Source organism: Mesorhizobium sp. CA6 (assembly GCF_020165035.1).
In the GTDB taxonomy this organism is placed as follows: domain Bacteria; phylum Pseudomonadota; class Alphaproteobacteria; order Rhizobiales; family Rhizobiaceae; genus Mesorhizobium.
In genome coordinates this window covers 1-230686 of sequence record NZ_JAIUHI010000002.1, presented here as the reverse complement: position 1 = coordinate 230686, position 230686 = coordinate 1, and the positions used below count along the sequence as shown (strand labels likewise).

205 protein-coding genes, 5 tRNA genes, 1 pseudogene and 1 riboswitch (1 of these 212 cut by a window edge) are annotated in these 230686 nt (G+C 63.9%); of the genes and pseudogenes, 109 read left to right on the top strand and 102 right to left on the bottom strand.

What is annotated here, in order from left to right; translation table 11 throughout:
- The 5 genes in view from LB526_RS03315 to cbiE are tightly spaced (at most 14 nt apart) and all read right to left on the bottom strand, a layout consistent with a single transcriptional unit that may run on beyond the window.
- Positions 1-1167 carry the 5' portion of a cobyrinate a,c-diamide synthase gene (locus LB526_RS03315; protein WP_224626082.1) on the bottom strand. Its footprint begins 150 nt before the window's first position, so the window shows 1167 of its 1317 coding nt (coding positions 1-1167); it begins with the start codon at positions 1165-1167; its stop codon lies beyond the left edge, outside the window.
- Complete coding sequence (gene cobA / locus LB526_RS03310; RefSeq protein WP_224626081.1) at positions 1164-1961, bottom strand: uroporphyrinogen-III C-methyltransferase; 798 nt, start codon at positions 1959-1961, stop codon at positions 1164-1166. Before cobA ends, LB526_RS03315 begins: the two co-directional genes overlap by 4 nt.
- Before the next feature lie 14 nt (positions 1962-1975).
- Positions 1976-2740 carry a precorrin-4 C(11)-methyltransferase gene (gene cobM / locus LB526_RS03305; RefSeq protein ID WP_224626080.1) on the bottom strand — a complete coding sequence of 255 codons (765 nt, stop codon included), beginning with the start codon at positions 2738-2740 and terminating at the stop codon, positions 1976-1978.
- Entirely contained in the window at positions 2737-3123 is a 387-nt protein-coding gene (locus LB526_RS03300; protein WP_224626079.1) for a cobalamin biosynthesis protein, read from the bottom strand. Before LB526_RS03300 ends, cobM begins: the two co-directional genes overlap by 4 nt.
- Positions 3120-4361, bottom strand: a complete 1242-nt coding sequence (gene cbiE / locus LB526_RS03295; protein ID WP_224626078.1) for a precorrin-6y C5,15-methyltransferase (decarboxylating) subunit CbiE — start codon at positions 4359-4361, stop codon at positions 3120-3122. The genes LB526_RS03300 and cbiE overlap by 4 nt, the downstream gene beginning before the upstream one ends.
- 1 nt (position 4362) lies before the next feature.
- Between cbiE and LB526_RS03290 the strand changes: the two genes are divergently transcribed.
- Positions 4363-5130 (top strand): cobalt-precorrin-6A reductase, encoded by a 768-nt coding sequence (locus LB526_RS03290; protein ID WP_224626409.1) that lies wholly within the window; start codon positions 4363-4365, stop codon positions 5128-5130.
- Here LB526_RS03290 and LB526_RS03285 read toward each other — a convergent pair.
- From LB526_RS03285 to LB526_RS03250, 8 genes are all read right to left on the bottom strand, one after another.
- Positions 5094-5858 (bottom strand): precorrin-3B C(17)-methyltransferase, encoded by a 765-nt coding sequence (locus LB526_RS03285; protein ID WP_224626076.1) that lies wholly within the window; start codon positions 5856-5858, stop codon positions 5094-5096. The two genes, LB526_RS03290 and LB526_RS03285, sit on opposite strands and share 37 nt — an antisense overlap.
- Positions 5855-6604, bottom strand: a complete 750-nt coding sequence (locus LB526_RS03280) for a precorrin-2 C(20)-methyltransferase (protein WP_224626074.1) — start codon at positions 6602-6604, stop codon at positions 5855-5857. The genes LB526_RS03285 and LB526_RS03280 overlap by 4 nt, the downstream gene beginning before the upstream one ends.
- Positions 6601-7233 carry a precorrin-8X methylmutase gene (locus LB526_RS03275; RefSeq protein WP_224626073.1) on the bottom strand — a complete coding sequence of 211 codons (633 nt, stop codon included), beginning with the start codon at positions 7231-7233 and terminating at the stop codon, positions 6601-6603. The genes LB526_RS03280 and LB526_RS03275 overlap by 4 nt, the downstream gene beginning before the upstream one ends.
- A complete protein-coding gene (gene cobG / locus LB526_RS03270) occupies positions 7234-8727 on the bottom strand; it encodes a precorrin-3B synthase (RefSeq protein WP_224626071.1) in 1494 nt (497 codons plus the stop codon).
- Positions 8724-12488, bottom strand: coding sequence for a cobaltochelatase subunit CobN (locus LB526_RS03265; RefSeq protein ID WP_224626069.1), 3765 nt, complete (start codon positions 12486-12488; stop codon positions 8724-8726). The genes cobG and LB526_RS03265 overlap by 4 nt, the downstream gene beginning before the upstream one ends.
- 18 nt (positions 12489-12506) lie before the next feature.
- Entirely contained in the window at positions 12507-13544 is a 1038-nt protein-coding gene (cobW, locus tag LB526_RS03260; RefSeq protein ID WP_224626067.1) for a cobalamin biosynthesis protein CobW, read from the bottom strand.
- Positions 13541-13972 (bottom strand): DUF1636 family protein, encoded by a 432-nt coding sequence (locus LB526_RS03255; RefSeq protein ID WP_224626407.1) that lies wholly within the window; start codon positions 13970-13972, stop codon positions 13541-13543. The genes cobW and LB526_RS03255 overlap by 4 nt, the downstream gene beginning before the upstream one ends.
- A 39-nt stretch (positions 13973-14011) precedes the next feature.
- Positions 14012-14215: riboswitch (cobalamin riboswitch) on the bottom strand.
- Between the two features lie 509 nt (positions 14216-14724).
- Positions 14725-15924 carry a winged helix-turn-helix domain-containing protein gene (locus LB526_RS03250; RefSeq protein ID WP_224626065.1) on the bottom strand — a complete coding sequence of 400 codons (1200 nt, stop codon included), beginning with the start codon at positions 15922-15924 and terminating at the stop codon, positions 14725-14727.
- A 334-nt stretch (positions 15925-16258) separates the two neighbouring features.
- On the opposite strand from LB526_RS03250, the gene LB526_RS03245 reads away from it, so the two are divergent.
- The 23 genes from LB526_RS03245 (at position 16259) to LB526_RS03135 (ending at position 41204) form a co-directional block, all read left to right on the top strand.
- Complete coding sequence (locus tag LB526_RS03245) at positions 16259-16624, top strand: NADH-quinone oxidoreductase subunit A (protein WP_042643187.1); 366 nt, start codon at positions 16259-16261, stop codon at positions 16622-16624.
- The gene (locus LB526_RS03240; protein WP_015317338.1) at positions 16615-17196 is read left to right on the top strand and encodes a NuoB/complex I 20 kDa subunit family protein; all 582 of its coding nucleotides are present in this window, start codon (positions 16615-16617) and stop codon (positions 17194-17196) included. Before LB526_RS03245 ends, LB526_RS03240 begins: the two co-directional genes overlap by 10 nt.
- Before the next feature lie 4 nt (positions 17197-17200).
- Positions 17201-17803, top strand: a complete 603-nt coding sequence (locus LB526_RS03235; protein ID WP_224626063.1) for an NADH-quinone oxidoreductase subunit C — start codon at positions 17201-17203, stop codon at positions 17801-17803.
- A gap of 8 nt (positions 17804-17811) precedes the next feature.
- The gene (locus tag LB526_RS03230; RefSeq protein WP_095764860.1) at positions 17812-19002 is read left to right on the top strand and encodes an NADH-quinone oxidoreductase subunit D; all 1191 of its coding nucleotides are present in this window, start codon (positions 17812-17814) and stop codon (positions 19000-19002) included.
- On the top strand, positions 19003-20325 hold the full coding sequence (locus LB526_RS03225) for an NADH-quinone oxidoreductase subunit E (RefSeq protein ID WP_224545456.1): 1323 nt from the start codon (positions 19003-19005) through the stop codon (positions 20323-20325).
- A 10-nt stretch (positions 20326-20335) separates the two neighbouring features.
- The gene (nuoF, locus tag LB526_RS03220; protein WP_095764862.1) at positions 20336-21640 is read left to right on the top strand and encodes an NADH-quinone oxidoreductase subunit NuoF; all 1305 of its coding nucleotides are present in this window, start codon (positions 20336-20338) and stop codon (positions 21638-21640) included.
- A 75-nt stretch (positions 21641-21715) separates the two neighbouring features.
- Positions 21716-22399 carry an NADH-ubiquinone dehydrogenase gene (locus LB526_RS03215; protein ID WP_224600897.1) on the top strand — a complete coding sequence of 228 codons (684 nt, stop codon included), beginning with the start codon at positions 21716-21718 and terminating at the stop codon, positions 22397-22399.
- 74 nt (positions 22400-22473) lie between these two features.
- Positions 22474-24555, top strand: a complete 2082-nt coding sequence (gene nuoG, locus LB526_RS03210; RefSeq protein ID WP_224545458.1) for an NADH-quinone oxidoreductase subunit NuoG — start codon at positions 22474-22476, stop codon at positions 24553-24555.
- Between the two features lie 2 nt (positions 24556-24557).
- On the top strand, positions 24558-25601 hold the full coding sequence (gene nuoH, locus LB526_RS03205) for an NADH-quinone oxidoreductase subunit NuoH (RefSeq protein ID WP_095764865.1): 1044 nt from the start codon (positions 24558-24560) through the stop codon (positions 25599-25601).
- Positions 25601-26092, top strand: a complete 492-nt coding sequence (nuoI, locus tag LB526_RS03200; protein WP_095764866.1) for an NADH-quinone oxidoreductase subunit NuoI — start codon at positions 25601-25603, stop codon at positions 26090-26092. Before nuoH ends, nuoI begins: the two co-directional genes overlap by 1 nt.
- 229 nt (positions 26093-26321) lie before the next feature.
- Positions 26322-26942, top strand: a complete 621-nt coding sequence (locus LB526_RS03195; protein ID WP_140545674.1) for an NADH-quinone oxidoreductase subunit J — start codon at positions 26322-26324, stop codon at positions 26940-26942.
- 1 nt (position 26943) lies between these two features.
- Positions 26944-27252 (top strand): NADH-quinone oxidoreductase subunit NuoK, encoded by a 309-nt coding sequence (nuoK, locus tag LB526_RS03190; RefSeq protein ID WP_027168992.1) that lies wholly within the window; start codon positions 26944-26946, stop codon positions 27250-27252.
- Between the two features lie 11 nt (positions 27253-27263).
- On the top strand, positions 27264-29237 hold the full coding sequence (nuoL, locus tag LB526_RS03185) for an NADH-quinone oxidoreductase subunit L (protein ID WP_224626062.1): 1974 nt from the start codon (positions 27264-27266) through the stop codon (positions 29235-29237).
- The gene (locus LB526_RS03180; RefSeq protein ID WP_224626060.1) at positions 29237-30742 is read left to right on the top strand and encodes an NADH-quinone oxidoreductase subunit M; all 1506 of its coding nucleotides are present in this window, start codon (positions 29237-29239) and stop codon (positions 30740-30742) included. Before nuoL ends, LB526_RS03180 begins: the two co-directional genes overlap by 1 nt.
- 14 nt (positions 30743-30756) lie before the next feature.
- Positions 30757-32193, top strand: coding sequence for an NADH-quinone oxidoreductase subunit NuoN (gene nuoN, locus LB526_RS03175; RefSeq protein ID WP_224626058.1), 1437 nt, complete (start codon positions 30757-30759; stop codon positions 32191-32193).
- Between the two features lie 4 nt (positions 32194-32197).
- Positions 32198-33019 carry a biotin--[acetyl-CoA-carboxylase] ligase gene (locus tag LB526_RS03170; RefSeq protein WP_224626057.1) on the top strand — a complete coding sequence of 274 codons (822 nt, stop codon included), beginning with the start codon at positions 32198-32200 and terminating at the stop codon, positions 33017-33019.
- A 96-nt stretch (positions 33020-33115) separates the two neighbouring features.
- Positions 33116-34786, top strand: a complete 1671-nt coding sequence (locus tag LB526_RS03165) for a ribonuclease J (protein ID WP_224626056.1) — start codon at positions 33116-33118, stop codon at positions 34784-34786.
- Between the two features lie 127 nt (positions 34787-34913).
- Complete coding sequence (gene mce / locus LB526_RS03160; protein ID WP_140542006.1) at positions 34914-35318, top strand: methylmalonyl-CoA epimerase; 405 nt, start codon at positions 34914-34916, stop codon at positions 35316-35318.
- A complete protein-coding gene (locus LB526_RS03155; RefSeq protein WP_224626055.1) occupies positions 35315-35599 on the top strand; it encodes a DUF1467 family protein in 285 nt (94 codons plus the stop codon). Before mce ends, LB526_RS03155 begins: the two co-directional genes overlap by 4 nt.
- Before the next feature lie 574 nt (positions 35600-36173).
- Entirely contained in the window at positions 36174-37502 is a 1329-nt protein-coding gene (proS, locus tag LB526_RS03150; protein ID WP_224626054.1) for a proline--tRNA ligase, read from the top strand.
- On the top strand, positions 37499-38785 hold the full coding sequence (locus tag LB526_RS03145; RefSeq protein WP_224626053.1) for a lipoprotein-releasing ABC transporter permease subunit: 1287 nt from the start codon (positions 37499-37501) through the stop codon (positions 38783-38785). Before proS ends, LB526_RS03145 begins: the two co-directional genes overlap by 4 nt.
- On the top strand, positions 38782-39465 hold the full coding sequence (locus LB526_RS03140; RefSeq protein WP_224626052.1) for an ABC transporter ATP-binding protein: 684 nt from the start codon (positions 38782-38784) through the stop codon (positions 39463-39465). Before LB526_RS03145 ends, LB526_RS03140 begins: the two co-directional genes overlap by 4 nt.
- A gap of 488 nt (positions 39466-39953) precedes the next feature.
- A complete protein-coding gene (locus LB526_RS03135) occupies positions 39954-41204 on the top strand; it encodes a site-2 protease family protein (RefSeq protein WP_224626051.1) in 1251 nt (416 codons plus the stop codon).
- A gap of 154 nt (positions 41205-41358) precedes the next feature.
- On the opposite strand, the gene lipB is transcribed toward LB526_RS03135, so the two are convergent.
- On the bottom strand, positions 41359-42102 hold the full coding sequence (lipB, locus tag LB526_RS03130) for a lipoyl(octanoyl) transferase LipB (protein WP_224626050.1): 744 nt from the start codon (positions 42100-42102) through the stop codon (positions 41359-41361).
- 239 nt (positions 42103-42341) lie between these two features.
- Here lipB and LB526_RS03125 point away from each other — a divergent pair.
- Positions 42342-42426 (top strand) — tRNA-Leu (locus LB526_RS03125).
- Positions 42427-42581: 155 nt separating this feature from the next.
- Here LB526_RS03125 and LB526_RS03120 read toward each other — a convergent pair.
- From LB526_RS03120 to LB526_RS03095, 6 genes are all read right to left on the bottom strand, one after another.
- Positions 42582-45218: a phosphoenolpyruvate carboxylase gene (locus LB526_RS03120; RefSeq protein ID WP_224626048.1), complete on the bottom strand. Its 2637-nt coding sequence runs from the start codon at positions 45216-45218 to the stop codon at positions 42582-42584.
- A gap of 242 nt (positions 45219-45460) precedes the next feature.
- Positions 45461-46360 (bottom strand): succinate--CoA ligase subunit alpha, encoded by a 900-nt coding sequence (gene sucD, locus LB526_RS03115; protein WP_095764879.1) that lies wholly within the window; start codon positions 46358-46360, stop codon positions 45461-45463.
- A 13-nt stretch (positions 46361-46373) separates the two neighbouring features.
- Complete coding sequence (locus LB526_RS03110; protein ID WP_224626405.1) at positions 46374-47561, bottom strand: malate--CoA ligase subunit beta; 1188 nt, start codon at positions 47559-47561, stop codon at positions 46374-46376.
- A gap of 20 nt (positions 47562-47581) precedes the next feature.
- Positions 47582-48544 (bottom strand): HpcH/HpaI aldolase/citrate lyase family protein, encoded by a 963-nt coding sequence (locus LB526_RS03105; protein ID WP_140839960.1) that lies wholly within the window; start codon positions 48542-48544, stop codon positions 47582-47584.
- An 8-nt stretch (positions 48545-48552) separates the two neighbouring features.
- Positions 48553-49743: an aminotransferase class V-fold PLP-dependent enzyme gene (locus tag LB526_RS03100; RefSeq protein WP_224600911.1), complete on the bottom strand. Its 1191-nt coding sequence runs from the start codon at positions 49741-49743 to the stop codon at positions 48553-48555.
- Positions 49744-49864: 121 nt separating this feature from the next.
- On the bottom strand, positions 49865-50536 hold the full coding sequence (locus LB526_RS03095; RefSeq protein WP_224545470.1) for a response regulator transcription factor: 672 nt from the start codon (positions 50534-50536) through the stop codon (positions 49865-49867).
- A gap of 360 nt (positions 50537-50896) precedes the next feature.
- Here LB526_RS03095 and mgtE point away from each other — a divergent pair, with 360 nt between their 5' ends.
- Together mgtE and LB526_RS03085 are read left to right on the top strand one after the other, a co-directional pair.
- The gene (gene mgtE / locus LB526_RS03090) at positions 50897-52315 is read left to right on the top strand and encodes a magnesium transporter (protein ID WP_224626403.1); all 1419 of its coding nucleotides are present in this window, start codon (positions 50897-50899) and stop codon (positions 52313-52315) included.
- A gap of 143 nt (positions 52316-52458) precedes the next feature.
- Complete coding sequence (locus LB526_RS03085) at positions 52459-52845, top strand: MerR family transcriptional regulator (protein ID WP_027168973.1); 387 nt, start codon at positions 52459-52461, stop codon at positions 52843-52845.
- A 245-nt stretch (positions 52846-53090) separates the two neighbouring features.
- Here LB526_RS03085 and LB526_RS03080 read toward each other — a convergent pair whose 3' ends face one another.
- Together LB526_RS03080 and LB526_RS03075 are read right to left on the bottom strand one after the other, a co-directional pair.
- Complete coding sequence (locus LB526_RS03080) at positions 53091-53570, bottom strand: methyltransferase family protein (RefSeq protein WP_095764885.1); 480 nt, start codon at positions 53568-53570, stop codon at positions 53091-53093.
- Positions 53567-54535 (bottom strand): heparan-alpha-glucosaminide N-acetyltransferase, encoded by a 969-nt coding sequence (locus LB526_RS03075; RefSeq protein WP_224626401.1) that lies wholly within the window; start codon positions 54533-54535, stop codon positions 53567-53569. Before LB526_RS03075 ends, LB526_RS03080 begins: the two co-directional genes overlap by 4 nt.
- Before the next feature lie 227 nt (positions 54536-54762).
- Between LB526_RS03075 and LB526_RS03070 the strand changes: the two genes are divergently transcribed.
- Positions 54763-55962: an MFS transporter gene (locus LB526_RS03070; protein ID WP_224626047.1), complete on the top strand. Its 1200-nt coding sequence runs from the start codon at positions 54763-54765 to the stop codon at positions 55960-55962.
- On the opposite strand, the gene LB526_RS03065 is transcribed toward LB526_RS03070, so the two are convergent.
- Entirely contained in the window at positions 55931-57121 is a 1191-nt protein-coding gene (locus tag LB526_RS03065) for an aromatic ring-hydroxylating oxygenase subunit alpha (protein ID WP_224626046.1), read from the bottom strand. The genes LB526_RS03070 and LB526_RS03065 overlap by 32 nt on opposite strands.
- A gap of 103 nt (positions 57122-57224) precedes the next feature.
- On the opposite strand from LB526_RS03065, the gene LB526_RS03060 reads away from it, so the two are divergent.
- The 3 genes from LB526_RS03060 (at position 57225) to cobO (ending at position 59216) form a co-directional block, all read left to right on the top strand.
- Complete coding sequence (locus LB526_RS03060; protein ID WP_224522743.1) at positions 57225-57911, top strand: gamma-glutamylcyclotransferase; 687 nt, start codon at positions 57225-57227, stop codon at positions 57909-57911.
- A 128-nt stretch (positions 57912-58039) separates the two neighbouring features.
- Entirely contained in the window at positions 58040-58585 is a 546-nt protein-coding gene (gene cobU / locus LB526_RS03055; RefSeq protein WP_224626045.1) for a bifunctional adenosylcobinamide kinase/adenosylcobinamide-phosphate guanylyltransferase, read from the top strand.
- A 1-nt stretch (position 58586) separates the two neighbouring features.
- A complete protein-coding gene (gene cobO / locus LB526_RS03050) occupies positions 58587-59216 on the top strand; it encodes a cob(I)yrinic acid a,c-diamide adenosyltransferase (protein WP_224626044.1) in 630 nt (209 codons plus the stop codon).
- On the opposite strand, the gene cbiB is transcribed toward cobO, so the two are convergent.
- Positions 59213-60202 carry an adenosylcobinamide-phosphate synthase CbiB gene (cbiB, locus tag LB526_RS03045; protein ID WP_224626043.1) on the bottom strand — a complete coding sequence of 330 codons (990 nt, stop codon included), beginning with the start codon at positions 60200-60202 and terminating at the stop codon, positions 59213-59215. The two genes, cobO and cbiB, sit on opposite strands and share 4 nt — an antisense overlap.
- Between cbiB and cobD the strand changes: the two genes are divergently transcribed.
- Positions 60201-61256 carry a threonine-phosphate decarboxylase CobD gene (gene cobD / locus LB526_RS03040; protein ID WP_224626042.1) on the top strand — a complete coding sequence of 352 codons (1056 nt, stop codon included), beginning with the start codon at positions 60201-60203 and terminating at the stop codon, positions 61254-61256. The genes cbiB and cobD overlap by 2 nt on opposite strands.
- A complete protein-coding gene (locus tag LB526_RS03035; protein WP_224626041.1) occupies positions 61253-61762 on the top strand; it encodes a tyrosine phosphatase family protein in 510 nt (169 codons plus the stop codon). The genes cobD and LB526_RS03035 overlap by 4 nt, the downstream gene beginning before the upstream one ends.
- An 18-nt stretch (positions 61763-61780) precedes the next feature.
- Here LB526_RS03035 and LB526_RS03030 read toward each other — a convergent pair whose 3' ends face one another.
- Entirely contained in the window at positions 61781-62578 is a 798-nt protein-coding gene (locus LB526_RS03030) for a creatininase family protein (protein WP_224522737.1), read from the bottom strand.
- Positions 62579-62640: 62 nt separating this feature from the next.
- The gene (locus LB526_RS03025) at positions 62641-63024 is read right to left on the bottom strand and encodes a RidA family protein (protein ID WP_140541985.1); all 384 of its coding nucleotides are present in this window, start codon (positions 63022-63024) and stop codon (positions 62641-62643) included.
- 253 nt (positions 63025-63277) lie between these two features.
- Between LB526_RS03025 and LB526_RS03020 the strand changes: the two genes are divergently transcribed.
- From LB526_RS03020 to LB526_RS02990, 7 genes are all read left to right on the top strand, one after another.
- Positions 63278-64282: an ABC transporter substrate-binding protein gene (locus LB526_RS03020; protein ID WP_224626040.1), complete on the top strand. Its 1005-nt coding sequence runs from the start codon at positions 63278-63280 to the stop codon at positions 64280-64282.
- A 15-nt stretch (positions 64283-64297) separates the two neighbouring features.
- Positions 64298-65119 (top strand): ABC transporter ATP-binding protein, encoded by an 822-nt coding sequence (locus tag LB526_RS03015; protein WP_224626038.1) that lies wholly within the window; start codon positions 64298-64300, stop codon positions 65117-65119.
- A complete protein-coding gene (locus LB526_RS03010; RefSeq protein WP_224600928.1) occupies positions 65106-65957 on the top strand; it encodes an ABC transporter permease in 852 nt (283 codons plus the stop codon). Before LB526_RS03015 ends, LB526_RS03010 begins: the two co-directional genes overlap by 14 nt.
- A 75-nt stretch (positions 65958-66032) precedes the next feature.
- Complete coding sequence (locus LB526_RS03005; RefSeq protein ID WP_224626037.1) at positions 66033-67331, top strand: cytosine deaminase; 1299 nt, start codon at positions 66033-66035, stop codon at positions 67329-67331.
- Between the two features lie 2 nt (positions 67332-67333).
- The gene (locus tag LB526_RS03000; RefSeq protein WP_224626398.1) at positions 67334-68737 is read left to right on the top strand and encodes an FAD-binding oxidoreductase; all 1404 of its coding nucleotides are present in this window, start codon (positions 67334-67336) and stop codon (positions 68735-68737) included.
- Positions 68737-69318 (top strand): NAD(P)H-dependent oxidoreductase, encoded by a 582-nt coding sequence (locus tag LB526_RS02995; protein ID WP_224626036.1) that lies wholly within the window; start codon positions 68737-68739, stop codon positions 69316-69318. Before LB526_RS03000 ends, LB526_RS02995 begins: the two co-directional genes overlap by 1 nt.
- Complete coding sequence (locus LB526_RS02990; RefSeq protein WP_224626035.1) at positions 69318-69905, top strand: NAD(P)H-dependent oxidoreductase; 588 nt, start codon at positions 69318-69320, stop codon at positions 69903-69905. Before LB526_RS02995 ends, LB526_RS02990 begins: the two co-directional genes overlap by 1 nt.
- Before the next feature lie 161 nt (positions 69906-70066).
- On the opposite strand, the gene LB526_RS02985 is transcribed toward LB526_RS02990, so the two are convergent.
- The 4 genes from LB526_RS02985 to LB526_RS02970 form a co-directional block, all read right to left on the bottom strand.
- Positions 70067-72514, bottom strand: coding sequence for an FAD-dependent oxidoreductase (locus LB526_RS02985; RefSeq protein ID WP_224626034.1), 2448 nt, complete (start codon positions 72512-72514; stop codon positions 70067-70069).
- Positions 72511-73692, bottom strand: a complete 1182-nt coding sequence (locus tag LB526_RS02980) for a pyridoxal phosphate-dependent aminotransferase (RefSeq protein ID WP_224626033.1) — start codon at positions 73690-73692, stop codon at positions 72511-72513. The genes LB526_RS02985 and LB526_RS02980 overlap by 4 nt, the downstream gene beginning before the upstream one ends.
- Positions 73692-76145, bottom strand: a complete 2454-nt coding sequence (locus LB526_RS02975) for an FAD-dependent oxidoreductase (protein WP_224626032.1) — start codon at positions 76143-76145, stop codon at positions 73692-73694. The genes LB526_RS02980 and LB526_RS02975 overlap by 1 nt, the downstream gene beginning before the upstream one ends.
- 98 nt (positions 76146-76243) lie before the next feature.
- The gene (locus LB526_RS02970) at positions 76244-76831 is read right to left on the bottom strand and encodes a helix-turn-helix domain-containing protein (RefSeq protein ID WP_224626031.1); all 588 of its coding nucleotides are present in this window, start codon (positions 76829-76831) and stop codon (positions 76244-76246) included.
- Between the two features lie 233 nt (positions 76832-77064).
- Between LB526_RS02970 and LB526_RS02965 the strand changes: the two genes are divergently transcribed.
- On the top strand, positions 77065-77769 hold the full coding sequence (locus LB526_RS02965) for a nitroreductase (RefSeq protein WP_095764905.1): 705 nt from the start codon (positions 77065-77067) through the stop codon (positions 77767-77769).
- Between the two features lie 14 nt (positions 77770-77783).
- Here the strand turns inward: LB526_RS02965 and LB526_RS02960 are convergent, their stop codons facing one another.
- The 6 genes from LB526_RS02960 to LB526_RS02935 form a co-directional block, all read right to left on the bottom strand.
- Complete coding sequence (locus LB526_RS02960; protein WP_224626030.1) at positions 77784-79166, bottom strand: MFS transporter; 1383 nt, start codon at positions 79164-79166, stop codon at positions 77784-77786.
- 225 nt (positions 79167-79391) lie between these two features.
- Entirely contained in the window at positions 79392-79979 is a 588-nt protein-coding gene (gene soxG / locus LB526_RS02955; protein ID WP_224626395.1) for a sarcosine oxidase subunit gamma family protein, read from the bottom strand.
- A 7-nt stretch (positions 79980-79986) separates the two neighbouring features.
- Complete coding sequence (locus LB526_RS02950; protein WP_224626029.1) at positions 79987-82980, bottom strand: sarcosine oxidase subunit alpha; 2994 nt, start codon at positions 82978-82980, stop codon at positions 79987-79989.
- Positions 82977-83255 (bottom strand): sarcosine oxidase subunit delta, encoded by a 279-nt coding sequence (locus tag LB526_RS02945; RefSeq protein ID WP_095764908.1) that lies wholly within the window; start codon positions 83253-83255, stop codon positions 82977-82979. Before LB526_RS02945 ends, LB526_RS02950 begins: the two co-directional genes overlap by 4 nt.
- Positions 83256-83269: 14 nt before the next feature.
- Positions 83270-84529, bottom strand: coding sequence for a sarcosine oxidase subunit beta (locus tag LB526_RS02940; RefSeq protein ID WP_140840020.1), 1260 nt, complete (start codon positions 84527-84529; stop codon positions 83270-83272).
- A gap of 34 nt (positions 84530-84563) precedes the next feature.
- The gene (locus LB526_RS02935; RefSeq protein WP_224626027.1) at positions 84564-84725 is read right to left on the bottom strand and encodes a hypothetical protein; all 162 of its coding nucleotides are present in this window, start codon (positions 84723-84725) and stop codon (positions 84564-84566) included.
- Between LB526_RS02935 and LB526_RS02930 the strand changes: the two genes are divergently transcribed.
- The 15 genes from LB526_RS02930 (at position 84724) to LB526_RS02860 (ending at position 103195) form a co-directional block, all read left to right on the top strand.
- The gene (locus LB526_RS02930; protein WP_224626026.1) at positions 84724-87213 is read left to right on the top strand and encodes a mechanosensitive ion channel family protein; all 2490 of its coding nucleotides are present in this window, start codon (positions 84724-84726) and stop codon (positions 87211-87213) included. The two genes, LB526_RS02935 and LB526_RS02930, sit on opposite strands and share 2 nt — an antisense overlap.
- A 191-nt stretch (positions 87214-87404) precedes the next feature.
- On the top strand, positions 87405-87668 hold the full coding sequence (locus LB526_RS02925; RefSeq protein WP_095764911.1) for a hypothetical protein: 264 nt from the start codon (positions 87405-87407) through the stop codon (positions 87666-87668).
- A gap of 260 nt (positions 87669-87928) precedes the next feature.
- Entirely contained in the window at positions 87929-89362 is a 1434-nt protein-coding gene (locus tag LB526_RS02920; RefSeq protein WP_224626025.1) for a UbiA family prenyltransferase, read from the top strand.
- Entirely contained in the window at positions 89362-90714 is a 1353-nt protein-coding gene (locus LB526_RS02915; RefSeq protein WP_224626024.1) for an FAD-dependent oxidoreductase, read from the top strand. The genes LB526_RS02920 and LB526_RS02915 overlap by 1 nt, the downstream gene beginning before the upstream one ends.
- Positions 90715-90838: 124 nt before the next feature.
- On the top strand, positions 90839-91288 hold the full coding sequence (locus LB526_RS02910) for an EamA family transporter (RefSeq protein ID WP_224601881.1): 450 nt from the start codon (positions 90839-90841) through the stop codon (positions 91286-91288).
- Complete coding sequence (locus LB526_RS02905; protein ID WP_224626023.1) at positions 91285-92292, top strand: NAD-dependent epimerase/dehydratase family protein; 1008 nt, start codon at positions 91285-91287, stop codon at positions 92290-92292. Before LB526_RS02910 ends, LB526_RS02905 begins: the two co-directional genes overlap by 4 nt.
- A 23-nt stretch (positions 92293-92315) precedes the next feature.
- Entirely contained in the window at positions 92316-93791 is a 1476-nt protein-coding gene (locus LB526_RS02900; protein WP_224626022.1) for an aspartate aminotransferase family protein, read from the top strand.
- 12 nt (positions 93792-93803) lie between these two features.
- Positions 93804-95036: a hypothetical protein gene (locus tag LB526_RS02895; protein WP_224626021.1), complete on the top strand. Its 1233-nt coding sequence runs from the start codon at positions 93804-93806 to the stop codon at positions 95034-95036.
- Positions 95033-95791: an FkbM family methyltransferase gene (locus LB526_RS02890; protein ID WP_224626020.1), complete on the top strand. Its 759-nt coding sequence runs from the start codon at positions 95033-95035 to the stop codon at positions 95789-95791. The genes LB526_RS02895 and LB526_RS02890 overlap by 4 nt, the downstream gene beginning before the upstream one ends.
- 142 nt (positions 95792-95933) lie before the next feature.
- Positions 95934-98495, top strand: a complete 2562-nt coding sequence (locus LB526_RS02885; protein ID WP_224626019.1) for an FAD-dependent oxidoreductase — start codon at positions 95934-95936, stop codon at positions 98493-98495.
- 130 nt (positions 98496-98625) lie between these two features.
- Positions 98626-99567, top strand: coding sequence for a phosphoribosylaminoimidazolesuccinocarboxamide synthase (locus tag LB526_RS02880; RefSeq protein WP_224626017.1), 942 nt, complete (start codon positions 98626-98628; stop codon positions 99565-99567).
- A gap of 76 nt (positions 99568-99643) precedes the next feature.
- Positions 99644-100486 (top strand): DUF1194 domain-containing protein, encoded by an 843-nt coding sequence (locus LB526_RS02875; protein ID WP_224626015.1) that lies wholly within the window; start codon positions 99644-99646, stop codon positions 100484-100486.
- 132 nt (positions 100487-100618) lie between these two features.
- The gene (locus LB526_RS02870) at positions 100619-101569 is read left to right on the top strand and encodes an ABC transporter substrate-binding protein (RefSeq protein ID WP_224626013.1); all 951 of its coding nucleotides are present in this window, start codon (positions 100619-100621) and stop codon (positions 101567-101569) included.
- Positions 101570-101630: 61 nt separating this feature from the next.
- Positions 101631-102407 (top strand): ABC transporter permease, encoded by a 777-nt coding sequence (locus LB526_RS02865; protein ID WP_176476899.1) that lies wholly within the window; start codon positions 101631-101633, stop codon positions 102405-102407.
- Positions 102404-103195, top strand: a complete 792-nt coding sequence (locus tag LB526_RS02860; RefSeq protein ID WP_140840046.1) for an ABC transporter ATP-binding protein — start codon at positions 102404-102406, stop codon at positions 103193-103195. The genes LB526_RS02865 and LB526_RS02860 overlap by 4 nt, the downstream gene beginning before the upstream one ends.
- Before the next feature lie 20 nt (positions 103196-103215).
- Here the strand turns inward: LB526_RS02860 and LB526_RS02855 are convergent, their stop codons facing one another.
- The 3 genes from LB526_RS02855 to LB526_RS02850 form a co-directional block, all read right to left on the bottom strand.
- A complete protein-coding gene (locus LB526_RS02855) occupies positions 103216-104154 on the bottom strand; it encodes a GlxA family transcriptional regulator (protein WP_263482302.1) in 939 nt (312 codons plus the stop codon).
- A 307-nt stretch (positions 104155-104461) separates the two neighbouring features.
- Entirely contained in the window at positions 104462-104596 is a 135-nt protein-coding gene (locus LB526_RS29535) for a hypothetical protein (RefSeq protein ID WP_140749884.1), read from the bottom strand.
- 343 nt (positions 104597-104939) lie between these two features.
- The gene (locus LB526_RS02850; protein WP_140627083.1) at positions 104940-105125 is read right to left on the bottom strand and encodes a hypothetical protein; all 186 of its coding nucleotides are present in this window, start codon (positions 105123-105125) and stop codon (positions 104940-104942) included.
- 221 nt (positions 105126-105346) lie between these two features.
- Between LB526_RS02850 and LB526_RS02845 the strand changes: the two genes are divergently transcribed.
- The gene (locus LB526_RS02845) at positions 105347-106246 is read left to right on the top strand and encodes a LysR substrate-binding domain-containing protein (RefSeq protein WP_095764924.1); all 900 of its coding nucleotides are present in this window, start codon (positions 105347-105349) and stop codon (positions 106244-106246) included.
- A gap of 1 nt (position 106247) precedes the next feature.
- Here the strand turns inward: LB526_RS02845 and LB526_RS02840 are convergent, their stop codons facing one another.
- Together LB526_RS02840 and LB526_RS02835 are read right to left on the bottom strand one after the other, a co-directional pair.
- Positions 106248-107210 (bottom strand): alpha/beta hydrolase, encoded by a 963-nt coding sequence (locus tag LB526_RS02840; RefSeq protein ID WP_140840050.1) that lies wholly within the window; start codon positions 107208-107210, stop codon positions 106248-106250.
- 308 nt (positions 107211-107518) lie between these two features.
- A complete protein-coding gene (locus LB526_RS02835) occupies positions 107519-107704 on the bottom strand; it encodes a hypothetical protein (RefSeq protein ID WP_181174730.1) in 186 nt (61 codons plus the stop codon).
- Positions 107705-108042: 338 nt separating this feature from the next.
- On the opposite strand from LB526_RS02835, the gene LB526_RS02830 reads away from it, so the two are divergent.
- Positions 108043-109065 carry an acyltransferase family protein gene (locus LB526_RS02830; protein ID WP_224626011.1) on the top strand — a complete coding sequence of 341 codons (1023 nt, stop codon included), beginning with the start codon at positions 108043-108045 and terminating at the stop codon, positions 109063-109065.
- Positions 109066-109074: 9 nt separating this feature from the next.
- On the opposite strand, the gene LB526_RS02825 is transcribed toward LB526_RS02830, so the two are convergent.
- Positions 109075-111144, bottom strand: coding sequence for an ASKHA domain-containing protein (locus LB526_RS02825; RefSeq protein ID WP_224626008.1), 2070 nt, complete (start codon positions 111142-111144; stop codon positions 109075-109077).
- 89 nt (positions 111145-111233) lie between these two features.
- Between LB526_RS02825 and LB526_RS02820 the strand changes: the two genes are divergently transcribed.
- Positions 111234-111476, top strand: a complete 243-nt coding sequence (locus LB526_RS02820) for a hypothetical protein (RefSeq protein ID WP_224626007.1) — start codon at positions 111234-111236, stop codon at positions 111474-111476.
- A 79-nt stretch (positions 111477-111555) separates the two neighbouring features.
- On the opposite strand, the gene LB526_RS02815 is transcribed toward LB526_RS02820, so the two are convergent.
- From LB526_RS02815 to LB526_RS02790, 6 genes are all read right to left on the bottom strand, one after another.
- Complete coding sequence (locus LB526_RS02815; protein WP_095764928.1) at positions 111556-112530, bottom strand: methyltetrahydrofolate cobalamin methyltransferase; 975 nt, start codon at positions 112528-112530, stop codon at positions 111556-111558.
- Between the two features lie 141 nt (positions 112531-112671).
- A complete protein-coding gene (locus LB526_RS02810; protein ID WP_140840055.1) occupies positions 112672-113763 on the bottom strand; it encodes a methylenetetrahydrofolate reductase in 1092 nt (363 codons plus the stop codon).
- On the bottom strand, positions 113760-114350 hold the full coding sequence (locus LB526_RS02805; RefSeq protein ID WP_140840058.1) for a methylenetetrahydrofolate reductase C-terminal domain-containing protein: 591 nt from the start codon (positions 114348-114350) through the stop codon (positions 113760-113762). The genes LB526_RS02810 and LB526_RS02805 overlap by 4 nt, the downstream gene beginning before the upstream one ends.
- Positions 114343-114645, bottom strand: coding sequence for a virulence factor (locus tag LB526_RS02800; protein ID WP_041003951.1), 303 nt, complete (start codon positions 114643-114645; stop codon positions 114343-114345). The genes LB526_RS02805 and LB526_RS02800 overlap by 8 nt, the downstream gene beginning before the upstream one ends.
- A gap of 134 nt (positions 114646-114779) precedes the next feature.
- Entirely contained in the window at positions 114780-115562 is a 783-nt protein-coding gene (locus tag LB526_RS02795; protein ID WP_140840060.1) for a formyl transferase, read from the bottom strand.
- Between the two features lie 94 nt (positions 115563-115656).
- A complete protein-coding gene (locus LB526_RS02790; RefSeq protein WP_224626005.1) occupies positions 115657-116232 on the bottom strand; it encodes a DUF4893 domain-containing protein in 576 nt (191 codons plus the stop codon).
- On the opposite strand from LB526_RS02790, the gene LB526_RS02785 reads away from it, so the two are divergent.
- Both LB526_RS02785 and LB526_RS02780 read left to right on the top strand, forming a co-directional pair.
- Positions 116231-116377 (top strand): hypothetical protein, encoded by a 147-nt coding sequence (locus LB526_RS02785; protein ID WP_181174728.1) that lies wholly within the window; start codon positions 116231-116233, stop codon positions 116375-116377. The two genes, LB526_RS02790 and LB526_RS02785, sit on opposite strands and share 2 nt — an antisense overlap.
- 93 nt (positions 116378-116470) lie before the next feature.
- A complete protein-coding gene (locus LB526_RS02780; protein WP_224626003.1) occupies positions 116471-117382 on the top strand; it encodes an NAD-dependent epimerase/dehydratase family protein in 912 nt (303 codons plus the stop codon).
- Positions 117383-117385: 3 nt separating this feature from the next.
- Here the strand turns inward: LB526_RS02780 and LB526_RS02775 are convergent, their stop codons facing one another.
- Entirely contained in the window at positions 117386-118027 is a 642-nt protein-coding gene (locus LB526_RS02775; RefSeq protein ID WP_224626001.1) for a DUF1638 domain-containing protein, read from the bottom strand.
- Between the two features lie 53 nt (positions 118028-118080).
- Here LB526_RS02775 and LB526_RS02770 point away from each other — a divergent pair, with 53 nt between their 5' ends.
- Positions 118081-118215, top strand: coding sequence for an entericidin A/B family lipoprotein (locus LB526_RS02770; protein WP_041003961.1), 135 nt, complete (start codon positions 118081-118083; stop codon positions 118213-118215).
- Between the two features lie 85 nt (positions 118216-118300).
- Here the strand turns inward: LB526_RS02770 and LB526_RS02765 are convergent, their stop codons facing one another.
- Positions 118301-118999, bottom strand: a complete 699-nt coding sequence (locus tag LB526_RS02765; RefSeq protein WP_095764935.1) for a corrinoid protein — start codon at positions 118997-118999, stop codon at positions 118301-118303.
- 269 nt (positions 119000-119268) lie between these two features.
- Between LB526_RS02765 and LB526_RS02760 the strand changes: the two genes are divergently transcribed.
- The 6 genes from LB526_RS02760 (at position 119269) to LB526_RS02735 (ending at position 125816) form a co-directional block, all read left to right on the top strand.
- Positions 119269-120843, top strand: coding sequence for a trimethylamine methyltransferase family protein (locus tag LB526_RS02760; protein ID WP_140840065.1), 1575 nt, complete (start codon positions 119269-119271; stop codon positions 120841-120843).
- An 89-nt stretch (positions 120844-120932) separates the two neighbouring features.
- Positions 120933-121622 carry a 4Fe-4S dicluster domain-containing protein gene (locus tag LB526_RS02755; RefSeq protein WP_224625999.1) on the top strand — a complete coding sequence of 230 codons (690 nt, stop codon included), beginning with the start codon at positions 120933-120935 and terminating at the stop codon, positions 121620-121622.
- A gap of 104 nt (positions 121623-121726) precedes the next feature.
- Positions 121727-122458, top strand: coding sequence for a dienelactone hydrolase family protein (locus LB526_RS02750; RefSeq protein ID WP_224625998.1), 732 nt, complete (start codon positions 121727-121729; stop codon positions 122456-122458).
- Between the two features lie 184 nt (positions 122459-122642).
- Entirely contained in the window at positions 122643-123203 is a 561-nt protein-coding gene (locus tag LB526_RS02745) for an RNA polymerase sigma factor (RefSeq protein ID WP_224626393.1), read from the top strand.
- A 2-nt stretch (positions 123204-123205) separates the two neighbouring features.
- Positions 123206-125392, top strand: a complete 2187-nt coding sequence (locus LB526_RS02740) for a VWA domain-containing protein (protein ID WP_224625997.1) — start codon at positions 123206-123208, stop codon at positions 125390-125392.
- 139 nt (positions 125393-125531) lie between these two features.
- A complete protein-coding gene (locus tag LB526_RS02735; RefSeq protein ID WP_224545520.1) occupies positions 125532-125816 on the top strand; it encodes a hypothetical protein in 285 nt (94 codons plus the stop codon).
- Between the two features lie 8 nt (positions 125817-125824).
- Here LB526_RS02735 and bmt read toward each other — a convergent pair whose 3' ends face one another.
- Both bmt and LB526_RS02725 read right to left on the bottom strand, forming a co-directional pair.
- Positions 125825-126847, bottom strand: a complete 1023-nt coding sequence (gene bmt / locus LB526_RS02730) for a betaine--homocysteine S-methyltransferase (RefSeq protein ID WP_224545521.1) — start codon at positions 126845-126847, stop codon at positions 125825-125827.
- Positions 126848-127002: 155 nt separating this feature from the next.
- Positions 127003-127860 carry a helix-turn-helix domain-containing protein gene (locus LB526_RS02725; protein WP_224545522.1) on the bottom strand — a complete coding sequence of 286 codons (858 nt, stop codon included), beginning with the start codon at positions 127858-127860 and terminating at the stop codon, positions 127003-127005.
- Positions 127861-128088: 228 nt separating this feature from the next.
- Here LB526_RS02725 and LB526_RS02720 point away from each other — a divergent pair, with 228 nt between their 5' ends.
- Both LB526_RS02720 and LB526_RS02715 read left to right on the top strand, forming a co-directional pair.
- Positions 128089-129111, top strand: coding sequence for a fatty acid desaturase (locus tag LB526_RS02720; protein WP_224545523.1), 1023 nt, complete (start codon positions 128089-128091; stop codon positions 129109-129111).
- A gap of 76 nt (positions 129112-129187) precedes the next feature.
- A complete protein-coding gene (locus LB526_RS02715; protein ID WP_224625996.1) occupies positions 129188-130024 on the top strand; it encodes a phosphate/phosphite/phosphonate ABC transporter substrate-binding protein in 837 nt (278 codons plus the stop codon).
- On the opposite strand, the gene LB526_RS02710 is transcribed toward LB526_RS02715, so the two are convergent.
- From LB526_RS02710 to LB526_RS02690, 5 genes are all read right to left on the bottom strand, one after another.
- Complete coding sequence (locus LB526_RS02710) at positions 129992-131332, bottom strand: M24 family metallopeptidase (RefSeq protein ID WP_224625995.1); 1341 nt, start codon at positions 131330-131332, stop codon at positions 129992-129994. The genes LB526_RS02715 and LB526_RS02710 overlap by 33 nt on opposite strands.
- 16 nt (positions 131333-131348) lie before the next feature.
- On the bottom strand, positions 131349-132755 hold the full coding sequence (locus tag LB526_RS02705; RefSeq protein ID WP_224625994.1) for an ArnT family glycosyltransferase: 1407 nt from the start codon (positions 132753-132755) through the stop codon (positions 131349-131351).
- Positions 132756-132941: 186 nt separating this feature from the next.
- Positions 132942-135524 carry an FAD-dependent oxidoreductase gene (locus tag LB526_RS02700; RefSeq protein ID WP_224545527.1) on the bottom strand — a complete coding sequence of 861 codons (2583 nt, stop codon included), beginning with the start codon at positions 135522-135524 and terminating at the stop codon, positions 132942-132944.
- Positions 135521-136006 (bottom strand): endonuclease domain-containing protein, encoded by a 486-nt coding sequence (locus LB526_RS02695; RefSeq protein WP_411967020.1) that lies wholly within the window; start codon positions 136004-136006, stop codon positions 135521-135523. The genes LB526_RS02700 and LB526_RS02695 overlap by 4 nt, the downstream gene beginning before the upstream one ends.
- Positions 136007-136369: 363 nt before the next feature.
- Positions 136370-137947 (bottom strand): trimethylamine methyltransferase family protein, encoded by a 1578-nt coding sequence (locus tag LB526_RS02690; RefSeq protein WP_224545528.1) that lies wholly within the window; start codon positions 137945-137947, stop codon positions 136370-136372.
- 307 nt (positions 137948-138254) lie between these two features.
- On the opposite strand from LB526_RS02690, the gene LB526_RS02685 reads away from it, so the two are divergent.
- The 4 genes from LB526_RS02685 to LB526_RS02670 all read left to right on the top strand — a co-directional run bounded on the left by LB526_RS02685 (position 138255) and on the right by LB526_RS02670 (position 143157).
- Positions 138255-139415 carry an MFS transporter gene (locus tag LB526_RS02685; protein WP_224545529.1) on the top strand — a complete coding sequence of 387 codons (1161 nt, stop codon included), beginning with the start codon at positions 138255-138257 and terminating at the stop codon, positions 139413-139415.
- 72 nt (positions 139416-139487) lie between these two features.
- A complete protein-coding gene (locus tag LB526_RS02680; protein WP_224625993.1) occupies positions 139488-141560 on the top strand; it encodes a prolyl oligopeptidase family serine peptidase in 2073 nt (690 codons plus the stop codon).
- Between the two features lie 43 nt (positions 141561-141603).
- Complete coding sequence (locus LB526_RS02675; RefSeq protein WP_040969798.1) at positions 141604-141726, top strand: hypothetical protein; 123 nt, start codon at positions 141604-141606, stop codon at positions 141724-141726.
- A gap of 51 nt (positions 141727-141777) precedes the next feature.
- Positions 141778-143157 carry an aspartate aminotransferase family protein gene (locus LB526_RS02670; RefSeq protein ID WP_224545531.1) on the top strand — a complete coding sequence of 460 codons (1380 nt, stop codon included), beginning with the start codon at positions 141778-141780 and terminating at the stop codon, positions 143155-143157.
- Between the two features lie 426 nt (positions 143158-143583).
- Here LB526_RS02670 and mmsB read toward each other — a convergent pair whose 3' ends face one another.
- From mmsB to LB526_RS02655, 3 genes are all read right to left on the bottom strand, one after another.
- Entirely contained in the window at positions 143584-144468 is an 885-nt protein-coding gene (mmsB, locus tag LB526_RS02665; protein ID WP_224545532.1) for a 3-hydroxyisobutyrate dehydrogenase, read from the bottom strand.
- A 59-nt stretch (positions 144469-144527) separates the two neighbouring features.
- A complete protein-coding gene (locus LB526_RS02660) occupies positions 144528-144896 on the bottom strand; it encodes a four helix bundle protein (RefSeq protein ID WP_224625992.1) in 369 nt (122 codons plus the stop codon).
- A 69-nt stretch (positions 144897-144965) separates the two neighbouring features.
- A complete protein-coding gene (locus LB526_RS02655) occupies positions 144966-146135 on the bottom strand; it encodes an isobutyryl-CoA dehydrogenase (protein ID WP_224625991.1) in 1170 nt (389 codons plus the stop codon).
- A 138-nt stretch (positions 146136-146273) separates the two neighbouring features.
- On the opposite strand from LB526_RS02655, the gene LB526_RS02650 reads away from it, so the two are divergent.
- Entirely contained in the window at positions 146274-146879 is a 606-nt protein-coding gene (locus tag LB526_RS02650; protein WP_224625990.1) for a dimethylsulfonioproprionate lyase family protein, read from the top strand.
- On the top strand, positions 146879-148354 hold the full coding sequence (locus LB526_RS02645; RefSeq protein WP_224625989.1) for a cobyric acid synthase: 1476 nt from the start codon (positions 146879-146881) through the stop codon (positions 148352-148354). The genes LB526_RS02650 and LB526_RS02645 overlap by 1 nt, the downstream gene beginning before the upstream one ends.
- Before the next feature lie 275 nt (positions 148355-148629).
- Here the strand turns inward: LB526_RS02645 and LB526_RS02640 are convergent, their stop codons facing one another.
- The 4 genes from LB526_RS02640 to LB526_RS02625 all read right to left on the bottom strand — a co-directional run bounded on the left by LB526_RS02640 (position 148630) and on the right by LB526_RS02625 (position 151060).
- Positions 148630-149049 (bottom strand): VOC family protein, encoded by a 420-nt coding sequence (locus LB526_RS02640; RefSeq protein WP_224625987.1) that lies wholly within the window; start codon positions 149047-149049, stop codon positions 148630-148632.
- Between the two features lie 83 nt (positions 149050-149132).
- A complete protein-coding gene (locus LB526_RS02635; protein WP_224625985.1) occupies positions 149133-149966 on the bottom strand; it encodes a helix-turn-helix domain-containing protein in 834 nt (277 codons plus the stop codon).
- 85 nt (positions 149967-150051) lie between these two features.
- Complete coding sequence (locus LB526_RS02630) at positions 150052-150222, bottom strand: hypothetical protein (protein ID WP_224625983.1); 171 nt, start codon at positions 150220-150222, stop codon at positions 150052-150054.
- Between the two features lie 52 nt (positions 150223-150274).
- The gene (locus LB526_RS02625; protein WP_224625981.1) at positions 150275-151060 is read right to left on the bottom strand and encodes a TSUP family transporter; all 786 of its coding nucleotides are present in this window, start codon (positions 151058-151060) and stop codon (positions 150275-150277) included.
- A gap of 109 nt (positions 151061-151169) precedes the next feature.
- Between LB526_RS02625 and LB526_RS02620 the strand changes: the two genes are divergently transcribed.
- Positions 151170-151601: a TerB family tellurite resistance protein gene (locus LB526_RS02620; protein WP_224625979.1), complete on the top strand. Its 432-nt coding sequence runs from the start codon at positions 151170-151172 to the stop codon at positions 151599-151601.
- A gap of 1 nt (position 151602) precedes the next feature.
- Here the strand turns inward: LB526_RS02620 and LB526_RS02615 are convergent, their stop codons facing one another.
- The 5 genes from LB526_RS02615 to LB526_RS02595 all read right to left on the bottom strand — a co-directional run bounded on the left by LB526_RS02615 (position 151603) and on the right by LB526_RS02595 (position 158040).
- Positions 151603-153225 carry an ABC transporter ATP-binding protein gene (locus LB526_RS02615; protein ID WP_224625978.1) on the bottom strand — a complete coding sequence of 541 codons (1623 nt, stop codon included), beginning with the start codon at positions 153223-153225 and terminating at the stop codon, positions 151603-151605.
- Entirely contained in the window at positions 153222-154091 is an 870-nt protein-coding gene (locus LB526_RS02610) for an ABC transporter permease (protein ID WP_224625977.1), read from the bottom strand. Before LB526_RS02610 ends, LB526_RS02615 begins: the two co-directional genes overlap by 4 nt.
- Positions 154088-155137, bottom strand: a complete 1050-nt coding sequence (locus LB526_RS02605; RefSeq protein ID WP_224625976.1) for an ABC transporter permease — start codon at positions 155135-155137, stop codon at positions 154088-154090. Before LB526_RS02605 ends, LB526_RS02610 begins: the two co-directional genes overlap by 4 nt.
- A 28-nt stretch (positions 155138-155165) precedes the next feature.
- Positions 155166-156647, bottom strand: a complete 1482-nt coding sequence (locus LB526_RS02600; RefSeq protein ID WP_224625975.1) for an ABC transporter substrate-binding protein — start codon at positions 156645-156647, stop codon at positions 155166-155168.
- 115 nt (positions 156648-156762) lie between these two features.
- Positions 156763-158040, bottom strand: coding sequence for an acetylornithine deacetylase/succinyl-diaminopimelate desuccinylase family protein (locus LB526_RS02595; protein WP_224625974.1), 1278 nt, complete (start codon positions 158038-158040; stop codon positions 156763-156765).
- Positions 158041-158299: 259 nt separating this feature from the next.
- Here LB526_RS02595 and LB526_RS02590 point away from each other — a divergent pair, with 259 nt between their 5' ends.
- Positions 158300-158731, top strand: coding sequence for a L,D-transpeptidase (locus tag LB526_RS02590; protein WP_224609296.1), 432 nt, complete (start codon positions 158300-158302; stop codon positions 158729-158731).
- A gap of 23 nt (positions 158732-158754) precedes the next feature.
- Here the strand turns inward: LB526_RS02590 and LB526_RS02585 are convergent, their stop codons facing one another.
- From LB526_RS02585 to LB526_RS02545, 9 genes are all read right to left on the bottom strand, one after another.
- The gene (locus LB526_RS02585; RefSeq protein ID WP_224625973.1) at positions 158755-159747 is read right to left on the bottom strand and encodes a lipid A biosynthesis lauroyl acyltransferase; all 993 of its coding nucleotides are present in this window, start codon (positions 159745-159747) and stop codon (positions 158755-158757) included.
- Between the two features lie 6 nt (positions 159748-159753).
- Entirely contained in the window at positions 159754-160782 is a 1029-nt protein-coding gene (locus tag LB526_RS02580) for a zinc-binding dehydrogenase (protein ID WP_224522664.1), read from the bottom strand.
- A gap of 36 nt (positions 160783-160818) precedes the next feature.
- Positions 160819-162090, bottom strand: a complete 1272-nt coding sequence (locus tag LB526_RS02575) for a beta-ketoacyl-ACP synthase (RefSeq protein ID WP_095764965.1) — start codon at positions 162088-162090, stop codon at positions 160819-160821.
- A gap of 78 nt (positions 162091-162168) precedes the next feature.
- The gene (locus LB526_RS02570; protein ID WP_224522663.1) at positions 162169-163356 is read right to left on the bottom strand and encodes a beta-ketoacyl-ACP synthase; all 1188 of its coding nucleotides are present in this window, start codon (positions 163354-163356) and stop codon (positions 162169-162171) included.
- Between the two features lie 55 nt (positions 163357-163411).
- The gene (locus tag LB526_RS02565; protein ID WP_027167184.1) at positions 163412-163693 is read right to left on the bottom strand and encodes an acyl carrier protein; all 282 of its coding nucleotides are present in this window, start codon (positions 163691-163693) and stop codon (positions 163412-163414) included.
- Positions 163694-163923: 230 nt separating this feature from the next.
- The gene (locus LB526_RS02560; RefSeq protein ID WP_224522662.1) at positions 163924-165066 is read right to left on the bottom strand and encodes a slipin family protein; all 1143 of its coding nucleotides are present in this window, start codon (positions 165064-165066) and stop codon (positions 163924-163926) included.
- Positions 165067-165425: 359 nt separating this feature from the next.
- A tRNA-Thr gene (locus LB526_RS02555) sits at positions 165426-165495 on the bottom strand.
- A gap of 2 nt (positions 165496-165497) precedes the next feature.
- Positions 165498-165572 (bottom strand) — tRNA-OTHER (locus LB526_RS02550).
- A 212-nt stretch (positions 165573-165784) separates the two neighbouring features.
- Positions 165785-166333 (bottom strand): histidine phosphatase family protein, encoded by a 549-nt coding sequence (locus LB526_RS02545; protein ID WP_224522661.1) that lies wholly within the window; start codon positions 166331-166333, stop codon positions 165785-165787.
- Between the two features lie 174 nt (positions 166334-166507).
- Here LB526_RS02545 and LB526_RS02540 point away from each other — a divergent pair, with 174 nt between their 5' ends.
- From LB526_RS02540 to LB526_RS02530, 3 genes are all read left to right on the top strand, one after another.
- On the top strand, positions 166508-167458 hold the full coding sequence (locus tag LB526_RS02540) for an AEC family transporter (protein WP_095764971.1): 951 nt from the start codon (positions 166508-166510) through the stop codon (positions 167456-167458).
- A gap of 170 nt (positions 167459-167628) precedes the next feature.
- A complete protein-coding gene (locus LB526_RS02535; RefSeq protein WP_140846156.1) occupies positions 167629-169086 on the top strand; it encodes an NAD-dependent succinate-semialdehyde dehydrogenase in 1458 nt (485 codons plus the stop codon).
- 184 nt (positions 169087-169270) lie between these two features.
- Positions 169271-170296, top strand: coding sequence for an aldose epimerase family protein (locus tag LB526_RS02530; RefSeq protein ID WP_140846155.1), 1026 nt, complete (start codon positions 169271-169273; stop codon positions 170294-170296).
- Positions 170297-170426: 130 nt separating this feature from the next.
- On the opposite strand, the gene LB526_RS02525 is transcribed toward LB526_RS02530, so the two are convergent.
- The gene (locus LB526_RS02525; protein ID WP_224625972.1) at positions 170427-171344 is read right to left on the bottom strand and encodes a sugar kinase; all 918 of its coding nucleotides are present in this window, start codon (positions 171342-171344) and stop codon (positions 170427-170429) included.
- A 158-nt stretch (positions 171345-171502) separates the two neighbouring features.
- On the opposite strand from LB526_RS02525, the gene LB526_RS02520 reads away from it, so the two are divergent.
- Positions 171503-171946 (top strand): FixH family protein, encoded by a 444-nt coding sequence (locus LB526_RS02520; protein ID WP_224609327.1) that lies wholly within the window; start codon positions 171503-171505, stop codon positions 171944-171946.
- Between the two features lie 7 nt (positions 171947-171953).
- Complete coding sequence (locus tag LB526_RS02515; protein ID WP_224625971.1) at positions 171954-173162, top strand: cytochrome-c peroxidase; 1209 nt, start codon at positions 171954-171956, stop codon at positions 173160-173162.
- A gap of 1 nt (position 173163) precedes the next feature.
- Here the strand turns inward: LB526_RS02515 and LB526_RS02510 are convergent, their stop codons facing one another.
- On the bottom strand, positions 173164-173616 hold the full coding sequence (locus tag LB526_RS02510) for an Lrp/AsnC family transcriptional regulator (RefSeq protein WP_126060325.1): 453 nt from the start codon (positions 173614-173616) through the stop codon (positions 173164-173166).
- Positions 173617-173781: 165 nt separating this feature from the next.
- On the opposite strand from LB526_RS02510, the gene putA reads away from it, so the two are divergent.
- Positions 173782-177390 (top strand): bifunctional proline dehydrogenase/L-glutamate gamma-semialdehyde dehydrogenase PutA, encoded by a 3609-nt coding sequence (putA, locus tag LB526_RS02505; protein ID WP_224625970.1) that lies wholly within the window; start codon positions 173782-173784, stop codon positions 177388-177390.
- A gap of 348 nt (positions 177391-177738) precedes the next feature.
- Here putA and LB526_RS02500 read toward each other — a convergent pair whose 3' ends face one another.
- From LB526_RS02500 to LB526_RS02490, 3 genes are all read right to left on the bottom strand, one after another.
- Positions 177739-178053: an antibiotic biosynthesis monooxygenase family protein gene (locus LB526_RS02500; protein ID WP_224625968.1), complete on the bottom strand. Its 315-nt coding sequence runs from the start codon at positions 178051-178053 to the stop codon at positions 177739-177741.
- 44 nt (positions 178054-178097) lie between these two features.
- Complete coding sequence (locus LB526_RS02495) at positions 178098-179054, bottom strand: energy transducer TonB (protein ID WP_224625967.1); 957 nt, start codon at positions 179052-179054, stop codon at positions 178098-178100.
- Positions 179055-179305: 251 nt separating this feature from the next.
- Complete coding sequence (locus LB526_RS02490; RefSeq protein ID WP_411967010.1) at positions 179306-181522, bottom strand: TonB-dependent hemoglobin/transferrin/lactoferrin family receptor; 2217 nt, start codon at positions 181520-181522, stop codon at positions 179306-179308.
- Positions 181523-181721: 199 nt separating this feature from the next.
- Here LB526_RS02490 and hemP point away from each other — a divergent pair, with 199 nt between their 5' ends.
- The 5 genes from hemP to LB526_RS02465 are packed head-to-tail and all read left to right on the top strand — an operon-like array spanning position 181722 to position 185840.
- A complete protein-coding gene (gene hemP / locus LB526_RS02485; protein WP_095765558.1) occupies positions 181722-181928 on the top strand; it encodes a hemin uptake protein HemP in 207 nt (68 codons plus the stop codon).
- A gap of 46 nt (positions 181929-181974) precedes the next feature.
- On the top strand, positions 181975-183036 hold the full coding sequence (locus LB526_RS02480) for a hemin-degrading factor (protein WP_224625963.1): 1062 nt from the start codon (positions 181975-181977) through the stop codon (positions 183034-183036).
- An 11-nt stretch (positions 183037-183047) separates the two neighbouring features.
- A complete protein-coding gene (locus tag LB526_RS02475) occupies positions 183048-183941 on the top strand; it encodes a hemin ABC transporter substrate-binding protein (protein WP_224625961.1) in 894 nt (297 codons plus the stop codon).
- A gap of 41 nt (positions 183942-183982) precedes the next feature.
- Positions 183983-185044 carry a FecCD family ABC transporter permease gene (locus LB526_RS02470; RefSeq protein WP_224625959.1) on the top strand — a complete coding sequence of 354 codons (1062 nt, stop codon included), beginning with the start codon at positions 183983-183985 and terminating at the stop codon, positions 185042-185044.
- A 7-nt stretch (positions 185045-185051) separates the two neighbouring features.
- On the top strand, positions 185052-185840 hold the full coding sequence (locus tag LB526_RS02465) for a heme ABC transporter ATP-binding protein (RefSeq protein ID WP_224625957.1): 789 nt from the start codon (positions 185052-185054) through the stop codon (positions 185838-185840).
- A 332-nt stretch (positions 185841-186172) separates the two neighbouring features.
- On the opposite strand, the gene rirA is transcribed toward LB526_RS02465, so the two are convergent.
- A complete protein-coding gene (gene rirA, locus LB526_RS02460) occupies positions 186173-186634 on the bottom strand; it encodes an iron-responsive transcriptional regulator RirA (RefSeq protein ID WP_140543679.1) in 462 nt (153 codons plus the stop codon).
- A gap of 200 nt (positions 186635-186834) precedes the next feature.
- On the opposite strand from rirA, the gene LB526_RS02455 reads away from it, so the two are divergent.
- The 3 genes from LB526_RS02455 to LB526_RS02445 all read left to right on the top strand — a co-directional run bounded on the left by LB526_RS02455 (position 186835) and on the right by LB526_RS02445 (position 189299).
- Entirely contained in the window at positions 186835-188130 is a 1296-nt protein-coding gene (locus LB526_RS02455; RefSeq protein ID WP_224625956.1) for a DUF445 domain-containing protein, read from the top strand.
- 64 nt (positions 188131-188194) lie between these two features.
- Positions 188195-188623, top strand: coding sequence for a phasin family protein (locus LB526_RS02450; protein ID WP_095764984.1), 429 nt, complete (start codon positions 188195-188197; stop codon positions 188621-188623).
- Between the two features lie 178 nt (positions 188624-188801).
- A complete protein-coding gene (locus LB526_RS02445) occupies positions 188802-189299 on the top strand; it encodes a MaoC family dehydratase (RefSeq protein ID WP_224625954.1) in 498 nt (165 codons plus the stop codon).
- 17 nt (positions 189300-189316) lie between these two features.
- Here the strand turns inward: LB526_RS02445 and LB526_RS02440 are convergent, their stop codons facing one another.
- Positions 189317-190735 carry a PLP-dependent aminotransferase family protein gene (locus LB526_RS02440; RefSeq protein WP_224625952.1) on the bottom strand — a complete coding sequence of 473 codons (1419 nt, stop codon included), beginning with the start codon at positions 190733-190735 and terminating at the stop codon, positions 189317-189319.
- A gap of 102 nt (positions 190736-190837) precedes the next feature.
- Here LB526_RS02440 and LB526_RS02435 point away from each other — a divergent pair, with 102 nt between their 5' ends.
- Positions 190838-191701, top strand: a complete 864-nt coding sequence (locus LB526_RS02435) for a DMT family transporter (protein WP_224625951.1) — start codon at positions 190838-190840, stop codon at positions 191699-191701.
- 67 nt (positions 191702-191768) lie between these two features.
- Here LB526_RS02435 and LB526_RS02430 read toward each other — a convergent pair whose 3' ends face one another.
- The 3 genes from LB526_RS02430 to LB526_RS02420 are packed head-to-tail and all read right to left on the bottom strand — an operon-like array spanning position 191769 to position 194173.
- Positions 191769-192809 (bottom strand): zinc-dependent alcohol dehydrogenase family protein, encoded by a 1041-nt coding sequence (locus tag LB526_RS02430; protein ID WP_224625950.1) that lies wholly within the window; start codon positions 192807-192809, stop codon positions 191769-191771.
- A gap of 18 nt (positions 192810-192827) precedes the next feature.
- Positions 192828-193478 carry a maleylacetoacetate isomerase gene (maiA, locus tag LB526_RS02425; protein ID WP_224625949.1) on the bottom strand — a complete coding sequence of 217 codons (651 nt, stop codon included), beginning with the start codon at positions 193476-193478 and terminating at the stop codon, positions 192828-192830.
- Positions 193475-194173, bottom strand: a complete 699-nt coding sequence (locus LB526_RS02420; RefSeq protein WP_224625948.1) for a fumarylacetoacetate hydrolase family protein — start codon at positions 194171-194173, stop codon at positions 193475-193477. Before LB526_RS02420 ends, maiA begins: the two co-directional genes overlap by 4 nt.
- Before the next feature lie 209 nt (positions 194174-194382).
- Here LB526_RS02420 and LB526_RS02415 point away from each other — a divergent pair, with 209 nt between their 5' ends.
- Positions 194383-195066 carry a response regulator gene (locus LB526_RS02415; RefSeq protein ID WP_224625947.1) on the top strand — a complete coding sequence of 228 codons (684 nt, stop codon included), beginning with the start codon at positions 194383-194385 and terminating at the stop codon, positions 195064-195066.
- Between the two features lie 236 nt (positions 195067-195302).
- Here the strand turns inward: LB526_RS02415 and LB526_RS02410 are convergent, their stop codons facing one another.
- From LB526_RS02410 to LB526_RS02390, 5 genes and pseudogenes are all read right to left on the bottom strand, one after another.
- Positions 195303-195767, bottom strand: a complete 465-nt coding sequence (locus tag LB526_RS02410; RefSeq protein WP_140846127.1) for an Imm26 family immunity protein — start codon at positions 195765-195767, stop codon at positions 195303-195305.
- Between the two features lie 11 nt (positions 195768-195778).
- Entirely contained in the window at positions 195779-196729 is a 951-nt protein-coding gene (locus LB526_RS02405) for an RHS repeat-associated core domain-containing protein (protein WP_224625946.1), read from the bottom strand.
- Positions 196730-199236: 2507 nt separating this feature from the next.
- A pseudogene (locus LB526_RS29755) lies at positions 199237-201990 on the bottom strand (FG-GAP-like repeat-containing protein); the annotation flags it as partial.
- Positions 201991-202229: 239 nt separating this feature from the next.
- Positions 202230-203567 (bottom strand): hybrid sensor histidine kinase/response regulator, encoded by a 1338-nt coding sequence (locus LB526_RS02395; RefSeq protein ID WP_224625945.1) that lies wholly within the window; start codon positions 203565-203567, stop codon positions 202230-202232.
- A gap of 6 nt (positions 203568-203573) precedes the next feature.
- On the bottom strand, positions 203574-204758 hold the full coding sequence (locus tag LB526_RS02390; protein WP_224625944.1) for an FIST signal transduction protein: 1185 nt from the start codon (positions 204756-204758) through the stop codon (positions 203574-203576).
- Positions 204759-205020: 262 nt separating this feature from the next.
- Here LB526_RS02390 and LB526_RS02385 point away from each other — a divergent pair, with 262 nt between their 5' ends.
- The 4 genes from LB526_RS02385 to LB526_RS02370 all read left to right on the top strand — a co-directional run bounded on the left by LB526_RS02385 (position 205021) and on the right by LB526_RS02370 (position 210141).
- Positions 205021-205521, top strand: coding sequence for a (2Fe-2S)-binding protein (locus LB526_RS02385; protein WP_140840520.1), 501 nt, complete (start codon positions 205021-205023; stop codon positions 205519-205521).
- Between the two features lie 133 nt (positions 205522-205654).
- The gene (locus tag LB526_RS02380) at positions 205655-208000 is read left to right on the top strand and encodes a xanthine dehydrogenase family protein molybdopterin-binding subunit (RefSeq protein WP_224625943.1); all 2346 of its coding nucleotides are present in this window, start codon (positions 205655-205657) and stop codon (positions 207998-208000) included.
- 114 nt (positions 208001-208114) lie between these two features.
- A complete protein-coding gene (locus tag LB526_RS02375) occupies positions 208115-208912 on the top strand; it encodes an FAD binding domain-containing protein (protein ID WP_224522636.1) in 798 nt (265 codons plus the stop codon).
- Between the two features lie 206 nt (positions 208913-209118).
- Positions 209119-210141, top strand: a complete 1023-nt coding sequence (locus LB526_RS02370) for an acyltransferase family protein (RefSeq protein WP_224522635.1) — start codon at positions 209119-209121, stop codon at positions 210139-210141.
- Here LB526_RS02370 and LB526_RS02365 read toward each other — a convergent pair whose 3' ends face one another.
- From LB526_RS02365 to LB526_RS02355, 3 genes are all read right to left on the bottom strand, one after another.
- Positions 210142-210630 carry an SRPBCC family protein gene (locus tag LB526_RS02365; protein ID WP_224625941.1) on the bottom strand — a complete coding sequence of 163 codons (489 nt, stop codon included), beginning with the start codon at positions 210628-210630 and terminating at the stop codon, positions 210142-210144.
- A 74-nt stretch (positions 210631-210704) separates the two neighbouring features.
- Entirely contained in the window at positions 210705-211211 is a 507-nt protein-coding gene (locus tag LB526_RS02360) for a GNAT family N-acetyltransferase (protein ID WP_224625939.1), read from the bottom strand.
- Positions 211211-211966: a copper homeostasis protein CutC gene (locus tag LB526_RS02355; protein ID WP_224625937.1), complete on the bottom strand. Its 756-nt coding sequence runs from the start codon at positions 211964-211966 to the stop codon at positions 211211-211213. Before LB526_RS02355 ends, LB526_RS02360 begins: the two co-directional genes overlap by 1 nt.
- Before the next feature lie 192 nt (positions 211967-212158).
- Here LB526_RS02355 and LB526_RS02350 point away from each other — a divergent pair, with 192 nt between their 5' ends.
- Positions 212159-212614, top strand: coding sequence for a carboxymuconolactone decarboxylase family protein (locus tag LB526_RS02350; RefSeq protein ID WP_224625936.1), 456 nt, complete (start codon positions 212159-212161; stop codon positions 212612-212614).
- A gap of 42 nt (positions 212615-212656) precedes the next feature.
- Here LB526_RS02350 and LB526_RS02345 read toward each other — a convergent pair whose 3' ends face one another.
- The 5 genes from LB526_RS02345 to LB526_RS02325 form a co-directional block, all read right to left on the bottom strand.
- Positions 212657-213088, bottom strand: a complete 432-nt coding sequence (locus LB526_RS02345; RefSeq protein WP_140543196.1) for a cupin domain-containing protein — start codon at positions 213086-213088, stop codon at positions 212657-212659.
- 68 nt (positions 213089-213156) lie between these two features.
- On the bottom strand, positions 213157-214773 hold the full coding sequence (locus LB526_RS02340; RefSeq protein ID WP_224625934.1) for a DHA2 family efflux MFS transporter permease subunit: 1617 nt from the start codon (positions 214771-214773) through the stop codon (positions 213157-213159).
- Positions 214770-215987: an HlyD family secretion protein gene (locus tag LB526_RS02335; RefSeq protein WP_224625933.1), complete on the bottom strand. Its 1218-nt coding sequence runs from the start codon at positions 215985-215987 to the stop codon at positions 214770-214772. Before LB526_RS02335 ends, LB526_RS02340 begins: the two co-directional genes overlap by 4 nt.
- Positions 215988-217031: 1044 nt before the next feature.
- Positions 217032-217802, bottom strand: a complete 771-nt coding sequence (locus tag LB526_RS02330; RefSeq protein ID WP_224625932.1) for a hypothetical protein — start codon at positions 217800-217802, stop codon at positions 217032-217034.
- A 24-nt stretch (positions 217803-217826) separates the two neighbouring features.
- Complete coding sequence (locus tag LB526_RS02325; protein ID WP_176476901.1) at positions 217827-218084, bottom strand: hypothetical protein; 258 nt, start codon at positions 218082-218084, stop codon at positions 217827-217829.
- Between the two features lie 251 nt (positions 218085-218335).
- On the opposite strand from LB526_RS02325, the gene LB526_RS02320 reads away from it, so the two are divergent.
- Complete coding sequence (locus LB526_RS02320) at positions 218336-218623, top strand: hypothetical protein (protein WP_095765001.1); 288 nt, start codon at positions 218336-218338, stop codon at positions 218621-218623.
- A 338-nt stretch (positions 218624-218961) separates the two neighbouring features.
- Here the strand turns inward: LB526_RS02320 and LB526_RS02315 are convergent.
- A tRNA-Asn gene (locus LB526_RS02315) sits at positions 218962-219036 on the bottom strand.
- A 207-nt stretch (positions 219037-219243) separates the two neighbouring features.
- On the opposite strand from LB526_RS02315, the gene LB526_RS02310 reads away from it, so the two are divergent.
- The 9 genes from LB526_RS02310 to LB526_RS02270 all read left to right on the top strand — a co-directional run bounded on the left by LB526_RS02310 (position 219244) and on the right by LB526_RS02270 (position 230582).
- A complete protein-coding gene (locus LB526_RS02310) occupies positions 219244-219504 on the top strand; it encodes a hypothetical protein (protein WP_095765002.1) in 261 nt (86 codons plus the stop codon).
- 164 nt (positions 219505-219668) lie between these two features.
- A tRNA-Cys gene (locus LB526_RS02305) sits at positions 219669-219742 on the top strand.
- A gap of 92 nt (positions 219743-219834) precedes the next feature.
- On the top strand, positions 219835-220509 hold the full coding sequence (locus tag LB526_RS02300; protein WP_140840488.1) for a protein-L-isoaspartate O-methyltransferase family protein: 675 nt from the start codon (positions 219835-219837) through the stop codon (positions 220507-220509).
- A 186-nt stretch (positions 220510-220695) separates the two neighbouring features.
- Entirely contained in the window at positions 220696-222078 is a 1383-nt protein-coding gene (locus tag LB526_RS02295; RefSeq protein WP_095765004.1) for a TolC family outer membrane protein, read from the top strand.
- A 279-nt stretch (positions 222079-222357) separates the two neighbouring features.
- On the top strand, positions 222358-223155 hold the full coding sequence (locus LB526_RS02290; protein WP_224625931.1) for a PopZ family protein: 798 nt from the start codon (positions 222358-222360) through the stop codon (positions 223153-223155).
- Between the two features lie 209 nt (positions 223156-223364).
- On the top strand, positions 223365-226148 hold the full coding sequence (locus tag LB526_RS02285) for a valine--tRNA ligase (RefSeq protein WP_224625930.1): 2784 nt from the start codon (positions 223365-223367) through the stop codon (positions 226146-226148).
- Positions 226149-226510: 362 nt separating this feature from the next.
- A complete protein-coding gene (locus LB526_RS02280) occupies positions 226511-227752 on the top strand; it encodes an OmpP1/FadL family transporter (RefSeq protein WP_224625929.1) in 1242 nt (413 codons plus the stop codon).
- 291 nt (positions 227753-228043) lie between these two features.
- The gene (ilvD, locus tag LB526_RS02275; RefSeq protein ID WP_140840483.1) at positions 228044-229768 is read left to right on the top strand and encodes a dihydroxy-acid dehydratase; all 1725 of its coding nucleotides are present in this window, start codon (positions 228044-228046) and stop codon (positions 229766-229768) included.
- Positions 229755-230582: a tetratricopeptide repeat protein gene (locus LB526_RS02270; protein ID WP_224543640.1), complete on the top strand. Its 828-nt coding sequence runs from the start codon at positions 229755-229757 to the stop codon at positions 230580-230582. Before ilvD ends, LB526_RS02270 begins: the two co-directional genes overlap by 14 nt.
- The last annotated feature ends 104 nt before the right edge of the window (positions 230583-230686 follow it).

The window sequence follows — 230686 nt, the reverse complement described above, 5'->3', positions numbered from 1 at the left end:
GTGACCGCGGATCCGCGTGCCCTCCGGCCCCAACGGACAGGCGGCGCGCAGCCGCGCCTCGCGATAGCCGAGATTCATCTTGCGTTTGGCGAAGCTGGTCGAATGGCCAAGCAGGCTAAGCATCTTGTGGCTCTCGCCCTCCGCGTCTTCCAGCACTTCGCCCAGCACCATGAAGCCGCCGCACTCGCCGTGAACCGGCTTTGCCGCCGCAAAGCGCGCCATTCCTGCCTGGAAGTTGATCGCGGCCGCGAGCTTGCCGGCATGCAGCTCGGGATAGCCGCCGGGCAGCCAGCAGACATCGCAGTCCGGCGAGGGCGCCTCGTCGGCAAGCGGCGAGAAAGGCACGATCTCGGCGCCTGCCTTGCGCCAATGCGTGGCGACATGCGGATAGAGGAAGGTGAAGGCGGCGTCTTCCGCCAGCGCGATGCGCTGTCCGGGCGGCTGCAAGGCATCGCCAAAATCGCCGGTCGCCGGTTCCAGCGGGGTGGCCAGCGCCAGGATGGCGTCGATGTCGAGCGACTTCTCGACCATGTCGGCCAGCCGGTCGAGATGCGCCATCAGGTTCTCGTATTCGCCGGCCTGGACGAGGCCGAGATGCCGCTCCGGCAGGTTGAGCGTCGGATCGCGCAGGATGGCGCCGACCACGGGCAGGCCGATCGCCTCGATGGCGTCGCCGGACAGGCGGCGATGGCGTTCGCTGCCGAGCCGGTTGAGAATGACACCGGCCATGCGCACGTCCGGATCGTAGGTGACAAACCCCTTGGCCACTGCCGCCGCCGTGGTCGACTGCCCGGAAACGTCGAGCACCAGAAGTACAGGCAGGCCGTAGAGGCGGGCGAGATCGGCAGCCGAGCCGGAGCGGCCTTGCGGCGCGGGGATGCCGTCGAACAGACCCATCGCGCTTTCAAGGATAATGTATTCGGCGTCGTCCGCGGCTTCGGCCGCTAGCGCATTGAGCAGAGAAGGCGACATCGCCCAGCTGTCGAGGTTGACGCCTGACAGGCCGGTCGCGGCGGCGTGGAAGCCCGGGTCGATATAGTCTGGTCCGGACTTCGCGCCGCGCACTTTCAGCCCGCGCCGCGCAAGCGCACGCAACAGGCCGATGGTGACGCTGGTCTTGCCCGAGCCGGAGCGCGGCGCGCCGACGATGATTGCGCGCGCCGTCATGCGCCGCCCGTCAGTGCCGCGCGCATGGCGACGATGCCGCCGACAACGATCAGCGCCGGCGAAGCGAGCCCGGCGGCCGCGGCCTCGTCAGCGATGTTGGCGAGCGTGGCGACCACGATGCGCTCCTGCGGCGTGGTTGCCGCCACGATCACGGCGGCCGGGGTCGATGGCGCGAGGCCGCCCTCGAGCAGCTTTGCCGCGATCACCGGCAAATTGGCCATGCCCATATAGACGACGACCGGCTGTCCGGTGCGGGCGATCGCGGTCCAGTCGACATCGTCATCGGTGCCGGCGGCGTGGCCGGTGGCGAGGATCACGGCCTTGTTGATGCCGCGCATGGTGGCCGGAATGCCGGTGGCGGCCAGCGCGCTGAGGCCCGAGGTCAGGCCGGAGAGCACCCGGAACGGAATTCCTTCGCCTGCGAGCGCCAGAGCCTCTTCGCCGCCGCGGCCGAAAATATAGGGGTCGCCGCCCTTGAGACGCACGACACGGCGGCCTTCGCGCGCCAGCCGCACCAGCAGGGCGTTGATGTCGTCCTGTTTCATCGAAGGCTGGCCGCCGCGTTTTCCGGCGTAGAAAAGCTCGGCACCTTGAGCTACCGCCACGACGTCGGGCGAGACCAGCGCGTCATAGACCAGCGCATCGCATTGCCCAAGTGCCGCCAGCACCTCCAGCGTCAGGCAGCCGGGGTCGCCGGGGCCGGCGCCTGCCAGCCAGACATGGCCTGGCTCAAGCTCGCGCGGCTTGAAGTTCAGCCGCGCCAGCGCCTGCTCCACATTAGCCCGTCCGTTCATATTGGCGCCGCCGTTCACAATCCGTCCCGTCCGCGAAAACGCCGCTGGTAGTGGGCGTCGTACAATGAGCTTTCGCCGAAATCGTGCGCGGCGAGAGCGCTGCCGACGAAGATGATCGCGGTGCGTTCCATCGGGCTCTCCGCCAGTTGCGCTTCGATGGTGCCCAGCGTGCCGGTCAGGATGCGCTCGTCTGGCCAGGAGGCGCGGAAGACGACCGCGACCGGACATTCGGCGCCGTAAAGCGGGGTCAGATCCGCCACGATGCGGTCGATGGCATGGATGGCGAGATGAATGGCAAGCGTGGCGCCGGTGCGGCCGAAGCCGGCCAGCGTCTCGCCCGGCGGCATTTTCGAGGCGCGGCCGGAGACGCGGGTCAGCACCAGGCTTTGCGCGAGCTCGGGAATGGTGAGCTCGCGGCGAAGTGCTGCCGCCGCTGCCGCGAAAGAGGGCACGCCTGGGGTCAGCGAGTAAGGGATGCCGTGCTTTTCCAGGCGCCTGATCTGTTCGGCCACCGCGCTCCACACCGAAAGATCGCCGGAATGCAGGCGCGAGACGTCGTGGCCGGCCTTGTGCGCGGCGACATATTCGGCCTCGATCTCGTCAAGCGACATCGGCGCGGTGTCGATCAATTTGGTGCCTGGCGCGCAATGCTCGAGCAGTTCCGGCGCGACGATCGAGCCGGCATAGAGGCAGACCGGGCAACTGGCCAGCAGCCGGGCGCCGCGCAAGGTGATGAGATCGGCGGCGCCCGGGCCGGCGCCGATGAAATGGACGGTCATGGCGCATCTCCGCTGATGGCGATGGCGCAGGTGACCGGACCGAGCACGATGCGCGGTCCAAACAGTTTCGCACCTTTTCCGGCCGCGGCCAGGGCCGAGGCTTCCGAAACCGAAGGCGTGCCGGCCTGGGCCTGCGACGCGTCGGAGCGACTGACTGTGCCGGACGAGACGGATTGCAGTGCGGCGTCGGAGATGACGAGCACGGGGAGGTCGAGGTCTCGGGCGGCAAGGAAGATCGCCGGCTCATCGCGCTTGATTTCACCCGTCGCCAATGCAGAAAGCGCCGTCATCGTAAGCCCATGCGCCTCAAGCGCGGTCTCGATCGCGGCGCGAACGTCGCCCGCCGTCACACCTTTGCGGCTGCCGATACCTGCGACCATCATGGCTTGACCCAGCTCCACTGCGTGACCGGCATGGCCGGTCGCCACGCCTGCATCGAGCCGACAGGCGCCGCGCGCGACAGCGCGATGCGGGTCAGGTCGCCGCCACGCCTGTTGTGCTGGTCGAGCAACAGCGCCTCCATCTCCAGCGTCACCGCATTGGCAACCAGCCGGCCGCCGGGACGCAGCGCCTTGATTGCCTTCTCCAGCACCCCGGCATCGCTGCCGCCGCCGCCGATGAAGATGGCATCGGGCGTCTCCAATTTTGCCAGCGCCTTCGGCGCGGCGCCCTCGATCACGACGAGGCCGGGCACGCCGCAATGCGCGGCGTTGCGGTAGATGCGGGCGGCGCGTTCTGCGTTAGCCTCGATGGCGATGGCGCGCAGCGAGGAATGCGCCAGCATCCATTCAATACCGATCGAGCCCGAGCCGGCGCCGATATCCCAGAGCAATTCGCCGCGCCGCGGCGCCAGTGCCGACAGCGTGATGGCGCGGATCTCGCGCTTGGTGATCTGGCCGTCATGTTCGAACAGGTGATCGGCAAGGCCGACGGTCAGAGGCAGGACGCGGGCATCCGGTGTTGATTCAATTTCAATCGCCAGCACGTTGAGCGGATTGACGTTTTCGAGATCGAAGGCTTCGGCGCGAGCGGTGCGGCGTGCCTCATCCTGCCCACCGAGTGCTTCGAGGACCGTCAGTCGCGAAGGGCCAAAACCGAGCTCGTCGAGCAGTGCGGCGATAGCCGCCGGCGCGTCGGCGTCGGAGGTGAGCGCCAGGATGCGCGCGCTGGCATGGAGCAGGGGCCGGATCAGATCGATCGAATGGCCGTGCAGCGAGATGGTCTCCACGTCCTGCAATGCCCAGCCGAGACGGGACGCTGCCAGCGACAGAGACGAGGGCGCCGGCAGGACGAGCATCTCATCCGGCTTGATCTTGCGTGCCAGCGTGACACCGACGCCATGGAAAAAAGGATCGCCGGACGCGAGCACGCAGATTTTTTTGCTCTTGAGCTCCAGCACGTCGCGCATTTCGGCATCGAAGGGCGTCGGCCATGAGCGGGTTTCGCCCTTGGCCAGCGACGCGACAAGGCTGAGATGCCGCTTGCCGCCGAAGACGACGTCCGCCTGCGCAATGCGCTGCTTGGCCTCGTCGCCGAGACCCGCTACACCGTCCTCGCCGATGCCGACGATGGTGAGCCACTTTGAGGCGGGCCTGGCAGCGCGGGGACCCTTAGCAGGCATGATGACCCACCATATCCTGATCCTCGGCGGAACGACGGAAGCCCGGCAATTGGCCAGGAAGCTCGTCCGCCGCTCCGATTTGTCGGTCACGCTGTCGCTTGCCGGCCGCACCAAAAGCCCGATCGCGCAAGGCGTGCCGGTGCGTGTCGGCGGCTTTGGCGGCGCAGATGGGCTGGCTGCCTATCTTCGGGAAGAACAGGTCGATCTGCTGATCGACGCCACGCATCCATACGCCGCGCGTATTTCGGCCAATGCCGCCGAAGCGGCAAGGCAGACGGACGTGCCGATCCTGGCGCTGCGCCGTCCCGGCTGGGAACCCGTGACGGGTGATCGCTGGACGCTGGTTGACAATGTCACCGAGGCGGCACGTGCGCTCGGCACGGCGCCGCGTCGCGTCTTCCTGGCGATCGGCCGGCAGGAGGCGGGCGCGTTCGAGGCCGCTCCGCAGCACCGTTATCTGATCCGCAGTGTCGATCCGGTCGAGCCGGAGCTTGGCGTGCCCGATGCGCTCTACTTGCTGGCGCGTGGACCGTTTCCGGAAGCGGACGAAAGGGCGTTGCTCGAAGAATACGGCATTGATGCCGTCGTTTCCAAGAACAGCGGCGGCGAGGGGACCTATGGCAAGATCGCCGCTGCGCGGGCGCTCGGCATCGAAGTGATCATGATCCGCCGACCGCCTTTGCCGGACGTTCCTTCGACTGAGACCGTCGATGCGCTGGCGGCAAAGGTCGATCATCTTTTCGACGCCGTTGCAGAACGCGGCGTGTAGACCAGCGCTGGTTTTTCGCCGCGCTTGATGATGCGGGTCTCCGGCGAGCCGATGATGATGCAGGTCGCCATGTCGGCTTTTGCCGCATCGGCATCCGCCAGCAGAGAGACTTCGATACGCTCGTCAGGCCGGCCGGCAGCGCGGCCGAAGATCACCGGCGTGGTGCCGGGCAGGATCGCCTTCAGGCATTCGAAGGCGCGGCCAAGCTGCCAGGGGCGAGCCTTGCTGATGGGATTGTAGAGCGCGATGACGAAGCCGGCGCCGGCCGCTGCCAGCAGGCGCAATTCGATCAGCTCCCACGGCTTCAAATTGTCGGAGAGCGAGATGGCGCAGAAATCATGGCCGAGCGGTGCGCCGATGCGGGCGGCGACGGCGAGCATTGCAGTCACGCCCGGGACAACCGAGATGTCGATGGCACGCCATTCTTCAGGGCCGGCTTCGATCGCCTCGCAAACGGCCGCGGCCATGGCGAAAACGCCGGGATCGCCGCCGGAAACGACGGCGACATTGTGGCCTTCTGCGGCCTTGGCCAGCGCTTCGTTGGAGCGGGCGAGTTCCTCGCGGTTGTCGGAGGCGATGCGGGTCTGGTCCGGCCGCAGTTCCAGCCGGTCGAGATAGGGCTTGTAGCCATAGAAGAAGGAAGCCTCGGCGACGGCATTGGCAGCCTGCGGCGTGACCTGGTCGGCATTGCCGGGTCCGAGACCGATGACGGTAAGGCGGCCGCTCACGGCTTGGTCCCTGGGCGAGCCGACCAGCCGGCAACCAGCACGATGGCGAAATAGGGCGCCTTGTCGTCCGGCTTTTCGGCAAGCCGCATCGAGACGCTGCCCGGCATGGTGCCGCGCTCGACATAGACGGCCTTCGCCAGCTTGCCGGTCGCTTCCAGCGCGCGGCGGATTTTTGGCAGGTTGCGGCCGACCTTCATGATGACGGCCGCATCGGTGTCGGCGAGGCGGCGGGTCAGCTCGAACTCGCTCATCGTGCCGGGCAGCACACTCAGCACGTCGTCGCCCTGGACGATCGGCAGGCCGGTGGCGGACCAACAGCCGGACATGGCGGTGATGCCGGGGATGACCTCGGTCGGGAAGCGGTGCGCCAGGCGCACATGCAGATGCATGTAGGAGCCGTAGAAGAGCGGATCGCCCTCCGACAGCACCGCCACGATCCTGCCGGCGCCGAGATGCTCGGCCACCTGTTCGGCCGATTGCTCGTAGAAATCGGCGATCTGCGCGCGGTAGTCGCCGTGATCCTTGTCGATCTCCGTCGTCACCGGATAGAGCAGCGGCAGCTCGATCATGTCCGGCCGGAAGCGCGCCTCGACGATGGCACGCGCATTGCTGTTGTTGCCGCGCTTGGCGAAATACGCGACGACGTCCGCCTCTGCCAACGCGCGCGCCGCCTTCAGTGTCAGAAGCTCCGGATCTCCGGGGCCGGTGCCGACGCCGACCAGACGGCCTTTCACGATCGCGTTCACAGGCCGGGCCTCGCCAGAGAGTTGAGCGCGGCGGCGGTCATGGCGCTGCCGCCCAGCCTGCCGCGCACGATGGCGTAGGGCACGCCGTAGGAATTTTCGGCCAGCGCATCCTTGGATTCGGCAGCACCCACGAAGCCCACAGGCATGCCGATGATCGCGGCCGGCCTCGGCGCGCCGTCGCGCAGCTTCTCAAGCAGATAGAAGAGCGCGGTCGGCGCGTTGCCGATGGCGACGACAGAGCCGGCCATGCGCTCGCCCCAGAGGTCGATCGCGGCGGCCGAGCGGGTGTTGCCGATTTGCTTGGCGATGTCGTGCGTGCGCGGGTCGCGCAGCGTGCATATCACCTCGTTGCCGGCCGGCAGACGGGCGCGGGTGACGCCGTGCGCCACCATCTCGGCATCGCAGAACATCGGCGCGCCGGCGGCGAGCGCGGTCCGGGCGGCGGCAACGAAATTATTCGAGAAGACGAAATGGCTGGCGGCTTCAACCTGGCCGCAGGCATGGATCATGCGGATCGCGACATCGGCTTCTGCCTCTGAAAAGCGCGACAGATCCGCCTCGGCGCGGATGATGGCGAAAGACCGCTCGTAGATCGCCGTACCGTCATGGATATAGTCGTAGGCGGCCATTCACTGGTTCCGTCGATAGAGTTCGGCGATGCCGGCCGCGCCAAGCCTTGCCAGGCAGGCGGCGGCGGTTTCGCCCTGATGTCTTCCGTCGCGGATCGCGGCAAGGATGCCGGCGACCCCGCGCGCGGCGTCATAGCCCGGCCTGTACGCGGCAGGAAGAGCCTTCGCAGTCCCGTCCACGACAAGTCCGGCTCCGTTTTCGTCGCCGACCAGGGTGAGCGCAGCGGTGCCGGGATGCGCGCAGCCCTTGGCGCAGCCGGAGATGTGGAGAGACAGCGAGGCGTCGAGAAGGTCCGCGCTTTCTTTTGCGATCGTTTCGGCGATGGCACGGGTGGCGATGCGGCCGGACGCGCAGGCCGGCGTGCCGGGGCAGGCGGCGATGCGGGTGCGCGGATCGGCGGGGTCGGTGACGAAGCCGAGCGCGGCGGCGGAGGATTGGAGCGTGGAGGGGGCGGAGAGACCGAGAAAGAGCAGGGCTCGGCCTGGGGCGAGGCGGATTTCGGAGGCGCCGAGGTTCGCGGCTTGGGTGGCGAGATCGATGAGGTTTTGCGCCGGCATGCTGCCGTAGGGCAGGGCGATGCCTAGGGCGTGGCCGTCCGTGAGAGCGAAGGTGCCAATGGGATGGGTCTTAGGCTGGCGTTTCTTCACACCCCCCTCTGTCCTGCCGGACATCTCCCCCGCAGGGGGGGAGATTGGCAGTTTCGGCGACGGTTCTCCACCTGCAGACTTGGCGCTAGGCTCGACCTTGCCGATTGGCGAAAGCGCTGATGACAGGTCAATCTCCCCCCTTGCGGGGGAGATGTCCGGCAGGACAGAGGGGGGTGTGACGGAATGCCAACGTGCGAGTGAATTGAGCTGTCTCTCAGACAAATCTCTTGCGTGGGCCTCACGACCTCGCTCAGCCACCATCCTCAACGCCGCCACAGCAATATCGCGGGAAGCATCAGCATCGACCGTCGCGAGCGGCCTTGCACTGCGCCCGTCGCCGGCAATCGACAGGCTCCAAAGAACATCATCGCCAGCCCATACGGCCTTCAGTCGCACATCGGCCGTCACCGCATCTATCGTCAGCTGTCCGCCGCCGTCGACAACCACCGACACCTTCGGCCCCAACCGCGGCGTCAACCCGGCTTCCTCGATCGCCGCCCTGATCCGCTCCGCCACCGGCCGCGGATCGGCGTTCTCTTCTGGATCGATTCCCGCCAGCGGTCCGGTCTCGACCGGAACGCCACTGCGCACCGCGATGCCCAGCGCATCCACTTCGTCCGCCAGCAACCGGGCACTTTCGGCCGTCAGCCCGCGGATCTGCAGGCTGCCGCGCGCAGTCACCTCCATGATGCCGTTGCCGTGGCGCAAAGCGGATTCGCCGAGCCCGATCAGCGACTTCGGCGAAATTCCTCCAGCGACTGGGTTGAGCCGCACCAGCAGCCCGTCGCCGGTCTGCATCGGCGCGCTTAGAGCAGGGCAAGCGCCACGGCGCGAAAACGCGTTCATGCCGCCACTCCACCTGCCTGGGCCTCGGCAATCAAGGCCGCGAGGTCGTCGTCGATGGAATTGCGCAGCGGGTGCCACAGGCCGCGACGTCGCGCGGAGAGAAGCCGCTCGGCGATGACCTTCGCCGCCGCCGGATTCTCGCGCAGGATGAAGGCGCGAACCTCCGGGTCGCCAACATAGGCGTCATGCACCGCCTCGATCAGCGCGCCCGAAATGGCATGGGTAGTCTCCGCGAAGCCGACCAGACGGTCGACCGTCTCGGCGAATTCAGAGGCGCCGCGCGGGCCGTGGCGCATCTGGCCGGCGATGAAGCGCGGGTTGACGGCGCGGGCGCGGACCACGCGCGATACCGCTTCGCCGACCGAACGCGGCTTCGGCTTTTTCGGGTCGGTCGTGTCTAGCACGATGACGTCGGCATTCCTGCCGAGCGCTGCAAGGGCGGCCGAAAAGCCGCCGATGAAGGCGACGTCGGCCGAGCCTTCGAGGATGTCGCGGCCCGGATCGTCGCCGGTGTGGACGAGAAGATCGGCTTCGGCGATGCGGCCTTCGAAAGCGCCGGGCGCAGAAATCCCCTCGCCGTCGGCGCCGCCATAGGCGTGCGAGGTGGCGTCGAGATAGGCGCGGCCGATCTCTTCGCGCGCGCCCCATTCGCCGCGCGACAGCAAGTCCTCGACGCCGGCGCCATAAGTTCCCGGTGAGGTGCCGAAAATGCGCGGACTGATCTTCCCCTGAGCGCGCGTCGCTGCGGCGAGCGGGTTCTCGGTATCGTCCTCGTCGCGGCTGGCGACCGCGTTGGCAGCGGTGTCGACCAACGCGATCTGGGTCGGGAACATGTCGCGGAACAGGCCGGAGATGCGCCAGGTGACGTCGACGCGCGGGCGGCCGAGCGCGGCCGGCGGCAGCACCTCGATGCCGGTGACGCGGCCGGTGGCGGCATCCCATTGCGGCCGGCAGCCCATCAGAGCCAGACCTTGCGCGATCTCCTCGCCGCCGGTGCGCAACGAGGCGGAACCCCAGAGGTCGATGACCAGCGAGCGCGGCCAGTCGCCATGGCTTTGCATATAGCTGCGCACCACTTCCTCCGCCGCCGCCTGGCCGAGGTCATAGGCGGTTGGCGTCGGCATTGTGCGCGGATCGGAGGTGAAGAGGTTGCGGCCGGTGGGCAGCACGTCGGAGCGGCCACGCGCCGGGGCGCCGGCGGGACCCGCCTTGACGTGACGGCCGTCGAGCGCGGCAAGCAGGGCTGCTTTTTCCGCGTCCGCGCTTTGCCGGCGCAGCGGATCGGCCTCGTCCTCCGGCGCGCGGCCATAGACATGCAGCCCGTCCTTCACGGCGAAATCCTTGAGGTCGCAGAGCCAGGCGTCGATGCGGCGCAGCGCTTCGTCCGGAGCGTCTGTGCCGGCAACGCCGGCTTCGGACGCAAGGCCAGTCTTTTGCGCCGTCTCGACAATCAATTTGGCCAGACGGTCGCGGCGGCGGCGGTCGAGGCCGTCGGCCTGCGCATATTCGTCGACCAACCGCTCGAGTTTCTGTTGCGCCTCGTCGAGGCCGGCGCCGGTCAGCGGCGGCGGCAGATGGCCGAGGGTGAGGGCCGAAATGCGGCGCTTGGCCTGCGCCGCTTCGCCTGGATTGGAGACGATGAAGGGATAGATGACGGGCAGCGATCCGGTGACGATCTCGGGGAAGCAGGTTCCGGAGAGGGCCACCGTCTTGCCCGGTAGCCATTCCAGCGTGCCATGCGCGCCGACATGGATGATGGCATGCACGCCGAGCGATTTTTGCAGCCAGAGGCCGAAAGCGATCAGCTCGCGGCGCGGGGGCAGCGTCGGGTCGTGATAGTCGGCGCGGCGGTCGGCCGAGCGGCCGCGGTCGGGGGCCAGCGCCACGGTGACGTTGCCGAAGGTCGCGGCGCGGAAGGGGAAGGTTGTTTCACCCGCTAGCTGCCAAGGCTGGCGTTCTGTCGCGCCCCCCTCTGTCCTGCCGGACATCTCCCCCTCTAGGGGGGAGATTGGCAGTTCGGGCGCCGGCGCTCCACCTACAACACTGCCGATTGGCGAAAGCGGTAGTGACAGGGCAATCTCCCCCCCTGAGGGGGAGATGTCCGGCAGGACAGAGAGGGGGGCCTCGCGCGAACCTATCCCTTTTGCCTTGCCCCACGCGGCCTCTACTGCATCGCGCGCTTCCCTCGGGAGTTCGACCGAAAAGGCAGAGTAGTCCCCTACGGAGAGGCCGTGCCCACCCACCTCCAGCGCATCGAGCAGTTCGCGCGGCGATAGCGGAATCCCTTCAACCGCATAGCCTTGTTCCTTCAGGTCCTGCAGCATGGCGAGCACGCTCGACGGCACATCAAGCCCAACGGCATAACCTGTACGTCCGGGCGCGCTCGGATAATCAGGGATCAGGATCGCGAGCTTGCGTTTGGCCCGCTCCGTCCGCTGCAGGCGAATAAACGCCGCGATCCGCTTGGCCACCTGCGCCACGCGATCCGCCTCGGGCCGATTGGCGAAGGCGCGGAAGGCGAGCGCCGGATCGGTCTCGACCTCGCCCTTGAACGAGACCGCGCCGGCGAGGATGCGGCCGTCGAGCTCGGGCAGCACGACATGCATGGCAAGGTCGGCGGGCGCCAGGCCGCGCTGGTTCTTTTCCCAGACCTCGCGCCTCGTCGTGGCGACGATGACCTGGAAGACGGGCACACCGGCGCGGTCGAAGAGGGTCTCGGCACCGGGTTCCGCGCCGGAGGCGAAGGCGGTGGCGGTGACGATTGCGGCGGGGTTCAGGGAGGTGAGGGCGGTTTCGACGAAGGCCAGGGATGCCGCGTCTTTGAGGCTGGAGACGAAGATCGGTACGGGCGCTAGGCCTTGCGAACACAGGGCGTCAACGAGTGCGTCGATCGGTGCCACATCGGCGGCAAGCAGCATGGAGCGATAGAAGAGGATAGGGATGACCGGGGTGCTGAGGTTGTCAACGTTGAGTTCCGTCGCCCCCCCCTCTGTCCTGCCGGACATCTCCCCCGCAAGGGGGGAGATTGCTCTGTGGTCGACGGTTTCGCCAACCGTAGATGTTTCAGCTAGCTCGATATTTGACGAAGCAGAGATAGAGCCGGCTGGGGTGAGGGCTGATCTCCCCCCTTGCGGGGGAGATGTCCGGCAGGACAGAGGGGGGTGCGAAGGATCGCCGACCTTTGAAAGTGTAGGCTTTTCGACAACTCCCAATCCCGGCTCATAATACCCCGCCTTCGGCACGCTGACCGGTTCGGCCACGGCCGCATCCGACCCGGCGAGCCTTGCCAGCCTTTGCACCAGCGCGCTCATATTGGCCGGACCGCCTTCGCGGAAATAGCCGAGCAACACGTCCAGCTCGGCGCGCGGCAGGGTCGAGCCTTCGACCAACCGCAGGTCCTCGTCATGGCTTTCGCCGGGCAGCAATGCCAGCTTGATCCCGCGTTCGCGCGCCACCGCGGCGAGCTGGTCACAGCCATAGCGCCACCAGTCATAGCCGCCGAGGATGCGGACGAGGATGACCCTGGCGTGGCGGGCGACGCTGTCGATCCACAGGTCCACCGACATCGGGTGGCGAAGGTCGCGCAGCGCCGCAAGCCGCATCGACGGCAGCCGCTCCGCATCCGCCTTCCAGGCCGTGGCCAAGCCGGCGAGATCGCTGTCGGTGAAGGACAGGGCCACCACATCCGCAGGCGTCTGCCTGAGGTCGATCGGCTCGGCGAGATCGTCGAGCGAAGCGGATGTGGTGGCGAGGATGTGCATCGCTTTTTCGTGTTGGCCTCAGCCGGCGAGGATACGCTCGATCTCCGGACGGTTCAGCCCCTTGAGGCCGATGACGACGAGCCGCGAGCGGCGATCGTCCTCGGCCGTCCAGGCGCGGTCGTAATAGTGATTGACGCGCGGGCCGACGGCCTGCAGCAGGAGCCGCATCGGCTTGCCGCCGACCTCGACGAAACCTTTGACGCGCAGCACGTTTTCCTGCTCGGCGGCAAGGGCGACGCGCTTGGCCAGTTCGTCGGGATTGGCGATCGAGGGGATATCGATGACGAAGGAATCGAAATCGTCATGCTCGTGGTCGAGCTCGTCGTCGTGATGGGTCTTGCGGTTCTCGATGTCGTCCTCCACTGCAAGGCCAAGGCCGAGCAACACAGACGGGTCAACCTTGCCCTGCGCTGTCGGCACGACTTTCACGGCGCGCGCCACATGCTCACCGATGACGGCGTTGGCACGGGCGGAGCCTGCCGCATCCATCAGGTCGCTCTTCGACAGGATGATCAGGTCGGCGCAGGCGATCTGGTCCTCGAATACCTCCTCGACCGGATCGTCATGGTCGAGCGAATCGTCCGCCGCACGCTGCGCCTGCAGCGCGTCCATGTCGGAAGCGACGCGGCCGTCGGCGAGCGCCGGGCCGTCGACCACGGCGATGACGCCATCGACCGTCACGCGGCTCTTCACGCTCGGCCACTGGAACGCCTGCACCAGCGGCTTCGGCAGAGCGAGGCCCGAGGTCTCGATCAGGATGTGATCGACCTTGGGGTTGAGCGACAGGATCTGATCGAGCGCCGGCACGAAATCGTCGGCGACGGTGCAGCAGATGCAGCCATTGGCGAGCTCGACGATGTTTTCCTCCGGGCAGGTGTCGACGCCGCAGCCCTTCAGGATCTCGCCATCGATGCCGACATCGCCGAACTCGTTGACGATGATCGCCAGCCGCTTGCCCTTGGCGTTCTCGAGCAGGTTGCGGATCAGCGTCGTCTTGCCGGCGCCGAGAAAGCCGGTGACGACGGTGCAGGGAACACGGGAAACGGATGCGTTCATGGTCGGTCCTTCAGCATGTCGAGGGGAGGGATGCGGGCAACCAGGCCGCGCTTGAGAGAATCGGGCCGGCCCCGCCAGGGGATGAGGCCATCGGTCGAGGTGGCGAAGAGCTTTGCGCCGGCGACGAGGTCGGCGCCGCTGGCGGTGTCCAGATCGCCGAAGACGTAGCTCCAGCAGCCGTCGCGCAGCAGCGCGGCGCTTAGCCGGCGCTTGCAGTTGCCGAGGCATTCGACGCTACGGATGTCGATCTTTTCGCCGCAAGCAGCCCGACGCGCGTCTTCGGCAAGCAGCGCGCCGGCGCGCGGATGCGCATCCGACCCGGTGTCGTCGCGGCAGGATGAGCAGACGACGACGGTGACGCCAGCCAAAGCATCGGGCTCGGACGGAATGTCCGCACTGTTTGCCGGGAAACTGCCGTTGCGATCCAAAACCATGCTCCTTGCCCGGAAAACCCGCCGGGCATTCGGATACTTAAAGTCTCAGACGGCAGGTCTCCTGGCTCGCGGGTCGTCACCCTGAATGCCGCCTTCCCGGGAACATCCCAGTGGTTTTCGGCAGAGGCTCGTCGCTTACAGTTGCGGGGACAGCCGCGGATTTGGGTGTTGGCCCGCACCGCATTCCCTCTTGGCTCCTCCCTTTGCCGGGAGAAGACCGTCTGGGTCAGGATTTAGAGGGTTCAGGGGGCTGGAGTCAACGACTGGCTTAGTACCAGCCTTTTGGCGGCTTTATGGGTTTGAGGTATGGACCCACAAGTTTGCGAGGCGGTGAGGCCACGGGCGCCATACTTAACGAACAGCCGTGCTGGCAAACCGGTTCCCACATCAAGACGAAGCGATTGGCGTCGAACTTCGGCTCATGAACTATTATATAGCGCTGCCCTACCGGCAATAAGCCACAGGCGCCTGCGATCTGCTTGTCGATCGTTCCAAACTCCAACCACCGCAGAAGAAGCGCCGTCACTTCTTTTGGCTGCATACCGGGTGCAATGTGGCCGCCACAGAAAATGACTGGACGCGTGACCTCTACCCATTCCTCTCGGTAAGCACCTGTCGCATATGATGGCGACGCTAAGGTCAGGTAGGCCAAAACCAGACATATCGAGCGCCTGAAAACCATCGCAACCGATCCTAACCACAGTTGGGATGTTCTATTTTTGTTCACCCTCCCTGTCAACGCGCAGCTACGACACCGCGATGTCGGCCAGCGCCGGTCCGAGGTCGCCGGCCGGCGTCACTTCGATCGCCTCCAGGCCGAGCCAGCCCTGCATCTGCTTCAACTCGTTGAAGAGCTGGGTGGCCGTTTCGGGCGGGGCGCCGGCCTCGGCGTAGGCGGCGTGGACGCGCAAGATGCTGGCCGGGCGGTCAGCTTTCAGATCGACGCGGGCGACGATCCGATCGCCGAGCAGGAAGGGCAGCACGTAGTAGCCGTATTGGCGCTTTTCCGCCGGCGTGTAGATCTCGATGCGGTAGCGGAAATCGAAGAGTTTCTCCGTTCTGGTGCGTTCGAAGACGACGGGATCGAAGGGGGCGAGCAGGGCGCGCGCTTCTATCCGGCGCGGGAAACGGGCGTCCTTGTGGAGATAGGCGGTCTTGTCCCAACCTTCGACCTTCACCGGCAGCAATTCGCCGGCATCGACCAGTTCCTCGATGCGATCCTTCGTGTCGCCCGGCGCGAGACGAAAATAGTCGCGCAGGTCGCCATAGGTGGCAATGCCATGGGCGCGGGCGGAAATGCGCAGCAACTCGCGATGCGCGTCCTCGACCGAGGGAATGGGAAGATCGAGCACCGCCTGCGGCAAAACGCGCTCGGGCAGGTCGTAATAGCGTTCGAAGCCGCGGCGGTAGGCCGTGGTGATGCGACCGGCCCAGAACAGCCATTCGAAAGCGTGCTTGGCCTCGCTCCAGCCCCACCAGCCGCCATTGCCCTTGTGGCCTTCGATATCGGAGGCGGCGATCGGACCACGATCGGCGACTTCTCTATATATCTCGTCGATCATTTCCTTGCGTTCACGACCCCATTTCGCCAGGCCGAGATACATCTCGTCGCCCTGCTCGGCGCGCTGCATGCGCCAGCGCATCAGCGGGTATGTCTCCACGGGCAGGAACGACGCCTCATGTGCCCAGTATTCGAACACGGCGCGCTTGCGGGTGACTGCGGCATTGTCGAGCAGCGTAAGCGGGTAGGGGCCGAGGCGCGAATAGAGCGGCATGTAATGCGCGCGCACCACCGCGCTCACGGAATCGATCTGCAGAAGGCCGGTTCGCGAAAGTACCCGCGCAAGGTGGCGGCGATCCGGAACACCACTGGGCCTAGGGTCGTTGAACCCTTGCGCCCCGAGCGCGACGCGCCTCGCCATGGCCAGCGAAATCTTGTCCTTCATCAGGTGTCCTTGCCCCGATCGTCCGTTGGATTTTTAGCCGGTGATTCCGGCCATGCTAGCAGGCAAATGGCGGGAGATATGTCAGGAGAGAAAACTGGAGTAAAAACTGAAGGAAATCAAACAGGAGCGGATCGTACCAGTTTCTTCCGATAAGGCGTCCAGAGCCGCGATTTGAACAACGTTTGACTTGCGTCACCGAAACCGCTGCGCTAACCCTCGCCGCGTTGCAGCATGGGCCCCTTAAAACGGTTCAGCGGTTAATCTGTCACGCTTCCGCATTAGAGTTCGTTGCTGTAATCAAAATGAACTGCCCCCGCCGAAGGAAAGTCGCCGCATGAGCGCACTCCTAAGTTCGTACCTGCCTATCGTGCTGTTCATCGCCGTGGCGATGATCGTCGGTCTGGCGCTCATCATCGCTCCGTTCCTTGTGGCCTACCGCAATCCCGACCCGGAAAAGCTTTCCGCCTATGAATGCGGGTTCAACTCGTTCGACGACGCCCGCATGAAGTTCGACATCCGCTTCTACCTGGTGTCGATCCTGTTCATCATCTTCGATCTCGAGGTCGCCTTCCTGTTCCCGTGGGCGGTGTCCTTCTCGAAGCTCGGCATGCTCGGCTTCTGGTCGATGATGGTGTTCCTGGCGGTGCTGACCATCGGTTTTGCCTATGAATGGAAAAAAGGAGCGCTGGAATGGGATTGAACGACAGTTCAGGCACCCTTGTCGCGCCGAAGCCCAAGGGCATCATCGACCCCAACACCGGCAGGCCGGTGGGGGAGGACGATCCCTTCTTTCTCGAAATCAACAATGAGCTGGCCGACAAGGGTTTTCTCGTCACCTCGACCGAGGCGCTGATCACCTGGGCGCGCAGCGGCTCGCTGATGTTCATGACCTTCGGCCTCGCCTGCTGCGCGGTCGAAATGATCCACACCTCGATGCCGCGCTATGACTCGGAGCGTTTCGGCGTCGCGCCGCGCGCATCCCCGCGCCAATCCGACATTATGATCGTCGCCGGCACGCTGACCAACAAGATGGCGCCGGCGCTGCGCAAGGTCTACGACCAGATGCCGGAGCCGCGTTACGTCATCTCGATGGGCTCCTGCGCCAATGGCGGCGGCTACTACCACTATTCGTATTCGGTGGTGCGCGGCTGCGACCGCGTCGTGCCGGTCGACATCTATGTGCCCGGCTGCCCGCCGAGCGCGGAAGCGCTGCTCTACGGCATTCTCCTTCTGCAGAAGAAGATCCGCCGCACCGGCACGATCGAGCGGTGAGCCGATGACCCTGGCGTTGAACGAACTCTCCACCTATCTCGGCGAGAAGCTCTCCGGCCGCATCGGCGAAGCCGTGCTTGCCTATGGCGAGCTGACGGTGCCGGTCGAGCCGGGCAATCTTATCGAGGTGGCCACCTTCCTGCGCGACGATCCGCGCTGCCAGTTCATCTCGATCATCGACATTTGCGGCGCCGACTATCCCTCGCGCGCCAAGCGCTTCGATGTCGTCTATCACCTCCTGTCGCCGAGGCAGAATGTGCGCATCCGGCTCAAGGTCCAGGCCGACGAGGAGACGCTGGTGCCGTCGCTGACCGGCGTCTATCCCGGTGCCGACTGGTTCGAGCGCGAGACCTACGACCTTTACGGCGTGCTGTTCTCGGGCCATCCGGACCTGCGCCGCATTCTCACCGACTATGGTTTCGAGGGGCATCCGCTGCGCAAGGATTTCCCGCTGACCGGTTTCGTCGAGGTGCGCTACGACGACGAGGCCAAGCGGGTGATCTACGAGCCGGTGGAATTGAAGCAGGAATTCAGAAATTTCGACTTCTTGAGCCCATGGGAAGGAACGGATTACGTGCTTCCCGGGGATGAGAAGGCGAAACAGTAGGGCGACCCATGGCTGAAACCTCCGTCCGCAACTTCAACATCAACTTCGGCCCGCAGCATCCTGCGGCGCATGGCGTTTTGCGCCTGGTGCTGGAGCTGGACGGCGAGGTGGTCGACCGCGTCGATCCGCATATCGGTCTGCTGCATCGCGGCACCGAGAAGCTGATCGAGGCCAAGACTTATCTGCAGGCCGTGCCTTATCTCGACCGGCTCGATTATTGCGCGCCGATGAACCAGGAGCATGCCTTCGCTCTCGCGGCCGAGCGCCTGCTCGGCATCGAGGTGCCGAAGCGTGGGCAACTGATCCGGGTGCTCTATTCCGAGATGGGCCGTATCATGTCGCACATCTTGAATGTGACGACGCAGGCCATGGATGTCGGCGCGCTGACGCCACCGCTTTGGGGCTTCGTCGAACGCGAAAAGCTAATGGTGTTTTACGAGCGCGCCTCGGGTTCGCGCATGCATGCGGCCTATTTCCGGCCGGGCGGCGTTCATCAGGACCTGCCGCAGAAGCTGGTCGAGGACATCGGCAAGTGGATCGACCCGTTCCTGAAGTCGATCGACGATCTCGACGCGCTCTTGACCGGCAACCGCATCTTCAAGCAGCGCAATGTCGATATCGGCACGGTGTCCCTAGCCGACGCCTGGGCCTGGGGCTTTTCTGGCGTGATGGTGCGCGGCTCGGGCGCCGCCTGGGACCTGCGCAAATCGCAGCCCTATGAATGCTATTCCGAGATGGATTTCGACATTCCGATCGGCAAGAACGGCGACTGCTACGACCGTTACCTTGTGCGCATGGAAGAGATGCGCCAGTCGGCGAAGATCATGCGCCAGTGCGTCGATCTGCTGCTCGGCAAGGAAAGCGCCGGCCCCGTGTCGAACCTCGACGGCAAGGTCGTGCCGCCGAAGCGCGCCGCGATGAAGCGCTCGATGGAAGCGCTGATCCATCACTTCAAGCTCTATACCGAGGGCTACCGCGTGCCGGCCGGCGAGGTCTATGCGGCCGTCGAGGCACCGAAGGGCGAATTTGGCGTCTACCTGGTCTCCGACGGCACCAACAAGCCCTATCGCTGCAAGCTGCGCGCGCCCGGTTTCGCGCATCTGCAAGCCATGGATTTCCTGTGCCGCGGCCACATGCTGGCCGACGTCACCGCCGTGCTTGGCTCCCTCGACATCGTGTTTGGTGAGGTCGATCGCTAAATGTCAGTCCGCCGTCTTGCAGAAGCCAGCCTCCAGCCTGCCACCTTCGCCTTCAACGAGGCGAACGCGGCGGCCGCCCAGCAGTGGATCGCCAAATACCCGAAGGGGCGCGAGCAGTCGGCGATCATCCCGTTGCTGATGATCGCGCAGGAGCAGGAAGGCTGGGTCACCAAGGCGGCGATCGAGACGATCTCGGACATGCTCGGCATGCCGCGCATCCGTGGCCTCGAAGTCGCGACTTTCTATACGCAGTACCAGCTCAATCCGGTCGGCACGCGCGCGCATATCCAGGTCTGCGGCACCACGCCCTGCATGTTGCGCGGCTCCGAAGCGCTGATGGATGTGTGCCGTTCGAAAATCCATCACGACCAGTTCCATACTAACGACAAGGGCACGCTGTCGTGGGAGGAGGTCGAATGCCTCGGCGCCTGCGTCAACGCGCCGATGGTCATGATCTTCAAGGACACTTTCGAGGACCTGACGCCCGAGCGGCTGGCCGAGATCATCGATCTCTACGACGCCGGCAAGGGCGCCGAGGTGACGCCTGGTCCGCAGAACGGCCGCCACGGGTCCGAGCCGGCTACCGGGCTGACGACGCTGACCAGCGAAAAGGCGATCCTGAAGTCGACGCGCGACAAGGAAGCCAGGGCGGCGGCGAAAGCCGCCAAGGAAGCTCTCGCGTCGGCGCCGCCTGCAACTCCCGCCGCAGCCCCGGCACCCGCTGCGCCGGCAGCTTCGGCGCCGGCTACGGCCGCCTCTGGCCCGATTGGACCGTCAAAATCCAGCAAGCCGAAGACCCATGCGGCTGAAACCAGCCCGGCGCTCAACACGCCGTCGCCGGTCAAGGTCGCCCCGGCCACCGAGAATGGCGCCAGCGTCAGGGCGCCGCGCCATTCGGCCGCCAACGCCAATCAGGCTTCTCCGGAAGTCGAGGCGGTTTCAAAGCCGCGCAGCGGGCCGAAGACCAAGGCCGAGCCGGTCACCGCTTTCAAGGCGCCGGAAACCAAGCAGCCTGTCGCCAAGACGACGAAACCTTCGCTCGACGACAAGAACCGGCCGGCCGGCATCGAGCGCCCGGCAACGGTCGACGATCTCAAGCTGATCTCAGGCGTCGGCCCGAAGATAGAAGGCAGCCTGCATTCGCTGGGCATCTACACCTTCGCGCAGGTCGCCGCCTGGAAGAAGGCCGAGCGCGAATGGGTCGACGGCTATCTCAATTTCCGCGGCCGCATCGAGCGCGACGACTGGGTGAAGCAGGCCAAGGCGCTCGCCAAGGGCGGCGTCGCCGAATACATCCGCGTCTTCGGCAAGAAGCCGGTCTGAGGGACGAAAAATGCTTCAGGACAAAGACCGCATCTTCACCAACATCTACGGCCTGTTCGACAAGTCGCTGGCCGGCGCGCAGTCGCGCGGCATCTGGGACGACACGCCAGGCCTCGTCGCCAAGGGGCGCGACTGGATCATCAACGAGATGAAGGCGTCGGGCCTGCGCGGCCGTGGCGGCGCCGGCTTCCCGACGGGGTTGAAGTGGTCGTTCATGCCCAAGCAGAGCGACGGACGGCCGAGCTATCTGGTCATCAATGCCGACGAATCCGAGCCGGGCACCTGCAAGGACCGCGATATCCTGCGCAACGATCCGCACACGCTGGTCGAAGGCGCGCTGGTCGCCGGCTTCGCGATGGGCGCGATCGCCGCCTACATCTATGTGCGCGGCGAGTTCATCCGCGAGCGTGAGGCGCTGCAGCGCGCCATCGACGAGGCTTACGCGGCCAAGCTGATCGGCAAGAACAACACATCCGGCTACGACTTCGACATCTACATGCATCATGGCGCCGGCGCCTATATCTGCGGCGAGGAGACGGCGCTGCTCGAAAGCCTGGAAGGCAAGAAGGGCCAGCCGCGGCTGAAGCCGCCATTCCCGGCCAATGTCGGCCTCTATGGCTGCCCGACCACCGTCAACAACGTCGAATCGATCGCGGTGGCGCCGACCATTCTGCGCCGGGGCGCCGCCTGGTTCTCGTCCTTCGGTCGCCCGAACAATGCCGGCACCAAGCTGTTCTGCGTGTCCGGCCACGTCAACAATCCGTGCACTTTCGAAGAAGCGATGTCGATCCCGTTCCGCGAGCTGATCGAGACGCATTGCGGCGGCATCCGCGGCGGCTGGGACAATCTGCTCGCGGTCATTCCGGGCGGCGCTTCGGTGCCGCTGGTGCCGGCCGAGCAGATCATCGATGCGCCGATGGATTTCGACGCGCTGCGCGACCTGAAATCCGGGCTCGGCACGGCGGCCGTCATCGTCATGGACAAGTCGACCGATATCGTGAAGGCGATCGCCAGGCTGTCCTACTTCTACAAGCATGAGAGCTGCGGCCAGTGCACGCCGTGCCGCGAAGGCACCGGCTGGATGTGGCGGGTGATGGAGCGGCTGGTGCGCGGCGAGGCGCAGAAGCGCGAGATCGACATGCTGCTCGACGTCACCAAGCAGGTCGAGGGCCACACAATCTGCGCGCTGGGCGACGCGGCTGCCTGGCCGATCCAGGGCCTGATGCGGCATTTCCGCGGCGAGGTGGAACGCCGCATCGACGAGTTTTCGCGCAACGCGCACCGGGTCGAGCCGGTGATGGTGGCGGCGGAATAAGACTACGAAATACGGGCTTGGCCCGAAGACTGAAAAACTGGGGCGGGCATACGAAGAAACGACCAGGAGATCTCTATGGCGCCGTATTCGATACCCTATCCGTTCGTGCCTGATTTGGACCAACTCGAGAAGATGAACCAGGACCTGACCAAGATGATGCCGAAGGAGATGGCCAGCGCCGTCAACCTTCTGGCGCATCCAGTCGCGGGCGCCGCCGCGATGTCGGCGCTCAGCATCGGTCTGGCCAACCACGCCGTCGGCATGTGGATGGGCGCGTTCACCGGCGCGCTGGAGGCTTCGCAGCGCATGTTCCAGCCTTTCCTCGACGATCTCGAGGCGCAGCATGAAGCGGCCGCCAACGCCTCCAAGGCGCGCAAGGCGACCGAGACGTTGATCGCCAGGGCTCAGACCTTCGCCCAGGATGTGACCGACATAGCGGCGAACGCGACCGAGAAAGCGCTCGACGCGACCGGGGCCGATATTGTCGCCCAACCGGCCGCAACGAGGCTGATGCCTGAGGATTTCAGGCAGCCTAAGGCCGTCGACAAGCCGGCGAATCCGTCGGACCTGAAGGCGATTTCGGGTGTCGGACCGAAGCTGGAAAAGGTGCTCAACGGTCTCGGCATCTGGACCTATGGCCAGATCGCCGCCTGGACCTCGGAAGAGATCGCCTGGGTGGAAGATTACCTGTCGCTCGCCGGCCGTATCGGCCGCGACAACTGGACTGCCCAGGCCGCGGCGCTCGCCGCGAAGAAGTGAATTGAAATGCCGGGCGCGGCTTCAGTCGCGCCCGGAAGGATAGATTGCGGGACATCCGCAGAGGTTTGAGGCGAATGGCAAAGCTAAAGGTCGACGGGAAAGAGATCACGGTACCCGACCATTACACGCTGCTGCAGGCGGCCGAGGACGCCGGCGCGGAAGTGCCGCGCTTCTGCTTCCACGAGCGGCTGTCGATCGCTGGCAATTGCCGCATGTGCCTTATCGAGGTGAAGGGCGGTCCGCCCAAGCCGCAGGCCTCCTGCGCCATGGGCGTGCGCGACCTGCGCCCGGGCCCGAATGGCGAGCCGCCGGAAATCTTCACCAACACGCCGATGGTCAAGAAGGCCCGCGAAGGCGTGATGGAATTCCTGTTGATCAACCATCCGCTCGATTGCCCGATCTGCGACCAGGGCGGCGAATGCGACCTGCAGGACCAGGCAATGGCCTTCGGCGTCGATTCCTCGCGCTATCATGAGAACAAGCGCGCGGTCGAGGACAAGTATATCGGCCCGCTGGTCAAGACGGTGATGAACCGCTGCATCCATTGCACGCGCTGCGTCCGCTTCACCACCGAGGTCGCCGGCATTTCCGAGCTCGGCCTGATCGGCCGCGGCGAGGATGCCGAGATCACCACCTATCTCGAACAGGCGATGACGTCGGAGCTGCAGGGCAACGTCATCGATCTGTGCCCGGTCGGCGCACTGACCTCGAAGCCGTTCGCCTTCCAGGCGCGGCCGTGGGAACTGACCAAGACGGAATCGATCGACGTCATGGACGCAGTCGGCTCGGCGATCCGCGTCGACAGCCGCGGTCGCGAGGTGATGCGCATCCTGCCGCGCGTCAACGAGGCGGTGAACGAGGAGTGGATCTCCGACAAGACCCGCTTCATCTGGGACGGCCTGCGCACGCAGCGCCTAGACCGCCCTTACGTGCGCAAGAATGGCAGGCTCGTTTCGGCAAGCTGGGCGGAAGCCTTCGCGGCGATCAAGGACGAGGTTGCAAAGACCGCGCCCGAGCGGATCGGCGCCATCGCCGGCGATCTCGCCGCGGTCGAGGAAATCTACGCGCTCAAGCTGCTGATGGCCGCGCTCGGCTCGAAGAACATCGACTGCCGCCAGGATGGAGCAGCGCTCGACCCGTCGCTCGGCCGTGCCAGCTATATCTTCAACCCGACCATCGAAGGCATCGAGCAGGCCGATGCGGTGCTGATCATCGGCGCCAATCCGCGCTTCGAGGCCTCGGTGCTCAATGCCCGCATCCGCAAGCGCTGGCGCGTCGGCAATCTGCCGGTCGGCGTCATCGGCGAGATCGGCGATACACGCTACGACTATGAGCTGATCGGCGCCGGCCCGGAATCGCTCAAGGACCTTGCCGACGGCAACGGCAAGTTCTTCGAGGTGCTGAGCAAGGCCACGCATCCGCTGATCATCGTGGGCCAGGGCGCGCTGGCGCGCACCGACGGCGCGGCGGTGCTCGGCCAGGCAGCCAGGCTCGCGGCCGCCGTCAACGCGGTCACAGCCGAGTGGAACGGCTTTGCGGTGCTGCACAACGCAGCGGCAAGAGTCGGCGGCCTCGATGTCGGTTTCGTGCCGGGCGAGGGCGGCAAGAACGTCGCCGGCATGCTGGGCGACACCGATGTGCTCTTCCTGCTCGGCGCCGACGAGATTGACATGGCCAAGACCGGCGGCGCCTTCGTTGTCTATATCGGCACGCATGGCGATGCCGGCGCGCACCGCGCCAATGTCATCCTGCCGGCCGCGGCCTACACCGAGAAGTCGGGCACCTATGTCAACACGGAAGGCCGCGTGCAGCAGACCAACCGCGCCGGCTTCGCCCCTGGCGAGGCGCGCGAGGACTGGGCGATCCTGCGGGCGCTCTCCGACGTGCTCGGCAAGAAGCTGCCCTTCGATTCGCTGGCGCAGCTGCGTGCCAAGCTCTATGGCGAATTCCCGCATCTCGCCCGCATCGACCAGGTGCAGGCGGGCAGCGGCGACGACATCGCCAAGGTGGCGAAGCTCGGCGGCCGGCTTAACAAGGGCACCTTCACCTCGCCGGTGAAGGATTTTTATCTCACCAACCCGATCGCGCGGGCGTCGGCCGTGATGGCCGAATGCTCGGCGCTGGCCAAGAGCGGCTTCAAGCAGGCGGCGGAATAAGCATGGACACCTTCTTCTCCTTCTACGTGCTGCCGACGCTGCTGATCCTGTTGAAGTCGGTCGTGCTGATCGTCGTGCTTCTGATCGGCGTCGCCTATCTGCTTTATGCCGACCGCAAGATCTGGGCGGCGGTGCAATTGCGGCGTGGGCCGAACGTCGTCGGTCCATGGGGAACGCTGCAGGCCTTTGCCGACCTTCTGAAATTCGTCTTCAAGGAGCCGGTGATCCCGTCGGGCGCCAACAAGGGCGTGTTCCTTCTGGCGCCGCTGGTCTCGGCGGTGCTGGCGATTTCGGCCTGGGCTGTCATTCCGGTCAATGAGGGCTGGGCGATCGCCAACATCAATGTCGGCATCCTTTATGTCTTCGCCATCTCCTCGCTCGAGGTCTATGGCGTGATCATGGGCGGCTGGGCGTCTAACTCGAAATACCCGTTCCTCGGCGCGTTGCGCTCGGCCGCGCAGATGGTGTCCTACGAAGTCTCGATCGGCTTCGTCATCGTCACCGTGCTGCTCACCGTCGGCTCGCTCAACCTCTCCGACATCGTCATGTCGCAGCAGGACGGTCTCGGCACGCGGCTCGGCCTGCCCAACACCTTCCTCGACTGGCACTGGCTGTCGCTGTTGCCGATGTTCGTGGTGTTCTTCATTTCCGCGCTTGCCGAGACGAACCGCCCGCCCTTCGACCTGGTGGAAGCGGAATCGGAACTCGTCGCCGGCCACATGGTCGAATATTCGTCGACGCCGTTCCTGCTGTTCTTCCTCGGCGAGTATGTCGCCGTCGTGCTGATGTGCGCGCTGGCGACCATCCTCTTCCTCGGCGGCTGGCTGCCGCCGTTCAACTTCGCGCCCTTCACCTGGATACCTGGGGTGATCTGGTTCGTGCTGAAGATCTGCCTGATGTTCTTCATGTTCTCGATGGTGAAGGCTTTTGTGCCGCGCTACCGCTACGACCAGCTGATGCGGCTGGGCTGGAAGGTGTTCCTGCCGATTTCGCTGTTCATGGTCGTGGCCACCGCGGCCTTCCTCAAGATCACGGGGTTTGCGTGATGTCCGCTCTGGCCCAGGCCGCAAAATCGCTGCTGCTGAAGGATTTCGTCAGCGCCTTCTTCCTGTCGATGCGCCAATTCTTCGCACCGAAGGAAACGATCAACTATCCGCATGAGAAGGGGCCGATCAGCCCGCGTTTCCGCGGCGAGCATGCGCTGCGCCGCTATCCGAACGGCGAGGAACGCTGCATCGCCTGCAAGCTTTGCGAGGCGATCTGTCCGGCGCAGGCCATCACCATCGAGGCCGGCCCGCGCCGCAATGACGGCACGCGCCGCACCGTGCGCTACGACATCGACATGGTGAAGTGCATCTATTGCGGCTTCTGCCAGGAAGCCTGCCCGGTCGACGCCATCGTCGAAGGGCCGAATTTCGAATTCGCGACCGAGACGCGCGAGGAGCTCTACTACAACAAGGAAAAGCTGCTCGCGAACGGCGATCGCTGGGAGCGGGAGCTGGCGCGCAACATCGCGCTGGATGCGCCCTATAGGTGATTAGCGTGCTTCTCCCCGTTTACGGGGAGAAGACGCCGGCAGGCAGATGAGGGGCCGCGCCAGCTGCTGGAAACTTGGCGTACCCCTCATCCGGCCCTTCGGGCCGCCTTCTCCCTGTAAACGGGGAGAAAGAACAAGAAAGTGGACGGCGCAACGTCGTCCGTCTAAGGAACACGCGGTTTCGAACCGGAGGCGGGTCGGAGTCGGAATTTGGAACCCGGGGGAACCCATGCTGAGTGGACTAGAGGCGGCCTTTTTCTACCTCTTCGCCTTTATCGCCGTGGCGTCGGCCTTCATGGTCATTTCGTCGCGCAATCCCGTGCATTCGGTGCTCTTCCTGATCCTCACCTTCTTCAACGCCGCTGGCCTTTTCATGCTGACCGGCGCCGAGTTCCTGGCGATGATCCTGCTGGTGGTCTATGTCGGCGCGGTGATGGTGCTGTTCCTGTTCGTCGTCATGATGCTCGACGTCGACTTCGCCGAGATGAAAGAGGGTGCGCTGCAATACGCGCCGATCGGCGCGCTGGTCGGGCTGATCCTCGCGGCGGAGCTGATCGTCGTGCTCGGCGGCTATACATTCGCACCGCAGCTTGCCTCGACGGTCGCCAAGGCAACGCCGGATCTCGCCACGCGCTCCAACACGGCGGCGCTCGGCGACATCCTCTACACGGACTACCTCTATTATTTCCAGATTTCCGGCCTTGTGCTGCTGGTCGCCATGATCGGCGCCATCGTCTTGACGCTGCGCCATAAGGAAGGCGTCAAGCGGCAGTCGATCGCCGCGCAGGTCGCCCGCACGCCGGCGACGGGTATGGAAATCCGCAAGGTCAAATCGGGCGAGGGTATCTGAGATGGTCGTCGGCATTGCACATTACCTGACCGTATCGGCGATCCTGTTCACGCTCGGCGTGTTCGGCATCTTCCTGAACCGCCGCAACATCATCGTCATCCTGATGTCGATCGAGCTCATCCTGCTTGCGGTCAACATCAACTTCGTCGCTTTCTCGGCGGCGCTGCATGACCTTGTCGGACAGGTCTTTGCCCTGTTCGTGCTGACGGTCGCGGCCGCTGAAGCCGCGATCGGACTTGCCATTCTTGTCGTCTTCTTCCGCAACCGCGGCTCGATCGCGGTCGAAGACGTGAGCGCGATGAAGGGTTGACGGGAACCATCATGTATCAGGCTATCGTCTTCCTTCCGCTGCTAGGCTTCCTGATTATCGGCCTGTTCGGCAACTCGCTCGGCGCCAAGGCTTCCGAATACATTACCTCCGGCTTCCTGGTGATCGCGGCGGTGCTGTCGTGGGTTGCCTTCTTCACCGTCGGCTTCGGCCATGGCGAAGTGTTCACCGTGCCGGTGCTGCGCTGGATCCAGTCTGGCGGCATCGATGCCTCCTGGGCGCTCAGGATCGACACGCTGACGGTGGTTATGCTGGTCGTCGTCAACACCGTGTCGGCGCTGGTCCATATCTACTCGATCGGCTACATGCACTACGATCCGAACCGGCCGCGTTTCTTCGCCTATCTGTCGCTGTTCACCTTCGCGATGCTGATGCTGGTGACCGCCGACAACCTCATCCAGATGTTCTTCGGCTGGGAGGGCGTCGGTCTCGCCTCCTATCTCTTGATCGGCTTCTGGTACAAGAAGCCGTCGGCCAATGCCGCCGCCATCAAGGCTTTTGTCGTCAACCGCGTCGGCGACTTCGGCTTCGCGCTCGGCATCTTCGGCGTGTTCGTGCTGTTCGGCTCGGTCAATCTGAGCACCGTGTTCGCCAATGCCGCATCCTTCCTGCCGGCCGAAGGCGCGCCGGCGGGTGCTGCCGTGCTCACTTTCCTCGGCCAAGCGCTCGACAAGCAGACGGCGCTGACGGTGGTCTGCCTGCTGCTCTTCATGGGCGCCATGGGCAAGTCGGCGCAGGTGCCGCTGCACACTTGGCTGCCGGACGCGATGGAAGGCCCGACGCCGGTCTCCGCGCTCATCCACGCGGCGACCATGGTGACCGCCGGCGTGTTCATGCTGGCGAGGCTTTCGCCGCTGTTCGAGCTGTCGCATTCGGCGCTGACCGTCGTCACTTTCATCGGCGCATTCACCGCCTTCTTCGCGGCGACCGTCGGCCTCGTCCAGAACGACATCAAGCGCGTCATCGCCTATTCGACCTGCTCGCAGCTCGGCTACATGTTCGTGGCGCTAGGCGTCGGCGCTTATGGCGCGGCGATCTTCCACCTTTTCACGCACGCCTTCTTCAAGGCGCTGCTGTTCCTCGGCTCCGGCTCGGTCATCCATGCCGTGTCCGACGAGCAGGACATGCGCAAGATGGGCGGCCTGCGCAGGCTCATCCCGGCGACCTACTGGATGATGATCGTCGGCACGCTGGCGCTGACCGGCGTCGGCATTCCGGCAACGGTGATCGGCACCGCCGGCTTCTTCTCCAAGGACGCCATCATCGCGACCTCGTTCGCCAGCCACAATGCGGTCGCCGGCTTCGCCTTTATCCTGCTGGTGGTCGCCGCCTGCTTCACCAGCTTCTATTCCTGGCGGCTGATCTTCATGACCTTCCACGGCGAGCCGCGCGCCAGCCACGAGGTCATGCACCATGTCCATGAATCGCCGCCGGTGATGCTGGTACCGCTCTATGTGCTGGCCGCCGGCGCGCTGTTTGCCGGTATCATCTTCCACGGCGCCTTCATCGGCGAGGGTTACGCCGAATTCTGGAAGGCTTCGCTGTTCACGCTGCCGGAAAACCACATCCTGCATGAGATCCACGAATTGCCGCTCTGGGTCGAGCTCGCCCCGTTCGTCGCCATGCTGATCGGCCTCGCGGTGGCCTGGAAATTCTATATTCGCTCGCCGGAACTTCCCCGAAGCGTCGCCGCCAATCATCGGCTGCTTTATGCTTTCCTGCTCAACAAGTGGTATTTCGACGAGCTCTACGACTTCCTGTTCGTGCGGCCGGCGAAGCGCCTCGGCAGGTTCCTGTGGAAGACCGGAGACGGCGCCGTCATCGACGGCCTCGGCCCCGACGGCATCTCGGCGCGCGTCGTCGACGTCACCAACAGGGTCGTCAAGCTGCAGACCGGCTATCTCTACCACTATGCCTTCGCCATGCTGATCGGCGTGGCCGCTCTCGTCACCTGGATGATGCTCTGATGACCGACTGGCCAATCCTCTCGCTGGTCACCTTCCTGCCGCTGGTTGGTGTTCTGCTCATCCTGTTCATCAGCGACGACAGCGAAAACGCGCGCCGCAACATCCGCGCGATCGCCTTCATCACGACGGCGTTCACCTTCGTCATCTCGCTGTTCATCTGGACGGGCTTCGACAATTCGCAGGCCGGCTTCCAGTTCGTCGAGAAGCGCGCCTGGCTGGATTCGGGCATTTCCTACCACATGGGCGTCGACGGCATCTCGATGTTGTTCGTCATCCTGACCACCTTCCTGATGCCGCTTTGCATACTGGCCTCCTGGGATGCGATCGAGAAGCGGGTCAAGGCCTATATGATCGCCTTCCTGATCCTCGAGACGCTGATGATCGGCGTGTTCTGCGCGCTCGACATCGTCCTGTTCTACGTCTTCTTCGAGGCTGGCCTGATTCCGATGTTCATCATCATCGGCGTCTGGGGCGGCAAGCGGCGCGTCTATGCCTCGTTCAAGTTCTTCCTCTACACGCTCGCCGGCTCCGTGCTGATGCTGCTCGCCATCATGGCGATGTTCTTCCAGTCGGGCACGACCGACATTCCGACGCTTCTGACGCATAATTTCCCGGCCAACATGCAGACCTGGCTGTGGCTTGCCTTCTTCGCCTCCTTCGCGGTGAAGATGCCGATGTGGCCGGTGCATACCTGGCTGCCGGACGCCCACGTCGAGGCGCCGACCGCGGGCTCCGTCATCCTGGCCGGCATCCTGCTGAAGATGGGCGGGTATGGCTTCCTGCGCTTCTCGCTGCCGATGTTCCCGGAGGCGTCGGCGATGTTCGCGCCGCTGGTGTTCACGCTCTCGGTCGTCGCCATCATCTACACCTCGCTGGTGGCGCTGATGCAGGAGGACATGAAGAAGCTGATCGCCTATTCGTCGGTCGCTCATATGGGCTTCGTCACCATGGGCATCTTCGCGATGAACCAGGAAGGCGTGCAGGGCGCGATCTTTCAGATGCTCAGCCACGGCCTCGTCTCGGGCGCGCTGTTCCTGTGCGTGGGCGTCATCTACGACCGCATGCATACGCGCGAGATCGACGCCTATGGCGGCCTGGTCAACAACATGCCGAAATACGCCACCGTGTTCATGATCTTCACCATGGCCAATGTCGGCCTTCCCGGCACCAGCGGCTTCATCGGCGAGTTCTTGACCATGCTCGGCGTGTTCAAGGTCAACACCTGGGTGGCGTTCTTCGCCGCCACCGGCGTCATCCTGTCGGCGGCCTACGCACTGTGGCTCTATCGCCGGGTGATCTTCGGCGCGCTCACCAAGGACAGCCTGAAGAACCTGCTCGACCTTTCGCCGCGTGAGAAGGCGATCGTCTACCCGCTGGTGGTGCTGGTCATCTTCTTCGGCGTCTACCCGGCGCCGGTGTTCGACGCGACGGCCCAGTCGGTCAAGACGCTCGTCACCAACGTCACCGCATCCATCAATTCCGCGCAGACCGCGGCGGCGAACTGACTGGGGAATAGACCATGACGCCGGACCTTCTCTCCAGCTTTTCGCTCTCGACGCCGGAACTGATCCTCGCCGTCGGTGCGCTGGCGCTTCTGATGATCGGGGCCTATTCGCGCTCCAACAGCACCATGACCGTGACCGGCCTGGCCGTCCTCGTGCTGGTGGTGGCCGGACTGTGGCTTGGCTTCTCCGGCACGCAAGGCTCAGCCTATGGCGGCGCCTTCGTGCAGGATTCCTTCAGCGCCTTCATGAAGATGCTGGCGCTGATCGGATCGGCGGTGACGCTGGTCATGTCGATGCGCTTTGCGCGCCAGGAGCATTTCGACAAGTTCGAATTCCCGGTTCTGGTGTTGCTCTGCACGCTCGGCATGATGTTGATGATTTCGGCCAACGGCATGATCGGGCTTTATCTCGGGCTCGAGCTGCAGTCGCTGGCGATCTATGTGCTGGCGGCGATCAACCGCGACAATCTGCGCTCGACCGAAGCCGGCCTGAAATACTTCGTCCTCGGCGCGCTGTCGTCGGGCATGCTGCTCTACGGCATCAGCCTCGTTTACGGCTACACCGGCAATACCGGCTTCCAGGAAATCGCGGCGGCGCTTGGCAGCGGCGAGCGCCAGCTCGGCCTCGTCTTCGGCCTGGTGTTCGTGCTGGCAGGCCTCGCCTTCAAGATCTCGGCCGTGCCGTTCCACATGTGGACGCCGGACGTCTATGAGGGCGCGCCGACGCCGATCACCGCCTTCCTGGCAGCCGCCCCGAAAATGGCGGCGATGGCGCTAATCGTGCGCGTCACCATGGGCGCCTTCAAGCCGATCGCCTCGGACTGGCAGCAGATCGTCGTCTTCATCTCGATCGCCTCGATGGCGCTTGGCGCCTTCGCGGCCATCGGCCAGACCAACATCAAGCGCCTGATGGCCTATTCCTCGATCGGCCATATGGGCTATGCGCTGGTCGGCCTTGCCGCAAACAGCCAGGCCGGCGTGCGCGGCGTCGCCATCTACATGCTGATCTATCTGGTGATGACGCTGGGAACCTTCGCCTTCATCCTCGCCATGCGGCGCAAGGAAGGCAATGTCGAGCAGATCAGCGATCTTTCCGGTCTCGCCTCGACCAACCCGATCATGGCCACCATCCTCACAATCCTGATGTTCTCGCTGGCCGGCATTCCGCCGCTCGCCGGCTTCTGGGGGAAGTGGTACGTGTTCCTCGCCGCCATCAACGCGCATCTCTACGCGCTGGCGATCATCGGCGTGCTGGCCTCGGTGGTGGGCGCCTATTATTACCTGCGCATCATCAAGATCATGTGGTTCGACGAGCCGGTCGGCGGCTTCGTGCCGATGGCCAGCGAGCTGCGCCTCGTGCTCGGCGTCAGCGGCGCCTTCGTGCTGTTCTACGTGCTGATCGGCGGACCGATCGGCAATTATGCCGAAGCCGCCGCCAAGACCTTCTTCTGACGGGATGGCGTTTCGACTGGCTCCAACCGCGGCGTCGGAGGGGTTCCGGCTCGAGGCGCATGACAGCGTCGGCTCGACCAACGCGCTGGCGCTGGAACACGCGCGCGCCGGCGATCCCGGCAAGCTCTGGGTCGTTTCGAAGAAGCAGGAAAGCGGCCGCGGCCGCCGCGGCCGTGTGTGGGCAACGCCAGAAGGCAATCTCGCGGCGACGCTGCTTCTGGTTCCGGGCGGCGAGCTCCGGCTTGCCGCGACGCTCGGCTTTGTCGCCGGGCTTGCGCTGGCCGACGCGCTCGACGCCGTCGTGCCGAAGGGCCGGATCGCCGTCGCCGTCGACGGCGCGAGCCAGGGCCGCAACCGCTTCGAATTGAAATGGCCGAACGACGTGCTGGCGTCGGGTGCCAAGCTTGCCGGCATCCTGTTGGAATCGGCGATGCTCGATGGCGGCCGCTTTGCCGTCGCTATCGGCATCGGCGTCAATGTCGTGGCTTACCCCGAAGATTTGCCTTATCCGGCGACGTCGCTGCGGGCGCTGGGCGCCACTTGCGATGCCGAAACGCTGTTCCTGGCGCTTTCGGATGCCTGGAGCGAGAATGCCAGGCTGTGGGATGACGGGCGCGGGCTCGATGCCATCAGAAAGCGCTGGCTTGCCCGCGCGGCAGGGCTCGGCGGTGAGGTTGCTGTCAGAATTGACGGCAATGTGGTGCGCGGCGTCTTCGAAACCATTGACGAGGACTGCCGTTTCGTGATCCGCGACGATGAGGGATCGGTTTTGACGATCGCGGCCGGCGACGTGCATTTCGGCGCGGTCGCCTCGGCCCGCGTATAATTTTGTTTTTGTGCAATTCCGTACGGAAAGCCGTGACACGCTTTTCCCGGGTTTGCGCCAACGGCTTGGCCAAAGCGGCCAGGAAGGAAAGAATTGATGGCGAATAAGGAAAACGCGGAGCTCGTCTTCGCGCCGCTGGGCGGCGTCGGCGAGATCGGCATGAACTTCGCCCTTTACGGCTATGGGCCCGCCGATGCGCGCGAATGGATCATCGTCGATGTCGGCGTCACCTTTCCGGACTCGGCACATCCCGGCGTTGATCTCATCCTGCCCGATACGCGCTTCATCGAGGAGAATATCGACGGCCTGCGCGGCATCGTCATCACCCATGCGCATGAGGATCATTACGGGGCGCTGCTCGATATCTGGCCGAAGCTTAAAGTCCCGGTCTGGATGACGCCGTTCACCGCCGGCCTGCTCGAGGCCAAGCGACAGGGCGAGCAGGGCGCGCCGAAGATCCCGGCGTCGATCTACCGGGGCGGTGAGAAATTCACCATCGGACCTTTCGAGATCGAGGCCATTCCCGTGGCGCATTCGATTCCCGAGCCGATGTCGCTGGCGATCACCACGCCCGCCGGGATCGTCATCCACACCGGCGACTGGAAGATAGACCCGGCGCCGACGATCGGCCCGAAGACCGACGAGGCACGCTTCCGCGCCTATGGCGACAAGGGCGTGCTGGCGCTGATCTGCGATTCCACCAACGCGCTGAGGGAAGGGGAGTCGCCGTCGGAAGTCGCTGTCGGCGAAGGCCTCAAGGGTGTCATTGAGAGCGCGAAGGGGCGCGTCGCGGTCACGACCTTCTCCTCCAATGTCGGGCGTATCGTCTCGATCGCCAAGGCGGCGCGCGATGCCGGCCGGCAATGCCTCGTGCTCGGCCGATCGCTGAAGCGCGTTATCGATGTGGCGGGCGAGCTCGGCTACATGGACGGGCTGCCGGAGTTCATCGCCGAGGAGGACTATGGCTATATCCCGCGCGAGAACCTGGTGATCATCTGCACCGGCAGCCAGGGCGAGCCGCTGGCTGCGCTTGCCAAGCTTTCGCGCGACGAGATGAAGTCGGTGGCGCTGACGGCCGGCGACACGGTGGTGTTTTCCTCGCGCACCATTCCCGGCAACGAGAAGGGAATTCTCGAGATCAAGAACCGGCTGATCGATCTCGGCATGAAGATCATCGAGGACGGCGACGCGTTGGTGCATGTCTCCGGCCACCCGCGCCGCAGCGAATTGCGCAAGATGTATGAATGGGTGCGGCCGCAGATCGGCGTTCCCGTGCATGGCGAGGCGGCGCATCTGGTGGCGCAGGGCTCGCTGATGTCGATGTCGGGCATCGGCCAGGTGGCGCAGGTGCGCGACGGCGACATGCTGAGGCTCTGGCCAGGGCCGGCGACGATCATCGACCAGGTGCCGTTCGGGCGGCTCTACAAGGATGGCTCGCTGATCGGCACCGACCAGGCGATGGGCATACGCGACCGCCGCAAGCTTTCATTCGCCGGGCATGTCGCGGTCAATGTCGTGCTCGACGACAAATATGAGCTTGCCGGCGACCCCGACCTGGTGGCGATCGGCGTCGCCGAAGCGGACGCCCGCGGCGAGACGCTGGAGGATCTGATGCTCGATGCGGCAATCGGCGCGGTGGACTCCATTCCGCGTCAGCGCCGAAAAGACCTCGACCTGGTCCAGGAGGCGGTGCGCCGCGCAGTGCGCGGCGCCGCCAACGAAGCTTGGGGCAAGAAGCCGCTGGTGACGGTGTTTGTTACGAGATGAGGGAGTAGGCAGTAGGGACTAGGCAGTAGGCAATAGGAAAGGCGATTGCTTTTTAGCTCGCCAAATTTGCTTCTTCTCTACTGCCTACTGCCTACTGCCTACTGCCTACTGCCTGAGGAAACGGCCGATGCTTGGACGCCTGAACCATGTCGCGCTTGCTGTGCCGGATCTGGCCGCGGCAATGGCAGCCTATCGGGATACGCTGGGCGCGCGGCTGAGCGAGCCGCAGGCGCTGCCGGAGCATGGTGTGAGCGTGGCGTTCGTCGATGTCGGCAACACCAAGATCGAGTTGCTGGAACCGCTGGGCGAGGCATCGCCCATCGCCGCGTTCCTCGAGAAGAACCCTTCGGGCGGCATGCATCACGTCTGCTATGAGGTCGACGATATCCTAGCCGCCCGCGATCATTTGAAGCAAAGCGGCGCGCGTGTGCTTGGCGACGGCAATCCGAAGATCGGCGCGCATGGCAAGCCGGTGCTGTTCCTGCATCCCAAGGATTTCTTCGGCACGCTGGTCGAACTGGAGCAGGCATGAACTGGATCCTGTTCGCCGCGCTGTTCTTCGTCACCTGGTGGCTGGTGCTGTTCGTCGTTCTGCCGTTCAGCCTGCGCACCCAGGACGACGACCAGGATGTCACGCTTGGCACCGTTTCCAGCGCACCGCGCGGCCCGCACATGCTGCGCGCCTTCGCCCGCGCGACGATCGTGACGGTGGTCGTGATGGGCATTCTCTACGGCCTGACGATGGGCCTGGGATTCAGCTTCGACGATGTCATGCGGATCATGCCGGACTTTAGTCCGAATGCCCATCACTGACGCTGAAGATACAGTCTCCGCAAGTATTAGGCAGCATACGCCCGCCAAGGTTGAATTCGGAAGCCGGCTTCCGAATTCAACGGTTAACCATGGCTGACGCTGTTTGGCAGATGATCGCGCTAAGCAGATGATTGCACAAAAAAAATGCAAGGCACAAGGCCTTGCAATTTAAACGCGTCCGATCCGTTTCCGGTGTCCGGCGGCAGCGAGTTACCGCGCCTAGATCGCATCCTCCCAAGACTTTGACCGCGTAGGAGAGCAGATTTTTCTCCACCCTCTCGGTTATCGGCGCACACTAGACCAAGGCAGGTGAAAATGTCACGAAGAATTTTGCCTCGAAACAGGCAATATCGTGCTGCACTGCACAATAGTGCGGCAGGGCTTGCTTGTGAATCGATCAAATAGCCATTTGCGGCACTTTGCAGCCAAAATCGCCTTTTTGGTAAGGTGCAGAAGGCTCGATACTTTGGGGCACTCGGGTTTCCATTCGGCCATGAAATGGCTATGAAGCCCGGGCAAGCAGCCTCGGTTGCGCCGATTCCCCGCGCCGCCATTTTCACTCACGGACCAGTCCATGCGTTTGTCGCGCTATTTCCTGCCCATTCTCAAAGAAAATCCCCGCGAGGCCGAGATCGTCTCGCACCGGCTGATGCTGCGCGCCGGCATGATCCGCCAGCAGGGGCAGGGCAGCTTTTCGTGGCTGCCATTGGGCAAGCGCGTGCTGGACAAGGTCTGCCAGATCATCCGCGAGGAACAGAACCGCGCCGGCGCGCTGGAAATCCTGATGCCGACCATCCAGTCGGCGGATCTTTGGCGCGAAAGCGGCCGTTACAACGATTACGGCAAGGAGATGCTGCGTATCAAGGACCGCCAGGACCGCGACATGCTCTACGGGCCGACCAACGAAGAGATGGTCACCGAGATTTTTCGCGCCTATGTGAAGTCCTACAAGGACCTGCCGCTCAACCTCTACCATATCCAGTGGAAGTTCCGCGACGAGGTGCGTCCGCGCTTCGGCGTCATGCGCAGCAGAGAATTCCTGATGAAGGACGCATATTCCTTCGACCTCGATTTCGAGGGCGCCAAGGCCGCCTACAACCGCATGTTCGTCTCTTACCTCAGGACGTTCACGCGCATGGGCCTGCAGGCCATTCCAATGCGCGCCGACACCGGTCCGATCGGCGGCGACCTCAGCCATGAGTTCATCATCCTGGCCGAGACCGGTGAGAGCCAGGTGTTCTGCGACCGCGCTTATCTGACGCTCGACGTGCCGGGCGCCGGCACCAACTTCTCCAACGACGCCGAGATCGGCGATATCGTGAAGAAGTGGACGACGCCTTATGCCGCCACCGACGAGATGCATGACGAGGCGGCCTGGGCGAACGTTCCGCCAAGCGAGCAGGTCTCGGCGCGCGGCATCGAGGTCGGCCATATCTTCCACTTCGGCGAGAAATACTCCAAGCCGATGAACGCCAAGGTGACCGGCCCCGACGGCAAGGACCATTACGCCTCGGGCGGCTCCTATGGCATCGGTCCGTCGCGCCTGGTCGCGGCGATCATCGAGGCCAGCCATGACGAGAACGGCATCATCTGGCCGGAAGCGGTGGCGCCCTTCGATATCGGCCTGATCAACATGAAGGTCGGCGATGGCGAATGCGACCGCGTCTGCGCCGAGCTCTATGCGGCGCTTAACGCAGCCGGCAAGGACGTGCTTTATGACGACACCGACCAGCGTCCCGGCGGCAAGTTCGCCACCGCCGATCTGATCGGCCTGCCGTGGCAGGTGATCGTCGGCCCGCGCGGCGTGGCCGCCGGCGAGGTCGAGATCAAGAACCGCAGGTCGGGCGAGCGCGAGACGCTGCCGATCGCCGAGGCCAAGAAACGCCTGGGTATCGCCGCATGAACGAGGCGGCGGCAGCGGCCAGGTCAGCGGCGGGCGCTTTCTCCGGCTTCGAGCGCATGGTGGCGTGGCGCTATCTGCGCTCGCGCCGCAAGGAGACGGTGATCTCGGTCATCGCCTCGATCTCCTTTCTCGGCATCATGCTCGGCGTCGCGACGTTGATCGTCGTCATGGCCGTGATGAACGGTTTCCGCGCCGAGTTGCTGACCCGCATCCTCGGCGTCAACGGCCATCTCATCGTGCAGCCGCTCGATTCGCCGCTGGAGGACTACGCCCAGGTGGCGAGCCGCATCAACGGTGTTTCGGGCGTCAAATACGCCATCCCGCTGATCGACGGCCAGGTCCTGGCGCAAGGCAATGTCGGCGGCGGCACTGGCGCCCTGGTGCGCGGCATCCGCGGCGAGGACCTCGGCAAGATTTCGATCGTCGCCAGCAACATCAAGCAGGGCACGCTCGACGGTTTCGACACCGGCGACGGCGTGGCGATCGGCAAGCGCATGGCCGAAAGCCTCGGGCTGATGCTCGGCGACACCATCACGCTGATCTCGCCGGACGGCGACGTGACGCCGCTCGGCACCACGCCGCGCATGAAGGGCTACAAGGTGGCGGCGATCTTCGAGGTCGGCATGTCGGAATATGACAGCTCGATCGTCTACATGCCGTTCTCGGAAGCGCAGCTCTATTTCAACATGGACGGGCGAGCCCAGACCATCGAGATCTATGTCGACAATCCCGACAATGTCGACGCGCTGAAGCCGCTGGTCGAGCAGGCGGCGCAGCGGCCAGTCGACCTCGTCGACTGGCGCCAGCGCAACGAGACCTTCTTCTCGGCGCTGCAGGTCGAGCGCAACGTCATGTTCATGATTCTCACGCTGATCGTGCTGGTGGCGGCGCTCAACATCATTTCCGGCCTCATCATGCTGGTGAAGGACAAGGTCCACGACATCGCCATCCTGCGCACGATGGGCGCCTCGCGCGGCGCGATCCTGCGCATCTTCCTGATGACGGGCGCGGCGATCGGCGTCACCGGCACGATCGCCGGCGTGCTGCTCGGCGTCGTCATCTGCCTCAACATCGAATCGATCCGCCAGTTCTTCTCCTGGATGACCGGCAGGATCCTGTTCAATCCCGAGCTCTATTTCCTCAGCCAGCTGCCGGCGAAGATGGATCCGCGCGAGACGACCTATGTCGTCATCATGGCGCTTGGCCTGTCGTTCCTCGCGACGGTGTTCCCGGCCTGGCGGGCCGCCCGCCTCGATCCCGTCGAAGCCTTGAGGTACGAATGATGGCCGAGGCCATTATCGAGTTGAAGGGCGTCGAGCGGCACTACGTCCAAGGGCCGCGCAAGCTCACCATTTTGAACGGCGCCGACTTTTCGCTCAGGCGCGGCGAGATGGTGGCGCTGGTGGCGCCGTCGGGCACCGGCAAGTCCACCCTTTTGCACACGGCGGGGCTATTGGAGCGGCCCGATGCGGGCGATGTGATCCTCGCCAGCCGTGCGTGCGGACGGCTGTCGGACGAGGAGCGCACCGCGATCCGCCGCAACGACGTCGGCTTCGTCTATCAATTCCATCATTTGCTGCCGGAGTTCTCCGCGCTCGAGAACATCATGATGCCGCAGCTGATCAAGGGGCTCGGCCGCAAGGAAGCATCCGAGCGGGCGGCGCAGCTCCTCGACTATATGCAGATCGGCAAGCGCGCGCAGCACCGGCCGGCCGAGCTTTCCGGCGGCGAGCAGCAGCGCGTCGCCATTGCCCGCGCCGTTGCCAACGCGCCGCTGGTGCTCCTGGCCGACGAGCCGACCGGCAATCTCGATCCGGTCACCGCCTCCTATGTGTTCGATGCGCTGGAGGCGCTGGTCAGGCAGTCGGGCCTCGCGGCGCTGATCGCCACCCACAACCATGAGCTCGCCGGACGCATGGACCGGCGCGTGACGTTGGCTGAAGGCAAGGTCGTGCCGCTATAGGATGTGTTGAGATTCAGGTGAGGCCGGCCTGCGAAGGGCGGCCTCCTGCGCTTCCGGTGCTCACGTACCCAAAAGTACGCTCCGCTTCGGTTCTCGGATGCCACCATTCTCGGCTCGGCCTGACCTGAATCTCAACACATCCCGGCGCCCTCTCACCAACGTTGGTGCCGTCAACCTTTCCTTAACCCTGCCCAAACGGACCGCGCGGTTTCGCTCCAGCGCGCCCGAGACGATCATTGACATTCGAACAAAATTAGAACAAATTACGAACATTCCAACAACGGAGAGAGTTATGTCTGATCTGGTTCAGGATGTTGTCTCGCTGGTTTGCATGAGCACCTTTCTCGTTTCCATGGCGATCTGGATCGGCGCCATGTGATCAGGCGGTTTCGCCGCCTGTACGGGACGGGCAGATGCCCGCCCGTTGTTAAGTCTTTCTTGGCCGCGCTGCCGCTAGGCTGTTCCTTCAAGACGGGGAGCCAAGGCAAGTGTCGGTCATCGTCACGGTCACGCTCGTGGCCGGCAATCTCGGACTGATCTTTCTTTTGATGACCGTGCCGCTCGGACTGCGCACGGTGACGGTCAGCCGCGTGATCAAGGCCGACCGCAATTGCCTTTGGCAGGCGCTGTGGCCGTTCGGCGGCGACGCCGGCTGGTCGGGCGAAATCCTTGCCGCCGAACCCCTGGATAGCGAAGGGACGGCGCTGATCCGGCTCTCCTGGGAAGGACGGGACGGCCGGCCGATCGACCGCAAGGCGCGGCTCGAGGATGTGAGGGAGGGAAGCTACTTCTCGATGACCGTCATCGAGGACACGGCGCTCGATCCCTCGTTCTGGGCGAACTATCGCGAGACCGCCGAGCTTGTGCCGGAAGGCGAGGCCGTGCGAGTGACGCTCACCCAGACCGACCGCTATCGCGGTGTCGCGTTCCTGATCTTCCGCTTCTTCGCCATGCGTCGCGAATTGCGCAAGCTCGACGTCTGGGCGGCGACGGGCACTTATCGCAGGGGCGGCTGGTTCGAGCATCCGCTGAGCCAGGTCGGCTTCGCCGTGCTTTCGGCTCTGATCCTGTGGCCGTTCTTCGGGCTCAATCTTGGCGGCCTGGCGCTGGCGGCGATCCTCACCTCGGTGGTCGCCCTGCACGAGCTTGGCCATATGGCCGCCTTCCGCCTGACGGGGCATCGCCGCGCGCGGATGATCTTCATTCCGCTGCTGGGCGGCATCGCCATCGGCGGCAGGCCCTATGACAGCCGCTTCGAGGTCGCCTTCGTGGCGCTTATGGGCGCCGGCTTCTCCGCCTTCCTGGTGCCGGTGCTGATCGCCGCCAGCGGCTTCGCCAATGGCGAAGGACATCGGCTGGCCGCCATGCTTTTGGCCACGCTTGCCGGCTGCGCGTCGCTGTTCAACATCGCCAACCTCGTGCCGGTGTGGAAATTCGACGGCGGCCAAGTGCTGCGCCAGATCTGCCCGGGGCCGGCCGCACTTGCGCTGGCGTCCTTCCTGCTGCTCTTGGCGCTTCTGTCGCTCGGCTGGCGGGCTGGTTTCTCGCCGAGCTTCCTGCTGATCGCCGGCGCGGTATTCGCGATGCTGAGCCTGATCACCGTGGGCAGCGGCGTGAAACCGCGCCACGAGTTGAGGCCGATCCGGCCCTTCGATCGGCTTGCCATGGCCGGCGCGCTGCTCGCCGTTTTTGCCATCCATGGCTACGGTATGCTGTGGGCCTCGGCGCAGCTCATGTAGGGTGTATCGATATTCAGGTGAGGCCGGTCTGCAAATGGCGGCTTCCTGCGCTTCCGGTCTCACGTACGAAAAGTACGCTCCGCTCCGGTTCTCGGAACCTTGCCATTTTCGACTCGGCCTGACCTGAATCTCAACACACCCTAGGCGGAGCGGCTTAGCCCGCCTTGCGCGCCGGTTCGGCAGTCGGGACCGATGCCGGTCCGAACACATCCTCGAACGCAGCTTTCAGCGCGAGGTCGAGGTCGGCCATGGTGACTGGCAGCCCGAGATCGACAAGGCTGGTCACGCCATGGTCCGAGACGCCGCAGGGCACGATGCCGCTGAAATGGCCGAGATCCGGCTCGACATTGATGGCGATGCCGTGAAAGCTCACCCAGCGCCGCAGCCGGATGCCGATGGCCGCGATCTTGTCTTCGGCGGGCGTGCCGTCCGGCAGGGCGGGCCGGTCCGGCCGCACCACCCAGACGCCGACGCGGTCCTCGCGCCGCTCGCCGCGCACGTTGAAGGCGGCGAGCGTGGCGATGATCCATTGCTCGAGCGCCGCGACGAAGGCGCGCACATCCTCGCGCCGGCGCTTCAGGTCGAGCATCACATAGGCCACGCGCTGGCCAGGACCGTGATAGGTATATTCGCCGCCGCGCCCGGCGGCAAAGACCGGAAAGCGGTCGGAATCGATCAGGTCTTCAATTCGCGCGCTGGTGCCGGCGGTGTAGAGCGGCGGATGCTCGACCAGCCAGACCATCTCGCCGGCAGCACCGCTGCGGATCGCCTCGGCGCGCGCCTCCATGAAAGCCAGCGCGTCCGGATAAGAGGTGAGGCCAGGTTCGATCACCCATTCCACAGGCGCCGAACCAGGCAGGGGAAGGAACGACGTGGCGATCTGGCTACGTTCTGTCATGGAACTTTCTCGATGCTCCTCTCATATGGCGGCAATCGGCCAAAACGTCCAGTTCTGCCAGTGTGAAGCCGAGCCGCGGAGGCTTGTGCCAGCCGCTTTGCCTGATGCACGTCGTCCTCCCAAAATCTCTGCGCACCTGTGGGCGATACGCATTCGCGAATATTCCGCTCGGCGCACTTGTTTCGCCGGAAACGATTTGCTACAGGCCCCGGGCCGGACGGTTCCGGCTCCTACCACGTGCGGTCGTGGCGGAATTGGTAGACGCGCAGCGTTGAGGTCGCTGTGGGGCAACCCGTGGAAGTTCGAGTCTTCTCGACCGCACCATTCTCCCCAAAAGCCTGTCGAATTTGGCATCGGCGAGCGATCGTTCTCGTCGCTGCCGGCTGTTTCCTGAACCAAAGTGAAGCGGCGGCGGGCAATGAGACCACACCGCCGCTGATGCTTGACGCGAGGCAATTCCGGCAACGGGCAAACCGAGCCTATCCCGTCCACCCCAGACCGGCCGAGATGCAGTTGATCGAGACGAGCAGGGCGTCGGTCGCCCGCCTTTGATCTGCGCCTGTGCCTGCCCGAACTTCGCGCAGCAGATTGACCTGCAGCCGGTGGATATCGTCCATCTGCCGGCGCAGATTGTCGAAACGCCTTTTGAACATCGGGAAGCGCGCGGAAAGGTCGCCTCCCGTAAGGTCGCCGATCAGGCGCCGAGTCAGCTCGTATTCGGCGGCGATGCGGGCGTGGATTCTTACCGCCGCATCGCTGTCGGACACCAGGTCGGCATAGAGCCGTGCGATCTCCATGTCGGACTGGTAGAGCGTCTTTTCGGCCTCGTCGACGATCAGGCGGAAAAAGCGCGAGTGCTCGAACATGCGGGTCAGAAGCTCGCGCCCGGCTTCGCCGCGTACTGTGACGAACGCGCTCAGCGCGCTGCCGATGCCGTACCAGCCGGTCAAGAGATGTCGGTTCTGGCTCCACGCGAACACCCACGGAATGGCGCGCAGATCGGCAATGCCGCTGGCGCCGAAACGACGATCCGGCCGTGAGCCCATTTTCAAGAGCGCCAGTTCGGCGACCGGGCTCGCCTGGTTGAAATAATCGAGGAAGCCCGGCTCGGCCATCAACCTGGCATAAGACGCCTGCGACATGCCGGCCAGCGCTTCCAGCGCTTCGTCGAACTCCGGCGATTCCTTCGGCCCGGCATCGCCGGGCGATCGGATCCCGTGCGCCAGCACGGCGGCGGCGAGAACCTCAAGCTGGTTGAGGCCGGTGCCGCGATTGGCGAATTTCGACGACACGACCTCGCCCTGCTCGGTCACCCGCATGGATCCGGCGACGGTGCCCTGCGGCTGCGCCGCGATGGCCCGGCCGGTCGGCGCGCCGCCCCGGCTGACGGAGCCGCCGCGGCCGTGAAAGAAACCGATCCTGACCTTGTGCTTGCGGCCGATGGCGGCGAGGCGCTTCTGCGCCTTTGCCAGTTCCCAATTGGAAGCGAGGAATCCGCCATCCTTGTTGGAGTCCGAATAGCCAAGCATGATTTCCTGGCGCGCGCCGAAATCGCGCACCGTCCGCCGCACCAGCGAGACGCCGAGCAGTTCGTTCAGGATGGCAGGGGCTGCCTGCAGGTCGGCGATGGTCTCGAACAACGGCACGATCCGCAGCCTGATCGTGCCGTCGCCGCCGGGCGCGGTGGAGAGCCTGCAATATTGCGCCAGCAGGTAGACCGCGAGCAGATCGTCGGCCGAGCGGGTCATGCTGAGCACGAAAGAGCCGACCGCATCGGCATCGGAGCCCGAGATCTGCTTGGCGATAACCGAGAATGTCGAAAGCAGCTCGGCGGCTTCCGGCGAGAGCCGTCCTTCGTCGATCTCCAGCCGCTCGCCCTGGCTGAGGGCCGCGCGAATGCGCGCCGACCATTGCGGCGTGCCGGCGGCGATCGGATCGGCGGCGTCTATCAGCGCAAACAGCTCGGCCAGCACCCGATTGACGACTGTGGAGTTCTGCCGGATGTCGAGCGAGACCGTGCGGAAGCCAAAGCTTCCGAACTGCCAAACGAGCGGCTGGATGAAACGCCTGGCGACCGCGCGGCCGCCGATCGCTTCGAGGACTGATGAGAGAGCGTTGAGATCGGCGCGAAACGCCTCCGCCGAGGGGTAGGCCGCCTTGCCGCCGTCACGCGTGGCGACCAGCCGGGCCAGCAGGGCCGAAGCGAACTGGCGCAGCGGTTCGTCAGGGTTGCGGGCGGCTATCTCTTGCGCCTCTCCACTCTTATCCAGCGCTGTTTGCAGCACCGGCCTGAAGCCGGCCGGCAGGTCGATGACGTTCGAACTGGCGCTGAGCACCGTCACCAGCCGCTGCACCTGCGCCAGATACCAGCCTATGGCGGTGTTGCGGTATTCGGCCATGGCATGGGCCGTGACCGCAGCCGTCACGTTCGGATTACCGTCGCGGTCGCCACCGATCCAGGAGGCATAGCGCATGAAGGAAGGAATTCGGATCGGCTCGCCCGGATAGTGGCGCTCGCAGGCGCTCTGAAGCTTGCCATAGAGCTGCGGCGTTGCCTCGAAGATGACTTCGCGGAAGAAATGCAGTCCCCAGGCGATCTCGCGCTCGACCGTCGGCCGCTCCAGCCGCAACTCGCCGGTCATCCACAAAAGCTCGATCTCGCTTTCCAAGTCGGCGACCAGGAGATCGCGTTCGCGCGGCGCCCAGCGCGGCTGATCGAGCTCGGTCAGCTTGCGATAGATGCGGCGGTGGATCTCCAGCACGGTGACGCGTTTGGCCTCCGTCGGATGCGCGGTCATGGTCGGGCCGACGCAAAGTTCGTCGAGCATCGCCTGGACATCGTCCGCCGAGTGGCCGCTGGCCGCCATCTCGGCAATCACGCTGGCGAAGGAGCCAGGCACTTCGTCGGCGCCTGCGCCTTGCTCGAGCTCGCGCCGGGCCCGCATGGCAAGCAACTCGTCGACAATGGTCAGCAACTGGAACCACACGCCGCTCGCCTGGAGCGCCGGGATGCGCTGCTCGGGAGCCAGCGAGACGAGTGACCTGCGTCCGTTCAGGACTGCGGCGATCTCGGGCTCGCGCGCGCTTGCGACCTGAAGCAGCAGGCGTAACAGCAAGCTGCGCTCGTCCTCACGAAACTTGATGGGTTTGCTCTGTTCCAAAGCCGCTTTCCCGATCGTCAGCCGATTTGCCGCTGCGCTGCTAAGCAGTTGTTTTCAGGCAATCCCGGACGGCCGCAGCGCACGTTTCCTGGGATTGCCCTTCATAGGGCAGCGCCGAGCGCACGGGCCGACGACCATCGAGGAGGCCGGCCCGAAACAGGCTTCACATCCTGTCGCGATTCTCGCCTGGTCTGCCGTCAAGCAGCCTTCTTCGTCCGCGCCAGTGTATCGGCCACCACCTCGCCGAAGGAGGCGGGGGTCGGCACGATGACGACGCCGGCTTCCTTCAGGATCTCGACCTTTTCCTGCGCCGATTCGCCGAAGGCGGAGATGATCGCGCCGGCATGGCCCATGCGGCGGCCCTTCGGGGCGGAGAGGCCGGCGATATAGGCGATCAGCGGCTTCCTCATGTTATCGCGCGCCCAGATCGCGGCTTCGGCTTCCTGCGGGCCGCCGATCTCGCCGATCATCACCACGGCGTCGGTGTCGTCGTCGCGCTCGAAGAGCTGCAGGATGTCCTTGAAGGACGAGCCGTTGATCGGATCGCCGCCGATGCCGACGCTGGTCGACACGCCGATGCCCAGCGCCTTCATCTGCGAGGCCGCCTCGTAGCCCAGCGTGCCGGAACGGCCGACGATGCCAACGCGTCCCGGCAGATAGATGCTGCCCGGCATGATGCCCATCAGCGCCTGTCCGGGCGTGATGACGCCGGCGCAGTTCGGTCCGACGAGGCGCATGCGGTCCTCGAAGCGGTAGCGGCGCATGTAGCGCTTGACCTGCATCATGTCCTGCGAGGGGATGCCGTCGGTGATGCAGACGCAAAGCTTGATGCCGGCATCGGCGGCTTCCATGATCGAATCGGCGGCGAAGGGAGGCGGCACGAAGACGATGCTCGCCTCGGCGCGGGTCTCGCGCACGGCGCCCTTGACAGTGTTGAAGACGGGCAGGCCGAGATGCGTCTGGCCTCCCTTGCCGGGGGTGACGCCGCCGACCAGCTTGGTGCCGTAGCGCTTCATGTCGTCGGCATGGAAGCTGCCGATCTTGCCGGTGAAACCTTGCACGATGACGCGCGTGCTGCGGTTGAGCAGGATTGCCATTTCTCGACCTCCCTCAGGCTGCTTTTTTGTTCTTGGCGGCTTCGCGCCAGGCGGCGACGGCCTTTTCGGCGGCTTCGGCCAGCGTGTCGGCGACGATCACCGCCTCACCGGAATCGGCCAGGATCTTGCGGCCTTCCTCGACCTTGGTGCCGGAAAGGCGCACCACCAGAGGGACGTCGACGCCGACCTCGCGGATCGCCTTGATGACGCCTTCCGCCACCCAGTCGCAGCGGTTGATGCCGGCGAAGATGTTGACCAGGATGGTCTCGACATTCTTGTCGCCGAGCACCGCGCGGAAGGACTTTGCTACCCGCTCCGGTGAGGCGCCGCCGCCGATGTCGAGGAAGTTGGCCGGCTCGCCGCCAGCGATCTTGATCATGTCCATCGTCGCCATGGCCAGGCCGGCGCCGTTAATGATGCAGCCGATATTGCCTTCGAGCCCGACATAGGAGAGGCCGCGGTCGCTGGCGAAAGTCTCGCGCGGATCTTCCTGGCTCTTGTCGCGCAGCTCGGAAATTTCCGGGCGGCGAAACAGCGCGTTTTCGTCGAACGACATCTTGGCGTCGAGCGCGACCAGGCTGCCGTCGCGCGTCACCACCAGCGGGTTGATCTCCAGCATCGAGGCGTCGTAGTCGCGGAACACCTGGTAGCAGCCGAGGATGGTTTCGGTCGCCTTGCCGATCAGGTTGCTTTCGAGGCCTAGTCCGAAGGCGATCTCGCGCGCCTGGAAGCCTTGCATGCCGACGCCCGGATCGACGGTAGCGCGGATGATGGAGTCCGGCTTCTTTTCGGAGATGTCCTCGATCTCCATGCCGCCGGCGGCCGACGCCACGATCATGACGCGCTCTTCCTTGCGGTCGAGCACGAAGCCGAGATAGAGTTCCTGCGCGATGTCGACCGCTTCCTCGAGATAAAGGCGCGAAATCAGCTTGCCGCGCGGGCCGGTCTGCTGGGTCACCAGCTTGCGCCCGAGCATGGCTTCTGCCGCGTTGGAGATCTCCTCGTCGTTCGAACAGAGTTTTATCCCGCCGGCCTTGCCGCGCGCGCCGGAGTGAACCTGCGCCTTCAGCACCCATTTGGCGCCGCCGATCTCCCGGGCACGGTAGGTCGCCTGTTCGGGGCTGTAGGCGAGGCCGCCGCGCGGCACATGCACGCCGTGGCGGGCAAGCAGTTCCTTGGCCTGGTATTCGTGGATGTCCATCATGTCCTCCCGGTAATTTTTTAGCGCGCCGCGCTATGCGCCTGGCCGGCGCGCTCGATCGCCTCGCTCACCACCAGCACGTTGCGCGCCATGCGCTCCGACGCCGCGTCGATCATCTTGCCGTCGAGCGCCGCCGCGCCCTTGCCGAGCGCCTCGGCCTCCTTCAGCACCTCGAGGATACGCCTGGCCCGCGTGACTTCTTTCTCCGGCGGCGAGAACACATCGTTGGCCAAGGCGATCTGCGAAGGGTGGATCGCCCATTTGCCTTCGATGCCGAGCGCCGCGGCGCGCCTGGCGGCCGCGTTGTAGCCCTCCGGATCGGAGAAATCGCCGAATGGACCGTCGATGGCGCGCAGGCCGTAGGCGCGGCAGGCGACCGTCATGCGCGACAAAGCGAAATGCCATTGGTCGCCAGGATAATCGGGGTTGAGCCCGCCGATGTTGACCGTGCGCGCCTTGTTGGACGCGGCATAGTCGGCGACGCCGAAATGCATGGCTTCCAGCCGGCCCGGCGTGGCGGCGATCGCCTCGACATTGGCCATGCCCAGCGCCGTCTCGATCAATGCCTCGAGGCCGACGCGGGTCTTGAAACCTTTGGCCATCTCGATCTGGTTGACCATGGCCTCGACCATATAGAGGTCGGCCGGCACGCCGACCTTCGGCACCAGGATCGTGTCCAGCCGGTCGCCGGCCTGCTCCATGACGTCGACGACGTCGCGGTACATGTAATGCGTGTCGAGCCCATTGATGCGCACCGAGACGGTCTTGCCCTTGGCGCGCCAGTCGATGTCGTTCAGCGCCTGGATGATGTTCTTGCGGGCGCGTTCCTTGTCGGGCGGCGCCACCGCATCCTCGATGTCGAGGAAGACGAAGTCGGCGGCGCTGTTGGCCGCCTTGTCGATCATCTCCGGGCTGGAGCCCGGCACCGCGAGCTCGCTGCGCTGCAGCCTCAGCTTCTTCAGATGGTTGATGGTGTGGCTCATGGTACCCCTCACGCCGCTCTGGCGACCGGCACGTCGGCCGTGCGGCGGAAATGCTCGATCGCCGCCGCCACGCCCGAGCCGGGCGCCAGGCGCACGCCGCAATCGAGCAGCGCCATTTCGGCGGCCGACAGCGAGGCGCAGACCATAACCTCGTTCAGCCAGCCAAGATGGCCGATGCGGAAGACTTTTCCGAACACCTTGTTCAAGCCGCCGCCGAGGGAGGTGTTGTATTGCTGGTAGGCGCGCTTGACGACATTGGCGCTGTCGATGCCTTCCGGCACCAGGATGGCGCTGACCGTGTCGGAGTGCCATTGCGGTGTCTTGGCGCAGAGCTTCAGGCCCCAGGCGTCGACGGCCTTGCGCACGCCCTCGGCCAGGCGATGGTGGCGGGCGAAGATGTTTTCCAACCCTTCCTCGGCAATCAGATCGAGCGAAGCGCGCAGGCCGCGCAGCAACTGGGTGGCCGGCGTATAGGGGAAATAGCCCGCGTCATTGGCGCGGATCATGTCCTCGAAGGAAAAGTAGCAGTGCCGGTGTGTCGCCACCCGCGAAGCGGCAAGCGCCTTCTTGCTGACCGACAGGAAGCCGAGGCCGGCCGGCAGCATGAAGCCTTTCTGCGAACCGCTGACGGCGCAGTCGACGCCCCATTCCTCCTGGCGGAAGTCGATCGAGCCGATCGAGGAAACGCCGTCGACGAAGAGAAGGGCAGGATGGTTCGCCGCGTCGAGCGCGGCGCGGCAGCCGGCGACGTCGCTGGTGACGCCGGTCGCGGTCTCGTTCTGGGTGCAGAAGACAGCCTTGATGCGGTGCGCCTTGTCGGCCCGAAGCTTCTCGACATAGAGCTCGAGCGGGACGCCAGTGCCCCATTCGCAATCGATGACATCGACATCGAAGCCGAGCCGCTCGGCCATGTCGACCCACAGATGGGAGAATTGGCCGAAGCGCGACATCAGCACCTTGTCGCCGGGGCTGAGCACATTGGTCATCGCCGCTTCCCAGGCGCCGGTGCCTGAGGAGGGGTAGATGAAGACGCGGCCGGTCTCGTTCTTGAAGACCTTTTTGATGTCCTCGAACAGCGGTAGCGTCAGGTTGGGGAAGGAGGAGGCGCGCATATCCTCCATCGGCAGGTTCATGGCTTGCCGGACCTGTTCCGGAATGTTGGTGGGTCCTGGGATAAAGAGATGGGTAAACCCAGCCATGCGCGAAACTCCTCCGATCGTTGGGATATTGGAGGCAGTTTCGTTTCGATGAGGCCTTGCAACAACACCTTGCCGGGTAAGTTGTTTGCCCTTGAGGGTGGGATGATCCTACCCGGTTGGCCTACCCGATAGGCGATTTGGAAGTGCGGCGTTTTTCGCTCGAATAGAGCGCGACGGCCATGGCGCGGTTGCGGACGTCCAGCTTGTCGTAGAGATTCTTCAAGTGATACTTCACCGTGTTCTCGGAAATCCCGGTCCGCGTTGCGATCTGCAAATTGGTCCAGCCGTCGGAAAGCACCGCCAGCAACTCGCGCTCGCGCACGGTGAGCCTGGACAACGGTGTGTCGTTGACCTTGTTGATGTCGATATACGGAATGCAGATGCGCCCGTGGGCGACCGCCAGGATCGTCTCGAAGATGACCGGCGGATCGTCGAACTGGAAGCAGTAGCCTTGAGCGCCCAGGCGTACGCATTGCTTCAGGATGCCGATGTCGTGGTCGTTGGAGAAGATCGCGATGCGCACGCCAAGCTCGCGGCTCTGGACTTCCGTAAGCACATCGGCGCCGTCCATGTCGGCCAGCTTCCAGCCGACGACGGCGACATCGAATTGCGTGGCGGCGGCCAGTTCCAGGAATTGCGCGCCGCTGTGCACGACACCGAGCAAATCGAAGCGGCCGTCGCATTCCAGCATCTCGCGCAGCGCCGAAACGACGAAAGGATTGCGCTCGGCGACGACCACGCGAACGCGCCGCTCGGCATTGCCCTCGTTCGTCTTTGCGGACTTGATGTTCAAGGCCAGCGTTGTCCCCGGACCGATTGGCGATGCGCTGATCCTGCTGGATCATGCATCATGACAATTCTGCCTCAATAGGGAAGGGGTGCTCTTTCCCCAGCGACATGCGCTGTCGCGCCGGCTGAAGCGATTGTCGCACCCGCCACCCGGGCGCTCCACGCTACTTCCGGGAGGTTGCGAGGCGAAGGCGACCGTCACATTTCTTCGGCTATTCCACGCGCTAGAGCGACATCTTTCCAAGACGAATCCTGTTGCCGCGCTATCTGCCGAACAGGGTTTGGATTTTCCGAAAAGCGGTTTCCCCTTTTCGGGATCATGCACTAGACCTCGTTTGGGGATTCCTCGTTGCGGGAGACGCTGGTGGAAGGCCAGGACAGACAGACGACCGGCGCCGCGCCCGCCGAGGAGCGCCACGCCGACATCTATGGCGAGGACGGCGCTGTTCGCGCCTCCTTCCTTGCCCAGATCGGCGCGGCGATCGCCGACCGCGACACGATCACCCTCAAGCGCGAAGTCGACGACCTGCACCAGTCGGAACTCGGCGACGTGCTGGAAGCTCTTCATCCCGAACAGCGCCGGGCTTTGGTCGAACTGCTCGGCTCCGATTTCGACTTCTCCGCGCTGACCGAAGTCGATGAAGCGATCCGCCTCGACATCGTCGACAATCTGCCCAACGCGCAGATCGCGCAGGCGGTGCAGGAGCTCGATTCCGACGACGCCGTCTACATCCTCGAGGACCTTGAGAAGGAAGACCAGGACGAGATCCTGTCGCAACTGCCTTTCACCGAGCGCATCAGGCTCAGGCGCGCGCTTGACTATCCGGAAGAGACCGCCGGCCGGCGCATGCAGACCGAGTTCGTCGCCGTGCCTCCGTTCTGGACGATCGGCCAGACCATCGACTACATGCGCGAGGACAAGAACCTGCCCGAGCGCTTCAGCCAGATCTTCGTCATCGACCCGAGCTTCAAGCTGCTCGGCGCCATCGATCTCGACCAGATCCTGCGCAACAAGCGCGCGGTCAAGGTCGAGGACGTCATGCATGAGACCCTGCATGCGATCTCGGCCACCATGGACCAGGAAGAGGCGGCACGCGAGTTCGAGCAGTACAATTTGCTCTCCGCCGCCGTGGTCGACGAGAACGGGCGGCTGGTCGGTGTGCTGACCATCGACGACGTGGTCGACGTCATCCAGGAAGAGGCGGAAGAAGACCTTTTGCGCATGGGCGGCGTCGGCGATGAAGAACTGTCCGACACCGTGCTCGCCACCTCGCGCTCGCGCGTGCCCTGGCTGCTGGTCAACCTTGTGACCGCCTTCCTTGCCGCCTCGGTCATCGGCCTGTTCGACCGCACGATCGAGCATATCGTGGCGCTTGCCGTGCTGATGCCGATCGTCGCCGGCATGGGCGGCAATGCCGGCTCGCAGACCATGACCGTCACCGTGCGCGCGCTGGCGACCAGGGACCTCGATATCTATAACGCCGCCCGCATCATCCGCCGCGAGGTCGGTGTCGGTTTCATCAACGGTGTGGTGTTTGCCGTGCTTATCGGCATGGTCGCCGGTTTCTGGTTCCGCGATCCCAATCTGGGCGGCATCATCGCGGCGGCGATGATCATCAACATGTTCGCGGCCGCCTTGGCAGGGATTCTCATCCCCCTGCTGCTTGACCGTTTCAAGATCGACCCGGCTGTGGCCTCCGCCGTCTTCGTCACCACCGTCACCGACGTCGTCGGCTTCTTTGCTTTCCTTGGCTTGGCTACCTGGTGGTTCAGCATTCGCTAAAGCAATGAAGCGTCGTTAATTGACTTTTACGTAAGTGCCGTGCGAGGGTTGCCGCGGGGTCACGTGCCGATTCCGGCGCCGGATGGGTTTCATCGGAGGGAAGGGCGACGCTTCAAGCGCGATGCCCGGGCTTGGGAGCGGGAATGCGGGAATATTACACGATCACCGAGCTGACGCGCGAGTTCGACGTGTCGACGCGGACATTGCGTTTTTACGAGGACGAGGGGCTGGTGCAGCCGGTAAGGCGCGGCCGCACGCGGCTGTTTCGGCCGTCGGACCGGCATCTCATCCGCCAGATCATGCGGGGAAAAAGGCTCGGCTTCTCGATCAACGAAATCCGCGAGATCATTCAGATGTACAAGGAGCCGCCCGGCGAGGTCGGCCAGCTCAAGCTGATGATCAAGCGCATCGAGGAGAAGCGCGAGGACCTGCGCCAGAAGCGGCGCGACCTGGAAGAGACGCTGGCCGAGTTGGACCAGGCCGAGGAGTCCTGCGTGGAGCGGCTGGCCGAGTTGGGCGTGAATACGTAGGGAGTCGAACGAATATTGGCGATTGGCCTGAGCCTCTGAATTTCGTCATCCTAGGGCGGAGCAAGGAGCGTAGCGACGCGCGCAGACCCTAGGATCCATGCCGTGGCGCTAAGGCGTTGCAACGATACAGAATTCTGCACCGTTGCACCTTACGTCATAGGTCACGGAATGGATCCTCGGGTCAAGCCCGAGGATGACGACGTCCGGAACGCTTAGGCTAATCGCAGGCCACTCAGGAAGCTACCTCAAATCCAGCGCCGCACCCTTTTTGCATAATCGCGGTATTTCTTGCCGAACTTCTCCGCCAGGATCTTTTCTTCCTTCTCGATCGCCAGTTTCTGCGTGGCGAAGGCGGCCAGGAAGGCGAAGAGCAGGAACCAGGCGATGCCGGTGATGAAGGCGACGCCGATCAGCAGCAGCGTGTTGGCGAGATACATCGGATTGCGGGTGATGCCGAAGGGGCCCGACGTCACCAGATGATCGGGCTCGGCGTTGGGGTCGAATGTCGTTTTGGCCCGCATCATCACGCGGATAGCCGTGACCCAGAGCATGGCGACGCCGAACAGCGCCACCCAGCCGACGCCGAACAGGAGATCGCCGAGAATGTCGCCGATCCAGGGCAGCGGGTAGAGCATGCCGAGGACGATGCTCGCCGCAATCGCCACGACATAGATCACCGGCGGCCAGGGAATGATCCCGTGTCTGGGCTTTGTGATGCCTGTCATTGCTGCCCTCCCTCCATCTGGTCCTCGGTCGCGGCGGTGCAGGTGTTCGCCACGTTCGCGAGATGTTCATTGAACGCCTCTTGTGTCGGGTACTGAGTTTTATCGACCTTCAGAGCGTCAAAGGCACAGGTGCAGTAACTCGAACAGAACTTATCATCGTGCGTCTGTTCGCACGTAACTTGACACTGTCTAAGTTCAGCCTCGCCCGGCCAGAATTGAGAGTACAGCGACACACCGCCATATAATAGCGGCTGATGGATCAGATAGAAGACGAGGCTGTGCCGACCGAGGAAGGTCAGCGGCTTCGACCAGTTGCCGGTCGTCCAGGTTCCCAACCAGGCCAATAGGCCGGCCGATGAGGCAAACTTCGTCGCCGCAATGCCTGCAAGCACCGCACCGAACCAGGGAAACAGCGGCACATAGTCGTCGGAGCGCGGGTTGGTAGCGGAAAGGCCGACCCACCACAGCGCTGGATGATCGAAGAATTCCGAGCGCAAATAATAGGGCGCTGCAATGACGGCCGCGGCGACCACTGCCGTCAGCAGCGCTGGCAGGCGCAGGAATGCGAGGCCGAGCAGGCTGGCCAGCGTAATCTCGTGCAGAATGCCAAAGAAGATCAGGTTGTTGCGATCGGTGAAAAAGGTGACTGTGGTAACCGCCAGTGCCGCTAGCGCGACCAGGGCAAAGCGCTTCCAGAAACTTGGCCAGCGAATCTGCCGGCCATGCGCGAGAAACAGGCTGACACCGACCAAGAAGAGGAAAGTCGAGGCAATGCAGCGCGCATAGATCTTCCAGCCGCCGACCGCGGTCGTGCCGGGTTCAATATATTGGAAATGGTCCAGGTCCCAGGTGAAGTGGTAGCTCGCCATCGCGATCAGCGCGATGCCGCGCAGGATGTCGATGGCCTGGATACGGCCGTGCTTTGGCGCGTCCTGAACAAGGCCGCTCGTCGTTTGAAGGCTCATCATCTCGATCCGATTCAGTCCTGCCAAACGACTATCACGGTTCAAGTGGACGACAGAAGCAGGCGGCCATCAATGCGGTTCATGGCAGCCATGAAATTTCGCTTTAGGCCAGAGCTGGAAAGCCTTTGGCAGGCTTCGCTTTTCGGCCTCTCGGAGTCGGTTTCCTGCTACTGGCCGGCAGCTGGCCCGGCCAGATTCGGGCGCGGGATTCACGTTTCGGAGGGCCGATGTCCACCCATGTGCGCCATCCGATCTGGCTTCCGGCTTTGCGACCGGCGGACGCGCGCACCTTCGCCTCACTCTATGCGGTTGAATCCTTCGCCCGCGCCACGATCTCCAGCGTGATCCCGATCCAGGCCTACGAGATCCTGCACAATGAGCGGATCGTCTCGGTCCTCTACACGATCGTGTCCCTGATGGGCCTCTCGGTCACGCTGTTCATGCCGGTGCTCATTCGCCGCTTCGCGCGGCGCTGGGTCTACACGGCCGGCTGCGTGCTGCTGGCGCTCGGCTCCGCCTTCTTCGTCACCCACTCGCTGCCCGGCCAGATTGCCGGCATGCTGTGCCGCGTCATGGGGGCGAGCGCGCTGTCGATCACGCTCAACCTCTACATCATGGATCACATACGCAAGACCGACTTCATGCAGGCAGAATCGCTGCGCATGGCGTGGTCGATGTTCGCCTGGACCGGCGGGCCGACGCTCGGCATCTTCCTCTACACCCATTTCGGCATCTATGCCGCGCATGGCGCGGTCGTCGTGTTTGCGTTCGCGCTGCTTTGCCTGTTCTGGTTCTACCGGCTGAGCGACAACCAGTCGATCCGGCCCGGCAGGTCGCGCCCCGCCAATCCGCTCGCCAATATCGGCCGCTTCGTGAAGCAGCCAAGGCTCAGGCTTGCCTGGCTGATCGCCTTCGGCCGCTCCTGCTTCTGGACGACGTTCTTCGTCTACGGCCCGCTGTTCATGGTGATCACCGGCCAGGGCGAGCTCGCCGGCGGCTTGCTGGTTTCGGCCGGCAACGCGCTTCTGTTCGTGGCGATCTTCTGGGGCAGGGCCGGCAAGCGCTTTGGCGGGCGCAAGGTCATGACTTTCGCCTATTTCGCCATGTCGGCCATGGTGTTTGCCGCGGGCGGAATCGGCGAGGCGGCGCCGTTGCTCACGGGCGCGCTGCTGCTCTGCGGCGCGCTCTTCACCATCGCGCTCGACGCGCTTGGCTCGACCGCCTTCTTGCGCTCGGTACGCTCTTACGAGAAGGCGCAGATGGCGGCGGTCTACCGCACCTATCTCGATTTCTCCGAGCTGACGCCGCCGCTCGTCTATTCGGTGGTGCTCGCCTTCTTCGGGCTGGGCTCGGTGTTCGTCACGCTCGGCATCCTGGCCGCCTTCTGCGGCTTCGTCACCTGGCGCTACCTGCCGAAGGCGTTTTGAACGCTGCGTGACGACCGCGCACCCAATCGTGGAAGCGGTGCAGATCGTATTCCTCCGGCATCAGCACGCCGGCCTCGTGGCGCATCGAGCGCAGCCCCTTCTGGTTGATCTCGCAGATCACGGCGTCTTCTTCGAGCACCTGGGTGCCGAAGGCGACGATGTTTTCGACATCGGTCTCAGCCAACGCTTCCGGGGCGAACAGCCATTCGGCGGTGAGCTCGGTCTGCTCGGGACCGAGCGGGGCCAGCCGCACGGTGCGCATATAATCGATATGGCCGACGATGAACATCGACGGCAGCGAGGTGGCGCAGGTCTGGCCGGCGGCGCGTTCGGCCGGCGTCAGGCCGGAAAAGACCGGGCCATGGACATGGCCGTCTTTCGACCAGGTTTCGGCGCCGGCGCGCAGCCGGCCGGAGAATTCCGGCGCGTCATTGTCGGCGTGGCGCGCCCATTCGGGATCGTCATGCCTGGCCATCAGGCCGCGCCCGTAGATCGGCACCAGTCGCGACAAATCCTTATGCACGCCCGGGCAGTGCAGGCATTCGTTGAAGTTCTCCCAGAAGACCTTCCAATTGCAGTTCATCACTTTGGTGAGTCGGTGGCCGGTGACGAGGCCTTCCAGCGGCCAGTTGGAAAGATCGCCGGAGGCGCGGTCAAAAGAGCTTTCCGCCGAGCCGTCGGGATGCTCGGCGAGGTTGATGAAGACGAAACCGCGCCACACCGAGAGCGCCACGCGGTAGAGCGGATAATCGGCCTTGTCGAAGCCCTCGGGCAGCGATTTCGACGGCACGCGCACGAGATCGCCGCGCAGCGAATAGGACCAGGCGTGATAGGGGCAGGTCAGCAGCCTGGCTTTCAGCCGCCCGGCGCTCTCCTGGCAAAGCTGCGAGCCGCGATGCCTGCAGGTGTTGTGGAAGGCGCGCAAGGCGCCGGTCTCGTCGCGCAGCACGACCATCTCCTGGCTGCCGATGCGGAACGTTCGGAAGGAGAGGGGCTCGGCGATATCGGCCTCGCGGCAGACCATCAACCAGTTTCGATACCAGATCGCCTCCAGATCGTGCCGATACTCGTCGGCGTCCCAATAGGCGGCGGACGGCAAGGTCGGCTGAAGGGTGGTCAGGCCGTTGTAGGGGGCGCGCTCGCTCGGATCGGGCTGCATCGGCTACTCCGTGGCTGCCAGCAGCCGACACCCGGGCCAAGGAGTTGTCAACCGCGAGGCGGCCGCATAGTTTCGGTCGCGCAGGAACCTTAAGATCGCGCGCATGCTGCCAAGAACCATGTCGCTTACCGAGGAACTGGTCGCTCGCTGCTTCCGCGCGGTCGAGGATGCGGGACCGGATCCCGATGCGGCGCATCTGGATGACAGCGACTATGCGGCGATGACGCGTGAGCTGGAGGCTCAACTCCTGGCCAACGAACCGCTCTGGCTCTTTGGCTACGGCTCTCTGATCTGGAAGCCCGAGATCGAGCATGTCGAGGAGCGCGTGGCCCTGCTGCGCGGCTGGCACAGATCCTTTTGCATGAACATGACGCGCTGGCGCGGCACCAAGGAAAGTCCGGGCCTGATGATGGCACTGGACCGTGGTGGACAATGCAAGGGCGTCGCCTTTCGGCTCGGCGACGGCGACAGGCGCGAGCAACTCGACAAGATCCTGCGGCGAGAGGTGACACTGAAGCCGACCAGCTATCATCCGCGCCTGCTCGATATGACGAGCGATGGCGGCCCGCTGCGGGCGCTGGCCTTCGTCATCAACCGCCAGGGCACCACCTATGCCGGTCCATTAAGCGAGGAAGCGGTTGTCGAAAGGCTGGCGACCTCCTGCGGCCATTGGGGGTCGGGCGCCGACTATCTCTACAACACGGTGAAGAATCTCGAGCAGCGCGGCATCCACGATACGCATTTGTGGCGGCTGCAGCAGCTGGTCGCGGCGCGGATTGCCGGCTCGTAGCACCGCAAGTCGTGGCGCAGTCGCGCCGGGCGGTGGCGGAATTGGGTTTGCCGGTGGTCGCGCTTCTGCCTAAGGTCGCGCACCGTCGGCCTCTGGGCCGCGACACGATTCCAACCTGGAAGGCAAGAATGACCGGCGCGACAGCCGCGAGCGGCAATAAAGCTTCCGATGGGAAGCTGACCTTCATCCTGGGCGGTGCCCGTTCGGGCAAGAGCACGCATGCCGAGGCGCTGACAACCGCCCGTCCATCGCCCTGGACCTACATTGCCACGGCGCAGGCTTATGACGACGAGATGCGCGAGCGCATCGCGCTGCATCGGTCGCGGCGCGGCGAAGGCTGGGTCACCGTCGATGCGCCGCTCGATCTGGTTGGCGCCATCGAGGCTTTGCCGACCCACCAACCTGTGCTGATCGATTGCCTGACATTATGGCTCACCAACCACATGCTGGCCGAACATGACGTCGAGGCCGAATGCCGGCGGCTCAAGGATGCTCTGTCGCGGCCGCGCGGGCCATGGTTCGTGGTCTCCAACGAAGTCGGATTGGGCATCGTGCCCGACAACGGGCTGGCGCGCCGGTTCCGCGACGCTGCGGGTCGGCTCAACCAGCAGGTGGCGGCCGCTGCCGACAGCGTTCTCATGATAGTGGCGGGATTGCCACTCAAGGTGAAGTGACATGGCCGAAATCGAAGACAAGACCATTGACGACAAGGACGCCGAGCGTCACCGGGCCAAGATGGCCAGGCGCAAGGCGGTGCAGGATGCCGAAGTGGCCGGCAAGACGGTTGAAAAGGGGCTGCTGATCGTCAACACCGGGCCGGGCAAGGGCAAGACCACGGCTGCCTTCGGCCTGGCGTTGAGAATGCTGGGCTATGGCAAGCGCGTCGGCGTCGTGCAGTTCATCAAAGGCAAATGGCATACCGGCGAGAAGGATGCTTTCGCGGCCTTCGGCGACCGAGTCGTCTGGCATGCGATGGGCGAGGGTTTTACCTGGGAGACGCAGGACTTGAAGCGCGACATCGCCGCCGCCGAAGCTGCCTGGGCCAAGGCGTTGGAACTGATGGCCGATCCCTCAATGAGCCTCGTTGTGCTCGACGAGCTCAACATCGCGCTGCGCTACGATTATCTCGATCTGGAAAAGGTGGTCGCGGCGCTGAAGGCGCGCCGGGACGATCTGCATGTGATCGTCACCGGCCGCAACGCCAAGCCGCTGCTCGTCGAGGCGGCCGATCTCGTCACCGAGATGGGGCTGACCAAGCACCATTTCGCCGCCGGCGTGAAGGCGCAGCAGGGAATTGAGTTTTAGCCGCTGATCAAAATGGTCAGGTAGATCACGATCGCCGAGACGACCGCGAACAGGCCGAGCAGCAGCCAGTCGGCTACGCGATAGAGCTTGAGCGCCTGGCGGATGTCGGTGCTTTCGGCCTCGCGGCGGCCGCCTTCGCCCATGAAGGCGTCCTCGACGACTTCGCCGCCATAGCTGCGCGGCCCGGCGAGGGACAGCCCCAGCGCGCCGGCCATCGCCGCTTCCGGCCAGCCGGCATTGGGCGAGCGGTGCTTCCTCGCGTCACGGCGCATGACATGCCAGGCGGAGTGCGGATCGGCGCCCGGGACGAGAAAGGCCGCCAGCACGATCAGCAGGCCGGTCAGCCGCGATGCGGGCAGGTTGACCAGATCGTCGAAACGGGCGGCAGCACGGCCGAAGGCTTCGTATTTCGGCGTGCGGTGGCCGATCATCGAATCGGCGGTGTTGGCGGCCTTGTAGGCAGCACCTCCGCCCAGTCCGCCGATGCCGGTCCAGAAAGCGGGCGCAACAATGCCGTCCGAAAAATTCTCGGCCAGGCTTTCGATCGCGGCACGCGCGACACCGCCCTTGTCGAGCTTTTCCGGATCGCGGCCGACAATGCGCGATACGGCGATGCGGCCGAGAGTCAGGCCGCCGGTCTCCAACGCATCGGCGACGTCCTCGACATGCTCCGCGAGGCTCTTCTGCGACAGCAGCGAGGAACCGAGGATGGCGGCGATGACGAGGCCCGTGGGGAACATCATCCAGAGCAGGACATGCAGCGCCAGGCCGATCAGGCCGGGCACCAGCAGAATGACGAGCAAGGCCTGGACGCCGCGTCGGCGACGCAATTCGTCGGAATCCATAGCGTGGTTGAGCCGGCGATCGAGAAAGGATATCAGCCTGCCGATCCAGGTGACCGGATGGCCGATGGCGCTGAACAGCCAGTCCGGGTAGCCGAGGGCGCGTTCGATGGCGAGTGATAGGAAAGCGATCAGGACGGACATGAAACTTCTAAGCGGAGCGATTGCAGCGGTTGATCATGGCGGCAGCCTTGGCCGGGCAAGCACGCTTTTTCCTCATGCGCCAAAACCTTTCGTGGACCTCTCGACAGGTATCAATCCGCACTCCTATCCGCTTTTCGACCTGCCCGCCACAGCGCTGTCCCGATTGCCGGAGGCAGGACAACTGCGCGAATTGGCCGAAATTGCGGCCAGGGCCTATGGCGCGCCGTCGGCGGCGCATGTGGCGGCGGCGCCCGGCACGCAGATTCTCCTGCCGCGCGTCGCTTCGCTGCTGCGGCCAGGCAAGGCGCTGGTGCTCGGCCCAACCTATGCCGAACATGCCCGGGCCGCGGCTATCGCCGGCCATGCGGTCGCGGAGGTCAGCGATTTCGACGCGCTGGCCGAGGCGGACCTTGCGGTGCTGGTCAATCCCAACAATCCGGACGGGCGGGTGATCGAAAAGGCCCGCCTGCTCGACCTTGCGGCGCGACTTCGCGCCAAGGGCGGGCTGCTGGTCGTCGACGAAGCCTTCATGGATGTCGGCCCGATCGAGCAAAGCCTCGCCGGCGATGTCGGGCAGGGCGGCATCGTCGTGCTGCGCTCGTTCGGCAAGTTTTTCGGCCTCGCCGGTGTGAGACTCGGCTTTGCATTGGCGGATCCGCTGACGGCCGAGCGGCTGGATGCGCAGCTGGGGCCCTGGGCGGTCGCCGGCCCGGCGCTCGAATATGGCATCCGCGCCTTGTCGGATGCGGCGTGGCAGGCCGATATGCGGCAACGCCTGGCGCAGGATGCCGGGCGGCTCGACGCGCTGCTTGGCCGATTCGATGTTCCGGTCGCCGGCGGCACCAGCCTGTTCCGCTATCTGTCGTTTCCCGGGGCCGCAGGCCTTTTTTCGGCACTTGGCTCGAGCGGCGTGCTGGTCCGACATTTTGCCGAGCGGCCCCAAGTGCTGCGTGTCGGTTTGCCGGGCGATGAAGCGCAATGGCAACGCCTCGAAGGCGCCCTTGCCACGTGGGCCGCGCGGCGCAAGGATGCGCCAAAGGAGTTCGGGCAATGATCCACGTCTGTTCGCTGTCGAAGGTCGACGAGGCCGTGGCAAGGACCGGTGCGCAGCGGTTGTTGTCGCTGCTCGCCGCAGGCACCGAAGTGGTCCGCCCGGCCTCGATCCTGGCGGAAAACCACCTGCATCTGGTCATGCACGACATCGCTGTCGCGCAGGAAGGCATGACGATGCCCGGCGAGGAGCATGTGCGGGCCTTGCTCGATTTCGCCTATCGCTGGGATCGGGCAAAGCCTCTGGTGGTGCATTGCTATGCCGGCGTCAGCCGCTCGACGGCATCGGCCTACATCATCGCGGCGGCGCTAGCGCCGAAGCGCGACGAGATGGAGCTCGCCCGAACGCTGCGCTTTCTCTCGCCGACGGCTACGCCCAATCCACGGCTGATCGCCGTCGCCGACACGCTGCTTGAGCGCGACGGCCGCATGATCGCGGCGATCGAGGCGATCGGGCGCGGCGCCGACGCGTTCGAAGGGATACCCTTCGAACTGGGGATCGACGCCTAAGTCAAAGCGGACCAGCCGCTACGACAGCCACTCGGCAAGCTTCGCCTTGCGCACATCCCTGACCAGGTTGATAAAACCGTCGGCCTGCATTTCTGCCGTCAGCCGGCCCTTCTCGGCCGTGGCGATCGAGGCATCGCCGACCACGCCGTTCGGATTGAGGTCGCTGGCGATCCAGGCGAAGGCATGCGTGCCGGTGTGGCGCAGCAGGGCGAATTCCTTTTCGGCGCGGCCGACATTGGAGACGAAATTCTCCGCCTTGCTCATGTCGACGAGATCGGGCCGGAAGTGCAGCATCAGCGATGTCTCGACGTCGCCGCCATGGATGCCGTGACGGTCCTCGAGCTCGGTGTACATTCCGGCCGGGCGGCCGAAACGCTGCCAGCTCGTCTTCACCGACAGCATTTTGGCGCGCACGCGCAATTCGCGCGAAATGATGCCCATGATCTCTTCATTACCGCCATGCGAGTTAACGACGATCAGCTTTCTTACTCCGGCGCGGGCGACCGACAGGCCGAGTTCGGTCCAGGCGTCGACCAAGGTGGTGGCGGGCAAGGTGAGCGTTCCCGGCGCATGCAGATGCTCGTTCGACTTGCCGACCGCCTGCACCGGCAGGATGCGGATGTCGAGATCGTCGGGCAGGCGCGCGATCACCGTCTCCAGCATGCCCATCATGATCGAGGTGTCGGTCGAGACCGGAAGGTGAGGGCCATGCTGCTCGATCGCCGCCACCGGCAGCACGGCGATGGTCGCTTCGGCGTCGATCGAGGCGTATTCGGTCGTCCGGTAATCGCCCCACCACACGCGTCTTGTCGTCACGTTTCGTCTCCCGATTGGTCTGCTGTCCGGCCTGAAGGTCTAGAGCCTATCCCCTGAAACAGCTAGCCCGCTGCCAGAACTTCGACCTCGACCTTGAATTCCGGGCGGGCGAAGCCGGAGACGATCATCAGCGTGGAGGCCGGCGCCGGATCGGAAAAGAGCCGGTTGCGGACATCCATATAGGCCTGCAGGTGCTCGCGGCCGATGACGAAGGCGTTGATGCGCACGATGTCGTTCAAGGTCAGCCCGGCTTCGCTCAGAATCGCGGCGATGTTCTTGAAGCAGAGCTCGGCCTGCGCGCCGGCGTCCTCCGGCACGGCATCGTCGGGGCCGATTCCCAATTGACCCGAGCAGAGCACCAGGCGCTTTCCGGCCGGTATTTCGACGCCGTGGCTGTAGCGGGCGAAAGGCGGCTTGATCGACTTGGGGGCGAGGTATTTGAGCATGGCATTCTCCTGTCGGCCGACAGCCTAGTGGCGGATTCATGAAACATTCAAGATGCCGGGGACGCCGCCAGGAGCGATTATGGACAGGCGTCCAAAAAATAGGCACGATGCCTCGCGTACGGCATGACCCGTCCGGTCTCGGCAACGACTGCCGCACGAGCAGGCGGCCCTGGCGGTGGCATGTGTCTTGCTTCTTGAATCAATGGTGTCGAGCCCAGCGCGTTGCGCGCCGGAGCCAAGAGAGGGTGAGTTTATGATCGGACAAGGAAAGATCCTGGCGGGCGCCGTCGCCCTGCTGGCGGCGGGCACGCTGGGTGCGGCCGCAAACGAAAAGGTGACGTTCGGCACCAACTGGCTGGCCGAGCCGGAGCATGGCGGCTACTACCAGGCGATCGCCGACGGCACCTATGCCGCCTGCGGCCTTGATGTCACCATCATGCAGGGCGGCCCGCAGGTCAGCGGCCGGCCGATGCTGCTAGCCGGCAAGATCGATTTCTATATGGGCGGCAACCTGCTCTCGGCCTTCGACGCCGTGCAGCAGGGCATTCCGATGCGTGTCGTTGCGTCCGACTTCCAGAAGGATCCGCAAGTCATCATGTCCCATCCGGGAGAGGGGCTGGACAAATGGGAGGACCTCAAGAACGCCGACCAGTACATCATGGGCGACGAAGGCGCGCAGACCTTCTTCCAGTGGATGGTCACCGATCTCGGTTTCGATGCCGCCAAGCGCGTGCCCTACACATTCAATCCGGCGCCCTTCATCGCCAACAAGAAGTCGATCCAGCAGGGCTATGTGACGTCCGAGCCGTTTGCCGTGCAGAAGCAGGGCGGCTTCACGCCGAACCAGTTCCTGCTCGCCGACTATGGCTGGGATACGTATGCGACCACCATCGAGGTGATGCAGGATACGATCGACAAGCGGCCGGAGGTGGTCCAATGCTTCGTCGATGGCTCGGCCAAGGGCTGGTACAAATACCTCTATGGCGACAACAAGGCCGCCAACGACATGATCAAGAAGGACAATCCCGACATGACGGACGAGCAGATCGCCTTCTCGATCGAGCAGTTGAAGAAGTTCGGCATTGTCGATTCGGGCGATTCGGAAAAGCTCGGCATCGGCACGATGAACGAAGCCCGCATCCAGAGTTTTTACGACAAGATGGTCAAGGCCAAGGTCGCGCAGCCGGGCCTTGACATCAAGAAGGCTTACACGCTGGCCTTCATCAATAAAGGTGTCGGGCTGGAGCTGAAGAAGTAAGGCGGCCGGCCTGAGATGATCCGGGAGAAAGTGGCTGAGACGCCGGCGGCATCGGGGGAGGTCCCGATGCTGCTGGCATTGCGCGATGTCGGCAAGGTCTTTTCCAACGGCGTGACGGCGCTGAGCAAGGTCGACCTGGCGATCCGCGAAGGCGATTTCCTGAGCCTGCTCGGCCCCTCGGGCTGCGGCAAGTCGACCGCGCTCAGGTTGATCGCGGGTCTCTCGACGCCGACCTCCGGCCAGCTCGACTGGCGCGGCTCGATCGACCGCTCGAACATCGGCTTCGTCTTCCAGGAGCCGACGCTGCTGCCCTGGGCCAGCGTCTTCGACAATGTCTGGCTGCCGCTGAGGCTGAAGGGCGTGTCACGCGCCAAGGCGGAGCCGGCCGTGATGGAGATGCTGTCGCGCGTCCACCTCACCGGCTTCGAGAACGCCGTGCCGCGCGAGCTTTCCGGCGGCATGAAGATGCGCGTCTCGATCGCGCGGGCCATGGTGACGAAGCCGCGCATCCTTCTGATGGACGAGCCTTTCGCCGCGCTCGACGAGATCACCCGCTTCAAGCTCAACAACGATCTTTTGGAGCTGTGGCAGGACGAGCGCTTCACCGTCGTCTTCGTCACCCACAGCGTCTTCGAGAGCGTGTTCCTATCCAGCCGCGTCGTCGTCATGGCCGCGCGGCCGGGCCGCGTCCATGGCGAACTCCCCATCAACGCGCCCTATCCGCGCGACGAGGCGTTCCGCACCTCGCCGGGCTATGCTGCGCTTTGCCGGCAGGCCTCGGGTGTGCTGGTCGACGCAATCAACTCAACCGCCGGATCGCAAAATGACGGCCATTGAAGACAATGTCCTGACGCTCGATCCGGAAGAGGCGCGCCGCGCCCGCCAGGAGCGGCTGGAGCGCATCGGCAAATGGGTGCTGCCGCTGGCGATCATGGTGCTGGCGATCGTGCTGTGGGACCGCATCTGCGTCTGGAACGAGATCCCGCAATATATCCTGCCGCGGCCGGCCGTGGTGCTGCAGACGCTGCACAACGATGCGGGGCTGTTGTTCTCCTCACTGCTGGTGACGCTCAGGATCACCTTTTTCAGCTTGGCTCTCGCTGTGATCGGTGGCGTCGGACTGGCGGTGCTGTTCGCGCAATCGAAATGGGTGGAGATGTCGTTCTTCCCCTTCGCCATCGTGCTGCAGGTGACGCCAATCGTCGCCATCTTCCCTTTGATCAACATCTATGTGGACAACCAGACCGTCAAACTGCTGCTCTGCGCCTGGATCGTCGCCTTCTTTCCGATCCTCTCCAACACCACGCTCGGCCTGAACTCGGTCGATCGGAACCTGCGGGACCTGTTCAAGCTCAACGGCGCGACGCGCTGGCAGCAATTGCGCTATCTGCGGCTGCCGGCGGCGATGCCCTATTTCCTCGGCGGGCTGAAGATCGCCGGCGGCCTGTCGCTGATCGGCGCGGTGGTGGCGGAATTCGTCGCCGGCGCGCAGGGGCAGTCATCGGGGCTCGCGTCCCGCATCATCGAGGCCGGCTACCGGCTTAACGCGCCGCGCCTGTTCGCGGCGCTGATCCTGATCTCGCTCACCGGCATCCTTATCTTCCTGGTGCTGTCGCTGGTGTCGCATCTCATCCTGCGCCGCTGGCACGAGAGCGCGCTGAAACAGGAGCGGTAAGGTGCGCGATGCAATTGAGAATAGTGAGGCGCCCATTTGGGGACCAGTTCTGCATAAGACAGCGGGGGCCAGGCCTTGATACCAACCTCTGGTTCTTATTGCCTGGCTAACGTTCGGCTTCATCGATCGCTCACGCCGGGTCTTGCCGCCGCTTTCGACTCGGACGGGTTTGCGCTTGCCAACATTACCATCACCAACGGCAAGATCGCCGATCTTGCCGCGCACGACCAGGCAGAGGCGCACCCCGGCGCGATCGACCTTGCCGGCCGCATTGTGATGCCGTGCTTCGTCGACTGCCATACCCATATCGACAAGGGCCATATCTGGCCGCGAAAGCCCAATCCGGACGGCACTTTCATGGGCGCACTCAATGCCACCGGCGCCGACCGCACCACGCGCTGGAGCGCCGAGGATGTCGCGCGCCGCATGGACTTCTCGCTGCGCTCGGCCTACGCGCACGGCACCAAGGCTATGCGCACGCATCTCGACAGCGTGCCGCCGCAGGAGGAGATCTCCTGGCCGGTGTTCGAAACGATGCGGGAAAAATGGCGCGGGCGCATCGAGCTGCAGGCGGCCTGCCTGCTCGGCATCGAAGGCGTGCGCGACAAGGCCTGGTTCGAACGGTTGGCGAAGCGCGTCGCCGCGGCCAAGGGCATGCTCGGCGTCGTCACCTATATGGTACCCGATCTCGAGGAACTGCTCGACAAGGTGTTCGCCCAGGCGATCGAGCATGGGCTCGATCTCGATTTCCATGCCGACGAGACCGACGATGTCGCGGCCATCTCGCTGAAGAAGATCGCCGAGGCGTCGCTGTGGAACGGTTTCGAGGGCAATATCCTGGTCGGCCATTGCTGCTCGTTGGCGCGCCAGCCGGACCTCGAGGTGCTCGACACGCTGGACAAGGTGGCGAAGGCGCGGCTTGCCGTGGTGTCGCTGCCGATGTGCAATCTCTATCTGCAGGACCGCCGCAGCGATCACACCACCCCGCGCTGGCGCGGCGTGACGCTGCTGCACGAGATGAAGGCGCGCGGCATCAAGGTGGCGGTTGCTTCCGACAACACGCGCGATCCCTTCTACGCCTATGGCGATCTCGATATGCTGGAGGTCTACCGCATGGCGACGCGCATCCTGCATTTCGACCATCCGGTAGGCGACTGGCCGAAGGCGGTGGCGGCAACGCCGGCCGAGGTGATGCGGCTCGACGGCGCCGGTACGCTTGCCGTCGGCGGCTCAGCCGATTTCATCGTCTTCAGGGGGCGCAGCTGGACCGAATTGCTGTCGCGGCCCGAATCGGATCGCATCGTGGTGCGCGACGGCAGGGCGATCGAACGCCAATTGCCCGACTATGCCGAACTCGACGAACTGATGGTGTGATGATGGATATCGCAGCGCTGAAGCGCGATCTCGACGGGATCAAGCTCGACGACCATCCGGCCATCGTCCAGCAGAAGAGCCGCGACTTCTACTGGTACAGCCCGGTGCTGAAGGCGCAACTCGATCACATCAAAGGCGACCTGATCGTTACCCCGAAGAGCGAGGATGAGGTGATCCGCGTGCTTGCCGCATGCCACCGGCATGGCGTCCCGGTGACGCCGCGCGGCAGCGGGACCGGCAATTACGGGCAGGCGATGCCGTTGTCGGGCGGCGTGGTGCTGAACCTCGCCGAGATGAACGAGATCAAAACGATCGCGCCGGGGCGGGTGGTGACCGGGCCGGGCGCAATCCTTGCCGAGATCGACAAGGCGACGCGGGCGCATTCCGGGCAGGAGCTCAGGCTCTCGCCCTCGACCTACAACACCGCCTCGATCGGCGGCTTCATCGCCGGCGGTTCGGGCGGGGTCGGCTCGATCAATTTCGGCGGCCTGCGCGATTTCGGCAATGTGCTGCGGCTGCGCGTCGTCACCATGGAGGCCGAGCCAAAGGCGCTCGAGCTCACCGGCGAGGATCTGCACAAGGTCACGCATGCCTACGGCACCAACGGCATCATCACGGAGGTCGAGATGCCGCTGACTGCCGCCTATGAATGGATCGACGTCATTGTCGGCTTCGACAAATTCATGGGCGCCGCCCGCTACGGCAACGCGCTTGCCTGCCAGGACGGCATCCTGACCAAGCTGATCACGCCGATCGCCGCACCCGTGCCGCAGCTCTATTTCAAGCGGCACCAGAAATTCTTGCGCGAGGGGCAAAGCATCTGTGTCGTCATGGTCGCGAACCATGGGCTCGATGCCTTCCTGGCTTTCACCCGGCGCACCGGAGGCGAGGTCATCTTCAATGCGGCGACCGCGACGAACGAGGACAAGAAGGGCCTGCCGCCGGCCTATGAGCTTGCCTGGAACCACACGACCCTGCGGGCACTGCGCGTCGACCCGTCGATCACCTATCTGCAGTCGCTCTATCCGTTCCCCAACCAGCTGGCGCTGGTCGAGAAGATGGACACGATGTTCCCGGGCGAGGTGTTCTCGCATCTGGAATTCGTGCGGCTCGACGGCAACATCACCTGCTTCGGCCTGCCGCTGGTCAAGTTCACCACCGAGGCGCGGCTCAACGAAATCATCCGCCTGCATGAGGAGAATGGCTGCCCGATCTTCAACCCGCACCGCTACACGCTGGAAGAAGGCGGCATGAAGCAGACCGACGAGATCCAGCTTGCCTTCAAGCGCCAGACCGATCCGCAAGGGCTGCTCAATCCCGGCAAGATGATCGCCTGGGAAAACCCGGACTATGATTATCGCTCCGGCCGCACGTTCCTGTTCAAGGGATTGCAGAAGGCGGGGTGATGAAAATCCTCGTGCTTTACGCTCATCCGGTGGAGACCAGCTTCAACGCCAGCCTGCACAAGACGATCGTCGAGCGGCTCGCCGCGACGGGGCATGCGGTCGACGACTGCGACCTCTATGCCGACGATTTCGACCCAAGGCTGACACGCGCCGAGCGGCTCGGCTACCACGACCCGCGCGGGCCGGACGACGCGGTCGCCGGCTATGTCGAAAGGCTGAAGAATGCCGAAGCGCTGGTGCTGTCGTTTCCGGTCTGGAACTATGGCTATCCGGCAATCCTGAAAGGCTTCTTCGACCGCGTCTTTCTGCCCGGCGTGTCGTTCAAGCTGGTCGACGGCAAGGTGCGGCCGACGCTGCAGAACATCGGCAAGCTCGCGGCCATCACCACCTATGGCGGCAGCCGCTTTCGTGCCATGCTGATGGGCGACCCGCCGCGCAAGATCGTCAAGCGCATGCTGCGGGCGACCATCAAGCCAGGCGCTCCTGTCTCCTATCTCGCGCATTATTCGATGAACCTCTCCACCGACGAGACTCGCAAAGTCTTCATGGCGAAGGTCGCGGCGACGATGGACGCCTTCTGATGCGCGTGCTGGTGGTCTATTGCCATCCGGTGCCTGAAAGCTATTGCGCGGCTATCCGCGACATGGCGGTGGAGGTGCTGAAAGGGCGAGGCTGGGACGTGCGGCTGCTCGATCTCTATGCCGAGAATTTCGATCCGGTGATGAGCTGCGAGGAGCGGCGCTTCTACAACGACCGGGCGCCGCAAGACCCGGCGCTAACGCCGCATTTCGAGCATCTGCAATGGGCGCAGGCGATTCTCTTCATCTACCCGACCTGGTGGTACGGATTGCCGGCGATGCTGAAGGGCTGGTTCGACCGCGTGTGGGCGACCGACATCGCCTTCAAGCTGCCGGCCGGCAAGGGGCGCATCACGTCGCTGATGCGGCATGTGACCAAGGTCGGCGTCATCACCACCTGCGGCGCGCCGACCTGGTGGAGCGTGGTCGTCGGCCAGCCGGGACGCAAGACGATTTTACGCGGCATGCGGGCGCTATGCGCCACGCGCTGCAAGACGTTTTTCCTGGCGCACTACTTGATGGATGCCTCGACGCCGAAGAGCAGGGTGGGGTTTCTGGCGAAGGTGAGGGCGAGGCTGGAGAGTTTTTGAGCCTCTTCCTTCTCCCCTTGTGGGAGAAGGTGTCGCCGAAGGCGACGGATGAGGGGTGCTCCAGTGAACGCCGACGCCACACTCCGCTGGAACACCCCTCATCCGTCTCGGCGCTGCGCGCCGATCCACCTTCTCCCACAAGGGGAGAAGGGCAGACCGCGCTACATCCTCACCCGTTCCGCCTTGGGATCATACATTGGCTTCAGCGATGCCTCCGCGGCGAAGCGCTCGCCGGCGATTTCTATCTCGTAGGATGAGCCCAGCACATCCGCCTCGCTCTCGCCTTGGCAGGGCACATAGCCAAGCCCGATCGCGCCGCCGAGATGGTGGCCGTAATTGCCTGATGTGATCGGGCCGACGATCTTGCCGTCGCGCAGGATAGCCTCATTGTGGAAGAGCAGCGGCTGCGGGTCCTTCAAGCGGAACTGTACCAGCCGGCGTGACAGGCCGGCTTCCTTCTTCCTGAGCACAGCGTCGCGGCCGATGAAGCCGGATTTGCTCGTCTTCACCGCAAAGCCCAGGCCCGCCTCCAGCACATTGTCCTCGTCGGTGATGTCGTGACCGAAATGGCGGAAGGCCTTCTCGATGCGGCAGGAATCGAGCGTATGCAGGCCGCAGAGCTTCAGGCCGACATCGGCGCCGGCTTCGGCGATCACCTCGAAAACATGGCCCGCTTGCTCGGTCGATACATAGAGTTCCCAGCCGAGCTCGCCGACATAGGTGACGCGGTGGGCGCGGGCGAGACCCATGCCGATCTCGATCTCCTGGAAGGTGCCGAATGGATTGGCCTCGTTGGAAAAATCGTTCGGGCTGACCTTCTGGATCAGTTTTCGCGCCTCCGGACCCATGACGCAGATCACGGCTTCGGCGGCGGTGACGTCGGTGATGACGACGAACTCGTCGGCGACATGCTTGCGCAGCCAAGCAAGATCGCGCTGCAGCGTGGCGCCCGGCACGACCAGGAAATAGGCCGTTTCCGAAAGCCGCGTCACGGTTAGGTCGCTCTCGATGCCGCCGCGCTGGTTGAGCATCTGCGTGTAGACGATCTTGCCCGGCGCGACGTCCATGTCGTTGGCGCAGAGCCGCTGCAGGAAGGCGCAGGCATCGCGACCTTCGACGCGGATCTTGCCGAAGGAGGTCATGTCGAACAGGCCGACGCTGTTGCGCACCGCGAGATGTTCCTCGCGCTGGTTGTCGAACCAGTTCTGCCGCTTCCAGGAATAGCGGTATTCGCGCTCCTGGCCTTCGCGCGCGAACCAGTTGGCGCGCTCCCAGCCCGCCACTTCGCCGAAGACGGCGCCGCGCGCCTTCAGGTGCTCGTGCAAAGGCGAGCGGCGCACGCCGCGCGAGGTCGCCATCTGGCGATAGGGGAAATGGTCGGCATAGAGCAGGCCGAGCGTTTCGGAGACGCGCTCCTTGAGGTAGCGGCGGTTCTTCTGGAAAGGCTGGGCGCGGCGGATATCGACCTCCCACAGGTCGAAGGGCGCCTCGCCGTCATTGATCCATTGCGCCAGCGCCATGCCGGCGCCGCCGGAGGAGACGATACCGATCGAGTTATAGCCGGTCGCCATCCAGTAGCCGGAAAGCTCGGGCGCCTCGCCGAGATAGTAGCGGTCGTCCGGCGTGAAACTCTCCGGGCCGTTGAAGAAGGTGTGGATGCCGGCGGTGCCCAGCATCGGCATGCGGTTGACGCCCATTTCGAGGATGGGCTCGAAATGGTCCATGTCCTCGGGCAACTGGTCGAAGCAGAAATCCTCGCGGATGCCGTCCATGCCCCAGGGCTTTGCCACCGGCTCGAAGGCGCCGAGCATCATCTTGCCGGCGTCCTCCTTGTAGTAGGCGCACTCGTCCGGGATACGGAGCACCGGCAGGCGGGAGAGGCCGGGGATCGGCTCGGTCACGAGATAGAAATGCTCGCAGGCATGCAGCGGGATGGTAACGCCGTTCTGCCGACCCAACTCGCGCGCCCACATGCCGGCGCAGTTGACCACGATGTCTGTCTCGATCGTGCCTTGCTCCTCGCCCTGCGTCCAGGAGACGCCGGACACGCGACCGTTCATCGTGTGAACCTTGGTGACCTTCACATTCTCGATGATCGTCGCACCGCGCTGGCGCGCGCCCTTGGCCAGCGCCATGGCGATGTTGGCGGGATCGCACTGGCCGTCGAGCGGCAGATGCACGGCGCCGACCACATCCGAGACGTTGAGATGCGGGTACATCTCCTTGACCTCGCGCGGCGAAATCTCGCGCACGTCGACATCGAAGGCGCGGGCAAGCGACGCCTGCCTATAGATCTCGTGCTTGCGCTCCTCGGTCAGCGCGACAGTGATCGAGCCGACCTGGCGCATGCCGGTGCCGACATCGGTCTCAGCCTCGAGCTTGACGTAGAGATCGGCCGAATATTTCGCCAGCCGCGTCATGTTCTGGGAGCCGCGCAACTGGCCGATCAGCCCGGCCGCATGCCAGGTGGTGCCTGAGGTGAGCTGCTTGCGCTCCAAGAGCACGATGTCGGTCCAGCCGAGCTTGGCCAGATGATAGGCGACCGAGCAGCCGGAGACGCCGCCGCCGATGATTACCGCGCGGGCTTTGGCCGGGATGGTCTTGGTCATGCGGCCTCGCGGCGATAGTTGGAAGCGAAGCGGCGAACGCGAAGCGCTGCTTCCTTGAGGACGGGTTCGGGCTGGCAGAGGCTGATGCGGATGTGGCCGGCGGCGGCTTCGCCGAAGCTCGATCCGGGCATCACGCCGACCTTTTCCTCGTCGAGCAGCGCCCAGGCGAATTTCTCGTCGTCGGGTTCGACCGCGGAGACATCGAGCATGATGTACATGCCGCCTTCGGAGCCGCGCACGGTGACTTCATTGGCTCCGCGTATGGCATCGAGGAAGATCGCGCGCCGCGCGGCGTAACGCTCGGCGATATCCTTCACGCCATAGTGGTTTTCAAGCGCCTCGGCGCAAGCGATGGAGATGAAGGCTGGCAGGCCGTAGGTCGTGACCAGATTGAGGTCGGTCATCAGCGCGATCATCGCTTTCGGCCCGGTCAGCCAGCCCATGCGCCAGCCGGTCATGCCGTGGCTCTTCGACATGGAGTTGATGACCAGGGTGCGCTCGGCCATACCGGGCAGCGAGCGCGGCGAGATGTGCTCGCCGCCGCCGAGCGTCCAGTAGACCTCGTCCGACAGCAGCCAGAGATCGTGCTCCTTGCAGATTTCGGCCAGCTGCTCGAGCCGTTCGCGCGAATAGACGGCACCGGTCGGATTGTTCGGCGTGTTGATCAGGATGGCGCGGGTGTTGGGTTGAAGCGCGGCGCGGATCATCTCCGCGCGGGGTTGAAACCCATCTTCGGCCGGCGTCTCGACCACCGTGAAGCTGGCGCCCGCGGCGCTGAAGGTGTTGGGGTAGGTGGCGTAGTAAGGCGCGACGACAATGGCGTGGTCGCCCGGGTCGAGCACGCCCTGCACGGCGGCGTAAAGCGCTGCCTGGCCGCCAGGCGTGGCGATGACCTCGTCGGGTTCCGTGAGGATGCCGGCGCAAACGGTCGCGGCGGCGGCCATCGCCTTGCGCAGGCGCGGCAGGCCGGGCAGCGGCGTGTAGTGATGGTTGCTGCCGCGCACGGCGCTCACGCAGGCCTCGATGGTTTCCGATGGCGTGTCGAAATCATGGTCGCCGACCGAGAGCACAATGATGTCTTCGCCGGCCTGCTTGCGATTCCAGGCGGCGAAATGGACCTCCCAGCCGTCCTTGCCGGAAGGCACGATACCGGTAATGCGTTTTGATGGCTTCGGCATCAGGCTCTCAACCTCTCATTCTTCGGATCCCACAGCGGCTCGTCGTTCTGGACGATGGCTTTGAAGCGATCGCCAAAAATCTCGACCTCGACCGCCGTGCCCGGCTCCGTGAGATCCGTGCGCAGCATGCCGAGCGCGATCGACTTGCCGACGCGGTGGCCCCAGCCGCCCGACGTCGTCTCGCCGACGATCGTGCCCTCATGCCAGAGCGTCGACATATAGGGTGCGTCGCAGTCGCCGGGGTTCTCGACAACCAAAGTGACGAAGCGCTTCTTCACGCCCTGCTGCTTCTCGTTGAGGAGAGCCGCCTTGCCGCGGAAGTCTGGCTTGTCCCATTTGACGAAGCGCTCCAGGCCGCCCTGCAGGATCGAATAGTCGGTCGACAGATCGCCCTTCCAGGTGCGGTAGCCTTTTTCCAGCCGCAGCGAATCCAGCGCATACATGCCGAAGGGTTTCAGCCCGTGCTTCCGGCCGGCGGCCCAGACGGCGTCGAAGACGGTCGCCGTGTCCGCGACCTTGGTGTGGATCTCCCAGCCGAGCTCGCCGGCGAAGGAGACGCGCACCAGCTTCGCCCAGCGCCCGGCAATGGTCGTTTCCTGATGCGTCAGCCAGGGCAGCGTCAGGTCGGCGTCGCAGACTTCGGCAAGGATCTTGCGCGAGTTCGGGCCGGCAAGGATTTGCGTTGAGTATTCCTCCGTCCGGTCCGTCAGCGTGAAGGCCGCGTCGGCGGGCATGCGCGACTTCAGCCATTCGAAATCATGCCACTGCGCGACAGCCGCAGTGATCAGCGTCATCTGGTCTTCGCCATGACGCACCACCGACATCTCGGTGACGATGCGGCCCTTGTCATCGGCGAAATAGACCAGGCCGATGCGGCCCGGTTTCGGCACCAGGCCGGTGACCTGCAGCGCCAGCCATTCGGCCGCGCCAGGGCCTTCGAGATTGAAGCGCGAGAAGCCGGGCAGGTCGAGGATACCGGCGGCGTCGCGCACGGCAAGGCATTCCTCGCGCACGCGCTGCTGCCACGGGCCGTCGCGGCGGAAGGTGAGGGTAGACTCTTCGGAAGTATCATCGCCGGGTTGTGCGTACCAAGTCGCGCGCTCCCAGCCATTATAGGCGTCGAACTGGCCGCCCAGCGCCTTGATGCGATCATGCAGCGGCGACAGCTTACGGTTGCGCCCCTCCGGCCAGGCATGGCGCGGGAACTGGATGGCGTATTCGTTGCCGTAGATCTCCATGCCCTTGGCGACGCAATAGTCGGGCGCCGAGGCGAAGCTGGTGAAACGGCGCGGATCGCAGGACCACATATCCCATTCGGTCTGGCCTTCGGTGACCCATTCGGCCAGCACCTTGCCGGCGCCGCCGCCTTGCGCGATGCCGAAGGTGAAGACGCAGGCCTCGAAGGCGTTCGGCACGCCGGGCATCGGCCCGATCAGCGGATTGCCGTCCGGCGCGTAAGGAATCGGGCCGTTGATCACCTTGGAGAGGCCGGCGGTGCCGAGGATCGGCACGCGGGCGACGGCGTCGGCCAGGTAATGCTCGAGGCGGTCGAGATCGTCGGGGAAGAGCTGGAAGGAGAAATCCTCCGGCATCGGATCGTTGTGGGTCGCCCAATGCGCGCGGCAATTGCGCTCATAGGGGCCGAGATTCATGCCGCTCTTTTCCTGGCGCAAGTAATAGGACGTGTCGACGTCGCGCAGCAGCGGCAGCTTGTGGCCCTGTTCCTTCGTCCACGCGGCAAGCTCGGGGATTTCCTCGAACAATATGTACTGATGACTCATCACCATCATCGGCACGTCGCGCCCAAACATCTTGCCGACTTCGGCGGCGCGGTAGCCGGCCGCATTGATGACGATCTCGCAGCGGATCTCGCCTTGCGGGGTGGCGATCACCCATTCGTCGTTCTCGCGGCGCACGCCGGTGACCGGGCAGAAGCGGATGATCTTGCCGCCCATGTCACGCGCGCCTTTGGCCAGCGCCTGGGTCAGCTGAGCCGGGTCGATGTCGCCGTCGCTCGGATCATAGAGCGCGCCCTTCAACTCATGCGTCTCGATGAAGGGGTAGCGGCGCTTGATCTCGTCGAGGCCGACGACGTCGATATCCATTCCCTGGTAGCGGCCCATGCCCTTGGCGCGCTGAAATTCCTGCATGCGCTCCTTGGTATGGGCGAGCCGGAGCGAGCCGGTTACATGGTAGTTCATCGGATAGTCGACCGCTTCGGCCAGACCCCGGTAAAGCTCGGTCGAGTAGCGCTGCATGGTCATCAGCGACCAGGACGAGGAGAAGGTCGGCACGTTGCCGGCGGCATGCCAGGTCGAGCCCGAGGTCAGCTCGTTTTTTTCCAGGAGCACGCAATCGGTCCAGCCCGCCTTGCAGAGGTGATAGAGCGATGAGCAGCCGACGACACCGCCTCCGATGATCACCACGCGTGCCGTGGTCGGCAAACCGGCCATTTCTTCCTCCAGAGTCTCAGCGCTTCGCGCTTCGATTTTTGTTTTTGATGCATGTCGTTATCCCAAAACCGCTTCGCACTTTTGGTTGACATGCATTGTCAGTATACCGGTGGCGAAACCACCCAGATGACCACTGCCGGCTCGGCGCCGGGATTGCGCCAGCGGAACGGCTTGCCCTCGAAGCGGAACGAGTCACCTTCGCCGAGACGATGCCAGACGCCGTCGATCTCGATCTCGAATGTGCCCGACGCGACATAGCCCGCTTCTTCCGTCGGGCGCCGCGCTTCCGTCTTCAGCTCCGCGCCCGGCGCGAAGACCGAGCGCAGCATCTCGAAGCTACCGCCGAGATCGGGCGACAGAAGCTCCTCCACCAGGCCGGATTCACTTGTGCCAAGCGAACGGCGGCTGCCGGCGCGCACGACCACGCCGCGTTCCTGCTCGACAGGGACGTCATGGCTGAAGAACAGGCTGATCGGGACATCGAAGAGGCTGGCGAATGCCCGCAAGTCACCCAGCGAGGGAACCGAGAGGCCGCGCTCGACCTGGCTGACCCAGCCGACCGACCGGCCGAGCTTGAGGGCAATCTCGGCCAGTGTGAGGCCGCGCGCCTTGCGAAGCGCACGGATGTCGCCGGCCAGCAGCCGGTCGCCATTATCCTGCTCCGATCTGGCAGTAGTCGAGCTCAAGCGTATCTCGTGAAAAAATCCGTGTAAATTTCATGAAGCGGTAAAGTCATGAAAAAATCAAGGGGATTTTCATAACCCGCAAGATTTACTTGCGCGATTTTTGAGGTTGAGGCAAAGCCACGCCCACGAACGGCGAGTGGGGACGTCCGGTCGGGGACCAAATCAGTTTTAGTGTCTGCGGATGGTCGCCGTGGAACCGGTTGCGGTTCCGGCCATGCGTGAAGGGACGGCCCATGCTGGAGAAGAATAGCCGAATCGCCATGGACGCGGCGATCGTCGACGATGCGATCCTGTCGCGCCGGTCGGTGCGCGCGTTTCTGCCCGATATGGTCGATGACGACACGATCCGCGCGATCCTGGCGGTCGCCGCGCGCGCGCCGTCGGGCACCAACATGCAGCCCTGGCGCGTCTATGTGACCAAAGGCGAGGTCAAGCAGCGCATCAGCGATGCTATCCTCAATTCCGGGATCCGTGCCGAAAAGGCGGAGTGGGACGAGTACCGCTACTATCCCGACCAGTTCTTCGAACCATATCTCACCCGCCGCCGCGCCAACGGCTTCGGGCTCTATGGCGTGCTGGGCATCGGCCGCCGCGAGGTCGACAGGATGCGCGCCCAACACGACCGCAATTTCATTTTCTTCGACGCTCCGGTCGGCATGATCTTTACGATCGACCGGAGGCTGAACCAAGGGTCGTGGATCGACTACGGCATGTTCCTGCAGAACATCATGGTCGCGGCACGGGGCAGGGGACTGCATACCTGTCCGCAGGCGGCCTTCGCGCCCTATCATCGCCAGATCAGGCCGGTGCTCGATATTCCCGACGAAGAGATCGTCGTCTGCGGCATGGCGCTGGGCTACGAGGACACATCCAAGCCGGAGAACGAGTTTCGCACCGACCGCGCGCCGCTCGAGGACTGGGTGACGTTCGCGAAGTAGCGTCGGCTGAGGCGTCAGTCGGTGCTCATATGCGCGCTATGGCCGCTGACATGGGCGCCATCCTGCGGCGTCAGCCTCAGATAGGCCGACAGCGCGCAAAAGGTGATCAATCCTTCGATGACGAACAGGATGCGGTAGTCATTGATGCCGGCCTTGCCGCCGCCGGCAAGCAGCGACAGCAGCGCGGCCGCGAGGCCGACGCTGATCGCCACCGCCAGCTGCCACAGGATGTAATAGAGCGCGCTGAAGCGCGCGAGCTGCTCCGGCGCGATGTCCGAATAGGAGAGATTGCCGGTCGAGGCCCATTGCACGGAGCGGAAGACGCCGAAGGCGAAAATATAGGCAAGCACGATCCAGGCCGGCAGGCTCTCCTGCATCAGGGCGAAGCCCGCGACCAGCAAAGCGACGATCGGCGTATTGGTGACCAGCACGCGCTTGAAGCCGAAACGGTTCAAAAGGCGCGGCATGAAGAAGCGCATGATCAACGACCCAATCGCGGCGACGAAGGTCAGCGATCCCGCCTGCACGGCGCTCATGCCGAAGCCGAGCTGGAACATCAGCGGCAAGAGGAAGACCACCGAGCTCAGGCCGATCGTGTCGAGGCCGCCGCCGGTGAGGAAGGAGATGCGGAAGGTGCGGATGCGCAAGAGATTGAGGTCTAGCAGCGGATTGCGCGCGCGCAGGCAGTAGAAGGCGGCAACCGTCAGGATGACGATCGCCAAGCCGAGTTCCAGCGCCATACCGCTGGCGGCCACATCTTTCGCGGCGACCGAATCCATGCCGAAGACCAGAAGCGTCATGCCGCAGCCGACGAGCAGGAAGCCAGGCAGATCGAACGGCGTGCGCACCGGCTTGGTCGTCGTCGGAAACAGAGAGGCGGCCAGCAGTGCCGCGGTCAGCGCGATCGGGATGTTGATGTAGAAGATCCAGCGCCAGGAGACGTAAGTGGTGAGCGCGCCACCGATGAGCGGCCCGACCAGCGGTCCGGATTGGCCGGCGAGCGAAATATACATGTTGATCTTCAGCGTGCGGTCGCGCGGGAAGCTCGAAAGAATCACGACCTGACCAAGCGTGCCCATCAGCGCGCCGCCGCAGCCTTGCAGGGCGCGCGAGCCGACCAGCATCCAGATGTTTTCCGAAAGGCCGCACAAGGCCGAGGCGCCGGCGAAGACGAGCAGCGCGAAGCAATAGACGTTGCGCAGCCCAAACCGGTCGGCCAGCCAGCCACCGAGCGGCATGGTGACGATGAGGCTGGCGACATAGACGGTGATCAAAAGGCCAAGCTGGCTTGGCGGCCGGTCGAGGCTCTCGCCGATGCCGGGCAGCGCGGTGACCACGACGTTCTGGTCGAGACTGGTCATGAACACGCCGCAAGCGACGGTTGCCGGCAACAGCATCGACGGACCCTCCGCCGGAGCAAAGCGGGTCGTGGCCGTCGCCGAAGTCTCAACAGTCATGGAAGGGTATGGTCGAACGGGTTGCCTGAGCGGACGTTTGCCCTGGCAAACGCCCGTGATTCCTTACCTATCGCGCCTGCTGGCCCAGCGCTCAAGCAGCAGTTGTAGCCGTCGATAATGCCAGATGCCGCCTGACCAATGCTAAGCCAGCAACGCCCGAGCGGGCTATTGCACTTCGTAACCCACTTCCTCCGAGGCATGGCACAAGGCCTTCCAGAAGGAGCGCGCGAAGGAGCGGAAGACGTAGATGTCGAACTGGTCTGGGCCGCTGCGCTGGATCCGGGCGAAGATGTCGTGATGGTTGGTCGAACGTCCGGCGCCGAGCGGGAAGGCCGGCAAGGCGAAATCGACAGCGAAGAACTTCGCCATCACCCATTCAGCCTTCGGACCGGCGATGCGGATCGCGGTGCGGCCATGCGAAAGGTCTGTCAGCGTGCCGATGGCCGGCGTGATGGCGCCGGCGAAAGCCGCAGCCAGGCCTTCGGCCTCGTCCACCACGGTGAATTTTCCCGGCGCGAAGCCGAAGGCGGCACGCGCACCGCTGCTCGCGCCGCCGCCGGCCCCGTCGGGCAGAGCGAGACCGGTGACCTTGCCGATAATTTCGATCAGCTGCTTCTCTTCACCCGGCCAGGCGGCGAGCTGCAGGATCGTGCCCGGTCGCATCTCGGACAGAATGACATCGACGCCATGTTCGAAGTTGCCGTGCGAACCCGGATGATAATCCGGCTCGAGCGGCGATTGGCGTTCGGGCAAATGCTGCTCAGCCATGCATGCGGCTCCCGTCCGGATCGTAGAAATGGTTGGAGACGATCTCGACCGGCCCAAACCGGTTGCGCAATGGATCCGAGACGAAGGCGCGCGTTCCATGGCGCGCCTTGCCGCCCTTGACCAGCGCAAGCGCAATGTATTTGCCCAGCGCCGGCGAATAGCAGCAGGCGGTGATGTGGCCGAGCGAGTCGTGCGGATTGTCCTCGTCCAGTTCCTCGACGATATGGCCGCCGCCGTTGAGCGGCCGGTTGTCGAGGGCGATCAGGCCGACCAGCTCGAGCCGGTCGGGGGCGATCAGGCCTTCGCGGTCCATCATGGCCGAGCCGATGAAGGGCTTCTTCTTCGACAGCATCCAGTCGAGATGGAGGTCGCGCGCGGTGGTGCGGCCGTCGATCTCGGCGCCTGTGACATGGCCTTTCTCGATGCGCATCGTGCCCAGCGCCTCTAGCCCGTAGGTGACCAGGCCGAAAGGCTGGCCGGCCTCGATCAAGGCTTCCCAGACATGGCTGCCGTAGCCGGCCCCGGAATAGACCTCGAATGCCATTTCGCCGGAGAAGGACAGCCGGCAGATCATCACCGGCACGCCGGCGATGCGGCCATGGACGATACCCATGAAGGGCAGCGTAGCGTTGTCGACAGCGGTATCTTTTACGCAAGCCGCAAGGATGGCGCGCGCGTTCGGTCCGCCGATCGCCGCACCCGCCCATTCGTCGGTGACGGAGGTCACGGTGACCTTCAGCTCCGGCCAGATGACGTCGAGGAAATATTCCAGATGCTGCATCACCTTGCCGGCATTGGCCGTGGTGGTGGTCATCAGGAATTCCTGCTCGCCAAGCCGCCAAGTGGTGCCGTCGTCGAAGGCAAGCCCGTCCTCGCGCAGCATCAAGCCGTAGCGTGCCTTGCCGACGGCCAAAGTGGAGAACATGTTGGTGTAGACGCGGTCGAGGAACTCGGCCGCATCGGGTCCCTGCACGGCGATCTTGCCCAGGGTCGAGACATCGACGATGCCGGCGCTTTCGCGGGTTGCCTTGGCTTCGCGCACATAGGCCTGCTCGACCGTCTCGCCCGGAAGGCCGTAGATCATCGGCCGGTACCAGAGGCCGGCCGAATACATCCTCGCGCCATTGGCGATGTGCCAGTCATGCATCGGTGTCAGCCGCTCGGGCTTGAGGTCGCCAAAGCGCTCGGCGGCGAGCGAGCCGATCGACACCGCCGTATAGGGCGGGCGGAAGCGCGTCGTGCCGACTTCGGGGATCGGCTTGCCCAGCGCCTCGGCCATGATGGCGAGGCCCGGCACATTGGAGTTCTTGCCCTGGTCGGTCGCCATGCCCAGCGTGGTGTAGCGCTTCAGGTGCTCGACCGAGACGAAGCCTTCGCGATGCGCCAGCCGCACGTCCTCGGCGGTCACATCGTGCTGGAAATCGACGAAGCTCTTCCCCTTGGCCTTGATCTCGAAGACCGGCGCAGGATCGGGATCGCCCGGAGCCGCTTCGACGACGGGCAGGTGAGCGGATGACTCTGTCCCTCCGGCCGCCTGAAGACCGGCCGCGCGGCCCTCGGCAATGGCTTCGGCAGTCGAAAAACTGCCGGTGAAGGCGCCGGCGCCGATCCAGCGTTGCGTCGGCTTGGGCGGCAGGAAGGCTTGTCTCGCCGGATCCCACTCGGCCTTCGCGCCGGCCTGGCTGGCGAGATGGATGGTCGGCGACCAGCCGCCCGACATCAGAAGGCCGTCGGCATGGATGCTGCGTTCGTCGCCGCTCAGCGCTCCGCTCATGGCGTCGAAGCGCTGCACCTTGAGGCCAGTGAGCGCCTTGCCGCCCTCGGTCGCAACCACGGCGTGGCCGTCCAGCAGCTCGGCCTCGGCCTCGCCGGCGAGCCGGCGCATGTCGTTCGAGACGTCGGCGCGGACATCGACGATGGCAACAATGGTCGCGCCGGCCTTCTTTAACGCAACGGCCGAGCGGTAGGCGCTGTCGTTGTTGGTGAAGAGCGCGATGCGCTGTCCCGGCAGCACGCCATATTCATTGACGTAACGTTCCGCCGCATGTGCCAGCATGACGCCGGGACGGTCGTTGCCCGGAAACACCAGCGGCCGCTCGAAGGAACCGGTGGCGAGCACCACCGTGCCGGCGCGGATCGCCCAGTAGCGCTGCCGCGGCTCGCCCTTGGCCGGCGTTTCCTTATGATCGGTCACCCGTTCGAGGGCGGCCAGCGTGTTGCCGTCGTAATAGCCCCACACCGTCGTGCGCCGCAAAAGCCGCACATTGTCGTTGCCTCCGAGCTGCGCGACCGTGCGCTGGGCCCATTCGGCGGCAGGCATGCCGTCGATGGTTTCGCCCGACCAGTTGGCGGAGCCGCCAAAATGGGCTTCGAGATCGGCGAGGATGACGCGGGCACCCTGGTCGGTGGCGGCTTTCGCCGCCATCAGGCCGGCCGGACCGGAGCCGACGACCAGCACGTCGCAAAAGGCGTTCATGCGCTCGTAGCGAGACGGATCGGGAGCGGTGCCAGCCTTGCCAAGGCCGGCGGCGCGACGGATGAAATGCTCGCAGAACATCCAGAAGCGCGTGCCCTTCAGCGGGCCGATCACCGGCCCCATGAAGGTCTTGTAGTAGAAGCCGGCCGACAGGAGCTTGCCGCCGAGCTGGTTGAGGGCGCCGATATCCCAAGCGAGCGAGGGGGTACGGTTCTGGCTGACGGCTACGAGCCCGTCATAGATCTCGACCATGGTGGCGGCGATGTTGGGCTCGCGCACTTCGCCACGCAGCACCGTCACCAGCGCGTTCGGCTCTTCGACACCGGCGGCAAGCAGGCCGCGCGGGCGATGATATTTGAAGGAGCGGCCGAACAGCGTCACGCCATTGGCAAGCAGCGCCGAGGCCAGCGTGTCCCCGGCATGGCCCGTATAGGGCGCACCGTCGAAGGTGAAGCGGATGGTGCGCAGCCGGTCGATCCGGCCGCCGGTCTCTGTGCGGCGCGGGCTCACGAGCGGCTCTCCGTCTTGTGGCCGCCACGGGCGAATGCGGTGCTGAGGATTTCGTGCGTGATTGTGTTGCGCACGACCCTGAGATGCGCGCGGCAACCGCCGGAATGCTGCCAGATCTCGTTGTGGTCACCGGCCGGATTCAGCCGGTCGTAGACATAGGCGTTCCAGGCGTCGAGGTCCTGCGAGGCGGGCTGCGGCCGCTCGCGGTTGCCGTCGCCCTGGTAGGTGAATTCGATGACGTCGCGCGGGCCGCAATAGGGACAGGTGATCAGCATTTTCAATCCAACCCCTAGTGCAATCTGGGCGTCGCGCCCTGGCCTTTGTCGTCGATGACCAGGCCGCGGTAGAAACGGTCGAGCGTGAAGGGCGCGTTGAACTCATGCGGCTCGTCCTTGGCAATGGTATAGGCAAAGCACCAGCCGGAGGCTGGCGTCGCCTTGAAGCCGCCATAGCACCAGCCGCAATTGAGATACATGCCCGGCAGCGGACCGGCGGCGATGATCGGCGAGCCGTCCATCGTCATGTCGCACAACCCGCCCCAGGAGCGCAGCATGCGCACGCGCGCCAAGCCGGGAAACAGTGCCACCATCTCGCTCATCACCTCATCGACGATCGGCAGGCTGCCGCGCTGGGCGTAGCTGTTGTAGCCGTCGAGGTCGCCGCCATAGACCAGGCCGCCCTTGTCGGACTGCGAGATGTAGAAATGGCCCATGCCGAAGGTGAGAACGGTGTCGACGACGGGCTTCAGCGATTCCGAGACGAAGGCCTGCAGCACATGGCTTTCGATCGGCATGTGCGAGATGCCGGCAAGCTGCATGACGCGGCCGGTGCTGCCGGCAACCGCAAGCGCCACCTTCTTGGCGCGGATTTCGCCGCGCGTCGTCGAAACACCGGTGATGCGGTCGCCGTCGCGCAGGAAACCGGTCACCTCGCAATTCTCGATGATGTCGACGCCGCGCCGGTCGGCGCCGCGCGCATAGCCCCAGGCAACCGCGTCGTGCCGGGCCGTGCCGGCGCGCGGCTGCATCAGCCCGCCAAGGACGGGAAAGCGCGCTGACCCTGAGACATCCAGCGCCGGGACAAGCCGCTTGATACGGTCGACGCTCATCAGCTCGGCGTCGACGCCGAGATGGCGCATGGCGTTGCCGCGCCTGGCATAGTCGTCGAGCTGGGCTGGCGTGTGCGCGAGGTTCAGGCAGCCGCGCTGCGAGAACATGACGTTGTAGTTGAGGTCGTGCGAGAGATTCTCCCACAGCTTCATCGAATGTTCGTAGAAGCGGGTGTTCTGCGGCAGGAGATAGTTGGAGCGCACCGCCGTGGTGTTGCGGCCGACATTGCCGGAGCCGAGCCAGCCCTTTTCCAGCACCGCGACGTTGGTGATGCCGTGTTCCTTGGCGAGATAATAGGCGGTCGAAAGACCATGGCCGCCGCCGCCGATGACGATCACGTCATAGGAAGCCTTGGGGTCCGGCTTACGCCAGGCGGGCTTCCAATCCTTGTTGCCGGTCAGCGCGTTCTTGAGCAGCGAGAAGGCTGAATATTCCGCCATTCTTCCTATCGTCCTTATGATGCGAGGCGGCAGACTATAGAGCAGGCGGGAAGCGCAAAGCCAAGATTGCGCCATCGCTTTTCGACAGGCCGACTATCGCCGGCACGATCGCGACGGCTTGCCGCCCGATATGCCGGTCTTTATCAAGGGCGGAAATTTCGAGAATTTTTCGGCCGCGAGTCGCCAACAAAATCATGTTCTTCCGCCTGCTGCGCCTGGTTCTGGTTGTCATCGTCGCTGCCTTCGCGCAGCCGGCGCTGGACGCGTCGGCGCAGGCGATCGGCCATGGCTCGTCACAACTCATCGCCGACCAGACCAAGGCCATCCAGGACCTGACAGCCAGAACCGACGGTCTCGAGAAGAAGCTGAGCGATCCCGACCAGGACGATGCGGGGCTCGTCGACATCCGGTTGCAGCTCGAGGATATTTCGCGCGCGGCGCTGAACAGCGCCCTGGCATTCCGGCAGCGCCTCACCGACATCAACAATCGCGCAGAGGTCCTCGGCCAGCCGCCGGCGCAGGGGCAACCCCCGGAGCCGGTGATCGTGAGTAACGAGCGCAGCGCGCTCGCCACGGAAAAAGCTCAGATCAACGCGGTCGTCGCCAGCGCGCAAAACCTGTCGATCCGCGTCAACGGGCTGGTCGACAGGATCGCCGTCATGCGCAGCGAGCTTTTCCGCAGCGTCATCACCAAGCACTACGACCTGACGGACGCACTGAGCCCGCAGGCCTTTTCCGACGCGCATGACCAGTTCACGGGCCTCTACAAGGCGGTGTCGTCGTGGGCGAGCTTCGCCGTCAGGTTCAAGTTCCAGGCGATCCTCGCGGCGACGCTTATGGCGCTGGCGCTGGCGGCGGTGCTTTTGATCGGCGGCAGGCGCCTGTTCGGCCGAATATTCGAGGCCGACCCGACCGTGGAAGATCCTTCCTATCTCAGCCGGCTGTCGGTGGCGTTCTGGTCGACGCTGCTGCCGACCCTGGCGCTCGGCGTCTTCTTCGCCTCGGCCGTGTTCTTCTTCAACTATTACAATGTGCTGCGCGGCGATATCGGCACGTTCCTCAATGCCTTGCTGACGGTGATCGCCATGGTGTTCTGCGTCAACCGGCTGACCAACGCTGCACTAGAGCCGCGCCTGCCCAATTGGCGCCTGATCCCGGTCGCGACCGGTTCCGCGCGCTGGCTCGTCGGACTGACGACCGCCATGGCGCTGGTACTCGGGTTCAATTACTTCCTGTCGGTCGTCAACGAGAAGATGGGTTCGCCACTTTCGCTGACGATCGCGAGGGGCGTTGTCGCCAGCATCATCGTCGGCGTCATCCTTGTGCTGATGGGGTTACTGCGGCCGTTCAGGGCGGCCGACGGCTCATGGCGCCCCTGGCCGGCCTGGCTTCGTTTCATCGCCATCGGGCTCGGCCTGTTCACCATCGCGGCGGCGCTGCTTGGCTATATCGGCCTGGCGCTTTTCGTGTCGTTCCAGGTCGTGGTGACCGGCACGGTGCTGGTGACGGCCTATATCGGCTTCCTGTCGGCACGCGCGATCGGGGAGGAGGGCGGCTTCGCCGACACTTCGGTCGGGCGATGGCTTTCGGAAAACTCCAGCTACGAGGATACCGCCCTCGACCAGCTCGGCCTGGTGGTCAGCATCGCCATCAACCTCATGATCGTGGTGGTGTTCCTGCCGCTGATCCTGTTGATGTGGGGCTTTCAGCCCGGCGATATCGAGGCCTGGGCCTACAAGCTGGCAACCGGCGTCACGATCGGTTCGGTGACCATCTCCTTTCTCGGCATCCTCAGCGGCATCGTCGTATTCGTCATCGGCTATTTCCTGACGCGCTGGTTCCAGGGCTGGCTGGACGGATCGGTGATGGCGCGCGGCAAGGTCGATGCCGGCGTGCGCAACTCGATCCGGCTCGGCGTCGGCTATGCCGGCGTGGCGGTCGCCGGCCTGGTCGGCATCTCGGCGGCGGGCATCGATCTTTCCAATCTGGCGCTGGTTGCCGGCGCGCTTTCGCTGGGTATCGGCTTCGGCCTGCAAAACGTCGTCTCGAATTTCGTTTCGGGCCTGATCCTGCTTGCCGAGCGGCCGTTCAAGGTCGGCGACTGGATCGTGGCGGGCGACGTCAGCGGCACGGTGCGGAAGATCAGCGTGCGTGCCACCGAGATAGAGACCTTCCAGCGGCAGGCGGTGATCCTGCCCAACTCGAACCTCATCAACAATGCGGTCGGCAACTGGACGCATCGCAACAAGCTCGGGCGCATCGACATCAAGGTCGGCGTTGCCTATGGCAGCGACGTCAAACGCGTCCATGCCGTCCTGATGGATATTGCGCGCGCCCATCCGATGGTGCTGAAGAATCCCGAACCATTCGTTCTCTTCGCCAATTTCGGGGCGGCCGCGCTCGAATTCGAGATCCGCGTGTTCGTCGCCGACATCATGAACGGCAGCGTCGTCCAGAACGATATCCGCTTCGCCATCTTCGATATCTTCGAGCAGGAGCAGATCGAGATACCCTCGACGCCGCGCGCCGTGGTCGAAACCAAGAAGCACGAGGCCTGGCCGATCGACGACGACAAGATCGAAGCCGAATTCGCGGAGCGCGAGAGGCTGGAGGCGGAAGCCGCGGCCGAGCGGGAACGGCTGGCCAAGATGAAGCGCAGGGGCCGCAAGCCGGACCCCGGCTGAGGTGTGTCGACATTCGGATGAGGCCGGCCTGCAAATGGCCACACGCTGCGCTCATCCGGCGCCGAAACCGATTGTGGCATGAATGCGGCATTCAGTTGCGGTTCAGGTAACATCCCATATAAGCTTCGATGCAAAGGGCGAGAATGCCTTGCAAATTTGAACAGAGGCGGTGTGCGAACACCGGAATTGCAATGTGGAAGTCTGTCGTTGCCGCCATCGCTTTGCTGGCCCTGGGCGGTTCGGCTTTCGCCGCCAGCGCGATCAACAGGGACGCTCAGACGCGGACCCTGGTCGTGACCGAAGGCGGCGCCAAGAGCGAGCTGACGCTTGCCGCCGGCGAGACGGTGGAGTTCTGCTCGAGCGGCTGCTTCGTCACTCTGCCCAATGGTGACCTCGAAGCCCTGACCGGCTCGGAAACGGTCGAAATCTCGGGCGGCGCGGCCCGCATCAAGTAACTCTCGCCACAGAGAGTGGCGCCGCAGGATTGGCAAAGGCCGGACCGATGTCCGGCCTTTTATCGTTTCCGGTAGCCGACACTTAACGACGATGGCGAAAAACCGGCAGGACAATGCTCTGCAACCGGACGTTTTAACGTTCGCTGCGTCATGACCCGCTATATCCGACCCGAGGACGCCGGCATACGGCGTGGGTTGAGTTGGCGCGTGATCTTTCCGTGATCGGAGTTTTGGGATCCGCGCTGGATCGGGGCAGGGCAATGGACGCGAGGTCGGACAGGAACGCAATTCCGCTTGCGGTCGATCTCGACGGTACGCTGATCGCAACGGACCTTCTGTGGGAAGGCCTGTTCATCCTGCTCAAGAAGAACCCGCTCTATGTCTTTCTCCTGCTACTCTGGCTGATCGGCGGGCCGGCCCGGCTGAAGCAGGAAATCGCCGGCCGCATCGACATTGACCCGGCCTCGCTGCCTTACCGCCAGGATCTGCTTGACCGGCTGCGCGCCGAGCATCGGGAGGGTCGCAAGATCGTGCTGGCGACGGGAACGCCGCGCAAATTCGCGGAGGCGATCGCGGCGCACCTTGGCATTTTCGATCATGTGCTGGCGACCGACGGTCCGCACGACATGACCTCCGGCAGGAAAGGCGCGGCACTTGTCGCCGCCTATGGCGATGCAGGCTTCGACTATGCCGGCAACAGCCGGCACGACCTCAAAGTGTTCGATGCAGCGCGCAACGCGCTCGTGGTGGCGCCCGACCGCAGCGCCCGGCGCTGGCAGGCGGCGCATCAAGCCGATGCCATGCCCGCAGCGAGGCCGGCGCTGAGGATCTACATCAAGATGCTGCGCATGCATCAGTGGCTGAAGAACGCGCTGATCGCCGTGCCGATGGTGCTGTCGCACGAATATTTCAACCCGAACATGATCTGGGAGTGCCTGCTGGCATTCGTTTCTTTCAGCGCCGCGGCGTCCGCCATCTATATTCTCAACGATTTCTTCGACCTCGCGCTCGACCGCAAGCATCCGACCAAGCGCAACCGGCCTTTCGCCAGCGGCGCATTGTCGATCCCATTCGGTCTCGGCGCGATCGCTACGCTGCTTGCGATCGGCATCGCCGCGGGCCTCTTCCTTCCGATCGAATTCCTTGGCGTGCTTGCCGGCTATTTGGCCGTCACCACCGCCTATTCGCTGTCGTTCAAGCGCATGCTTCTGATCGATGTGCTGACGCTCGCGGGCCTCTACACGATCCGCGTGCTGGCGGGCGCGGCCGCCACCGGCGTCGACGTCTCCTTCTGGCTGCTTGCCTTCTCGATCTTCTTCTTCCTGTCGCTGGCGCTAGTGAAGCGCTTCGTCGAGTTGCGCACCACGGCCATCCCGCCCGGCGAGCGCATCGCCGGCCGCGGCTATCGTATCGAGGACCAGGAAATCGTCGCCCAGGCCGGCATGGCGTCGGCTTTCTCCTCGGCGCTGGTACTGGCACTCTATATGGACAGCCCGGCGGTGCGCGAGCTCTATCCGCATCCGTGGCTGATATGGCCGCTGGCGCCGATCGTGCTTTACCTGACGATGCGTGTCTGGATCCTCGCCCGCCGCGACGAGATGCATGACGACCCGGTCGTCTTCATCATCCGCGACTGGCGCAGCCAGATCGTCGTCGCCATCGGCGCGGTCTTCCTCGTCGCCGGAGGCTGGTGATGAGGCACGAGCGCTTCGGCAGCTTCGGACTGGCGACGCCGCCGGCGCGCAAGGCGATCCCGGCGGACGAGGCGATCGCCCTGCTTAAGCGCGGCGAGGCGAAGACCGGGTCGCTGCTCGGATACGGCAATGGCCGCTCCTACGGCGACAGTTGCCAGAACGATGCCGGCATGGTGGTCGACATGCGGCCGCTCAACCGCATCCGTTCCTTCAACGCCGAGACCGGCGTGCTCGAGGCCGATGCCGGCACGCTGCTTTGCGATATCATCGCTCATGCCGCGCCCTACGGCTTCTTTCCGGCCGTGGTTCCAGGTACCCAGTTCGTGACGCTGGGCGGCGCGATCGCCAACGACGTCCACGGCAAGAACCATCATCGGCGCGGCACCTTCGGCTGCCATGTCGAGGCTTTGACGCTGCTTCGGTCCGACGGCCGGACCTATCGCTGCTCGCAGACCGACAATATCCGACTGTTCGGGGCGACGATCGGCGGCATGGGGCTGACCGGGCTTATCCTGTCGGCATCGATCAAGCTGATGCGGGTGCCCTCGCTCGACATAGTGGAAAGGGCGACGCGGTTTCGCGATCTTGGCGAATTCTTCGATCTTGCCGAGGCTGCCGACCAGGCCAACGAATATGCCGTCGCCTGGATCGACCAGCTTGCCAGCGGACATGGGCACGGTCGCGGGCTGTTGTTCACGGGCAACCATGCCGAACACGGCTCGCACGCGGCGGCGCGCGCCGGCAGCCGGTTTTCCGTGCCGGTGCAGCCACCATTCAATGTCCTCAATCGGCCCTTCCTCACCGTCTTCAACGCGGCCTACCGCTGGAAGAAGGGCAGGTCCCAGGCTCCGCACCAAGCAGGCTATCAAGGCTTTTTCTTTCCGCTCGACGGGGTCCGCGACTGGAACCGGCTCTACGGGCCGCGCGGGCTTTTCCAGCACCAAAGCGTGGTGCCGGAGGCGAATGCGCGCCGCATCGTGCCTGTGCTGCTCGACGCGGCACAGCGGGCAGGGCAGGGATCGTTCCTGACCGTGCTCAAGCGCTTCGGCGATGTCCGCTCGCCGGCGCTGCTGTCGTTCCCGCGGCCCGGCTACACGCTGACGCTCGATTTCCCCAACCGGGGCGAAAGGACGTTGCGGCTGCTCGCCGAACTCGACCGCATCGCAGTCGAGGCGGGCGGCGCGGTGAACCCCTACAAGGACGCCCGGATGGGACCTGAGACATTCGCCGCGTCGTTCCCGCAATGGCAGCAGCTGGAGGCGCTTCGCGACCCGGCTTTCCTGTCGAGCTTCTGGATACGGACGGCAAAAAGACTGGATGCAACGAAAGGTGTTTTTGAAGCCGCAGAATAGATAAATATCAGATAAATCATGGTAAGTGAAATGTTATACCGCGATTTATTCAAAGCATCGTCGAGGCTTCACGAAATCTTTGTGGGTTTGCAATAGGACCGCCCAAAGGGGCAGGGTGGCAACAATGAAATACATAATCTTCATTCTCTTCACGGTCATGACCAATGCTGCGGCGCAACTGATGCTGAAGCAAGGCATGATGTCGATGGGGCCGATTTCCTTCGAAGGCGTCAATCCGCTCGTCAAACTGTTGCAGATCGTGTTCAGCCCCTGGGTGTTCCTCGGCCTGTGCACCTTCGTCATCTCGATGGCATCGCATCTTTATGTGCTGTCCAAGGTCGAGCTCAGCTTCGCCTATCCGTTCCTCAGCCTCGCTTATGTCGCCGTGGCGATCTTTGCCTATTTCGTCTTCCGCGAGGACCTCAATGGCTGGCGCATCGCCGGGATCGCCTGCATCTGCGTCGGCACGGTGCTGATCGCGCAAAGTGGCCGGGAAATGGGTGGGCGCGGGCATGAGGACCAGACAGCATCCATCAATCCCGACAAGATCGGCATAAGCGAGATCGTTCGATGAGACATGTGATTTTCGGCGGCGACGGCTTCGTCGGCCGCCACCTTGCCCCCAAGCTCGCCGCCGATGGCGAGACCGTCGTCGTCGCCGATATCGTCAAGAGCGACCTGCCGCATTACCGCTCCATGCGTTTCGTCACCTGCGACGTCACCGATCCGGTCTCGGTCGCGGCGGTCGGCCTCAGGACCGACGACATCGTCTACAATCTATCGGCGAAGATGCTGTCGCCGATCCAGGTGCGCGCCAAGCGGCACGATTTCTTCTTCCCGGTGAATTTCGACGGCACCGAGAATATCATCCAGGCGATGGACAAGGCCGGCGCGCAGAGGCTCGTCCACTATACGACCGACATGATCTACGGCCACACGGTTATGCTGCCGATGACCGAAGATCATCCGGTGGCGCCGCTCGGCGAGTACGGGCTGTCGAAGCTCAAGACCGAGGAGCTCGCCGCTGAATGGCGCAAGCGCGGCATGTCGATCTCGCTGTTCAGGCCGCGCCTGATCATCGGGCCCGGCCGTCTTGGCATCCTGGAAAAGCTGTTCAAGCTGATCGACTGGAATTTTCCGGTGCCGATGATCGGCTCGGGCAGGAACCCTTACCAGTTCATCTCGGTATTCGACTGCGCCGAAGCCGCCCGCGCGGCCTGGAAAGCCGGCGTGCCGAACGAGGCCTACAATCTGGGCTCCCTCAATCCGCCGCCAGTCAAAAAACTGCTCGGCGACCTGATCCGCCATGCCGGCTCCAAGTCGATCCTGCTGCCGACCCCCGGCTGGGCGGTCAAGCGCACGCTCGACCTGCTCGACTGGTTGAACATGCCGATCATGGATCCGGAACAGTATCTGATCGCCGACGAGGAATGCGTGCTCGACGTGTCCAAGGCCGAGCGCCAGCTCGGCTGGGTGCCGCAATATCGCGACGAGGACATGCTGATCGCCGCCTACAACGAATATCGCGCCAAGATGGACGGCCACGCCGTCGCCACCAGACAGGTTCCCGCCGAATAGAGCGCGAAGGGGAGATTTTTCAGATGACCGTCATGGCCAAGCCGGAACATACCGGAACGCGCACGCTGGTCGACGCGCCGGCGCTTTCGCCCACAGCAATCGCCAAGCCCGATCTGATCAGCGTCGAGCAGGCCAAGGCGATGGACGTCGCCCGCATCACCGACCTGTTCAAGGCGCATCTCAACCCTGGACAGCTGCATTTCATGAAGCTGCTCGGCTTTCACAAGGTCAAGATCGAGCACGCCGAGGGCATGTTCTATATCGACCAGAACGGCCGCAAGATCCTCGATTTCTTCGGCGGCTTCGGCTCGCTGGCCTTCGGCCACAACCATCCGCGCATTTTGGAAGCCCGCAAGAAATTCCAGGAGGAGAAGCGCCAGGAGATCGCCATCGCCTTCATGTCGCAATATGCGGCAGCTCTCGCGCACAACATCGCCAAATGCTCGCCCGGCGATCTCGACATGGTGTTCCTGGGCTCGTCGGGTTCTGAGGCCATGGAAGCGGCGGTGAAGCTCGCTGAGCGCGCCGCGGGCCCGAAGCGGCCGAAAATCGTCTATGCCGAGAATTCCTTCCACGGCAAGACCAAGGGCGTGCTGGCGATCACCGACGGCCAGCTCTACCGGGCCGATTTCAAGGTCGCCGACAATGCCGTGCGCGTTCCTTTCGCCGACATCGACGCGGTCGAGCGGCTGTTCAAGAGCGATCCGGAGATCGGCGTCATCGTGCTGGAAACCATCCAGGGCGGCGGCGGCATCATCCAGGCGCCCACGGAATACTGGCAGAAGCTGCGCGCGCTTTGCGACCGCTATGGCGTGCTGTGGGTCGCCGACGAAGTGCAGTGCGGCTATGGCCGCTCGGGCCGCTTCTATGCTTTCGAGCATTACGGCGTGGTGCCGGATGTGACGGCGCTGGCGAAGTCGCTCGGCGCCGGCAAGGCGGCGGTCGGTGCGATGATCGCCAGGCGCGACGTCTACATGAAGGCCTATGGCACGCCGAAGACAGCGATGATCCACGCCATGGCGACTTTCGGCGGCATGGGCGAGGCCTGCGTCACCGCGATCGAGGGCATCAACGTGCTCTATGACGAAGGGCTGATCGACAACGCCGCCTCGACCGGCGACTACCTTCTGCAGCGGCTGCAGGCGCTGAAGGAGAAATATCCGAAGATCATCAAGGACGTGCGCGGCAAGGGCTTCATGATCGGGCTCGAGTTCCATGATTTCTCGCAGACCCTGCCAATGGTGCTGCGCCCGCTGGTAAGCGTGCTCGACGACAAGCTGAAGGGCTCGCTGTCGGGCTTCGTCGGTTCGCTGCTGCTGCGCGACTATGACGTGCTCGTCGCCTTCACCGAATACAATCGCAACGTCATCCGGCTCGAGCCGCCGCTGATCTGCCAGCCCGAGCATGTCGACCGCTTCGTCGATGCCTTCGACAGCCTTTTGTCGCGCGGCATCGTGTCGATCGTGAAGGACTTCGTGAAAAGCCAGGTCGGTAAATAGGGGCCGCTGATAATGCTGACCAGGCCCTCCGCTCCGACCAATCCGCTGGAACGACTGACCGGCGCCGGCCTGGCGTGGGGCGAGGGGGCTTACGCGAAATGGGCCGCGTCGATCGGGGCGGTCGCCTTCTCGCTTTATATCCTGCTGACCGCCGCGACCGCCTGGTTCATGCCCGACGCCAACTGGGACATGCTGCCCTATCTCGCGATCGCCGAGGAAAGCGCCTATCCCGATCCCCAGGCGCTGCATGACTATGCCTACGGCACGGTCAAGGCCGGCATGTCGGCCGGCGATTACAAGACGCTGACGGACGACGGCGGCGGCTTCCGCAGCCATATGGCGCAGAACGCCGCCGATTTCCATTCGCTGCTCGGCATGTACCGGATCAAGTTCCTCTATGCCGAAATTCTTTCCGGCCTCAGCCATGTCGTCTCGCCGGTCGAGGCGATGCGGCTGGTGCAAGTATTCTCGGTGCTTCTGTTCGGCGCCATCACGCTCGCCTGGCTGCGCGCGGTAGGCGCGCTGGCGCTGGCGCCTGTCGTCGGCGCCTTGCTCATCATGGCCGATTTCGGCGATGCGGCGCGGGCCTCGACGCCGGACCTTCTGTGCTCGGCGCTGTTTCTTGGCGGTGTCTTCGCCTATGTGCGCAAACGCGAGGCGGCGACGGCGGTCCTGCTCTTCCTCGCATTCATGGCCAGGCCGGACAACATCGTCTTTCTCGCCATTTTCGCGGCGCTGCTCGTCGCTTTCCGTGAGAAGGCATGGGGCGCGCTGGCAGGCTTCGCGGCCTCTTTCGTCGCTTATTTCGCCATTTCGCACTGGGCCCAGCATCCCGGCTGGTGGCCGCATCTTTGGTTCTCCAGCATCGAGCAGCATTACAACATGGACGGGTTCGAGCCGCCGTTCTCGGTGACCGCCTATCTCAAGGCCTTCGCCGCCTCGGTGGTGCGCGCCATCAACGTCAACAGCTGGGTCGGCGTGTCGGTTCTGGCACTAGCGGGCTGGTACGGCTTGAGCCGCGCCGGTTTCCGGCTCGACCGCCGCGCCGGCATCCTGCTGGCGGCGCTTGTGCTGGGCGTGCTGGCGAAGTTCACCGTCTTTCCGATCCACGACAGCCGCATCTATTTCCCCAATCTTTTGCCGCCCTTCCTGCTGCTGGCCACCCCGCTGATGGCGCTGTGGGCATCGGCAAGCCAAGGCAGGCACCGCGCCGCGCTGCAGGTCATTCCCGGAGACAAGTCATGAACTCGCTTTCCAGTCTCGCGCGCGTTCTTCTGTCGCTCGGCCTTCCGGCCGGCCTGCTCGATCGCGGCCCCTCTCTGCACGGCACGAAATTCCTCGCCAAGGCGGCGCTTAAGGCACGGTTCGGCGGCAATGGCCGGCCGTTCCAGATGGTCAATGTCGGCGCCTGCGACGGCGCGCTGTTCGACGACGTGACACCTTGGCTGCACCGGATCCCCGGAGCGTGCGCGATGCTGGTCGAGCCGATCCCGTACAATCAGAAGCGGCTGCGCGCCAATTACCCGGATGCCAGCCGCTTTGTCATAGAGCCGGTGGCGGTGACCAGGACCAAGGGCACGATCACGGTCCACACCTTCGATGCCGCGGCGCTTGAAGCCGGCACGCTGCCGATCGAGTTCATCGGCTGCTCGTCGGTCACCGACACCAATCTGATGTCGGGCAAGAACGCCTGGGGCGAGGCAGACGCCAATTTCAACAAGTTCGCGCCGCATCTGAAGGATATCGAGGTGCCGTCGGAAACCTTGCAGACTTTGCTCGACCGCAATGGCATCACCCACATTGACGCTTTCCTGGTCGACTGCGAAGGCGCCGACTGGATGGTGTTCGAACAGCTTGACCTTGGCCGCTATCGTCCGGGCATGATCAAGATCGAGGTCGGCGCGCTGCCTGCGGCCGAGATTGGCCAGGTCGTGGTAAAGCTCAAGACCGCCGGCTACCAGGTCGGCTTTCAGGCCGAGGACGTCTGGGCCTTCGACTAGCCAATTCATCTCAGCGCGAGGGGTCGCGCCGTACCTGCGGCGTGTCGCAAACAGGCGGTAGCTCAATCCGCGTCCTCTGCATATTGTGCGCCATTCGAAGGGCGTGCAAGCGCGCCCGTCCATCATTCCGGAGTCGCGGGCAATGGCAGAGTTTCCGAAAAAGGCGAAGGTCGTCATCGTCGGCCTGGGCGGTATCGTCGGCGCTTCGGTCGCGCATCACCTGATCGAGCGCGGCTGGGACGACATCGTCGGCATCGACAAGTCGGGCATCCCGACCGATATCGGCTCGACGGCGCACGCCTCGGACTTCTGCTACACGACCAGCCACGACTTCCTGTCCTGCTGGACGACGCTCTACTCGATCGATTTCTACGAGAAGATGGGCCACTACGCCCGCGTCGGCGGCCTCGAAGTGGCGCGTGTCGGCGACGACGCCCGCATGGACGAGATCAAGCGCAAGATCGCCTCGGCAAAATCCTTCGGCACCCGCGCGCGGCTGATCGAGCCGGCCGAGATCAAGGAAAAATTCCCGCTGATCGAGGAACATCTGGTGCAAGGCGGGCTGTGGGATCCGGATGCCGGCCTCGTCATCCCGCGCTCGCAGACGGTTGCCGGCAAGCTTGTCGACCAAGGTGTCGCGGCCGGCAAGCTCCAGGCTTTCGCGAACACCTCGGCCAAGGAGTTGGTCGTCGAGAACGGCCGCATCAAGGGTGTGGTGACGGAACGCGGCACGATCGAGGCCGACTATGTCGTGGTCTGCACCGGCATTTGGGGCCGGCTCACCGCGGCGCTAGTTGGCGAGGACCTGCCGGTCATGCCGATCGACCATCCGCTGACATTCTTCGGCCCCTACAACGAGTTCGCCGGCACCGGCAAGGAGATCGGCTGGCCGCTGCTGCGCGACCAGGGCAACTCTGCCTATATGCGCGACACCGGCGACCCGAAGACCGCCGAGGGCGGCCAGATCGAATGGGGTTATTACGAGGAGACCAATCCGCGTCTGTGCCATCCGCGCGATCTTCTCGAAAAAGACCAGGCGCGGCTCTCGCCGTCGCAGCGCGACCTCGACATGGAGCAGATCATGGCGCCGCTGGAGCGCGCCATGGAGCTGACGCCGATCCTCGGCGAGCTCGGCTACAATGAAGGCCATTCCTTCAACGGCCTGCTGCAGGTGACCACCGATGGCGGTCCGTCGATGGGCGAAAGCCAGAAGGTGAGGGGGCTGTGGTATGCCGTCGCCATCTGGGTCAAGGACGGCCCGGGCATGGGCAAGCTGATCGCCGACTGGATGACCGACGGCCGTACTTCGATCGACCATCACGCGATAGACTATTCGCGCTTCTACCCGCACCAGACCAGCGAACAGTTCATCTGGGATCGCTGCACGGAAACGGCGATGAAGGTCTACAATCCGGCGGTGCATCCGCGCGAGCCTTTCTCCAAGGGCCGCAACATCCGCCGCTCGCCGTTCTATGAGCGCGAGAAGGAGCTCGGCGGCTATTTCATGGAGTTGGGCGGCTGGGAGCGCGCGCATGGCTACGCGGCCAACGAGCATCTGCTGGAGAAGTATGGCAACCGCGTGCCGGTGCGCGAGAACGAGTGGGACAACCGCCACTTCTGGCGCGTCTCCAACGCCGAGCACCTGGCGATGAGCGAGGATTGCGGCATCGTCAACCTGTCGCATTTCTCGATGTACGACATCGAGGGACCCGACCATGTCGCGCTGCTGGAATGGCTGTGCGCGGCCAAGATCGGCGGCGACAACAATATCGGCAAGGGCATCTACACCCACTTCCTCGACGAGGAAGGCATGGTGCGCGCCGACTTTACCGTCATCCGCATGGCCGATCGGTGCCGGCTGATCGACGGCGCCGACGCCGGCCCGCGCGACTTCCGCTACATGCAGCGCACCGCGCAGGACAAAGGCTTCGACGTCACCGTCACCGACGTGACGGAGAAATACGTTACCATCGGCATCTGGGGACCGAATGCGCGCACGACCCTGCAGAAGGTGGTCGAGGATCCGAACGGGCTGACGCCGGAGAATTTCCCGTTCGCGGCAATCAAGCCGATCCGCATCGGCGGCAAGGACGTCACCGCCTTCCGCATCTCCTATGTCGGCGAGCAGGGCTGGGAATTGCATATGCGCTACGAGGATGGGCTCGCCGTCTGGGACGCGCTGCGCTCCACCGGCGTCATGCCGTTCGGTGTCGAGACCTATGCCAACACGCGCCGCATGGAAAAGAGCCTGCGGCTGCAGAACGCCGATCTGCTCACCGAATACAATCTGCTCGAGGCCGACCTCGCCCGCCCGAAGGTCAAGGAGAACGACTTCTGCGGCAAGGCCAAGCATCTGGAGTATCGCGCCCGCGAGCACCAGCCGGCGATGCTGTGCACGCTGGTAATGACCGACAACAAAGACGCCAAGGGTGTCGCGCGATATCCGGTCGGCACCATGCCGGTGCTGGATCCCGCGACCGGCGAGACGCTGGTCGACGAGCTCGGCCGCCGCTCCTTCACCACTTCGGTCGCCTACGGCCCGACCATCGGCAAGAACATCGCGCTCGCCTATCTGCCTTGGGCCTATTGCCAGGAAGGCCGCAAGCTGCAGGTCGAGTATTTTGGCGAGACCTATCCGGTCGAGGTGGCCGGTGTCGGCTACAAGCCGCTCTACGACCCGGAGAACCTCAAGCCGAGGAGTTGACGACCGGCGCAATAGCGGCAACTGGTCGGAAAAGCTTTGGCCTTCCTCGGAAGGCCTTCAGGCTTGGCTTGATGTGCGCCAGGCCAACAGCTTATGTGGCCCATCAGAGCCCGCGAAAGCCACACGCCCCATGCGCATACTGTCCGACGCCTTCATTCCCGAACTGCCCAACCGCTACAACGGCAAGGTGCGCGAAAACTACGATCTGCCGGACGGGCGCCGCATCATCATCGCCACCGATCGTCTAAGCGCGTTCGACACGATCCTGGCCTCGATCCCATTCAAGGGGCAGGTCCTCACCCAGACGGCGCGCTACTGGTTCGAGGAAACAGCCGACATCTGTCCCAATCACGTGCTGGAATATCCCGATCCCAATGTCGTGGTTGGCAGGCGGCTCGACATGCTGCCGGTCGAGATCGTGGTGCGCGGCTATCTGGCGGGGACCACCAGCACCTCGATCCTGACCAAATACAGGAAGGGCGAACGGAGCTTCTACGGTCACACCTTTCCCGATGGGCTGCGCGACAATGAAAAGCTGCCGCAAGCAATCATCACCCCGACCAGCAAGGCCGCCAGCGGCGGCCATGACGAGCCGCTGTCGGAAGCCGAGATCATCGAACAGCGGCTGCTCACGCAGGCGCAGTGGGACACGGTATCGCGTTATGCGCAGCAGCTGTTCGCGCGCGGCCAGCAGCGCGCCGCCGGACGCGGCCTGATCCTGGCCGACACCAAATATGAATTCGGCACCGCGCCGGACGGCGCCATCGTGCTGGCGGACGAGATCCACACGCCCGACAGCAGCCGCTACTGGATCGCGGCGAGCTATGACGAGGCATTCGAAAGCGGCGGGCGGCCGCAGAGTTTCGACAAGGATTTCGTCCGCTCGTGGGTGTCGGCGCGCTGCGATCCCTACAAGGATCCGATTCCCAAAATTCCCGACGAGATCGTCAACCAGGCCTCGGCGGTCTATATCCAGGCCTACGAGGCGATCACGGGCGCGGAATTCGTGCCCGACCTTTCCGGTGACAGCGTGCTGGAACGCATCCGTGCGAATCTCGCGCGGTATTTTTGAACGGTTCCGCGGCGGCGGAATCCGATGCCCGGATTCCCGGCTTTTGCGCGCGGCGATTTTCGCCTAACCTTGCTCCATGTCTGCTTATGCCCGTGCAAGGCATATTTTTTCAGGCAGTGCCGCGCTGGCGCTGGCGCTCTGGCTGACACCGGCAGCTTCTCCTGCCGAGCCTGTCGATGTCGAACTGGTGCTGGCGGTCGATGTTTCGCTCTCGATGTCGCCGGCCGAGCTTGAGATCCAGCGTCATGGTTATGCCGCGGCGCTGACGCATGACAATGTGCTGAAGGCCATCGCCGACGGCGCCTACGGCAAGATCGCGGTAACCTATGTCGAGTGGGCAGGCACGACCTGGCAGCGCGTCATCGTGCCGTGGACGGTGATCGCCAACCGCGCCGATGCCGAGAAGGTGGTGGCGCAACTCGATGCCCGTCCGCCGGACAGCGCCCGGCGGACCTCGATCTCCGGCGCGCTGAGCTTCGGCAGCGATCTGTTCGCCGAGAGCGGATTCCAGGGAACCAAGCGCATCATCGACATCTCCGGCGACGGGCCCAACAATCAGGGCGCGCCGGTCGACCTCACGCGCGACGAGGTGGTCAGGCAAGGCATCACCATCAACGGGCTGCCGCTGATGACGCGCGGCGGTTTCAGCGGCGCCTTCGACGTTGAGAATCTCGACCGCTATTACAGCGACTGCGTCATCGGCGGACCGGGCGCCTTCATGATCCCGGTCAATGACTGGACGCAGTTTCCCGAAGCGATCCGCCGCAAGCTGGTGCTCGAGCTTGCCGGTCCCGCTTCGCTGCAATGGGCGGCGCAAGAGGCGGCGCATCCGCCGGTCGTGCTCGCCGACGACGGGCCGGCCGCGGATTGCCTGGCAGGCGAGAAGATGTGGCGCAACCGCGGCTGGGGCACGCCGTGAGCAATCGAGAAGCCCCTCAAGGTCCGCCGGCGGGCGTCGGATTGGACCCTCGTCCGGTGCGGCTTCCGCTTCATTGACAAGCCTTTTGGGGTCTGTGAGACAATTCGCGCTCACCACAAAAGGGGAACCACAATGAAAAGAACCTCCATCTTCGCGGCGGCGCTGACGGCGGCCGCGGTGCTCAGCGCGCCGGCGATGGCGGCGACGTCGATCACCATCGGCATCAGCGGCTGGACCGGCTTCGCGCCTCTGACCTTGGCCAAGCAGGCCGGGCTTTTCGAAAAGCACGGGCTCGACGTCACGCTCAAGAAAGTGCCGCAGGCGAGCCGTCCGCTGGCCATCGCCAGCGGCGACCTGCAATGCGCGGCGACCACGGTCGAGACCTGGATGGTGTGGAACGCCAGCGGCGTCACCACCAAGCAGATCTTCCAGCTCGACAAATCCTATGGCGCCGACGGCATCGTCGTGCGCAACGACATCAAGACCGTCGCCGATCTCAAGGGCAAGAACGTCGCCTCGTCCGCGCCTGGAACCTCGCCCTATTTCCTGCTCGCCTGGGTGCTCAACAAGAACGGCATGTCGACCAAGGACGTGACAGTCGTCAACCTGGAGCCGGACGCGGCGGCGCAAGCCTTCCTCGCCGGCCAGAACGATGCCGCCGTCACCTACGAGCCCTTCATCTCAGCCGTGCGCGACAAGGCCGACCAGGGCCACATCCTGGCGACCACGCTCGATTATCCGATGGTGATGGATACGGTCGGCTGCACGCCGGACTTCCTCAAGGCCAATCCCGATGCCGCCAAGGCGCTCGCCGACAGCTATTTCGACGCGCTCGACATGATCAAGAAGGATCCGCAGAAATCCTACGAGATCATGGGCGCCGACGTGAAGCAGTCAGCCAAGGAGTTCGAGGAGTCGGCCAAGTACCTGAAATGGGCCGACAAGGCCGAGAACAAGCAGTTCTTCACCAAGGATTTTCAGGACTTTTCCAAGACCGCGGCAGAGCTGCTGCTGCAGATGGGGCTGATCAAGGAAGCGCCGGATGTGTCGACGCTTGCAGACACCAGCGCGATCGCCGACTGATCGCGTATCGCCCGATCGGCGGCGTGACGCCGCCGATCCCTCCTCTCAAGGACTTTTCCTGATGCTGCGCCCCTTGCATCCCGTTGCGCCGGGCACGCGAACCGTGCTCGGCGTCGCCTTCTTTGTCCTGTTCGTGGCGTTCTGGGCGTGGATCACGCTCGGCGGCCATGTGAACCGGATCTTTCTTGCCGATCCGCTGTCGATGCTGAAGGATGGCTGGCGGCTGCTCGTCGAAGACCGGTTCTGGCTCGATATCCTGATCACTATCTGGCGCGTCTTCGGCGGCTTCGTGCTGGCGTCGATCGTGGCCGTGCCGATCGGCATCGCCATGGGCGCCTGGAAGCCGGTCGAAGCCTTCCTCGAACCGTTCGTGTCCTTTGCGCGCTACCTGCCGGCGTCGGCCTTCATTCCGCTGCTCATCCTATGGGCCGGCATCGGGGAACTCGAAAAGCTCCTGGTTATCTTCGTCGGCTCGGTGTTCCAGATCATCCTGATCATCGCGGTCAAGGTCGGCGGCACGAGGCGGGACCTTGTCGAAGCCGCCTACACGCTGGGGGCGACCGACAATGGCATCGTCAAGCGCGTCATCATGCCGGCCAACGCGCCGGAGATCGCCGAAACGCTGCGGCTGGTGCTCGGCTGGGCCTGGACCTATGTCATCGTCGCCGAGCTGATCGGCTCGTCGTCAGGTATCGGTTACATGATCATCAACAGCCAGTCGCGGCTGGCGACGGGACAGATCATCTTCGGCATCATCGTCATCGGGCTGATCGGGCTTCTGTCCGACTTCGCCTTTAAGGCGCTCAACCGCTGGCTCTATCCGTGGAGCCTGGCATGAGCAAGCTTCTGATCGAGCGCGTCTCGCGGACCTTTGCCGGGGTCGGGGGCGGCCAGCCGGTGCAGGCGCTGCAGCCGGTTGAGCTGTCTGTCTCGGCCAATGATTTCATCACCATCCTCGGGCCATCCGGCTGCGGGAAGTCGACGCTGCTGAGGATCGTCGCCGGACTGGAAGCGCCGAGCACCGGCCGCGTGCTGCTCGACGGCAAGGCGGTCACCAGGCCGGGGCCGGACCGCGGCATGGTGTTCCAGTCCTACACGCTGTTTCCCTGGCTGACGGTCGCCGAGAACATCGGTTTCGGCCTGCGCGAGCAAGGCAGGCCCGAGCGCGAGCGCAACGAGATCGTCGCTTCCTATGTCGATCTCGTTGGGCTGAGGGGCTTCGAGAACCATTGGCCGAAGCAGCTGTCGGGCGGCATGCAGCAGCGCACGGCGATCGCGCGCGCCTTGGCCAACGACCCCGAAATCCTGCTGCTCGACGAACCGTTCGGCGCGCTGGACAACCAGACGCGCGGACTGATGCAGGAACTGCTGCTCGGCATCTGGGAGCGGCGCAAGAAGACGGTGCTGTTCGTCACCCACGACATCGAGGAGGCGATCTTCATGGCGTCGCGGGTGATCGTGATGAGCGCCCGGCCCGGCCGCATCAAGTCGGATGTCCCGGTCGACCTGCCGCATCCGCGCCATTACACGCTGAAGACCAGCCCGGAATTCTCCGCGCTCAAGGCGCAGCTTACCGAAGACATCCGCATCGAGGCAATGCGGACCGCGCAGGGGCAGTCCGCCTAGACGACTGCGCCTTTGCCCGCTTAAGCCGCCAGCAACTGCTTGCGGTCGACGCGCTCCTGCTGCGGCGAGCGCGCGTAGAGCTCGCGGTAGCATTTGGAGAAATGCGAGGCGGAGACGAAGCCGCAGGCCACCGCCACTTCGACCACCGGCAGCGACGACTGGATGAGCAGGTGCCTGGCGCGGTCGAGCCGGATCTCCAGATAGTAGCGGGCAGGCGAGCGGCCCATCTCGGTGCGGAACAGGCGCTCGATCTGCCGGCGGGAAAGATCGACATGGTCGGCGATCTCGATCAGCGACAGCGGTTCGGCTAGGTTGGCTTCCATCAGCTCGATGATGGTGAGCACCTTCGAGTTCTGAACGCCCAGGCGGGCGCGCAGCGGCAAGCGCTGGCGATCGGTCGGGCTGCGCACGCGGTCGGTCAACACCTGCTCGCAGACGCGGTTGACGAGGCTTTCGTCGAAATCGTCGCCGATCAGCTTCAGCATCATGTCGAGCGCGGCGGTGCCGCCGGCGCAGGTATAGACGTTCTGGTCGACCTCGAAGAGGTCGGCAAAGACATTGGCCTTCGGGAATGCCTCGGAAAAGCCCGGCAGGTTTTCCCAATGGATGGCGCAACGCTTGTTGGACAACAGGCCGGCGGCGGCCAAGATATGGGCGCCGGTGCACAGGCCGCCGACGGCGACGCCGCGGTTGTATTCCTCGCGCAGCCAGGCGAAGGCCGATTTGTTGTGGTAGCGCTCGACATTGATGCCGCTGCAAACGATCGCCATGTTCGGCCGATCCGGCCCGGCCATCTTCTTGCGCTCTTCCTCGAGCGAGGTGTTGACGGCGCATTCGACGCCGTTCGAGGCGCGCACCGGCTTGCCGTCTATGCTGGCCAGCCGCCAGCGATAGGCTTCGTAGCCGAGCATCCGGTTGGCCGAGCGCAGCGGATCGAGCGCCGTCGCAAAGGCGATCATGGTGAAATCGGGAATGAGGAAGAATACAAACGATCTCTTGATCGGATGCTTTACGGCATTCACGGGAAACCTCACGCAGCCATGACGCGAACAGGATGTCGCGAACAGCATAGCGACAACAGGAAAAATCATTCCTGTCAATCGGGTAGGCGGCTAAGTGAAGATTAAATTTGCGACATGGGTCGCAAATGGGCAATTCAGCTGGGCATAAAGCTCCATCGCCCGGGCAATGCAACGTCAACGCACATGAAAACGCCGCCTCGGTTCAACCGGGCGGCGTTGAATTCAGCTTTGGATGCCAATTGCCTCAGGCGACGAAGCCGAGACGGGCAGCATTCATGGCGCCGGTCTGGCCGGGCATGGTCTTGGCGAGACGCTGACGCTCGAGAGCGGTCGTCAGGTTCATTTCGCGGCGGGTGAACAGGCGGGCAAAAAGCTTCATCATCATCTCCATTCGGTTGCTCAGACGGGTCGCCTTCGCTTGATGGAGTGGGGCAGCTCGTTTGCTGGCGTGGATATAGGCTCGCTTCAGCAAAAACTAAATCGCAAAAGCGAAGCGCTTGTTATGAAAAGCGACATCATTTGCGACTTTTTTAGGCGGTGTGCTCAAAATTTCCGATAATTTACAGCGGCTTAATTCGAAAATTAACCCGCTATGCGACTTGTTCATATGCGTCATGCAGCGGCCGCATGGCTGGAAAAGTCGTTTGAACGCAAACAAAAGACCAAACAAAAAGGCCTGCCGAGCTGATCCGGCAGGCCTTCAGAACTCTATACACACTTGATTACTTCGCTCCGGCCCAGCTTCCGACGCCGAGGCGCATGCCGGTCTTGGCGTCGGCGGCTTCCGGCCAGCCGATATCCTTCTGCAGTTCGATCGGCAGCGCATGGATGGCGCGTTCGGTCTGGTAGCGGGCGCGGGCCGCGCTGAATTCGGTCGCAAGCCGACCGATGGAAGACAGGATAGACATTTCTTTCTCCTCTATGCGGGCAGGGAGGGGCGCCCGTCATTGCGTTAAACCAGGTCTGTTTCAGCTTCATTTCACGTCGATTGCAGGACTGTGTCAGGGTCGTTTCATGGCTGCTTTTGGCAGCATCCTGTATCGATCGAGTTGACTATGCGCCTGGAGTGATGTTCAATCAAACGAAATGGAATGATCGATTGCATCAGAAAAATTGAAGGCAGACTGCCATGAACGCCCCGCTCAATCATCCCTTGCCGCTGCTTGACCTCGATGTGCTGCGCACCTTCGTGGCGATTGCCGAGACCGGCAGCTTCACCACCGCCGCCAATGCGGTGTTCCGCACGCCATCGGCCGTCTCCATGCAGATCAAGAAACTCGAGGACATCCTCGGCCGTTCCGTCTTCGCGCGCGACGCGCGTTCGGTGACGCTGACCACGGATGGCGAGATGCTGCTCGGCTATGCGCGCCGGCTGTTGTCGATCAACCGCGAGGTGGTGTCGAAGTTCATCATTCCCGACATTGTCGGCGTGGTGCGGCTCGGTTCCCCGGACGACTATGGCGAGCGCGTGCTGCCGCATGTGCTGAAGCGTTTTGCCCAGTCGCATCCCTCGATCGCCGTCGACGTCACCATCGACCAGAGCATCAATCTGCGGCGCCGCATGGACGACCGCGCGCTCGACATCACACTGCTCACCAATTCCTACAAGACCAGCGCGATCGGCGCTGAGGTGCTTTTGACCGAGCCGATCGTGTGGGCGGGCGCCAAGGGCGGCTGCGCGCATCTGCGCGAGCCGCTGCCGGTGTCGCTGTGGGAAGAAGGCTGCGCCTGGCGGGCGGGAGCGCTCGAAGCGCTCGGGCGCGAGGGCCGCAACTACCGCATCGCCTATATGAGCGCACACACGGCCGGCCAGCGCGCCGCGATCATGGCCGACCTCGCGGTGGCGCCGCTGCCGAAGTCCTTCCTCGGCGACGACATGGTCTCGCTGGGCGCCAAGGACGGCATGCCCGAGATCGGCACCTACAATCTTGCCATGGTGGTGGCGCCTGATGCGAGCGCGCCGGTGAAGGCCGTGGCCGACCATATCCGGGCGACGTTCGAAGTGTTCCGGGAAACCGGCAAGTTCTGAACTATTCGGCCGCGGGCGCGGAGCGGGCTGCGAAAGCTGCTTTCGTCCTGCGTCGAGCGCGGGCTCGGGCTGGCGCCGGAACGCTGAGGAAATCGACGATGGAATCGCGAGCGCGGCGCGCCTCGGGCATCTCGATCAGCGGCCAGACGTGGAACATGCCTTCCTCGTAGACCAGGTCGACCTCGACACCGGCAGCACGCGCGCGTTCGGCGAAGATGAGATTATCTGGCGTCAGCATGTCGCGTGAACCGGTCAGGAGCAGCGTCTTGGGCAGCACGGACAGGTTGCCGTAGAGCGGGCTGATATGCCAGTCGGTGCGGTCGAAACCGGCGCTGTAGAGCCGCACCGCTTCCAGCCCACCCGCAATACCCAGCCACGGATCCTGCCGCTCGGCCTCGAAGACTTCGGGATTTGCAAGCGAAACGTCGAGACCGGGCGAGATCAGCACATGGCGCGACGGTGCCGGCAGCCCCTCCTCGGCGGCCATCATGGTCAGCACAACGGCCATGTTGCCGCCGGCGGAATCGCCCATGAAGACGATGTCTTGCGCCTCAGTCTCTTCGAGCATGCGCCGGTAGACGTTGCCGACCATGCCGAACATGTCATGGAAATTGTGCTCCGGCGCGATGGGGTAGACCGGCACGGTGATGCCGAAACCGAGACGCTCGGCCATTTCGGCGATCAGCCCCCAATGGTAGGACGTGATCTGAAAGACATAGGCGCCGCCATGCATGTAGAGGATGCGCCGGCTTTCGCCCGCCTTCGGCGCGATCTCATAGACGGGAAAGCCGTCGATCTCGGTCTCGGTGATGTCCAGCCGTGCCCTGAGCAAGGCCGGCGGATGATAGTCCTCGGTCTTGCGGGCGTAGGCGATCCAGCGCTGCAGGTTCTCTGGACTGGAAAACGCCTTCTTGCGGCTGTGCCTGAGAACGAACGAAACGAGATGGCTTTTCAAACTGGGCATGCAGATACACGCGCTTCGGCAGAGCCGACTAAGAGAATTCCCCCGTTCTGCGAAGATTGTACCTCAGTTAAAAATGTCAAGGATCACGCTGGCACATCGGCGTGATCGGATGGTGCCGGTTCTTTGTTTGCGCGATTTCGGGCGGAAGGCTACGGCGAATTGTCGAGCCTAACCGCTGCGCACTGTTCTGGAATTGCTCTAGCGCCGCTTCGACAGCAGCGCCGCGCGCAGTCTGTTGTCGACGTTTGCCGAGGCCGCGTCGCGGCCCAGGCGCTTGCCGAGCAGCTTGCATTTATCGGCGAAGGTCATCAGCGCGGCGTGCCCAGAAGCAGCGCATGAAGGGCTGCCTGCGGGTCGCTCGGCGGCGAGGCCGGCCAGCCGATATCCTTCTGGACATGCGCCGGCAGATCGTTGAGCGCGCGGATCGCCTTGTTTCTGGCATGGGCCTGCCGGATGGTGACACCGAAACGGCTGAGATTTCCGAACATCGACATTTTCATCTCCCTTGAAGAGCGTGGCAGCCGAAGCTGCATGTCTTTGTCCCAAAGCCGCGAAGCGCTTTGGGCGACACCCACAATCTTCAGCCGCCGTGCGATGGCCGCTAAATGCGTCACGCATGTATCGGGTCGATTTCGCGAAAACAGCGTTTCCGTTTCGAGATCGCGTGGATTCGGAAACATTTGCATACAAATGAATTGAGCAGACCGGCGCGCCCGTTTCGATCCGAATAGCTGCCATCGGCGGTTGACAGAGGCGAACGGCTGCATTGTTATTGTGCAATGCGGCGTGGGGTATGTGCATCGCAGCATGATGCGATACGGGCCAAGGCATCGTGACGAGCATCCATAGTGTCCAATATCTGCGCGGCCTCGCCGCCTGCGCGGTTGTTTGCTTTCACGTCAGCGAGCAGTTCGGCGGTCCGTTCAACGTCGGAGCGTCCGGCGTCGACGTCTTCTTCGTCATCAGCGGCTTCATCATGTGGGTGACGACCGCCGGCAGGCCGGCTGATCCTTGGCGCTTCATGGGGCGCCGGATCACCCGCATCGTGCCTCTCTACTGGATCGTCACGCTGCTGACCGCGGCCGGCATCCTGCTCAAGCCGCAATTCTTCTACGGCCATTTCTTCAGCGTCCCGAATTTCGCTGGTTCGCTGTTCTTCCTGCCGGTTCTGCAGGAGAACGCGCTGCATCCCATCGTCATACAAGGTTGGACGCTCTGCTATGAAATGATGTTCTATCTCGTTTTCGCGCTGGTTCTGTTTCTCGGGCAACGCTGGCGGTTCGGCGTCCTCGTGGGCGCCCTTGTTGCCATCGTCGCGCTGCATTTCGTGCTTCCTGCCGGATACGCACGCGCCTTCAGCGATCCTGTCGTGCTCGAATTCGCGGCCGGCGTCGTCGTGGGGCGTTTGTGGTTGCAGGGCGCCAGGCTGCCGCTCGGGGTGGGACTGGCGATGGCTGGCGCGGGATTTCTTCTGCTTGCGGCCGGCCCGCTATTCGATGCCGATTTGCCGCGGGCCTTGCGCTGGGGACTTCCGGCCGCATTGATCGTGGCGGGCGCGGTTTTTGCCGAACGGTCGCGGCCGTTCAAGCCGGCTGCCTTGCCCACATTTCTCGGCGATGCGTCCTATTCGATTTATTTGTGGCATGTCGTGGTCGGCGTCCTGACGACTGGCGTCGTCCTGAGGACCGGCCTGCCGGCAGCGATGCAGCCGGCGACGATCCTGGTCGCCACGCTGGCGCTCTCGGCGATGCTATATCTGATCGTCGAAAAGCCATTGATCAGGCTGCTGCATCCGCAACGTCCCAAGGGCGCCGTCAAGGCAGTCAATGCCGCGGCCGCAGGGGCAGCGGAATGAACTGAAACGTTAGTCCCGACCGCGCCGTGCAGCACGCTCCTCGCGTGAACGCCGGCGTGGGGTAGCGTCACCGGCGGTGCCGTCCTCGCTCATCGCCTTGCGCGGCGGTAGCTTCACCGCGGCCGCCAGTTTCGGGAAGGGGTCGACCTTGTTCGGCAGCGCCATGGCGTAGACGAAGTGCTCCTGGAATTTCGGCTCAAGCGCCGTCTCGATCTTCTCGATCCTGCTCACCGTCTCCTCGATCTCGCGCCGGTAACCGCGATTGAGCAGCGCCATGCGCGCGCCGGCGCCGGCGGCGTTACCGACGGCCTGGACCTTGTCCAAGTCGCAATCCGGGATCAGGCCGAGCACCATGGCGTATTTCGGATCGATGAAGGAGCCGAAGGCACCGGCGAAATGGATGCGGTCGACATGGTCGGTGTGCTGCTTTTCCATCAGAAGCTTGGTGCCGGCATAGAGCGCCGCCTTGGCAAGCTGGATGGCGCGCACGTCGTTCTGGGTGATGGTGATCTTGGGCTCGCCCTCCTTCAGCACGTAGGAGAAGGTGCGGCCGTTGGGCACGATGCGCGGCGAGCGCAGGCCGAGCGATCCGTCGACGACGCCGTCTTCCGAGATGATGCCGGCGAGATACATCTCCGCCACCACTTCGATGATGCCGGAGCCGCAGATGCCGGTGACGCCGGTGGCCTGCACGCTGTCGGTGAAGCCAGGCTGATCGGACCACAGTTCCGAGCCGATGACCCGATATTTCGGTTCCAGCGTTTCGGGGTCGATGCGAACGCGCTCGATGGCACCAGGCGCCGCGCGCTGACCGCCGGAGATCTCCGCGCCTTCGAAGGCCGGGCCGGTCGGGGAGGAGGCCGCCACGACGCGCGTGGAGTTGCCGAGCACGATCTCGGCGTTGGTGCCGACATCGACGATCAGCATCATCTCGTCTTGGCGATGCGGCCCCTCCGAAAGAGTTACGGCGGCGGCATCGGCGCCGACATGGCCGGCAATGCAGGGCAGCATGTACAGGCGCGCGCCCTGGTTGAGCTTCAGGCCGATGTCGGAGGCCTTGATGCGCACGGCGCCGGAGACGGCAAGCGCGAAGGGCGCGCCGCCGAGTTCGGTCGGATCGATGCCGAGGAACAGATGATGCATGATCGGATTGCCGACAAAGACGGAATCCAGGATGTCGGCGCGCTGGACGTTGCCTTCGGCGCAGACCTTGTCGACGAGGCCGGAAACCGCCTCGCGCACGGCGACCGTCATGCCTTCGCGGCCGTCCGGGTTCATCATCACGTAGGAGACGCGGCTCATCAGATCCTCGCCGAAGCGGATCTGCGGATTGGACGTGCCGGAAGAGGCGGCGACGCGACCCGACAGCAGCGACACCAGATGCATGGCAATGGTGGTCGAGCCGATGTCGCAGGCAAGGCCGTATGCCTCGTTCTTCAGGCCGGGCCACAGCGCGATGACGCGCGCGATGTCGCTGTCGGCGTCCTTGTGGATGGCGGCGGTGGCGGTCCAGTTGCCCTTGCGCAGAATGCCCTGCACCTGCGGCATGAGATAGAAGTCGAATTCGAGGTTCTTGAAACCCCAGTCCTTCATCAGGGCGATCTTCAATCGGTCGAGGTCGCCGAGGGGCTTGTGCATGTCGGGTTCTTCGATCTCGACATAGCACATGCGGATCGCCGTATCGCGGGCGATCACCCTGGTATCTGCGTCCTTGCGGATGGTCTGGGCGTTGATGACCGTGTCCTGCGGCACGTCGATGACGAGGTCGCCGAGGATCTGCGTCGAGCAGGAGAGGCGGCGCCGCTCGGGCAGGCCGCGCACGCGTTCGTAGCGCTCTTCCTTGGCGCCCTTGGGCGAGATGTGGTCATTGGACGAGACGATCTTGTGCTTGGCGAAGTTGCCTTCCTGCACTTCAATCTGGCAGCGGCCGCAGGTGGCGCGGCCGCCGCAAACGCTTTCAACATAGACGCCGAGCTGGCGCGCGGCATCGAGCACCGGCGTGCCAACCGGAAAGCGGCCGCGCTTGCCGGACGGCATGAACAGCACGAGCGGATCGGTGATGTTGGGGGGAGGATTCATGCTGGCACGTGTCTCGATGGCAATCGCCGATGCCGTTTAACGGATCGTTTTACTATTGGGCGGAGAGTCCGTTGGTCCAGGGGCCAACCATGTCGGATCTGTTGCTCTCCGCCATCTTCACCGCGTTCACCATGGTGCGAGTGATCAAGGGCTCGTGGCTGCGCAATCCGCAATATCTCGCCACCGGGATCCTCGGCGCGATCGTCGGTGCGCTGCTGCTGCACGCGTTCTGGCCCGCCTATGACGATGATTTCATCGTCGGCGGCGTGACAGGCATTTTCGGATCGTGGGCGGGAATGGCGTTGTTCGACGCCATATTGGGCGTGGCCTGAACGCAAAGCAGAGCTGTCCGGCCGCATCCACGATGCGATCGGACCAGCCTTGTTTGCGGTGCGGCTCACGATTGCGCGCTTATCCTCTGGCCATGCGGGCTTCGCGGCCGCCGCGGCGCCGGCCGCCATTGCCGTTACCTTCGCCCGGCGCATTGACGGCGGTCGGAGCCGCAACCGCTTGGCCGCCTTCGGCCGGCTTATAATCCTTGTAGGTGCGGATCCAGTTGGTGCAGTTCTCGTCGGTGCCGTTCAGCACATTGGCGCCGCGCACGGCTTCCATCTCCTGCGGACGGACCGGGTTCATGATTGCCGAGGTCATGCCGGCGCCGATCACCATCGGGATGAAAGCGGCGTTGATGCCGTGGCGGTGCGGCAGCCCGAAGGAGATGTTGGAGAGGCCGCAAGTGGTGTTGACCTTGAGCTCTTCGCGCAACCGGCGCAGCAGCGCGAACACCTGGCGGCCGGCATCGCCCAGCGCGCCGATCGGCATCACCAGCGGGTCGACGACGACGTCATGCGCCGGGATGCCGAAATCGGCGCAGCGCTCGACGATCTTCTTGGCGACGGCGAAGCGGACGTCCGGGTCCATCGAGATGCCAGTCTCGTCGTTGGAGATGGCGACGACCGGAACGTTGTATTTCTTGACCAGCGGCAGGATTGCCTCGAGCTTTTCTTCCTCGCCGGTGACGGAGTTGACCAGAGGGCGGCCCTTGGCGACCTTCAGCGCGGCTTCGATCGCGGCGCTGACCGAGCTATCGATCGACAGCGGCAGGTCGACCAGGCCCTGCACGATCTCCAGCGTCTGCACCAGAAGCGCCGGCTCGGTCGCATTGGGGTCGACGGCGGTGACGCCGGCATTGACGTCGAGCATAGTGGCGCCGCAGGCGGCCTGCTCCAGCGCATCCTTGATGACGGTCTCGAAGTTGCCGGCCACCATCTCGGCGGCCAGCTTCTTGCGGCCGGTCGGGTTGATGCGCTCGCCGATCACGCAGAAGGGCTGATCGAAGCCGATGACGATTTCTCGGGTCGCCGAGGCGACGATGGTGCGGGTCATGCGATCTCTCCGTCGGGATATAAAGACTTCTTTATATCGTTATCTGATTTGGTTCAAGTGAATGCGTGCCGTCCGCGCTCTTAGGCTCTAGGTTCATGTGTGTCGTTGCCCAAACCGGTTCCCACTTTGGGGCGACATACATCAATGCGCGGTCTTCACCATATCCACCTGGGTTTCGGTTATCTCGTCATGCAGCAGGTGGTCGAGCCGGTCGGCGACCAGCTGGTCGTCGCGGCGGATCTCCCGCTTCCAAGGTTGGCGGCCTTTCAGCACGCCGGATTCATCGACGATCTCGGCGACATATTCTTCCTGGCGATAGGCCATCACATGGATGCCGGCAACGCCCGGGATTTCCTTCACCTCGTTGATGATGTCGATGCAGAGCTGCTTGCCTTCCTTCTTCTGATCCTGCGCGCCCTCCAGCCGCTTGATAACCGCGTCGGGGATGTGGATGCCCGGCACGTTGGAGCGGATCCATTTCGCGGTCTTGGCGGAGGCGAGCGGGCCGACGCCGCAGAGCAGGAAGAGCTTTTCGGTGTGGCCGAGGTCGCGCGCCTTCTGCATGAAAGCTTTGAACATCGGCACGTCGAAGCAATACTGGGTCTGCGCGAACTGGGCGCCGGCGGCGATCTTCTTGCCGAGATGGATCGGGCGGAAGTCGTAGGGCGGTGCGAAGGGATTGACCGCGCAACCGAGGAAGACCTGCGGTGGCGTCGTCAGCTTGCGGCCGGACAGGAACTTGCCATTGTCGCGCATGATGCGGATGGTTTCGAGCAGCGACATGGAATCGAGGTCGAACACCGGCTTGGCGCCGGGCTGATCGCCGGCCTGCACGCCGTCGCCGGTGAGGCACAGCATATTGGCGACGCCCATCGCGGCGCCGCCCAGCACGTCGCCCTGGATGGCGATGCGATTCTTGTCGCGGCAGGCGATCTGCATGATCGGCGCATAGCCCATGCGAGTGAGCAGCGCGCAGATGCCGACCGAGGACATGTGGCAGTTGGCGCCCGAGGCGTCGACCGCATTGATGGCGTCGACCCAGCCGTCGAAGATCTTGGCGCGGTTGTAGACATCTTCCGGATCCGCGCTGTCGGGCGGATTGAGCTCGGTCGTTACAGCAAACTCGCCGCGGCGCAGCACGCGCTCCAGCCGGCCGCGTGACGTGTGGCCGGGCAGGGGCTCGAGCGGCAGGTGGATGCCGGCCGGATTCTCGTCGATCTGGCGGATGGTCATGCCGAAGCTCCGGGATTCTTGGCCGCTTCGCGCGCGGCGGCGGCCTGCGCGGTCACGCGGAGCCAAGCCGAGGTTTCGCGCAGCGACTGATCGACCGGCTTCTGCACGGTGAGGATCTTGTCGCCGTGGACCATGTTGCGCGAGCCTTCCCAGGCCTTGACCCAGACGCAGGGCATGTCCGGCTCGACCTCGCAATTGCCATTGGCGCGCACGCCGCCGCAAGGACCGTTGCGCAGCTGCTTGGGGCAGTTCATCGGGCACGACATGCCGGTGGAGGAGAGCACGCATTGGCCGCACATGCGGCAGTCGAACATGAAGCCCTTGATCCGCTTCTCGACGAATTTCACCGGGGCTTCGACGCGGCCGTAGCCGATGCCTTTCCAAAGAGGGTGCAAGAGCAGGAAGACGTCGGCGAACCGGCTGTAGAACCATTCGAGCAAGCGCGAGTGCCGGACCGACCAAAGCCGCACGGCAAAAGTGCGCTGGACGCGGCGCTGCGGCGACACGTCGGCAGGCTTGTAATCGGATTTCGGCGCGGCCTTCTTGACCAAGGTGGCCTGGGTGACCGCCGGCTGTTGCTCAGACATTTTCTTTCCCGCCAGCCTTGACCAGAGCGACCAGCCGCTCTCGGTCATATTTCGCGTCGAGTTCCTGATAGGCTTTCTCAACCTCGGCCTCGATGTCGTCGCCGACCGGAACCGGGTCGGCCTTGCGCCATTCCGCCAGATAGTCGTCGGTGCCGCCGGCGCCGGTGCGCATGGCGCACATGTCTATCGCCTCAGTGAAGCGCAGCGGCAATTCGCGCTTGGCGTTCTGCCGGCCCTTCTTGACGATGACCTGGGCTGGGATGTCGCGCCAGTAGACGACGATCAGATCGGCCATGAATTCTCAACTCCTCGAAGTCATGGAGCATTGCCGCATGCGTGGTTGAGCCGCTTGTTATGGGACGACGCGCGCGCCTTCAAAAGCGACGCTGGCGATGGCGCAAAGCGAATGCTGAAATCCGTTGCGACTGATCACCAGACGCGCTTGGTCAGGCCGGTCCAGAGATAGAACCAGATCGTCGGGTGATACCATTGCTTCGATGGCAGGCCCGTATCGATCGTTTCCAGTCTGCCGGCCAGTGCATTGCCGACCGCCTCGACGCAGATATCGCGCGAAAAGGCTGCCTGCCGCAGCGCGTAGCTGGCGATCGTATCGCCGGTCTTGGGCCTGCCGCGCGCCTGCTTCAGCACGCCGCCGGTGTCGACGCCGGCATCGACCAAGTGAACGGTGGTGCCGAAATTCCCTTGATCGCCGAAGGCCAGCGCCCAGTAGCCGCCATTCATGCCGCGATATTTCGGCGCGATGCCGGCATGGTAGTTGAGCACCGGGCAAGGCATTCTTGCCAGCGTTTCCTTCGACAACAGCCTGCAGCCGGCAAGCAGCACCACGCCCGGATTGATCCTGGCGACCGCCTCGAGGCATTCGGGCCCGTTGGCGGATGGCACATGGATGATCACCTGACCTTGCCGCGGTTCAGTGTCGAGCTTCTCCTCGGCGATCAGCCTCTCGGCATGACCGGCGAGGAACCGCTTGCCGAGCCTGGTCAGCACCATCGTGCCGAGCTGGCCTATGGCCGAGATCCAGCCCTGACGTCGCGCACGGCGGATGAGCAGGCGCTTTTTGGATTCGGCGGATTCGAGGATGACGCTGACGGGACCGACGCGGTCGGCAATCGCATTGACGATGGCCCAGATATGCGGGCCACCTTCGGTGACGACCACGACCGGTCGCGTATTCGAGTCCGACGCTGCCACGGCACCCACCCGCTTGAAATCGCGCGCATGCTAGGCGGAGCAGGTTAATCCTTGGTGTGCCGGCGCCGTTTCAACGAGGCAGCAAAGGACGGGCTCAGCGCTTGAATTCCATGATGTCGAGTTTCGATTCGTAATAGGGCGCCGGGAATTCGATCCGCCACTCGGTGGCGCTGTTGCGGAAAGCGTAGCCGACCTGGTCGCTTTCGGGACCGCTGCCATAGGGCTTGGCCTTGTCATCATTGACCGAGAACGAGCCGAGATAGATGGCGCGTTTCTCGCCGTCGTCGAAGAAGCGGCCGGCGGTGCGCTGCGAACCGCTGATCTTGGCGAGGCGCCAACCGGAGCCGTCGTCGGTCACCTTGCACTTGAACCAGCCATAGATGATGAGCGGGCTCAGGCCGCCCGCCTTGATGGTGCGGCACTTCCAGTTGCCGGTGAGATCCTTGTCGGAGAAGGCGACGAGAGGTCTGGCGAGCAGTTCGTCCAACTGCTTGACCTCGGACGGATCGCCGGCTCTTGCCTCCTCGAGAGCCGACTTGCGCGTATCGCCATATTTGTCCAATCGCGCCTTGTCGGCAGCCGTTATCAGCTTCTGCACCTCGCCGTCGGCAAGGGACGGCAATGTGAGGGCTACGAGACCGAGTGCGGCAAGGAACAGGCGAGGCATCATGAACGTGTTTCCTCAAATCAATGACTGGAACGAAGTTCTTTCTATCGCTGGCGCACAACTTACCGGTTCGCGCTCACCTGTCATCCGTGCTTTACAGCGTGAGCCAGAGCCGGATGATTTCAGGTCGGGTCGACCTGAAATCTGAATCCGGCTCCAAATCAAAGAGATAGAGCATGATGTCGTCCGAAAACCGCTCCACACTTTTCGGCATCATGCTCTAGAAAATGGCGGTTGATCGATGCGAATCTTGCTCACGGGATCGTCCGGCTGGTTGGGCAGCGCGCTTCAGCCAAAGCTCGAAGCGCTCGACCATGAGGTGGTCGGTCTCGATCCGGTTGCCTCGGCGCGCACGCAGATCGTCGGCTCGATCGCGGATCGCGATCTTGTCCTGAAGACCGTCCGCGAGAACAGCATCGAGGCCATCATTCACAGTGGGGCGCTGCACAAGCCGAATATCGAGCATCATGAGAACACGGCCTTTATCGCCACGAATGTGCAAGGCACGCTCAATCTGCTCGATGCTGCCGTGGCCTGCGGCGTGCAACGCTTCGTCTTCACCTCGACGACGTCGCTTATGATCTCGCAGGCAATCCGCGCAGGGTTCCAGGGCGGCGCGCGCAGGGCCGCCTGGCTGACGGAAGAGATGTCGCCTGAGCCGCGCAACATCTATGGCGTGACGAAACTCTCGGCCGAGCATCTCTGTCGCCTCTACCATATCGAGCATGGACTGCCGGTGGTGGTGCTGCGCACGGCACGCTTCTTTCCCGAGGCGGACGACATGGCGCATGCCATCGAGCAGTCCGATGCCAACACCAAGGCCAACGAGTTGCTGTTCCGGCGACTGACGGTGGAGGATGCGGCGGAAGCCCATGTGGCGGCCCTGGAGAAGGCGCCGAGCCTTAGCTTCGACATCTTCATCATCTCGGCGCCGACGCCGTTCCGGCCGCAGGATTGCGCCGAGCTGATCGCCGACGCGCCGACGGTCGTCGCGCGCTATTTCCCGGATTATTCGAGGCTCTATGCGAGGAAGGGCTGGACGATGTTTTCCTCGATCGACCGCGTCTACGATCCGTCGCGGGCGAGGGAGCGGCTGGGCTTCGTCTGCAGGACCAGCTTCGCCGATGTGCTTGCAGCGCTGGAACAGGCGTGACGGCTAGGCGTCTCGGGCGGCGCCCTGTGCCGTCCGCGCCAGCTCGCTGGTCAGGTCGCCATAGCCGGTCGAGCGGCGCTCATAGGCGAGGCCAAGCATGGCGGCGGCTTTCTCGGCGACCTTGTCGAGCTCCGGATCGTCGGTCTGGGCGAGATAGATCAGCTTCTCGTAATTGCCGAAATAATCCTTGATCAGCTCGGGATGCCGGTCGAGGCCGAGCGGCTTGATGAAGAAGGCGTCGAACTGGCGGCAGAGGAAGTCGGTCATGTAGAACGACATCATGTCGTCGTCGGCGACCTTCGCGTAGGCGTCCATGCCCTGGTAGAAGGCAAAGCAGTGCGGCCCGGCCATTCGCTCGACGTCGTGCTTCTCGATGACGCGATCGAGCAGGCCGCCGGTGCCGCAATCGGCATAGCCGACGAAGATGTGCCGGTAGCCTTCCGCCTTGGCCTTCTCGATCGCCTTGTCCATCGCCGGCGCGATGCGGTCCGGATAGAAATGGAACTCGGCCGGCAGGCAGGTCAGATCGAGATGGTCGAGCTTTAGCTGTTGCTTGACGGCCAAAACTTCGCGCGCAATCATCCCGCAGGCGATGACGAGCAGCCTGTCTGTTTGATTCGGTTCCGTTTTTTGCGTCTTGACCAAGTCGGGCCGGCTTTCGCTGCGGGGCTTAATATCTGTCGAGGGAGACACCGTCCATGAAACTGCTACGCATCGCGCCGATCGCCATCCTGGCATGCGCGCTTGCACTCACGGCCTGCGCCAACACCATCCGGGGCGTCGGTAAGGACGTCAAATCGACGGCAAGGGCGGTCAAAGACACCGTCAACTGATCGGCAGCCTCGCCTATCATCTGGGTACAAAAAAGCCGCGCTGCAAGGCGCGGCTTTTCTTGTCGATCCATCCTGATGCCTTGGGTCAGGCGGAAGCGCGGACGTTGTGCTTGCGCTTCATGAAGTCCTTGGCGGTCTCGACCGCCACCGCAGCATCGCGGCAATAGGCGTCGGCGCCGACGGCCTTGCCGAATTCCTCGTTGAGCGGCGCGCCGCCGACCAGCACGACATAGTCGTCGCGGATGCCCTTTTCCTTCATCGTGTCGATCACGACCTTCATATAGGGCATGGTGGTGGTGAGCAGCGCCGACATGCCGATGATGTCGGGCTGGTGCTGCTCGATGGCGTCCAGGTATTTCTCGACGGCGTTGTTGATGCCGAGGTCGATGACGTCGAAGCCGGCACCTTCCATCATCATGCCGACGAGGTTCTTGCCGATGTCGTGGATGTCGCCCTTGACGGTGCCGATCACCATCTTGCCTTGCTTGGGCGCGCCGGTGGCGGCGAGCAACGGGCGCAGGATGGCCATGCCGGCCTTCATCGCGTTGGCGGAGAGCAGCACTTCCGGCACGAACAGGATGCCGTCGCGAAAATCCTCGCCGACGATGCGCATGCCTTCGACCAGCGCCTCGGTCAGCACCTTGTAAGGCGCCCAGCCGCGCTCGAGAAGGATGTTGGTGCCTTCCTCGATCTCTTCCTTCAGGCCGTCATACAGGTCGTCGTGCATCTGCTGCACGAGCTCGTCGTCGGAAAGCTCGGAAAGGATGATCTCGTCGTCGGACATTTTCTCGGGCTCCTTGCTGCTCGGAATGACTGCGGCAGCCTAAAAATCAATGCGCCAATACCTAACCCGCGAGGGCAAGCTAGCCATAGCTGATTTGCGACTTCCCGCAAAAGGAAAGCGACTGGAAAGTTGGCGCTTTTCTTGTCGATTTTGCGACAGGCGTTGGCGCTGGCGGGCCGTTTCCAATAGGGTGCATGGTTACGATCCGGCGAGAAGCGGCGGTTATGGGCCGCGAGCCATCCAGACCAGGTTTTATAGGAAGCACGATCATGAGCGAGAACGCGGCAGTCGACCAGGAAGCGTCAAACGCACGGCGCGGGCGCGGTGCCAGCGGCGGCGCGGCGGCCCGGCGCGCGGCGCGCTCGGGCGGCGGTCCGGGCACACAGCTCACCTATATCAAGCGCAAGATCAACGTCTACGAGGTCCTCAACGAGGAAGGCCTGGCGCTGATCGAGAAGAATACCGACACTGTGCTGGAAGAAATCGGCATCATTTTCCGCGACGACGCCGAGGCGCTAGCGCTTTGGAAGGACGCGGGCGCCGACGTCAAGGGCGAGCGCGTGCATTTTCCGAAAGGTCTTTGCCGCTCGCTGTTGAAGACCGCGCCTTCGATCTACACCCAGCATGCGCGCAACCCGGAGCGCTCGGTGCAGATCGGCGGCAACGCGACCGTATTCGCGCCGGTCTACGGCCCGCCCTTCGTGCGCGACCTCGACGGCAACCGCCGCTACGCGACGATCGAGGATTTCCAGAATTTCGTGAAGCTCGCCTATATGGCGCCCTCGATCCACCATTCGGGCGGCACGGTGTGCGAGCCGGTGGACGTGCCGGTCAACAAGCGCCACCTCGACATGATCTACTCGCATATCCGGTATTCGGATAAACCGTTCATGGGCTCGGTGACGGCGCCGGAACGGGCCGAGGACACGGTGGCGATGGCCAAGCTCGTGTTCGGCGACGACTTCGTCGAGAACAACACGGTGCTGACCAGCCTGATCAACGCCAACTCGCCGATGGTGTTCGACGAGACCATGCTAGGCGCGCTGAAAGTCTATTCGCGCCATAACCAGGCCTGCATCGTCACGCCGTTCATCCTGGCCGGCGCGATGAGTCCGGTAACCGTCGCCGGCACGCTGACGCAGGTGCTGGCCGAAGTGCTCGCCGGCGCTTCGTTCACCCAGCTGATCAGGCCTGGCGCGCCGGTGCTGTTCGGCACCTTCGCCTCGTCGATCTCGATGCAGTCCGGCGCGCCGACCTTCGGCACGCCGGAGCCGTCGCTGGTTTCCTACGGCGCCGCGCAGCTCGCGCGCCGGCTCGGCCTGCCGTTCCGCACCGGCGGCTCGCTCTGCGCCTCGAAGGTCCCGGACGCGCAGGCAGCCTATGAGAGCGCCAACACGCTCAACTCGACGATCCTTGCCGGCACCAATTTCGTCCTGCATTCGGCTGGCTGGCTCGAGGGCGGTCTCGCGTCCTGCTACGAAAAATTCATGATGGATATCGACCAGCTCGGCATGCAGCAGAAGTTTGCCGAAGGTGTCGACCTGTCGGAAAACGGCCAGGCGATGGACGCCATCCGCCAGGTCGGTCCGGGCAGCCACTATCTCGGCTGCGACCACACGCAGGCGAATTTCCAGACGGCCTTCTACCGTTCCAGCATCGCCGATAACAATTCCTACGAGCAGTGGCTGGCCGAAGGCGAGAAGACCGCCCCGCAGCGCGCCAACGAGCTCGCACGCCGCTGGCTGGAAAGCTACGAGGCGCCGCATCTCGATCCGGCCATCGACGAGGCGCTGAAGGACTTCATCGCCAGGAAGAAGGGCTCGATGGCCGACGCCTTCACGTGAAAGGAGCCCGAGTCAGGCCGGGCTAAAGTGGCCGACATCATCCACAAGGAAGTCTGGCGGAGCGCGTTCTCCGACCCGGACCGGAAGGGATGACTTTTTTCCGCGGCACGGTCGAGGAGATTGCGGCCGCACTCGCGGCCAACGGCCTGATTCTCCGCGGCGGTTTCAGCTTCGGTGACGATGAGGTGGCGCCAGCCGGGCCTTCCGGCGCTCCAGCCAAATCTGCGCTGCTCGTCGGGCAGGCGGGCGCGGCGCCATGGCCGCATTTTCAACGCTGGCTGGGACAGCAGGCGAGGGACATCGCCAATCCGCTCGACACCTGGTCGCGCGCGGCGATCGGCGCGGTCGCGCAAGGCTGCGGCGCCCGCGCGGTGTCGCCATCCGACCGGCCCTATCTGCCGTTCCAGCAATGGGCGATGCAGGCCGAAGGGCTGAAGCCGTCGCCGCTGGGCATTCTGATGCACCCGCAATACGGGCTATGGCATGCCTATCGCGGCGCATTGCTGTTCGAGGACGACATTTCTCTTCCAGAAGCTCATCAGCCGATTCACCTTTGCGACGCATGCGTCGAAAAACCCTGCCTGAAATCCTGTCCGGTCGGCGCATATTCGGTGGCTGGCTTTGCGCACGAGGCGTGCCTGGTGCATGTGCGTGGCGCGGATGGTGCGCCCTGCCGCGCCGGCGGCTGCCTCGACCGCAACGCCTGTCCTTACGGCGCTGAGTATCGCTATCCGGCCGATGTCCAGGCTTTCCATATGGCGGCGTTCGCCGGACTGTAGGCATTCTTCCGAACCGCACGGAAACTTGACCGCGATCGAGAGGTTGCGGCTTGCCCTGCCGGGCGGTGCGGATATCTATCGCCTGGCAACCGGCGGAGCGCGCAATGACGAGGCAGGACATCAAGATCAAGACCCTGGACGGCACGGCGAAGGCACGGCTGTTTCGTCCAGCCGCGCCGGCCAAGGCTGGCGTCATACTCTATATGGATATTTTCGGTCCGCGCCCGGCGCTCGACCAGATGGCCGAGCGCCTCGCGGAGCATGGCTATGCCGTGCTGGTGCCCGATCTCTTCTACCGCTATGCGCCCTATGGTCCGTTCGATCCCAAAACCGCCTTTGCCGAGGAAAAGACCAAGGCCCTGCTGTTGATCCTGAGCGGCGGCACGACGCAGGGCATGACCATCCGCGACGGCAGCGCCTTCCTCGATGCTCTGGCCGCCGAGGGGATCGCCGGACCTGTTGGCGTCGTCGGCTATTGCATGGGCGGCGCGCGGGCGCTCAATGCAGCCGCAACCTATCCCGACCGTATCGCTGCAGCGGCGAGCTTCCATGGCGGCAATCTCGCCAGCGACGCGCCCGACAGCCCGCACCGCAAGGCGGCCTCGATCAAGGCGCGCGTCTATGTCGGCGTCGCCGGCGTCGACCGCAGCTTCCCGCCCGAGCAGTCGGCGCGGCTGGCGGAGGCCTTGCGGGTGGCAGAGGTCGACCACGTGATCGAGAATTATGTCGGCGTCGACCACGGCTGGTGCGTCAAGGACCACAGCGTCTATGACGAGGCGGGCGCCGAGAGGCATTGGAAGCGGCTGACGACGTTTTTCAAAGAGACGCTGGGTTAGCCTTCTTTCGCAGATCGCGGAGGGGGAGCCGTGCAGCGCGAGCCTTCGAATGTTCGCGCTGCCCCTCATCCGCCCTTCGGGCACCTTCTCCCCCGTGAACGGGCAGAAGCAAATGCGCCTCCGCAAAAAAATCTTTCCATCGCCCCAAGGATTGGGCCATTAGCCTTCGTCCAACAGGCAAATGATGGCGATGATGCTGGACGACGGCGAAGCCTCCGATGCCGAACTGATCGGGCGGGCGAGGGGCGGAGACAGGGGTGCTTTCGGCAGATTGCTCGAAAGGCATTACGGCTTCGTCTATCGCGCCGCCTATCGCTGGTGCGGCCGCAAGGCCGACGCCGAGGACATCGCCCAGGACGTCTGCGTACGGCTCGGCCGCGCGATCCGCGACTATCAGGGCAGCGGCGCCTTTACGACATGGCTCTATGCCATGACACTGAACGCTTCGCGCGACATGATGCGCAAGCGCGCCCGCGACACCGCCAAGACCGATGCCTACGGCGCCTATGCGCTGATCGCGGGCGACGCGTCGGCGGAGATCGACGATCCGGCCGAGGCGCTGTGGGCGGCGGTGCGGATGCTGCCCGACAAGCAACGCGACGCGGTGCTGCTGGTCTATGGCGAAGGTCTCAACCACGCGGCGGCGGCCGAGATCATGGCGATCTCGGAGACGACGGTGTCCTGGCACATCCATGAAGCGAAGAAACGGCTGAAGCTGCTGATGCGCTCAGCCGGGGAAGTGTGACCATGGTCGACGACAACGAACTCGAAAGGCTGCGCGACATCGCGGTACCGGCGCCGGATGGCGAGGCCAAGGCGCGCGCGTTCGCCGCCGCGATGCAGGCCTTCGACCTCGACGAAAAAATCTCGCCTGTTCGCCAAGGAACGTCCGCAGGCCTTCGTCTCACGGAGCGAGCAAGAATGCTCTGGAGAGACATCATGCAACGGAAACTCATCGCCACGCCGGCCATCACCGCGCTGGTCGCGCTGCCTATCGCCGGCTATGCCGCTTTCGAGATGCTGAAGGACCACCCGCCCGTCGTCGGCGGCAACGGCACGGTCACCGAGACCTTGGCCGACAAGCCGGCGGCGCAGAAGCCCGCGCCGGAACAGCCCGCGATCAACGAGCCGCTGGCAGCGGCGCCGGCCAAGCAGAAGAAGACAGACGCCGACGCCGAGGTCCGGGCCAATTCACAAGTGGCGGCGCCGAAGCCGGCGACAGAGGTCGACGGCCTGCTCAAGCAGGAGGCTGCGCCGGAGAGCAAGCGCGCCCTGCAGCCTGCGCCGGCGGAGAGCGGCCAGCTCGCGGCCGGCGGCAAGGACGGGTCGTCAAACAGAGTGATCATGTCGATGACACCGCCTAGCGTCGATGAGGCTGAACGGGCCGACAAGGCGCCGGCAGGCGGCGCGGCCGCCGTTCCGGCGTCTCCGCCCGCCGTCGCCGATTCCAAGCTGATGGTACAGCCCGCGCCCATGCCGGTCGACCAACTGCAGCCGCAGGAGGAAAACCGCGATCGCGTCGAGAATTTCAAAACCAATCCGGTGCATGAAACCGCCCAGGATCCGGTCTCGACTTTCTCGATCGACGTCGATACCGCCTCCTATTCCTTCGTGCGTCGCTCGCTCAAGGAAGGCAGTCTGCCCGACCCGGACACGGTCCGCATCGAGGAGATGATCAACTACTTCCCCTATGAGTGGAAGGGTCCGGAATCGGCTTCAACGCCGTTCAACTCGACCGTCACCGTCATGCCGACGCCGTGGAACGAGCACACCAAGCTGATGCATGTCGCGATCAAGGGTTTCGACGTTAAGCCGGCCGAGCAGCCGAAGGCCAATCTGGTCTTCCTGATCGACGTCTCGGGCTCGATGGACGAGCCCGACAAGCTGCCGCTGCTGAAATCCGCCTTCCGCTTGCTGGTGAGCAAGCTGAAGCCAGACGACACCGTCTCGATCGTCACCTATGCCGGCAATGCCGGCACGGTGCTGATGCCGACCAAGGGGGCGGAAAAGCAGAAGATCCTTGCGGCCATCGACAATCTGGCGCCCGGCGGCTCGACGGCCGGCGAAGAAGGCATCCGCGAAGCCTACAAGCTTGCGCAGCAATCCTTCGTCAAGGACGGCGTCAACCGCGTGATGCTTGCCACCGATGGCGACTTCAATGTCGGCCAGACCGATGACGACGACCTCAAGCGGCTGATCGAGAAGGAGCGCAAGACGGGCGTGTTCCTCTCGGTGTTCGGCTTCGGCCGCGGCAATCTGAACGACCAGATGATGCAGACCATCGCCCAGAACGGCAATGGCACGGCGGCCTATATCGACACGCTGGCCGAAGCCGAGAAGGTGCTGGTCGAGGATGCCTCCTCGACGCTGTTCACCATCGCCAAGGACGTCAAGATTCAGGTCGAGTTCAACCCAGCCACGGTCTCCGAATACCGTCTCGTCGGTTATGAGACCCGCGCCCTGAAGCGCGAGGATTTCAACAATGACCGCGTCGATGCCGGCGATATCGGCTCGGGCCATTCGGTGACCGCGGTCTATGAGATCACGCCTAAAGGCAGCGGCGGCGAGCAGGTCGATCCGCTGCGCTACGGCCAGGCCAAGGTCGACAATGGCGGCGTCGCCAATGCGGGCGAATATGCCTTCGTCAAGATCCGCTACAAGCTGCCGGACGAGAACGTCTCGAAGCTCATCACCACGCCGGTGACCGCCGCCAATGAGGTCTCGTCCTTCGATGCGGCCGGCGCCGACCAACGTTTTTCGGTTGCCGTCGCGGCCTTCGGGCAGAAGCTGCGCGACGAGGATCAGACCGCGAATTTCAGCTATGACCGCATCGCAGAGATCGCCAATGCCGCGCGCGGCGCCGATCCATTCGGCTATCGGGCGGAGTTCCTGTCGCTGGTGCGGCTGGCCTCATCGCTGGACGGCAACAAGTAGGCCATTGCGGATTGAAGGAAAGGCCGGCGGGACAGATCCTGCCGGCCTTTTTTCGATCGTTAAATTGCACGGCTTTTCCGGAACTTCGCCGCAACGAGCTTCTGTTAGTCGGTGCTGACAAGGGTTTGAGGGATCAGCAGTGCATATCGCGACAATGGGGAACGTGAACTCGACGGCGGCCAATGCCCCGGTGCGCGGACCGTCCGCTGCTTCAGCGGAAGCCGCGCGCATCAGGAACGATGTCGACGCGGCGCGCAACACAGCGCTTTCGGCCCTCAACAACGACCGTTTTCGCTCGATGCTCGAGCAGATCAGCGACCCCGGCGCATCGGGCGCCCTGATGACGATGGGCGCCGACAACCAGGGCAGCGCCGGCACCGATCTCAATACCGCGCTGTCGCGCTACGCTGAAAACAGCAAGTAGAAAACGTATCAGGCGCGGCTGCGCCGGCGCTCGCGGCGGGCTTCGCTGGTCTCGGCGGTGTTTGCCGTCGCCGCCTTGTTGCGCATCGGGCCGATGCGCTGGACGATCGTCTCGACGGTCGGGCGGGTCGACTTGGTGTGCGCGTCCAGCGCCTTGCGCATGGCAGCAAGGTGCGCGAACGAGGTGCCGCAGCAGCCGCCGACAATCTTGGCGCCGGCATCGACCGCCAGCCGCACATAATCGGACATCAGCTCCGGCGTGCCGGAATAATGGATCTCTGCGCCGCGGAACTCCGGAATGCCGCAATTGCCCTTGACGATCACGGTCGCATCCGGCTTCGCCTCGGTCATGTCGAGCAGCGACGCCAGGATATCGGAAGCGCCGACGCCGCAATTGGCGCCGACGCCGAGAGGGGCCTGCGACAGGCCATCGGCGACGGCGTGGATATCCTTCGGCAGCAGGCCCATCATGGTGCGGCCGGCCGTGTCGAAGGAACCGGTGTAGGTATAGGGCAGGCCGACCCGGATGGCGGCCTCAGCCGCGGCGCGGATCTCGTCCGGCGCCGACATGGTCTCGATCCAGGCGACTTCGGCGCCGCCGGCCTTCAAGCCCTCGATCTGTTCGGCGAAGGCCTCGACCGCCTCGTCATAGGTCATGGCGCCGAGCGGCACCAGCAATTCGCCGGTCGGGCCGACGGAGCCGGCGACGATCACCTTGCGGCCGGCCTTGTCGGCGACAGAGCGGGCAATCTCGGCGGCGCGCTTGTTCAGCTCGTGGACGCGATCCTGCGCATGATGCAGCTTCAGCCTGTGACGAGTGCCGCCGAAGGAATTGGTGAGAATGATATCGGCGCCGGCGTCGACAAAGTTCTGATGCAGGCTGGCGATGGTCTCGGGCGCCGCCTCATTGAGCAGCTCAGGCGCTTCCCCGGCCTCCAGACCCATCGCGAACAGATTGGTGCCGGTAGCGCCATCGGCCAAAAGCACGCCTTTCTCGGCAAGCAGTGCGTCAATAGGGTTGGTCGCGGTCATGGCCCTGAATTTCCTGCCTGGAATGGCTTTCGCGTTCAAATTCAAATAACGATATAAAGAAGTCTTTATGTCCAGTCAACGAATTTGCGGCCGCGAAAGGCCACGGGTTTCCCTGGAACGATGACCGGCGACCAAGATGATGCCGAAGCGCGCGATCAGGCAGAGCTTGATGGGAAGGACATTGCGGCCAGCTTTTGCGCAAAGCTCGCGGCCTCGTGCGCGTTGATGTCGGCGGCCCGGATCAGGTTGTCGAAATGGCTGGTGAGCGTGCGGATCGGCTGAGTGGCGCTCAGCACGATATACATGTCGCCGACATAGATTGCGGCGCGATAAGGGCCGAAGATCGTATAGGGGATCGAATAGCGAATGCGGCCGTCATAGAGGAACAGGCGAAAGGTCGGATAAAGGTCGTCAAGCAGCGCCGCCATGTGCAGCAATTGCTTGCGCCGTTCGGCCTCGGGGAAACGATCCCAGACGCCGAGGCCGCGCGCGAAGATCTCCAGCGTGTGGCGCGGCATGCAGACCTCCATGTCGGTCTCCGGCCGACGGTTGTAGTCGATGCGATATTGCGTTTCGCCTGCCTGCGCCTCACGGCTCTTGTTGGCAATGCCGGCCTCATATTCCACCAGTGCCTCGGTCCGCAGAAGGTCGGGAATGCCCGCGGGCACATAGCGGATCTTGGTGCCGGCTGCCTCGGCATGCCATTTGGCCAAAAGCGTGCGGTCGAAGCCGTCGGGCGCCTCTTCGATCTCCAGGCTTTCTCTGATTTCGCCGGTGACACCTTCGTCCTGGCTCAGGCCCAGCAGCCAGTCGAGCGATACCTTGAACTCGGCGGCGATGTTGAGGAGGGTCTCGGCGCGCGGCAGGCGGGTCGAGGCGCCGGAGAGGAGCTGCGACAGCGCCGAACGGTCGATGCCGACCGCCGTCGCGAAGGCCGACTGGTTCAGGTCGGACCGTGTCAAGAGCAATTTCAGGCGCTCCCGAAAGGTCGTCGATAGATCGCGCTTGTCCATCACGCTGCTTCCGTGTCGGAGAGGAAAAATTTGCGCCGGAGTCGTTCTGAACGTGGCTCAGGCGGAAATGAATCCCGATGTCTGTTTACAATGTATAACATATGCCGCCAAAAATGCGCATTCGCAACGGTTTGTGCGCATTGTCGCATTGATGTAACGGCAGGCTACTGACACAATGTTGTCAGGAATCGAGTTGGTTCCGGCGACTGGGGGGCAGTGGTCAAGAGCATGGCAAGCGTGAATACCGGCACGAAAAAGAGACGTCGCAGCACACCGGCTGTCGAATGGCCGACAGTCTTCCTCACACTCTTCTGCTACGGCGCATGGCTCGCCACCGGTTTCCTTGTCTGGCCATCCCATCCGCTTCTGGCGCTTGCCGTCCTGCCCTTTATCCTGGCTCTGCAATCCTCGATCATGCACGAAGTGCTGCACGGTCATCCGACCCGCAACGCCAGGATCAATGAAGCCTTCGTCTTCCTCCCCATCGGCATGGTCTGGCCGTTCCGCCGCTTCAAGACCATCCACCTTCGCCATCATGCAGACGAGCGCCTGACCGATCCGCTTGACGATCCGGAGAGCTACTATCAGGCGCTCTGGATGCATGAGGGCCTGCCGCCGACAATGAAGCTTCTGCTCAAGATCAACAACACCATGGTTGGCCGCCTCGTCCTCGGTCCGTGGTTGTCCTCGGTCGGTTTCTTCATCGACGATGCCAAGCAGATCCTTGCCGGCGACAAAGCGATCCGCAAGGCCTGGCTGCTGCATGCCGTCGGCCTCGCGATTGTGGCGCCGATCGTCACGTTCGGCTTCGGCATCCCGCTGTGGCTCTATATCCTGGTGCCGGTGTGGCTCGGTCAGTCGCTGATCTCGATCCGCACCTATGCCGAGCACCAGTGGTCGGAGCATCCGGAGGGGCGAACGGTGATCGTCGAGCGCTCGCCGCTCTCCTTCCTGTTCCTGAACAACAATCTGCATTTCGTTCATCACAAGAGCCCGACCATTGCCTGGTACCGGCTGCCGAAGCTCTTTCGCGAGCGCCGCGAGGAATGGCTGCGGATGAACAACGGTTATGCCTATCCGAACTATTTTGCGATGCTGAAAGCCCATGCGTTCAGGGCCAAAGAGCCGATCGTCCATCCGGTGCTGCGGCGCACGCCGGAACCGGGCCGCGCCTTCAAGCCGCGCGTCAGGGCGCGCAATGTCAGCGGACTTGGCACGGCGCCGGTTCCCGCCGAGCCGCCAAAGGAGTAATTTCGACTTTCCGCGACGCTTTTTCCGCGGCGGAACGCAGGCGCCGAAGGCCGCTTGCCTTTGAAAGCTATTCGACATGAGCAAGTTCGTTGCGGCCCTGCCTATGTATGATTGGTCCGAAGCGCGTGCCCAAGTCGACGCCCAATGGGCGCGGCTCCGTGACGCTTTCCGGCAAAGGGGCATCGATGCGCCGGAGGCGGTCGTGCGCAGCAATCGCGAGCTGCCAGGAGTTCCCGGCGGCATAGTCGATGACGCCGGCAAGCCGATCGCGCCCGACCCGGCGACGCTGCCCCCGGAAGAGTTGGACTTTCACCAGCTCTGGCTGAGCCCGGCGCTGCTCTTCGGGCAAACCTGCTGGGGGCCGATGGAACTCGGCCTTGCGCGGCACGTGCAGGTGATTGCGCAGCCGAGCTACGATGCGTTCGAGGGCGGGCAGGGAGAGCTCTATTCCAGCGCGCTGGTGATGCCGGCGGATGGCGGACCGGGGATTGCCTCGCCCGCGGACGGCAAGGCCCTCATCCCGATCGACCTTCTCCGCGGCAAGCGCTTCACCTTCAACAATCCGGATTCGATGTCCGGCCTGATCGGCCTGCAGCGCGACCTGGAAGCGATGGGCGAAAGCCTGGACATCTTCGCCTCGCGCGGCGAAAGCGGCGGCCACCGGTCGTCGATCGTGGCGATCGCGGAAGGCAGGGCCGATGTTGCGGCCATCGACTGCGAAAGCTGGGCGCTGGCGCAACGTTTCGAGCCGGCGGCGAGGGACGTGAAGGTGGTCGGCTGGACGGCGCGGCGCAAGGGCCTGCCCTATATCACCGCCCGAACGACGCCGGAAAAAATCGTTGCCGCGATGCGCGACGCCGTCGCGGCTGTCGAAGGCGGATCAGAGCAGCCGCTCGTCCAGCGGATAGGCTGAAAGCTTCTCGTTGCCGGTTTCGGTGATCAGGATCTGTTCCTCGATCTTGACGCCTTCGCGCCCGCCAAGCCTGCCGATATAGCTTTCGACGCAAAGCACCATGCCGGGTTCGAGCACGCCGTCCGGCGTGTCGTCGGTCCAGTCGCCGGCATGCGGCAGCGTCGGATATTCGTCCGCAAGGCCGACCCCATGATAGAGCACGCCGTAGCGCGTCGGATAGCAGTCGTCCGGCGGCACCGCCGAGCGCTCGACGAGATCGCGAAAGGAGATGCCCGGCCGCATCAGATCGGTGTTATGAGCGATCTGATCGGCGGCGATGCGGAAGAGGTCGCGCTGCTCGTTCGACGGCTGCCGGTCGCCGCAAAGCCATGTGCGCGAAAGATCGGCGCAGCACCCGTAGGGACCGATCAGGTCCGTGTCGAAGGCGACGAGGTCGCCATCCTCGATGACGCGCGAGGAGCATTCCTGGAACCAGGGATTGGTGCGCGGTCCCGATGACAAAAGACGCGTTTCGATCCATTCGCCGCCGCGCGCGATGTTGCCGCGATGCAGTTCCGCCCAGAGCTCGTTTTCGGAGATGCCGGGCTTCAGCGCTGTCTCCATCTCGCCAATCGCTGCCTCGCAGGCGACGATGGCGCGGCGCATGGCGAGGATCTCGTCCGGCGATTTGATGAGGCGTGCACTTTCCATCACCGCCTCGCCATTGCCTATCGCGATGCCGCGGCGGGCGAGTTCCTCAACGCCTTCCGGGTTGATTCGGTCGACGGCAACGCGGTGGTTGCCGCCGCCATGCTCGGCAACGAGCTCGGCGATACCGGCACCCCAGCGCCGGACTTTCTGCTCGGTGAGCTCGCCGCTGTAGAGATATATCCACGACACGGCGGGACGCACCTCGTCGACGACACCCGAATGATCGGACAGGTGCTCGCAGGAGAAATAGTCGAACAACACCACCGGCCCTTCCGTGGCGACGAAACAGTGGCGTGTCGGATTGTGCGCGACCCAGAGCTGCATGTTGGTCGAATCCGTCGCGTAGCGGATGTTGATCGGGTCGTAGAGCAGGGCGCCGGCATAGTCGCGGCGTTTCAGCTCGGCGCGGATGCGGTCCAGCCGGTATCTGCGCATTTCGGCCAAGTCCGGCGCGGCGGCGCCCGCCTTCGCCCACTCGGCTTCGGCGGTCGCGCCATAGCCCAGCAGATGCTGGTTGAGCGAGGCCGCCTTTTCGCGCGAGGCCTCGCGCAGCGCTTCGACCGAGCTTGGCTCGAAGGGCATGATCTTGCGATGGCGGCCGAAGCCTAGCTTGTCCATTCGTCCCACCTGAAGCTTACTGCGCGGGCTTCTTGTGCAGTTTAGTAATCGTGACCTTGCGGGGCGGAAAGCCGAGTGCCTGCGGCACTTCAATCGTGCGGTGGATGGTGTCCATCACGTAGCCGACCTTCGCCAACTCTTCGAAAACCTCCGAGGACGATTCCCTGTCGTCGGTAAGCACGAGCACCGCCGGCTCGCGGATCGACCTGGCGAAGTCCGGCGTCTCATCATCGAGCGCGATGAGATCGGCATCGACCAGGCGCAGATTGCCGACCCAGAACCAGCTCGAGACCACGGTCTTGACCGGTCCGTCGGCGTTGATCTGGTCGTAAAGCGAGCGGTAATCCATGCGCACGATGCTGCCGCGGCTGTCGCCGCCGTGCAGATGCATGTACCAGCTCAGCGGCAGCACCAATATGGCAAGGAGAGCGCCGACGAAGACAATGGTGGCTTGCGTCTTTCGGCCCTTCTGGCCCATGGCGTCGAAGCGCATGGCGAGCGCCGCGGGCAAGAGGATGAAGATCGGTAGCATCCAGCGGTCGCGAAACTGGGTGATGCCGGCCGCCAACACGACTGTGACCATGACCACAAAACCAAGTACGATCGCCCGCCACAACAGCTTTTCCGGCCACCGTACCGGCTGAGGCGGATCCGTCCGTTTTCTTGTCGCCAGGACGTAGGCGACGGCAAAAATCACGACCGGCAGTCCAGCGAAATTGACGATCGCGTTGACCAATCTGCGGATGCCGAGAAGCGCCGTTTTCGCAACGCTGCCGCCTTCGGCGACGCCTAGGCCCCCTTGGTGCGCGAGCAGGTCTTCCAGATGTGTCAGGCTCCAATAAAGCGTCGGCAGGCAGGCAAGGACCGCCACCGCCACGCTGATTGCGAAACGGCGGTCGAAGATCGCCTCACGCGTTTCGCGAACCGAGAGAGATGCCAGGAACAGGGCGGCAAGGAAGATGACGATGTTGTATTTCGACAGCATCGCGGCCGCCGTCGCCAGGCCGAAAAACGCATAGGCAACAGCCGATCGCCGCTTCTCCACCTCGACCAGCGCCAGAAGCAGCACCGAGGTGAAACAGAATATGGCGACCGAGTGGGTGAGGGCGTGCTGCATCTCCCAGAAGATCTGAGGAAACAGCAGCAATCCGAATATGCCGGCCGCCGCGGCGCGGTTCGAGTAGCCGAGGCGGCGTATGGCGGTGAAATAGGCGACCAGCCCCGCGGCCAGCAGGCCGTATTTGACGATCTTGAGGGCAAGGACGCTGGTTCCGACCAGCGAGGCCGCAAGCGTCGCCAGCCAGGTGTATAGAGGCGGCTGCGAGCTGCCGTAGCCGGCGGCCAGGAACCGCATTTCCGTCAATTGCTCTGCATCGTCGACACCGACGCCCGTGCCCGCAACATGGGACAGCAGGGCCATCATGACGATCTGGGTCAGACAGTAGAGGAGGACCGACGCAACCGCCGCGCTGAATGGACCGACCCGTTCATCGCAGAGCCAATCGGTCCATTTCTCTAGTTGCCGCAAGGGGACGGTCTTCTCATGCTGATGCGCCGGTAGTGGGCTCGGACCATGCCATAGCTACCGACGCAATCCAACAATGGGGCTTCAGGTCCGCATCTTCTCGCCGCTCGGGTCGAAAGGCGGTTCGACATTGATGCGGGCGGGGCGGCGGTGGCCGAGAATCTCGATCTCGAACAGGCCGGCGCTTTCGTCCTCGGCAAGAGCGGCCGGCACATAGCCCTGCGCCATCGACTTCTGCACGTAATGCGCATAGCCGCCCGAGGTCACCCAACCAATGACGCGCCAGTCGCCATCGACGATGCCGCGCACGGCCGAAGCGCCTTCGGCGGCCTTCGAGCCGCGCACTTCCTTGCCTGACGTGTCGAAGCGCGGCGCGCCGTAGCCATGCGGCTTCTCGACCGTGCCGTAGTCCTTGCCGACCTTGGCCCAGATCGGCTCGTCGCCCATCACGTCGGCATCGGCAGCGTCGACGATGAAGGAGACCCGGCGCAGCTTCGGCCCTTCGGCATGCTCCTTGGCGGACGCCTCGCGGCCGATGAAGTCGTTCTTCTCCAGCTTGATGAAGCGGTCCATCGAGCCTTCGAACGGTCCGTAGATCGGACGCAATTCACGGAACCAGGTCGGAAAATTCTTTTCCAGGCGCATGGAGAGCAGCGCACGCATGCCGAAATCGACGATGCCGAATTCCGCGCCGGCTTCCTTGATCGCCTTGTAGACGAGGCGTTGATAGGCTGGCGCCATCCAGATCTCGTAGCCGAGGTCGCCGGTATAGCTGATGCGGTTGACCATGCAGGGCGCGCCGCCGACCGCCATCTCGCGGAAGTCCATGAAGCGGAAGGCCTTTGTCGAGACGTCTACATCGACGAGCTTCTGCAGCAGGTCGCGCGATTTCGGCCCGGCGATGGAGAGACCGACCAGCGTCTGGTCGAAGCGGTGGATGCGCACCGAGCCATCCTTCGGCAGGTGCTTCTCGAACCAGCGCATGTGATATTTCTGCGCTGCGGACGAGCCCCAGATCATGAAGCGGTCTTCTCCATTCCTTGGGCCGGCCTTGGCGATGGTGAAGTCGCCGATCAGCTTGCCGAATTCGTTGACCATCGGGGTCAGCACGATACGGCCGACCTTCGGCATGCGGTTGGTCATCAGCCGGTTGAGGAAATCTTCCGCGCCCGGACCGGACACCTCGTATTTGGCGAAGTTGGCGATCTCGGTGACGCCGACCCTGTCGCGCGTGGCGCGCACTTCCTCGCCGATCGGGCCGAAATCGTTGGAGCGGTGGAAGGAGACGAGGTCCTTCGGCTCCGTGCCCTTCGGCGCGAACCAGAGCGGCGTTTCCAGGCCCCACGAATCGCCCATGACGGCGTTGTTGGCGAGCATGGTGTCGTAAAGTGGGGTCGTCTGCGCCGGACGGGCGGCGGGCAGTTCCTCGTTCGGGAAGCGGATCGAGAAGCGGCGCGAATAGTTTTCGCGCACCTTGGCGTTGGTGTAGCGCAGGCTCGCCCATTCGCCGAAGCGAGCGACATCCATGCCCCAGACGTCGAAGCCCGGATCGCCATGCACCATCCAGTTGGAGAGCGCGAGGCCTACGCCGCCGCCCTGGCTGAACCCGGCCATGACGGCGCAAGCGCACCAGAAATTGGTCAGGCCCTGCACCGGGCCGACCAGCGGATTGCCATCGAGCGCGAAGGTGAAGGGGCCGTTGATGATCTGCTTGATGCCGGCCTTCTCGATGCCGGGGAAATGCTTGAAGCCGATCTCCAGCGACGGCGCGATGCGGTCGATGTCGGGCTGCAGCAACTCATGGCCGAAATCCCACGGCGTGTTGACCGGCGACCACGGCTTGCACGCCTTCTCGTAGGTGCCGAGCAGGACGCCGTTGCGCTCCTGGCGGGTGTAGATCTCGCCCTTGAAGTCGAGCACGCCGATCATCTCGCGGCCGGTCGACTTGTTGAATTCCTCGACCTCCGGCATCGGCTCGGTCAAAAGGTACATATGCTCCATGGCCAAAACCGGCAGCTCGACGCCGACCATGCGGCCGATCTCGCGCGCCCACAGGCCGCCGCAATTGACGACGTGCTCGGCATGGACCGTGCCCTGCTCGGTGACGACGTTCCAGGTGCCGTCCGGCTGCTGAGTCAGGTCGACGACGCGGTTGCGCAGCACGATCTCGGCGCCGAGCTTTTTTGCCGCCTTGGAATAGGCGATGGTGGTGCCCGAAGGGTCGAGATGACCTTCGACCGGATCCCACATGGCGCCGACGAAGTTCGTTTCGTCCATCAGCGGGAACATCGCCTTGGCTTCCGAGGGCGTGATCAGCTCGGTATCCATGCCGAGATAGCGGCCCTTGGCGTGAGCCAGCCGCAGAAAGTCCATGCGCTCGGGCGTATCGGCCATCATGACGCCGCCGGTCAGATGCAGCGAGCAGGACTGCCTGGAGAGTTCCTCGATCTCCTTGTAGAGCTGGACCGTGTAGGCCTGCAGCTTGGCGACGTTCGGGTCGCCGTTCAGCGTATGGAAGCCGCCCGCCGCATGCCAGGACGAGCCGGAGGTCAGCTCCGAGCGCTCGATCAGCATGATGTCGGTCCAGCCGGCCTTGGCGAGGTGATAGAGCACCGAACAGCCGACGACTCCGCCGCCGATGACAACCGCTTTTACGTGGGATTTCATGCAGATAGATCCGTGTTTGAAAATACTGAATCGAGGGATCGAGGTGTGAAAACAAAGCGGAGATCGGATGCCGCGATGTTTTCGGCCAGCCTGCCGTCGAGCGCGGCGAGGATGGTTTCACAGACGGAAGCACGATGTTTCAGGACGTCATGGTTCCAGAAGCGCAGGATCGAGTAGCCCTGAGCCTGCATGAAGTGGTCGCGGCGGCGGTCATATGAGCTGTCGGCGTGTTGGGATCCATCGACCTCGACGACGAGCCGACGCTCGCGGCAAGCGAAGTCGGCGAAGAACGGTCCGATGGAAAACTGGCGCGTAAAGCGATAGCCGCCGAGCTTGCGTGACTTCAATTCAAGCCAAAGCAAAGCTTCCGCTTGATTGCCGGCTTGCCGGAGATTTCTTGCGCGCTTGGTCGTGCCTTGTTTGCGACGGCTTCGCGTTTGAGCAGCGCCTTCCCCCACTCCGTCGCCGCTTCGCGGCGCCACCTCTCCCCCCTCCGGAGGGAGAGGAAAGGAGCCAGCTGGAATCGCCGCGCGCCTTTCCTCTCCCCCGTCGATCGGGGGAGAGGTGTCGAGCGAAGCTCGACGGAGTGGGGGTCGACTGTGCACCAAATCCGTTTGATTTCCGGCTTGCTGGGTCGTGCCCTGTTTGCGACGGCTTCGCGTTTGAACAGCGCCTTCCCCCACTCCGTCGCCGCTTCGCGGCGCCACCTCTCCCCCCTCCGGAGGGAGAGGAAAGGAGACAGCTGGAATCGCCTCGCGCCTTTCCTCTCCCCCGTCGATCGGGGGAGAGGTGTCGAGCGAAGCTCGACGGAGTGGGGGTCGACTATTCATCCTCAACACAGATGGTCAGAAATCCGTCGGCGCGCCGCCTTCGGCGCGGCGTTTCTCGACGAAGTCGTTGAGCTCCTCGCGGATGGCCGGATCCATATACGGCTCCTCGTAGGAGGCAAGGCGCTCCTTCCAGACCTTGTTGGTCCGCTCCATCGCCGTCGGCGAGCCCGCCTCGGACCATGTCTCGAAATTGCGCCAGTCGGACACGATCGGCGAATAGAAGGCGGTCTTGTAGCGCTCCTGCGTGTGCTGGGTGCCGAAGAAATGACCGCCAGGACCGACCGACTGCATGGCGTCGAAGCCGAGCGCATCCTCGGAGAGGTCGAGCGGGGTGAGGAATTCGGCCACCATTTGCAAAAGGTCGATGTCGAGGATGGTCTTTTCATAGGAGCAGCGCAGGCCGCCTTCCAGCCATCCGGCGCCATGCATCATCAGATTGCCGCCGCCCTGGATCGCGCCCCACAGCGAGAACACGCTTTCATAGGCGGCCTGGGCGTCGACCGTATTGGCGGCGCAGGTGTTGGAGGTGCGGTAGGGAATTTGGTAGCGGCGCGCGAGCTGGCCGCCGACGAGCTGCGCCTTCATATATTCGGGCGTGCCGAAGGCCGGCGCGCCGGACTTCATGTCGACATTGGAGGTGAAGCCGCCATAGCCGACCGGCGCGCCTTTCTTGACCATCTGCGCGAAGGCAATGCCCGAGAGCGCCTCGGCGTTCTGCTGCACCAGCGCGCCGGCGACGGTGACGGGCGCCATGGCGCCGGACAGCGTGAAGGGCGTGACGATCACGGCCTGGCCCATGCTCGACATCTGGATGATGCCTTCCATCATCGGCACGTCGAGCTTGAGCGGCGAATTGGTGTTGATGATGGTGAAGACCGACGGTTCCTGCATCAGCTGCTCGCGGCTGATGCCGCGCGCGATGCGAGTGATCTCGATGCCGTCGACGTTGCGTTCCTTGCCGAGTGAATAGATGTGGAAGACTTTGTCGGTCAGCATGGCTAGGTCGCGAATGCATTCCAGGTGCCGCACCGACGGATGGATATCGATCGGCTCGACCGGATAGCCGCCGGTGCAGTGCAGGATGTTGTGCATCTGCGCCAGGCGCAGGAAGTTGCGGTAATCGGCCTGGTTGCCGGGCCTGCGGCCGCGGTCGAGGTCGGAGCAGTTCGGCGCCGAAGCCATCATCGACAGGATGACGTTGTTGCCGCCGAAGCGCAGATTATGCGCCGGGTTGCGGGCATGCAGGGTGAATTCCGACGGGCAGTGCGAGACAAGCTCGAGGATCATGTCGCTGTCGAAGCGCACGCGCTCCGAGCCTTCGCGCACGTCCGCGCCATGCGCCTTCATGATGCGGCGGGCCTCGTCGTGCAGAACGTCGACGCCGATTTCCCTCAGCACGCGCAGTGAGGCGAGGTGGATTGATTCCAATTCGTCATCGGACACCAGCCTGGTCGGCGTCAGCGGGTTCTTCAATTGCCGGAAGGCGGGCTGCTCGAAGGCGGCCGAACCGCCGGCGCGCTTTCCCGCGCGGCCGCCACGGCGGGCGCGATCGGTTGCCAGTGCCGGCTCGGCAGGATGAAGGGCGGCAGTCATGAGAGGCCTCGTGAGGATGCGAATTTGGCCGGCATAATGGACTGGCAGCAATACAGCCGGTGAGGAGGCGGCGACCACTAGGGCGAGGGAAGCGACATGACGGAAGGGGAGGCGGCCGCAGGCGATCGGCCGCTCGGCTGCCTGCCGTCATCGTCGGGCTCCATGCGTTGCTGGGTGCCGCTACCTTGTGCCGATCCTGGCAGCGCCAGCGCTCCTGACAGGGACTGGCTGGAGCATGCGCTTTCGCCGTTGGCCCTTACGGCTGTCGCCGGTAGCGGCTAAGGCTCCGAAGATTGGAGCGGCATTGATGGCGCTGGCGGGCTCGGAAAGCGACGAGACGGTGCAGTGGGCCGCGATCACCGGCGTGATCGCGACGGTTTCCGTCTTCGCCATTGCGCAAGGGCTTTCCTATCCGCTGCTCAGCTTCATCCTGCAGCGGCAAGGCATTTCGCCGGCGATGATCGGGCTGTCGGCGGCGATGACGCCGGTCGGCTTCATCCTGTCCTCGCCGCTGATCCCGGGATTGGCGCGCCGGTTCGGGGCGGGGCGGACCGCGCTGACCTGCGCGGCGCTTTCGGCGCTGGTGCTGGCGCTGATCGGCTGGACGCAAAATGTCTATCTGTGGTTCCCGCTGCGCTTCCTGATCGGCGTGGTGACCAACCCGCTCTATGTCCTGAGCGAAATCTGGGTGATTGCGCTTGCGCCGCCGGCGCGGCGCGGTCGCGTCATGGGCATCTATTCAACCATCATCTCGGCGGGCTTCGCGGCCGGGCCGCTCTGCCTGCTCGGCGTCGGCACGGAAGGCTGGCCGCCTTTCCTTGTCGGCATTCTTGCCTTCCTCTTCTGCGGCGGCTGCCTGGCCGTGGTGGTGAAAAGGCTGCCGAACGTCGACGAGGCCGAGAACAAAGTTTCGGTGCTGGGCTTCATACCAATGGCCTGGCTACTTATGTCGGCCGTGATCGTCGCGGCCGGGTTCGAGCAGGCGATACTGGCGCTGCTGCCGGTCTATGGGACGCATCACGGCATTCCCGAAGCGCGTATGTCGGCGCTGCTTTCCGTGATGATCGCCGGCAACATCGCCATGCAGGTGCCGCTCGGCCTGCTCGCCGAAAGGCTGACGGCGCGCCTGGTGCGGTTCGGCTGCGTGGCGGTGACCGTCCTTGGATGCGTGGCTTTGCCGGCGCTGATCGAGACGCCGCTGATCTGGGCTTGCGTCTTTATCTGGGGCGCCGTTTCCTACGGCATCTACACGATGTCGATCATCGAGCTCGGCGAGCGCTTCACCGGGTCGGCGCTGGTTGCCGGCAATGCCGCCTTCTCGCTGATGTGGGGTTTTGGCGGCATCGTCGTGCCGCCGCTCACCGGCGGCGTCATGGATGTCATCGGCGCCGCCGGCCTGCCGGTCACGCTTGGCGCCATCTCCGCGGCGCTGGCGGCGGCGACGATCGCGCGCAGGCGGGTTTTGTAATCGGCCCCGAATGGCTCTTGAATATCAAGGCAGCGAACGCGATGTAGGCGGGGCCGCCGGATGGAGACCTGCATGACCAGCACGATGACCAAAACCCAGCTCGAATTGACCGCCGACGATCCCTACCTCTGGCTTGAGGATCGCAATGGCAAGGAAGCGCTGGACTGGGTTCATCGCCAGAATGTGCTGACGGTCGCCGAACTGCAGGGCGATCCTTCTTATCAGGCCGCGTTCGAGACCGCGCTCGACCTGATGACCGCCGAGGACAATATGCCCGTCGGGGCTGCGCTTGCCGGCTACGTCTATAATTTCTGGCAGGACAAGACCAATGCGCTGGGTCTCTGGCGGCGCACGACGGTCGCGTCCTACAAGACCGACAAGCCCGACTGGGAGACGATCATCGACTTCGATCAGCTTTCCGCGAAGGAAGGCGTGAAGTGGGTGTTCGGCGGGGCGAGCCGGCTCTATCCCGATTTCAACCGCTGCCTGCTCTACATGTCGCCCGATGGCGGCGATGCCAGCGAGATGCGCGAATTCGACATCGTGACGAAATCCTTCGTCGAGGACGGGTTTCGGGCGCCCGCTTCCAAGTCGGGCTTTTCCTGGCTGGACGAAGATACCGTGATCGTCTCCGCCGCTTTCGAGGAAGACGACAAGACGCAGTCCGGCTACCCGCGCGTGATCAAGCTGTGGCGGCGCGGCGCCAAGCTCGAGGACGCCACGCCGATCCTCGAAGGCGAGAAACAACATCTCGCGGTCGGCGGCGGCGTCGAATATGACGGCGACAAGCGGCACGTGCTGCTCGGCAAGACGCTCGACTTCTTCACTTCGCACAGTTTCCTGCGGCTGGCTTCGGGCGAGAACCGGCGCATCCCGCTGCCCGACGACGCCACCGACACCGTGGTCTTCAAGGGCCAACTGATCTTCGGCGTGCGCAGCCCCTGGACGGCGCCGGACGGCACGCGCTGCCTGCCCGACGGGCTCTATTCGGTCGATTTCGATCGCTGGATCGAGAACGGTGCCTTCGGTCCGTTCCAGACCGTGCTCGAGCCGGCGCACCGCGTTTCGATCGCCGGCCTCGCCAGGACGCAGGACCGGCTGTTCATCAACCTGATGGACAATGTGCGCGGCAAGATCATCGCCTGCGACCGCGCCGCAGAAGGCTGGTCGCTGAAGCGGATAGCGCTGCCCGACAACGGCAATGTCGGCATCAGCCATGTCGAGCATTTCGGGTCGAGCGTCTCCTTCTCCTTCACCGATTTCCTGACGCCGAGCTCGATCATCTGGTCGGATGACAATGGCGAGACGCTTCAAACGGTGAAGTCGCAGCCGGCCCGCTTCGACGCCTCGCCTTATATCTCGGAGCAGTTCGAGGCGCGCTCGAAGGACGGCACGATGATCCCGTATTTCGTGGTGCGGCGGCGCGACCAGAAAGGACCGGTGCCGACGCTGCTCTACGGCTATGGCGGCTTTGAAGTGCCGCTGCTGCCCGGCTATGCCGGCATTCGCGGCAGGCTCTGGCTGGACAGGGGCAACGCCTATATCCAGGCCAATATCCGAGGCGGCGGCGAGTTCGGTCCGGCCTGGCATCAGGCGGCGCTGAAGGGCAAGCGCCAGAACGCTTTCGACGATTTCGCGGCCGTGGCCGAGGACGTGGTCCGGCGCGGCATCACCACGGCGGCGCAGCTTGGCATCCAGGGCGGTTCCAATGGCGGCCTGCTCACCGGCACGTCGTTGACCCAGCGGCCGGAGCTGTTCGGCGCCGTCATCATCGACGTGCCGCTGCTCGATATGCTGCGCTACACCGACCTGCCCCCCGGCGCCTCGTGGATGGCTGAATATGGCGATCCGTCGAAGCCGGAGGAGGCGGCCTGGCTCGGTGCCTATTCGCCTTACCAGCATGTCAAGGTGGACGCTGCCTATCCGCCGGTGCTCCTGATGACGTCCACCGCCGACGACCGCGTCCATCCCGGACATGCGCGTAAGATGGCGGCGCGGCTGCAAGAGGCAGGTCACGGCAGGACGCTGTTCTTCGAGGAGACCGAAGGCGGCCATGGCGGGCGCGGCGACCGCCGGCCGCAGGCGGCGCAGACGGCAATGCGCTATGTTTTCCTGCAACGGGCGCTGGGTAAGCCTGCCTCATAGGCATGGCTTGAATTCTGGGCGTCAGGCGGCGTAAGCTGCTGCCATGATCCGCTTCAGCACATCAGGCGCCTTCGGGGTCGCGGTGACGCCGTCACCGCGCACGCTGCGCGCCGAGCTGTTGCGGCTGTGCGCCCGCATCGGCTATTCGCCGCCCCGCTTCCTCTGACGAATCCGCCCCGGCCGCTGCCGGATTGATTCAAGAGGAAAGATCAAATCCATGACCTATCAGAATTATTCGCTGAAGCAGCTTCAGCAGATCGATGCCGCGCATCACCTGCACCCCTTCACCGACCATAAGGAGCTGCGCGAGACGGGCTCGCGCATCATCACCCATGCCAACGGCCCGTTCATCTACGATGCCGACGGCACCGAAATCCTCGACGGCATGGCGGGCCTGTGGTGCGTCAATGTCGGCTATGGCCGCGATGAGCTGGCCGAGGCGGCCTACGCGCAGATGAAGGAGCTGCCTTACTACAACTCCTTCTTCAAATGCTCGACGCCGACGCCGGTGCTGTTGTCGAAGAAGCTGGCGGAGCTGGCGCCGACGCATGTCAGCCAGGTCTTCTACGGTTCGTCCGGGTCGGAGGCCAACGACACGGCGCTCAGGCTCGTGCGCCACTATTGGGCGCTTGAAGGCAAGCCCGAGAAGAACCGCGTCATCTCGCGCAAGTCGGCCTATCACGGCTCGACCGTAGCCGGCACGTCGCTCGGCGGCATGGAGCCGATGCACAAGCAGCTCGGCGGTGCCGTGCCCAACATCGTCCATGTGATGATGCCCTATGCCTATGAGCTCGCGTTGCCCGGCGAAAGCGACCATGATTTCGGCATCCGCGCGGCGAAGGCGGTCGAGGACGCGATCCTCGAAGCCGGCGCCGACAAGGTCGCCGCCTTCATCGGCGAGCCGGTGATGGGCGCGGGCGGGGTGAAGATCCCACCGATGAGCTACTGGCCGGAAGTTGAGCGCATCTGCCGCAAATACGATGTGCTTTTGATGCTGGACGAGGTCATCACCGGCTATGGTCGCACCGGCGAATGGTTCGCGGCGCAGACGTTCGGGATCGAGCCCGACACCATCACCACCGCCAAGGCGCTCACCTCGGGCTACCAGCCGCTCTCGGCGCTGCTGGTCGGCGACCGCATCGCCAAGACGCTGGTCGAGAAAGGCGGCGAGTTCTACCATGGCTACACCTATTCCGGTCATCCGGTGGCTTGCGCGGTGGCGCTCAAGAACCTCGAGATCATCGAGAAGGAAGGCCTGGTCGAAAGGGTCAAGAACGACACCGGTCCCTATTTCGCGCAGGCGCTGCAGGAGCGGATCGCCGGACACAGGCTGGTCGGCGAGGTGCGCTCGATCGGCCTGATGGGCGCGATCGAGATCGTCAAGGACAAGGCGACCAAGGAACGTTATTTGCCATCGGGAAATGCGGCCGTCGTCGTGCGCGACCACGCGATCGCGCAGGGCATGATGCTGCGGGCCACCGGCGACACTATGATTCTCTCGCCGCCGCTGATCTGGACGCGCGACACGATCGACATGGCTTGCGAACGCATCGCCAGGGCGCTCGATCTCGCTGACGCCGATTTGCGCAAGCGCTAAGCGGATGTTCTCCGGGCGCTCCTGACTAGAGCATTTCACCGTTTCACGAAAACGGCGAAATGCTCTATCTCCTTGTTTTGACGCAATTCCGGGCGGAAAACCGCTCACACTTTTCCTGGAATTGCTCTAAGCGCCCGGTCCATTCCTGAACGGCTCGCGGAGGGCGTCTCCGAAACGCAAAAACCGCGTCCCTGCGGGAACGCGGCTTTGCCAGATACACATGGCATTTCGCTACGAGAATACTTGCGAAATTTACGGGCTCCGGTACGCGAGACCTGATCCGGAGCGCCGGGCAGACGCGATGTCCGCCTCGCAGTCCGTTTTAAAGGCACATCGTTACCGGTGCGTTAGCAAGACCTTAAGCAAATCTAAATTTGCCGGCTTCGCACCGGCAAATCTTGGAAACAACCCTTCAAAAGCAGAGACTTATGCCGGATTTCCGCGCAGGAAATTAATAATGCCGGAAAAATCGGCGCCGGCGTGGCCTTGCGCATTGAACAAGGCATAGAGCTGCGTGGCTTCGGCGCCGAGCGGAGTCGCGGCGCCTGCGTTCTGCGCGGCTTCCTGCGATAATTTCAGGTCCTTCAGCATCAGCGCGGCAGCAAAGCCGGGCTTGTAGTCGCGGTTGGCCGGCGAGGCCGGAACAGGGCCGGGCACCGGGCAATAGGTGGTGAGCGACCAGCACTGGCCCGAGGAAGTGGAGGCGACGTCATACAGCGCCTGGTGTGACAGGCCGAGCTTTTCGGCCAGCACAAAGGCTTCGGCGACGCCGATCATCGAGATGCCGAGAATCATGTTGTTGCAGATCTTGGCCGCCTGTCCGGCGCCGTCGCCGCCGCAATGAACGACGCGCCCGGCCATCGGCTTCAGGATCGGCTCGGCAGCGGCAAACGCCTGATCCGAGCCACCGGCCATGAATGTGAGTGTGCCGGCAGCGGCGCCGCCCGTGCCGCCGGAGACGGGTGCGTCGATCGACGGGTGACCATGCTTCGCGGCAATGGCATGCGCCTTGCGAGCCGATTCGACATCGATGGTCGAGGAATCGATGAACAGCGCACCTTCCTTTGCCTTGGGCGCGATGTCCTCATAAACCGACAACACATGCTTGCCGGCCGGCAGCATGGTGATGACGACGTCAGCGTCCTTCACCGCCGCGACGGCGTTCGCCATGACGGTGACGCCGTGTTCCTTGGCAGTGGCTAGGTTCTCGGGCACGAGGTCGAAGCCCAGCACCGTATGACCCGCCTTTACGAGGTTGGCGGCCATGGGATTGCCCATATTACCGAGGCCGATGAAGGCGATCGTTGTCATGATAGTGCTCCCTGGATCAGGCAGTAGGCAGTAGGCAGTAGGCAGTAGGCAGTAGGCGTCTACTCAGGTGCGAGCTTGATAATAAGCTGGCGAAGCATTTTTCCGATCGCTTCCGTGGCTGACAGCATATGACCAACTTCGCCACGAGTGGCCAAGCCGATGCGTTCAGCGATCTGGAGATGCGTCTCGACTTCCTTTAGAGAGCCTTGGGCTATCCTGAGAAACTGCTGGTAAGAGCCGGTATTATCTCGGCCGTAACCTTCCGCAATGTTTGCGGGGATAGACGTGGCTGAGCGGCGAATTTGGCTGGTTAGCCCATACAGTTCCTCTTTTGGCCATGCCTTGGTCAAGGAGTAGGTGGCTACAGCCAAATCCATCGCCTGCTGCCAAACGATCAAATCCTTGTATGAGTTGATCTCGCCGGTCATCTTTCCCTACTGCCTACTGCCTACTGCCTACTGCCTACTGCCTACTGCCTACTGCCTACTGCCTACTGCCTACTGCCTGCCAATCAACGCCCGCGCGATGATGACGCGCATGATCTCGTTGGTGCCTTCGAGGATCTGGTGGACGCGCAGATCCCGCACCAGCTTCTCGATGCCGTAGTCGTGCAGGTAGCCATAGCCGCCGTGCAGCTGCAGCGCCTGGTTGGCGATGTCGAAGCCGATATCGGTGACGAAGCGCTTGGCCATCGCCGACCATTTGCCGGCGTCGGGCGCCTTGCGGTCGAGCTTGGAAGCGGCGGCATAGAGAAAGATGCGGGCCGCCTGCAGTTCCGTTTCCATGTCGGCCAACCTGAACTGCAGCGCCTGGAACTGGTTGATCTTGGAGCCGAAGGCCTTGCGCTCGGCCGTGTAGGCAAGCGCCTTGTCGAGCGCCGACTGCGCTCCGCCGAGCGAACAGGCGGCGATGTTGAGCCGGCCGCCGTCGAGCCCGGCCATGGCGATGCCGAAGCCTGCGCCTTCTGCGGCGAGCAGGTTCTCGGCCGGCACCTTGCAGTCCTCGAAGATGACCTGGCGGGTCGACTGCATGTGCCAGCCCATCTTGTGCTCGTTGGCGCCGAACGAAAGGCCGGCCGCATCCTTGGGCACGACAAAGGTCGAAATGCCTTTCGGGCCGTCGCCGCCGGTGCGCGCCATCACGACATAGAGGTCGCTGTCGCCGGCGCCGGAGATGAACTGTTTGGCGCCGTTCAAGACATAATCGCCGCCGCTTTTCACCGCACGCGTCTTCAGCGCAGCCGCATCCGAGCCCGAGCCGGGCTCGGTCAGGCAATAGCTCGCCAGCCACTCCATAGAGGTCAGTTTCGGCAGGAAGCGCTGGCGCTGCTCGTCGCTACCGAAGCGGTCGATCATCGAGGCCGCCATGTTGTGGATGGAAATGAAAGAGGAGAATGCCGGATCGGCGTGGGCAAGCGCCTCGAAGATCAGCACGGCATCCAGCCGCCCCAGCGCCGAGCCGCCGACATCGTCGCGCACATAGATGCCGCCGAGGCCGAGCGGCCCGGTCTCGCGGATCACATCGGCGGGGAAGTGCTTTGCCTTGTCCCAGTCGAGCGCATTGGGCGCGACGCGGTCGGCCGCGAAGGCTCGGGCCATCTCCTGGATGGCGCGCTGTTCCTCGTTGAGCTCGAACTGGCCAGTGCCCGCATCGACTGCCGCGTCCATGGCGTGCTCCCTGTCGTTCAGGCCTTCTGGCCTGTCGTTTTTGGCTTTGCGCGCCGTTCAATCTAGACCAATGATGCCGCCGCGCAACCCGGGCCGTTGAGAACCGGCTGTGCATGGAATGACGAACGGAGCTCTTGCGTGCCGACAATTTTCGATGAGTTGCTGGAGCGATTCCAAGCCTATCTCGCCGGCGTCGACAACGATCTGGTGACGGATGAAGTCGCGCGCATCGGCTGGGACATGCCTGCGCGTTCTCTCGAGCCGCATGCTCTTGGCTGCCTTAGCCATCTCGATCGCATCGCCGAGTTGGTTCCGGCCGACGCCAGGCCATTGACGCGATTTGTTGCCGACCATCGGGGCGAGTTGCGCTGGGGGCAGACCTACAGCGCCGCCGATTTCGGGCAGGGTTTCATCGACAATTACGGCTGGCTTGAAGTGTTCGGCACGCGCGGGCATTTCGTCAACGAAGCGGTCGCGGCTGGCCTGCTGATCCTCGGGTCTGACATCGTCTATCCCGACCATCATCACCTCGCCGAGGAGATCTACATCCCGCTGACCGGCGGCACGGAGTGGCGGATGGGCGAAGGGAATTTTCATACGCGCGACGCCGGCGAGGTCATTCACCACGCTTCCAATGTCAGCCATGCCATGCGCACGGGCAAGGAACCGCTGATGGCGCTCTATCTCTGGCGCGGCGGGCCGCTGGCACAGAAATCGACCATTGGCTCAGGGGGCAGGGGCTGATGGCGAAAGCGATCATGCTGCAGGGCACCGGCTCGGATGTCGGCAAGACCGTGCTGGTGGCCGGGCTTTGCCGCGTTGCGAAGAATCGCGGGCTGAAGGTTAGGCCATTCAAGCCGCAGAACATGTCGAACAATGCTGCCGTTGCCGATATTCCGGGCGACGACAAAGCCGGCGAAGGCGAGATCGGCCGCGGGCAATGGCTGCAGGCGCTGGCCTGCGGCGTGAGGCCGACCGTCCATATGAACCCGGTGCTGCTCAAGCCGCAGAGCGATATCGGCTCGCAAGTGGTGGTGCAGGGCAAAGTCTATGGCGAGGCGCGGGCGCGCGACTACCAGGCGATGAAAGCCGGACTGATGGACCCTGTGCTGGATTCCTGGGCGCAGGTTGGCGCGGGCGCGGACCTGGTCATCGTCGAGGGCGCGGGCTCGCCGGCCGAGATCAATCTCAGAAGCCGCGACATCGCCAATATGGGCTTTGCCACGCGCGCCAATGTGCCGGTGATCCTGGTCGGCGACATCGACCGCGGCGGCGTGATTGCGTCCGTGGCCGGCACGCATCTGATCCTGCCGGAGGAAGACCGGCGCATGATCGCCGGCTATCTCATCAATAAGTTCCGCGGCGATGTCTCGTTGTTCGACGACGGGATCAGCGCGATCGAAAAATTCACCGGCTGGCGCTGCTTCGGCGTCGTGCCGTGGCTGAAGGCGGCCGGGCGGCTGCCGTCCGAGGATTCGGTGGTGCTCGAACGCCTCGCTTCCGGCGAGAAGCGGGCGCTGAAGGTGGCGGTGCCGATGCTGGCGCGCATCGCCAATTTCGACGATCTCGATCCGCTGAAAGCCGAGCCGCAGGTCGAGGTGGTGTTCGTGCCGCCGGGCAAGAAGCTGCCGGAAGATGCCGGGTTGGTGGTCATCCCCGGCTCCAAATCGACGATCGGCGATCTCCTGAAATTCCGCGAGAACGGCTGGGATCGCGATCTCCTCGCCCATCGCAAGCGCGGCGGCCATGTCGTCGGCATCTGCGGCGGCTATCAGATGCTCGGCCGCATGGTGCGCGATCCCGACGGCATCGAAGGCAGCGTCACTGAGGCCGAAGGTCTTGGCTTGCTCGACATCGAAACGGTGATGGAGCCTGAGAAGACTGTGCGCAATTCAAGCGCGCAGTCAGTGCAGTTCGGCCTGCCGCTCGAAGGCTACGAGATCCATCTCGGCCGCACCACCGGCCCGGACACGGCGCGGCCCTCGACGATCCTCAACGGCGTCGAGGACGGCGCGGTCTCCGCGGACGGCAAGGTGATTGGCACCTATCTGCACGGACTGTTTTCCGCCGACGCTTTTCGCGCCGCATACCTGGAGAGCCTTGGCGTCAGGGGAGGCGGTATCGACTATCGCGCGGATGTCGAGAAGGCGCTGGACGAGGTCGCGGCCGAGCTGGAGAGGCATCTCGACTGCGACGCGATTTTTGCCATCGCGCGCTAGATAGCTCTATCGAACCCACAGGGTTTGTGATTGGCGAAAACGCCCCTCGGGTCGTCATCCACGGGCGGAGCAAGGAGCGAAGCGACGCAGCGCAGACCCGAGGATTCATTCCGTGACGTCAAGGCGTTTGCAACAGGGCAGAATTCTACTCCGCTGCACCCCTCGCGTGAGGTAACGGAATGGATCCTCGGGTCTGCGCGTCCGCTTCGCTCCCGCTCCGCCCGTGGATGACGAAGCTGGCAGATCGCGGCGAATCGCCAGCGTCACTGATGGCCTCACGCCTCCTCCTCCACCTTCGGCCAATAGGTGCCGAAGGACCAGACATTGCCTTCCGGGTCGAGGCAGATGAATTCGCGGCTGCCATAGTCGCGGTCGACCAGTTCCTGGATGATTTTCGCGCCGGCCTTCTTGGCACGCGCATAGGCGGCGTCGGCGTCATCGACGGCGATGTAGATCGACTTGCCGCCGCCACCGCCGGGCGCGCCGACCATCTTGCCGTAATCGTCGTCGCGTGCCGTACCCAGCATGATCATCGAGGACCCGAAAGTGAGCTCGGCATGGTGGACAATGTCGCCCTCGCCATAGCGGGCGCGCGCCTCGAAGCCGAAGGCCTCGCATAGCCAGTCGATCATTTTGGCGGCGTTCCTGTAGCGCAGAGCCGGGTATAGACGGGGTGCTTCGTTTGCTGTCGGCATGACAATCTCCCTGGTCGGTTGATGAATGCCAGTCTGCGCAAAGGCGGTCTCGGCGTCTTGAAGAAATGTTACCTGGGTCAGGCCTACATCGATGCCGCGAGACCGCTCGGCGTTTCGCCGGCCAACTGACGGAACTCGCGCACCAGATGCGCTTGGTCAGCGTAGCCGCAATCGGCGGCGATGCCGGCCCAGTCATTGTCCTGCCGCTTCGACAGGGACAGCGCGCGATTGAAGCGCACGATGCGCGACAATGTCTTCGGGCCGATGCCGATCGCGTCGGTGAATCTCGCCGCCAGATGCTTGCGGCTCCAGCCGATCTCGCCGGCGAGCACCGAAATGTGGGTGCGGCCGCCCGACGCGATGACCGCCCTGTAGGCCCAGGCGATTTCCGGTGAAAGCGCGTTCGCCTCGACAAGGCGGCTGGTAATGAATCCCTCGGCAATGTCGAAGCGCGCGTGCCAATCCGATGCCTCGCCGAGCCGTTCGCGCAATGCGATGCCGTCAAAGCCCAGTGCATCGTCCAACCCGACCATGCGATCGCGCAACTCGCTCATCGGCAGGCCGAAGAACTGCCTGGCGCCAAGCGGGGTGAAATTGACCTGAACGCAGCAGGCGCCGCCAAAGGATTCGATCATGACCGGCCCGGCATAGAGGCCGGCGGCGAAGCTGGCGTAGCGATCGTTGTCGCCCGGGCTGTGGCCGAGCCCGATGGCGAAGGCTTTGGCGAAGCTGATCACCAGCGGCACGGTCAGCGAAGCATATTCGACGATGCGGAAATGGCCGGGACAGGTCTCGCGATAGCCGCAGATATCCGTGACGACGCCCGCAAGCGAGGCGGCGGGCTTGCGCCGCACCATCTCGAAATGGAGGGCCGGCGACCGATTGTCCTGGCGATGGTGCTCTGTCTCATCGGACATGATCCGAGCCTAGCAGAACACCCCCTCGAAAATCAAAAGCGCCCGGCAGGACCGGGCGCTCCGAGTTGCCTGAGATTAGCGAATTTCAAGCTCCGCGCATCAAACAGCCGGCGGCGAGCACAATATAGGCGATGAGCATGATCCAAACGGACGCAAACGGAATGAATGCAAGAACGCCAAGCGCGGCGAGAAGGCCGATGACGGCGATAACCAACGAAATAATGAACACGATCTGGGTGGGTGCACTGAGATTCATGTCTGGTCCCTCCAACATGATTCGCAACGCTGGAATTGTACCAGCAGCCGCCTCACACACCAATGAGCTGGCGCAGCGGATTGGCGGGATCGGCCAAGAGCTTGATCGCCAGCGCCAGGCAGACCACCACCAGCAGCGGCTTGATCAGCTTCGCGCCGATGCGGATAGCCAGGCTCGCGCCGACGCGGGCGCCGAGGAACTGCGCCACGCCCATCATCAGGCCGATCTTCCAGTCGATGACGCCGACGGCGGCGAAGACGACGAAGCCGCCGATGTTGGAGGCGAAATTGAGCAGCTTGGTGTGCGCCGTCGCCTTGAGCACGCCGTAGCCGGCAAGCGTGACGAAGGCGAGCATGTAGAAGGAGCCGGCGCCGGGACCGAAGAGCCCGTCATAGAAGCCGACCAGCGGCGGGACGATCAGCCCGAACAGGAAAGGCGACAGCCGCTCGGCGCGGTCGACGTCGCCCATGTTCGGCTTCAGTGCGAAATAGAGCGCGATGGCGATCAGCAGCAGCGGCAGCAGGGCACGCAGGAAATCGCCCGGCACGACGGTCGCCAAAAGCGCCCCGACCGCGCCGCCGGCAAGCGCCAGCGCGGCGGACGGCAGTTGGCGACGCAGGTCGACCTGACCCTTGGCGGCGTAGTGGATGGTAGCCGAGCCGGACCCGAACATGCCCTGCAATTTGTTCGTGCCAAGTGCTGCCACCGGCGAATAACCGGCGAGCAGCAGCGCCGGGATGGTGATCAGCCCGCCGCCGCCGGCGATCGAGTCGACAAAACCCGCCGCAAAAGCGGCGGCAGTGAGTATGAAGACGGACTGCAGGGTAAGGTCGATCATCGGGCTGGAGTGAGGCGAGGGAGGGAGCCGCAGCTTCCATCACGCTCGCCCCGTTTGCGCAAGAGAGATTCCAAGCTAACAATCAGATCAGACTCGCAAAGGGAGCTTGGTGGCGATGGCGCTGCTCGACCAGATACGTTCGATCTTCGACGGTGACCCGGGTGTGCGCAAGGTGGCGGACGACCCTGTGCTGTCGGCGGAATTGCTGATGCTGTTCCGCATGATCCTGGCTGACGGCTCGGTCTCGGAGAGCGAGATGGTCGTCTTCCGGCATATCTGCAAGGAAGCCTTCGGCATTCCGGAGGCCAGCATCGACAGCGTCATCGAATATCTCAACGATTATGGCTACGAGACCAACGGCTCGCAGGCGATCGCGCTGTTCCGCGACCTCGATGTCGAGCGCCGGAAGCTGCTTGCCCGCCACATGGCCGAGATCGCCAAGGCCGATGCCAGGCTGGCGGAGAGCGAGGTGAAGCTTCTGCGCCGCACGCTCGACATGCTCGACATCAGCCCCGTCGATCTGGTGAAGCCGGAGAGCTGAACTACCCCTGTTCCTGCATTTTGCGCGCGATAGCGCGGTGAAGGTCGGGTGCCGCCGCGACCAGCGCCTGCGCCGCCTCTGAGCGCGGATGGTCGAGCACCTCGGCCGCCCGGCCGCGTTCGACGATCTTGCCTTCATGCATGACCAGCACCTCGTCCGCCATGGCGCGGGCGACCGTCAGGTCATGGGTGATGAAGAGATAGGCGATGCCGAGCTTCTGGTTGAGCTCGGCGAAAAGGTCAAGGATCTGGGCGCGGATCGAGACGTCCAGCGCCGATACCGGCTCGTCGGCCACTACCAGCTTCGGACGGGTGATGATGGCGCGGGCGATCGACAGGCGCTGGCGCTGGCCGCCGGAGAATTCATGCGGGTATTTGTCCATGTCGCGCTGGCTAAGGCCGACTTCATGCAGCGCATGCGCGACCATCTCGCGGCGCTCGGCCTTTGCCGGCTGCTTTTCCAGAAGATGCAGCGGCTCGGCCACCAGCTTCTCGACCTTCTGGCGCGGGTCGAAGGAGCCGTAAGGATCCTGGAACACCCCCTGCATGTCGCGCCGGGCCGGCTTTAGCGCCCGTTCCGGCTTGCCGGTGATAGCCTCGCCGCGAAAGCGGATCGTGCCCGCCGTCGGCTTGTCCAAGGCGAGGATCATGCGGGCAAGCGTGGACTTGCCGCAGCCCGATCGGCCGACGAGCGCCACCGATTGCGCGGGCTCGATGGTGAGCGAGACATCGTCGACGGCGTGGATTGGTTGCGCCGGCCGGAACAGCGATTTGCGCCGTCCCGGATAGTCCCGGCCGACGCCCTCGACTTCGAGCAGGGGTTTTGCCGATCCGGCAATGTGCGGTTTCGGGCGCGCCGGCACGTGCATGGAGGCCAGCGCCAGCTCGCGCGTATAGGGATGCTGTTGCTCCGACAAGGTCCGGGCGGTTTCGCCGGCTTCCGTCACTTCGCCGTTGCGCAGGATGGTCAGGCGATCGGCCATCTCGGTCACCACGGCGAGGTCGTGCGAGATGAGCAGCAGGCCCATACGGTTTTCGCTGACCAGATCGCGCAAAAGGTCGAGGATCTGCGCCTGCAGCACCACATCAAGCGCTGTCGTCGGCTCGTCGGCGATGAGCAGCTTCGGTTTCAGCACGCAGGCGATCGCGATGACGACGCGTTGGCGCTGGCCGCCCGACAGTTGGTGCGGGTAGCGCGACAGCGGGAATTTTGCCTCCGGCAGCCCGACTCGGTCGAGGATCTTTCGTGCGCGCTCCTCCGCTTTGGCGCGGCCTGCTTTGGTGTGCCAGCGTATGCCTTCGGCGACCTGTTCGCCGATGGTCTTGACCGGATTCAACGCCGTCATCGGCTCCTGGAAGACCATGCCGATATCGTCGCCGCGCAAGGCGCACATCTGGTCCTCGGTGGCAGCGAGGATGTCGATGCCGTCGAAGGCGACGCGGCCCTCGGCGCGGGCCAGATGCGGCAGCAGCCGCATGATTGTCAGCGCCGTCATCGACTTGCCGGAGCCGGATTCGCCGACCAGGCCGACGACCTCGCCCGGTGCGATTGTCAGCTCGACGCCTTTCAGGATCGGCGTATCGCCGATCGAAAGCGACAGGTTTTTTATCTCGAGCAGGTTCATCTACGCCGCCGCGATTTCGGATCGAGGATGTCGGCAATGCCGTCGCCGAGCAGGTTCAGCCCAAGCACGGTGATCACGATCGCCATGCCGGGGAAGATCGCCATCCAGGGCGCGGTCACCATGCGCGTCTGCGCGTCGAACAGCATGCGGCCCCAGCTCGGCATCGGCGGCTGGGCGCCGAGGCCGACATAGGAAAGCCCGGCTTCGGCGAGGATGCCCAGCGCGAACTGGATCGTGCCCTGGACCAGCAGCAGCGTCGCGATGTTGGGCAGGATGTGCTCGACGGTGATCTGTGTCATGCCCTTGCCGGCGGCGCGCGCGGCAAGGATGAATTCGCGGGGCCAGATGGCCAGCGCGCCCGCGCGGGCGACACGCGCGAAGACAGGGATATTGAAGATGCCGATGGCGATGATGGCGTTGACGGCGCCCGGGCCGAAGATCGCGGTGATCATGATTGCCGAAAGCAGCGCCGGAAAGGCAAAGACCAGGTCGTTGAGGCGCATCAGCGCCTCGTCGATCAATCCGCCGCGCGCCGCGGCGACGGCGCCGAGCGGCACGCCGATGCCCATGCCGATGCCGACCGCGACCAACGCCACCGCAATCGAGTTGCGGGCGCCGACCATGATCATCGACAGGATGTCGCGGCCGAAATGGTCGGTGCCGAACCAGTGCGCCCAGGAGGGCGCCTGCGTCTTGTCGGCGATCACCAGCCTGGTGACGTCGTAAGGCGTCCAGGCAAAGGAGAGGAGCGCGACGGCCACAACCAGCAGCGTGATGATCAAACCGATCAGGAAGGAGCGGTTGCCGAAGGCCTTGGCCAGCACGCCGGCAAGCGTTTCCTCGGGCAGGTCGACGCGCATGGTCATTGCCGGCCTCTCGAGCGGTTCCGCGTCTCGCGGAATCGCTGAACCGCTCTCAGTATTTGTTTTGGCGCAATTCCGGACGGAAAACCGCTACGCACTTTTCCTGGAATTGCTCTTAGGCGCGGGTCGACGAGGGCGTAGGAGAAATCGACGAGGAGGTTGATGAGGATCACGGCGGCGACCAGCAGCATGACGATGCTCTCGACCACGATCAGGTCGCGCTGGGTGATCGCCTGAAAGATCAGCCGGCCGAGACCAGGCAGGTAGAAGACATTCTCGATGATGATGGTGCCGGCAAGCAGGAAGGCGAATTGCAGGCCGAGGATGGTGAGCACCGGGATCATGGCGTTGCGCAGCGCGTGGCGCCAGAGCACGGCGCGGTAGGGCAGGCCCTTGGCGCGCGCGGTGCGGATATAGTCCTCGTTGAGCACCTCAATCAGCGCCGAGCGGGCGACGCGTCCGAGAATCGCCGCCTGCGGCAGCGCGAGCGCGACGGCGGGCAACAGCAGGGATTTCAGCGCCGTCCAGATGCCGGCGCTCCAGCCTGGGAAACCGCCGGCCGGCACCAGCCGCAGCCATACGGCGAACAGATAGATCAGCATCAGCGCGAACCAGAAATTCGGCACGGCGACGCCGAGCTGGGCGGCGCCCATGGCGAGTGTGTCGCCGGCTTGGCCCTGGCGGCTGGCGGAGAACACGCCGACCGGAATGGCGATGATGGTCGAGAGCGCCAGCGCGATCAGCGCCAGCGGCAGGGAGACGGCAATGCGTTCGCGCACCAGGTCGATGACAGGAACCGAATAGGTGTAGGAGCGACCGAAATCGAGGCTGAGCAAGCCCGCCGCCCAGTGCAGGTAGCGCAGCACCAGCGGCGCGTTCAGCCCCATCTGATTGCGCAGCACTTCGACCTGGTCGGCGCTGGCATTCATGCCCAGCATCAGGCGTGCCGGGTCTCCCGGCAGGATCTCCATGACCGCGAACACCACGATCGAGGCCAGCACCAGGGTGAGGGCGGCGATGATGATGCGTTTCAGGAGATAGGCGGTCATGGGAGGCGATCGGGCGATCGCGCCGGCCTCAATCTGTCCACTTCACCTTGGTCAGATCGTCAGCCTCGATCGGCCAGTTCGTCCACATGCCCTGCAGCTTGGCATCCCAGACGCCAATCTTGGGCAGCTCGAACAGGTAGACGGCGGGCACGTCGTGCGCGAGAATCTTCTGCGCCTCGCCCAGCAGCTCCAGCCGCTTGTCCTTGTCGACCGTGGTGCCGAGCTCCTTGATGACATCGTTGAACTTCGGGTTGTCATACTGGAAATAGTAGCCGGGCCGCGAATAGATATCGATGTCGTTTGGCTCGACATGGGAAACAATCGTCAGGTCGTAGTCCTTGTTGGTGAAGACCTGGCTCAGCCACTCCGCCCATTCGACCGGAATGATCTGCAGATTGACCCCGATGTCCTTCAGTTGGGACTGAATCACCTGGCCGCCGTCGCGTGCGTAGGGTACGGGCGGCAGCTTGATCGTGGCCGAAAAGCCGTTCTCCAGCCCTGCTTCCTTCAGATACGCCTTGGCCTTGGCGATGTCGTGCGGATAAACGCCGGTGAGATCGACATAGCCCGCATCGCCTGGCGAGAAATGAGAGCCGATCGGCTTTCCAAGACCGTTCGAGGCCGCGGCGATGACGGCACTGCGATCGATCGCGGAGGCGAGCGCCTGCCGCACCGCAAGCTTGTCGAAGGGCGGCTTCTTGTTGTTGATCGACAGGATCGTCTCGCCCTCGGTCGAGCCGATCATGACGCTGAAGCGCGGATCGGACTGAAGTTGCTCGAGCGCGTCTTGTGCGGGCATGTTGGCGAAAGCCTGGATGTCGCCCGAGAGCAATGCGGGGACAGCCGCGGCCGCGTCGGGCACGATACGGAACGTCGCCTTGTCGAGCGCGGCGGGCGTACCCCAGTAGTCCGGATTCTTGACCAGCGTGATCTCGGAACCCTTGGCCCAATGATCGAGCTTGAAGGGACCGGTGCCGATCGGCTTGTCCTTGTTGCCGTCGGCCGATGCCTTCGCCACGATTACCGCCGCAACCTGGCCCATATCATAGAGGAAATCGCCCTGCTGACCGTCGAGCGTGACCTTCACCGTCGCCGGATCGACCGCTGTGACATCGGTGATATGCGCAAAGAGCGGCTTTTGCGGATTGAGCGAATCCTTGGCGCGCGCCCGGTCCAGCGAGAATTTCACGTCGGCGGCGCCGAAGGCCGAGCCATCGTGGAACTTCACGCCGGAATGCAGCTTGAACGTGTAGACCTTGCCGTCGTCGGAGACGGCCCAACTCTCGGCGAGACCGGGCTGAACCTGGCCGTTGTCGTCTATGCGCGTCAGCCCTTCAAAGACATTGGCATAGGTGACTTCGCCGATGGCCGCGGCCGCGCCGGCGGTCGGATCGAGATGCGGCGGCTCAAGCACGATGCCGAGCGTGAGGTCGGTGCGTGCGGCAAAGGCCGACGTGGCGGCGGCAAGCGACAGGGTAGCCGCGGCCAGGATGGTCTTCCACAATTTCATCGCTGAACTCCCATTGCTCAAACGTGCTCAGGCTGGCGGATAGAAGCGTGATTTGGCCTGCGAGTAAATTGCGTTTCGTGCTGCCGGGCGGCGCCAGGCGGAATGTTTTTGCGGATCAGCCGGTTGTACCGCGCAAGAGCACATTGAGGCCGATAGCCATCACCTTGGCCGATTCCAACATGTCGGCGATGCCGACCCATTCGTCCGGCCGGTGGGCGAGGTCGAGAATGCCCGGGCCATAAGCGATGCAGTCATAGAGGTGGCCGATGCGCGCGACATGCTTCTGGTCGTAGGTGCCGGGCGAGATCACATAATCCGGTTCGCGGTCGAAGACCTCCATGATGCCCTTCGCGACGGCCTTCACCACCGGCGCGTCGCGCTCCGTCATCAGCGGCAGCACCTCCATCAGATCGCGGATCTCGTAGTCGAATTTCTCGCGCTCGCGTTTCAGCCGTTCGAGGATGCCGGTGACTTCGCCTTTGACGGAGGCGATGTCTTCTTCGAGCAGAAAACGCCGGTCGATGGTAAGCCGGCACCAATCGGGCACGTTGGGCGAGGGGAGCCCCGGCCGGAAATCCTCGGTCTGGCCGCCATGAATGGAATTGATGTTCATGGTCGAGCGCCTGGCGCCTTCCGGAACCACCGGCATGCGCGTCATCTTGCGGTCGAGCGCCGGGAACAATTCCTCCTCGAAGGCCCGCAGAACGGCGCCCATGTGGCGTACTGCATTGTCGCCGAGGAACGGCATCGAGCCGTGCGCGATCTCGCCCTTGGTCTCGATCTCGGCCCACCAGACGCCCCGATGGCCAAGGCAGATGCGATCCTTGTTCAGCGGCTCGGGGATGATGACGTGGTCGACTTTCGGCTTCGAGAAATAGCCGAGCCTCGCCAGATGGGCGACGCCGCCGAAACCGCCCGATTCCTCGTCCGCCGTGCCTGATATCTCGATGGCGCCGGGAAAATCGGGATAGACTTCCACGAAGGCTTCGACGGCGATGACGGAGGCAGCCAGGCCGCCCTTCATGTCGCAGGCACCGCGGCCATAGACCTTGCCGTCCTTCACCACGCCGGCGAAGGGATCGACGGTCCAGCCGTCGCCGGCCTCGACCACGTCGATGTGCGAGTTGAAATGCACGCAGGGGCCGGGCGAGCTGCCCTCGAAACGGGCAATGACGTTGACGCGCGGGTAGCGGTCGCTGTCGCCTGGCGCGCCTTCGGCACGAATAAACTCGGTCTCGAAGCCGAGTTTCTTCAGGCGCGCGCCGAGAAACTCGGCGCATGGCCGGTAGGCTTCGCCCGGCGGGTTTACGGTCGGAAAGCGGATCAGGTCGGCGGTCAGCGCAACGAGGTCGTCGGCCCGATCCTCGACCGCCTTGAGAAGTCGTTCATTCATCCGGCGGATTGAAGAAGGAACGCAGCACTTTTGCAAGCGACCAGTCGCTCATTGCCACACAACGACCGAAGCATGGACCAACGCCTCGCCTAAACTTCAGAGGGTGCGTGGTGCGGCAGCAACTATACCGCGAAATCGTTCAAATTCACCGCATTGCATTGGCGGATTCGTCAAGGAGTGTGTGGTACTTAACGCATCTGCCGGCAAAAAGATGGAAGAACCGCGCGAATGGCAGGGGCAATCAAAGGGGTTTGATCGCATGAAAAACTTCGTTCTCACGGCAACCGTGCTGGCAACCGCGTTGTTCGGCATGTCCATCGCAAGCCGGGCGGCCGCGCTGGTGGCCAATATCGACGTCTCGTCACAGACTATGACCGTCAGCAAATACGGCCAGGTGGTCTATCGCTGGAGCGTGTCGACCGCGCGCAAGGGCTATTTCACGCCGCGCGGCAGCTACCGGCCGCAATGGACCGCCCGGATGTGGTATTCGCGCAAGTATGACAACTCGCCGATGCCCTACTCGGTGTTCTTTCACGGCGGCTACGCCATTCACGGCACCGGGTCGGTGAGAAATCTCGGACGACCGGCATCGCATGGCTGCGTGCGCCTGCATCCGGCTAACGCCGCGGCCTTTTATTCGATGGTCAAGGAAGTCGGCTTCGGCAACACGCGGATTGTCGTCACCAACTGAGCCTGGTCGGCGGGCCGACCCGGTTACAGGCCGACTGTCGCCTTCGACTGTCCGCGCTTGCGGCGACGGCCGCTGATTTCCCAGCGTTTGTGGAACCACATCCACTGGCCGGGGTCCTCACGCACCCAGCGCTCGACCACATCGGTGAGCAGCTGGGTGGTGGCGCTGACATCGACGCTACCGCCTTCGGTGCGCGGCAAGGTCAGCCTGTCCTCGATTTCCAGGCGGAAGCGGTTGCCCGGCAGCCTGACGCAGCGGGCGGGATAGACATCGCAGTCATAGTGGCGGGCCAGCATGCCGAGCATCGGATTGCTCTGGCATGGGCGCCCGAAGAAGGTCGTGTCTACGCCGCCCGAGAATTTCTGATCGACCAGCACGCCTATATTGCCGCCCTTTTCGAGGATGGCGGCAAGGGCGAAGGATGCGCCGGCGGCGGAGGGCAGCAGGGCGCCCATCGAGGAGCGGCGCGTCGAGTGGATGTAATCGGCGAGATAGGGGTTGTTCGGCGGGCGAAACAGCGCCGTGATGTTCATGCCGAAGGTGGCCGCGGCCACCGGCAGCAACTCGAAATTGCCGAGATGGCCGGTGAACAGGATATGCGGCTTCTTCTCGCCGGCGATCTCGTGGAAATGCTCGACGCCGCGCACCTCCACCCGGCCCGGCTTCGAAGCGTTCGGATCGAAGTCGAACAGCGCGTCGAGGAAGATGTATTCGGCGGCGAGGCGGGCCATGTTGCCCCACATGTCGCGCGCGATGGCTTCGATCTCGGCGTCGCTCTTTTGCGGATAGGCAAGGCGCAGATTGTTGACCGCAACGCGGTGGCGCCCGACCATCGGGCCGATGCGGCGGGCGACACGGTCGGCGAAGTTGAGCGCGCTGTCCGGCGGCAACAGGCGCAGCAGCGAGAGCAACACGATGGCGAGCTTGGCGACCAGCCAATGCTCCAGCTGGCGCAGCCGTCGGCCGTAGCGGAACATGAAGTTCCGGCGGGCTTTCCTGAACACCTTGCCGACCATCCTGTCTTAGGAAACGCGCAGGATGATCTTGCCGAAGACGTCGCGGCCTTCCATGCGCTTCAGCGCGGCGTCGATGTCGTCGAAGCCGACTTCGGTATCGATGACCGGCGCAACGAGGCCGGCCGCCATCTTCTGCATGGCGTTGGCCATGTTCTCCATGCGGCAGCCGAAGGAGCCGAGCAGCTTCAGCTGCTGCTGGAAGAGCTGCATCAGGTTGACCTGCGTCGACACGCCCGAGGTCGAGCCGCAGGTGACGAGGCGACCGCCACGCTTCAAGCACAGCATGGAACCGGCGAAGGTGTCGGCGCCGACATGCTCGAACACCACATCGACACCCTTCTTCCTGGTCAGCTTGCGCACGACGCCTTCGAAACGGTCCTCGCGGTAGTTGATGACATGGTCGGCACCAAGCGCCTTGGCCTTGTCGATCTTGTTGTTCGAGCCGACCGTGGTGATGACAGTGCAGCCCATCTTCTTTGCGAGCTGGATGGCAGCGGAGCCGATCCCGGAGCCGCCGGCATGGACGAGGATGGTTTCGCCTGGTTCCAGCCTGGCGTTGTCGAACAGCATGTGCTCGACCGTGCCGAAGGTGACAGGCGCGACCGCCGCGCCGATCTCGGTGACGCCGGGAGGCGCGGGCACCAGAAGACGCGCCGGCAGGTTGATCTTTTCCTGGGCAAAGCCGTCGAGATGGAAGCCATGGACGCCGGAAACATGCTCGCAGAGATTGTCGCGGCCTTCGCGGCAGGCGCGGCAAAGCCCGCAGGTGCGCGCGCCGTAGATCGACACCAATTGTCCCGGCAGCAGGTTGGAGACGCCGGGGCCGACCGCCTCGACCTCGCCGGCGGCCTCGGCGCCGACGACCAGCGGCAGCTTGCGCTTGGCAAACGCCATGCCGCGCCAACCCCAGACGTCGATATGGTTGAGCGCCACCGCCTTGATGCGGAGCGTCACTTCGCCCAGCGAAGGCGGCGGGGGAGGCGGCAGGTCCACCGTTTCAAGGCGGCGGTCCTCGATAAGTTGCAATGCGCGCATGTGGCCTGTCGGGTCTGTAAGAGCGGAAAAGTCCGCTTAGACCGGTTCCCGCGCCATGACAAGGCAGGTGTTCTGGCCGCCGAAGCCGAAGGAATTCGACAAAACCGTGCCCACTTCGGCGTTGCGCTTCTTGTTCGGCACGACGTCGAGCACGATGGCCGGATCGGGATTGTCGTAATTGATCGTCGGCGGGATGACGCTTTCGCGCATGGTCATCAGCGAGAAGGCGGCCTCCACCGCGCCGGCGGCCGACAGGGTGTGGCCGATCATCGACTTGTTCGACGAGATCGGCATCGAGCCGATGCGCTCGCCGAAGACGGTGGACAGCGACAGGTGCTCCATCTTGTCGTTCTCGGGCGTCGAGGTGCCGTGCGCATTGACGTAGTCGATCTCGTCTTCGCCAAGGCCCGCATCGGCAAGGGCGGCGCGCACCGCCGCGATCGCCGGCGAGCCATCGGGCTTGGAGCGGGTGCGGTGAAAATCGTCGGCCTTCTCGCCGCAGCCGCGCATGATGCCGAGGATCGTCGCGCCGCGCGCAAGGGCGCCTTCCAGCGATTCCAGCACCAGCGCGCCGGAGCCTTCAGCCAGCACGAAGCCGTCGCGGTCCTTGGAGAAGGGCTTTGAGGCCTTTTCGGGGATATCATTGTGGGTGGAAAGGGCCGAGAGCAGCGAGAAGCGGATCAGCGCTTCGGCGGTGGCCGAGCCGTCGGCGCCGATCGACAGCGCCTTGTCACACTCGCCGCGCCGGATCGCCTCGACCCCGAGCTGGATGGCGGTGGCGCCCGAGGCGCAGGCGGTCGACAGCGTGATCGGCAGACCACGCGTGCCGAAGCGGTCGGCCAGGCGATCGGCGATCGAGCCGAACTGCGTGGTCTCGAACACATCCAGCTCCTTCAGCCCGCGTGCCACGCGCAGCAACCTTTCGGCACCGGCGTCCTGCTTGTCGGAATTATAGAGCGAGAAGCGGTCGATCCAGTCGAGCTCGACCGGCGGCGAGGCCAGGAACAGCGGGCCGCCGAAATCGCCGGACTCCAAACCAGCTTCCGAGACGGCCTCCTGGGCCGCCGTCTCGGCCAGTTCGTAGGTGAGGTGGCTGGCGCCCTTCGAGCTCGAGGGCAGGAAGTCGACCATGCCGGAAATGCGGGTGTTGAGGTGGTCGACCGGAAAGCGGGTGATCGGATGGATGCCGGATCTGCCCGAGGTCAGCGCCGCCCAATTGTCGGCCTTGCCGACGCCGAGCGAGGTCACCACGCCGATGCCGGTAACGGCGACGATAGGCCTGCCCATGTGGTCGCGAAGATTGGCCATGCTTTGTCTGCCTCGTTATCGAGCAATTCCAGGAAAGGTGTGTAGCGGTTTTCCGCCCGGGAATTGCGAAAAACCGATCTAAGCGGCTTTAACCAGCCCCAGGCCCTCGAATTGGTGATAGCCGATCGCGGTTGCAAGAACGGAATTGGGGGCGCCTTCAAATGAGCGCTCCATCGTGGCATCGAAGGCAGGATAACCGGCCCCGCGGTCGACAGCCATTGCCGCGAGCGCAACCGCAAAGGGGAATTGAGCCTCCTTCATATGGCCGGTCAGCGTCGAGAAGGCGCGCACGGCCAAAGCCGAATTGGCATCGAGAACGGCCTTCTCAGCCGCCGTCGCGGCGTGGGCGCCGGAGGCGGCGGAAATCGTGAGCAGATCCCCGTCGGGAAGGGCAGCCTGCTTCAGCAGCGCAGCAATCTCTGAATTCAACTCGCCTTGCCGGCGCCTGGCGCGGCCGGAGACGACGGGGCCAAGCTCGGCGTAGATCTTGCGGCCGCGGTTTTTTGCGTGCTCGCGCTGCTCGAGCACCAGGAATGCGCCGCCGGACCCCGTCACCACACCGCCGCCTTCTAAGCCCTGGCGTTGCCAGACCGGCTTCCATGGGCCGCGATGCAGGTAGCCGGCAAGCTCATAGCCGAGCAGCATGTCGGAATGCTCGGTCTGGAAGGCGCCGCCGACCAGAACATGGGTCGACTGTCCCGAGCGGATGCGCGCGGCCGCCGTCTCGACGGCCGAGACGCCGGCGCCTTCCTCGCCCATGAAGGTGCGCGACGAACCGGTGACCTTGTGGACGATCGAGATGTTGCCGGCGAGCAGATTGGAGAGCTGGGCGAGGAACAAAGTCGGCCGCAGTTCCGTCGTCAGCTTCTCGTTGAGCAGCACGTCGCGGTCGTTGCGGCTCTCGGAGGCCGCAAGGATCGCGGCATCGACGGCTTCGTCGCGCTCGCCGCCGCCGGCCGCCACCACCATGTCCATGGTGGCGCAAAGCTCGTCATTGCCTTTGATGCCGGCATCGTCGAGCGCCAGGCCGGCGGTGTAGGTGCCGAGGCGCTGCCAGGTTTCCATCTGGCGCTGGTCGCCGCGCTTGGCGATCTGCAGGTTCCAGTCGATCTCGGGCAGGGGATGGATGGTATAGGGCGCGAAGCGCGCCGCATCGAGCACCGGCTCAAGGCCCGGTCGGGTGAGCTTCTGCCAATGCGCATCAGGGCCCTCTCCAAGCGAAGAGACAAGGCCGATGCCGGTGATGACGACGTCGTGAGAACTCATGGGCGGCTGTTGTGGGTCAGCTGGCGGGGCGCGTCAAGACCGCGCCCGAGCCGGCTCAGGCGGCCTTGGCCGCGACCAGCGCGTCGATCTTGGCGCACAGGTTCTTCATCACGAAGTAGTCGTCGGTCGAGGCCTTGCCGTCATTGACCTCCTGCGTCCACTTCTCGAGCGGCACCTTGATGCCGAATTCCTTGTCGATGGCAAAGACGATGTCGAGGAAATCGAGGCTGTCGATGCCGAGATCGTCGATCGTGTGGCTCTCGGGCGTGATGGTGTCGATATCGATCTCGCTGGTGTCGGCAATGATCTTGGCGACTTTCTCGAACGTGGTGGACAAGGGCTCTTCCTTCGGTTGCGGGCGGAATCTGTCCGCATCTTGTTTGGGCGCTGTCTAATCGGTTTTTCCCGGCAGGAAAAGGCCTGACGCGCCGGGGCAGATGGGATGTGGGCTTTGGGAGCGCAAGAGGGGCCGCCGGCCTGCCCGGCGGCCCCTCCCATTTGACGCGGCGTCAGCTTTTGTTTCGCATGCCGTCTTCCCAAAGCCGGAACCACTTTGGGCGACATGCATCAGTCGCGGAGCTTGACCAGGTCGTTGAGCAACCCGCCCGTTCCGTTGTGGACGGTGAGCCGCTCGACCTTGCCGGCGATGGCTTCGAGAGCCTCGAGCTCCTTCAGTCGCAGCATCACCGGGTTCTCGGCCATCACCTTGGCCGTGTTGAGCAGCGAACGGGTGGCGTTCGTCTCCTCGCGGCGGCGGATGACGTTGGCCTCGGCCTGCTTCTCGGCCGAAACCACCTGGTTGAGGATCTCGCGCATGTCGCCCGGCAGGATCACATCCTTGAGAGCGATATCGCTGACCTCGACGCCGATCACGGCCATGTCGTCGCGCACCTTGGCAGCCGCGTCCTCGTCGACCGTGACCTTCTTGTCGAGGATCTGGTCGAGCGTGAGCGCGCCAAGCGTCTTGCGGAAGGCATACTGCAGGGCGCGGTAGAGGGCTTCGGAGAAGTCCTTCACCGTGCTCACCGCCGTCACCGGATCGACGACCCGGTATTCGGCGGCGATGTTGACGCGGATCGTCACGCGATCCTTGGTCAGCATTTCCTGCCCGGCAACATCGAGCGACTGGCGCTTGACGTCGACAACCTTCACCTGGACCATGCGCCCGACATTCCAGAAGGCGTGCACACCCGCGGCAAGCGTGCGGGTGTAGACGCCATCCACGAACAGCAACCCGACCTGGCCGTCCACGACCGGATAGAGGAACACATGTTCCGTCTTCCGGGCCTGGCCGATCCGGCGCATCAAGGCCGGATCGACGGCGAGATCGGCCGCCGTGTCGACGGACGTGACCTTCCACGGGCCGGCATCCGTCCACAGCACGAGCTTGCGATCCGGGTTGAGCACGGCATGCAAGGCGCCGTCGCGCTCGACGACGGCGACGTCGGTACGCCCGGTGCGGATGACGGTGAGGTGACGCGCGGCCACATCCGGGAGCTTGTCGAACAACGCCTTCTCGTAAGCCGAAACGAATTCCGGGTTCTTCAGGTCGTGCCTGGAGATTTCCAGGTTGCCGCGCCGGTTGGCGAGCCAATGCTCGCCCGGCATCAGGATCGCCTGGATCTCACCCTTGTAGAGGGCGACGGCACGTTCATTTTCCTTCACGAGGACGCGCTGGCGTCCAAGAAGCTTTTCGAGAATGGTCTTCATTGTCTTACTCCTGTCGGGCATGGCCCCATGTGAGGCGTCACGTCATGCGTCGATCATCCTTTCGTTTCTCGTTTCACGTCGTCGTACTGTCCTGGGCACGAATGATCCGGGGACCGGTGGCATCGATCCGCGGCGGGCCTTCGGGAGCGGATCGCGGGGCGACGAAGCGGGCGCCGGAAGCCGAAGCTTACTTTGCCGGCCGCGTCGCGCCTTGCTCGTCACCGCGGGCCTGGCCGCGAGCCGATGGCGCAGAACGTCACCGCCCGGCGAGGCCGAAGCCTTGCCGTCCGTGAAATCCTCGCATTCCGGTCCCCGGACCGTTTTTCGAATAACACCGTGTAGGGTGCTGGCTTTCGAGGCCAATGGAGAAGGAATCGAACCTTCGACAGTCAGATGACAAATCTGATGCTCTACCCAACCTGAGCTATCCGTGGTGCTGATGAAGGGACTCGAACCCTCGACCTCCGGACCTAAATCCGGCGCTCTAACCTCTGAGCTACATCGGCGATCCCAACACCCGAAACGGCGCCGTACACAGCGCGGCAGAGCCGGCTGCGCGGGCGGAGACGAAAGCTCCAACCGTTGTGCTCGCTTCGGTTTTCGTGACCGGGAGCGCGCCTATAGACCCTGCGACGGGTTGTCGCAAGCGGCATTGTCGCGGCGGATTTGCGGCTTCTCCCGGGAGTTGCATTTCGGCAACACCGGCGGGCGCGGCGTCTTAGAACGTGACCCGTCCCAGCACCTTGAGACCATCACCGTCCGGCGCCACCACCACGGCCTCGCCCTCGCGCGGCGCTACGCCGGTGAGCGCCTCGATGTTTTCCACATGCGTGACCAGCACCAGATTATCGGAGCCGGAATAGCCACGGATCTCCTTCATGATCGCGGCCATTTGCGCGGCCTTTTCGGCCGGGTCGGTTTTCAGCAGGTCGAGCGGCGCGAAGCGCTGCGGCTCGGATTCGAAAGCGATGCGGGCAGTATCGAGGCAACGGCAGTAGCGGCTGGAGAGCACGTGATCGATCGGCGCCGAGCGCGCCGCGAACAGCGCGCCGATGCGGCTTGCCTGCTGCTTGCCGCGCTCCGACAGGTTGAGCTGCGTGGCGCAATTGCCGATGTCGAAATTGGCCGGGTCGGCAGCTCCGGTGACGAAGGCATGGCGAAGCAGAACGACATGGCCGCCGTCGCGCAGCAACGCCCAGCCCGCATCGGTCGCGTGGGCCAGGGTGGGAACGGCAAGCAGGAAGAGCGCCAGGGCAAGTCGCAGCATCGGAAGTCCTATGGCAGCCCGCAAAGGCAAGGTGGTGATTGGCATATAGGGACCGCAAAGCAGGCCGAAAGACAAGCAGCGGGGCAGCAGAGCAAATGGAGCGCCGTTCCGTTCGGTGCGATTGCACCGCAGTCAGGGCCCGCCTATCACGGGAAAAATGTCTCCGCCAAAGAAATGACTCCGCTTACCGAAACCGTTCTCTTCGTCTTCAGCCTTGTGGCGCTCGGCTATCTGACCGGGCTCACCTTCTATCTGAAGCCGGCGAGCGGGGAGGGCATTTCGGAATTCGCCGTCAGCGTGGCGATGCCACTGCTGCTCTTCCGGACCATGGTCAAATCGGATTTCCATGGCGTAACGCCCTGGTCGCTGTGGGGCGCCTATTTTGCGGCCGCCGCCATCACCTGGACCACGGGCCATCTGATGATGACGCGCGTTTTCAAGCGAGATGCACGCGCGGGCATCGTCGGCGGCGTTTCCTCGGCTTATTCCAATGTGGTGCTGCTCGGCGCGCCCTTCGTCCTCGGCATATTCGGCGCCAGCGGCTTCGAGGTGCTGTCGCTGCTGGTGTCGGTCCACCTGCCGATCATGATGATGGCCTCGATCGTGCTGTTCGAGATGTTCGGGCGCGGCAGCGGCGAGACGGTGCATCCGCTGCGCGTCGTCAAAAACTTCCTCAGGCGCCTGTTCCTCAATCCGCTGATCATCGGCATCCTGGTGGGACTCGCCTGGCGCCTCACCGGCGCGCCGCTGCCGGACCTGGTCGAACGGTTGGTCAATACGCTCGCGGACACGGCCGGTCCGGTGGCGCTGTTCGCCATGGGGCTCAGCCTGCGCCGCTTCGGCATCTCCGGCAATATCAGGCCGGCGCTGGCGCTGTCGGTGCTGAAACTGTTCGTGATGCCGGCGCTGGTGCTGGCCTTCGTCTGGCTGCTCGGCCTGCCGCCGCTGACGGCCAAGGTCGCGGTGGTGGTTGCGGCACTGCCTTCGGGCATCAACTCCTATCTGATCGCCGTCCAGTTCAACACCGGCCAGGCGCTGGCCTCGAACCAGATGACGCTTGCCACCGCAAGCGCGGTGGTAACCACCTCGTTCTGGCTGACGGTGGTGATCCACGTCTTCGGATAGAGCCGCTGAACGCGGCTCGCTTTTGCTGGCCCAACCCCTATATGCCATCTTGTGATTGCTTGCCCGCCTTTCCCTAGGTAAGAGCAATGCGCCGGCGTGCGGCTCTTGAAGCACGCTTCAACGGATATCCAGAAAAACGGCCGATCAGCGCGCCGAACGGAGGCCAGACCATGCTTCAGAAAACCAGCCATTTCATGCGCCAGGCCAACCTCATCAATGGTGAATGGGTGCAGGCCGACAGCGGCCAGACCATCGACGTCAACAATCCGGCGACCGGCCTCAAGATCGGCACCGTGCCTAAGGCCGGCAAGGCCGAGACCCGCCGCGCGATCGAAGCCGCAGAGGAAGCCTTCAAGGGCTGGCGCAAGACCACCGCGCTCGAGCGCTCGAAGCTCCTGCGCAAGCTGCATGACGCGATGATGGACAATCAGGACGTGCTCGCCGAATTGCTGACCATCGAGCAGGGCAAGTCGCTCACCGAATCCAAGGGCGAGATCGGCTCGGCCGCCAGCTATATCCTCTGGTTCGCCGAGGAAGGCCGCCGCGTCTACGGCGACATCGTTCCGTCGCCATGGGGCGACCGCCGCATCCTGGTGACCAAGGAGCCGGTCGGTGTCATCGCCGCCATCACGCCGTGGAATTTCCCGTCCTCGATGCTTGCCCGCAAGATCGGCCCGGCTTTGGCCGCCGGCTGCACCGCGGTGGTCAAGCCGGCCTCGCAGACGCCTTATTCGGGCCTCGCCTGGGGCGCGCTTGTCGAGGAGGTCGGTTTCCCGAAAGGCGTCGTCAACGTTGTCACCGGTTCGGCCGGCGAGATCGGCGACGAGATCTGCGCCAACCCGCTGGTCAAGAAGATCACCTTCACCGGCTCGACCGAGGTCGGCAAGATCCTGATCCAGAAGTCGGCCTCGACGGTCAAGAAAGTGTCGATGGAGCTTGGCGGCAACGCGCCGTTCCTGGTCTTCGACGACGCCGATGTCGATCGCGCGGTTGCCGGCGCCATCACGGCCAAGTACCGCAATTCCGGCCAGACCTGCGTGTGCACCAACCGCTTCCTCGTGCAGGCGGGCATCTATGACAAATTCGTCGAGAAGCTCGCCGCCGCCAGCAATAACCTCAAGGTCGGCTCGGGCCTCGAGGAAGGCGTGCAGCAGGGGCCGCTGATCGACGAGAAAGCGGTCGAGAAGGTCGAGGAATTCATCGCCGATGCGACGTCGAAGGGCGGCAAGGTCGTCGCCGGCGGCAAGCGCCATGCGCTGGGCGGCTCGTTCTTCCAGCCGACGGTGATTTCTGGCGCCACGCCGAACATGCGCTTCATGAAGGAGGAGATTTTTGGGCCGATCGCGCCTGTGTTCAAGTTCGAGACCGAGGAAGAGGCGATCGCGCTGGCCAACGACACCGAGTTCGGCCTTGCCGCCTATTTCTACACCGGCGATCTCGGCCGCGCCTTCCGCGTCATGGAAGGCCTGAAATACGGCATGGTCGGCGTCAATGAAGGCCTGATCACCACGCCCGAGGCGCCGTTCGGCGGCGTCAAGGAATCCGGTCTCGGCCGCGAAGGCGGGCATCAGGGCATCGAGGACTATCTCGACACCAAATATGCCTGCTTCGGCGGCCTAGGGCTCTGATATCGATCCCCGGAACAGGGGCAGGCGCGCCCAGCAGTCCACCGTTTCAGACAACGGTGGACTGCTCTATCGCCTTGTCTTGGCGCAAAGCCGCTGCGCACTTTTCCTGGAATTGCCTTAGCCTGCGCTTGCCGGATGATACGCAGCCGGCCTAAATCCACGGATCGGAAATGACATTTCGGGCATGGCAATGAAAGACGGCGAGGTCTTCGGCACGACGCAGGCGGGCGAGGCCGTGCGCCGCTTCACCATTCGCGGCGGCGGCATCACGGCCAACATCATCGGGCTCGGCGCCATCATTCAGGACCTCAGGCTGAGCGGCCATGACGCGCCGCTGGTGCTGGGCTACGACCGATTCGAGCCCTACGAGACCGACCGCGCCTTCTTTGGCGCCGTCGTCGGCCGCTTCGCCAACCGCATCGGCGGCGGCCGCTTCACCATCGCCGGCAACCGCTTCCAGACCGAGCAGAATTTTCTCGGCAAGCACACGCTGCATGGCGGCTCGGAAGGCTTTTTCCGCCGGCCATGGGCCGTCTCGCTGCATGGCCGCGATTTCGTAACGCTGACGCTGCACGATCCGGACGGCGCGATGGGCTTTCCCGGCGCGCTCGACGTCACCTGCACGTATCGGCTGAAGATCCCAGGCACGCTCAGCATGGAGCTGACCGCGACCTGCGAGGAGCCGACGCTCTGCAACCTCGCGCAGCATTCCTATTTCAATCTCGACGACGGCGGCGCCGGCGACATCCTCGACCACCGGCTGATGCTCAACGCCGGCGCCTACACGCCGGTCGATGATGAGATGATCCCCACAGGTGTCGTGAAGCCGGTCGACGGCACGCCCTACGATTTCCGGCAGGCGCGGCCGCTGCGCATGGAAATGGAAGGCGAGCAGCTTCGCTATGACCTGAATTACTGCCTGGCCTCTAGCCGCGGGCCGCTGCACCAGGCTGCCTGGGTGCAAGGCGCCAATTCCGGCGTCGAGATGGAAGTGTGGACCACCGAACCGGGACTGCAGCTCTATAGCGGTCAGTTCGTCGCGCCGACATCGCCGGGGCTCGACGGCCGCCGCTACAAGGCGTTTTCAGGCCTCTGCCTCGAAGCTCAGACATGGCCGGACGCGCCGAACCGGCCTTATTTCCCGCAGGCGACGCTGTGGCCCGGGCAGATCTATCATCAGGTCACAGAATACCGGTTCCGCCTGCCCTAGGATTTAGGTGAGGCCAGCCTGCAAATGGCGGCTTCCTGCGCTTCCGGTGCTCACGTACGTTTAAGTACGCTCCGCTCCGGTTCTCGGAAGCCACCATTTTCGACTCGGCCTGACCTAAATCTGAAAGGTCCTAGCTATCGAAAGCAGTCCTTAGCGTCTCAAACGGCGCCAGCGCACCGCGAACCTGCACCACCGCGGCGGCGACTTTGTGCGCCCGGCGTGTCGCGTCGGCAGGCGCGTGGCCGGCAAGCCGGGCGGCGAGATAGCCGCCGTTGAAGGAATCGCCGGCCCCCGTGGTATCGACGGGGGCAGCCACATGCACCGCGTCGACAGCTTGTGAAGCGCCGTTCAGCGCAATCAGGGCCGGCTGCTCGCCATTCTTGACCACGACCTCGCCGGTCAGCTTGCGCAGGCGCTTGGCTGTGACCTCCGGGGTCTCATCGCCGAACAGCATCTGCTCGTCCGGAAAAGTCGGCAGCGCAATGTCGGCCACCGCAAGCGCTTCCAGGATCGCGGCCTGCGCCGCTTCGCGGCTCGGCCACAGACGCGGCCGGTAATTCGGGTCGAAGGCGACGAGCGAGCCGGCCTTGCGGGCAGTCGCCACGGCCGAGAGGAGGGTTTGGCGCGCCGCCGCGTCCAGAATTGCCAGGGTGATTCCGGAAAAATAGACAAGCGCCTGGTTTTCAAGGCTTTTTGCCAGTGCTGTCGGATCCGAGGCGAGCTGGCGCGCGGCCGCGTCGCTTCGCCAGTAGGTGAAGGCGCGCTCGGCTCCTGTAAGCGTTATGGCGTAAAGGCCGGGGCGCGCGCCGGCAATGACCGGGCTGTTGCCTATGCCGATGCCGTTCTCGGCAAAGAAAGCGATCTGGTCGTGCGAAAAGGGATCGTCGCCGAAGGCCGTCACATAGGTCGCGGGCCGATCCGGGCTCAAGGCGTGCAACGCCCAGAGCGTGTTGAAGGTATCGCCGGCAAAACCCATCCGCCAGTTCGGGCCGGCCTGGCCTGACAGTTCCAGCATACATTCGCCGATCGATGCGATACCATTGGCCATGCGGGCTTATCCCTTCCTAAGATATTGTTGCTGTAGCTTTTTGCGGCCGGCAGCGCCATGCTTGGCTACCGGCGAATTTTGCGCCAGAAGCGATTTCCCACAGGCAGGGCGGGACGCGACAAGCGGCCCGCGACGTTAGCAGCCGAAGAGGAACGGGCTTGGCATCGATATGGCGTTACATTCTTGCGGGTCTCGGTCTTGCCGTGCTGCTGGTCGGCATCGTGGCCGCAGTCTATCTGACGCTGCCGCAATCGGCGCCCGGACCGGACCTGTCGCGCTCGAAAAAGACGGCGAACGGCCTGTTCGTCGCGAGCTTCGAGCCGGAGCGCGGCGTGGTCCGGCAGGGCGAGCTGCAGTCCTGGCTGCTGACGCTGAAGACCGCCGCCGGCGCGCCGGTGGAAGGAGCGGCCATCACCGTTTCCGGCGGGATGCCGCGGCACGATCACGGCCTGCCGACCAGTCCGCAGGCGACCGACTATTTGGGCCAGGGGCGCTACCGCATCGATGGCGTGAAGTTCACGATGAGCGGCTGGTGGCAGCTGCACTTCGGTATCTCGGCGGCGGCGGGCTCCGATTCCGTCGTCTTCAACATCGTGTTGTGAGCGGGCGATGAGGCGGCTGATCAGCGTTGCGAGCCTCTCGGCCTTAGCCGCTCTCGCCTTGCTGGGCGGCTGCGGCGAGCCGCAGTTCAGCGACGCCGAGAAGAAGACCATCGCGTCGCTGGCGCTGAACACGCTGCCCTCGCTCAAAGTCGACACCACGAACCAGTATGCGGATGTGCCGGCGGCTGCCGCGCTCGGCTCGACGCTGTTCTTCGATGCCGGCATGAGCCGGGACGGCACGGTGTCCTGCTCGACCTGCCACAAGATCGACCGCCAGTTTCAGGACGACCTGCCGCAGGCGGTCGGCGTCGGCCACACCAACCGCCGCACGATGCCGCTGGCGGGCGTGGCGCGCGATCCATGGTTCTTCTGGGACGGCAGGCGCGACAGCCTGTGGGCGCAGGCGCTGACGCCGCTTGAAAACCCGCTCGAGCAGGCCGGCAACCGGGCCGCCTTCGCGCATTACATCAAGAAGCGGTTCGGCGAGCGCTATGAGCGCATCTTCGGACCGTTGCCGGACCTTTCCGGCGTGCCGGCCAATGCCACCCCACTCGGCAGCGATGCCGAGAAGGCGGCGTGGAACGCCATGCCCGCCGGCCGGCAAGACGACGTCAACCGCGTCTTCGCCAATATCGGCAAGGCGATCGCCGCCTTCGAGCGATCGATCGAGCCTGAGCAGACGCGCTTCGACCGCTTCGCCATCGATCTGGCCACTGGCGCCAAGCCGGAAGGGAATGCGGCGTTCTCGCCGGAGGAAGTCCTTGGGCTGAAGCTGTTCATCGGCAAGGCCAATTGCATGAACTGCCACAACGGCCCGCGCTTCACCGACAACTCCTTCCACAACACCGGCGTGCCGCCGGTCGACGGCCTGCCGCCTGACCGCGGGCGCGTCGATGCGGTGGCGCAGGTCGGGGCCGATCCTTTCAACTGTCTCGGCAAGTTCCGCGACGGCGACGAGAGCGCCTGCCGCGAGCTGCGCTTCATGGTCAAGGACGGGCCGCAGATCACGCGCGCCTACAAGACGCCGTCACTCAGGGGGGCCGCTAGCCGGCCGCCCTACATGCATGCCGGCCAGTTCGCGACACTCGAGGAGGTGGTGGCGCATTATTCGAAGGCGCCGCCCAGCGTGGAAGGGGTCTCCGAAGTGCACCCGCTCGACCTGTCCGTGCGCGAGCGGGCCGCGCTGGTGGCTTTCCTCAAGACCTTGTCCGAGTAGGTTAGCGATCCTTCACCGTCTCCATCGCCACGAAGGTCGACGTCTGGGCGACGTGGGGCAAGGCGGAGATGCGCTCGCCGAGCACCCGGCGGTAGGCGGCGATGTCGGTGGTACGGACCTTCAACAGATAATCGAAGCTCGATGCCATCATGTGGCATTGCTCGATCTCCGGCACGCCCTGAACAGCGCGGTTGAAAGCGTCGAGCGCTGCCGAGCGCGTGTCCGACAGCTTCACCTGGACGAAGGCGACATGACCTTCGCCCATGCGCTCGCGGTCGATGACTGCGCGGTAGCCTCTTATGTAGCCGTCCTTCTCCAGCCGCTTCACGCGCGCCTGCACCGGCGTCTTCGACAAGCCGACCTTCAAAGCCAGTTCAGACATCGAAAGCCGACCGTCGCGCCCGAGCGCGGACAGGATGTTGCGGTCAATGCGGTCCAATTGGTCTTCGATCATCAAAATTGCAGTCGAAATGATGGGATTAGTCACTATATGTTAGATCGATCAGTCTGCCATGTCGATTTCTTTGGACCGACTGGAATCCGCAGCTGTGCTAGCTTGCGCCATTCGGTCCGGCGACCGCCAGACCGTTCGCTCACGCTCGCTTTCATGGATCCCGACATGCCGCTCGACGCCATCCGCCAGCAGATCCGCGCCAATTATTTGCCCGACGAAGACGAGGCGGTGAAGCGCCTGTCGGCGGCGGCCGGGCTTTCGGCGGAAGAGCGCAAGGCGATCTCGGCGCGCGCGGCCGATCTGGTGCGTGCGGTGCGCGGATCCACCGATCCAAGGCTGATGGAGGTCTTTCTCTCGGCCTACGGCCTGTCGACCAAGGAAGGCGTGGCGCTGATGTGCCTGGCCGAAGCGCTGCTGCGCGTGCCCGATGCCGAGACGATGGACGATCTCATCGCCGACAAGATCGCGCCGCATGACTGGTCGGCGCATTCGGGCGGCTCGAGCTCCATCTTCGTCAACGCCTCGACCTGGGCGCTGATGCTGACCGGCCGCGTGCTCGACGAAGGCGAGGGCGGGATCGAAGGCACGCTGCGCGCCATGGTGCGCAGGCTTGGCGAGCCGGTGATCCGCAAGGCGGTCGCCGCGGCAATGCGCGAGATGGGCGAGCAGTTCGTGCTTGGCCGAACCATCGCCGAGGCCGTCAAGCGCGGCCGGCCGATGACGCAGAAGGGCTACCTCTATTCCTTCGACATGCTGGGCGAGGCGGCCCGCACCGAGGCCGACGCGCTGCGCTACCACCGCGCCTATGCCGATGCGATCTCCTCGCTCGATGCCGGGTCGAACGGTCCCGACATCCGTTACAACCACGGCATTTCTGTCAAGCTCTCGGCGCTGCATCCACGCTACGAGGTGGCGCAGCGCGAGACGATGCTGCCAGTGATGGCCGAGCGGCTTCTGTCGTTGGCGCTTGCCGCCCGGCATTCGCGCATGGGCCTCAACATCGATGCCGAGGAGGCCGACCGGCTGGACCTGTCGCTCGACGTCATCGAACGCGTGCTGGTAGAGCCGGAACTTGCCGACTGGGACGGTTTCGGCGTCGTTGTCCAGGCCTATGGCCCGCGCGCGACTTTCGCCATCGACTGGCTCTATGCGCTGGCGAAGAAATACGATCGCAAAATCATGGTGCGGCTGGTGAAGGGCGCCTATTGGGACACCGAGATCAAGCGGGCGCAGACGCTCGGCCTGTCCGGCTATCCGGTCTTCACCCGTAAGGCCAACACCGATGTTTCGTATCTCGCCTGCGCGAAGAAGCTGCTGTCGATGACCGACCGCATCTATCCGCAATTCGCCACACATAACGCGCACACGGTTGCCGCGATCCTGTCGATGGCAAAGGACCGCGACAGCTTCGAGTTCCAGCGCCTGCACGGCATGGGCGAGGCGCTGCACGAGACGGTGCGGCAGGCCGAGGGCACGCGCTGTCGCATCTATGCGCCGGTCGGCGCGCATTCGGACCTTCTCGCCTATCTGGTGCGCCGTCTGCTGGAAAACGGCGCCAACTCCTCCTTCGTTCACCAGTTGACCGACGAGGAGGTCGAGCCCGAGGAGATCGCGCGCGATCCGCTCGCGGTGGTCGAGACGCAGGGGCCGGCCGCCAATCCGGCGATCGCGCGCCCGGCCGCGATCTTCGGCCCCGGGCGCCGCAATTCCAAGGGCTTCGACATCACCGATCCGGTGACGCTCGCGGCTATCGAGAAGGCGCGGGCGGCGTTCGCCGGAACGGATCGCTGGCACGCCAAGCCGGTGACGCGCGCCGCCGGCTACGGCAAGCCGCGCCAAATCGTCAATCCGGCCAAGCCCGACGAGATCGTCGGCACGGTGCATGAGGCGGCAGCCAAGCAGGTGGGGACCGCCGTGCGCATCGCCGTCGACGCGCAACCCGCCTGGGCGAAGCGTCCGGTTGCCGAGCGCGCCGCGATCCTCAATCGTGCCGCCGACCTCTATGAGGCCAATGCGGTCGAGTTCTTCGCTCTCGCCACCCGCGAGGCCGGCAAATCGCTGGCCGACGGCGTCGCCGAAGTGCGTGAGGCGGTCGACTTCCTGCGCTACTACGCGGCCGAGGCCGCCAATGCCGAAGCCGGCACGCAGGCGCGGGGCGCGATCGTCTGCATCTCGCCGTGGAATTTCCCGCTGGCGATCTTCACCGGCCAGATCGCGGCAGCTTTGGTTACCGGCAATTCGGTGATCGCCAAGCCGGCGGAGCAGACGCCGCTGATCGCCTTCCGCGCCGTGGAAATGCTGCGCGAGGCCGGCGTGCCGGAAGACGTCATTCAGCTTTTGCCGGGCGATGGCGCCTCGGTCGGCGCGCCGCTCACCGCTGACCCGCGCATAGCCGGCGTCTGCTTCACCGGCTCGACCGAGGTCGCCAAGCTGATCGAGAGGCAATTGGCCGAGACCGCTGCGCCGGACGCCATGCTGATTGCCGAAACGGGCGGCTTGAATGCAATGATCGTCGATTCCACCGCGCTGCCGGAACAGGCGGTGCGCGATATCCTCGCCTCGGCCTTCCAGAGCGCCGGCCAGCGCTGCTCGGCGCTGCGCGTGCTCTACGTCCAGAAGGACGTCGAGAAGAAGATGCTGGAAATGCTGAAGGGCGCGATGGAAGCGCTCAATGTCGGCAATCCTTGGGCGATTTCGACCGACGTCGGCCCCGTAATCGATGATGAGGCGCAAGCTTCGATCAGCGACTATTGCAAGAAGAAGGGGCTGGAAGGCAGGCTGATCGCCAAGCTCGAAGCGCCGGCGACCGGCCGTTTCGTGGCGCCGCATGTGTTCCGCGTCAAAGGCATCGAGGAAATGGAGCGGGAGGTGTTCGGCCCGGTGCTGCATGTTGCGACCTTCGATGCCGACGAGATCGACGCGGTGATCGCCGCCATCAACCGCAAGGGCTATGGGCTGACCTTCGGTCTGCACACGCGCATTGAAGGCCGCGTCCAGCATTTCGTCGACGGCATCCATGCCGGCAACATCTATGTCAACCGCAACCAGATCGGCGCCGTCGTCGGCTCGCAGCCTTTCGGCGGCGAGGGGCTTTCGGGCACCGGCCCGAAGGCTGGCGGACCGCATTACCTGCGCCGCTTCCGCAAGGGGCCTGAGGCCGGCACCGAGCTTGGGGAAGGCCACAAGGTGACCGCGACCGAGCTTGCCGACAATCTGCCGGATCCGGCGCTGGGCGGCTGGTCGACGCGGCCGGACCGCGTGGCGATCCTGAGGAAGCATCTGCGCGGCAAGGGCGCGGCGGCGATCGCCGCCGCTGCCAGCCTCGATTTCGGCCAGGTCGACCTGCCCGGGCCGACCGGCGAGGCCAACACGCTGTCGCTGGCACCGCGTGGCCGAGTGCTGTGCCTCGGTCCGGATGCCGAGACGCTGCTTGCCCAGACGATCCAGGCGCTTGCGGCCGGCAATGCGGTGCTGGCCGTGGCGCCGGGCGCGCCGGCGGCGCTGTCGGCGCTGACCGGCAAGGGCCTGCCGCTGGCGGCGATCGACGGCCGGCCCGATCCGGTCGAGGCGCGTTCGCTGCGCGTCGATGTCGTCGCCTTCTCCGGCACGCCGGAGGCGGCGCGCATCGTGCGCAAGGTGATTGCCGAGCGCTCCGGGCCGATCGTCCCGCTGGTCAGCGAGGTGCTCAACCCGGCGGCCTACGCGCATGAACGCGCGGTCTGCGTCGACACCACGGCGGCGGGCGGGAACGCCAGTTTGCTGGCGGCGGCATAGTTCCCCAGCACGGCGATTTTGACCAGTCGGCTATGTCTGCGTAGGCAGTTACATGCCTTGGCGATTGGCCGGAACGCACATCGCCATCGTCATCCACGGGCGGAGCAAGGAGCGAAGCGACGAGCGTAGACCCGAGGATCCATTCCGTTACATATGAGCGTTGCAGCGGTGCAGAATTCTGCTCCGCTGCACCCGTCGATAAGGTCACGGAATGGATCCCAGGGTCTCCGCGACGCCGCTTCGCGGCTGCTTCGCCCAGGGATGACGAGGTTGACCCGCCGACAACTTTGAGAATCCCTGTGTCGAGGAACTAGCTGGCGCGAAACAGTCTCGTTGGCAAAGGCATGTTCAGGCGCCTTCGACGACCGAGAATCCTTCGAACTGCGGGTGGCCCAGATAGTGCACCTTCGAGCCGCCGGCATTGCGATGGGCGGCGCGGAAGTTCTCCGATTTCGTCCAGGCGACGAAATCCTCCTGGCTTGCCCAGACCGTGTGCGAGGCGAACAGCGTGTAGCCCTCGGTCTCGTTGACCGGGCCGCGCAGCAGGTGGAATTCCCTGAAACCCTGCATTCCTGAGAGGCTTGAATCGCGGTTCTTCCAGACATTCTCGAAGGCTTCTTCCGAGCCGTTCTGGACCTTGAAGCGGTTCATGGCGATATACATTGGTTTCCTTTCGAAATGCACGAATTCTTGAGATGGCGAAAGTTTTAAAAAGGGCCGATCCGCGCCTTGAACACCCAGCTCGATTTTCCGGTCTCGGGTGGAATGGGAGGGAACGGTGCCTGTTTGCGCACCAGCGTCAAGGCGAACTGATCGAGCTCGGCGGATCCTGAACTTTCGGCGAGCTGCAGGTCGCTTACGGTGCCGTCGGCCGCGACGACGAAAACCACCCGGGCATTGTTGCGAGCCTTGGCCTGGATCGATTTGGAAACGCGACGGTTGGCGCGGGCAAGCTTCTTCTGGATTTCACCACTGTAGCGGGATTCCAGAGCATTGCCGGCGGCGTGTTTCTTGCCCTTGCTGGCGACGACCGGCGCGTCGCGCGTATCGCCATCCGCCGTGCCTCGCGGTTCAACGGTTTCGCTTGGCCGCGCCGGCGCGGCTGATGCGCTCGATGTCGCGCTCGGGGCCGGCGATTGCTCGGGCTCGGCAGGAGGCGCTTGTGGGCTTTGCGGCTCGATCGCAGGCGTCGGCTTGCTGTCCGTGGGGACGCTCTGATCATCCTGGCGCGGTGTGGCGGCCGCCAGGATATCCGAGGCCGGCTCGTTGACGGCTTCCGGCGGAGGCTGGCGCGCCACTTGCTCACTTGCCGGCTGCGTCGCCTCGGCCAGCGGAGCGGGTTTCGCGGCCTGGCGCTTCACCGGCTGCGGATCCGGGACCAGGGTAACATCCACCGCGCCGGACGCCTGGTCGTCCAAGGCGCTGCCGATGACGTTGGCGCCGGACTGGTCGGCGCCCTCGGCCCTGATCGCGTCCGCGGAAACGAATGTCCCCGCGGGTGCGATCAGAAACGCTGCCGCGGCGGCGCCATGGAGCAGGCCGGAGGCGATGATCGCCACTGCCCATCTGCGGTCTCCCGCGGATTGCCGCGTCTGCATGAGCGGCGCGTCCGGCTTGATCGCCGGTTCATTGCCTGCATCGGAAGGGTGATTGATGTCCTGCATGTCTGGCGCCGAGACCTGCCGCACGCGAGAAGGAATTGTCAAATCAAGATCGGTTGCCGCCCATGGCGCTGGACCGGAGGCAGGCCACGCCACGGCGCCATGCGGAATGGCCGGATGCAATCCCATCCCTATACGCCGAAAGCGCCTCGGGCCGGAGTCGGCGCGGACTGGGCCCACGCCGGCGCCAGGCCGAGCGACATCGCCAGCGCCGAGGTCAGCAGGCGAGGCGATGCCGTCAAGCTTTCCATTCCTCAGCCGCCAAAACGCATGGTTGCCGCCAGCTTCAGCGTGACGCCAGGCTCATAGAGGATGGCGGTCGTGCTTCCGTTGAGCGGGTTGGTGTATTTGACGTCGAACAGATTGTCGGCGCGGAAGTCGAGCTTGAGATTATCAGTCGCCTGGTAGCTGGCGAAGGCGTTGACCAGTGTAAAATCCTTGGCAACCGGATTGCCCTTCGGCTTGCCGTTGTACTGGACCTCGCCGCCGACGGTCAGCTTGTCCTGGAGGAAGCGCAGGCCGAGCTGGGCCGTCACCTGCGAGGAGGGGATGGTCGCGAGGTCGGCGCGCTCGCCTTCATAGGAGATGGTGTGGCCGTCGATGATGGAGGCCGACAGGCCGGCATAGCCCCAGCCGGCGTCATAAACGCTTTCCACCTCGAAGCCGTCGATCTTGGCCTTGGCGAAGTTCTGGTATTGGAAGCAGATCGGAATGCCCGGGCCGAACGGGCAACCGCTGGTCGGATCGAAGGGCGAGAGCGTCACGCCGTCGATATAATCGTCGACATTGTTGTGGAAGTAGGCTGCCTTGAGCCGCAGCGCATCGCCGCCCTCGATGATGTCGTTCTGCTGGTAGTTGACGCCGAACTCGACGGTCTTGCCGGTCTCGGGCTTCAGGTTCGGGTTGGACAGGAAGGGAAAGCTGACCCCGGCCGGATGGTTGCCGCTGATCAGCGTCTCGGTCAGCGAGGGCGAGCGATAGCCTTCGGCGTAGGTGCCGTAGAACTGCAGGCCGGCCAGACCGGCGCTTTCGAAGGGCGAGACGCCGACCGTGATGCGCGGCGATACTCGGTCGCCGGAGGTCTCATTCGTGTCGTCCTTCAGACTGTAATGGTCGTAGCGCAGGCCGCCAATGACCTCGAGCCACTCCCAAGTCAGCTTGTCCTGGATGTAGGCGCCGGAGACGTTGCGCTTGCCCGACGGCGTGTAGAAGGAGTCGCCGCCGGCCGTGCCGCCGGTATCGACGTCGTCGCCGACCCAGTCACCGCCATAGGTCAGTTCGTGGGCGACGCTCGCCGTCTCGAAGCGCGACGTGTTCCAGATGTCGATGCCGGTCGTGCCGACATCGAAGGTAGACAGCGAGCCGGCGGGCAGCAGCACGGGCAGGCCGGTGACCGGATCGAAGCGGTTCTGCGCGGTAAGCGTCGTCAGGTCGAGTTTGGTTCTGTTGTAGGAGGTGTTGATGTGGAGGTCGAGCCAGCTCCTGGCATCGTCGGTGATGTTGTAGCGAGCTGTGAAAGTGTTCGACTTGAGGTCGACGTCATTCGCCGGCACGCCGCCGCTGGTCTCGGTCCAGCCGTCCTTGGAGCCGACCCAGCCGAGCTTCAATTCGCTGTTTTCGGTCGGGCGTACAGTGGTCTTGAGCAGGCCGCTCAGCACATTGAAACCGGTGCCGGCAACGGTGTCGCCGCCGCCGTTCTTGTAGTCGCCATGGTTGCGGTAGACGATGTTGCCGAGAACGTCCCAGTTCTCGTTGATCCGGTAAGCGCCGGTCGCACTGGTGGTCCAGCCCTTGCCGTTGCTTTCATAGCGCCCGGTCAGCGAGCCGGCCCATGTCTCTTCGGGTCTGAGGAAATCGGCGGCGTCCTTGGTGTCGAAGAAGACGACGCCGCCGATGGCGCCGGAGCCATAGGTGTTGGCGGTCGGGCCGCGGATGACGTCGACGGATTTGATCAGCTCGGGATCGACATAGAACGTCGACTGCGTGCCATGGTCCGAGCGCTGGAAATCCTGCCTTGAGCCGTCGACGATCACCGCGACACGGCCGAAATCCTGCAATCCGCGGATGTTGATGCTGGAGCTGACGCGGCGCGCGTCGGCCTGCACGGTGACACCGGGCACGCCGAGCAGCATCTCGTTCGGCGTCGTCGCCATGCGGCGGTCGAGCTGCTCCTGGTCGACATGGCTGGCGGAAGCCAGCGACTGGATCGCGGTTTCGCCGGTGCGGCTGATGACGAGGATCTTGTCGAGCAGCGTCCCTTCGGCCGCGGCCTTCTCATCAGCCTTCTTTTTTTGATCGGACTGCTGCTGGTTGGCCGGCTGCGAGGCTTGCTGCGCTTGCGCGGCGGGCGCGCTGAGCGCGATCGCCGCCGCTCCGGACATCAATGCGGCGATTGTCTTTGCAATCGATCGAAAGCCCGGCCCCGCACTATTGCCTGCAAGGCCCGTCCGTCCCCAAGTCGCCAACCCCATTGCCCCAACTCCAGATTTCAGGCTCGCAGCTGGCTGGCCGGTGGCTCGCTCGCATTTTTGATCACATCCGGCGTCTTAAATCTTGACTCATTTAGTCCGGTAATGCACGACTAGTAAACATGATTATTAGAGTCAAGAATTGAATCGGCATTTTATGAGGCTGCGGCCAAGGTGGCCGTCAGAGGAAAGGACCGACCCGATGAACACGCACAATCCCAACGATTTCCGCTATCGCGTCCGCCGCCCGGAAGACACGCAGATGCATTACGAAAGGGTACCGTTGGCGGTGAGGACGCTCTCCAGCAACACGCTGTTCCAGGGCGAGCACGAGATCGGCATCGAGCATCATGGCGCACTCTACCGCCTGAAGATCACCCGCCAGGGCAAGCTGATCCTCAACAAGTGATCGGAACCGGCGGGCGAGCAGACATCAGACAATACGGGTGGACGAAATGGACCAGCGCGTTAAGCCGTCGCCGGAGGAAATCCGGCGGGCGCGAGAAGAAAATCCGAAAATACGGGAGCGCGATCTCTCGGCGCAACTGGGCATTTCGGAAACGGAACTGGTTGCAGCGCACTGCGGCTTCGGCACTGTCCGTGTCGAGCCGCGCGTTAACGACCTTTTGACCGGCCTCGAGGCGGTCGGCGAGGTGATGGCGCTGACCCGGAACGAAAGCGCTGTGCACGAGAAGATCGGCGTCTACGACAAGGTCGTGACCGGCAACCACAACGCCATGGTGCTTGGCGAGAACATCGACCTGCGTGTCTTCCCGAAGGCCTGGGCGCACGGCTTTGCCGTCGAAAAGCGCGACGGCGGCGAGATCCGCCGCAGCCTGCAGTTCTTCGACGCGGCGGGCGAGGCAGTGCACAAGGTGCATCTGAAGCCCGCATCCAATCTCTATGCCTACCAGAAATTGGTGGCGAGCCTCGAATCGTCGAACCAGGAACCGACCGTCGCGATCCTTCCAAGCGCCGCGGAAGGAGAGGATGAAGAGCAGGGCGCGGCTGCCTCGATCGGCGATCTGCGCGACCGCTGGAGCCGGCTTACCGACGTGCATCAGTTCTTCGGCATGCTGAAGACGCTGAAGCTCAGTCGCCGCGAGGCCGTGCGCATGGTGGGCCAGGACTATGCCTGGCTGCTCGACAATGATGCGGTCATCGCCATGTTTCACCACGCTGCGGCAGGCGAGATGCCGATCATGTGCTTCGTCGGCAACCGCGGTTGCATCCAGATCCATTCCGGCCCGATCAAGTCGGTCAAGCCGATGGGTCCGTGGCTCAACGTGCTCGACGAGACTTTCCATCTGCATCTGAGGACCGACCACATCCGCGAAATCTGGGCGGTGCGCAAGCCCACCAAGGACGGCCATGTCACCTCGCTGGAGGCCTATGACGCCAATGGCGGCATGATCATCCAGTTCTTCGGCAAGCGCCATGAAGGCGAAAGCGAGCGCGAGGATTGGCGTTTTCTCGCCGAGAACCTGCCCCGCATTCCCAGCCCGACCGCTGCATGAGGTAGCACCCAATGCGTTTTGCTCTCAGCTTCCGCGTGGCGCTTGCGCCGATGCTCGGCGTCCTGCTTGCCGTCGCCATTCTGCCGGCCACGGCGGATGAAGGCACGACGGTCTTTTCGGACAGCTCGCGGATCGTCTCCATAGGCGGCTCGATCACCGAGATCGTCTATGCGCTCGGCGAGGAAGGCCGCCTCGTCGCCCGCGACTCGACCAGCAACTATCCCGAGGCGGCGGCGAAGCTGCCGGATGTCGGCTATATGCGCGCGCTGTCGCCCGAGGGTGTCCTGTCTGTCAATCCGACCGGGATCCTGGCGCTGCAGGGCAGCGGCCCGAAAGAAGCGGTCGACGTGCTGAAGAAGTCGAGCGTGCCTTTCGTCGAGGTGCCGGACCACTACAATCATGAGGGCATTCTCGAAAAGATACGCGTCGTGGGAAAAGCGCTGGGGGTCGAGGCCAAGGCGGAGAAGCTCGCCGCCGAGACGGACGCGAAGCTGACGGCGGCCGAAAAGCAGACGGCTGCGATCAAAGATCGCAAGCGCGTGCTGTTCGTGCTGTCGACGCAGGGCGGCAAGATCCTTGCCGCCGGCAGCGACACGGCGGCCGACGGCATCGTCAAGCTGGCCGGCGCGGTCAATGCGGTCGAGGGTTTTTCCGGCTACAAGTCGATGACCGACGAGGCGATCGTCAGCGCCAGGCCGGACGTCATCCTGACGATGAAGGGCGGCGGACCGCCGATCTCGGAAGAGCAGCTGTTCGCCAACCCTGCCGTCGCTTCAACACCGGCGGGCGCCGACCGCAAGATGATCAGCATGGGCGGCGGCTACCTGCTCGGCTTCGGGCCGCGCACCGCCGAAGCTACCCACGATCTTGCCGTTTCGCTCTACGGCAACCAGGTCCTGGACTGAGCGGCGATGGCCGACATTCCATTGCCGGGGCGGGTAGGGTGATGGCGGTCGATGGCGACCGCTCTGCCCGGGCAAGGCTTGTCATCCTGCTCTTGTGTGTGACGCTCGCTCTCTGCCTGTTCCTGTCCCTGACGTCGGGCGCTTCCGACGCCTCCGCGGTCCGCGTCATCCGCGGCTGGTTTACGGGCACCATGCCTGCCGACGCGGCGCTTGCGGCGCGCGACCAGTTGATCGTCTATGATATCCGCATGCCGCGCGTGCTGCTCGGCGTGCTGATCGGCGCGGCGCTCGCCGTCTGCGGCGCGGTGATGCAGGGGCTGTTCCGCAACCCGCTTGCCGATCCCGGCCTGATCGGCGTCTCCGCCGGCTCCAGTCTCGGTGCGGTGGCGATCATCGTGGTCGGCACGACCTGGCTTGCGCCCGTCACGCTTGCGCTGGGCACGCTCGCTTTGCCGCTCGCGGCATTCTTCGGCGGGCTCGCGGTGACATTGCTGCTTTACGCCATCGCCACGCGCCAGGGGAGGACGTCGGTCGCCACGATGCTGCTTGCCGGCATCGCCATCAGCGCTCTTGCCATGGCGCTGACGGGCATCCTCATCTTCATGGCCGACGACCGGCAGTTGCGCGACCTGACCTTCTGGCAGCTCGGCTCGCTTGCGGGCGCGACATGGCCGAAGATCGGCACCGTGGGGCCGGTGATCGCGCTGGCGCTATCGGCGACGCCGTTCCTGTCGCGCGGCCTCAACGCGCTGGCGCTGGGCGAAGCGACCGCGGGCCATCTCGGCATTGCGGTGCAGCGGCTGAAATACACGGCCATCGTCGGCGTGTCGGCGGCGGTCGGCGCATCGGTCGCGGTCAGCGGCGGCATCGGCTTCATCGGCATCGTCGTGCCGCATGTCCTGCGGCTGGCGATCGGGCCGGACAACCGTTATCTGCTGCCGGCCTCGGCCCTGCTCGGTGCATCGCTGCTTCTCATCGCCGACGCGGTCGCCCGCACCATCGTCGCGCCGGCCGAACTGCCGATCGGCATCGTCACCGCGGTCGCCGGCGCGCCGTTCTTCCTTTGGATCCTGCTGCGCAAGCGCGGCGTCGTTGATCTATGAGTTCGCCATGATCGAAGCGCGCGACATCACGGTGGCGATCGGCGGCAAGCGCATCGTGTCTCATGTCGATTTCGCGGCGCGGCCCGGCGAGGTGACGGCCATCGTCGGGCCAAACGGATCCGGCAAGACGACTTTGCTCAAGGCACTGACCGGCGAGCTGGCCTATACCGGCACCGTCACCCTCAGCGGCCGCGACCTGTCGGTCATGAAGCCGGTCGAGGCAGCCACGCTACGCGCGGTGCTGCCGCAGGCCACGACGCTGTCCTTCCCGTTCACCGTGCGCGAGATTGTTCGCCTTGGCCTGATCGGCGGACGCTCCGGCGTGCTGCCCGGCGAGGATGCCCGTTTGCCCGAACGGGCGCTGGCGCGTGTCGACCTCGGCGGTTTTGCCGGCCGCTTTTATCAGGAGCTTTCCGGTGGCGAGCAGCAGCGCGTGCAGCTTGCCCGCGTGCTCTGCCAGGTCTGGGCGCCGGTGCTCGAAGGGCGGCCGCGTTATCTGTTCCTTGACGAGCCGGTCTCCAGCCTCGACATCAAGCACCAGCTCATCATCATGGACATCGCGCGCGATTTTGCCCGGCGCGGCGGCGGCGTGGTGGCGATCCTGCACGACCTCAATCTGACGGCCATATATGCCGACCGGATTTTTGTGCTGCATGGCGGCCAGTTGGCCGCCGCGAGCTCGCCAACGGACGTACTGAACGACGAGATGATCGAGAGGGTGTTCGACTGCCGCTTGAAGGTCGGCGCACTGCCTGCCGCCAACATGCCGTTCGTGCTGCCGCAATCGGCGGCTTAGGTCTGGCGGCAAGGGGCGGTTCCCGCCTTCGTCATCCACGGGCGGAGCGGGAGCGAAGCGGACGCGGAGACCCGAGGATCCATTCCGTTACATCAGCCGAAGAATGCGGCGATCCAGAAAGGAGCGCTGGCGCCGACGTCGCTAGTTCTGCATCGCTGCGGCGCTCGAATGTCACGGAATGGATTCTAGGGTCTGCGCTGCGTCGCTGCGCTCCTTGCTCCGCCCTAGAATGACGAAGCCATGGGTGGCGCCCCACCCGGGAAGTCATGGGCGGCGTCGCACCACGGAAGTCGTGGGCGGCTCTCATCGAAAACCTAGTCGCAAGCGCCCGATCACGCCGCTGGGGCGCGCTGCTCCAGAAGGTCGATGCCGAGCAGGCTGCGCACATTCGGGCGCGCGGCGACGAGATCGGCGATCGTGTAGCGGGAAAGCACGGCGAAGAAGGCGTTGAGCGCCTCGCGCAGCGCCGAATTCAGGGCGCAGCTGTCGACCAGCGGGCATTCGGCTGCGTCGTTCTCGAAGCATTCGGCCATGGCGAAACTCTCTTCGGTGACGCGCACGACATCGAACAGGTTGATCTGTTCCGCCGCGCGGCCGAGCCGCACCCCGCCGTTGCGGCCGCGCACCGTCTCGACCAGGCCGGCCTCGACCAGCGGCTGCAGGATCTTGAAGAGGAACAGCTCGGACACCGAATAGGCGGCGGCGATCTCGGGGATGCGGCTCAGCCTTTCAGTGTTAGCGGCGCAATACATCAGGATGCGCATCGCATAATTGGTCTGGCGCGTGAGCCGCATGGTATCCTCGCGAAATATTAGCTTAAAGCCGAATATGGCCCATAGTTTGGAACAATTCCAGACTGGACCGGCACATAGCTGAATAATCGTGTCAACTTTTTGTGCATGCCGGCGCAGATTGGTGCTCCCGCGCTTCGAACGAGCGTTTTGCCGGCGCAGCCACTAGATAGAAGCGGGTGCAAACAGGAAACGGCCTTTCCATGCCACAGTCAGCTTCGGCCCTCGCGCCGGTTCGATTCGACGCCGATGCCAAGGCGAAGCTCTCGGCGTTGCGGCGGACCAAGTTCGTCGCCGCTGCGGCGCTCGCGCTGTGCATCCTCGTCTTTGCGCTCGCCAAGTCCTTCGAGGGCGGCCATCCGTGGCTCGGCTTCGTCGCGGCTTTCGCCGAGGCGGCGACCATCGGCGGCCTCGCCGACTGGTATGCCGTGGTGGCGCTGTTCCGGCGGCCGCTCGGGCTGCCGATCCCGCACACGGCCATCATTCCGGAGAACCAGCACCGGATCGCCGATAATCTCGGCCGCTTCATCGAGGCCAATTTCCTGGCGCCGGAGCCGGTGCGCGAGAAGCTCGCCGAGGTCGATTTCGCCGCTTTGGTCGCCGACTGGCTGGCCGACGCCGAACGCGCCTCCGATCTGTCGCGATTCGTCGTACGCCTGGTGCCGCAGACATTGACGGCGGTGGAACAATCAGGCCTCCGTGACTTCGTCACCAGCCGCATGCTGGAGCAGATCGAGAAGGTGCCGCTGGCGCCGCTCGCGGCCGATCTTTTGTCAGCGCTGACCGACGATCGTCGCCACCAGAAGCTTTTCGACGAATTCATCCGGGTTGTCGGGCGTTTCCTCAACGACGAGCAGGCGCTGGCGACGATGCGTGAAAAGATCCGCGAGGAACTGCCGTCGCTGTTCAACCTGTTTCGCGCCGACGCCTATCTTCTGAAGAAGATCGTCGCGTCGGCGGGTTCGCTGCTCGATGAGGTGCGGGCCGATCCCAACCATCCGATGCGTGCCGAATTCGACGGCTTCGTACTTGGCTTTATCGAGCGGCTCAGGACTTCGAAGCAATATGCCAGGCGCGCCGAGAAGCTGAAGCGCGATTTCCTCGGACGTCCGGAGGTGCGGGCGCTGGCCGGCGATGCATGGACTAGCCTGCGCCTGTTCATCGAGCAGGACGTCAATGCGCCGAATTCGACGATCCGCGAGCACCTCGCCAACATGTTCGTCGAGGTCGGCAGGCATCTGGCCGACGACGCCCAGATCAGGGCCGATATGAACCAGGGTTTTGTCGTGGCGCTGGCTTCGTTCGTCGAGAGTCAGAAGAGCGGGGTGTCGACATTCATCGCCGACCAGGTCAAGCGCTGGGACCTGGCGCAACTGACGCGGCTGATCGAGCTGAACATCGGCAGGGACCTGCAATATATCCGCTTCAATGGCATGATCGTCGGTGGGCTTGCCGGGCTGGCGCTCCATACGGCGGAGCGGCTATTCCTCGTCAATTGACGTCGGCCCAAGGAGCACTATTCTCCTTCAAGGGCGCCGCATGGCGGCCGGCAGGAGGCAGAGCATGGCAAGACAACCGGAACCGGACTCGTTCCTCGACATGTTCAGCAGGTTCGGCCGCGACCTCAAGCTACCGAATGTCGACGTCCAGGCGATCCTCGACCATCACCGCAAGAACCTCGAAGCCCTGGAAAAATCGGCGAGGGCAAGTGCGGCCGGCGCATCCTCGGTGCTGGCGAGGCAGCATGAGATGGTCCAGAATGCCATGCATGAGATCACGCGGATGGCGCAGAACTATCAGACGCCCGGCAATCCGCAGGACCTGATGAGCAAGCAGGCGGAGTTTGCCCGCAGGTCGTTCGAGACGACGCTGAAGAATGCCAGCGAAGTGGCCGATCTTGTACGCAAATCCAGCACCGAATCGGTCGAGATCCTGCGCGACCGGATCCGGGATGCGATGGCGGAAATCCGCGCCGGCTACGAAAAGAAATAGGCTACCTGGCGATTTCGGACCCATCACCGACCGACATGCGATGCAACCGGCGCAGGCGTCCGAGCGTTCTCGGCCTGCCCCAAAGCATCAACTCTACCGGCGAAAATGGCGGGGCGGCGAATTGACAGAGGCCGCCGCTTCATGGTCGGGAGACAGCAAGAGTGATGGGAAAGCCGGAATGACGGAAACACGGCTGAGAACGCCGCCGACCTTCGAGCAGTTGCGCATGATGTCCGGGCAGGAGCTCGGCGTGTCCGACTGGACGACGGTCGACCAGCAGCGCATCGACCAGTTCGCCGAGTGCACGGGCGACCACCAGTGGATCCATGTCGATCCGGAAAGGGCGAAACGGCAGAGCCCATTCCGCACCACGATCGCGCATGGCTATCTGACCTTGTCGATCATCGGCGCGCTGGCGCTGGAGATGGGCATCGTGCCGGAAAACACCCAGGCCGCCTTCAATTACGGGTTCGACAAGGTGCGCTTCCTGGCGCCGGTCAAGGCCGGGGCGCGCATCAGGCTGCGCACCACACTGCTTTCCATGGAAGATCGCGGCCCCGGCCAGTATCTGATGAAGGCCGCCAACACCGTCGAGATCGAAGGCGAGCAGAAGCCGGCGCTGACCGCCGAGACGCTGGTGATGATGTATGAGCGCCGCAAACGGGCAGGCGCGTAAGGCCTGCCGAGACTGGACTACGCGGCCTTGCGACGAGACGCGGCTATCGCCTTTTCGAGCACCCGGAAAATGCGCTGGTCTTCGCATTGCGCGACGTTGAAGCGCATGAAGCGGCCGGCGGTGTGCGACAGGCTGAAGGCATTGCCGGGCGCCAGCACGACATTGTCCGAGAGCGCATGGCGGGCGATATCGGCAGCGTCGATGCCGTCGGGCAGCCGGCACCATAGGAACATGCCGGCTGGCTGGTCGATCCAGGGAACGATGCCCATCGCCTTCAGCCTGCCGCCGGTCTCGGCCATGGCGCGCGACAGGCGCGTGCGCAACTGCTCGACATGCTTGCGGTAGCTGCCGTCCTTCAACAGGGTCAGCACCAGCTCGGCGGATAGCCGCGCGCCGCCGAATGTCGTGGCGATCTTGAGATCGGTAAGCCCCTCCATCCAGTCGCGGGGCGCGGCGATGAAGCCGCAGCGCACCGAGGCCGACAGCGTCTTGGAGAAGGAGCCGATCTGGACGACGCGCTGCAGCCCGTCGAAGGCCGCGAGCCTCGGAGTGGGGCTGTGCTCGAAGTCGGCGAAGATGTCGTCCTCGACGATGGTGAGATCCGCCTGGTCGGCGAGCTTCAGGAGCCGATGCGCGGTGACCGGCGACAGGATCGCTCCGGTCGGGTTGTGGATGGCGGAATTGGTGATGTAGAGGCGCGGCCGGTGCTCGGCGAGCGCCTCAGCGAATAGCTCGATGTCCGGCCCCGAAGGCGTATAAGGCACGCCAACCACCTTGGCTTGATGGGCGCGCAGCAGCGCATGGAAGTTGAAGTAGCAGGGGTCGTCGACCAGGACCGCATCGCCGGGCTCGATGAGGAAGCGGCACAGAAGGTCGATCGCCTGGGTGCCGCAATCGGTCAGCATGATCTGGTCCGGCGAGACCTCGACGCCATGCTCGGCCATGCGCCTTGCCAGCAATTGGCGCAACGGCGGCAGGCCAAGCGGCGTGCCATAGTCCGCAAGCGTCACGTCGTCCGCACGGGCAGCAGCGCGCAGCGCCCGGCGCAAGGCGGCCAGCGGCATCCAGGACGCCGGCAGCCAGCCGCAGCCGGGTTTCAGCATCTCCTCGCCGGCTTCGAGCGATTGCCGCGACACCCAGAGCGGGTCGACGGCTCGGTCCAGCCGTGGGCCGATCTCGGCGAGCGACAATGGTGCGAGCTGGCCGGCGGCGTAGAAGCCGGAGCCAGGCCGCGAACGGATCGTGCCTTCCGCCGCAAGGCGCTCATAGGCTTCGACCACGGTCGATTTTGAAACCTGCATGGATCTGGCCATGGCTCGTATCGACGGCAGGCGGGCTCCGGGCGTCAGCGTGCGCGCCGCGATGCGCTGGCGGATTGCCGCCATGACGGTTTCGACAAGGGTGGCGCCGCTTCCATTTGGGCCTGATGCGTCCATCTGTACTTCCCTGCCGGCCATTACAGTTTTGTAGAATTGTACCTCATTGTCTCTGGCAACACCATGGCCCGCACCGGTACGAAAGCGCAAACGGAGCATATGATGGAAAAGAGTTTTGACGGCTGGCTCAGCGGCTTCATCGGTGTGCTGATCTTCAGCGGATCGCTGCCGGCGACGCGGGTGGCGGTGATGGATTTCGACCCGACCTTCCTGACGGCGGCCCGGGCGGCGATTGCCGGTCTGCTCGGGATTGCGATGCTGCTGCTGTTTCGCGAGAAGCGTCCGGAGCGCAGCGACTTGATCTCGCTCGTCGTCGTGGCGCTGGGTGTCGTGGTCGGCTTCCCGTTGCTGACGGCGCTGGCGCTGAAACATGTCACCTCGGCGCATTCCATCATCTTCGTCGGCCTGCTGCCGCTGGCGACTGCGATCTTCGGCGTGCTGCGCGGCGGCGACCGTCCGCGCCCGGCTTTCTGGCTGTTCTCGTGCCTGGGAAGCGCTTTAGTGGCGGGCTTCGCTCTGGCGCAAGGCGTGACCGCGTCGCCGGTCGGCGACGGCCTGATGCTCGGCGCCATCATCGTCTGCGGTCTGGGCTATGCGGAAGGCGCCAAGCTGTCGCGCAAGCTCGGCGGCTGGCAGGTGATCTGCTGGGCCTTGGCGCTGTCGCTGCCGGTGATGCTGGCGTTGAGCTTCGCGACACTGCCGCCATCCTTCGCCGCCATCGGTTCGGGCGCCTGGATCGGTCTCGGCTATGTCTCGCTGTTCAGCATGCTGATCGGTTTCGTGTTCTGGTATCGCGGCCTGGCACAAGGCGGCATCGCCGCCGTCGGGCAGCTGCAGCTGCTGCAGCCCTTCTTCGGCCTGGCGCTGGCGGCGAGCCTGTTGCATGAGCAAGTCAGCCCGCTGATGGTGCTCGTGACGCTCGGCGTGGTGGCCTGCGTGTTCGGGGCGAAGAAGTTCGCGCGGTAAAGCGCCTACTGATTTGTTTTGACGCAATTCCGGACGGAAAACCGTTTCACACTTTTCCTGGAATTGCTCAGAACTTCGTCACCACCCCGATGCCGATGCCCTCGAAGCCACCCATCGCCATCAGGGCGGCGGGCGCTTCCTCGAGGCTGATCTTCTTGCCGACCAGCAATTCGGGCTTCAGCTTGCCGGTGCGGATCATCTCCATCATCGCGTTGTAGCGGTAGGCCTGCATGCCGTGGCTGCCGAGGATTTCGAGCTCGAAGGCGATCACCTTGTCCATCGGCACCTGCGGCCGGGCATGCTCGCCCAGCATCAAGCCGACCTGAACATGACGGCCGCGGCGGCGCAGATTGGCGATCGAGTTGAACGAGGTGGTCGGGTGTCCGAGCGCGTCCATCGACATATGCGCGCCGCCATTGGTGATCTGCTTGACGGCCTTGACGACGTTCGGCGTCGTCGAGGCATTGATGGTCGCGACCGCGCCGATCTTTTTAGCGAATTCCAGCTTCTCGTCGGTGAGGTCGATGGCGATCACATTGGCGCCCATGGCGCTGGCGATCATGATCGCCGAGAGGCCGACGCCGCCGCAGCCATGCACCGCCACCCATTCGCCCGGCGTCACCCGGCCCTGGTCGACGATGGCGCGGAACGAAGTGACGAAGCGGCAGCCCAGGCTGGCGGCGGTGGCGAATTCCATCTCTTCGGGCAGGCGCACCAGATTGGTGTCGGCGTGCTCGATGCCGACATATTCGGCGAACGAACCCCAGCCGGTGAAGCCCGGCTGCGACTGGTGCTCGCAGACCTGATGGTTGCCAGACGTGCATTCGAAGCAGCGGCCGCAGCCGACGGCGAAGGGGACTGTGACGCGGTCGCCGGCCTTCCAGCGGCCGACCTGCTTGCCGGCGGCGACGACGACGCCAGCCAACTCATGTCCGGGGACGTGCGGCAGCGTGATGCCGTCATCATGGCCCATCCAGCCATGCCAGTCGCTGCGGCAAAGACCGGTAGCCTCGACCTTGATGACCACGCCGTCCGGGGCGGGCTTCGGATCGGGAACGGTCTGGATCGTCGGCGCCTCGCCGAATTTTTCAAAGACGACAGCTTTCATGGGGAGTCCTTCAGTTCGTTATTCGGCATCGATCTGGTTCTGCGGCGCAGCCTTCTGGAACGCTGGCAGCGCCATGCAGGCGGCGTTGATGCGCGCAATCACCGGATAGGGCGCCATGTCGACGCCGAAGCGAGCATTGTTGGCGACCTGCGCGGCAAGGCAGATGTCGGCAAGGCCAGGCGCATCGCCGTGGCAGAAGGTTCCGGTCTCAGGCGACGAAGCCAGAATCTTCTCAAGCGGCTGGAAACCTTCGTTCACCCAGTGCCGGAACCAGTTGATGACATCCTCGTCGCCGGCGCCGAACAAACTGCGCAGCGAGGTCAGCACGCGCAGATTGTTCACCGGGTGGATGTCGCAGGCGATCATCTGCGCCAGCATCCTGACGCGGGCCCGACCCAGCGCATCTTTTGGCAGCAGCGGCGGCTCAGGCTGTATCTCGTCGAGATATTCGATGATCGCCAGCGACTGGGTCAAAAGCGTGCCGCCGTCCAGAACCAGCGCCGGCACCAGCCCTTGCGGGTTGACGGCGCGATAGGCAGGCTCGAGATGCTCGCCATGGCGCAAGTGGTGCGGCACATAAGTGTAGCTCAGGCCCTTCACCTCCAACGCGATCCGCACCCGGTAGGAGGTGGAGGAGCGGTAGTAGTTATGAAGGACGAGGTCGCTCATGGCCTCGGCTGCCCGATGGTGACCGAGATCTCGCCGATGCCGTCGACGCCGCCGGTGATCCTGTCGCCGGCCTGGACTGGGCCGACGCCGGCCGGCGTGCCGGTGAAGATCAGATCGCCGGGTTGCAGCTCGACCGCCTCGCTGCAGATAGCGACGATGTCGGCGATCGGCCAGATCAGCTCCGCCAGGTCGCCATCCTGCTTCACCATGCCGTTGACGGCAAGCCAGATGCGGCCTTTTTCCGGATGTCCCGATTTCGCGGCCGGAACCAGCGGCCCGCAAGGCGCGGATTGGTCGAACGCCTTCGACCAATCCCAGGGCCGCGCCGCCTTCTTGGCCTGATCCTGCAGGTCGCGGCGGGTCAGATCGACGCCGACGCCATAGCCCCAGACATGGGCGAGCGCGTCTTCGCGCGGAACGCGGAAGCCGGCCGTGCCGACGGCCACAACCAGCTCGATCTCGTGGTGCAGGTTCGAGGTCAGCGGCGGGTAGGGGATCTCGGCGCCGCTGTCGACCACCGCGTCGGCCGGCTTGGTGAAGAAGAAGGGCGGGTCGCGCTCGTCATTGCCGAGCTCGCGCGCATGCGCAGCGTAATTGCGGCCGACGCAGAAGATGCGGCGCACGGCGAACCGCTCCGCCGAGCCTGCGACGGCAACCGAGGCAATCGCCGGGGGCGTAAGGACGAATTCGGGCATGGGCGGTCTCCGTGCTGGCATGAATCGCCCGCACCTTCAGCCGATTTCGACGGGCGAGCAAGGCTTTATGGCCACGAACATGTTGGCCCTGTCGCTTCACCGACAATGCCGTATACCATTGGGCGATATACTATTTGCCAATAATCTGGCCAGGGTCGCGAGACTATCCTGTGCCGGCTGGAAATCGAACCGATGCCTGATCCTGAGCAATGACCGCCGTCAACGATCGCGCCCGCTTCCTGATCATCGACGACCACCCGCTGTTTCGCGAGGCGCTGCACAGCGCCGTGCAGATGGCCTATCCGGACGTCGATACGGTCGAGGCTCGTTCGATCGGGGAAGCGATCGAGCTTCTTGCCGACGCCAAGCCGTTCGACCTCGCGCTGCTCGATTTGAGCATGCCCGACGTGCATGGCTTCGAGGGGCTGTTGCAACTGAGGACGCGCTATCCGCGCCTGCCGGTGGTGATCGTGTCGGGCTATGAGGAGCCGAAGATCATCTCCGAGGCGCTTTCCTACGGCGCCGCCGGATTCATCCCGAAATCGGCCCGCAAGAGCGATCTCGCCGCCGCCATCCGCTCGGTGATGGATGGCGCCGTCTACGTGCCGGAAAACTACGAAAGCCAGCCGCCCGACCCCGACAGCACCGACCGCGCCGACATGGTGCAGCGTCTGGCCAAGCTGACGCCGCAGCAGCTGAGAGTCCTGCAGATGCTGCGCCAGGGCATGCTCAACAAGCAGATCGCCTATGAGCTGCAGGTGGGCGAGACCACCGTGAAAGCGCATGTCTCGGAGATATTGCGCAAGCTCAACGTGTATAGCAGGACGCAGGCGGTGATCGAGGTGTCGAAGCTCGACAATGCGGAGTTGTTTCGAGATCAGGCTGGGTTTTGAGGCGGATCAGCTGGCGCGCCAAAATTAGTGCACTGTCACCGTAATTCTTGGAATATACCGATTCGACCACTATATCGTACAACATTCTAAAATTTCTAACAGAAATACCCGCTTTCGTTAGTTGACTTTAAATTCCACAATCTTATATCTCGCTCCTTCACTAGAATCTTTCAGCTGTTCTTCGCGGCTGATCCGGCTGGAGTGATGAAAGAAATGCTGAGGTTGACATTCTTCGGCTAGTGCGGTTTCAACTGCTCTGTCAGAATTAATTCGACCATCTCATACCCGTGTAATCCGTCTGGCTCTAAATCAACTGCCGAATCTACAATAGCCTGGCCCTCTAGCTTTGATGGATCAGAATCAGAGTATTTTCGAATGAGAATTCGGCCGGAAAGACTTTCTTTGTGCACGAAGGGGGGGGTAGGCCATTTCTCTCGCTCCCATCTTTTCAGTTGCCCAATAATTGGCCAATTTCCATTAATTAAGCCGAGATCACCGCACCGTAGACATCTGATCGCATCGTGCGGACTCATCATATCTAATTCGTCCACCGTCGGTAATTCCAAGCGCCTGGGCCCAAATAAATATACTAGAATAATCTTTCCGGTTGGAGTCGCGCGAGCCACCAAGCCAACTCCGTAGCCGCCAGATTTCAAAGGAATAGCAAATAACGTACCTTCTCTGTATGGCATTTTTCTCATAAATAAACCTCCTACTCTCCACTCAATTGCCTACTTAGAAAATCGCGGGCGGCATTCATATAGGAATTTAGATTTGGGTTTCTCTGGCTTATCGGCGATACCTTGTTCATGGAAGGATTGTAGCTTTCATGTAGCATTTGCTCCAGCCCTCTCTGCTCCTTCAGTGCGTCAGTGAGATGCTCTTGTGTGAATGTGAGGCCTTTGGTTGCGTCAGCGCGGGCATGCTCAGCAGCACGTCTGGCAAGATCGTTTGTCCGCCCCGTCCTCACAACCTCACCAGCGCTATTTCTTAGCGAATATGTGCCTCCTTTGGGAACCTGTGTCGTAGGCGGTCCTTCAGCTGGGACATTCGTGAAGCCTCCAGGCATTTCTTGGGCATATGGCCCAGGCCCCATCTCCAATCCGGGAGGCACACAACCGCCACCACAAATTGGCGCAGCACCTGGAGCAAGAAGCCCGCTATTGGGTGATACGTAACCTGCCGGCATGTCGATACCGTCTTCGGCTACCTGATAGGTTCCGTCCGCTTTTTTCTTGTCCTTGGCGGTGCCCGTCAGGCTTTCTTGAGCATGGCTGGCTTGTCTCTGCGAATCAGCGTTTTGGCCATTGGCAGGGCTCGTTTGATTGCCGCCTCCTCCAAGTTGTGCTGTCGGGGCATCGGCATCGGAGTCTCGTGGAGATAGAGAATGCCCATTCGGATCACTTTTATTGACCGGATCGTTCTGGGCATATGCATACCTATTGGTGCCAACGCCATCCTTGGTCGGATCCCAATCATCCGGCGAGATGAACCTGCCCAGCACTGGATCCATGTATCTGGCGTTGAGGTAGAGGAGTCCTGTCTCGGGATCGAAGCGCTCGCCGATGTAGCTCTTCTGGGTCTGGAAGCCTGAGTTGAGGCGCTCGCCATATGTGGCGTAGCTGGTGGCTTCGGCGATGGCGCCGGAGCTGTCGGTGACCATGCGCACCGAGGCCAGGTGATCGCGGTGCAGGAAGTATTTTGTCGCGCCAACCACCTTGATGTCGGGATGCGGATAGCGGGTGTAGATTTCCGAACCCGGGATCGCCGGGTCGATCTCGACGGAAGCGTCGGGATAGAGCGTCGTGGCGAAGGATGAGGCCTTTTCGCCCGCGCGCCGTCAGGACCATAGGTCAGGTTGACGGTGTTGGAGGCGAGACTGACCGTCTTCAGCCGGTTGGCTTCGTCCCACGTCAGCGTTCTGCTGCCGTCGGAGGTGAGATTGCCGTTGGCGTCATAGGCTAGTGTCTTGGCGCCGACCGATGTTGGCGCATGCGGCCTTGGCGCTGTCGCCGCCGGATAGATATAGGTGCCGACAACACGGCTGCGTGAGGTGAGATTGTCGTTGGCCGCGTAAACAAACGTCTCGTCGAGCGTGTTGTTGCCGAGATTGTCGGACGACGTCAGGCGGCTAGCATTGTCATAGCCATAGGCCCAACTGTCGGAGGCAGTGAGCCCCGTCGTGCCGGTGATGCGGCCAAGGTTGTCGCGGGCATATTGATCATCGAGAAGGATGGTTGCGCCCCTCGACGTGGTGACGCGCGTCACCCAGCGCCGGGTTGGCGAATAGGTGAAGGCGGTTTTTACCCCGTTGGCGTAGTTGATCTCCTTGGTTTGCCCATCGGCCTCATAGAGCGTCGAGGTGATGAAGCCGGATGCGGAGGCGAGCTTGTTGCCGGCTGTGTATTGCAGCGGCGCTGCGGCCGTGCCGAAGTCGAGTTGCACCGGCAGATATTGCGTGGCGATCGGCTGGCCGGAGGCATCGCGAGAGGTGATGGTGGTGTGGGTAAGCGTGCCGATGGTGGCATCCTGGCGCGCCACCTTGCCGAAGCCGTCATACTTGTAGCTTTGCGTGGCGGCCGGATTGGTCGAGGTGGTGAGCTGGCCGATGTTGTAGGAACCGGCAGATGCCTGATCGTAGGTGTTCTGGGTCAGCGTCACCGCGCTGCCGCCCGAGGCCGTTGCCGTCTTCAGCGTCAGCCGGTCCATCTGGTCGTAGCTCAGATTGGTGACGGTGCCCCTGGCGTCGGTCTGGCTGACGAGCCGGTTGGCGGCATCGTAGACGTAAGCCCAGGTGCCGAGATCGGGATCGGTCGCCGACAGCCTGTTGCCGAGCATGTCGTAGCTGTAGGACCAGGTCGAGCCGCCGGGGTCGGTGACCCCGATCAGCCGGCCGAGCACGTCGTAATTGCGGTACTCGGTCAGCGCCATGCCAACCACGTCACGCACCACTGCTGTGGTATCGCCGCGCGTCGAGGTTACGGTCTCGGTCTGGTGGCCAAGCTCGTCGGTAAGCACCACGCCAAAAAGCCACGGATTGAAGGTGCCTGTCGCGGTGGCGAGATAGTGCAGGTAAGTCCGTTGGCTGGCATCCGGATTGACCGTCGCCACCAGCCGGTCGGCCCAGTCATAGGAGTTGGTGGTCCACTGTGCGGCATCGCCGACGAACCTTGGGAAGGCGGTGCGCAGCACATTGGAGCGCTGATCGTAGTCGGTGTCGGCAATGCGCCTTGGACCAGCCGCCGTCTCTCCGGGCGTCTCGACCCGGTAGACCCGGCCGAGCCCGTCATAATAGGAGCGGGTGAAGTCCTCGCCGGCGCCGTTCGGCAGCGGGGTGTATTTGACCAGCGCCTGACTTGCCGGATTGCCCTCGTTCTCGAACCGCGTCTTGGCATAGGCGCCGGTGACGCTCTGCGAGACCTGGTAGGGCCGGCAGAAGGGATCGTAGACAAACGTCTTCACCAGGCCGTTGGGGTCGGTCCTGGTCGAGGGCTGCCCGCAGATCGCGTTGAAGGTGGCGCTCGAGACGAAGCGGGTATCGGCAGCCTGGCCGCCGGTGGCAAAATAGCGCGGCGCCCGCTCCGTCACCGGATAGAGATGGTAGGTCGCGTCATAATCCCACTCGGTCTTGTGGCCGAGGCTGTTGGCGGCCGAGATTTTGTTGCCAAAACTGTCATAGGCAAAATACTGGTCGGTGGCGCTGCCCGTTGTGGCATCGCTGAAAGTCTTCACCCAGGTCAGATTACCCTTGGTCGGCACGGCCCAGACATCGGTGTTGCCGTCATAATAGTTATGCTTGTAGCTGACGTAGGGATCGCTGCCGGTGAGCCCGGCATGCGTCCGCTCGGCAATCAGTGCAGAGACGATGTAGGCCGACGTGTTGGGCGAGAAGAAGCGCTCCGTCCAGGTCTCGTCGCCGCTGACATCGGTGCGGCCATAGTCCTTCAGGCTGACGATGTTGTTGTAGGCGTCGAAGCCGCGCTCGACCCGCAGCGTGCGCGTGACATTCTCGTTCAGCGTCGTGTCGGTTGCCGTGTTCTGCACGGTGTAGGGTTTTGATGCCGTATTGACGGCATAGGTCTCGGCGACCTGCCTGCGCACGACACCCGCGCCATCCTTCCACACCGTCAGCGACGGCAGGCCGTAGCTCGCCAGGTCCTGGCGATAGCTGGTCGTCACCGTCGGTGCCGCCGTCTCGCCATTGGCCAGCGGCTTCGTCTCGACGATCGAGGCAAACCCTAAGAACTTGCGCGCCGCAGGATCGTATTTGCCGCCGGCATATTGGTACGTGCTCACCGACGTCTGGCCGCGGCCGTCGCTCACCGACAGTTTTGTCACCGCATGCACCAGCTGCGGCAGGTAGTTGTTCGTCCAGGTCGATGACGGCGCGTACTCGACCGCCACCGTGCCGCCGGGCTCCGTCACGATCTGCTTCACAAGGTTCGGATTGCCCGTCCCTGCATTCGAGATGAACATGCTGCTGTAGTTGGTGAAGTCCGGCAGGCCGTCCCCGTTGAAGTCGCCGACAACAGTGCCCGCCGTCAGCGAAACCGGCATATTGAATTGAACCGGCGTCATCGATGTCGACGAGGGGCGCAGCGAGAACACTCTCACCGTGCCGGTTCTACCCGACTGCGACGTGATCGTGCCACCAATGGTGATGACGTCGATACGTCCATCGTTGTCGAAATCGCGCACGACAGCAGAGGTGCCCGTTATCGACCCCACGGTATAGCTCTTGAAACCAACCCCGGTCGAAAGCCAGACTTGGGTATTGCCGCTGGTGCCGTTGTAGAGGACCACGTCGGTCGCGCCATCACCATTGACGTCGGCGAGCACGCAACTGCCTGGGCCACCATCGTAGGCGCCGGTGGAGCATGCAATGGAGAACGCGGTCCCGCCCGGCTGCCATTTGCCGTTCGAAAGCACGCCCTTCTTTATGGACGAGCTAGCCACCAACAAAGGCAATTGACGGCCATTGCCGAGAAAATCGCCCACGCCGAGATTTGGGCTTGTATTGGCATTGAGGGCATCGATGCCATCGCCATCCGCATCAGCCACAGTGGCCGCATCAGATGCCGAAAAACTAAAACCTGGGGCAATCGGCAGGGCATCGCAAACGGCCTGATAACCGGTCGGTGGGCATCCGGCTTTGGTCAGCCCCAGCGCAGCATCCGTCGTGATGATCCATTTGATCGCTGTGTAGGTAACTCTACCGGTAGCGCCGTTGACATATGGTTGGATCGCCGAGTCGGCAAAATCCATCGTATTCTTGGAGGCCAGAAAGCGACCGGGTTGCGAAAAATATAGCGGCGGATTTGAATCGGTGTTGGACCCGGTTAACGTTTCAAGCGGAAGTGACACCGTGCTGCCAACGGAGCCGTTGGTGTTGAATTTGTGAACGTACTTTGTCCGTAGCAGTCCATTGGTACCATTCTGTTGCGACCCGATGATTACGTTCTGGATACGATCGCCAAAGATTTCGTCGCGGCCGTCGAAATTCAAATCGCCGACCTGTCCTGGTCCGAACTTAGAGGGCGCGCCAGCCACCGTCCCATACACCCCATCGGTGTTCTGATAGGTCATCTGGGCGATGACCTTGGATGTCCCGCCGGTGATGGTGCCGTCTGGGGCGATTGCCGCGTCGGTGCCGTAGCGGGTGACCTGGGTCAGCCGCGAGGCATTGGAGAACGGCGCCTGGTCATAGGTGAGCTTGTAGGCGCCGCGCACCGCGCCGGAGACCGTGATGCCGATCGTCTTGATGCGCTGGCTGGTCTCGGAGATGTCGCGGCCATTGCCCATCAGGATCAGGTCCGGACGGGTCTCGTAGTAGAAGCTGATGCTGGCGCCGTTATAGGTGATGCTTGACGGATAGCAGGTCGGGCCTGCCGGACATGTGTAGCTGTAAGAGACCGTGTTGCCGTTGGTGTCGGTGACCGAGGTCAACAGCCAACGATAGCTGAAGGCCAGGTCATAGGCCGGCGTGCCGGCTGCCGGATTGAGGTTGGCGATGGCGCCGACCGAGCGGAAGGTCGAGACTGTGCCATCCCGGTCCGTCACCTTCCATTCATTGGTTGAGCCGTTGAGCGCAATGCGGCGATAGCTCTCATTCTCCGTCGCATGCGTGCCGCCGGTCGAGCAGGACGGCGAGACCATGCCGGCGACACACGCCACCATCGCCTGACCGTCGAGCAGGAAGATGTCGTTGGCATCGTAGGCCGGCATGCCGTAGCCGGGCGTGGCCCGCTCGATGACATCGATGCCGTCCAGACCCCAGGCATAGCCCAGCCAACCCTGGTAGAGGCCGCCGAGCTTGGTCTTGTGCGAGGAATTGTAGTTGAGCGCAATCTGCGGCTCGATGCCATGGAAGGCGGGCACGTCGATGGCAATCGAATAGCCGAGATTGCCGTTGCCGGCGGCCTTGGGCAGATCGACCTTCGGCGTGCCGATCGCTTCAGGATCGCCGCTCGTGGTTGTTGTCGTCGTGGCGGCTGCGGTTGCCACCGTTTGCGCCGCCGGCTCTTCGGGTGCAGCCTCGGTTTCGCCGGTCTTGGCCGCCTTGCCAGTTTTATCCGCGCCTGTCGTCTTGCTATCAGCGGCCTTGCTGCCATCCGTGGCATTGCCATCAGCGTAGTTGGCATTGTCCGGTTTGGCGCCGACCTTGGATGCCGCATCCGGGCTGCCGGTGGCTTGCGTGGTCCCGGAGCCGCCGCCTGAAGGCGAGTCGGCAGATGTTGCCGGTCCGCCCGCCTGGCCGCCCGATCCGAGCGCCGCGCCGCCATTGTCGAAGCCGGCAGCGGGACTTTGCGTCCCTTGCGCGAAAGCTACCGAATCTGCACTTCCGCTAATATAAGAGACGAAAGAAACATCCGCACCAAAAACGCCAGCGGCAAGCAGAGCCGCGCCAAAAAGGAACCGCTTCATGAAATCCCCCGATCCGTGTTTCTTACATTTAGCTTGGCGCCATCAACCGAATACAACGGAAACTTGTCTTTGACGCCTTATCCACAACTTTAATTTTTGGCGTCAAAATGCATAGGCAGGTGCGATGCGGCTTCGGCCAAATTGTCGTGCGTCCGAGACTTATATAGCGGCCTGGCTACGTACTATCTTCGAACGCCGATGGTTCTTTTGTTTTCCAGCGACAGAAGAGGGCAGTGGCCCTAAGCCAGCAAATGCGCCAGCAGCGCGCGTAGTTGCGCCGGCTTCAGCGGCTTGCGCATCAGCTCTATGCCGGCGGCGCGGGCGGCCTTGGCGACGGGCTCGGAGCCGTCGGCGGTGACGATCAGCGCCGGCACGGTCCGACCGAGATAGTCGCGCACTTCGGCGATCGTTGACGTGCCGAGGTCGCCGCCGTCGAGATGCTGGTCGGCGATGATGATGTCGGGCACCCACGCGGTGTCGCCGAGCAGGTCGAGCGCATCGTCTGTCGAGGTCGCGGCGCGCACCAGGCATTGCCAGCGCTCGAGCAGAGAGGTCATTGCCGAGAGCACGTCCATGTCGTTCTCGACCAAGAGCACCTTGGTGCCGAACAGGCCGTAGCCGCGCGGCCGCTCCATGTCGGCGGCGGCCATCGCCGGTTCGGCCGCGGCCATGCCGACAGGCACATCGATATGGAAGATGGTGCCGCGCCCGACCTTGGAGGAAAAGGTCACCGGATGGCCGAGGGCGGCCGCCATGCGGCGCACGATCGCGAGGCCGAGCCCGAGCCCGCCGGCGAGCCCGGCGTCGGCAAGCGTGGACGTGCCGCGGTGGAATTCCTCGAACACCGCCTCACGCTGGTCCTCGGGGATGCCGCAGCCAGTGTCGGCGACGTCGATGCGGATGGTGTCGCCGCGATGCCTTGTGCCGACCAGCACGCCGCCGGAGCGGGTGTAGCGCAGCGCGTTGGAGAGGATGTTCTGCAGGATACGCCTGAGCAGCGTGCGGTCGGAACGCACCGCGACATTGACGGGGCGGAATTTAAGCGACAGGCCTTTCTTTGCCGCCTCGGGAAGAAAGTCCGAGCGCAGCGAGGAGAACAGCGCTTCCAGGCTGACGTCGCCGATCTCGGGCTGCACCACGCCGGCGTCGAGCTTGGAGATGTCGAGCAGCGTGCGCAGCAGGTCTTCCATCGTCTCCAGCGAGCGCTCGACCTGGCGCACCAGCTTCCTGCCTTCATCGCTGGCCTGGACCTCTGCCAGCGCCGAGACCGACAGATGAGCGGCATTCAGCGGCTGCAGCACATCGTGGCTGGCGGCGGCCAGGAACCTGGTCTTGGAGAGGTTCGCCAGTTCGGCGCTCTCCTTAGCCGCGCTGAGGTCGATGTTCGACTGCTCGAGCCGGCGCAGCGTCGCGTGCAGTTCCTCGGTACGGTTGCGCACCCGGTTTTCCAGCGAGATCGCGGTCTGGAACAGCGAGAAGGCATTGCCCTGCTGGTCCATCGAGCGCTCGACGCGGCTGACCAGCGCGGCGTTGATCTTCTTCAGCCTTTCGAGGTCGTCGATGTCGCGAAGCGGCATCTGCGCTCACTCGGCTGCCTGGCGCTCGCCGAAGGCGATGCCGGTAAAGGTCTGGTTGAGGTGCATCGAACGATACTGCTCGCCATAGGTGCCGAAGCCGATGACCTTGTTGGTCCGGTAGAGCTCGGAGATATCGCGAAAAACCTGGCGGTTGCGCGCGTCGAGCCGGCGCAGCACGCAGTCGAAACCGAGGATCATGTCGATGCCGCCGAGACGATGCTCGACGTCCTGGAGAGCGGTGCGCGTCGCTTCCACCATGTTCTTGGGCTGAGCTATGGAAAGCACCACGCCGTCGTCGATGGCGCAGAAAAAGGATAGCGAGCCGTCGGGATGCATGCGCTGGATCGAGCGGCAATAATATTCGCCGCCGACCTTCACCACCACGGGGTGCGAGGCAAAGCTCAGCGGCGTCAGCGTCTGCGGCACGATGCCGACGGAGGCGGCATATTCTTCCGCCGCGTTGGTGGCGTTGAACTCGCGCACGACACGATGGTCCGGGTCGGACGCCGTCACCACCAGCTTCTCGTCGGTCGGAATGAAATTGTCGGTCTTGAAGACGTGGAAGGGGATCTCGGTCGCGACCAGCACGACGATGGCGCTGTCGGACGCGACCGTGCCGTTGGCGATCAGCCTCGTCGTCTCGAATTTCAGGTCGTCGCCGGCCGAGCCGCCAATCAGCGGAATGTCGTCCAGCCCCCAGTGGATGGCCGATGTAACCGCTTCCTCGGCATAGGACAGCCCGTCGATGAAGCATAGCGCGAATATGTTCTTGGCCCGATCCTGGCCGACGCGCCCGCGCAGCAGGCGCCGCAGCGAGGCGACCTCGCCGGTGATCCGGTCCATGCCCGACGAGGAGAGGTTCTCGACCATGGTGGCGACGGTCGAAAACGATGCCGACGGCAGAAGCAGGGCAAGGACATGTCCTTCTTCCAGCCCCTGCGGCGTGATCTCGCCGGCGGTCGAGCAGCCGGCATAGGCAAGCAACGGAGCGTGTACCTTCAACGCCTGCGCGAGCGCCGCCGCGTCGACCAGGCTCTGGGAGAAGAACAAAAGCGCGAAACCGGCGTCGACGATCGCCGCTTCGGCCGCGATGGCCCGGGCAAAAATATTCGGATCGGGCTCATCCGTGGTGAGCGCCGAAAGGCCCGATGCATAGCGTGTGCTAGAACTGGCCAGCCGCCTTCTCCGCAATTTCCTCCAACGCTGATTATGCGTGTCTTTTCTTATGCGTGTCAGGCACGCTTCGCGTCGAGGGCATCTTTGCCCTCAATCCCTGATTTGGCAATGGGCCGGGCGGCATGCTCAACAGCTTGTCGGCCATGACCGAAAGTACAAGGGGCGGAGCGCTGGCAGCACTGTTTTGCCCGTTGTACGGTAGGCAAATAGCGCGCTGCCGAAGCACAGGCACGGCATCGGCAAGGCGAGGACCAAGGTTAATACCCAGGGAGGCTGCATGTCGGACGTGTCGTTGACTGTGAATGGGAAACGGGTCAGCGGTAGTACCGAAGACCGAACGTTGCTGGTGCATTTCCTGCGAGAACATCTCGGCCTGACCGGAACGCATGTCGGCTGCGATACCTCGCAATGCGGCGCCTGCGTCGTGCATGTCGACGGCCGGGCGGTGAAGTCCTGCACGATGCTCGCCGTTCAGGCTTCGGGCTCGAGCATCGTCACCATCGAAGGGCTGGCCGACGGTGCCGAGCTGCATCCGGTTCAGGCCGCGTTCAAGGAGCATCACGGGCTGCAATGCGGCTTCTGCACCCCGGGCATGATCATGGCCGCGACCGATATGATCGCGCGCCACCCGCAAGGCCTCGACGAAGCGATTGTGCGCGCCGAGCTCGACGGCAATATCTGCCGCTGCACGGGCTACCACAACATCGTGAAGGCGATCCTCGCCGCATCGGAGGCGATGTCGAAGGGCGCCAAGGGCAAGGCGAAGCAGGCAGCGTGAGATGAGTGAGTAGTGAGTAGCGAATAGTGAGTAGCGAATGGTCAGCGTCTCTGTGACCGACCCGTACTCCAACTCTTTTCCTACTCACTATTCGCTACTCACTACTCCCCTAAATTCCGGAGGAATTTCCGCAATGGGTATCGAAGGCGTCGGCGCCCGCGTGGCGCGCAAGGAAGACAAGAGGTTCATCACCGGCGGCGGCCGCTATGTCGACGACATGGTGGTCCCCGGCATGAAGCATGCGGTGTTCGTGCGCAGCCCGCACGCACATGCGCAGATCAAGAAGATCGACGTGAAGAAGGCGCAGGCCATGCCGGGCGTCGTCGGCGTCCTGACGGGCAAGGAGCTCAAGGCCGACGGCATCGGCAATCTGATCTGCGGCTGGATGATCCATTCCAAGGACGGAACGCCGATGAAGATGGGCGCGTGGTCGCCACTCGCTGCCGACAAGGTGCGCTATGTCGGCGACGCCGTGGTGGTCGTCGTCGCCGAGACCAAGGGCCAGGCGCGCGATGCGGCCGAAGCGGTCGAGATCACCTATAAGGAACTGAAGGCCGTGGTCGATGCCACGAAGGCGATCCAACCCGGCGCGCCGCAGATCCATGCCGAGGCAGAGAACAATCTGATCTTCGACTGGGAGCTCGGCGACGCCAAGGCGACCGACGCGGCGATCAAGTCGGCGGCCCATGTCACGCGCATGAAGATCGTCAACAACCGGCTGGTGCCGAATGCGATGGAGCCGCGCGCGGCGCTAGGGCACTACGACAAGGCCGAGGATCACTATACCTGCTGGACGACGTCGCAGAACCCGCATCTCGCGCGGCTGGTGATGAGCGCCTTCTACAACGTCGCTCCGGAAAACAAGCTGCGCGTGATCGCGCCCGATGTCGGCGGCGGCTTCGGCTCCAAGATCTACATCTATCCGGAAGAGATCGTCTGCCTGTGGGCATCGAAGAAGACCGGTGTCCCGGTCAAATGGGTGGCCGACCGCACCGAAAGCTTCCTTTCGGATGCGCATGGCCGCGACCATGTCTCGACGGTGGAGATGGCCTTCGACAAGGACAACCGCATCACCGCTCTCAAGGTCGATACGATAGCCAATCTCGGCGCCTACATGTCGCTGTTCTCGTCTTGCGTGCCGACCTATCTCTATGCGACGCTGCTGTCGGGCCAGTACGACATCCCGGCGATCCACGCCAATGTGCGCGCCGTCTACACCAACACGGCGCCCGTCGATGCCTATCGCGGAGCTGGGCGGCCTGAGGCCACCTATGTGCTCGAGCGCACGATGGAGACCGCGGCACGCGAGCTCGGCGTGTCGCCGGCGGAACTCCGACGCCGCAACTTCATCACGTCCTTCCCGCACCAGACGCCGGTGATCATGAACTATGACGCCGGCGATTATAACGCTTCGCTCGATGCGGCGATGAAAGCCGCCGACTATGCCGGCTTCACCAAGCGCCGCGCCGACGCCGCCAAGCAGGGCAAGCTGCGCGGCATCGGCATGAGCTGTTATATCGAGGCCTGCGGCCTGGCGCCGTCATCGGCGGTCGGCTCGCTCGGCGCCGGCGTCGGCCTCTGGGAATCGGCGGAGGTGCGCGTCAATGCCGTCGGCACGATCGAGGTGCTCACCGGCTCGCACAGCCATGGCCAGGGCCATGAGACGACATTCGCGCAACTGGTCACCCAGCGCTTCGGCGTGCCGATCGACTCCGTCTCGATCGTGCATGGGGACACCGACAAGGTGCAGATGGGCATGGGCACTTATGGCTCGCGTTCCGGCGCCGTCGGCATGTCGGCCATCGTCAAGGCGCTCGACAAGGTCGAAGCCAAGGCCAAGAAGATCGCCGCGCATCTGCTGGAGGCGGACGAGGGCGACATCGTCATCGAGAATGGCGAGGTCAAGGTCGCGGGCACCGACAAGAGCCTGCCCTGGTTCCAGGTGGCGCTTGCCTCCTACACCGCCCACAATTTGCCGGCGGGCATGGAGCCAGGGCTAAAGGAGACGGCCTTCTACGATCCGTCCAACTTCACCTTCCCGGCCGGCTGCTACATCTGCGAGGTCGAGATCGATCCGGAGACCGGTACGACGGAGATCATCCAGTTCGTCGCGGCCGACGATTTCGGCAACATCATCAATCCGATGATCGTCGAAGGGCAGGTGCATGGCGGCATCGCCCAGGGCGTCGGCCAGGCGTTGCTGGAAGGCGCGCATTACGACGCCAGCGGCCAACTGCTGACGGCAAGCTACATGGACTACACCATGCCGCGCGCGGCCGACCTGCCGTCCTTCAAGGTCTCGACCTCGAACACGCCGTGCCCGGGCAATCCGCTCGGCGTCAAAGGCTGCGGCGAGGCTGGCGCCATCGGTTCGCCGCCGGCGGTCATCAACGCCATCACAGATGCGCTCGGCGTCGTCGACATCGCCATGCCGGCGGCGCCCGCCACGGTGTGGTCGGCCATTCGGGCGAAGCATTGAATAGCGAATAGCGAACAGGGAGTAGCGAATAGGGAAGAGGAGAGCGATGCGGCAAATGGATAATCCTACTCGCTATTCGCTACTCCCTATTCGCTCCCAAGGGAGAAAAGAGACATGTATTCCGTCAACTACCATCGCGCTTCCTCCGTCGCCGACGCCGCAAGGCTGCTGAAGAACGGCGACGCCAAGCTGCTCTCCGGCGGCATGACGCTGATCCCGGCGATGAAGACGCGGCTCGCGGCACCGTCGGACCTCGTCGACGTCTCGCGGCTGAAGGACCTGCAGGGCATCAAGGTGTCCGGCAAGACCGTGACCATAGGTGCCGCGACGACGCATTACGACGTCTCCACCGACGAGAAGCTGAGGAAGGCCTGCCCGGCGCTTGCACATATGGCATCGCTGATCGGCGACCCGGCGGTGCGTTACAAGGGCACGATCGGCGGCTCGATCGCCAACAACGATCCGGCGGCCGACTATCCGGCGGCATTGCTGGCGCTGGGCGCGACGATCGTCACCAACAAGCGCGAGATCGTGGCGGACAAATTCTTCAAGGGCCTGTTCGAGACAGCGCTGAAGGACGGCGAGATCGTCACGGCGGTGAGCTTTACCGCTCCCGCCAAGGCGGCCTACCAGAAATTCCGCAACCCGGCTTCGCGCTACGCCATCGTCGGCGTGTTCGTGACCAAGGGCAAGGACGGGGTGAGGGCGGCAGTGACAGGCGCCGGCGAGGACGGCGTCTTCCGCTCCAAGGAAATCGAGGCAGCGCTGGCGAAGAATTTCGATGTCGCGGCGCTCGGCGGCCTCAAAGTGTCGGCAAAGGGGCTGATGAGCGATATCCATGCTTCCGCCGATTACCGCGCCAATTTGATCGCGGTGATGGCCAAGCGCGCCGTGGCCGCAGCCAACGCCTGAACGGCGACGCCATGCATGAAAGAAGGGGCCTCGCGGCCCCTTTTTCTTTCGCCGCGGCAACGGTTTAGGCGCAAACGCCTGTCGAATTGCGGCTTCGCACTTGCACAAAGTTATCCCGCACTGCAAAATAAATCCGGCGGGAATACCAGATGGTCCAGGCTGCGGGCAATGTTTCGCATGCGAACCTCGAGTCGCGAAGGCACGGTATGACCGACATCTCCGCAGCGTCCGTTGTCCTGCCGCGGGCCGCGACCGACAGGGAAGCCAGGGCAAGACTGGCCTATCTCGACGGTTGGCGAGGCTTGTCGATCGCCATGGTGCTGGTCGGCCATTTCTTTCCGGTCCCAGGGCTCAATCTCGGCGTGCTCGGCGTCGAGTTCTTCTTCGTGCTGAGCGGCCGGCTGATGGGCGAAATCCTGTTCATCGAGCGCTTTCCGCTGAAGAAATTCTTCAAGCGCCGCTTCTCGCGCATCTATCCAGCGCTGCTAATGTTCGTGATTGCCGCCATGATCGGCCTGACCGGAACCTTCATCGCCTTCAAGTGGAAAGCGGCGCTGACGGCGCTAACCTTCACCTACAATTACGCCGGCGTCCTGATCACCCGCGCCGGCGCGCTCGACCACATCTGGTCGCTCTGCGTCGAGGAGCATTCCTATATCCTGCTGGCGCTGATCAGCGTGGTGGTTACCGGTCGGGCGAATGTCGTGCGGCTGCTGGTGGTGCTGGCGCTGCTGGCGATGGCCAACGGCGCCATTTCGTACGGGGTTCTCGGCATGGGCTATGAGACTACCTACTGGCGCACGGACGTGCATATCGCCTCGATCCTGCTATCGGCCGCGATCTGCCTGCTCAAGGCCGACGGGCGCCTGCCGGCTTTCCTGCAAAACCAGCATGTGGCGCTTGCGGCGGCGGTTGGCGGCGTGTTGCTGTTCCTCGATCCGGTGCCGACCACGATCCATTATCTTGTCGGCGTGCCGCTGCTGGCGCTCGCTGTCAACACGCTCGATTTCGCGGGGGGCTACCTGACGGGGCCGTTGTCGTCGCGGCCGATGGTGATGCTGGGGCTCTGGTCCTATTCGCTTTATCTCTGGCAGCAGCCTTTCTACAAATTCGTCGATGAGCGCGGCAGCGCGACAATCCCGATGCTGGCGGCCGTGTTCGCCTGCGCGCTCGCGAGCTACTACATCGTCGAGAAACCCGCCCGCGGCTGGCTCAACCGAAACTGGTGATTAAGCAGTTTTCGTCGCTCGTTGTGCAGCGAGGTAGCGGCGGAGCCCGGCTTCGCCGCGCGGCGTGGTCCAGCGATGGTTCCAGGCGAAGGCTGATCTCAGAATCGGCGCCAGAAGTTTGAGGATCGGCCTCTCGACCGTGACCTGCCAAACCAGATCGACATGGGTGCCTGCTCCGGACGGCGACAGCTCCGCCCGCCACAGGCCGTCGAAATCGCCGAAGGTCTTCACCACCACCAGCCGGCCGGGGTCGAGCTCGGCGGCCTCGATGATGAAGTTCAGCTCATAGGGCAGGGCGCCGCGCGCTCTCGCTTTGGCGCGCGCACCGACGACGCCCTTGCCCTTCCTGTCGAGCGGCTCGATCTCCTTGTAGGCATCGCCCCACCAGAGCGGCAGAAGCTGGGCGTCCGACAGCACGTCCCAAACTTCCTGCGGCGTGCCTTCAGGGATGTCCCAGCTTTCGTCGAAGCGGAAGACATTGCTCGCCATGACGTCCCCCCAACCAGCGGAACGGCCATATTAGCTGCGGCTTGTTTTCCTTGCCAGCGGCTTCGGAGGCATCTTCAGGCGACGGGCTTCGCCCAATAGCGCACCGACTTCTTGCCGCCGTGGATCACCGCATCGCCGACTTCGGCGAAGCCGAGCGCTGCGTGGAAGGCGTCGGAGGCCGGATTGGGCGGATCAGCGTTGACCTCGCAGGTGACGATTGCTTGGCCGGCGCGCCGGGCATGCTCGAACAGATCCTCGTAAAGTCGTCGGGCGTGGCCACGGCCGCGCGCCCCGGCCGCAACCACCACACGGTCGACATAGACAAAGCGCGTATAGCGCTCGCGGAACCAGAGGAAGTTCGGACTGTCGTAGCTTGCGTCTTGGTCGAAGCATAGGATGAAGGCTTCGAGCGCGCCGATCTGGCGGGTGTAGAAAGCCTCGCCGAGCAGGAAGGAAAGCCGTTCCGGCTCGAGCCAGGACAGCTCCGCCGCATGCTCGTTGTTGAGCGCGAGGATGGCGGGCTCGTCGGCGGGCGAGACGCGTTCGATCGGCAGCAATTCCTTGCTCATCACTTGCGCCATCAAGCTCTCGCGGCCGCGATCATCGCAGCCACCTTGACTTGATCGGTCACCGTGTTGCGGTATTCGCGGTCGAGGTCGTTGCCGCCCATGCCGACATTCGGGTTGCGGTAGCGCATGGCGCTCGGCACGTCCGCAAGTGCTGCAAAATGCATCTCGGTCAGTCCCGTGCGCCTGCGCACCTCGCCGATCGTGTCGGGCGCCAAGGCACCACAGCCGAGTATGATGATGCGCGAGCCGGCCTGGCGAACGAGCTCCGCCAGAAGCTCGACGCCTTCGACCGCCGTGTCGCGCTGGCCGCTGGTCAGCACGCGGCCGACCTTGCAGCGGATCAGGGCTTCGAGCGCCTCGGCCGGATCGCGCGTCATGTCGAAGGCGCGGTGGCAGGTGACGTTGAGCGGGCCGGCGGCCTCAACCAATGCGCTCATGCGCGCCTCGTCGACGGCGCCATCGGCGGTGAGGCAGCCGACGACGACGCCGGCCACGCCGAGCTCGCGCAGCGCTTCGACATCGGTGAGCATCGAGCGGTATTCGGTCTCGCTGTAAAGGAAATCGCCGCCGCGCGGTCGCACGATGACATGGAAGGGGATGGTCGCGCTTTCGAGCGCGGCGCGCACCGTGCCCAGGCTCGGTGTGATGCCGCCTTCGATCAAGCTGGCGCAGAGCTCGACGCGGTCGGCGCCGGCGGCCTGCGCGGCGAGCAGCCCGTCAATGCCTTCGACGCAGATTTCAATCAGGGGTCTTTGCGTGTCCGCCACCGGCTTCCATCCGTGCTTTCGATGAGATGGGCAGCCCTAGCACCGGGCGCGCCGCCGCGAAAGCCGCAACTATCGGTCCAGCCATGGAAGCCGCTTGACAATGCATAACTGCAAAGTTATGGATAACTCATAACTGTAAGGTTATTGATTTATGCGTGCCCTGCCGGCCGCAAGAACCCGAGGAGACCGACGATGGAAGCAAGATTGAAGAATCCGGTGATGCTCATTCCCGGCGCGCTGCAGGCGCTGCTGGCGCTCGACAAGTCGACCGAAGCCGGCGGCTTGCCTTATGTGACGCGCAAGCTCGTTCATCTGCGTGCCAGCCAGATCAATGCCTGTGCCGTCTGCGTCGACATGCATGCGCGTGAATTGAAGAAGACCGGCGAGAAGGACGAGCGGATCTTCGCCGTTTCGGCATGGCGCGAAACGCCTTATTTCAATGACGCAGAGCGCGCGGCGCTTGCGCTTGCTGAAGCCGCGACGCGCATGGCCGACCGCTCCGACGCGGTGCCGGACGACGTCTGGGACGAGGCCGCGCGTCACTATGACGACAAGGCGCTCGCCGCCCTGGTGATCCAGATCGCGCTGATCAATGCGTTCAACCGCCTGAACGCCACCACGCGGCAACCCGTGGGCGCCTGGGGATAAGGTGGGAGGAGGGCGCCCGCTCTGAAGCGGGCCTCTCGCCGGCTACTGTTTCAGGATCGTGTTCTTGGCGCCTTGCTCGACCTGATCGATCACCAGCAGCTTCACCGGATCGGTGCCGATATTGGTGGCCTGGTGCCATTGGCCGATCATCTCGACGATGAAGTCGCCGGTCTTGTAGATATTGGCGGCGCCGGTCTCGACATTGGCGACCCTGAGCGTGCCTTGCTCGACATAGGCATAGCGCGGGAAGGGGTGCTTGTGCACCGGCAGGGTAGCGCCGGGGGCTATCTGGTATGACGAGACTTGAACCTCGACATTCTTTTGCGGCAGCGTGATCGGCTGGCCCGATGCGGTCGTCGTCTTCGCCGCCAGCGGCGTCACCACGACCGGCGTGTTGCCGCTGTCCAAAGCGTTGGCCGCGGTCGCGTAGACGGCGGCTATCGCCAGCAGTGCCGGTATTGTGATGTTGCGCATAGTCCCCTCCAAATTGCCGCACCATCGCCCGACATTGACGCACAAGCATCCTTTTGCAAGCGGCTCTGTTACACGGCGGGGCTGTCCTGCCGTTTGGCTGTCCCAGACTTCGGCGGTCGCAACAGCAGGGCGAGCGGCACGAGCAGCGCCGTCGCTACTGCGCAATAGAAGAAGACATCGACATAGGCGAGCAGCGAAGCCTGGCGGCCGATCTCCTGGCCGATCCAACCCACGGCCTGTTGCCTGGCTTCCGCCAGCGGCGAGCCTTCGGCGACGAAATGGTCCGTCACCTGGCGAAGCGTCTGCTGATAGGTGTCGCTCGACTGTGCAGTGTGGCTGACCAGCACCGACTGATGGAGCTGGGCGTTCTGGGCAATCACCGTGTTGGACAGCGACACGCCGATGCTGCCGCCGAGGTTGCGCGCGACATTGATCAGCGAGGACGCCTGATCGGTCTTCTGCGGCGGCAGGCCGACATAGGCGGCGGTCGAGATCGGGATGAACAGGAACGGCAGGCCGATCATCATATAGACGCGCGCATAGGCGAAGAAACCGAAGCTGGCATCGGGCGTCAGCGAAGTCGTGTGCCAGAGCGCGACCGCGACCACCGACATGCCCAGCATGATGAGATAGCGCGGCTGAACGATACCGGCGGCAAAGCCCGAAATCGGCATCAGCATCAGCATGGCGATGCCGCCCGGCATCATCGACAGGCCGGATAGGGTAGCGGTGTAGTCGAAGGTCGTCTGCTGCAGCTGCGGCAAAAGCTGCGTGGTGCTGAAGAGCACCGCGCCCACCGCCATCATGACCAGGAACGACATGCCGAACTGACGGCTGAAAAGCAGGCGGATGTCGACGATCGGATCGCGCCTCGTCCACTCCCAAGGAACAAGCAGCAGGAACGACACCGCCGAGATCACGGCGAAGATGGTGATGAAGGTCGAGGCGAACCAGTCGTTGCGCTGGCCCTCATCGAGAAAGACTTCGAGGCAACCGAGCGCCATCGCCACCAGGATGAAGCCGATCCAGTCGACCTTCAGCCCCTTGCTCAGCCGCTCGCGGCGCTCGCGCTCGAGAATGTCGGGCTCGATCACCAGCCATTGCACGAGCGCCAGCGACATGATGCCGAACGGCACATTGATGAAGAAGATCCAATGCCACGAGAAATTGTCCGTCAGCCAGCCGCCGATGGTCGGGCCGACCGTTGGCGCAACGATGACCGCAATGCCGTAGAGGGCAAAAGCCTGGGAGCGCTTCTCCGGCGGAAAAGTGTCGGCGAGGATCGACTGCTCGCTCGGCGCCATGCCGCCGCCGCCGAGCCCCTGCAGGATGCGGAAGGCGATCAGCGTCGGCAGATTGGGGGCCAGCCCGCACAGCAGCGATGCGAGCGTGAAGGTCGCCACGCAGATCATGTAATAGCGCTTGCGGCCGATGACGCTGGCGAGCCAGCCGCTGACCGGGATGATGACGGAGTTGGCGACGAGATAGGTGGTGATCACCCATGTGCTTTCGTCCGTGCCGGCGGCCAGGCTGCCGGCAATGTTGCGCAGCGCGACATTGGCGATCGAGGTGTCGAGCACCAGCATGAAGGTGGCGATCGAGACGACGATCGCGATGAGCCATGGGTTGCGCCCGCCGGCCGCCGACCGGCTTTGGTCGCCCTGGACTGTTGCGGCATCGCTCATCTGACCTTGACCGTCGGCACCACAGACATGCCGGGACCGAGATAGACGCCCGGCGGTTGGTCGAAGACGATCTTGACCGGCACGCGCTGCACCACCTTGACGAAATTGCCGGTGGCGTTTTCGGCCGGGAGCAGGCTGAACGCCGTGCCGCTGCCGGCCTGGACGCTGTCGACATGGCCATGGAAGGTCTTTTCCGGATAGGCGTCGATGGCGATGTCGACGGGCTGGCCCGGCCGCATCAGGTCGAGCTGCGTCTCCTTGAAATTCGCTTTCACCCAGACGTCCTTGGGCACGAACATCATCAGCACCTGGCCGGGCTGCGCATAGGTGCCTTTCGCCGCCGTGATGTTGGTGGCATGGCCCGCCACGGGCGCCGTGATCATCGTGCGGGCGAGAGTGGTCCTGGCCTGATCCTCGGTGGCTTCAGCCTGCCGAAGCTTGGCCTCGGCGCTCTTGCCTTGTGCCTGCAGAACCGCAACCTGGCTTTTCGCCGCCTCGGCATTGGCGTTGGCGGCATCGAGCGCTGCCTGGTCCTGGCGCAAGGTCGAAGCGGCCTGCTGTGCCTGTTGTTGCGTCGCCGTGCCCTTGGCGAGCAGCTCGCGGTTGCGCTGGTCCTCGGATTTGGCGAATTCGAACGCGGCCTGCGCCTGGGCCACCTGCTTTCCGGCGACATCGATCTTGGCGTTCTGCGCCTGGGTCTGGGCCTGGACGTTGGCGATCTCGGCCTGCGCCGCCGCCACGCCGGCTTGTGCCTGCTTGAGCGAGGCCTGGTAGTCGCTGTCGTCGATGCGCAGAAGCACGGCGCCGGCCTCGACCGGCTGGTTGTCGGTCACGGCAACGTCGGTGATGCGCCCGGCAATTTCCGCGCCGACCGTTACCGTTCGCGCGTCGATGAAGGCGTCGTCGGTCCATTCATAGTGCCGTGCGTTGATCCACCAGATCACCACCGCCGCGACGACCAACAAGACGAGGATCGCGATGAGCGTCGCTATGTAGGGGTGGCGTTTGATGAGACCGGGCTTGTTGCCGTCGGGCGAACCGTCATTCGCCTGCCTGTCTTGCGCCTGCTCGTCGTCGCGCTTGTCTTCTACGGGTCTGTCTTCGACGCGCTTGTCGTCGCCCGGCGGGCGTTGCTGCCGATCGGACCGCGGCTGAGCACGCGATTCTTCGGCGGGAGCGGTTTCGCGCTCTTTTCTGTCAGTTTTTGCGTCCAAGGCAACGGATCCCAGATATCGTCGACCCCTCTCGCAGCAGGGTCAACGGGTGTTTTCCGCAAAGGTTCCTGTCGCCGGATGCCGGGTTCACCTCAGTCCCGCCGGAGGCGTTGGCCTGCAAATGGATGATGGCAGCGTCGCTGCGCGAGTAATAGGATCGTCGCTGCGACCGAAACGTCAGGGAGGGGCTGCTCATGCAGTCGCCGATGGAAAAGGACAAAAGCTCAACTCGGCCATTGCCGGGAGAAGCGGAACGTCGGGCCAGGCTGCAAAAAATGCAGGGGCTGCGAAGCCTGCGATCTTACGGCTCCTGCCTTCGGCTTGACCCAAGCGCCCAGTTTCACGATCTGATCGATTGTACCGCGCTGCTGGAACTGTTGAATGAAGGCGACGACGGACATCGACGGCGAACCGCCGCGCTCCCAAGCCACCTGGCTTGCTAGCCTCGCACCGGGGGCGCCGGCCCTGGCAAGCAGCGGCGAACGCTTACAAGTCAGGCGGCTGCATCCCACAGCAGGACATTCGAGCCCGCCTGCCGTTGGCATTCTGTTCGACCGCGGGGATAAGCTCAATCGACCCTAAATCATCGCGCGATCTGACAGGTCCCAAGCCGTGCAAGGACAAGCAACGCGAAATCCGAAATGCTGCCGCCCGACAACACCAACGAATGGGACCGGAACAAGGTCCATGGCGATGGGGACAGCATTGGCATCGAAGAGGACGAGGCCTAGCCGGCGACGACAGCGGGTCGTCACCTCGGCGAAGCGGCCCGGCAAGGCTGGCGGGGTAGAACCAGTCAGGCCGGGCCTGACCAGCAAGGCTCGCAACGCTCCGGCTGAGACCGAGCCTATCAGCCCGACCCAAGATTCTTGCCATACAAATGGAGGATGCCTAGCCGGCCAGTGGGAACCAAGACCCGCCTTGCCAATAAATCGACGGTTGTTCCTGGAACTACGGTGACCGAACTGCCCGTGCGAGTGTAGACGTTTGGCGGCTGCAGCCGTCTTCGCCGACGGTGAATGGAAGTCCGTTGTAGGCCGCCACTCAATCCAACGGGATTGGCGGATAGGCTGATGAGTGCAAGCTGCGTTTGTACCTCGCCAAGATTTCCTCTTCGATTTCGTCGATCGCCAGCGTTAGTGCACGTTGATTGTTGGCGTCGACGTCAATGATCGACCGGCCGCGCGCCGTCAGCAAGCCGCATACGCGCGCCACGACGGTGGCCGACTGAAGCCTTTTGTCCAATCCGGTTTCGAACAAACGCTCGGCAAAGGTGTGGCTCTTCTGTCTCCGGTCAAGCCGCTCGATGAGAAGTTGCTCGCAGGCGTCGATTCTAACCACCACGTCCGACTCCGGGATGAAATCCAGCGCGTGTGCAAGGCACGTCTCATCTGCTGTTCCACTGAAGCAGGCGAGCATCGAAACCGCCTGAACGAAGGCTTCGTCGAAAATAAGAATTTCCTCGCTCGCGGCAGATTGGCGCCATGCGCGGGCAAGGCGGAGAACGTATTGACTTAGCCTGATGCGCCAGATCACGTTTCTGGGAGGCAGTGTGTGCACCAGGTTTGCGCGAATTCTGAAGTCGACGGCATTTGCGGATGGGCGACAGGCCATGCCAATCGAGCGTGCAGCCGCGCGAGCGACTCGACACATCGCAGTGACAATGCCGCCGGGGTCCAGCATGGATCGGTGAACAACCCGCCGGTCAGTGAGAACAATCCGTGCAGGGTGTCCGTGAGCCCGCAACTGTTCATAAAGCGCATGCGCAAATGTCGTTTTGCCTGACCCAGCCGGACCTGCGAATTCAACAATCATGCGTTAGGAACCCCGCTGGCCTGGCTACATGTCGTATCGGGGGACCATCTTCGGCGACCGCAGCTCCTGAGCCATTTTCGCCGCCTGGAAGGTTGTCATCAGAACGTAGGTCGTTTCACCTTCGGTCGAGTTTATGGCCAAGACCACGCGGCCAATCTCGTCACTCATGGCGCAAGACCAGTCTTTGACAGCAATCGCTCGTTTCCAGGCCATTTGCCCCTGCCTTTCCTTCGCGAGGTTATTTGGCCTCGTGAAGACCAGCAATTTGGACTGAATGCCCATTCCGTTGGGCCTAACGTCGTTGTCTGCGTTAGTTCAATTGGTGAGCAATCGAGATGCCAGGCTTCAGATTTGGCGGAATTACGGTGGCTAATGATCAGAGCCAGCGCTCCTGGAGCAATGTGAGGCTGCACCGTCACTGTAATTCGGGCGCAACCGCCTTGGTTGTTTGCAACGCGTGGGAACGTCTCGAATGACTGCGCGTTCTTTCGTCACGGTCACATTTCATTGGGACCTAACCGGAGGATATTCAAATGAAAATCAAGATGCTCTGCATGAGCGCAGTTGCGCTCGCAATGATGGGTAGTGCCGCGATGGCCGGTAGCAGCACCGGGACGTCCGCGCTCGACGACCCGGCCAAGATGTCGCCGTTCTTCACCGACGCTGGCATGAAAACATTGAGAACCGAGGCGGATTTCAAGACTGCCTGGATGGCCATGAAGCCGGATGAGCGTACAGCGATTTTGAAAGACTGCGGCGACGCAACCATCAACAAGGCGCACGCGGACTTCTGCGCGATGGCCAAGAAGATGGGAGGCTGAAGCCTCCCCTCTATCAGCACATCACACCGTTCTCCCGCTAGGGAATGATCCCAATGCGCTCGGGTGACGGGTTGAGGCGGTCGATTCCGCATGGATGCGGCCGCCGTTTAAAACCCGCTGCCTTGCCATGGGGCGGCGGGTTTTTTTGGCGGGCGCCTGCCCTCAATTCTGCATCGCCAGCATCTGGAAACAGACAACAATCAGACGGTTTCGGCACAGTCGTGGATGCGCTTGACGGACATTACCTTGAGGTTGAACCTCGAGCGTGCCGGAATGTGGACCGCTGGGAAAGGCCGGGCTTTGAAAACGTCGAGATACGAGGCGTTCCGAGTGGAACTTGGCTCCCCGGGCCGGATTCGAACCAGCGACCAACCGGTTAACAGCCGGTTGCTCTACCACTGAGCTACCGGGGAACGGAGGCTCTGACGTGAGTGGCGCAGCCTATAGCAAACACCTTTCGGCTTTGCAAAGAAGCATTTCGCAATTTTTCTCCAGTTTTTGATGCGGCTATTTGTGCCATCGTTCGGCGCGCCCACATATGAAGGGCTTCACACCGGCACGGAACAAAGCGACCGGTTGTCGTCTTGACATGGCTTAGGCAGCAGATGGATCTGGCTTGAATGACCGCAGCGGATGACGACAACGCCCCGGCGCGGAAGATTTCGATCTTCGGCCGCGAGTTCACCATGCCGCGCTCGCGCGGCTGGCGAATCGCGATCGGCATGCTGCTTACCCTTGGCGGGCTTCTGGGCTTTCTGCCGATTCTCGGTTTCTGGATGATTCCGCTCGGTCTCCTGGTTCTATCCTATGAATTCGCCATGATCCGACGCCACCGGCGGCGTTTCGTCGTCTGGTGGGAACGCCGGCGGCGGCCCGACTGAGAGCACGAGGCGGCTCCGCAGCGGCGATGCCGAACCCGTGCCAACCGATTGGTAATCACCACTTTGGCTGCTCCTTGCGAAAGCGCCGGGAATGACGCGCGAGCGCTTGACGACCTTTGAGCGCCAACATAATGAGTTCGCTCGGAACGCCGGGAGCATTGCGAGGCCTCGTGGCGGAGTGGTTACGCAGAGGACTGCAAATCCTTGCACCCCGGTTCGATTCCGGGCGAGGCCTCCAGATGCTTGCGGGCTCCAGCGCAATCGCGCCGGAGCGGGGTTCCGGTTGAAGTTTTGGCCGCGCGCCTGGCGCGGGGAGCGGATTGTTGGGACATGAACGCTGATTTCTCCGAACGCCGCGTGAAGATGGTCGACGGCCAGATCCGCACCACAGACGTGACCAGCGCGCCGCTCATCGAAGCGATGCTGAGCGTTCCGCGCGAGGCCTTTGTCGGCGCCGGACAGCAGGATCTGGCCTATATCGACGAAGACATCCGCATTTCCGACGGCGCCGATGGCAGCGGCGCACGCTACCTGATGGAGCCGTCGCCGCTCGCCAAGCTTTTGCAGCTGGCCGAGATCGACGCGAGCGATTCGGTGCTCGATGTCGGTTGCGGCACCGGCTATTCCGCCGCGTTGCTGTCCAGGCTCGCGCGTTCCGTCGTCGCGCTGGAGAGCGATGCAGCGCTGGCGGAGGCCGCGAAATCAACACTTTCCCGCCTTGGCTGCCAAAACGTCACGGTCGTTACCGGGCCGCTGCCGCAAGGGCAGGCCGCCAAAGGGCCCTACAACGTCATCTTCATCGGCGGCAGCGTCGAGGAAGTGCCGCAGGCATTGCTTGACCAGCTCGCGGAAGATGGACGCCTGGTTGCGGTCGAAGGGCGTGGCAACTCTGGCGTGGCCCGGCTGTTTGTCAAGGCAGGGGGGGTTGTAACCGGAAGGCGTGCCTTTAATGCGGCAATTAAGCCACTACCGGGCTTCGAACGTGCTCACGCATTTGAATTCTGAGCGTTTTTGCCTTGCAGCGAAGGCGCTGTCATGATCGCTTGCGCCTGACAATCGTTGCTGATTTGGTTAACCGGGTGTTTTTGGGAGGCCGTCAGCGGGGGAACGATAAACAACGCGGCGCTGGCCGATCCGTAAGGGTAGGTTGGCGTGGCGTGGTTCCCATGCAAAACGAATGAGGGATATAACGTGCCGCCTCTACGCAAGAGTATTTTAGTAGCTATCCTTGTTTCGGCCACCGCGCTTTCGCCGCTGGCCGCCTCCGCCGAAACCATCACGGGCGCGCTCGCCAAAGCCTATCAGTACAATTCGCAGCTCAACGCGGCCCGCGCCGGCGTTCGCGTCACCGATGAGGGCGTGGCCATCGCCAAGTCGGGCTGGCGCCCGACCGTCACCGGTTCGGCTAACATCGACTACACCAACATACATGGCTTTGGCACCAGCCGGAGATTAACGACGGGCAGCTTCGGAGTGCAGATCAACCAGACGCTGTTCGACGGGTTTCAGACCAAGAACAATGTCGCCGCCGCCGAATCGCAGGTGAAGGCCTCGGTCGAAAGCCTGCGCAACACCGAAGAGAATATCCTGTTCAATGCGGCGAGCGCCTATATGGACGTGATTCGCGACCGCCAGGTCGCGGCGTTGACCGAGCAAAACCTGCAGTTCCTGACCGAGCAGGCGCGCGCCGCCCGCTCGCGCTTCGAGGTCGGCGAGGGCACCCGCACCGACGTGGCCCAGGCCGATGCCTCGCGCGCGACGGCCGTGGCGCAGCTGAGCGCCGCCCGCGCGACGGCGCTGGCGAGCGCCGCCACGTATCACCAGATCGTCGGCGACGAGCCGGGCAAGCTCAAGGCAGCCTCGCCGCTTGGCAAGCTGTTGCCGGGTAGCGTCGATTCCGCCTTGGCTATCGCTTCCGCCGAACATCCCGCCATTCTTGCAACACAGCATCTCGTCGATGCCGCGGCCTTTGCGGTGAAGTCGTCGGAAGGCGCGCTGCTGCCGCAGCTTACGGCTTCCGCCGGCGTTTCGGACAACTACACCCACACCGTTCCCAGTTCCATCACCAGTCCTAACGGTAGTTCGACATCGGCCAATATCGGCGCTTCGCTCACCATTCCGATCTATTCGGGTGGCCGGACCTCGGCGCTGGTGCGGCAGAGCAAGGAATCACTGGGCGAGGCGCGCATCCAGGTCGATGTCAGCCGCGACCAGGTGCGCCAGGCCGTGGTCTCGGCCTGGACGCAATATGTCGCCGCGCGCCAGAGCGTGGATGCCAACAGGCAGGTGATCGATGCCGCGCAACTGGCGCTCAACGGCGTCATCGAGGAGCGCAATGTCGGCCAGCGCACGACGCTGGACGTCTTGAACGCGCAGAACGCGGTCATCACTGCCAAGATCAACCAGGCCAGTTCCGAGCGCGACGTGGTGGTGGCGAGCTATGCCATCCTGTCGGCGATGGGCCGGCTGTCGGTCGACCGTCTTGGCCTGGCAGTCGCCAAATACCGGCCGGAAGAGCACTACAACGCCGTCAAGGACAAGTGGATCGGACTGCGCACGCCCGACGGGCGCTGATTGCCGACAGCATGCTTCCTGCGAGCGCCGCGTGTCCGATGGACGCGCGGCGTTTGTCTTTCCGGGAGACTCATTCCGCTGCGTGCCGCCTAATCTGTTGAAATCCAACGTGTCCCCAGATTGGGGATTCTCGGATGACGATCGGTCGGTTACGCTGTTTCCATTGATTCGAATTCCGGCCCGGGCAGGACGGAATTCTTGGGCGGGTCAAGTTCTTGAACGGTCGGTTCTGGAACAGGTCAAGTTCTTGGACAGGTCACTAGGGCGGCGGATGTGACGATGGCGACGGCAAGCAGCGCGCAGCGCGAACCTTCCATGGAAGAGATACTGGCTTCCATCCGAAGGATCATCGAAGACAGCGACACCGGGCGCAAGCAACCGGCCGAGGCCGGCGAGCTGCGCCAGGATCTCGAGCCGGCCGCGGCTGGCGCGCCGGCTGTCGAGGTTGATGCCTTTCGTTCCGAATTGCATGCCGACGTCCGCAAGCCGCCGACGCTGGCCGAGGTCCAGGCCCAGCTTGCGGCGACCGACCCAGTGCTGCCGCGCGCCGCCCGCGCCGAGCCGGTGAAGACTGCGCCTACGGCTGCGCCGACAGTTGAGCTTGAGAGCACTGCGCCGGGCGCGCAAGCGGCCGCAGGCAAGCCAGCCGCGGCAAATGCGCCGCAGACGGCCGAGACCATTGTCGCCGACTGGCGGCGCGAAATAGCGGCGGTCGGCGGCAGCACGGTCACCGCTAGACCGGCCATCCGGCCCCCGGAAGCCGCGCCGAAGGCCGAGGTCGAGAAGGAAGAGCCGGCGTTCGAAGATTCCGCGCCTGTAGGCGCGTCCCGGGCCTCCGAACCGGAGGCGCAGCCGGCCCGGCCCGCGATCCTTTCCGAGCATACGGGCCGGCAGGTCGCCGCGGCCTTTGGCGAGCTTTCCGATGCTTTTGCCAGCCGCGGCAAGAAAAGCTTCGACGAGATGGCCGAGGAGATGCTGCGGCCGATGCTGCAGGATTGGCTCGACAACAACCTGCCGACGCTGGTCGAAAGGCTGGTGCGCGAGGAGATCGAGCGCGTGGCGCGCGGGGCGCAGTAACCGCACCTACATGCAGGCTGACAAGCGCCGCCTTGGGGCGGCGCTTTTGTTTAAGGTGCCTGGATGAACGCGTCTGTCCTGGCTTAGCCGGCATTGCCGCTGGCCGCGGCAGACCTATCTGTGGAAGCGATCGCTGCGCTCGCGGTTGACTCGGCCAAGACCTTCCGATTTACACCGGACGCTTGTTCCCGACAGTTCGGACCTCCTCCATGCTTGATAAGACCTACGACGCCAAAGCCGTCGAGCCGAAGATCGCCAAAATCTGGGAAGAGGCAGACGCCTTCCGGGCCGGCGCCGGCGCGGAGGAAGGGGCCGAAGCCTTCACTATCGTCATCCCGCCGCCGAACGTCACCGGCTCGCTGCATATGGGCCATGCGCTCAACAACACGCTGCAGGACATTCTGGTGCGCTTCGAGCGCATGCGCGGCAAGAACGTGCTCTGGCAGCCCGGCATGGATCACGCCGGCATCGCCACGCAGATGGTGGTCGAGCGTCAGCTCATGGAAAAGCAGATCCACCGCCGCGATTTGACGCGCGAAGAGTTCATCGAGAAGGTCTGGGAGTGGAAGGCCGAATCCGGCGGCGCGATCTTCAACCAGCTGAAGCGGCTCGGCGCCTCGGCCGACTGGTCGCGCGAACGCTTCACCATGGACGAAGGCCTGTCCAAGGCCGTGCTCGAAGTCTTCGTCACCCTCTACAAGGACGGCCTTATCTACAAGGACAAGCGCCTTGTGAACTGGGATCCGAAGCTGCTCACCGCCATTTCCGACCTCGAGGTCGAGCAGCACGAGGTGAACGGCAATCTCTGGCACTTCCGCTATCCGATCGACGGCGAGGCGTTCGACCCTGAGAACCCGAAGACCTTCATCACGGTCGCCACGACGCGTCCCGAGACGATGCTCGGCGACACGGCCGTGGCCGTGCATCCCGATGACGAGCGCTTCTCCGGTCTGGTCGGCCGCAACGTCGTGCTGCCGATCGTCGGCCGCAAGATACCGATCGTCGCCGACGAGTATTCCGATCCGGAAAAAGGCTCCGGCGCGGTCAAGATCACGCCGGCGCATGACTTCAACGACTTCGAGGTCGGCAAGCGCCACAAATTGCCCGCGATCAACATCCTGACGGTCGAAGCGGCCATCAAGCTGAAGGACAATGAGGACTTCCTGGCCGGCCTAGAGGTCACGCCGGAGCGCCAGGCGGTATGGGACGAGCTGGATGGGCTCGACCGCTTCACGGCCCGCAAGAAGATCGTCGAGCTGATGGAGGCCGGCGGCTTCCTCGACAAGATCGAGGCCCATCGTCATACCGTGCCGCATGGCGACCGCGGCGGCGTGCCGATCGAGCCGTTCCTGACCGACCAGTGGTATGTGAACGCCGCCGAGCTCGCCAAGCCGGCGATCGCTTCGGTGCGCGAGGGCCGAACCAACTTCGTGCCGAAGAATTGGGAAAAGACCTATTTCGACTGGATGGAGAACATCCAGCCCTGGTGCATCTCGCGCCAGCTCTGGTGGGGTCACCAGATCCCGGCCTGGTACGGACCGGACGGGCGCGTCTTCGTCGAGAAGACCGAGGAAGAGGCGCTCGCTGCCGCCATTGAGTATTACCTCGCGCTGGAAGGGCCGTGGAAGGCCTGGGTCGAGGATAAGCTCGAGAACTTCCAGCCCGGCGAGATCCTGACCCGCGACGAGGACGTGCTCGACACCTGGTTCTCGTCGGCGCTGTGGCCGTTCTCGACGCTCGGCTGGCCCGACCAGACGCCGGAGCTCAAGACCTATTACCAGACCGACGTGCTGGTGACCGGCTTCGACATCATCTTCTTCTGGGTCGCCCGCATGATGATGATGGGCCTGCACTTCATGGACGAGGAGCCGTTCCACACCGTCTATGTACACGCGCTGGTGCGCGACAAGAACGGGCAGAAGATGTCGAAGTCGAAAGGCAACGTCATCGATCCGCTCGACCTGATCGAGGAATACGGCGCCGATGCGCTGCGCTTCACGCTGACGGTCATGGCGGCGCAAGGCCGCGACGTGAAGCTCGATCCGGCGCGCATCGCCGGCTACCGCAATTTCGGCACCAAGCTGTGGAACGCGACGCGCTTTGCCGAGATGAACGACGTCGCGCGCAACGACGAGTTCTGGCTGAACGACGCCAAGCTGCCGGTCAACCGCTGGATCCTGACCGAGCTGACGCGGGCGGCGCGCGCGGTCACCGAAGGCATCACCAGCTATCGTTTCAACGAAGCGGCGGGTGCTGCCTACCGTTTCGTCTGGAACCTGTTCTGCGACTGGTACCTGGAACTATTGAAGCCGGTTTTCATAGGCACGGACGAGGCCGCCAAGGCCGAGAGCCGGGCCTGCGTCGCCTTCGTGCTGGACGAAATCTACAAGCTCCTGCATCCGATGATGCCGTTCATGACCGAGGAGTTGTGGGCGCAGACCGCGGGCGAGGGCAAGGAGCGCTCGTCGCTGCTTTGCCACGCCGCATGGCCGTCGCCCGACTTCGAGGATGAGGAGGCCGCCGCCGACATCAACTGGCTGGTCGATCTCGTCTCGGGCGTCCGCTCAGTGCGCTCGGAGATGAATGTGCCGCCGGCGGCAATCGCGCCGCTGACGGTGATCGGCGCCAACACGCTGACGCAGGAGCGGCTGGAGCGCCACGCGCAGGCGATCAAGCGGCTGGCGCGTGTCGGCGATATCGCGCTCGCCGATGCGCCGCCGCAAGGTTCGGCGCAGATCGTGCTCAACGAGGCGACGGTGAGCCTGCCGCTCGGCAGCCTGATCGACCTCCAGGCCGAGGCCGCGCGGCTGCAGAAGGAACTGGCCAAGGTGACCGAGGAGATCGCCCGCCTGCACAAGAAGCTTTCGAACGAGAAATTCGTCGCCAACGCGCCGGAAGAAGTGGTCGAGGCAGAGCGCGAGAAACTCGCCGAATATCGCGAGGCGCAGGAGAAGCTTTCGGTGGCTTTGACCAGGGTCCGCGACGCCGGCTGAACGGCAAGATTCGCCCTCACTCTAAAGGCGCTTTCCGGTACGTTAGCTGCCTCGAAAATGCGGCTGCCGCTACGTTAATTTTGACGTAAACGGAAAGTTTGCGCCCCATTGTTGCCATAATGTAACAATGGGGCCGGTCAGCCTCAAAACCGGCCGTTTTTGCCCTGTTTTGGGCAGTTTCGTTGGATTTTTTCGATCCTTTGACACCGGCTCGCGCGATTTAGGCGCCGATTGCGGCGTCGATGACCATGGCAAAAATAGGTGCTGTCAAGATGTACATGTACAGCTCCTGAAATCGTTGTTGCGTCGTTAACCCGAATTGGTTCTAGCTTGAGCCACTTGTATTTTGGGGAGGGATTTCCATGAACACTTTGCGAGTCAAAGCGCTGCTGGGGGCAGGGTGCTTTTCGATCGCTTTGATCGGCGCCGCGATGCATCCCGCGCATGCCGGCGGTATCGAGCGCGGCGGCTATGACATCGACTTGCTTTTCGATCCGGCGCCGTTCGCCACGGAAGCGGAAGCAACGTATGTGATGCCGGACCGCAAACTCAAGAACGCGAAGGATACGGATCCGTTCAACGGCACCGTCGTGGGCTCCACTAGTGCCAAAGACAGCGAGAACTACTGGGTGCCTCGCATCGGCGTTAAGGCCCAAGTCGTGCCTGGAATCGACTGTATGTTCGACTACTCGCAACCTTGGGGCGCGCATACGGCCCCTGGCCAGTGGGTCGGCGCGCAATCCAACATGGAAACTAAAATCAACAGCGACAACTACGCTACCACCTGTTCCTATAAGATGGATGCTGGCAAGGGCCAGGTTCGCTTCATTGGCGGCGTATTTTATCAGGAAGTCTATGGCTTCAAGGAAGACCTTGTATCACCGCTCTTCCCGAATTTCTCCGGCACTGGCCGCGTAGACTTGTCCAGCAGTGGTTGGGGCTGGCGCGCTGGGCTGGCCTATGAAATTCCTGAGATCGCATTGCGCGCCAGCCTCGTCTACAATTCCCAAGTGAAGCTGGACAACATTGCGGGTACCCTTGACTTAACCCATGTCGGCGGTCCGGTTATTCCGATCTACGGTGAAGCTTCGATGCCGGATTCTGTCGAATTGAAGGTCCAGTCGGGTATAGCTCCCGGCTGGCTTGCGTTCGGCTCAGTTAAGTGGGTCAACTGGAGCATTCTGCAGAGCATTCCGATCTGCTCGCAGGCCTCGAAAGGCATTGCCGCTTGTACAACGACCTCTCCGATACCGGTCAGGTGGACCTCGTTGGATTTGATGTATCAGGACGGCTGGACGGTTAGCGGCGGTATTGGCCACAAGTTCAACGATCAGTGGAGTGCTGCCGGTCAGCTCACCTGGGATCGTGGCACCTCGCATGGTTACGGTTCGCAGAGCGACACATGGACGCTCGGCGGCGGCGTTGCCTATACACCGCGCCCGAACATCGAATTTCGCCTGGCCGGCGCGATCGGCGTGTTGACGAGTGGCCATTCTGGCACCCTGACTGACAAGGACGGCTATGTGGCAGGTACCGATGCCAGCTACGACTTCGGCAACGATCTGGTTACGGCAGTTTCGGGCGGACTTAAGATCAAGTTCTAAGATTCTGAAAATTCAACAAAAAAGGCCGGGCAATGCCCGGCCTTTTTTTGTTGTCCGGCAGGCGATCCACCTGGTCCTTTGACCCGCTATCGCAGATTCGCCGCGCATCCGGCGCCCGATACGATTGTGACGTTTTGGCAACAGTTTATGAACAACCCCCGCGCTAAAAGACTTGCCAAGGGAACTGCCCATTTCCCGCCATAAACCCGGAGCACCCGAGATATGTCCCGGGATGCGTGCCAGGTTGGCGCGGCGATGGGACCGGCCGCGGGGTGTGCGGCAAGGACGATGATGGACGCCAAGGCAATCTCCAAGGCCAAGCTGCCCAGCCGCTACGTGACCGAAGGTCCGGCGCGGGCGCCGCATCGTTCGTATCTTTATGCCATGGGCCTGTCGGCGGCCGAGATCGCGCAGCCTTTGGTCGGCGTCGCCAGTTGCTGGAACGAGGCTGCCCCCTGCAACATCTCACTGATGCGCCAGGCGCAGGTGGTGAAGAAGGGCGTTGCGGCCGCCAACGGCACGCCGCGCGAGTTCTGCACCATCACTGTCACCGACGGCATCGCCATGGGCCACCAGGGCATGAAGTCGTCGCTGGTGTCGCGCGAGGTCATCGCCGATTCGGTCGAGCTCACCATGCGTGGCCATTGCTACGATGCGCTGGTCGGGCTCGCCGGCTGCGACAAGTCGCTGCCCGGCATGATGATGGCGATGGTGCGCCTCAACGTGCCGTCGATCTTCATCTATGGCGGCTCGATCCTGCCCGGCAGCTATCGCGGCCGGCAGATCACCGTGCAGGACGTGTTCGAGGCGGTCGGCCAGCATTCGGTCGGATCGATCAGCGACGCCGAATTACTCGAGATCGAGCAGGCGGCCTGTCCTTCGGCCGGTTCCTGCGGCGCCCAGTTCACCGCCAACACCATGGCGACCGTTGCTGAAGCCATCGGCCTGGCGCTGCCCTATTCCTGCGGCGCGCCGGCCCCATACGAGATGCGCGACCGCTTCAATTTCGCCTCGGGCGAAAAGGTCATGGAACTGATAGCCAGGAACATCCGGCCGCGCGACATCGTCACGCGCAAGGCGCTGGAGAACGCGGCGACCGTGGTGTCGGCCACCGGCGGCTCGACCAACGCGGCGCTGCACCTGCCGGCGATCGCGCATGAGGCCGGCATCAAGTTCGACCTGTTCGACGTGGCGGCGATCTTCGAGAAGACGCCCTATATCGCCGACCTCAAGCCGGGCGGCAAATATGTCGCCAAGGATATGTTCGAGGCCGGCGGCATTCCGCTTCTGATGAAGACGCTGCTCGACCACGGCTATCTGCATGGCGACTGCTTGACGGTCACTGGCCGCACTTTGGCCGAAAATATGGAGCACGTTTCCTGGAATGAAAGCCAGGATGTTGTGCGTCCCGCCAATCGGCCAATCACCAAGACAGGCGGCGTTGTGGGCTTGAAGGGCAACCTTGCCCCCGAAGGCGCGATCGTGAAGGTCGCGGGCATGTCGGAACTGAAATTCTCCGGTCCGGCGCGCTGCTTCGATTCGGAAGAAGAGTGCTTCGAGGCGGTCACGCAGCGCAACTACCGGGAAGGCGAGGTTCTCGTCATCCGCTACGAGGGGCCGCGCGGCGGTCCGGGCATGCGCGAGATGCTGTCGACGACGGCGGCGCTCTACGGCCAGGGCATGGGCGGCAAGGTGGCGCTGATCACCGACGGGCGCTTCTCCGGCGCCACGCGCGGCTTCTGCATCGGCCATGTCGGGCCCGAGGCGGCGGTCGGCGGGCCGATCGGGCTGATCCAGGACGGCGACGTGATCTCGATCGACGCCGTGCAAGGCACGATCGAGGTGGCCCTGTCGGACGCCGAACTGGCGACCCGGGCAAAGAATTGGAAGGCGCGCGAGACCGACTATCAGTCCGGCGCGATTTGGAAATATGCGCAGGCCGTCGGGTCGGCCCGCGACGGCGCGGTGACCCATCCGGGCGCCGCCAAAGAAACGCACTGCTATGCGGACATCTGAGGTGTTGAGGTCGTCTGTCTTTTCGGCACTGGTCGCTCTGGCGACCTTGGGCACCGTCGGGCAGGCCATGGCCTTCGACGACAAGGTGTTCGACGACAAGACCGGCGTGAAGCCGCAGTCGAGCCCCTGGGCGGTGTTCCAGTTCGGGTTCTCCGCCTACAAGAGCGGCCATAAGGATCAGGCGGTCGAAGCCTATAAATACGCCGCCGAGAACGGCCAGATCGGCGCCACCTGGAAGCTTGCGCGCATGTATGCCGAAGGCGACGGCGTGACGCGCGACGATTACGCCGCTTTCAAGTTCTTCTCGGAAATCGTCGATCAGGATGTCGAGCCCGGCTCGCCGGAAGAAAGCTATGTGTCGGACGCGCTGGTGGCGCTCGGCGACTATCTTCGCAAGGGCATTCCCGGCACCCCGGTCGAGGAAAACGACGTCGCGGCGCAGGAATATTACATGCGCGCCGCCGCTAACTACCGCAATCCAAACGCCCAGTTCGAGATCGGCCAGATGTTCCTCAAGGGCGAGGGCGGCGTGAAGGCCAGCGTCAAGCAGGCAGGCCGCTGGCTGCAGCTCGCGGCCGAGAAGGGCCATGCCGGCGCGCAGGCGACGCTCGGCAATCTACTGTTCCAGAGCGGCAAGGTCGTGCGCGGCCTGGCGATGATGACGGCGGCGCTGGCGCGGGCTCCGGCGGCCGACCAGCCCTGGATTCGCAACATGCAGGAAGAGGCTTTCGCCGCGGCCGGCGAGGCCGATCGCCGGACCGCGATCTCGCTCGCCGACGATATCCTGACCAAGGGCAACAACGGCGACCAATAAGCGCAGGTTGGCGATAGCGTGCATGGCAGCTTGGCGCATGCATTGGCTAATGTAGCGCTGGTCGACCCCCACTCCGTCTCGGCTTCGCCGAGCCACCTCTCCCC

Coding starts and splice junctions, on each gene's coding strand:
- cobA (WP_224626081.1), bottom strand. CDS start 1,961: ATGAACGGACGGGCTAATGTGGAGCAGGCGCTGGCGCGGCTGAACTTC.
- cobM (WP_224626080.1), bottom strand. CDS start 2,740: ATGACCGTCCATTTCATCGGCGCCGGCCCGGGCGCCGCCGATCTCATC.
- LB526_RS03300 (WP_224626079.1), bottom strand. CDS start 3,123: ATGATGGTCGCAGGTATCGGCAGCCGCAAAGGTGTGACGGCGGGCGAC.
- cbiE (WP_224626078.1), bottom strand. CDS start 4,361: ATGCCTGCTAAGGGTCCCCGCGCTGCCAGGCCCGCCTCAAAGTGGCTC.
- LB526_RS03290 (WP_224626409.1), top strand. CDS start 4,363: ATGACCCACCATATCCTGATCCTCGGCGGAACGACGGAAGCCCGGCAA.
- LB526_RS03275 (WP_224626073.1), bottom strand. CDS start 7,233: ATGGCCGCCTACGACTATATCCATGACGGTACGGCGATCTACGAGCGG.
- cobG (WP_224626071.1), bottom strand. CDS start 8,727: ATGAACGCGTTTTCGCGCCGTGGCGCTTGCCCTGCTCTAAGCGCGCCG.
- LB526_RS03265 (WP_224626069.1), bottom strand. CDS start 12,488: ATGCACATCCTCGCCACCACATCCGCTTCGCTCGACGATCTCGCCGAG.
- cobW (WP_224626067.1), bottom strand. CDS start 13,544: ATGAACGCATCCGTTTCCCGTGTTCCCTGCACCGTCGTCACCGGCTTT.
- LB526_RS03250 (WP_224626065.1), bottom strand. CDS start 15,924: ATGAAGGACAAGATTTCGCTGGCCATGGCGAGGCGCGTCGCGCTCGGG.
- LB526_RS03245 (WP_042643187.1), top strand. CDS start 16,259: ATGAGCGCACTCCTAAGTTCGTACCTGCCTATCGTGCTGTTCATCGCC.
- LB526_RS03240 (WP_015317338.1), top strand. CDS start 16,615: ATGGGATTGAACGACAGTTCAGGCACCCTTGTCGCGCCGAAGCCCAAG.
- LB526_RS03235 (WP_224626063.1), top strand. CDS start 17,201: ATGACCCTGGCGTTGAACGAACTCTCCACCTATCTCGGCGAGAAGCTC.
- LB526_RS03230 (WP_095764860.1), top strand. CDS start 17,812: ATGGCTGAAACCTCCGTCCGCAACTTCAACATCAACTTCGGCCCGCAG.
- LB526_RS03225 (WP_224545456.1), top strand. CDS start 19,003: ATGTCAGTCCGCCGTCTTGCAGAAGCCAGCCTCCAGCCTGCCACCTTC.
- nuoF (WP_095764862.1), top strand. CDS start 20,336: ATGCTTCAGGACAAAGACCGCATCTTCACCAACATCTACGGCCTGTTC.
- LB526_RS03215 (WP_224600897.1), top strand. CDS start 21,716: ATGGCGCCGTATTCGATACCCTATCCGTTCGTGCCTGATTTGGACCAA.
- nuoG (WP_224545458.1), top strand. CDS start 22,474: ATGGCAAAGCTAAAGGTCGACGGGAAAGAGATCACGGTACCCGACCAT.
- nuoH (WP_095764865.1), top strand. CDS start 24,558: ATGGACACCTTCTTCTCCTTCTACGTGCTGCCGACGCTGCTGATCCTG.
- nuoI (WP_095764866.1), top strand. CDS start 25,601: ATGTCCGCTCTGGCCCAGGCCGCAAAATCGCTGCTGCTGAAGGATTTC.
- LB526_RS03195 (WP_140545674.1), top strand. CDS start 26,322: ATGCTGAGTGGACTAGAGGCGGCCTTTTTCTACCTCTTCGCCTTTATC.
- nuoK (WP_027168992.1), top strand. CDS start 26,944: ATGGTCGTCGGCATTGCACATTACCTGACCGTATCGGCGATCCTGTTC.
- nuoL (WP_224626062.1), top strand. CDS start 27,264: ATGTATCAGGCTATCGTCTTCCTTCCGCTGCTAGGCTTCCTGATTATC.
- LB526_RS03180 (WP_224626060.1), top strand. CDS start 29,237: ATGACCGACTGGCCAATCCTCTCGCTGGTCACCTTCCTGCCGCTGGTT.
- nuoN (WP_224626058.1), top strand. CDS start 30,757: ATGACGCCGGACCTTCTCTCCAGCTTTTCGCTCTCGACGCCGGAACTG.
- LB526_RS03170 (WP_224626057.1), top strand. CDS start 32,198: ATGGCGTTTCGACTGGCTCCAACCGCGGCGTCGGAGGGGTTCCGGCTC.
- LB526_RS03165 (WP_224626056.1), top strand. CDS start 33,116: ATGGCGAATAAGGAAAACGCGGAGCTCGTCTTCGCGCCGCTGGGCGGC.
- mce (WP_140542006.1), top strand. CDS start 34,914: ATGCTTGGACGCCTGAACCATGTCGCGCTTGCTGTGCCGGATCTGGCC.
- LB526_RS03155 (WP_224626055.1), top strand. CDS start 35,315: ATGAACTGGATCCTGTTCGCCGCGCTGTTCTTCGTCACCTGGTGGCTG.
- proS (WP_224626054.1), top strand. CDS start 36,174: ATGCGTTTGTCGCGCTATTTCCTGCCCATTCTCAAAGAAAATCCCCGC.
- LB526_RS03145 (WP_224626053.1), top strand. CDS start 37,499: ATGAACGAGGCGGCGGCAGCGGCCAGGTCAGCGGCGGGCGCTTTCTCC.
- LB526_RS03140 (WP_224626052.1), top strand. CDS start 38,782: ATGATGGCCGAGGCCATTATCGAGTTGAAGGGCGTCGAGCGGCACTAC.
- lipB (WP_224626050.1), bottom strand. CDS start 42,102: ATGACAGAACGTAGCCAGATCGCCACGTCGTTCCTTCCCCTGCCTGGT.
- sucD (WP_095764879.1), bottom strand. CDS start 46,360: ATGGCAATCCTGCTCAACCGCAGCACGCGCGTCATCGTGCAAGGTTTC.
- LB526_RS03110 (WP_224626405.1), bottom strand. CDS start 47,561: ATGGACATCCACGAATACCAGGCCAAGGAACTGCTTGCCCGCCACGGC.
- LB526_RS03105 (WP_140839960.1), bottom strand. CDS start 48,544: ATGAGCCACACCATCAACCATCTGAAGAAGCTGAGGCTGCAGCGCAGC.
- LB526_RS03100 (WP_224600911.1), bottom strand. CDS start 49,743: ATGGCTGGGTTTACCCATCTCTTTATCCCAGGACCCACCAACATTCCG.
- LB526_RS03085 (WP_027168973.1), top strand. CDS start 52,459: ATGCGGGAATATTACACGATCACCGAGCTGACGCGCGAGTTCGACGTG.
- LB526_RS03080 (WP_095764885.1), bottom strand. CDS start 53,570: ATGACAGGCATCACAAAGCCCAGACACGGGATCATTCCCTGGCCGCCG.
- LB526_RS03075 (WP_224626401.1), bottom strand. CDS start 54,535: ATGAGCCTTCAAACGACGAGCGGCCTTGTTCAGGACGCGCCAAAGCAC.
- LB526_RS03070 (WP_224626047.1), top strand. CDS start 54,763: ATGTCCACCCATGTGCGCCATCCGATCTGGCTTCCGGCTTTGCGACCG.
- LB526_RS03065 (WP_224626046.1), bottom strand. CDS start 57,121: ATGCAGCCCGATCCGAGCGAGCGCGCCCCCTACAACGGCCTGACCACC.
- LB526_RS03060 (WP_224522743.1), top strand. CDS start 57,225: ATGCTGCCAAGAACCATGTCGCTTACCGAGGAACTGGTCGCTCGCTGC.
- cobU (WP_224626045.1), top strand. CDS start 58,040: ATGACCGGCGCGACAGCCGCGAGCGGCAATAAAGCTTCCGATGGGAAG.
- cobO (WP_224626044.1), top strand. CDS start 58,587: ATGGCCGAAATCGAAGACAAGACCATTGACGACAAGGACGCCGAGCGT.
- cobD (WP_224626042.1), top strand. CDS start 60,201: ATGAAACTTCTAAGCGGAGCGATTGCAGCGGTTGATCATGGCGGCAGC.
- cbiB (WP_224626043.1), bottom strand. CDS start 60,202: ATGTCCGTCCTGATCGCTTTCCTATCACTCGCCATCGAACGCGCCCTC.
- LB526_RS03035 (WP_224626041.1), top strand. CDS start 61,253: ATGATCCACGTCTGTTCGCTGTCGAAGGTCGACGAGGCCGTGGCAAGG.
- LB526_RS03025 (WP_140541985.1), bottom strand. CDS start 63,024: ATGCTCAAATACCTCGCCCCCAAGTCGATCAAGCCGCCTTTCGCCCGC.
- LB526_RS03020 (WP_224626040.1), top strand. CDS start 63,278: ATGATCGGACAAGGAAAGATCCTGGCGGGCGCCGTCGCCCTGCTGGCG.
- LB526_RS03015 (WP_224626038.1), top strand. CDS start 64,298: ATGATCCGGGAGAAAGTGGCTGAGACGCCGGCGGCATCGGGGGAGGTC.
- LB526_RS03010 (WP_224600928.1), top strand. CDS start 65,106: ATGACGGCCATTGAAGACAATGTCCTGACGCTCGATCCGGAAGAGGCG.
- LB526_RS03000 (WP_224626398.1), top strand. CDS start 67,334: ATGGATATCGCAGCGCTGAAGCGCGATCTCGACGGGATCAAGCTCGAC.
- LB526_RS02995 (WP_224626036.1), top strand. CDS start 68,737: ATGAAAATCCTCGTGCTTTACGCTCATCCGGTGGAGACCAGCTTCAAC.
- LB526_RS02990 (WP_224626035.1), top strand. CDS start 69,318: ATGCGCGTGCTGGTGGTCTATTGCCATCCGGTGCCTGAAAGCTATTGC.
- LB526_RS02985 (WP_224626034.1), bottom strand. CDS start 72,514: ATGACCAAGACCATCCCGGCCAAAGCCCGCGCGGTAATCATCGGCGGC.
- LB526_RS02980 (WP_224626033.1), bottom strand. CDS start 73,692: ATGCCGAAGCCATCAAAACGCATTACCGGTATCGTGCCTTCCGGCAAG.
- LB526_RS02975 (WP_224626032.1), bottom strand. CDS start 76,145: ATGGCCGGTTTGCCGACCACGGCACGCGTGGTGATCATCGGAGGCGGT.
- LB526_RS02965 (WP_095764905.1), top strand. CDS start 77,065: ATGCTGGAGAAGAATAGCCGAATCGCCATGGACGCGGCGATCGTCGAC.
- LB526_RS02960 (WP_224626030.1), bottom strand. CDS start 79,166: ATGCTGTTGCCGGCAACCGTCGCTTGCGGCGTGTTCATGACCAGTCTC.
- LB526_RS02945 (WP_095764908.1), bottom strand. CDS start 83,255: ATGCTGATCACCTGTCCCTATTGCGGCCCGCGCGACGTCATCGAATTC.
- LB526_RS02940 (WP_140840020.1), bottom strand. CDS start 84,529: ATGGCGGAATATTCAGCCTTCTCGCTGCTCAAGAACGCGCTGACCGGC.
- LB526_RS02930 (WP_224626026.1), top strand. CDS start 84,724: ATGTTCTTCCGCCTGCTGCGCCTGGTTCTGGTTGTCATCGTCGCTGCC.
- LB526_RS02935 (WP_224626027.1), bottom strand. CDS start 84,725: ATGATTTTGTTGGCGACTCGCGGCCGAAAAATTCTCGAAATTTCCGCC.
- LB526_RS02925 (WP_095764911.1), top strand. CDS start 87,405: ATGTGGAAGTCTGTCGTTGCCGCCATCGCTTTGCTGGCCCTGGGCGGT.
- LB526_RS02920 (WP_224626025.1), top strand. CDS start 87,929: ATGGACGCGAGGTCGGACAGGAACGCAATTCCGCTTGCGGTCGATCTC.
- LB526_RS02915 (WP_224626024.1), top strand. CDS start 89,362: ATGAGGCACGAGCGCTTCGGCAGCTTCGGACTGGCGACGCCGCCGGCG.
- LB526_RS02910 (WP_224601881.1), top strand. CDS start 90,839: ATGAAATACATAATCTTCATTCTCTTCACGGTCATGACCAATGCTGCG.
- LB526_RS02905 (WP_224626023.1), top strand. CDS start 91,285: ATGAGACATGTGATTTTCGGCGGCGACGGCTTCGTCGGCCGCCACCTT.
- LB526_RS02900 (WP_224626022.1), top strand. CDS start 92,316: ATGACCGTCATGGCCAAGCCGGAACATACCGGAACGCGCACGCTGGTC.
- LB526_RS02895 (WP_224626021.1), top strand. CDS start 93,804: ATGCTGACCAGGCCCTCCGCTCCGACCAATCCGCTGGAACGACTGACC.
- LB526_RS02890 (WP_224626020.1), top strand. CDS start 95,033: ATGAACTCGCTTTCCAGTCTCGCGCGCGTTCTTCTGTCGCTCGGCCTT.
- LB526_RS02885 (WP_224626019.1), top strand. CDS start 95,934: ATGGCAGAGTTTCCGAAAAAGGCGAAGGTCGTCATCGTCGGCCTGGGC.
- LB526_RS02880 (WP_224626017.1), top strand. CDS start 98,626: ATGCGCATACTGTCCGACGCCTTCATTCCCGAACTGCCCAACCGCTAC.
- LB526_RS02875 (WP_224626015.1), top strand. CDS start 99,644: ATGTCTGCTTATGCCCGTGCAAGGCATATTTTTTCAGGCAGTGCCGCG.
- LB526_RS02870 (WP_224626013.1), top strand. CDS start 100,619: ATGAAAAGAACCTCCATCTTCGCGGCGGCGCTGACGGCGGCCGCGGTG.
- LB526_RS02865 (WP_176476899.1), top strand. CDS start 101,631: ATGCTGCGCCCCTTGCATCCCGTTGCGCCGGGCACGCGAACCGTGCTC.
- LB526_RS02860 (WP_140840046.1), top strand. CDS start 102,404: ATGAGCAAGCTTCTGATCGAGCGCGTCTCGCGGACCTTTGCCGGGGTC.
- LB526_RS02855 (WP_263482302.1), bottom strand. CDS start 104,154: ATGATCGCCTTTGCGACGGCGCTCGATCCGCTGCGCTCGGCCAACCGG.
- LB526_RS29535 (WP_140749884.1), bottom strand. CDS start 104,596: ATGAAGCTTTTTGCCCGCCTGTTCACCCGCCGCGAAATGAACCTGACG.
- LB526_RS02850 (WP_140627083.1), bottom strand. CDS start 105,125: ATGTCTATCCTGTCTTCCATCGGTCGGCTTGCGACCGAATTCAGCGCG.
- LB526_RS02845 (WP_095764924.1), top strand. CDS start 105,347: ATGAACGCCCCGCTCAATCATCCCTTGCCGCTGCTTGACCTCGATGTG.
- LB526_RS02840 (WP_140840050.1), bottom strand. CDS start 107,210: ATGCCCAGTTTGAAAAGCCATCTCGTTTCGTTCGTTCTCAGGCACAGC.
- LB526_RS02835 (WP_181174730.1), bottom strand. CDS start 107,704: ATGTCGATGTTCGGAAATCTCAGCCGTTTCGGTGTCACCATCCGGCAG.
- LB526_RS02825 (WP_224626008.1), bottom strand. CDS start 111,144: ATGAATCCTCCCCCCAACATCACCGATCCGCTCGTGCTGTTCATGCCG.
- LB526_RS02820 (WP_224626007.1), top strand. CDS start 111,234: ATGTCGGATCTGTTGCTCTCCGCCATCTTCACCGCGTTCACCATGGTG.
- LB526_RS02815 (WP_095764928.1), bottom strand. CDS start 112,530: ATGACCCGCACCATCGTCGCCTCGGCGACCCGAGAAATCGTCATCGGC.
- LB526_RS02810 (WP_140840055.1), bottom strand. CDS start 113,763: ATGACCATCCGCCAGATCGACGAGAATCCGGCCGGCATCCACCTGCCG.
- LB526_RS02805 (WP_140840058.1), bottom strand. CDS start 114,350: ATGTCTGAGCAACAGCCGGCGGTCACCCAGGCCACCTTGGTCAAGAAG.
- LB526_RS02800 (WP_041003951.1), bottom strand. CDS start 114,645: ATGGCCGATCTGATCGTCGTCTACTGGCGCGACATCCCAGCCCAGGTC.
- LB526_RS02785 (WP_181174728.1), top strand. CDS start 116,231: ATGAACGTGTTTCCTCAAATCAATGACTGGAACGAAGTTCTTTCTATC.
- LB526_RS02790 (WP_224626005.1), bottom strand. CDS start 116,232: ATGATGCCTCGCCTGTTCCTTGCCGCACTCGGTCTCGTAGCCCTCACA.
- LB526_RS02780 (WP_224626003.1), top strand. CDS start 116,471: ATGCGAATCTTGCTCACGGGATCGTCCGGCTGGTTGGGCAGCGCGCTT.
- LB526_RS02770 (WP_041003961.1), top strand. CDS start 118,081: ATGAAACTGCTACGCATCGCGCCGATCGCCATCCTGGCATGCGCGCTT.
- LB526_RS02765 (WP_095764935.1), bottom strand. CDS start 118,999: ATGTCCGACGACGAGATCATCCTTTCCGAGCTTTCCGACGACGAGCTC.
- LB526_RS02760 (WP_140840065.1), top strand. CDS start 119,269: ATGAGCGAGAACGCGGCAGTCGACCAGGAAGCGTCAAACGCACGGCGC.
- LB526_RS02755 (WP_224625999.1), top strand. CDS start 120,933: ATGACTTTTTTCCGCGGCACGGTCGAGGAGATTGCGGCCGCACTCGCG.
- LB526_RS02750 (WP_224625998.1), top strand. CDS start 121,727: ATGACGAGGCAGGACATCAAGATCAAGACCCTGGACGGCACGGCGAAG.
- LB526_RS02745 (WP_224626393.1), top strand. CDS start 122,643: ATGGCGATGATGCTGGACGACGGCGAAGCCTCCGATGCCGAACTGATC.
- LB526_RS02740 (WP_224625997.1), top strand. CDS start 123,206: ATGGTCGACGACAACGAACTCGAAAGGCTGCGCGACATCGCGGTACCG.
- bmt (WP_224545521.1), bottom strand. CDS start 126,847: ATGACCGCGACCAACCCTATTGACGCACTGCTTGCCGAGAAAGGCGTG.
- LB526_RS02725 (WP_224545522.1), bottom strand. CDS start 127,860: ATGGACAAGCGCGATCTATCGACGACCTTTCGGGAGCGCCTGAAATTG.
- LB526_RS02720 (WP_224545523.1), top strand. CDS start 128,089: ATGGCAAGCGTGAATACCGGCACGAAAAAGAGACGTCGCAGCACACCG.
- LB526_RS02715 (WP_224625996.1), top strand. CDS start 129,188: ATGAGCAAGTTCGTTGCGGCCCTGCCTATGTATGATTGGTCCGAAGCG.
- LB526_RS02710 (WP_224625995.1), bottom strand. CDS start 131,332: ATGGACAAGCTAGGCTTCGGCCGCCATCGCAAGATCATGCCCTTCGAG.
- LB526_RS02705 (WP_224625994.1), bottom strand. CDS start 132,755: ATGATGGCCCTGCTGTCCCATGTTGCGGGCACGGGCGTCGGTGTCGAC.
- LB526_RS02700 (WP_224545527.1), bottom strand. CDS start 135,524: ATGAAATCCCACGTAAAAGCGGTTGTCATCGGCGGCGGAGTCGTCGGC.
- LB526_RS02690 (WP_224545528.1), bottom strand. CDS start 137,947: ATGACTGCCGCCCTTCATCCTGCCGAGCCGGCACTGGCAACCGATCGC.
- LB526_RS02685 (WP_224545529.1), top strand. CDS start 138,255: ATGGCGCTGGCGGGCTCGGAAAGCGACGAGACGGTGCAGTGGGCCGCG.
- LB526_RS02680 (WP_224625993.1), top strand. CDS start 139,488: ATGACCAGCACGATGACCAAAACCCAGCTCGAATTGACCGCCGACGAT.
- LB526_RS02675 (WP_040969798.1), top strand. CDS start 141,604: ATGATCCGCTTCAGCACATCAGGCGCCTTCGGGGTCGCGGTGACGCCG.
- LB526_RS02670 (WP_224545531.1), top strand. CDS start 141,778: ATGACCTATCAGAATTATTCGCTGAAGCAGCTTCAGCAGATCGATGCC.
- mmsB (WP_224545532.1), bottom strand. CDS start 144,468: ATGACAACGATCGCCTTCATCGGCCTCGGTAATATGGGCAATCCCATG.
- LB526_RS02660 (WP_224625992.1), bottom strand. CDS start 144,896: ATGACCGGCGAGATCAACTCATACAAGGATTTGATCGTTTGGCAGCAG.
- LB526_RS02655 (WP_224625991.1), bottom strand. CDS start 146,135: ATGGACGCGGCAGTCGATGCGGGCACTGGCCAGTTCGAGCTCAACGAG.
- LB526_RS02645 (WP_224625989.1), top strand. CDS start 146,879: ATGGCGAAAGCGATCATGCTGCAGGGCACCGGCTCGGATGTCGGCAAG.
- LB526_RS02640 (WP_224625987.1), bottom strand. CDS start 149,049: ATGCCGACAGCAAACGAAGCACCCCGTCTATACCCGGCTCTGCGCTAC.
- LB526_RS02635 (WP_224625985.1), bottom strand. CDS start 149,966: ATGTCCGATGAGACAGAGCACCATCGCCAGGACAATCGGTCGCCGGCC.
- LB526_RS02630 (WP_224625983.1), bottom strand. CDS start 150,222: ATGAATCTCAGTGCACCCACCCAGATCGTGTTCATTATTTCGTTGGTT.
- LB526_RS02625 (WP_224625981.1), bottom strand. CDS start 151,060: ATGATCGACCTTACCCTGCAGTCCGTCTTCATACTCACTGCCGCCGCT.
- LB526_RS02615 (WP_224625978.1), bottom strand. CDS start 153,225: ATGAACCTGCTCGAGATAAAAAACCTGTCGCTTTCGATCGGCGATACG.
- LB526_RS02610 (WP_224625977.1), bottom strand. CDS start 154,091: ATGACCATGCGCGTCGACCTGCCCGAGGAAACGCTTGCCGGCGTGCTG.
- LB526_RS02605 (WP_224625976.1), bottom strand. CDS start 155,137: ATGACCGCCTATCTCCTGAAACGCATCATCATCGCCGCCCTCACCCTG.
- LB526_RS02600 (WP_224625975.1), bottom strand. CDS start 156,647: ATGAAATTGTGGAAGACCATCCTGGCCGCGGCTACCCTGTCGCTTGCC.
- LB526_RS02595 (WP_224625974.1), bottom strand. CDS start 158,040: ATGAATGAACGACTTCTCAAGGCGGTCGAGGATCGGGCCGACGACCTC.
- LB526_RS02590 (WP_224609296.1), top strand. CDS start 158,300: ATGAAAAACTTCGTTCTCACGGCAACCGTGCTGGCAACCGCGTTGTTC.
- LB526_RS02585 (WP_224625973.1), bottom strand. CDS start 159,747: ATGGTCGGCAAGGTGTTCAGGAAAGCCCGCCGGAACTTCATGTTCCGC.
- LB526_RS02580 (WP_224522664.1), bottom strand. CDS start 160,782: ATGCGCGCATTGCAACTTATCGAGGACCGCCGCCTTGAAACGGTGGAC.
- LB526_RS02575 (WP_095764965.1), bottom strand. CDS start 162,090: ATGGCCAATCTTCGCGACCACATGGGCAGGCCTATCGTCGCCGTTACC.
- LB526_RS02570 (WP_224522663.1), bottom strand. CDS start 163,356: ATGAGTTCTCACGACGTCGTCATCACCGGCATCGGCCTTGTCTCTTCG.
- LB526_RS02560 (WP_224522662.1), bottom strand. CDS start 165,066: ATGAAGACCATTCTCGAAAAGCTTCTTGGACGCCAGCGCGTCCTCGTG.
- LB526_RS02545 (WP_224522661.1), bottom strand. CDS start 166,333: ATGCTGCGACTTGCCCTGGCGCTCTTCCTGCTTGCCGTTCCCACCCTG.
- LB526_RS02540 (WP_095764971.1), top strand. CDS start 166,508: ATGACTCCGCTTACCGAAACCGTTCTCTTCGTCTTCAGCCTTGTGGCG.
- LB526_RS02535 (WP_140846156.1), top strand. CDS start 167,629: ATGCTTCAGAAAACCAGCCATTTCATGCGCCAGGCCAACCTCATCAAT.
- LB526_RS02530 (WP_140846155.1), top strand. CDS start 169,271: ATGGCAATGAAAGACGGCGAGGTCTTCGGCACGACGCAGGCGGGCGAG.
- LB526_RS02525 (WP_224625972.1), bottom strand. CDS start 171,344: ATGGCCAATGGTATCGCATCGATCGGCGAATGTATGCTGGAACTGTCA.
- LB526_RS02515 (WP_224625971.1), top strand. CDS start 171,954: ATGAGGCGGCTGATCAGCGTTGCGAGCCTCTCGGCCTTAGCCGCTCTC.
- LB526_RS02510 (WP_126060325.1), bottom strand. CDS start 173,616: ATGATCGAAGACCAATTGGACCGCATTGACCGCAACATCCTGTCCGCG.
- putA (WP_224625970.1), top strand. CDS start 173,782: ATGCCGCTCGACGCCATCCGCCAGCAGATCCGCGCCAATTATTTGCCC.
- LB526_RS02500 (WP_224625968.1), bottom strand. CDS start 178,053: ATGTATATCGCCATGAACCGCTTCAAGGTCCAGAACGGCTCGGAAGAA.
- LB526_RS02495 (WP_224625967.1), bottom strand. CDS start 179,054: ATGCAGGACATCAATCACCCTTCCGATGCAGGCAATGAACCGGCGATC.
- LB526_RS02490 (WP_411967010.1), bottom strand. CDS start 181,522: ATGGGGTTGGCGACTTGGGGACGGACGGGCCTTGCAGGCAATAGTGCG.
- hemP (WP_095765558.1), top strand. CDS start 181,722: ATGAACACGCACAATCCCAACGATTTCCGCTATCGCGTCCGCCGCCCG.
- LB526_RS02480 (WP_224625963.1), top strand. CDS start 181,975: ATGGACCAGCGCGTTAAGCCGTCGCCGGAGGAAATCCGGCGGGCGCGA.
- LB526_RS02475 (WP_224625961.1), top strand. CDS start 183,048: ATGCGTTTTGCTCTCAGCTTCCGCGTGGCGCTTGCGCCGATGCTCGGC.
- LB526_RS02470 (WP_224625959.1), top strand. CDS start 183,983: ATGGCGGTCGATGGCGACCGCTCTGCCCGGGCAAGGCTTGTCATCCTG.
- LB526_RS02465 (WP_224625957.1), top strand. CDS start 185,052: ATGATCGAAGCGCGCGACATCACGGTGGCGATCGGCGGCAAGCGCATC.
- rirA (WP_140543679.1), bottom strand. CDS start 186,634: ATGCGGCTCACGCGCCAGACCAATTATGCGATGCGCATCCTGATGTAT.
- LB526_RS02455 (WP_224625956.1), top strand. CDS start 186,835: ATGCCACAGTCAGCTTCGGCCCTCGCGCCGGTTCGATTCGACGCCGAT.
- LB526_RS02450 (WP_095764984.1), top strand. CDS start 188,195: ATGGCAAGACAACCGGAACCGGACTCGTTCCTCGACATGTTCAGCAGG.
- LB526_RS02445 (WP_224625954.1), top strand. CDS start 188,802: ATGACGGAAACACGGCTGAGAACGCCGCCGACCTTCGAGCAGTTGCGC.
- LB526_RS02440 (WP_224625952.1), bottom strand. CDS start 190,735: ATGGACGCATCAGGCCCAAATGGAAGCGGCGCCACCCTTGTCGAAACC.
- LB526_RS02435 (WP_224625951.1), top strand. CDS start 190,838: ATGGAAAAGAGTTTTGACGGCTGGCTCAGCGGCTTCATCGGTGTGCTG.
- LB526_RS02430 (WP_224625950.1), bottom strand. CDS start 192,809: ATGAAAGCTGTCGTCTTTGAAAAATTCGGCGAGGCGCCGACGATCCAG.
- maiA (WP_224625949.1), bottom strand. CDS start 193,478: ATGAGCGACCTCGTCCTTCATAACTACTACCGCTCCTCCACCTCCTAC.
- LB526_RS02420 (WP_224625948.1), bottom strand. CDS start 194,173: ATGCCCGAATTCGTCCTTACGCCCCCGGCGATTGCCTCGGTTGCCGTC.
- LB526_RS02415 (WP_224625947.1), top strand. CDS start 194,383: ATGACCGCCGTCAACGATCGCGCCCGCTTCCTGATCATCGACGACCAC.
- LB526_RS02410 (WP_140846127.1), bottom strand. CDS start 195,767: ATGAGAAAAATGCCATACAGAGAAGGTACGTTATTTGCTATTCCTTTG.
- LB526_RS02405 (WP_224625946.1), bottom strand. CDS start 196,729: ATGGTCACCGACAGCTCCGGCGCCATCGCCGAAGCCACCAGCTACGCC.
- LB526_RS02395 (WP_224625945.1), bottom strand. CDS start 203,567: ATGCCGCTTCGCGACATCGACGACCTCGAAAGGCTGAAGAAGATCAAC.
- LB526_RS02385 (WP_140840520.1), top strand. CDS start 205,021: ATGTCGGACGTGTCGTTGACTGTGAATGGGAAACGGGTCAGCGGTAGT.
- LB526_RS02380 (WP_224625943.1), top strand. CDS start 205,655: ATGGGTATCGAAGGCGTCGGCGCCCGCGTGGCGCGCAAGGAAGACAAG.
- LB526_RS02375 (WP_224522636.1), top strand. CDS start 208,115: ATGTATTCCGTCAACTACCATCGCGCTTCCTCCGTCGCCGACGCCGCA.
- LB526_RS02370 (WP_224522635.1), top strand. CDS start 209,119: ATGACCGACATCTCCGCAGCGTCCGTTGTCCTGCCGCGGGCCGCGACC.
- LB526_RS02365 (WP_224625941.1), bottom strand. CDS start 210,630: ATGGCGAGCAATGTCTTCCGCTTCGACGAAAGCTGGGACATCCCTGAA.
- LB526_RS02360 (WP_224625939.1), bottom strand. CDS start 211,211: ATGGCGCAAGTGATGAGCAAGGAATTGCTGCCGATCGAACGCGTCTCG.
- LB526_RS02350 (WP_224625936.1), top strand. CDS start 212,159: ATGGAAGCAAGATTGAAGAATCCGGTGATGCTCATTCCCGGCGCGCTG.
- LB526_RS02345 (WP_140543196.1), bottom strand. CDS start 213,088: ATGCGCAACATCACAATACCGGCACTGCTGGCGATAGCCGCCGTCTAC.
- LB526_RS02340 (WP_224625934.1), bottom strand. CDS start 214,773: ATGAGCGATGCCGCAACAGTCCAGGGCGACCAAAGCCGGTCGGCGGCC.
- LB526_RS02330 (WP_224625932.1), bottom strand. CDS start 217,802: ATGATTGTTGAATTCGCAGGTCCGGCTGGGTCAGGCAAAACGACATTT.
- LB526_RS02325 (WP_176476901.1), bottom strand. CDS start 218,084: ATGGGCATTCAGTCCAAATTGCTGGTCTTCACGAGGCCAAATAACCTC.
- LB526_RS02320 (WP_095765001.1), top strand. CDS start 218,336: ATGAAAATCAAGATGCTCTGCATGAGCGCAGTTGCGCTCGCAATGATG.
- LB526_RS02310 (WP_095765002.1), top strand. CDS start 219,244: ATGACCGCAGCGGATGACGACAACGCCCCGGCGCGGAAGATTTCGATC.
- LB526_RS02300 (WP_140840488.1), top strand. CDS start 219,835: ATGAACGCTGATTTCTCCGAACGCCGCGTGAAGATGGTCGACGGCCAG.
- LB526_RS02290 (WP_224625931.1), top strand. CDS start 222,358: ATGGCGACGGCAAGCAGCGCGCAGCGCGAACCTTCCATGGAAGAGATA.
- LB526_RS02285 (WP_224625930.1), top strand. CDS start 223,365: ATGCTTGATAAGACCTACGACGCCAAAGCCGTCGAGCCGAAGATCGCC.
- LB526_RS02280 (WP_224625929.1), top strand. CDS start 226,511: ATGAACACTTTGCGAGTCAAAGCGCTGCTGGGGGCAGGGTGCTTTTCG.
- ilvD (WP_140840483.1), top strand. CDS start 228,044: ATGGACGCCAAGGCAATCTCCAAGGCCAAGCTGCCCAGCCGCTACGTG.
- LB526_RS02270 (WP_224543640.1), top strand. CDS start 229,755: ATGCGGACATCTGAGGTGTTGAGGTCGTCTGTCTTTTCGGCACTGGTC.